This is a genomic window from Sporocytophaga myxococcoides, assembly GCF_000775915.1.
GTDB classification, from domain to species: domain Bacteria; phylum Bacteroidota; class Bacteroidia; order Cytophagales; family Cytophagaceae; genus Sporocytophaga; species Sporocytophaga myxococcoides_A.
Window position 1 is genome coordinate 576,475 of record NZ_BBLT01000002.1, and the last position, 230,686, is coordinate 807,160.

182 protein-coding genes and 1 tRNA gene (2 of these 183 running past the window's edge) are annotated in these 230,686 nt (G+C 36.2%); 102 read left to right on the plus strand and 81 right to left on the minus strand.

The annotated features are described in order from the left end of the window. Both MYP_RS06900 and MYP_RS06905 read left to right on the plus strand, forming a co-directional pair. Nucleotides 1-118, plus strand: partial view of an RNA ligase family protein gene (locus MYP_RS06900; protein WP_045460383.1) — the 3' portion only. Its footprint begins 593 nt before the window's first position; 118 of the gene's 711 nt are visible here — the last part of the coding sequence; the start codon falls outside the window, past its left edge; the stop codon is at nucleotides 116-118. Continuing rightward, complete coding sequence (locus MYP_RS06905; RefSeq protein ID WP_045460386.1) at nucleotides 102-1,211, plus strand: AAA family ATPase; 1,110 nt, start codon at nucleotides 102-104, stop codon at nucleotides 1,209-1,211. The genes MYP_RS06900 and MYP_RS06905 overlap by 17 nt, the downstream gene beginning before the upstream one ends. Nucleotides 1,212-1,279: 68 nt before the next feature. Here MYP_RS06905 and MYP_RS06910 read toward each other — a convergent pair whose 3' ends face one another. Both MYP_RS06910 and MYP_RS06915 read right to left on the minus strand, forming a co-directional pair. After that, nucleotides 1,280-3,781, minus strand: a complete 2,502-nt coding sequence (locus MYP_RS06910; RefSeq protein WP_052430000.1) for a glycoside hydrolase family 9 protein — start codon at nucleotides 3,779-3,781, stop codon at nucleotides 1,280-1,282. 96 nt (nucleotides 3,782-3,877) lie between these two features. Continuing rightward, nucleotides 3,878-4,984 (minus strand): helix-turn-helix domain-containing protein, encoded by a 1,107-nt coding sequence (locus MYP_RS06915; protein ID WP_045460387.1) that lies wholly within the window; start codon nucleotides 4,982-4,984, stop codon nucleotides 3,878-3,880. Nucleotides 4,985-5,053: 69 nt separating this feature from the next. Here MYP_RS06915 and MYP_RS06920 point away from each other — a divergent pair, with 69 nt between their 5' ends. Together MYP_RS06920 and MYP_RS06925 are read left to right on the plus strand one after the other, a co-directional pair. Beyond that, nucleotides 5,054-5,836, plus strand: coding sequence for a helical backbone metal receptor (locus MYP_RS06920; RefSeq protein WP_231570015.1), 783 nt, complete (start codon nucleotides 5,054-5,056; stop codon nucleotides 5,834-5,836). Between the two features lie 8 nt (nucleotides 5,837-5,844). Further along, entirely contained in the window at nucleotides 5,845-7,071 is a 1,227-nt protein-coding gene (locus MYP_RS06925; protein ID WP_045460389.1) for a tetratricopeptide repeat protein, read from the plus strand. Nucleotides 7,072-7,089: 18 nt separating this feature from the next. On the opposite strand, the gene aroA is transcribed toward MYP_RS06925, so the two are convergent. From aroA to MYP_RS06945, 3 genes are all read right to left on the minus strand, one after another. After that, the gene (gene aroA / locus MYP_RS25655; protein ID WP_081990423.1) at nucleotides 7,090-9,003 is read right to left on the minus strand and encodes a 3-phosphoshikimate 1-carboxyvinyltransferase; all 1,914 of its coding nucleotides are present in this window, start codon (nucleotides 9,001-9,003) and stop codon (nucleotides 7,090-7,092) included. A gap of 2 nt (nucleotides 9,004-9,005) precedes the next feature. After that, nucleotides 9,006-10,043, minus strand: a complete 1,038-nt coding sequence (gene aroB / locus MYP_RS06940) for a 3-dehydroquinate synthase (protein WP_045460391.1) — start codon at nucleotides 10,041-10,043, stop codon at nucleotides 9,006-9,008. A gap of 254 nt (nucleotides 10,044-10,297) precedes the next feature. Beyond that, the gene (locus tag MYP_RS06945) at nucleotides 10,298-11,404 is read right to left on the minus strand and encodes a chorismate mutase (RefSeq protein ID WP_045460396.1); all 1,107 of its coding nucleotides are present in this window, start codon (nucleotides 11,402-11,404) and stop codon (nucleotides 10,298-10,300) included. A gap of 63 nt (nucleotides 11,405-11,467) precedes the next feature. Here MYP_RS06945 and MYP_RS06950 point away from each other — a divergent pair, with 63 nt between their 5' ends. Beyond that, nucleotides 11,468-12,652 carry a proline dehydrogenase family protein gene (locus tag MYP_RS06950; RefSeq protein WP_045460399.1) on the plus strand — a complete coding sequence of 395 codons (1,185 nt, stop codon included), beginning with the start codon at nucleotides 11,468-11,470 and terminating at the stop codon, nucleotides 12,650-12,652. Here the strand turns inward: MYP_RS06950 and MYP_RS06955 are convergent, their stop codons facing one another. Next, on the minus strand, nucleotides 12,653-13,204 hold the full coding sequence (locus tag MYP_RS06955; RefSeq protein WP_052430001.1) for an RNA polymerase sigma factor: 552 nt from the start codon (nucleotides 13,202-13,204) through the stop codon (nucleotides 12,653-12,655). It lies immediately after the preceding gene. Nucleotides 13,205-13,407: 203 nt separating this feature from the next. On the opposite strand from MYP_RS06955, the gene MYP_RS24815 reads away from it, so the two are divergent. Together MYP_RS24815 and MYP_RS06965 are read left to right on the plus strand one after the other, a co-directional pair. Beyond that, on the plus strand, nucleotides 13,408-13,854 hold the full coding sequence (locus tag MYP_RS24815; protein ID WP_052430002.1) for a helix-turn-helix domain-containing protein: 447 nt from the start codon (nucleotides 13,408-13,410) through the stop codon (nucleotides 13,852-13,854). Between the two features lie 63 nt (nucleotides 13,855-13,917). Then, entirely contained in the window at nucleotides 13,918-14,226 is a 309-nt protein-coding gene (locus MYP_RS06965; RefSeq protein ID WP_156140377.1) for a hypothetical protein, read from the plus strand. 84 nt (nucleotides 14,227-14,310) lie between these two features. On the opposite strand, the gene MYP_RS06970 is transcribed toward MYP_RS06965, so the two are convergent. The 3 genes from MYP_RS06970 to MYP_RS06980 are packed head-to-tail and all read right to left on the minus strand — an operon-like array spanning nucleotide 14,311 to nucleotide 17,659. Continuing rightward, nucleotides 14,311-15,063 (minus strand): succinate dehydrogenase/fumarate reductase iron-sulfur subunit, encoded by a 753-nt coding sequence (locus MYP_RS06970; protein WP_197060026.1) that lies wholly within the window; start codon nucleotides 15,061-15,063, stop codon nucleotides 14,311-14,313. An 11-nt stretch (nucleotides 15,064-15,074) separates the two neighbouring features. Further along, nucleotides 15,075-16,991 carry a fumarate reductase/succinate dehydrogenase flavoprotein subunit gene (locus MYP_RS06975; RefSeq protein ID WP_045460411.1) on the minus strand — a complete coding sequence of 639 codons (1,917 nt, stop codon included), beginning with the start codon at nucleotides 16,989-16,991 and terminating at the stop codon, nucleotides 15,075-15,077. A gap of 14 nt (nucleotides 16,992-17,005) precedes the next feature. Next, entirely contained in the window at nucleotides 17,006-17,659 is a 654-nt protein-coding gene (locus tag MYP_RS06980; RefSeq protein ID WP_045460415.1) for a succinate dehydrogenase cytochrome b subunit, read from the minus strand. Nucleotides 17,660-17,829: 170 nt separating this feature from the next. Here MYP_RS06980 and MYP_RS06985 point away from each other — a divergent pair, with 170 nt between their 5' ends. Together MYP_RS06985 and fabD are read left to right on the plus strand one after the other, a co-directional pair. Further along, the gene (locus MYP_RS06985; protein ID WP_081990424.1) at nucleotides 17,830-20,421 is read left to right on the plus strand and encodes a gliding motility-associated C-terminal domain-containing protein; all 2,592 of its coding nucleotides are present in this window, start codon (nucleotides 17,830-17,832) and stop codon (nucleotides 20,419-20,421) included. A 122-nt stretch (nucleotides 20,422-20,543) separates the two neighbouring features. Next, the gene (gene fabD, locus MYP_RS06990; protein WP_045460421.1) at nucleotides 20,544-21,419 is read left to right on the plus strand and encodes an ACP S-malonyltransferase; all 876 of its coding nucleotides are present in this window, start codon (nucleotides 20,544-20,546) and stop codon (nucleotides 21,417-21,419) included. A 130-nt stretch (nucleotides 21,420-21,549) separates the two neighbouring features. Here fabD and folK read toward each other — a convergent pair whose 3' ends face one another. Further along, complete coding sequence (gene folK, locus MYP_RS06995; protein ID WP_045460424.1) at nucleotides 21,550-22,035, minus strand: 2-amino-4-hydroxy-6-hydroxymethyldihydropteridine diphosphokinase; 486 nt, start codon at nucleotides 22,033-22,035, stop codon at nucleotides 21,550-21,552. 84 nt (nucleotides 22,036-22,119) lie between these two features. Here folK and sppA point away from each other — a divergent pair, with 84 nt between their 5' ends. The 7 genes from sppA to MYP_RS07030 all read left to right on the plus strand — a co-directional run bounded on the left by sppA (nucleotide 22,120) and on the right by MYP_RS07030 (nucleotide 30,210). Then, nucleotides 22,120-23,868, plus strand: coding sequence for a signal peptide peptidase SppA (gene sppA, locus MYP_RS07000; protein WP_045460426.1), 1,749 nt, complete (start codon nucleotides 22,120-22,122; stop codon nucleotides 23,866-23,868). A gap of 22 nt (nucleotides 23,869-23,890) precedes the next feature. Continuing rightward, nucleotides 23,891-24,898 (plus strand): biotin synthase BioB, encoded by a 1,008-nt coding sequence (gene bioB / locus MYP_RS07005; protein ID WP_045460429.1) that lies wholly within the window; start codon nucleotides 23,891-23,893, stop codon nucleotides 24,896-24,898. Nucleotides 24,899-25,024: 126 nt separating this feature from the next. Then, nucleotides 25,025-25,453, plus strand: coding sequence for a PRC-barrel domain-containing protein (locus MYP_RS07010; protein WP_045460432.1), 429 nt, complete (start codon nucleotides 25,025-25,027; stop codon nucleotides 25,451-25,453). 83 nt (nucleotides 25,454-25,536) lie between these two features. Next, on the plus strand, nucleotides 25,537-26,661 hold the full coding sequence (locus MYP_RS07015) for an aminotransferase class I/II-fold pyridoxal phosphate-dependent enzyme (protein WP_045460435.1): 1,125 nt from the start codon (nucleotides 25,537-25,539) through the stop codon (nucleotides 26,659-26,661). Beyond that, the gene (gene bioD / locus MYP_RS07020; protein ID WP_045460438.1) at nucleotides 26,658-27,269 is read left to right on the plus strand and encodes a dethiobiotin synthase; all 612 of its coding nucleotides are present in this window, start codon (nucleotides 26,658-26,660) and stop codon (nucleotides 27,267-27,269) included. The genes MYP_RS07015 and bioD overlap by 4 nt, the downstream gene beginning before the upstream one ends. Before the next feature lie 5 nt (nucleotides 27,270-27,274). After that, nucleotides 27,275-28,558 carry an adenosylmethionine--8-amino-7-oxononanoate transaminase gene (gene bioA, locus MYP_RS07025; RefSeq protein ID WP_045461183.1) on the plus strand — a complete coding sequence of 428 codons (1,284 nt, stop codon included), beginning with the start codon at nucleotides 27,275-27,277 and terminating at the stop codon, nucleotides 28,556-28,558. Between the two features lie 89 nt (nucleotides 28,559-28,647). After that, nucleotides 28,648-30,210, plus strand: a complete 1,563-nt coding sequence (locus tag MYP_RS07030; RefSeq protein ID WP_045461188.1) for a hypothetical protein — start codon at nucleotides 28,648-28,650, stop codon at nucleotides 30,208-30,210. Between the two features lie 124 nt (nucleotides 30,211-30,334). On the opposite strand, the gene MYP_RS07035 is transcribed toward MYP_RS07030, so the two are convergent. The 4 genes from MYP_RS07035 to MYP_RS07050 all read right to left on the minus strand — a co-directional run bounded on the left by MYP_RS07035 (nucleotide 30,335) and on the right by MYP_RS07050 (nucleotide 35,987). Further along, the gene (locus tag MYP_RS07035) at nucleotides 30,335-31,108 is read right to left on the minus strand and encodes an enoyl-CoA hydratase/isomerase family protein (protein ID WP_045460441.1); all 774 of its coding nucleotides are present in this window, start codon (nucleotides 31,106-31,108) and stop codon (nucleotides 30,335-30,337) included. Beyond that, the gene (locus MYP_RS07040) at nucleotides 31,109-33,181 is read right to left on the minus strand and encodes a ComEC/Rec2 family competence protein (RefSeq protein ID WP_045460444.1); all 2,073 of its coding nucleotides are present in this window, start codon (nucleotides 33,179-33,181) and stop codon (nucleotides 31,109-31,111) included. A gap of 65 nt (nucleotides 33,182-33,246) precedes the next feature. Next, nucleotides 33,247-35,034: a M43 family zinc metalloprotease gene (locus tag MYP_RS24820; protein ID WP_081990425.1), complete on the minus strand. Its 1,788-nt coding sequence runs from the start codon at nucleotides 35,032-35,034 to the stop codon at nucleotides 33,247-33,249. Between the two features lie 14 nt (nucleotides 35,035-35,048). Next, complete coding sequence (locus MYP_RS07050; RefSeq protein ID WP_045460448.1) at nucleotides 35,049-35,987, minus strand: PhoH family protein; 939 nt, start codon at nucleotides 35,985-35,987, stop codon at nucleotides 35,049-35,051. 158 nt (nucleotides 35,988-36,145) lie between these two features. On the opposite strand from MYP_RS07050, the gene MYP_RS07055 reads away from it, so the two are divergent. Further along, nucleotides 36,146-36,922, plus strand: coding sequence for an SAM hydrolase/SAM-dependent halogenase family protein (locus MYP_RS07055; RefSeq protein ID WP_045460451.1), 777 nt, complete (start codon nucleotides 36,146-36,148; stop codon nucleotides 36,920-36,922). Between the two features lie 327 nt (nucleotides 36,923-37,249). Here MYP_RS07055 and MYP_RS07060 read toward each other — a convergent pair whose 3' ends face one another. Further along, a complete protein-coding gene (locus tag MYP_RS07060; protein WP_045460454.1) occupies nucleotides 37,250-39,358 on the minus strand; it encodes a CARDB domain-containing protein in 2,109 nt (702 codons plus the stop codon). 454 nt (nucleotides 39,359-39,812) lie between these two features. Here MYP_RS07060 and purL point away from each other — a divergent pair, with 454 nt between their 5' ends. Both purL and MYP_RS07070 read left to right on the plus strand, forming a co-directional pair. Continuing rightward, nucleotides 39,813-43,493, plus strand: a complete 3,681-nt coding sequence (purL, locus tag MYP_RS07065; RefSeq protein WP_045460457.1) for a phosphoribosylformylglycinamidine synthase — start codon at nucleotides 39,813-39,815, stop codon at nucleotides 43,491-43,493. A gap of 366 nt (nucleotides 43,494-43,859) precedes the next feature. Then, entirely contained in the window at nucleotides 43,860-44,597 is a 738-nt protein-coding gene (locus MYP_RS07070) for a hypothetical protein (protein WP_045460461.1), read from the plus strand. A gap of 634 nt (nucleotides 44,598-45,231) precedes the next feature. Here the strand turns inward: MYP_RS07070 and MYP_RS07075 are convergent. Next, complete coding sequence (locus MYP_RS07075) at nucleotides 45,232-46,344, minus strand: hypothetical protein (RefSeq protein ID WP_197060027.1); 1,113 nt, start codon at nucleotides 46,342-46,344, stop codon at nucleotides 45,232-45,234. A gap of 2 nt (nucleotides 46,345-46,346) precedes the next feature. Continuing rightward, entirely contained in the window at nucleotides 46,347-49,091 is a 2,745-nt protein-coding gene (locus tag MYP_RS07080) for a hypothetical protein (protein WP_045460469.1), read from the minus strand. Nucleotides 49,092-49,729: 638 nt separating this feature from the next. Between MYP_RS07080 and MYP_RS07085 the strand changes: the two genes are divergently transcribed. From MYP_RS07085 to MYP_RS07115, 8 genes are all read left to right on the plus strand, one after another. Then, a complete protein-coding gene (locus MYP_RS07085; protein ID WP_045460473.1) occupies nucleotides 49,730-50,968 on the plus strand; it encodes a tyrosine-type recombinase/integrase in 1,239 nt (412 codons plus the stop codon). 62 nt (nucleotides 50,969-51,030) lie between these two features. After that, nucleotides 51,031-51,540 (plus strand): hypothetical protein, encoded by a 510-nt coding sequence (locus tag MYP_RS07090; protein WP_045460476.1) that lies wholly within the window; start codon nucleotides 51,031-51,033, stop codon nucleotides 51,538-51,540. Next, nucleotides 51,518-52,381 (plus strand): tyrosine-type recombinase/integrase, encoded by an 864-nt coding sequence (locus MYP_RS07095; protein WP_045460480.1) that lies wholly within the window; start codon nucleotides 51,518-51,520, stop codon nucleotides 52,379-52,381. The genes MYP_RS07090 and MYP_RS07095 overlap by 23 nt, the downstream gene beginning before the upstream one ends. Nucleotides 52,382-52,414: 33 nt before the next feature. Further along, complete coding sequence (locus MYP_RS07100; RefSeq protein ID WP_045460483.1) at nucleotides 52,415-52,618, plus strand: hypothetical protein; 204 nt, start codon at nucleotides 52,415-52,417, stop codon at nucleotides 52,616-52,618. 985 nt (nucleotides 52,619-53,603) lie between these two features. Continuing rightward, on the plus strand, nucleotides 53,604-53,771 hold the full coding sequence (locus MYP_RS25660) for a helix-turn-helix domain-containing protein (protein WP_081990426.1): 168 nt from the start codon (nucleotides 53,604-53,606) through the stop codon (nucleotides 53,769-53,771). Next, nucleotides 53,764-53,961 carry a helix-turn-helix domain-containing protein gene (locus MYP_RS07105; RefSeq protein ID WP_045460486.1) on the plus strand — a complete coding sequence of 66 codons (198 nt, stop codon included), beginning with the start codon at nucleotides 53,764-53,766 and terminating at the stop codon, nucleotides 53,959-53,961. Before MYP_RS25660 ends, MYP_RS07105 begins: the two co-directional genes overlap by 8 nt. Before the next feature lie 66 nt (nucleotides 53,962-54,027). Further along, a complete protein-coding gene (locus tag MYP_RS07110) occupies nucleotides 54,028-54,183 on the plus strand; it encodes a hypothetical protein (protein ID WP_156140381.1) in 156 nt (51 codons plus the stop codon). Between the two features lie 3 nt (nucleotides 54,184-54,186). After that, nucleotides 54,187-54,381, plus strand: coding sequence for a hypothetical protein (locus MYP_RS07115; protein WP_045460492.1), 195 nt, complete (start codon nucleotides 54,187-54,189; stop codon nucleotides 54,379-54,381). A gap of 45 nt (nucleotides 54,382-54,426) precedes the next feature. On the opposite strand, the gene MYP_RS07120 is transcribed toward MYP_RS07115, so the two are convergent. Next, a complete protein-coding gene (locus MYP_RS07120; protein ID WP_052430005.1) occupies nucleotides 54,427-55,074 on the minus strand; it encodes a hypothetical protein in 648 nt (215 codons plus the stop codon). 222 nt (nucleotides 55,075-55,296) lie between these two features. Between MYP_RS07120 and MYP_RS07125 the strand changes: the two genes are divergently transcribed. From MYP_RS07125 to MYP_RS07135, 3 genes are all read left to right on the plus strand, one after another. Next, a complete protein-coding gene (locus tag MYP_RS07125; RefSeq protein ID WP_045460497.1) occupies nucleotides 55,297-56,136 on the plus strand; it encodes a hypothetical protein in 840 nt (279 codons plus the stop codon). 224 nt (nucleotides 56,137-56,360) lie between these two features. Beyond that, entirely contained in the window at nucleotides 56,361-56,573 is a 213-nt protein-coding gene (locus MYP_RS07130) for a hypothetical protein (RefSeq protein ID WP_045460502.1), read from the plus strand. A 662-nt stretch (nucleotides 56,574-57,235) separates the two neighbouring features. Continuing rightward, nucleotides 57,236-58,714 (plus strand): deoxyguanosinetriphosphate triphosphohydrolase family protein, encoded by a 1,479-nt coding sequence (locus tag MYP_RS07135; RefSeq protein WP_156140383.1) that lies wholly within the window; start codon nucleotides 57,236-57,238, stop codon nucleotides 58,712-58,714. Between the two features lie 52 nt (nucleotides 58,715-58,766). Here the strand turns inward: MYP_RS07135 and MYP_RS07140 are convergent, their stop codons facing one another. Continuing rightward, nucleotides 58,767-58,955 carry a hypothetical protein gene (locus MYP_RS07140; RefSeq protein WP_045460509.1) on the minus strand — a complete coding sequence of 63 codons (189 nt, stop codon included), beginning with the start codon at nucleotides 58,953-58,955 and terminating at the stop codon, nucleotides 58,767-58,769. Nucleotides 58,956-59,111: 156 nt separating this feature from the next. Then, nucleotides 59,112-59,195 (minus strand) — tRNA-Leu (locus tag MYP_RS07145). A gap of 270 nt (nucleotides 59,196-59,465) precedes the next feature. Between MYP_RS07145 and MYP_RS07155 the strand changes: the two genes are divergently transcribed. Further along, complete coding sequence (locus tag MYP_RS07155; RefSeq protein WP_045460517.1) at nucleotides 59,466-60,392, plus strand: TerC family protein; 927 nt, start codon at nucleotides 59,466-59,468, stop codon at nucleotides 60,390-60,392. A gap of 211 nt (nucleotides 60,393-60,603) precedes the next feature. Here the strand turns inward: MYP_RS07155 and ppsA are convergent, their stop codons facing one another. The 8 genes from ppsA to MYP_RS07195 all read right to left on the minus strand — a co-directional run bounded on the left by ppsA (nucleotide 60,604) and on the right by MYP_RS07195 (nucleotide 73,852). Next, complete coding sequence (ppsA, locus tag MYP_RS07160; protein WP_045460520.1) at nucleotides 60,604-63,012, minus strand: phosphoenolpyruvate synthase; 2,409 nt, start codon at nucleotides 63,010-63,012, stop codon at nucleotides 60,604-60,606. A 374-nt stretch (nucleotides 63,013-63,386) separates the two neighbouring features. Beyond that, nucleotides 63,387-65,231, minus strand: a complete 1,845-nt coding sequence (locus MYP_RS07165; RefSeq protein WP_045460524.1) for a PAS domain S-box protein — start codon at nucleotides 65,229-65,231, stop codon at nucleotides 63,387-63,389. Nucleotides 65,232-65,243: 12 nt separating this feature from the next. After that, entirely contained in the window at nucleotides 65,244-66,986 is a 1,743-nt protein-coding gene (locus MYP_RS07170) for a hypothetical protein (protein ID WP_045460527.1), read from the minus strand. 740 nt (nucleotides 66,987-67,726) lie between these two features. After that, a complete protein-coding gene (locus tag MYP_RS07175; RefSeq protein WP_045460530.1) occupies nucleotides 67,727-68,245 on the minus strand; it encodes a hypothetical protein in 519 nt (172 codons plus the stop codon). A 170-nt stretch (nucleotides 68,246-68,415) separates the two neighbouring features. After that, nucleotides 68,416-69,084, minus strand: coding sequence for a hypothetical protein (locus tag MYP_RS07180; protein ID WP_045460533.1), 669 nt, complete (start codon nucleotides 69,082-69,084; stop codon nucleotides 68,416-68,418). Nucleotides 69,085-69,534: 450 nt separating this feature from the next. Beyond that, the gene (locus MYP_RS07185; protein ID WP_045460536.1) at nucleotides 69,535-70,203 is read right to left on the minus strand and encodes a hypothetical protein; all 669 of its coding nucleotides are present in this window, start codon (nucleotides 70,201-70,203) and stop codon (nucleotides 69,535-69,537) included. A gap of 96 nt (nucleotides 70,204-70,299) precedes the next feature. Continuing rightward, on the minus strand, nucleotides 70,300-71,043 hold the full coding sequence (locus tag MYP_RS07190) for a LytR/AlgR family response regulator transcription factor (RefSeq protein ID WP_045460539.1): 744 nt from the start codon (nucleotides 71,041-71,043) through the stop codon (nucleotides 70,300-70,302). Continuing rightward, complete coding sequence (locus MYP_RS07195) at nucleotides 71,033-73,852, minus strand: sensor histidine kinase (protein ID WP_045460542.1); 2,820 nt, start codon at nucleotides 73,850-73,852, stop codon at nucleotides 71,033-71,035. Before MYP_RS07195 ends, MYP_RS07190 begins: the two co-directional genes overlap by 11 nt. 150 nt (nucleotides 73,853-74,002) lie before the next feature. On the opposite strand from MYP_RS07195, the gene MYP_RS07200 reads away from it, so the two are divergent. The 9 genes from MYP_RS07200 to MYP_RS07240 all read left to right on the plus strand — a co-directional run bounded on the left by MYP_RS07200 (nucleotide 74,003) and on the right by MYP_RS07240 (nucleotide 82,587). Continuing rightward, a complete protein-coding gene (locus tag MYP_RS07200) occupies nucleotides 74,003-74,359 on the plus strand; it encodes a hypothetical protein (RefSeq protein ID WP_045460545.1) in 357 nt (118 codons plus the stop codon). Between the two features lie 365 nt (nucleotides 74,360-74,724). Then, complete coding sequence (locus MYP_RS07205) at nucleotides 74,725-74,994, plus strand: hypothetical protein (protein ID WP_045460548.1); 270 nt, start codon at nucleotides 74,725-74,727, stop codon at nucleotides 74,992-74,994. A gap of 35 nt (nucleotides 74,995-75,029) precedes the next feature. Beyond that, complete coding sequence (locus MYP_RS07210) at nucleotides 75,030-75,857, plus strand: hypothetical protein (RefSeq protein ID WP_045460552.1); 828 nt, start codon at nucleotides 75,030-75,032, stop codon at nucleotides 75,855-75,857. Between the two features lie 334 nt (nucleotides 75,858-76,191). Next, nucleotides 76,192-77,103, plus strand: coding sequence for a bestrophin family protein (locus MYP_RS07215; protein ID WP_045460555.1), 912 nt, complete (start codon nucleotides 76,192-76,194; stop codon nucleotides 77,101-77,103). Between the two features lie 504 nt (nucleotides 77,104-77,607). Then, complete coding sequence (locus MYP_RS07220) at nucleotides 77,608-79,023, plus strand: FAD-binding oxidoreductase (protein ID WP_197060028.1); 1,416 nt, start codon at nucleotides 77,608-77,610, stop codon at nucleotides 79,021-79,023. Between the two features lie 166 nt (nucleotides 79,024-79,189). Beyond that, the gene (locus MYP_RS07225; protein ID WP_045460560.1) at nucleotides 79,190-79,579 is read left to right on the plus strand and encodes an iron chaperone; all 390 of its coding nucleotides are present in this window, start codon (nucleotides 79,190-79,192) and stop codon (nucleotides 79,577-79,579) included. Between the two features lie 23 nt (nucleotides 79,580-79,602). Next, nucleotides 79,603-79,953 carry a DUF2200 domain-containing protein gene (locus MYP_RS07230; protein WP_045460564.1) on the plus strand — a complete coding sequence of 117 codons (351 nt, stop codon included), beginning with the start codon at nucleotides 79,603-79,605 and terminating at the stop codon, nucleotides 79,951-79,953. A gap of 21 nt (nucleotides 79,954-79,974) precedes the next feature. Next, on the plus strand, nucleotides 79,975-80,601 hold the full coding sequence (locus MYP_RS07235; RefSeq protein WP_045460567.1) for a metallophosphoesterase family protein: 627 nt from the start codon (nucleotides 79,975-79,977) through the stop codon (nucleotides 80,599-80,601). A 525-nt stretch (nucleotides 80,602-81,126) separates the two neighbouring features. Next, on the plus strand, nucleotides 81,127-82,587 hold the full coding sequence (locus MYP_RS07240) for a T9SS type A sorting domain-containing protein (protein ID WP_045460569.1): 1,461 nt from the start codon (nucleotides 81,127-81,129) through the stop codon (nucleotides 82,585-82,587). Nucleotides 82,588-82,852: 265 nt separating this feature from the next. Here the strand turns inward: MYP_RS07240 and MYP_RS07245 are convergent, their stop codons facing one another. Then, nucleotides 82,853-83,794 (minus strand): NAD(P)-dependent alcohol dehydrogenase, encoded by a 942-nt coding sequence (locus MYP_RS07245; RefSeq protein ID WP_045460572.1) that lies wholly within the window; start codon nucleotides 83,792-83,794, stop codon nucleotides 82,853-82,855. Between the two features lie 696 nt (nucleotides 83,795-84,490). Between MYP_RS07245 and MYP_RS24825 the strand changes: the two genes are divergently transcribed. The 7 genes from MYP_RS24825 to MYP_RS07280 all read left to right on the plus strand — a co-directional run bounded on the left by MYP_RS24825 (nucleotide 84,491) and on the right by MYP_RS07280 (nucleotide 93,399). Then, nucleotides 84,491-89,029 carry an NHL repeat-containing protein gene (locus MYP_RS24825; protein WP_052430007.1) on the plus strand — a complete coding sequence of 1,513 codons (4,539 nt, stop codon included), beginning with the start codon at nucleotides 84,491-84,493 and terminating at the stop codon, nucleotides 89,027-89,029. Between the two features lie 296 nt (nucleotides 89,030-89,325). Then, entirely contained in the window at nucleotides 89,326-89,811 is a 486-nt protein-coding gene (locus MYP_RS07255) for a DinB family protein (RefSeq protein WP_045460575.1), read from the plus strand. A 76-nt stretch (nucleotides 89,812-89,887) separates the two neighbouring features. Further along, complete coding sequence (locus MYP_RS07260) at nucleotides 89,888-90,307, plus strand: ATPase (RefSeq protein WP_045460578.1); 420 nt, start codon at nucleotides 89,888-89,890, stop codon at nucleotides 90,305-90,307. Between the two features lie 3 nt (nucleotides 90,308-90,310). Next, nucleotides 90,311-90,619: a hypothetical protein gene (locus tag MYP_RS07265; protein WP_045460581.1), complete on the plus strand. Its 309-nt coding sequence runs from the start codon at nucleotides 90,311-90,313 to the stop codon at nucleotides 90,617-90,619. A 200-nt stretch (nucleotides 90,620-90,819) separates the two neighbouring features. Further along, entirely contained in the window at nucleotides 90,820-91,020 is a 201-nt protein-coding gene (locus MYP_RS07270; RefSeq protein ID WP_045460584.1) for a hypothetical protein, read from the plus strand. Between the two features lie 168 nt (nucleotides 91,021-91,188). Beyond that, nucleotides 91,189-91,491: a hypothetical protein gene (locus MYP_RS07275; protein WP_045460588.1), complete on the plus strand. Its 303-nt coding sequence runs from the start codon at nucleotides 91,189-91,191 to the stop codon at nucleotides 91,489-91,491. Between the two features lie 30 nt (nucleotides 91,492-91,521). Next, nucleotides 91,522-93,399, plus strand: coding sequence for a DUF7619 domain-containing protein (locus MYP_RS07280; RefSeq protein ID WP_197060029.1), 1,878 nt, complete (start codon nucleotides 91,522-91,524; stop codon nucleotides 93,397-93,399). Between the two features lie 121 nt (nucleotides 93,400-93,520). Here the strand turns inward: MYP_RS07280 and MYP_RS07285 are convergent, their stop codons facing one another. After that, entirely contained in the window at nucleotides 93,521-95,680 is a 2,160-nt protein-coding gene (locus tag MYP_RS07285) for a hypothetical protein (protein WP_045460598.1), read from the minus strand. A 375-nt stretch (nucleotides 95,681-96,055) separates the two neighbouring features. Between MYP_RS07285 and MYP_RS07290 the strand changes: the two genes are divergently transcribed. After that, nucleotides 96,056-96,445 (plus strand): hypothetical protein, encoded by a 390-nt coding sequence (locus MYP_RS07290; RefSeq protein ID WP_045460602.1) that lies wholly within the window; start codon nucleotides 96,056-96,058, stop codon nucleotides 96,443-96,445. Between the two features lie 456 nt (nucleotides 96,446-96,901). Here MYP_RS07290 and MYP_RS07295 read toward each other — a convergent pair whose 3' ends face one another. The 4 genes from MYP_RS07295 to MYP_RS07310 all read right to left on the minus strand — a co-directional run bounded on the left by MYP_RS07295 (nucleotide 96,902) and on the right by MYP_RS07310 (nucleotide 105,687). After that, entirely contained in the window at nucleotides 96,902-98,329 is a 1,428-nt protein-coding gene (locus tag MYP_RS07295) for a TolC family protein (protein WP_045460605.1), read from the minus strand. Continuing rightward, nucleotides 98,322-101,501: an efflux RND transporter permease subunit gene (locus MYP_RS07300; RefSeq protein ID WP_045460608.1), complete on the minus strand. Its 3,180-nt coding sequence runs from the start codon at nucleotides 101,499-101,501 to the stop codon at nucleotides 98,322-98,324. The genes MYP_RS07295 and MYP_RS07300 overlap by 8 nt, the downstream gene beginning before the upstream one ends. Before the next feature lie 55 nt (nucleotides 101,502-101,556). Further along, on the minus strand, nucleotides 101,557-102,636 hold the full coding sequence (locus MYP_RS07305; protein WP_045460611.1) for an efflux RND transporter periplasmic adaptor subunit: 1,080 nt from the start codon (nucleotides 102,634-102,636) through the stop codon (nucleotides 101,557-101,559). A gap of 501 nt (nucleotides 102,637-103,137) precedes the next feature. Then, complete coding sequence (locus tag MYP_RS07310; RefSeq protein WP_045460615.1) at nucleotides 103,138-105,687, minus strand: TonB-dependent receptor; 2,550 nt, start codon at nucleotides 105,685-105,687, stop codon at nucleotides 103,138-103,140. Nucleotides 105,688-106,128: 441 nt separating this feature from the next. On the opposite strand from MYP_RS07310, the gene MYP_RS07315 reads away from it, so the two are divergent. Beyond that, complete coding sequence (locus tag MYP_RS07315) at nucleotides 106,129-108,492, plus strand: TonB-dependent receptor (RefSeq protein ID WP_197060030.1); 2,364 nt, start codon at nucleotides 106,129-106,131, stop codon at nucleotides 108,490-108,492. Continuing rightward, entirely contained in the window at nucleotides 108,473-109,672 is a 1,200-nt protein-coding gene (locus tag MYP_RS07320) for a PepSY-associated TM helix domain-containing protein (protein WP_197060031.1), read from the plus strand. The genes MYP_RS07315 and MYP_RS07320 overlap by 20 nt, the downstream gene beginning before the upstream one ends. 7 nt (nucleotides 109,673-109,679) lie before the next feature. Here the strand turns inward: MYP_RS07320 and MYP_RS07325 are convergent, their stop codons facing one another. Beyond that, complete coding sequence (locus MYP_RS07325; RefSeq protein ID WP_045460618.1) at nucleotides 109,680-110,783, minus strand: zinc-dependent alcohol dehydrogenase; 1,104 nt, start codon at nucleotides 110,781-110,783, stop codon at nucleotides 109,680-109,682. A 243-nt stretch (nucleotides 110,784-111,026) separates the two neighbouring features. Between MYP_RS07325 and MYP_RS07330 the strand changes: the two genes are divergently transcribed. The 13 genes from MYP_RS07330 (at nucleotide 111,027) to MYP_RS07385 (ending at nucleotide 125,742) form a co-directional block, all read left to right on the plus strand. Then, complete coding sequence (locus MYP_RS07330; RefSeq protein ID WP_045460622.1) at nucleotides 111,027-112,544, plus strand: TROVE domain-containing protein; 1,518 nt, start codon at nucleotides 111,027-111,029, stop codon at nucleotides 112,542-112,544. 1,102 nt (nucleotides 112,545-113,646) lie between these two features. Continuing rightward, nucleotides 113,647-114,423 carry a nucleotidyltransferase domain-containing protein gene (locus tag MYP_RS07335; protein WP_045460626.1) on the plus strand — a complete coding sequence of 259 codons (777 nt, stop codon included), beginning with the start codon at nucleotides 113,647-113,649 and terminating at the stop codon, nucleotides 114,421-114,423. Beyond that, on the plus strand, nucleotides 114,423-115,481 hold the full coding sequence (locus tag MYP_RS07340) for a DNA polymerase beta superfamily protein (RefSeq protein WP_045460629.1): 1,059 nt from the start codon (nucleotides 114,423-114,425) through the stop codon (nucleotides 115,479-115,481). The genes MYP_RS07335 and MYP_RS07340 overlap by 1 nt, the downstream gene beginning before the upstream one ends. A gap of 286 nt (nucleotides 115,482-115,767) precedes the next feature. Further along, a complete protein-coding gene (locus tag MYP_RS07345) occupies nucleotides 115,768-117,171 on the plus strand; it encodes a 3' terminal RNA ribose 2'-O-methyltransferase Hen1 (RefSeq protein WP_045460631.1) in 1,404 nt (467 codons plus the stop codon). Nucleotides 117,172-117,177: 6 nt separating this feature from the next. After that, nucleotides 117,178-119,748, plus strand: coding sequence for a polynucleotide kinase-phosphatase (locus tag MYP_RS07350; protein WP_045460633.1), 2,571 nt, complete (start codon nucleotides 117,178-117,180; stop codon nucleotides 119,746-119,748). 19 nt (nucleotides 119,749-119,767) lie between these two features. After that, nucleotides 119,768-120,100, plus strand: a complete 333-nt coding sequence (locus MYP_RS26360; protein ID WP_197060032.1) for a hypothetical protein — start codon at nucleotides 119,768-119,770, stop codon at nucleotides 120,098-120,100. 64 nt (nucleotides 120,101-120,164) lie between these two features. Next, nucleotides 120,165-120,293 (plus strand): hypothetical protein, encoded by a 129-nt coding sequence (locus tag MYP_RS26730; protein WP_262506740.1) that lies wholly within the window; start codon nucleotides 120,165-120,167, stop codon nucleotides 120,291-120,293. 22 nt (nucleotides 120,294-120,315) lie between these two features. Continuing rightward, the gene (locus MYP_RS07360) at nucleotides 120,316-120,705 is read left to right on the plus strand and encodes a hypothetical protein (RefSeq protein WP_045460635.1); all 390 of its coding nucleotides are present in this window, start codon (nucleotides 120,316-120,318) and stop codon (nucleotides 120,703-120,705) included. A gap of 199 nt (nucleotides 120,706-120,904) precedes the next feature. Continuing rightward, complete coding sequence (locus MYP_RS07365) at nucleotides 120,905-121,201, plus strand: Dabb family protein (RefSeq protein ID WP_045460637.1); 297 nt, start codon at nucleotides 120,905-120,907, stop codon at nucleotides 121,199-121,201. A gap of 232 nt (nucleotides 121,202-121,433) precedes the next feature. Continuing rightward, complete coding sequence (locus tag MYP_RS07370) at nucleotides 121,434-121,736, plus strand: hypothetical protein (RefSeq protein WP_156140387.1); 303 nt, start codon at nucleotides 121,434-121,436, stop codon at nucleotides 121,734-121,736. A gap of 68 nt (nucleotides 121,737-121,804) precedes the next feature. After that, nucleotides 121,805-122,818 carry a hypothetical protein gene (locus MYP_RS07375; RefSeq protein WP_045460642.1) on the plus strand — a complete coding sequence of 338 codons (1,014 nt, stop codon included), beginning with the start codon at nucleotides 121,805-121,807 and terminating at the stop codon, nucleotides 122,816-122,818. A 262-nt stretch (nucleotides 122,819-123,080) separates the two neighbouring features. Continuing rightward, on the plus strand, nucleotides 123,081-124,334 hold the full coding sequence (locus MYP_RS07380) for a hypothetical protein (RefSeq protein WP_045460646.1): 1,254 nt from the start codon (nucleotides 123,081-123,083) through the stop codon (nucleotides 124,332-124,334). Nucleotides 124,335-124,341: 7 nt separating this feature from the next. After that, complete coding sequence (locus tag MYP_RS07385; RefSeq protein WP_045460650.1) at nucleotides 124,342-125,742, plus strand: T9SS type A sorting domain-containing protein; 1,401 nt, start codon at nucleotides 124,342-124,344, stop codon at nucleotides 125,740-125,742. Nucleotides 125,743-126,462: 720 nt separating this feature from the next. Here MYP_RS07385 and MYP_RS24830 read toward each other — a convergent pair. The 12 genes from MYP_RS24830 to MYP_RS07445 all read right to left on the minus strand — a co-directional run bounded on the left by MYP_RS24830 (nucleotide 126,463) and on the right by MYP_RS07445 (nucleotide 138,311). Further along, nucleotides 126,463-126,987 carry a toxin-antitoxin system YwqK family antitoxin gene (locus tag MYP_RS24830; RefSeq protein ID WP_156140389.1) on the minus strand — a complete coding sequence of 175 codons (525 nt, stop codon included), beginning with the start codon at nucleotides 126,985-126,987 and terminating at the stop codon, nucleotides 126,463-126,465. 76 nt (nucleotides 126,988-127,063) lie between these two features. Continuing rightward, nucleotides 127,064-128,131: a GNAT family N-acetyltransferase gene (locus tag MYP_RS07395; protein ID WP_045460653.1), complete on the minus strand. Its 1,068-nt coding sequence runs from the start codon at nucleotides 128,129-128,131 to the stop codon at nucleotides 127,064-127,066. 84 nt (nucleotides 128,132-128,215) lie between these two features. Beyond that, the gene (locus tag MYP_RS07400) at nucleotides 128,216-128,887 is read right to left on the minus strand and encodes a hypothetical protein (protein WP_045460656.1); all 672 of its coding nucleotides are present in this window, start codon (nucleotides 128,885-128,887) and stop codon (nucleotides 128,216-128,218) included. A 270-nt stretch (nucleotides 128,888-129,157) separates the two neighbouring features. After that, nucleotides 129,158-130,249 carry a hypothetical protein gene (locus MYP_RS07405; RefSeq protein WP_045460659.1) on the minus strand — a complete coding sequence of 364 codons (1,092 nt, stop codon included), beginning with the start codon at nucleotides 130,247-130,249 and terminating at the stop codon, nucleotides 129,158-129,160. Then, nucleotides 130,246-131,871, minus strand: a complete 1,626-nt coding sequence (locus tag MYP_RS07410; protein WP_045460664.1) for an NAD(P)/FAD-dependent oxidoreductase — start codon at nucleotides 131,869-131,871, stop codon at nucleotides 130,246-130,248. The genes MYP_RS07405 and MYP_RS07410 overlap by 4 nt, the downstream gene beginning before the upstream one ends. Nucleotides 131,872-131,877: 6 nt before the next feature. Next, on the minus strand, nucleotides 131,878-133,380 hold the full coding sequence (locus MYP_RS07415) for a polyamine aminopropyltransferase (RefSeq protein ID WP_045460668.1): 1,503 nt from the start codon (nucleotides 133,378-133,380) through the stop codon (nucleotides 131,878-131,880). 20 nt (nucleotides 133,381-133,400) lie between these two features. Next, nucleotides 133,401-133,619: a DUF350 domain-containing protein gene (locus MYP_RS07420; protein ID WP_045461217.1), complete on the minus strand. Its 219-nt coding sequence runs from the start codon at nucleotides 133,617-133,619 to the stop codon at nucleotides 133,401-133,403. Between the two features lie 160 nt (nucleotides 133,620-133,779). Then, a complete protein-coding gene (locus tag MYP_RS07425) occupies nucleotides 133,780-135,057 on the minus strand; it encodes a DUF4178 domain-containing protein (protein WP_045460673.1) in 1,278 nt (425 codons plus the stop codon). Further along, nucleotides 135,044-135,682 carry a hypothetical protein gene (locus MYP_RS07430; RefSeq protein WP_045460676.1) on the minus strand — a complete coding sequence of 213 codons (639 nt, stop codon included), beginning with the start codon at nucleotides 135,680-135,682 and terminating at the stop codon, nucleotides 135,044-135,046. The genes MYP_RS07425 and MYP_RS07430 overlap by 14 nt, the downstream gene beginning before the upstream one ends. 2 nt (nucleotides 135,683-135,684) lie before the next feature. Next, nucleotides 135,685-136,038 carry an adenosylmethionine decarboxylase gene (speD, locus tag MYP_RS07435; protein WP_045460679.1) on the minus strand — a complete coding sequence of 118 codons (354 nt, stop codon included), beginning with the start codon at nucleotides 136,036-136,038 and terminating at the stop codon, nucleotides 135,685-135,687. Between the two features lie 385 nt (nucleotides 136,039-136,423). Further along, entirely contained in the window at nucleotides 136,424-136,981 is a 558-nt protein-coding gene (locus tag MYP_RS07440) for a sugar O-acetyltransferase (protein ID WP_045460683.1), read from the minus strand. A 73-nt stretch (nucleotides 136,982-137,054) separates the two neighbouring features. Further along, the gene (locus MYP_RS07445; RefSeq protein ID WP_045460686.1) at nucleotides 137,055-138,311 is read right to left on the minus strand and encodes a voltage-gated chloride channel family protein; all 1,257 of its coding nucleotides are present in this window, start codon (nucleotides 138,309-138,311) and stop codon (nucleotides 137,055-137,057) included. 229 nt (nucleotides 138,312-138,540) lie between these two features. Here MYP_RS07445 and modB point away from each other — a divergent pair, with 229 nt between their 5' ends. From modB to MYP_RS07480, 7 genes are all read left to right on the plus strand, one after another. After that, nucleotides 138,541-139,215 (plus strand): molybdate ABC transporter permease subunit, encoded by a 675-nt coding sequence (gene modB / locus MYP_RS07450; protein WP_045460689.1) that lies wholly within the window; start codon nucleotides 138,541-138,543, stop codon nucleotides 139,213-139,215. Beyond that, nucleotides 139,215-140,084, plus strand: a complete 870-nt coding sequence (locus MYP_RS07455) for an ATP-binding cassette domain-containing protein (RefSeq protein ID WP_045460692.1) — start codon at nucleotides 139,215-139,217, stop codon at nucleotides 140,082-140,084. Before modB ends, MYP_RS07455 begins: the two co-directional genes overlap by 1 nt. Nucleotides 140,085-140,152: 68 nt before the next feature. Beyond that, nucleotides 140,153-140,545 carry a large-conductance mechanosensitive channel protein MscL gene (mscL, locus tag MYP_RS07460; RefSeq protein WP_045460696.1) on the plus strand — a complete coding sequence of 131 codons (393 nt, stop codon included), beginning with the start codon at nucleotides 140,153-140,155 and terminating at the stop codon, nucleotides 140,543-140,545. 375 nt (nucleotides 140,546-140,920) lie between these two features. After that, nucleotides 140,921-141,937: a type I glyceraldehyde-3-phosphate dehydrogenase gene (gap, locus tag MYP_RS07465; RefSeq protein WP_045460699.1), complete on the plus strand. Its 1,017-nt coding sequence runs from the start codon at nucleotides 140,921-140,923 to the stop codon at nucleotides 141,935-141,937. A 126-nt stretch (nucleotides 141,938-142,063) separates the two neighbouring features. Beyond that, complete coding sequence (locus MYP_RS07470) at nucleotides 142,064-142,246, plus strand: hypothetical protein (RefSeq protein WP_045460702.1); 183 nt, start codon at nucleotides 142,064-142,066, stop codon at nucleotides 142,244-142,246. 62 nt (nucleotides 142,247-142,308) lie between these two features. Beyond that, nucleotides 142,309-142,740 carry a PPC domain-containing DNA-binding protein gene (locus tag MYP_RS07475; RefSeq protein ID WP_045460704.1) on the plus strand — a complete coding sequence of 144 codons (432 nt, stop codon included), beginning with the start codon at nucleotides 142,309-142,311 and terminating at the stop codon, nucleotides 142,738-142,740. 239 nt (nucleotides 142,741-142,979) lie between these two features. Beyond that, on the plus strand, nucleotides 142,980-143,684 hold the full coding sequence (locus MYP_RS07480; RefSeq protein WP_081990429.1) for an SIMPL domain-containing protein: 705 nt from the start codon (nucleotides 142,980-142,982) through the stop codon (nucleotides 143,682-143,684). A gap of 1 nt (nucleotide 143,685) precedes the next feature. Here the strand turns inward: MYP_RS07480 and MYP_RS07485 are convergent, their stop codons facing one another. From MYP_RS07485 to MYP_RS07495, 3 genes are all read right to left on the minus strand, one after another. Further along, nucleotides 143,686-144,420: a metallophosphoesterase family protein gene (locus MYP_RS07485; RefSeq protein WP_045460708.1), complete on the minus strand. Its 735-nt coding sequence runs from the start codon at nucleotides 144,418-144,420 to the stop codon at nucleotides 143,686-143,688. A gap of 2 nt (nucleotides 144,421-144,422) precedes the next feature. Beyond that, entirely contained in the window at nucleotides 144,423-145,148 is a 726-nt protein-coding gene (locus MYP_RS07490; protein WP_045460709.1) for a nucleotidyltransferase, read from the minus strand. A gap of 133 nt (nucleotides 145,149-145,281) precedes the next feature. After that, nucleotides 145,282-146,286, minus strand: coding sequence for an SDR family NAD(P)-dependent oxidoreductase (locus tag MYP_RS07495; protein WP_052430012.1), 1,005 nt, complete (start codon nucleotides 146,284-146,286; stop codon nucleotides 145,282-145,284). A gap of 65 nt (nucleotides 146,287-146,351) precedes the next feature. Between MYP_RS07495 and MYP_RS07500 the strand changes: the two genes are divergently transcribed. From MYP_RS07500 to MYP_RS07510, 3 genes are all read left to right on the plus strand, one after another. Further along, entirely contained in the window at nucleotides 146,352-147,050 is a 699-nt protein-coding gene (locus MYP_RS07500; RefSeq protein WP_045460712.1) for an SDR family NAD(P)-dependent oxidoreductase, read from the plus strand. A gap of 19 nt (nucleotides 147,051-147,069) precedes the next feature. Further along, nucleotides 147,070-147,642, plus strand: coding sequence for a pentapeptide repeat-containing protein (locus MYP_RS07505; RefSeq protein ID WP_045460715.1), 573 nt, complete (start codon nucleotides 147,070-147,072; stop codon nucleotides 147,640-147,642). 143 nt (nucleotides 147,643-147,785) lie between these two features. After that, a complete protein-coding gene (locus MYP_RS07510; protein ID WP_045460718.1) occupies nucleotides 147,786-148,082 on the plus strand; it encodes a hypothetical protein in 297 nt (98 codons plus the stop codon). A 10-nt stretch (nucleotides 148,083-148,092) separates the two neighbouring features. On the opposite strand, the gene MYP_RS07515 is transcribed toward MYP_RS07510, so the two are convergent. Genes MYP_RS07515 through MYP_RS07530 form a run of 4 tightly spaced genes read right to left on the minus strand, consistent with a single transcriptional unit; the run spans nucleotide 148,093 to nucleotide 153,039 of the window. Beyond that, nucleotides 148,093-149,112: an SPASM domain-containing protein gene (locus MYP_RS07515; protein ID WP_045460721.1), complete on the minus strand. Its 1,020-nt coding sequence runs from the start codon at nucleotides 149,110-149,112 to the stop codon at nucleotides 148,093-148,095. Beyond that, nucleotides 149,112-149,702, minus strand: a complete 591-nt coding sequence (locus tag MYP_RS24835; RefSeq protein WP_052430013.1) for a transposase — start codon at nucleotides 149,700-149,702, stop codon at nucleotides 149,112-149,114. The genes MYP_RS07515 and MYP_RS24835 overlap by 1 nt, the downstream gene beginning before the upstream one ends. Before the next feature lie 11 nt (nucleotides 149,703-149,713). Beyond that, nucleotides 149,714-150,970 (minus strand): DUF5723 family protein, encoded by a 1,257-nt coding sequence (locus tag MYP_RS07525; protein WP_156140391.1) that lies wholly within the window; start codon nucleotides 150,968-150,970, stop codon nucleotides 149,714-149,716. A gap of 11 nt (nucleotides 150,971-150,981) precedes the next feature. Then, nucleotides 150,982-153,039 carry a hypothetical protein gene (locus MYP_RS07530; RefSeq protein WP_045460727.1) on the minus strand — a complete coding sequence of 686 codons (2,058 nt, stop codon included), beginning with the start codon at nucleotides 153,037-153,039 and terminating at the stop codon, nucleotides 150,982-150,984. A gap of 197 nt (nucleotides 153,040-153,236) precedes the next feature. Here MYP_RS07530 and MYP_RS07535 point away from each other — a divergent pair, with 197 nt between their 5' ends. After that, nucleotides 153,237-155,141: a T9SS type A sorting domain-containing protein gene (locus MYP_RS07535; RefSeq protein ID WP_045460730.1), complete on the plus strand. Its 1,905-nt coding sequence runs from the start codon at nucleotides 153,237-153,239 to the stop codon at nucleotides 155,139-155,141. Between the two features lie 10 nt (nucleotides 155,142-155,151). On the opposite strand, the gene MYP_RS07540 is transcribed toward MYP_RS07535, so the two are convergent. Both MYP_RS07540 and MYP_RS07545 read right to left on the minus strand, forming a co-directional pair. Beyond that, nucleotides 155,152-155,787: an NAD(P)-dependent oxidoreductase gene (locus MYP_RS07540; RefSeq protein WP_045460734.1), complete on the minus strand. Its 636-nt coding sequence runs from the start codon at nucleotides 155,785-155,787 to the stop codon at nucleotides 155,152-155,154. 104 nt (nucleotides 155,788-155,891) lie between these two features. Further along, on the minus strand, nucleotides 155,892-156,323 hold the full coding sequence (locus MYP_RS07545; protein ID WP_045460738.1) for a transposase: 432 nt from the start codon (nucleotides 156,321-156,323) through the stop codon (nucleotides 155,892-155,894). A 236-nt stretch (nucleotides 156,324-156,559) separates the two neighbouring features. Here MYP_RS07545 and MYP_RS07550 point away from each other — a divergent pair, with 236 nt between their 5' ends. After that, nucleotides 156,560-157,690 (plus strand): AI-2E family transporter, encoded by a 1,131-nt coding sequence (locus MYP_RS07550; protein WP_081990430.1) that lies wholly within the window; start codon nucleotides 156,560-156,562, stop codon nucleotides 157,688-157,690. 280 nt (nucleotides 157,691-157,970) lie between these two features. Here the strand turns inward: MYP_RS07550 and MYP_RS07555 are convergent, their stop codons facing one another. Both MYP_RS07555 and MYP_RS07560 read right to left on the minus strand, forming a co-directional pair. Next, entirely contained in the window at nucleotides 157,971-159,578 is a 1,608-nt protein-coding gene (locus MYP_RS07555) for a DUF4139 domain-containing protein (protein ID WP_045460744.1), read from the minus strand. 196 nt (nucleotides 159,579-159,774) lie between these two features. After that, entirely contained in the window at nucleotides 159,775-161,523 is a 1,749-nt protein-coding gene (locus MYP_RS07560) for a phytanoyl-CoA dioxygenase family protein (RefSeq protein ID WP_045460747.1), read from the minus strand. Nucleotides 161,524-161,843: 320 nt separating this feature from the next. Between MYP_RS07560 and MYP_RS07565 the strand changes: the two genes are divergently transcribed. Then, nucleotides 161,844-163,268 (plus strand): RtcB family protein, encoded by a 1,425-nt coding sequence (locus MYP_RS07565; protein ID WP_045460750.1) that lies wholly within the window; start codon nucleotides 161,844-161,846, stop codon nucleotides 163,266-163,268. An 87-nt stretch (nucleotides 163,269-163,355) separates the two neighbouring features. On the opposite strand, the gene MYP_RS07570 is transcribed toward MYP_RS07565, so the two are convergent. The 3 genes from MYP_RS07570 to MYP_RS07580 all read right to left on the minus strand — a co-directional run bounded on the left by MYP_RS07570 (nucleotide 163,356) and on the right by MYP_RS07580 (nucleotide 169,848). Further along, nucleotides 163,356-164,909 (minus strand): reverse transcriptase family protein, encoded by a 1,554-nt coding sequence (locus MYP_RS07570; protein WP_197060033.1) that lies wholly within the window; start codon nucleotides 164,907-164,909, stop codon nucleotides 163,356-163,358. Nucleotides 164,910-165,141: 232 nt separating this feature from the next. Then, nucleotides 165,142-166,785: an SWIM zinc finger family protein gene (locus MYP_RS07575; protein WP_045460755.1), complete on the minus strand. Its 1,644-nt coding sequence runs from the start codon at nucleotides 166,783-166,785 to the stop codon at nucleotides 165,142-165,144. Nucleotides 166,786-166,788: 3 nt separating this feature from the next. Beyond that, complete coding sequence (locus MYP_RS07580; RefSeq protein WP_045460757.1) at nucleotides 166,789-169,848, minus strand: WGR domain-containing protein; 3,060 nt, start codon at nucleotides 169,846-169,848, stop codon at nucleotides 166,789-166,791. A gap of 322 nt (nucleotides 169,849-170,170) precedes the next feature. On the opposite strand from MYP_RS07580, the gene MYP_RS07585 reads away from it, so the two are divergent. From MYP_RS07585 to MYP_RS07600, 4 genes are all read left to right on the plus strand, one after another. Continuing rightward, nucleotides 170,171-170,806, plus strand: coding sequence for a hypothetical protein (locus tag MYP_RS07585; protein ID WP_045460759.1), 636 nt, complete (start codon nucleotides 170,171-170,173; stop codon nucleotides 170,804-170,806). Nucleotides 170,807-170,852: 46 nt separating this feature from the next. Beyond that, nucleotides 170,853-172,967: a flotillin family protein gene (locus MYP_RS07590; RefSeq protein WP_045460762.1), complete on the plus strand. Its 2,115-nt coding sequence runs from the start codon at nucleotides 170,853-170,855 to the stop codon at nucleotides 172,965-172,967. Between the two features lie 24 nt (nucleotides 172,968-172,991). Further along, entirely contained in the window at nucleotides 172,992-177,899 is a 4,908-nt protein-coding gene (locus MYP_RS07595) for a DNA repair ATPase (RefSeq protein WP_045460764.1), read from the plus strand. Nucleotides 177,900-177,978: 79 nt separating this feature from the next. After that, nucleotides 177,979-178,407, plus strand: coding sequence for a DUF6896 domain-containing protein (locus MYP_RS07600; protein ID WP_045460766.1), 429 nt, complete (start codon nucleotides 177,979-177,981; stop codon nucleotides 178,405-178,407). Nucleotides 178,408-178,492: 85 nt separating this feature from the next. On the opposite strand, the gene MYP_RS07605 is transcribed toward MYP_RS07600, so the two are convergent. The 3 genes from MYP_RS07605 to MYP_RS07615 all read right to left on the minus strand — a co-directional run bounded on the left by MYP_RS07605 (nucleotide 178,493) and on the right by MYP_RS07615 (nucleotide 180,118). After that, on the minus strand, nucleotides 178,493-178,930 hold the full coding sequence (locus tag MYP_RS07605) for a phospholipase D-like domain-containing protein (protein ID WP_052430014.1): 438 nt from the start codon (nucleotides 178,928-178,930) through the stop codon (nucleotides 178,493-178,495). Nucleotides 178,931-178,994: 64 nt separating this feature from the next. Beyond that, nucleotides 178,995-179,726, minus strand: a complete 732-nt coding sequence (locus MYP_RS07610; protein WP_045460769.1) for a PspA/IM30 family protein — start codon at nucleotides 179,724-179,726, stop codon at nucleotides 178,995-178,997. A gap of 44 nt (nucleotides 179,727-179,770) precedes the next feature. Next, nucleotides 179,771-180,118 carry a J domain-containing protein gene (locus tag MYP_RS07615; RefSeq protein WP_045460772.1) on the minus strand — a complete coding sequence of 116 codons (348 nt, stop codon included), beginning with the start codon at nucleotides 180,116-180,118 and terminating at the stop codon, nucleotides 179,771-179,773. A 665-nt stretch (nucleotides 180,119-180,783) separates the two neighbouring features. Here MYP_RS07615 and MYP_RS24840 point away from each other — a divergent pair. Together MYP_RS24840 and MYP_RS07630 are read left to right on the plus strand one after the other, a co-directional pair. Next, on the plus strand, nucleotides 180,784-184,788 hold the full coding sequence (locus MYP_RS24840) for a glycosyl hydrolase family 8 (protein ID WP_052430015.1): 4,005 nt from the start codon (nucleotides 180,784-180,786) through the stop codon (nucleotides 184,786-184,788). A 176-nt stretch (nucleotides 184,789-184,964) separates the two neighbouring features. Beyond that, nucleotides 184,965-186,563 carry a hypothetical protein gene (locus MYP_RS07630; RefSeq protein ID WP_045460775.1) on the plus strand — a complete coding sequence of 533 codons (1,599 nt, stop codon included), beginning with the start codon at nucleotides 184,965-184,967 and terminating at the stop codon, nucleotides 186,561-186,563. A gap of 32 nt (nucleotides 186,564-186,595) precedes the next feature. Here the strand turns inward: MYP_RS07630 and MYP_RS07635 are convergent, their stop codons facing one another. Then, nucleotides 186,596-186,883, minus strand: a complete 288-nt coding sequence (locus MYP_RS07635) for a hypothetical protein (protein ID WP_045460778.1) — start codon at nucleotides 186,881-186,883, stop codon at nucleotides 186,596-186,598. A gap of 142 nt (nucleotides 186,884-187,025) precedes the next feature. On the opposite strand from MYP_RS07635, the gene MYP_RS07640 reads away from it, so the two are divergent. Continuing rightward, nucleotides 187,026-187,304 (plus strand): helix-turn-helix domain-containing protein, encoded by a 279-nt coding sequence (locus MYP_RS07640; protein WP_045460782.1) that lies wholly within the window; start codon nucleotides 187,026-187,028, stop codon nucleotides 187,302-187,304. 21 nt (nucleotides 187,305-187,325) lie between these two features. Continuing rightward, a complete protein-coding gene (locus MYP_RS07645) occupies nucleotides 187,326-188,078 on the plus strand; it encodes a L,D-transpeptidase family protein (protein ID WP_045460787.1) in 753 nt (250 codons plus the stop codon). 359 nt (nucleotides 188,079-188,437) lie between these two features. Here the strand turns inward: MYP_RS07645 and MYP_RS07650 are convergent, their stop codons facing one another. Beyond that, nucleotides 188,438-188,884 (minus strand): ester cyclase, encoded by a 447-nt coding sequence (locus MYP_RS07650; protein ID WP_045460790.1) that lies wholly within the window; start codon nucleotides 188,882-188,884, stop codon nucleotides 188,438-188,440. Between the two features lie 102 nt (nucleotides 188,885-188,986). On the opposite strand from MYP_RS07650, the gene MYP_RS26045 reads away from it, so the two are divergent. Continuing rightward, nucleotides 188,987-189,151 (plus strand): hypothetical protein, encoded by a 165-nt coding sequence (locus MYP_RS26045; protein WP_156140397.1) that lies wholly within the window; start codon nucleotides 188,987-188,989, stop codon nucleotides 189,149-189,151. Between the two features lie 367 nt (nucleotides 189,152-189,518). Here the strand turns inward: MYP_RS26045 and MYP_RS07655 are convergent, their stop codons facing one another. After that, entirely contained in the window at nucleotides 189,519-190,508 is a 990-nt protein-coding gene (locus MYP_RS07655; RefSeq protein WP_045460793.1) for an alpha/beta hydrolase, read from the minus strand. Between the two features lie 255 nt (nucleotides 190,509-190,763). Between MYP_RS07655 and MYP_RS07660 the strand changes: the two genes are divergently transcribed. The 4 genes from MYP_RS07660 to MYP_RS07675 all read left to right on the plus strand — a co-directional run bounded on the left by MYP_RS07660 (nucleotide 190,764) and on the right by MYP_RS07675 (nucleotide 196,266). Then, complete coding sequence (locus tag MYP_RS07660; protein WP_045460796.1) at nucleotides 190,764-191,789, plus strand: metal-dependent hydrolase; 1,026 nt, start codon at nucleotides 190,764-190,766, stop codon at nucleotides 191,787-191,789. Nucleotides 191,790-192,068: 279 nt separating this feature from the next. Then, nucleotides 192,069-193,361, plus strand: coding sequence for an NAD(P)/FAD-dependent oxidoreductase (locus tag MYP_RS07665; RefSeq protein WP_045460800.1), 1,293 nt, complete (start codon nucleotides 192,069-192,071; stop codon nucleotides 193,359-193,361). A 335-nt stretch (nucleotides 193,362-193,696) separates the two neighbouring features. Then, nucleotides 193,697-195,019, plus strand: a complete 1,323-nt coding sequence (locus MYP_RS07670) for an ATP-binding protein (RefSeq protein ID WP_045460803.1) — start codon at nucleotides 193,697-193,699, stop codon at nucleotides 195,017-195,019. Next, nucleotides 195,016-196,266: a tetratricopeptide repeat protein gene (locus MYP_RS07675; RefSeq protein ID WP_045460806.1), complete on the plus strand. Its 1,251-nt coding sequence runs from the start codon at nucleotides 195,016-195,018 to the stop codon at nucleotides 196,264-196,266. Before MYP_RS07670 ends, MYP_RS07675 begins: the two co-directional genes overlap by 4 nt. Nucleotides 196,267-196,334: 68 nt before the next feature. Here MYP_RS07675 and modA read toward each other — a convergent pair whose 3' ends face one another. Continuing rightward, complete coding sequence (gene modA / locus MYP_RS07680) at nucleotides 196,335-197,093, minus strand: molybdate ABC transporter substrate-binding protein (RefSeq protein ID WP_045460810.1); 759 nt, start codon at nucleotides 197,091-197,093, stop codon at nucleotides 196,335-196,337. 630 nt (nucleotides 197,094-197,723) lie between these two features. On the opposite strand from modA, the gene MYP_RS07685 reads away from it, so the two are divergent. Continuing rightward, entirely contained in the window at nucleotides 197,724-198,827 is a 1,104-nt protein-coding gene (locus tag MYP_RS07685) for a M4 family metallopeptidase (RefSeq protein ID WP_045460813.1), read from the plus strand. After that, the gene (locus MYP_RS07690) at nucleotides 198,817-199,122 is read left to right on the plus strand and encodes a protealysin inhibitor emfourin (RefSeq protein WP_045460816.1); all 306 of its coding nucleotides are present in this window, start codon (nucleotides 198,817-198,819) and stop codon (nucleotides 199,120-199,122) included. Before MYP_RS07685 ends, MYP_RS07690 begins: the two co-directional genes overlap by 11 nt. Before the next feature lie 55 nt (nucleotides 199,123-199,177). On the opposite strand, the gene MYP_RS07695 is transcribed toward MYP_RS07690, so the two are convergent. From MYP_RS07695 to MYP_RS07710, 4 genes are all read right to left on the minus strand, one after another. Continuing rightward, complete coding sequence (locus MYP_RS07695; RefSeq protein ID WP_045460820.1) at nucleotides 199,178-201,067, minus strand: PA14 domain-containing protein; 1,890 nt, start codon at nucleotides 201,065-201,067, stop codon at nucleotides 199,178-199,180. 135 nt (nucleotides 201,068-201,202) lie between these two features. Then, the gene (locus MYP_RS07700) at nucleotides 201,203-202,174 is read right to left on the minus strand and encodes a hypothetical protein (protein ID WP_052430016.1); all 972 of its coding nucleotides are present in this window, start codon (nucleotides 202,172-202,174) and stop codon (nucleotides 201,203-201,205) included. A 104-nt stretch (nucleotides 202,175-202,278) separates the two neighbouring features. Next, a complete protein-coding gene (locus MYP_RS07705) occupies nucleotides 202,279-202,758 on the minus strand; it encodes a replication initiation protein (protein ID WP_045460824.1) in 480 nt (159 codons plus the stop codon). A gap of 333 nt (nucleotides 202,759-203,091) precedes the next feature. Further along, nucleotides 203,092-206,394 carry a CARDB domain-containing protein gene (locus MYP_RS07710; protein WP_045460828.1) on the minus strand — a complete coding sequence of 1,101 codons (3,303 nt, stop codon included), beginning with the start codon at nucleotides 206,392-206,394 and terminating at the stop codon, nucleotides 203,092-203,094. 203 nt (nucleotides 206,395-206,597) lie between these two features. Here MYP_RS07710 and MYP_RS07715 point away from each other — a divergent pair, with 203 nt between their 5' ends. From MYP_RS07715 to MYP_RS07735, 5 genes are all read left to right on the plus strand, one after another. Then, nucleotides 206,598-208,850 carry a beta-glucosidase family protein gene (locus MYP_RS07715; RefSeq protein ID WP_156140399.1) on the plus strand — a complete coding sequence of 751 codons (2,253 nt, stop codon included), beginning with the start codon at nucleotides 206,598-206,600 and terminating at the stop codon, nucleotides 208,848-208,850. Nucleotides 208,851-208,879: 29 nt separating this feature from the next. Beyond that, nucleotides 208,880-209,305 carry an LIC_13387 family protein gene (locus MYP_RS07720; protein ID WP_045460831.1) on the plus strand — a complete coding sequence of 142 codons (426 nt, stop codon included), beginning with the start codon at nucleotides 208,880-208,882 and terminating at the stop codon, nucleotides 209,303-209,305. A gap of 153 nt (nucleotides 209,306-209,458) precedes the next feature. After that, nucleotides 209,459-210,568, plus strand: a complete 1,110-nt coding sequence (locus tag MYP_RS07725) for a sensor histidine kinase (RefSeq protein WP_156140401.1) — start codon at nucleotides 209,459-209,461, stop codon at nucleotides 210,566-210,568. A 73-nt stretch (nucleotides 210,569-210,641) separates the two neighbouring features. Continuing rightward, nucleotides 210,642-211,322: a cytochrome b/b6 domain-containing protein gene (locus MYP_RS07730; RefSeq protein ID WP_045460838.1), complete on the plus strand. Its 681-nt coding sequence runs from the start codon at nucleotides 210,642-210,644 to the stop codon at nucleotides 211,320-211,322. Then, entirely contained in the window at nucleotides 211,312-212,115 is an 804-nt protein-coding gene (locus tag MYP_RS07735; RefSeq protein ID WP_045460841.1) for a molybdopterin-dependent oxidoreductase, read from the plus strand. The genes MYP_RS07730 and MYP_RS07735 overlap by 11 nt, the downstream gene beginning before the upstream one ends. Before the next feature lie 2 nt (nucleotides 212,116-212,117). Here MYP_RS07735 and MYP_RS07740 read toward each other — a convergent pair whose 3' ends face one another. The 6 genes from MYP_RS07740 to MYP_RS07765 all read right to left on the minus strand — a co-directional run bounded on the left by MYP_RS07740 (nucleotide 212,118) and on the right by MYP_RS07765 (nucleotide 217,540). Next, a complete protein-coding gene (locus tag MYP_RS07740; RefSeq protein ID WP_045460845.1) occupies nucleotides 212,118-212,597 on the minus strand; it encodes a thioredoxin family protein in 480 nt (159 codons plus the stop codon). A 63-nt stretch (nucleotides 212,598-212,660) separates the two neighbouring features. Then, the gene (locus tag MYP_RS07745; RefSeq protein ID WP_045460849.1) at nucleotides 212,661-213,605 is read right to left on the minus strand and encodes a helix-turn-helix transcriptional regulator; all 945 of its coding nucleotides are present in this window, start codon (nucleotides 213,603-213,605) and stop codon (nucleotides 212,661-212,663) included. Nucleotides 213,606-213,726: 121 nt separating this feature from the next. Then, nucleotides 213,727-214,182, minus strand: coding sequence for a GyrI-like domain-containing protein (locus MYP_RS07750; RefSeq protein WP_045460852.1), 456 nt, complete (start codon nucleotides 214,180-214,182; stop codon nucleotides 213,727-213,729). 96 nt (nucleotides 214,183-214,278) lie between these two features. Then, complete coding sequence (locus MYP_RS07755; protein ID WP_045460856.1) at nucleotides 214,279-215,889, minus strand: leucine-rich repeat domain-containing protein; 1,611 nt, start codon at nucleotides 215,887-215,889, stop codon at nucleotides 214,279-214,281. Then, nucleotides 215,886-216,965 (minus strand): hypothetical protein, encoded by a 1,080-nt coding sequence (locus MYP_RS07760; RefSeq protein ID WP_045460859.1) that lies wholly within the window; start codon nucleotides 216,963-216,965, stop codon nucleotides 215,886-215,888. Before MYP_RS07760 ends, MYP_RS07755 begins: the two co-directional genes overlap by 4 nt. Next, the gene (locus MYP_RS07765) at nucleotides 216,962-217,540 is read right to left on the minus strand and encodes an RNA polymerase sigma factor (RefSeq protein WP_045460863.1); all 579 of its coding nucleotides are present in this window, start codon (nucleotides 217,538-217,540) and stop codon (nucleotides 216,962-216,964) included. Before MYP_RS07765 ends, MYP_RS07760 begins: the two co-directional genes overlap by 4 nt. An 86-nt stretch (nucleotides 217,541-217,626) precedes the next feature. On the opposite strand from MYP_RS07765, the gene MYP_RS07770 reads away from it, so the two are divergent. From MYP_RS07770 to MYP_RS07790, 5 genes are all read left to right on the plus strand, one after another. Continuing rightward, a complete protein-coding gene (locus tag MYP_RS07770) occupies nucleotides 217,627-218,493 on the plus strand; it encodes a type IX secretion system membrane protein PorP/SprF (RefSeq protein WP_045460866.1) in 867 nt (288 codons plus the stop codon). A gap of 225 nt (nucleotides 218,494-218,718) precedes the next feature. Continuing rightward, nucleotides 218,719-221,850 carry a PAS domain-containing sensor histidine kinase gene (locus tag MYP_RS07775; RefSeq protein ID WP_045460868.1) on the plus strand — a complete coding sequence of 1,044 codons (3,132 nt, stop codon included), beginning with the start codon at nucleotides 218,719-218,721 and terminating at the stop codon, nucleotides 221,848-221,850. A 128-nt stretch (nucleotides 221,851-221,978) separates the two neighbouring features. Beyond that, entirely contained in the window at nucleotides 221,979-222,170 is a 192-nt protein-coding gene (locus tag MYP_RS07780) for a hypothetical protein (RefSeq protein WP_045460871.1), read from the plus strand. A gap of 21 nt (nucleotides 222,171-222,191) precedes the next feature. Then, nucleotides 222,192-222,413, plus strand: coding sequence for a hypothetical protein (locus MYP_RS07785; RefSeq protein WP_045460874.1), 222 nt, complete (start codon nucleotides 222,192-222,194; stop codon nucleotides 222,411-222,413). 163 nt (nucleotides 222,414-222,576) lie between these two features. Further along, a complete protein-coding gene (locus tag MYP_RS07790; RefSeq protein WP_045460877.1) occupies nucleotides 222,577-223,020 on the plus strand; it encodes a hypothetical protein in 444 nt (147 codons plus the stop codon). Between the two features lie 2 nt (nucleotides 223,021-223,022). Here the strand turns inward: MYP_RS07790 and MYP_RS07795 are convergent, their stop codons facing one another. From MYP_RS07795 to MYP_RS07805, 3 genes are read right to left on the minus strand one after another with little or no spacing between them, the layout of a single operon-like run. Further along, nucleotides 223,023-224,474, minus strand: a complete 1,452-nt coding sequence (locus MYP_RS07795; RefSeq protein WP_081990431.1) for an efflux transporter outer membrane subunit — start codon at nucleotides 224,472-224,474, stop codon at nucleotides 223,023-223,025. Between the two features lie 6 nt (nucleotides 224,475-224,480). Beyond that, the gene (locus tag MYP_RS07800; RefSeq protein ID WP_052430018.1) at nucleotides 224,481-225,605 is read right to left on the minus strand and encodes an efflux RND transporter periplasmic adaptor subunit; all 1,125 of its coding nucleotides are present in this window, start codon (nucleotides 225,603-225,605) and stop codon (nucleotides 224,481-224,483) included. Continuing rightward, nucleotides 225,602-228,760 (minus strand): efflux RND transporter permease subunit, encoded by a 3,159-nt coding sequence (locus MYP_RS07805; RefSeq protein WP_045460882.1) that lies wholly within the window; start codon nucleotides 228,758-228,760, stop codon nucleotides 225,602-225,604. The genes MYP_RS07800 and MYP_RS07805 overlap by 4 nt, the downstream gene beginning before the upstream one ends. A 708-nt stretch (nucleotides 228,761-229,468) precedes the next feature. On the opposite strand from MYP_RS07805, the gene MYP_RS07810 reads away from it, so the two are divergent. After that, nucleotides 229,469-230,686, plus strand: the 5' portion of a protein-coding gene (locus MYP_RS07810) for a TonB-dependent receptor plug domain-containing protein (protein ID WP_045460888.1). 1,365 nt of this gene lie beyond the right edge of the window; the window shows 1,218 of its 2,583 coding nt (coding positions 1-1,218); the start codon lies at nucleotides 229,469-229,471; its stop codon lies beyond the right edge, outside the window.

A 230,686-nucleotide genomic window follows, 5' to 3' on the forward strand; every position in this document is an offset into this window, starting at 1 on the left:
CAATGTATTCAAATATGTAAGAAAAGGTCACGTCAAGACAGACGAACACTGGACGAGAAACTGGAAACGTGCGCCTTTATTAAGAGAGAAAGGAGACAGATATGTGGAAGATCTATAGTACATATGATTGGGAAAAATTAAAATCTACATTTGAATGGATCAGGGACATGCAAGGTGTCCCCCAAGATCCCATATTTCATGGAGAAGGTGATGTTGAAGTCCATACGAGAATGGTCACTGAAGCTTTAATCGGCCTTGATGAATTCAAAATGTTAAATGAACAGGATCAGCATATTCTTTTTGCTTCAGCATTGTTGCATGATGTAGAAAAAAGATCTACAACAGTTATAGAAGACGATGGCAGAATTACTTCAAAAGGGCATGCTAAAAAAGGAGAACTTACTGCCAGAAACATTTTGTATACAGAAGTTGAAACTCCATTTTTTATAAGAGAAGCAATAGCAAAACTTGTAAGACATCATGGTTTGCCACTCTGGGTGTTTGAAAAGGAAGATCCGGTAAAAGCAGCCATCAGTGCCAGTCTTGAGGTGAGTACAATGCACTTGTCTCTCCTGGCTCAGGCGGATATACTTGGAAGAGTATGTCCTGACAAAGATGAATTGCTTTACAAAATTGAGCTGTTCAGTGAGCTATGCAGGGAACATGATTGCTTTGGCAAAGCAAAGCAGTTTCGTGATAATATCTCAAAGTTTTTCTATCTACAGAGAAAGGAAAGTGGAGTTGACTTTGTTCCTTTTAATGATACAAAATTTGAAGTGATCATGATGGCAGGAATTCCTGGTGCTGGCAAGGATACTTATGTGAAAAAGCATTTTCCTGATCTGCCGGTGGTTTCGCTTGACGATATCAGACGAAGGCTTAAGATTGATCCGACAGACTCTAAAGGAAACGGAACAGTCATTCAGGAAGCAAAGGAAGCTGCGAAAGTATACATGCGTGCCAGGAAGTCTTTTGTATGGAATGCCACCAATATCACTCGTTCAATGAGAGAGCAGCTGATAGATCTTTTTACTTCTTATGGAGGAAGGGTAAAGATTATTTATGTAGAAGTTCCATATAAAGTCCTTCTGAAACAAAATGAGAACAGAGAATATGCTGTTCCTTTAAATGTAATTCAGAAAATGATACAGAAGCTGGAGGTGCCATCGGCAGTGGAGGCGCAAGAGGTTTTGTATGAAGCTGGTTTTTGATATTTCAGAAAGCAAAAACGGATAGTGTAACCCACTTCCGTTTTTTGCTTGTTATTTATATGTTCCTTTCAATAGATTTTCACCTTGATACTGCTGCTTTTCCCTTCATTGTTAAAGATCAGAATGTACAGTCCTGAGTGTATACCATGAAATGAAATCCTCTGCTTTGTCTCTGAAGAAAGCACTCCTTGTGCCATTTGATTTCCATATGTATTTATCAGTTTCCATTGGCCATTTTTAAATATCTCAGGAACTGCTATTTCGAATGTCCCGTCATTTGGATTGGGATACAAGGCTATTTTTTCTTCTGAAGTCTTTTTTTTTACCGGACTAAGAATTTTCTCACTATAAATGCTTTTCAAGGCATTCAATGAGTAGACTAATGCAGAGTTAATATTGATTGCAACTTCGTTGGTGGGTGCACTGCATTCATCATCAAGGTAGGTGAATGCAGGAATCGTTGTGGGATAGGTACAAAAGCTGAGATCATCATTGTGAGGGCCATTCACTATTAAACCTGGTACGGGTTCAGTCACCCCATCAGCAGAGGATATGCGATGGTGAATATGTTGAGGAGATTGAGTGCCAAAGCCAGTTACAAAGCAATAGTTTAATGGATTTCTTCCGAGCAGATAATCGATATTCATTATTGCAGTATTAAAATAATCCTTATTCTCTGTTAGCTCATAAGCATGAAGCAAAATCATAGAGTGGTTTGCAGCATTGGCATTGCTGTTCCAGCCAAAGTCATAGGCCATAGTTCCCATAGAGGTTGCATATGGAGATTTTTTGGCATAATCATTTAGCACATTGGCAAATTTTATCAAACGGTTTTCTGCATGTTCAACTTCATAGGAAGAAAACTTGTCTTTGTTTTTTATCATTGAAATAATTCCCATAAACTCTGTGTTCGACCATTTAGGCACTTCAAGAGGTTTGTCAGGAAAATTGATTTTATTTAAATATTTCAGTTTTCCCGTTGCTATGTATAATTCTACAGCTGCCCAGAACCATTCATCCGCCCATTCTACATTATAACTTTGTAAACCATAATCGCCAGTATGTATATTAGGCTCATAGGTTTGGTTGATCAGATCCTGATCATATTGCTCCTCCGGATGAGCGACAGCCCAATCCCATGCATTTTCTGCCTGGGCGAGCCAGGTATTCGTAATGTCTGTTTTATATTCAGGAAATTGCCTGTATATCCTGCTTGCTTTTGTCAGCATAGAAGCGAAGTTCAGCGTAGCTGGAGTGGTTTTTTTGACTACATATCTTGGAGTAGTAGCATCCTCAGGCATAACCATGGGATCAAATTCTGCGTTCGTTAGCTTATGATACACGCCACCATCAGCCGGATCCTGCATAGTCTGGAGCCATTCTATTTCCCAGAGGGCTTCATCAAGGATGTCGGGAAGATTATTATTGCTTTCGGGGATCGTTAAACTCATGGTATTGGTCTCAGTCCTGAAGTATTCCCATGATGAAAGTAGTTGCCATACCGATATTCCCGCCGGAACAACATACTTATTATAATCTCCGGCATCATACCAGCCCTTGGGACAAGAAATAACCGTGCCTTCAGGCCTTTCGTCAGAAGCTGCAGAAGAATGAATGAGAACCTTATCATCAGGATGTCCATTCGCACGGCTCCATTTTCCTCCATATGGTACTGTAATGTCCATACTAGCTCTGTTAAAATAAAAAGCCTTAATAACAGCAGCTTGCAGACCATTTAAAACGGTATCACTTATTGTAAAGTCATAGGAAGCTTTTAAACCTTCCGCTAAAAGATAATAATGCCCTTCCTGCTCAAGTTCGGAAAAGTCAGCTTTTACAACTGATTCTTCCGAATATTGCCATTTCGAAGGTGAAGATGTGGTACTCGAGAAAACAGAAGTTTTCGTTGTCTTTTCTATGATTTGAAAGGCCAGCATTTTATTAGAGGGGATGATAGCTACTTTCGGATTTTTGATAAGGTAGCCTAGCTGATTTACTTTGGGCTGATAAACAATAGGATCAAAGGGAAGCTTCACTGAATTAGAATCACCGAAAACGATCTCGTCGATATTAACCCAACCTGTATAATCTGGTCCGCCCGCATTAAGAATAATTGAGAATTTTACAATCTCTCTACTGTTAACAGTATCATTTGCTGGCCAGCTTTGTTTGAATTTATTCGTAAAATCAAAAGTCATCCATTTATATTCATTATCAGGCGAAACGGGAATTGAAGGGTTGTTGTCATTAGTCTCTTTATTAGCATTATCCAGTAACCTAAGTTGAAACTTTACTGGGTATTGAGTTTTGATTTTCACATAAACAAAAGGATTAGAACTTAAATCTGTTTTAGGAAGATACCCCACAAAGTTTTCATAATCAGACCCTACAGATAGAGTATTAATAACCAGAATACCATCCTTATTTTTTACAGTGAAGTCCGGATGACTATAGGAAGGGGCCCAGTCATTGCTGTCAAAATCTAGTTTGTATCCCTTAGATTGTGCAGTTGATTTATTAAGGAGGAAACAAATGGACAGGATGATGATAAACAGTTTTCTTTGTATCATTTTGGTGTTTCTTTTTTACTCGAAATACTAAAAAGAGACCCAAAATGGCTTTGCATTTTGCCCCAGAATCCTTCACAAAAGGGATTTATGAAGGAATCAGGAGGTTTTTAACAGGTTTTTCCGGAATTCATTTGGTGTACATCCGATATTTTCTTTAAACACTCTGTTAAAATGGGGAATGCTGGTATATCCAACTATATATGCGATGTCACTTATTTGTCTGTCAGTCTCTTTCAGCAACCTGCAAGCTTCCTGAAGCCTTATTGAGTTAAGGTATTTTTTGGAAGTCGTATTCAGGGATGTTTTGAAAATTGCAGCTATTTTATTTTCCGTCATCCCCAGTTCTTTTTGCATTACCTCCGAATTTAGATCTTCACGTTGGTAATTTTCAGAAATGTATTTGATAATTTTCTGAGCATCTTCATCAGCAATATTGCCGATATTAAGTTTTTGATAAGGATACCGGTTGGATGAAATACTTCTTGTTTGTTTAAACTTTATATAAATGTATATCAAAGTATAAAAGACAAAGGTCACAGTTGTTATAATGGTGACAGGAATCCAATTGTCCTTTCCTGCTTTTACATAAGACACTTTAATTCTTTCCCTCACACCGGTTTTTAGTAATTGGCAATTCTGTATGGAAAAAGATGGTACTTGAGAATAATTGGGTAAACCAACTTTGTCTTCATTTACTTGCCACTTGCTAAACCACCAGCTTGGTGTTTTAAACTTGTCGATATATAACCTGTAAATTTTTTGATCAGGATAGTAATCAATTTCCTGTTCCATTTGGCGATAGCTGATAGCATCTTTTGAATTAGAAAAGCCGGGAACATTCACAAGAATATGTATTGGAATTCTCTTGGATTTGTTCGCTTCAATTTCAATTTCCAGGTAATCAAAATCTGAAAGATCTACAAATGCTGATTCAGGGAATATAGAAACTCCCAGGTATGGATAGGGTGCTCCATTATTTAAAGTGTATTCAAAGAGAAGTTTATGATGGGTAGTATCTAGAAGATGAAGTTCCGAATTTCCATGATCATTGAGCTTATCATTATAAGAGGAAACCTTCATGCCCGGATAAATCATCCAGTCTGACTTATATAAAAGATAGATAAATACTATTGCAGCGGTAAGAGGCAGAAATAAGAGCAACTTAGCAAGCTTTTTCCTAAAAGGAATATTTATCTTTTTCATTGTCAGGAATAAAGTAGCAAAATTACATAATTTTGAAGTGATAAAACTGAAGAGCGCCTTTAAATTAGTATGATGAATATAATGGAGTCAATTCACACCGACATGTTGGACCGAAAACTGGTTTTGACGAAGCCATTAAAAAGGATCGTGAGTCTGGTCCCTTCGGTTACAGAATTTTTGTTTGATATAGGTCTTGAAAATGAAGTGGTAGGAGTGACTAAATTCTGCAAATATCCAGATACGGTTTCTAATAAAGTTAAAGTCGGAGGTACTAAAAATATCAGCCTTGATAAGATCGATTTACTTTCTCCGGATCTGATCATTGCGAATAAAGAAGAAAATGAAAAGAAGGCAATAGATGAATTGCAGAAAAAATATCCGGTATGGGTGGGAGAGGTAAAGACTATTGAGGAAGCTTTTGCGATGATGAACAAGTTGGGGGTGTTGACAGGAAAAAATGAGGAAACGAGAAAGTTAGCTAAAGAAATAAAAGATTCCCTGGATTCCTACAGATCCTTAACAAATCTTCGGGCATGTTATCTAATCTGGAAGAAACCATTTATGACTGTAGGAGGAGATACCTATATCCATGCGATGATGGAAAAAGCTGGCTTTATGAATGTATTTAAAGACAGAAAAAGATATCCTATAACAGATTTAGATGAAATTAAAGCTCTTTCACCTGATATAATTCTTTTATCTTCAGAGCCTTATTTTTTTAAGGAAAAAGACAAGGTAGAGCTGCAACAACTATGTCCGATTCAGTCCGTTAAACTCGTTAACGGGGAAATTTTTTCCTGGTATGGAAGCAGAATGAGATTAGCGTCAGATTATTTTAAATCTTTGTTTTAGTGCTGACAATGAAAAAGATAACGTTCATTTTTTTGTTGGTAATGCTCTCCGGACTAGGTTTTAGTCAGGATATAGACTCCAAGGCTAAAGCTTTATATGAAAGTGGGACCCAAAAATTTAAAGAAGGGAAATATCAGGAATCAGTTGATGATTTTACTGCAGCCATCACCATTCGCTCGGATTATCAGGAAGCTTTACTGGGGAGGACTGAAGCCAATGATAAACTGGGAAACAACTTCCAGTGCATGGAAGACCTTGACAAGCTTACAAAGCTCTATCCTAAAAACACAGATTATTTTTTTCGCAAAGCAAAACTCAAATCCAAGATTGGCCTGGATGATGAAGCATTATTGGATTACTCTCAGCTTATCATGATCGACCCAAAGCATTTTTCTGCATCATATGAAAGGGGAATTTTGTATAACCTATTCGGCATGTACGAAGAGGCCTTTATGGATTTTAAAAAATGCAGTGAGTTAAAACCAACAGCTGAAATTTTATATATGCTTGGCGTATTGAGTTACAGACTGGGAAGGGATTCCGAATCTGTTAATTATTTTACCAAATCGATCAACTTCGATAAGCAAAATAAGAACTATTTCATCTATCGTGCAAAAGCGAATAACAGGCTTGGGAATTATAATCAGGCTATGGCAGATGTAAAAATTGCAATGAAACTTTCCCCCGAAGATGCAGAAGTGTATTTCATCCTCGGAACAACTTATCAATACCTGCGAGATTTTACAAGTGCCCTGGCGGCACTGGATAAGGCTATTATGCTCAATAAAGAAGAGTTTGATTTTTACTTTTTCAGAGCTTTAATCAAGACGAATCTGGGAAGTATTCAGGCTGCAATTGATGATTATGATCAAAGCCTTAAGCTCATGTCTGATAAAATGGACGTTTATTTAAACAGAGGAAATCTGTATATGAAGCTGAACAATTTTGATAAAGCAGAGGCTGATTATACAAAATACCTTGAACTCAATCCGGGAAATTTTTCACTTTATCAAAAACGTGCTGAAGCCAATATTGGCAGAGGCAATTTCAGAGAAGCAGTAAATGATCTAAATACTTTGATAGAAATAAGATCCTCCAGTGCTCAGGCGCATTATTTAAGAGGAGTAGCGAAGTTAAGTCTGAATGAAAAGGAAGAAGCCTGTAAAGATCTAACCAAGTCAATTGAGTTAGGGTCTTCACAGGCTTCTGATTTGATCAAAGCAAATTGCAATTGATCTTATTTTTTTTGAGGATTAGAAACTAAATCCTGCTTTTTCCAGATCATCCCAGAAGTGAGGGTAAGATTTCTCTACCACTCCCGGATTTTCAATTTTAATTGGTCCTAATACAGCCAGAGGGGCAAAAGCCATCGCCATACGATGGTCATCATAAGTCTCAACTGTCTGGCCGTTTACTTCGAAGTCTCCTTTTACAATTTTGTATACAGAGTTTTCTTCAACTTCAACCAGGTCGCTTCCAAATTTTTTAAGTTCGTTCTGCAAAGCAGAGATTCTGTCTGTTTCTTTTATTCTAAGGCTTTCAAGACCAGTTAATGTTAGCTCGATGCCTTTAGCTGCAGCAATTACAGCAATAGTTTGAGCAAGGTCAGGATTGTCAGAGAAGTCAAGTGATTCAACGCCTTTTACTTCCTGGCTTTCAAGAGCGATTCCTTCTTCAAGGTAGGTTGTTTTGACACCTAATAAATCCATGAAGTCAGAGATTTTGCTATCGCCCTGGATTGAACCATATTTGTAACCTGTTAACTCAATTTTAGCATCAGGAGCCAAAGCAGCTATAGCATACCAGTAGCTTGCAGCTGACCAGTCTGATTCTACTATATAATCTGCCGGAATGAATTCCTGATTTTTTATAGTAATGATATTACTATCCCATTCACTTTCTATTCCGAAATGGAAAAGAAGGTCAAGAGTCATTTCAATATATGGCTTAGAGCTTACTTTTCCTGTAAGTTCAAGAACCAGACCATTGGGAAGAACAGGAGCGATCATAAGAAGGGCAGAAATATACTGACTGCTTATATCACCTCTTATTTGAATTCTGTTGTTTTCAGCTTTTTCTTTATCAAAGCCTGAAAGTCTGATAGGAGGGAAACCTTCTTTTCCTTCATATTCAATTTCAGCGCCAAGTTGTCTTAACGCATCTACCAGAATCCCAATAGGTCTTTCCTGCATTCTTTTGGTACCTGTAAGTACTACTTCTTTTCTGGTTACTGCACTATAAGCAGTAAGGAATCTCATAGTAGTTCCGGCATCTAATACATCAAACACATCATCTTCTGATTTAAGAAGGCGGATAAGCGTTTGTGTATCTCTTGCATTTGAAAGGTTTTCAAGTTTAGCTGAGCCACCTGCAAGTGCATTAATTACTAATACACGATTGCTTTCGCTTTTAGAAGCAGGAGGAGTGATAGCTACCTCTATAGTTTGAGAAAGTTTGTTAATGCTCAGAATGTTTTCCTGAACAGAAGGAGTGATCTGTTCTGTTTGAGTAATTTCCGGCTGAACCTGAGATATTACTTCTGTAGTTACTTTTTTAGTTGCAGGCTTTTTAGCAACGGTCTTTTTAGCTATTGCTTTTTTAGCCACAGTCTTCTTAGCTACTACTGCTTTTTTTGCTATAGCTTTTTTTGCTATAGCTTTCTTAGCTACAGCTTTTTTAGTAACAACAGCTTTTTTAGCTGTAGTTTTTTTAGCAACAGCTTTTTTGCTAACGGCCTTTTTGGAAACTGCTTTCTTAGCAACAGCTTTTTTGCCAGCGGCCTTTTTACTAACTGCTTTTTTAGCTGTGGCTTTTTTGGAAACTACCTTTTTAACGGCTGCTTTTTTAGCTGTAGCTTTTTTGGATGCTGCCTTTTTAACGGCTGCTTTTTTAGCTGTAGCCTTTTTAGCAACTGCTTTTTTACCTGCAGCTTTTTTAGCAGTAGTTTTTTTAGATGCGACCTTTTTGGTAGCAGCTTTTTTGCCAGTAGCTTTTTTAGCAGCAGCTTTCTTAGCAACTGCTTTTTTAGCGGCTGTCTTTTTGCTTGCAGCTTTCTTAGCTGTAGCCTTTTTCGCAGCTGCTTTCTTCGCGGAAGCTTTCTTGCCCGCTGCTTTTTTTACGGCTGCTTTCTTGGCCGATGTTTTAGCTTTCAGTTTCTTTTTTGCCATTTTTATAAAGAATAAAAACGAATTGAATCCATTATGTCTTTAAATGTGAGAGGATGGTTGTAAGTTGAATGCCCTATCGGGTTTAATAAGGAACCTAGTATTTCATCCTGCTCATTTTTTTTGTCCTGCAAAGTTAAAGGTAGAATTTTTTCCGAATCGTATTCAAAAATTTCTGTTTTTCCAAAAATTGCAATGATATAATTTTTAATTTTATTCAGTTCCTGTTGTGAAATGAAGCCGTTTTTCATTGATATATATGCTTCGCAAATCATTCCTATGGCGATAGCCTCACCATGCAAAAGCTTTTTGTGAGGTATATTCAGAAAGTAGCTTTCTATAGCATGGCCGATGGTATGGCCAAAGTTCAGAATTTTTCTCAATCCTTTTTCTTCCGGATCTTCTTCTGTAACCTTTTTTTTGATCAGCACTGAATGTTCAACCAGATTTTGCCACTCTTGCTCTGCCAGGCTCTTTTGTCTGATCTCGTCCCACTTGCTCTTGTCAGCTATGAGTGTATGTTTTATTACTTCTGCAAACCCGGAACGTAGTTCATTGTTTGGTAATGTCTTAAGAAAAATAGTATCAATAAGCACTGCATCAGGAATACGAAAGACCCCTATATGGTTTTTGAACAAATGAAAATCAATACCCAGTTTGCCACCTACACTTGCATCGACTTGTGCCAGAAGGGTTGTAGGCACTTGTACAAATGATATTCCTCTTTTATAAGTAGCAGCACAGAATCCACCCATATCACCAATGACCCCCCCTCCGAGATTGATCAGTAATGCCTTTCTGTCAAGTCTAAGGTTCGTGAGTTTGTCCCAAATGTACTCACAAGTGCGCAAATTCTTCTGCTCTTCCCCGCTTTTTATTACAATAATTTGTTCTTCCGGCAGGCTCAGGCCTAGTATGGGAAAGCAGTATTTGTATGTATTTTCATCCGCAAGCAATACAATTTTAGAAAATTTTCTTTCTTTCAAAAACTTGTTTAGCTCTTCTCGAATGCTTGTTGTTATGACGACGAATTGGTTGCTCATGAATTTTAAAACTTAAGCAGTTAAGGCTTACTATACAGAAGAATGACTCCGTACCTTTAGAAAAAGCTCTGCTTGGTCTGATTTTAAAGGAAGACAGAGGCTTCTTATAAAGAAAAATTCTGATACTTTCTTCGGTTATGCCTTAACACAAATACAAAAATAAACCCGCAAAGTTAATAACCTTGCGGGTTTAAATATTTTTTTTCAAAAAGACATTGAAGTTGAAAAACAATGCCTCAGATAAAAAACAACCATTAAGCCTTTGAAGCAACAGCTTTCATGATCTCTGTCTGCTTTCTGATACTTTCTTCGTGAATAATTTTATAGATTTCTATAATATATTCAGGGTTCAGGCTCATCTTGGTAGCTAGATCAGCTCTGTTCTTCATAATGTCATCCCATCTTTTTACCTGATAGGTCGTCACATTATTCTCTCTCTTGTACTCGCCGATTTTTTCAACTATAGCCATTCTTGCAGCAAGCACTTCGATAAGCTCTCTGTCAAGATTGTCTATTTTCTTTCTTAAATCATCAAGATGATCGTTAAAGTCCTTGTCTGTTGAAGAGTCTTTTCTAACTTTCAGTTCAGAGAGAATTTCCGAAAGTCTTGCCGGAGTTACTTGTTGATCTGCGTCGCTCCATGCTTTCTCAGGAGTGATGTGTGTTTCAATCATCAAACCATCAAAGTTAAGGTCAAGCGCTTTTTGAGAAATTTCAAATATAAGATCTCTTTTCCCTCCGATATGGCTAGGGTCGCAGATAATAGGAATTTGTGGAGCTATTCTTCTTAATTCAATCGGAATTTGCCACATTGGGATATTTCTGAATTTAGATTTATCAGATGTTGCAAATCCTCTGTGAATAGCTGCAAGGTCTCTTATACCAGCTCTATATAGTCTTTCGAATGCTCCTATCCATAATGGAAGTTCTGGATGGGTTGGGTTTTTAACCAAAACCGCAACGTTCTTTACGCCTTGAAGTGCATCGGCCATCTCCTGCACAGAGAATGGACTTACAGTTGTTCTTGCGCCAATCCAAAGTACATCAATTCCATATTTCAGAGCTTCTTCAACATGTTGTGTATTTGCTACTTCAGTTCCAACAGGTATGCCTAGTTCTTTTTTAACATCAGCAAGCCATTTCAAACCTTCTGCACCTGCACCTTCGAAGCTGTTAGGTCTTGTTCTGGGTTTCCAGATACCTGCTCTAAGTACATCTACTTTTCCAAGGTCTTTTAACAGTTTCGCAGTTGCCATTAACTGCTCAGGTGTTTCAGCACTGCAAGGCCCAGCAATGACAAGTGGTTTGCCCTTTACTTTTGCCCATTTTTCTAAAGGATTTACTTGTAAATTAACTTCCATAATTTTTTTCAAAGAATAAATTAGACCAACAATTCATTGTCCATTGTCGTTCTTATCTAACGTATGGACAACCACAACCTTGTATCTTTTGACGACACTTCGGTAGCTTTTTCTTCCCGCCCTGATCGTGAATTAAAAAGAATGAATTTCTTATTCACAATAATGGGGATGGGTAAGTTAACAAAGATAGGCAGTTATTTTGTAAAAAGTGCATTAAAATGGAAACTTCCTGTTAAAAAAGTAATAAAAAATACGCTTTTTGATCATTTCTGCGGCGGAGAGAATCTGGATGAATGTAAAAAATCTATCGATAACCTAAGTTCTTCTAAGGTTAAAACCATATTAGATTATGCAGTTGAAGCCGAAAGCTCTACGGCTGCATATGATCATACTATGGAAGTACTTCGAAAATCCATAGATTTAGCGGCTTCTGACAAGAACATTCCCTTTGTTGTATTTAAAATGACAGCCTTATGCCGCTTCTCCATTTTGGAAAAAGCACAGAGTGGCATTGAGTTGAATTTTACTGAAAAGGAAGAATTCGCTCATTTCAATCAAATGGTAGAAAAAATTGCTGCTTATGCCTCAGATGCTGGGGTACGGCTTATGGTTGACGCAGAGGAAAGTTGGATTCAGGATACTATTGATGCAGTAACTTTGAAATTAATGAGTCAATACAATAAAGGTCATGTTTTGATTTTTAGGACATTTCAGATGTATAGAGTGGATATGCCTTTCCTTCTAAGGGAGGCAATAAATTCAGCAAGGAAAAATGGTTATAAGCTTGGGGTAAAACTTGTTCGAGGAGCCTATTTAGAAAAGGAACGTAAAAGAGCTTTTGATTTAGCGTACCCTTCTCCTATTTTTCCCACAAAGGAAGAAACAGATCAGGCATTTAATGAAGCTCTTGAGTTTTGTCTTAATAATCTTAATTATCTGGCAATTGTTTCAGGAAGTCACAATGAGGAAAGTAATCTCCTTCAGACTAAAATTATGAAATCAATGAAGCTGGAAAATAATGATGAAAGAGTTTATTTTGCTCAACTTTATGGTATGGGAGATCATATCTCTTTTAATTTATCCAGGAAAAACTTTAATGTGGGTAAGTATCTTCCATTTGGGCCATTAGAGGCTGTGATGCCTTATTTATTAAGGAGAGCAGAAGAAAATAAATCCATAAAAAGTCAGACTGGCCGTGAGCTGTCGCTTATTAGGAAAGAAATAGATAGAAGAAAGAATATGAGTTAATTAAATCTGCTGTAATTGATCTACTTTTTTCCCTAATAAAGTTTTTAGGATTTTTTTAGCATTAAAAAACTGAGATTTCGAAGTTCCCTCGGATATTTGCATCATTTCACTAATTTCTTTGTGAGAATAACCTTCTATCACAAAAAGGTTGAAAACCATTCTTGATCCCTCTGGAAGCCTATGGATTACGGTCATCAATTCTTCTCCGGACATTTTCTCAATGATGTTATCATCTGAAAATACCGGTAAGTTAAAAGATTCAGGTTCAGATAAAGAAGACAAGTATTTTCTTTTGCGGAATTCTTTAATAGCATTATTGGTAATGATGCGTCTCATCCAACCTTCTAAAGAGCCTTTTTCTTCAAATGAGTGGAGGCTTTGGAAGATCTTAATCATTGACTCCTGAAACAGATCTTCTGCGTCTTCTCTGCAGGAAGAGTACCTGAGACAAACAGTCATCAGCTTTTTTGAATATAGCTTAAAAAGTGCTTCCTGTGCTATAGAGTCGTTTTTCTTACATCCTCTTATAATTTCCTCTATAGACAAGTGCATACTTGAAATTAGGTATTGCTTAGTTTTTGAATTAGAACATTAAACTAATGCTTGTTTCAAAAAGAAACAAGCATTAGTTAGAATTTATTAAAGATTGTACGGGTTAGTTATTAAAAGGATTTATTTGCACTATTTTTTTTAATATGTTTCTTTAAGAAACATATAGGTTTGATTTTGTGGTACAAATTGCTTAAATAGTGATTATGGATGGCGTGAATTTTTACAAGGTTTTAAAAGAGCTAAGGTTGGAAGAAAATCTTACGCAGGAGGATATTTCTAATTTATTACACATAGATAGGAGTAATATCGCCAATTACGAACGAGGAAAGCGTCTTCCTTCCATAGAATCTCTGATAAAAATTGCAGAATTTTTTAACGTATCTCTGGATCACCTGATTCTTGGAAAGAGATTCGGAGCCGAAAAAGGGGAGGAAGGAGAAATTTACTCTCAGGAAACAATGCGTGAATTAATGGCTGATAATACTGCTCTCATGGAAGAACAACTACGTCTTTCTGAAATAGTAGCTCAAAGAGAGGAAGAAATCAAAATTTTGAAAAATTATCTGAATTCAATAAAGGAATACAATAGTTTTTTGGAGATGAAGATTAATTCTATTGAAAATCAGATTGTAAAAGGGTGCTCTGAATAAGATTTAAACCTTCCGTTTCTTAATCCGGTTAAACTTTTAGATAATTTGGAAAGGGAAGATATTATGAAATGGTTGATTGGATTAATTGCTTTCTTAGGTATTTCAGTATTTTCATATGGTCAGGGAGAAAAAGCGAAGGAGCAGGAAGAAGAAGTCTCCATTAGTTGTGCCTGGGTAGATAATGAAAATATTGTTTGCTTTGCAGTACCTGAGGGAGAAGGGGGGGCGACAGATTCCTTAAATCAAGACGGAGTTGAAGTAGAAGAGGAAGTTATTCCTAAAGAAACTCCAATTCCAAACTCAAACTCTAATAGAGAAGGGAAGAACATCAATAACAATGTTGTTGTAGAGAAAAGAAAAATTCTCCTTTAGAATCGGAAACTTGAATTTATTACAAATTATAAATAAAAGGCGGCTCTAATTGAGGGCCGCCTTTTGTTATTGAATTAAATAATCTTAAAGATTTTTAGAGCTTGCTTTGGCAGAATAATACTCTCTGTTCATTTTTGCAATTGTATCCTGAGAGATTTCTTTTGGACATTCAACTGAACAAGCTCCAGTATTAGTACAAGCACCAAATCCTTCCGCTTCCATCTGAGCTACCATTTTTTCAACTCTTGTTGCTCTTTCTACTTGTCCTTGAGGTAATAGAGCAAGTTGAGTGATTTTAGCGGCAACAAATAGGGAAGCTGAGGCATTTTTACATGAAGCTACACATGCACCGCAACCTATACAAGTAGCAGCATCAAAAGCTGCATCTGCATCTATTTTTGAAATTGGAATGGCATTGGCATCAGGAACACCTCCAGTGTTTACAGAGATAAATCCACCAGCATTGATAATTCTGTCAAATGCCCCTCTGTCTACAACAAGATCCTTTATAACCGGGAATGCAGAAGCTCTCCATGGTTCTACGACAATAGTATCACCATCTTTGAAGCTACGCATGTGGAGCTGACAGGTTGTGATGCCTGTTTTTGGCCCATGAGCCCTTCCGTTTATATACATACTGCACATACCACAGATACCTTCGCGGCAGTCATGGTCAAAAGCGATAGGCTCTTCTCCTTTGCTTATAAGGTCCTCGTTCAGAACGTCGAACATTTCAAGGAAAGACATGTCTGGAGATACATCTTTTACATTGTAAGAGACCATCTTGCCTTCAGATTTAGAATTTTTCTGACGCCAGACTTTTACAGTTAAGTTCATTGTTCCGCTCATTATTTGTAACTTCTCTGGGTTAATTTAACAGTTTCAAACTTTAGGTTTTCTTTGTGAAGTTCTTCTGCCTTATCATCTCCTTTATATTCCCAGGCAGCAACATAGGCATAGTTTTCATCATCTCTTTTTGCTTCGTTTTCTTCGGTCTGATATTCTTCTCTGAAGTGTCCTCCGCATGATTCATTTCTATTCAAAGCATCTTCTACCATCAATGCTCCTAGTTCTATAAAGTCGGCAACTCTTCCAGCTTTTTCAAGGCTTTGATTTAGTTCTTCACCTTCTCCTAGAACTTTAACGTTTTTCCAGAAATCTTCTTTTAACTCCTTTATTAATCCTTTAGCTTTTGTAAGACCTTCAGCGTTTCTAGCCATACCACAATAATCCCACATAATTCTGCCAAGCTCTCTGTGGTAATGTGTTACACTCTTAGTTCCTTTAATTGAAAGGAATTTATTAGTTAATGCTTTAACTTTGTCTTCTGCTTCTTTAAACGCAGGATGGTTTTTGTCAACAGGTTTAGTACCTAGTCCTGCAAGATAATCTCCTACAGTATAAGGGATTACAAAGTAACCATCAGCAAGTCCTTGCATAAGTGCGCTGGCTCCCAGTCTGTTGGCTCCGTGGTCAGAGAAGTTTGCTTCTCCAAGTGCATAAAGTCCTGGAATTGTTGTCATCAGATTGTAATCAACCCAAAGGCCGCCCATAGTATAGTGAACTGCAGGATAAATACGCATTGGAGTTTTGTAAGGATTTTCCCCGGTAATCTGAGCGTACATGTCAAACAAGTTACCATATTTTGCACGTACCGTATTTTCGCCAAGTCTCTTGATAGCATCAGCAAAATCAAGATAAACGGCTAAACCGCTGGATCCAACACCTTTATTTGCATCGCACTGCTCTTTTGCATTTCTTGAAGCAACGTCTCTTGGAACCAGGTTTCCGAAAGATGGGTATTTTCTTTCCAGGAAATAGTCCCTTTCATCTTCCGGTATTTCAGAAGGATTTCTTTTATCACCTACTTTTTTAGGAACCCAAACTCTTCCGTCATTTCTTAAGCTTTCACTCATCAAAGTCAGTTTAGACTGATGATCTCCTGACACCGGAATACAGGTTGGGTGAATCTGAGTAAAGCAAGGATTTGCAAAGAATGCTCCTTTTTTGTGAGCTCTCCATGCTGCAGTAACGTTAGAACCCTGTGCGTTTGTTGATAGATAGAATACGTTTCCATATCCACCTGTACACAGAAGTACTGCATGCCCTGCGTGAGATGCAATTTCTCCAGTAACAAGATCTCTTGTTACTATACCTTTGGCAGCGCCGTCAATCATTACAATATCAAGCATTTCCGTTCTGGAATACATTTTAACATTACCAAGACCGATTTGTCTTGATAGTGCACTATATGCTCCCAGAAGTAATTGCTGACCGGTTTGTCCTCTTGCATAAAAAGTTCTTGAAACCTGAGCTCCTCCAAATGATCTGTTATCCAGAAGTCCTCCATATTCTCTTGCAAATGGCACTCCCTGTGCAACGCACTGGTCAATTATATTAACGCTGACTTCTGCAAGTCTGTATACATTACCTTCTCTTGCTCTGTAGTCTCCACCTTTTACAGTATCATAAAATAATCTGAAAATACTATCACCGTCATTTTGATAGTTTTTTGCGGCATTGATACCACCTTGAGCTGCGATACTGTGCGCTCTTCTTGGGCTATCTTGAAAGCAAAATGCTTTCACATTGTAACCAAGTTCCGCCAGAGTAGCTGCGGCAGAAGCTCCGGCCAATCCGGTTCCGACCACTATAATATCATATTTTCTTTTATTAGCAGGGTTTACAAGCTTCAGATTAAATTTATGCTTGGTCCATTTTTCTGCTACAGGTCCTTCAGGAATTTTAGAATCTAATTTCGTCATATCAATTATGTGGACTATCTGATGAAACAAATATAAAGTGGTATAGCTGCAAATCCTGCAGGAACAAGTATTGCGAAAGCTGTTCCCAATTTTTTAATGAACGGAGTGTATTTAGGATGTCTAAGTCCCAAAGTCTGGAATGCACTCTGGAAGCCATGGTTAAGGTGAAACGCAAGAAGACACATAGCTGCAACATAAAATAATGTGTAAGGTACATTGCCAAATGTAATGATTGCATCATCATAAATGGTCATCGTTGCAGAGTTGGTAATTTTGTGAGGAACAAAAAATGACTTCAGGTGAACGATAAGAAAGATCAGAACCATTGAGCCAGACAATCCCATGTTTCTTGAAAACCAGCTGCTGTTTTCAGAAGGTTTGTTGTAAGCATATCCCTGAGGACGGGCTTTTTTGTTCTTTGCAGTAATGATTGCTGCATAGATAATGTGTACAATGAAGCCTCCGAAAAGGACGTACTCTGCTGCCTGTATCACGGGATTAGTTTTCATGAATTCCGCGTAGGCGTTGAAATCAGCTCCATCACTTTTCAGGAGCAGCAGATTACTGAGAAGATGTTCTAACAGGAACGAGATCAGAAAAAGACCTGTTAAAGACATTATCAGTTTTTGACCAAGGTTTCCGGACAAAGCCTTACTTAACCAGCCCATAATTTAATAGTGTTTTTTTAGTTTTAAATTAATATTAACTTGCCCAAAGTTACATTCGGGAATTTTAGTATGCAATGCAATTTTTTGCATTTTTTGTCATATTTCAAACATAATTCAATTTCCATTGTAATAATTATTCGCGTGTATAACATAATCCCAGCGAGATTTAAATGAAGGTTCTGAAAACATGTTATATAAATTTTTTAATAATCGTTATGCTTTCTCTGGCACAACGAACACATGCCACTCACATCAGAGCTGGTAATATACTTACACAAAGATTGTCAGATGTTAAGTACAGCTTTACTCTGATCGTATATACAAATCGACCTGCTGTAGATGCTGGTGTTGATGATCCCACTGCAACCTTAAATTTTGGAGACGGAACTTCATCCGAACAACCCAGAGCATCCAAAAGACTTATCAGAAACGATACATATGAAAATATTTACTATTTTGAACATATTTATCCTGGTACGGGAACTTACAAAGTTGGATACACAGAGTCTAACAGAAATGGAAGTATTAAGAATATCAGTAATTCCATAAATACTCCATTTTACATAGAATCTTTGGTTTCAGTTGTTTCCGGAGTATCAGTCCTTAACAACTCTCCTCAAATGGCAATTCCGCCTTTGGATAAAGCTCAAAAGGGAAAACTTTATGTTTACAATCCGGGAGCTTATGATATCGAAGGTGACAGTATTTCATACAGATTAGTTGTTCCTAAGCAAGCAGCTGGAGTCGATGTCTCAGGGTATTTTACTCCTGACAATATGACTTTAAACAGTATAACAGGAGATTTGGTTTGGAATGTACCTCAGGAAGAAGGTCTGTTTAATGTTGCATTTTACGTAGAAGAATGGAGGAACGGACAAAGAATTGGTTATATCACCAGGGATATGCAGATTGAGGTATTACCTTCCAGGAATGAACCTCCGAAACTTTCCAAAGGCCTTGATACTTGTATAGTTGCCGGAGATACGTTAATTTTTAACATAGAAGCTACCGATCCAGATGTTAATCCGGATCAGGATGTAAGGATAACTTCTACAAACCTTCCATTAAATAATCCTCCAGCTGGAGTATATAGGTTAGGTGCAACTTTTACTAATCCTCCTCCTTTTGGTAAAAATCCCAAAGGAGTTTTTGAATGGGCTACAAAATGTGAGTACGCAAGAAATCAGCCTCACCAGGTGGAATTTAAAGCTGTTGATTATCCTACTGATACAACTTTTCAACTTGCAGATTATCAGACTCTGCGAATAAAGATAATAGCCAAGGCTCCAAATCTACAGACTGTGGTTCCTGAAGGAAAAGGATTACGATTGACATGGGAAAATTATAATTGCTCTACTGCTTCCAGAATCCGGATTTACAGGAAAAGCTGTGATACTACTGATTACAAGCAGGATCCTTGCCAGGTTGGATCTGAGGGGTTTCCAGGGTATACTTTATTGGCTGAGGTGCCTGCTACCCAAACTACTTATTTAGACAATAATAAAATAGCCAGAGGCAATTTTTATTGCTATGTTATTGTCGCTGTGTTTCAATTACCTCAAGGTGGTTTAAGTAAAGGTTCGGATGAAGTCTGTGGAAGCCTGGAAGACAATGCTGCTTTGTTAGCTTCTATTAATGTAGATATTACCGATACATCAGCTGGAAAAAATACCATTAAATGGTTTAAGCCTTTGAATCTCTCAAGTGGTTCTTATTCATATAAAATCTTCAGAGCAACCGGTATTAACGGAACAGATTATGTGGAAATAGGCCAGCCATCTGATACAGTATTTGTTGATGAACCTCTTAATACTGCAGATACTTCCTATAGTTACAGAGTTGATGTGCTGTTTTCTGATACAATACCAAGCGACCCTGCCAGCACCTTATTTTTACAGACTACTCCGGGAGACAGGAAAGTTATGGTATCCTGGACAATGAATGTTCCTTGGAATATTGATTCTCTGAAACTTTATAGAAAAGCAGAAGGTGAAAGTTTATTTTCACTTTATAAAACATTGCCAGGAAATATTTCCGGAACTTTTACGGATGATAATCTTGTCAATTGTGATACTTTCTGTTATTATATCGAATCTTATGGAAGTTATTGCAACTCACAATATCCTAAACCTCTGATTAGTACATCGGAATCTAAATGTGAAATTCCGATAGATGATCAGATACCACCGCCGCCTTTCCTGACTATTATCTCCCAGGACTGTAAAGATAAGGTATTAGTGAATAGAAATCTTTTGAACTGGACAAGGGTAGGGGATCCACTCTGTAATAATATTGATCACTATAATATCTATTTTGCTCAATATGAAGATGATGAATTGGGATTCTTTAAGTCGGTGCCAGATACTACTTATATTGATATGAATACCATTTCATTATCAGGGTGCTATACCGTATCAGCCGTCAATATTTTTGGTGTAGAAGGCCTTCAAAGTAACAGAGTCTGTGTAGATAATTGTGTTTTCTATGGATTGCCAAACCTTATCACTCCGAATAGTGATGGTTTCAATGATGAGGTAGTCCCATTGGATACACCGAGATATGTCGAAAAAGTAAAGTTCAGTGTTTACAATCGATGGGGAGCACTTGTTCACACTCAGGACAATGATATTAATATCCATTGGAATGGCGGAACGAATAAGGACGGTATATACTATTATGTGGCTGAAGTAAAGTATGTTAGACGATTGAGGAAGAAGGATGAATTACAGAATATTAAAAGCTGGCTCCATATTTTAAGATAAATAAGTTTTTTGATAGTTGTTGAAATACAGAAAATTACCTATGTCAAAGGAAGAGAGTTGGTTCAAACTTTTGTTAAATTTCTGTTAAGCTTTAAATTGCAAGCCGAAAAAACTAAAAAAAGATGAAAGCTTACGTATTTCCTGGTCAGGGTTCTCAATTCTCAGGAATGGGAAAAGATTTGTACGATCGTTCAGAAAAGGCAAAGTCACTATTTGAAAAAGCAAACGAAATTCTTGGTTTCGATATCACTAATGTAATGTTTACAGGCACTGATGAGGAACTTAAGCAAACAAAGGTAACTCAGCCTGCTATTTTTATACATTCAGTAGTACTGGCAAAAATCAGTGAAAATTTTAATCCTGATATGGTTGCAGGACATTCGCTTGGAGAATTTTCTGCACTTGTAGCTAACGGTACACTTACTTTTGAAGATGGATTGAAGCTCGTGTCAAAAAGGGCTTTGGCGATGCAAAGAGCTTGCGAGATTAATCCTAGTACCATGGCTGCAATCCTTGGTCTTGATGATAACAAAGTTGAAGAAATCTGTAAGAGTATTTCTGACGAAATTGTAGTAGCAGCTAATTACAATTGTCCGGGTCAACTTGTGATTTCAGGGAGTATGAAAGGCATTGAAATTGCTTGTCAGAAAATGAAAGAAGCGGGAGCAAAGAGAGCGCTGCCTCTACCTGTCGGAGGAGCTTTCCATTCACCACTAATGGAACCTGCCAGAGAAGAACTTGCGGAAGCAATAAAATCAACAAACTTCAATAAGCCACTTTGTCCTGTATATCAGAATGTAAATGCATTGCCAGCAACGGACATCAATATCATAAAAGAAAATCTTATAGCTCAGTTAACAGCTCCGGTAAGATGGACTCAGTCCGTTCAAAACATGGTCAGCAACGGTGCTACAGAGTTTGTAGAATGTGGACCTGGCAAAGTACTTCAGGGACTTGTTAAAAAGATCAATAGTGCTTCAGAAGTGATGAGCATTTAATGAGTTGAAAGCTTAAAGCTGAAAGTTTAAAGTTAAATTAATTTTAAGCTTTCAGCTTAATTTTTAGAATATAAGAAGCTCTTTAATGTTGCCTTGTAAGAAGGCTTTATCCTCTAGGTCCCCAAAAACTTTAAGCTTTCCACTTAACAACTCCCAGCTTATCTTCACAACGCTTCAGCATTTCTTCATTTGTAATATTCAGCACAGGATGCTTAAAGTCCGGGGCTATTTCAACTAATGGAACAAGGGTAAATCTTCTGTTGCCAATTTCCGGATGGGGTATGTAAAGCGCTTTACTTCTTCTGATCAGATTTCCAAAGTAAAGAATATCGATATCTATTGTTCTGCTACCCCATTTTTCTTTTCTAACCCTTCCTAATTGGACTTCGATTTTCTGAGTAACAGCCAAGGCTTCTTCCACAGTTAACCTGGTGTTGAAGCTTACCACCTGATTAATAAAGATATCCTGATCGGTTTTTCCCCACGGTTCCGTTGAGTAAAGAGAAGAAGCTTTGCTAATGGGACCTATATGTTCAGAACATAATTCTACAGCTCTGGTTAGATTCGCTGTTTTGTCTCCAATGTTGCTTCCGAATAATAAAATGATGGATTCCAAGCTATTCAAAATAATGGCAAAATTATCATTAAGCTGTTACATTTTAAGTTAAATTTGTATAATTGTTTTAAATCATAAACATGTATGAAGCAGTTTTTTAAGATTGTTTTTGGCACAGTAATAGGAATTTTTTTATTTCTAATCATTTGCTTTGGACTTATTTTGTTGGCCTCAGGTAAGAAAGAGGAGCTTAAAGAAAATACAGTTTTGAAGTTAGAACTTAATAAGAGAATAGTCGAAAGAGAGACAGATAACTTTTTATCCCAACTCAATCTTCCCTTTGGAGATACAGAAGGTTCCATAGGGCTTTTGGAACTTAAAAAGGCAATTAAAAATGCTAAAGCTGATTCAAGAATCAAAGGGATAGTCCTGAAAACAAGCAGTGTTGAGGCTGGATATGCAAGTCTTGAAGAAATCCGAAGAGCTCTTCTGGATTTCAAATCAACAGGGAAATTTTTAATTGCTTATGGTGATTCTTACAGTGAAGGAGCTTACTTTCTTGCTTCTGTCGCAGATAAAATTTATTTGCCTGAAGAAGGTGGCCTGGAGCTGAATGGGCTTGAGGTTGAGATTTTGTTCTTTAAGAAGCTACTTGACAAGCTGGAAATCAAACCTGAACTATTTAAAGTGGGAGAATATAAAAGTGCGAGTGAGCCTTTTATCAGAGAGAACATGAGTGATGAAAACAGAAAACAGCTTACAGAACTTCTCGATTCATTTTATAAAGTATATATCAGCGATGTGGCAAAGTCTAGAAAAATTGAAGATGCCAAGCTTAAAGAGATTTCAGATTCCATGAAGGTGAGAAAAGCTCAGGATGCATTGCAGTATAATCTTATTACAGATGTAGGTTATTTTTCTGAAGCTGAAGATTTTATCAGAAAGAAACTTTTGATCCAGTCTAAGGAAAAAATCAACTATATAGGCTATAATCATTATCTGTATGATATAAGGGAAGATGAGGAGGAGAAAACTAGTTCTAATAAAATTGCAGTAATTTATGCAAACGGTTCTATTGAAGATGGGCAGGGAACAAATAATACAATAGGAGGAGAAAGTCTTGCTAGAGAAATTCGTAAAGCCAGAGAAGATGATAAAATTAAAGCAATTGTATTAAGAGTAAATTCTCCGGGAGGAAGTGCACTTGCTTCTGATATTATCTGGAATGAGGTGCAATTATGCAAAAAGCCGATCATAGCTTCTATGGGAGATATGGCAGCCTCGGGAGGCTATTATATTTCAATGGCTTGTGATACAATTCTTGCAGAGCCAAGCACAATAACCGGGTCAATTGGAGTATTCGGATTATTCTTTCAGGGAGAAAAATTTTTGAATGAAAAAATTGGTATCACCACTGACAGAGTAAAAACAGGACAATATTCAGATATCGGCTCTTTCACAAGACCAGTAAGTAGCTCTGAAAGACAAATTATTCAATCTGAAGTAGATAGGATTTATGATTCATTTACTCAGAAAGCTGCAAAAGGAAGAAAAATCTCTGTAGATAAGTTGAGGGAAGTAGCGAAAGGCAGGGTATGGTCTGGTACTCAGGCTAAAGAGTTAAAATTAGTAGATATGTTCGGTGGCTTAGATGATGCTGTTGATATTGCAGCTGAAAAGGCAAAGTTGGGAAAAGATTATAAAATAGTTTATTTACCTGAAATTAAAACAACATTATTAAAAGAACTACTTTTGCAAATGGGAGATGAAGATGAAGCAGCTTTATTGAAAAGCGAATTTGGTTCCCTTTATCCTTATTTGAAAAAGTTAAAAGAAGTAAAATCTTATGAAGGCATTCAGGCAAGATTGCCTTATGAGATTCAAATAAAATAATTTTACTATCCAATTCATTAAAATGACCGAGATCAGAAACAACTGGACGAGAGAAGAAATCACTGAAATTTATAACAGTCCGATTCTTGACCTAATTTATCGTGCAGCTACAGTTCACAGAGCGAATCACGATCCACAGGAAGTTCAGGTTTGTACCCTCCTATCAGTTAAAACCGGCGGATGCCCGGAAGATTGTGCCTACTGTCCTCAGGCTGCAAGGTACCACACAGATGTTAAGGTACAGAAATTAATGGAAACTCAGGAAGTTATCCTTGCTGCTAAGAACGCAAAAGAGTCCGGAAGTACAAGATTCTGCATGGGGGCTGCATGGAGAGAAGTGAGAGATAATAAAGATTTTGACCGTGTTCTTGACATGGTAAAAGGTGTAAGTCAAATGGGGCTTGAAGTTTGCTGTACTCTCGGAATGCTTACTGAAGAGCAGGCTATGAAACTTAAAGATGCAGGTCTTTATGCTTACAACCACAATCTTGATACCAGCGAAGAACATTACGATAAGATCATTTCTACCAGAACTTATGACGACAGATTGGATACTCTTGAAAATGTGAGAAAGTCAAAAATATCTGTTTGTTCAGGAGGTATCATTGGTATGGGAGAATCTCACAACGACAGGATAGGAATGCTATTGACATTGTCAACTTTGCCTGAGCATCCTGAATCAGTTCCGGTTAATGCTTTGGTACCCGTAGAAGGTACACCTCTTGAAGATCAGCCGCGGGTTTCTGTTTGGGAAATGGTCAGAATGATTGCTACAGCAAGAATTATTATGCCAAAGGCAATGGTGAGGTTGTCAGCAGGAAGAGTAAGGATGAGTCTTGAAGAGCAGGGACTTTGCTTCCTTGCTGGTGCTAATTCAATTTTTGCAGGTGATAAACTGCTTACTACTCCAAATCCTGAAGTAGATGCAGACAAGGAAATGTTCCAGATATTGAATCTTAAGCCAAGGAAGGCATACAAAGACGGTCAGGAACCTCATGTACATTTTGAACAAATACCAATGAGAGGATAAGATCTTCTAAAAAGAAATATAAATCCGGGAGGTAATTTCCGGATTTTTTGTTTTAAGGAGAGATACATGATTGCCAGTTTTAATTAAAAATATAACAAGTCAGTTTATTTCGGAGAGGAGGAGATTATGCGAGTGCTTGAACGATATGAGTTAGCAAAGGATAAATTAAATTTGAACGACTATGTTACTATAAAGGATTGGGATGTTACCGATGCTAATGGGAAAACGATTGGCAAGGTAGAAGATTTAATAGTGGATTTGAAAACGGGAAAAATCCGCTATGTTCTTGGCAAAACGAGCTCAGACCTTTTGGTTTCCAAACGTCAGCCTACTTTTATTCTTCCTGTAGGATTGATCACACTGAGAAAAGAAGATCAGACTGTAGAGGTAAAACGAATAGATCTTGATTGGATGTCTAAATGCCCTCTTTATAAAGATGGTCCGATACCACCTGGATTTGAAACGGAACTCGCCAGAGTTTTTGGAATCGACAAGGAAATTGAGGAATTATATGAACATGATAGTTTCCGCATACCTGCAGGCTTTTGTCAGTAATTATTTTTTATTAGTAATTTTCCTTAGAGCCTAAATCATTCAATTGCTAGGGCTATTGAAAAATACGGTTTAAATTTGTTTCGATGAAAAAGCTCGCGGACAAATTAAACCAAAGGAAGGAAGAGGGAAGCTTGAGAAGACTTACCCTTAGACCAAATCTGGTTGATTTTTTCTCCAACGATTATTTAGGATTAGCAAGAAACAAAAAGCTCTATTCTTTAATAGATAGGAAGTTAAGTGCTCAGACTGGAAATATTAATGGATCTACAGGTTCGCGACTGTTGTCCGGAAATTCGGACTATGTGGAAGAGCTGGAGCTTTTTTTTGCCAAACTGTTTAAAAGCCCTAAAGCATTAATCTTCAACTCTGGCTATAATGCTAATCTCTCCATCTTATCAGCAATACCACAAAAAGAAGACACAATCATATATGATGAACTCATCCATGCAAGTTTGAAAGATGGAGCGCGTTTAAGTTTTGCACAAAGGTTTTCCTTTAAACACAATGATCTGAAAGATCTTGAGGCAAAAATTCAGAAAGCAAAAGGAGAAGTTTATGTTGCTGTGGAGTCTGTTTATTCTATGGACGGAGACTTTGCTCCTTTATTGGAAATCCTTGAACTGACAACCAAATATGATGCTCATTTAATCGTGGATGAGGCGCATAGCACCGGAGTTTGGGGAGAGAAAGGAAATGGAATGTGTTGCCACCTTGGAATCGAAGATAAAGTATTTGCAAGAGTGTATACTTTTGGAAAAGGTATAGGGGCTCATGGCGCATGTATCGCCGGCTCTGAATTACTTATTGAGTTTCTTATAAACTTTGCAAGACCTTTTATTTATACAACTTCACTGCCTTTACATAGTCTGGTTACATTAAAAGTTGCTTTTGAATATTTGGAAAAAGAGATATCATTGCAGGCTAAGATAAGATCCAGGATAAAATTATTCAGAAGTTTGATAGAGGGAAGTAAAATTCTGTCTCCGCTTATTCAAGACAGCTCAAGCCCAATTCAGGTTCTAAGAATATCCGGAAATGAAAAGGCAAAAGCTGCTGCTGCTGCTGTACAGAATAACGGCTTTGATGTAAGAGCAATATTGTCTCCAACTGTAAAAGAGGGAGAAGAGCGATTGAGAATATGCTTACATGTTTTCAATACGGATGAAGAGATAGAAAGACTTGTAAAAACATTAGTTGAAAGTTTATGAATTACTTTGTAACAGCCATCAATACAGATAGCGGAAAAACGCTGGTAAGTGCAATACTTACCCAGGCGCTACAGGCAGATTACTGGAAGCCAATACAGAGTGGAGTTGAGCGGGATGCCGACAAAGTCAGAGATCTGATTAATAATAATCACTCTTTGATATTTAATGAAAGTTACTGGTTTCAGACTCCTGCATCTCCTCATTATGCTGCAGAAGTAGAAAACGTGACAATCGATCTTGATAAAATTCTGATTCCTGGTAATAAGGGCAATAACCTTGTGATAGAAGGCGCAGGAGGGGTTCTGGTTCCTTTGAATGATACTCATTTTGTCATTGATCTTGCTGTTAAATTCAATTCGGAAATTATTCTTGTTTCGAATAATTACCTTGGGAGCATTAATCACACTTTGCTTACGATTAATGAAATAAAAAGAAGAGGTTTAAGTATAAAAGGTATAGTATTCAATGGTCCCAGAAATGAATCAACTGAAGATTTTATATTAAAGTATAGCGGCTTAAAATGCTTGTTGAGAATTAATCAGGAAAAGGAAATTGATCAGTTTGTTGTAAATAAGTATGCCATTGAATTATTTAATACCTGGGAATGACAAACATGAAAAACGTTTTGAATCTTAATGATACAGGGCCCATCTGGTATCCTTACAGTTCAGTTACTTCCGGAGGTGATTATATCAAAGTGGATTCGGCAAAGGGTGTTTATTTATATACTCCTGATGGAAGAAAAATTCTGGATGCTGTATCTTCCTGGTGGGTCAATTTACATGGGCACAGCAATGAATATATTGCTCAAAAGATTTATGAACAAGCATTGAAGCTTGAACATGTCATCTTTTCCGGATTTACTCATGATCCTGCTATCAGTCTTGCAGAAAGGCTTCTTAAAATTCTTCCTTCCAATCAGAAAAAATTGTTTTATTCAGATAATGGAAGCACAGCTGTTGAAGTTGCTATTAAAATGTCTCTTCAATACTGGCACTGCAAGGGGGAGACGAAGAAAAAGGCAGTAGCAATAAAAGGAGCTTTTCATGGTGATACATTTGGTGCTATGTCTGTCAGTGGTCGTGGGGTTTTTAATCAGGAATTTTCAGAATGGATGTTTGAGACTGTGTATATCGATTTTCCTTCAGAAGAGAAGGAAATGGAATGTCTTGAGCAATTTGAGGCCATTGTGATGCAGGGAGATGTGGCTTGTTTTATCTATGAACCATTATTGCAGGGGGCAGCAGGAATGCGGACATATTCTCCATATGTTCTGGAGCAGCTTCTTAAGATTGCCGGTGATTATGATGTTATATGTATTGCAGATGAAGTGATGACAGGCTTTGGCAGAACAGGAAGATATTTTGCATCTCTGAATCTTAAAATTTATCCAGATATCATGTGTCTCTCCAAAGGAATAACAGGAGGAACAATGGCTTTGGGAGCAACAACCTGCAGTTTTAGGATTGCTGATACTATTAAGAATAATGTTTTTTATCATGGACATAGTTTTACTGCTAATCCATTAGCCTGTGCTGCAGCCAATGCAAGTCTTGACATATTCTTAAAGGACGAATGCCAGAAAAATATATCACGAATAACGCTTGCACATGAAGAGTTTATACCTGTATTGAGGACTTTCTCTTTTATCTCAAGGATATCACATGTTGGGACCGTATTATCCTTTGCTATTGATTTTGGGGAAGAAGAAGGGTATCTGCATCCTAAAAGGAATCAGCTATATGATTTCTTTCTAAAGAGAAATATATTACTGAGACCTCTTGGGAATGTTTTGTATATAATTCCTCCATATGTAATTACAAATGAGCAACTTGATGAGGTTTACAGAGCTGTTTTGGACCTGTTGGAGTATTTATCAACAGGAAGGAACATTTGAAAAAAAATAGCGTACGATATGATTACAATCATTTCCTAAAAACGTATTTTGAATCCCGTTTTAAAGAAAATTTTAAACCAGTTAACAGAGTGAAATATTTTAATCTCTTTTTTCTAATTTTCCTGATTCACAATAGTTTGTTTGCTCAGATGGTTGTGAAAACTTTACCATTTTCTTTTTCTTCCTCCTATCCAGAACCAGATGGACGCAGGGAAGCTTTGAAATTATCAGAAAATGAATTTGTTACATTGTCCAAAAGTAAAGGAGGGGAGGCAGGTGCCTCAGAATTTACACTGGAAAAATATGACAATGATCTGAACTCTCTTTTTAAAGTAGTTTTGACAGCTGCAGAAGAGGAAGATTATAAAGAATTGTTTTTCAATGGAACAGATATTGTTCTGTTTTCTATCCTGCATGAAAATATGAAGCAAACCAGTAAGCTTCTGGCTTATGGGTTTGATGCAAAGACTGGAGCTAAAAAGTGGGATAAAGTATTACAGGAATTTAAAATAAATAACTGGGTAGCATTAAAATTCAAAGGAGCGGTAAGAGAATCTTTTGAAAACTGCATTGGTTCCTGTATTACTAAAAATTTCGTTACTCCTCTCCAGTATCAGTATGAAATAAGATTTTCAAAAGACAGAAAAAAAATCCTTACCTATATTTTTGATTACAGCCAGCAAACCTTGGTAGCCTCGGCAAAGCTTTGGGATAACAATTTCAATCAATTGCAGGAATCAAAAATTCCGATAGATAATAATTTTATAAACTATGGAATTTATCCGAATGGTAAAGGTGATGTCTTTATTCTAAATGTAGACAGGCTGGGCAGGATGGTTGTTGTGAAATATAACCTGGAAAATAAAAACAGTGATCTGCTTGATATTCAATATACATCTACCAGAAGGGAAGGGCTTAGACTTGAATTTTTAAATGACGACGTTATTTATGTAGCCAATACATGCACTAAAGAGGGGAGAATCATGGGGGTAATGTATTCAAAGTTAGACTTTACTACCAGACTTGTTGAAAAAATTAACTACCATGAGATTTCTGATCATATGAAGCAGACTATGAAACTGCTTCGTCAGGGTAATAAAAGTCTAGTGGGAGAAGAAACCTGGAGAGGTTATCATATCACTGATTTTTTCCTGAATGAATATGAAAAAGTAGTACTTGTTCTTGAGAAAAGAGAGATCAATTCTATGACATATGATTTTAATCAATCTGAGATCAATGATATAGAAAAATGGAAAGCTACCAAACCTGCCAAAGTCAGTGCTGAAGGATTCATGATGTTCAGTTTTAATAAAGATGATGAACTCTTATGGGAAAATGTAAATATCAAGTCTCAGGTAGGTGATGTGGCTGCAGGATTATTATCTTCATCTTATTCGATGAGTATTTCTGATGAAGGAAAGATAAGAATGGCATATGCGTTTTCTTCTAATTCAAGCGGAATTCTTAACAGCATCAAATATATTGAGTGGGATGAGCTGTCAGGTAATAAGATAAAAGAACTTGCATTGCCCAATGATGAAGGGCTTACTATGCTGAGAAGCTTTACCATGTGGTTTGAAGATAAGGTTGCAATTGCAGGAAGAAAAGGCTTGCTTGGAAAGAAAAGTAGTATTGTGATGTATAAAATTTAGTTGAAAGCTTAAAGCAGAAAGCTAAAAGTGCAATTAGTATACATAATACTCGAAAGTTCTTTTAATAAAGAATCTGAGAGTGTTATTTAAAAGATAATAAAGACTAAAAAGAAAAACCGCTCTGTTACCAGAGCGGTTTTTCTTTTTTAAGGAATGCAGCAATGCCTTTTTTGCAGTCTTCCGTATTTCTGGCTTTGGCATTGGATTCGGCAGCATAGTCCAATGCATCTTTTACATCCATTGCAAAAATATCAGCAAGCATTTTCTTAGTTAATTCCATTGAGCTTGCAGAGTTATTAATGATAAGCTTCTCACAGAACTCATTAACAACTGTAGAAAGATCTTCATCTTCCACTACATGATTGATAAGTCCAAAATGTTGCGCAGTTTTGCTTGAATATATTTCTCCTGAAAGCAGCATCTCTCTTGATCTTGCTTCTCCTATTTTTTTTACCAGAAAGACACTAACAATAGCAGGAATAAATCCTATCCTTACCTCTGTGTATCCAAAGTTTGCTTCACGCACGGAATAGGCAAAATCGCATACAGAAACAAGTCCACAACCTCCTGCTACAGCGTGACCGTTAACCTGTGCTACTACTACTTTTTTCAGTGTATAAATCTGATAGTATAGTTCCATCAGATTTTTACTGTCAGCAAGATTTTCCTCATAGGTATTTTTCTGCAAAGTCTGCAAATACTCCAGATCAGCACCGGCACAGAATACATCGCCTTCTCCTGTCAGTACAATTACTTTTACCTGCTCATCTGATTCTGCTTTTTTGAAGGCTTCTTTCAGTTCAGTAACAACCTGGCTGTTCAATGCATTTCTTTTTTCTGCACGACTAATAGTGATGCAACAGATTTTGTTTTCAGTACTGTATTTTACAAATTCCATTTATTGGTCTCCTTCAATTGATAAAGCAAAATATTCATTAGATTCAGTAACATGTAAATTTATATTTTTTGACAAAATCTTATCTACAGTCACCTTTTTATATTTTTTGTTTATTACGACATTTTCTGCTTTTAGATCGAATTCTCCGAAATTTCCTTTTGAAGAAGGTTCGTAAATCAATAAGTCTATTCCGGGTAAATAAGAAATTGGATCTAAGATTGTTTTATCGGTAACTGTTAAAATATTTTTATTCCCGCATCGAATGATATTACCAAATTTTAGCTTCCTAAAATTCCTAGGTTTGATAAAATTAAAGGTTTTAACTCCTCTGCTTAATAGGGCGGGGTATATTTCAAATTTCAACTTTTCTTCATTGAAAGTGCTGTCTGCATATATTTCAGCTACCCTTCCATTTACGCCTGCAATTGCCTTTTTACCTTTTACAAAAAAAACAATGACATCTCTTTGTCTGCAGACAATTATTTTTTCATAAATAACTATTCCTGAAAATAGTATGCTGAGAATAAGCAAGGGGATAACTAGCTTTATTTTCTTTGCGGAAAAAATCAGGATTAGCAATATCATCAGGGTGTATAAGAATATCATATGATGCATATCAATATAAATATCCCTTATAACAGATTCAGGTATTTTCAGAATATATCTTAAACCTTCATTCATTAACCAGATAGTTTTTTCAAGACAATAGCAAAGAGGTTTTAAAACAAGATCTGTCCTGGAGAAAATAAGTCCTAAGATTCCAAGCCACAATATTGCATATGACAAAGGTGCTACGAGCAGATTGCTGAGTGAAAAATAAACAGGAAAGGAATGAAAGTAATAAAGAGAAATGGGGAAGGTGATCATCGTGGCAGCTATTCCTCCTGTCGTAATGGTCCATATTTGAGTATCGAGCCATCGTTTGGGTTCATAAAAACCTGACAATTTAGGCTGAAGAAAAATCAGTCCCCCCATGGCAAGGTAAGTGAGCTGAAACCCTATATCTGCAATCGTGAATGGATCATATATAAGTATGACCAATGCTGATATCGCCAAAGTATTGTATGGATTATGTTTTTTGGAAATAGTTTTGGCTATTAAAAAAATTAGAAACATGATGGTTGACCGAAGTACAGGAGGCACAAGTCCGGTTAACAATGCATAACTAATCAGTAGAGACGAGATTGATATAAACCGTATCAGTTTTCCTCTTGGAAGGTAGATCAGCGGATTGAGTAAAAAAAGCAATAACTGATAGAGGAGTCCTATATGAAGTCCGGATACGGACAAGAGATGCATGGCTCCTGTACCAGAATAAATATCCCGGACATCATTGCTGATGCCATCTCTTTTGCCAAGGATGACTCCTTCTGTTATACCTAGGGATTCTTTATCTTTTATGAACTCACCAAATCGCCTGGAGAAGTAATCCTTTAAAACCAGAGAATGGTAGATGATATAGGAATCAGGAATAGTATCTAGTTGAATTAGTTTAAATGGAGTAGACTGATAAAATATGTTTTTGTATCTGTAATACTTTTGCGGATCAAAAGATTTGTAATAGTTGGCTCCTGCAATGCGAGTGAGGCTGCCATTAAACAGATAAGTCTGTCCGTAGAAAGGAGCATCTACTAGTCCATTTTTAATCCACAAAATAATATCAATGTCTACAGTTCTCCAGGATTGAGCCGTTTTAATCTTTTCTACTCTTGCTGTAATTTTATAGAAGTTTCCTTTTCTTTCGGTTTCTCCTGTAATTTTAGCCTTAAAGTAGCCACATGAATTTAACTCCGTTTTCAGGTTAATTGCTTCAGGTTCTTTATCCTGTTGCCTGGTGATGATAGCTCCTGAAAAGAAAAGTGTCATGGAGCAAAGTATAGAATAGAATATATTTTTGGAATAGAATAATTGAGGATTGTAAAAAATCAGAAGCAGCAAATAAATTGCACTACATGATATTAATCCAATGTATAGTCCGGTAAGACTTTCTCCAGGAATAAAAATGGCAAAGAGTATACCACTCAGGAAAAATAATAAAAACCGGACAAAGGGATAGCTGACCCAATGTTCCATATGCTTTTGGTTGAAAGTCCAAAAGTGTGCATAAAGAAATTAAAGATCAACAATTATCCTTAAAACTATCTTGTAATGATAATCTTTTTTGATACCATCTGACTGGCAGTGCTCACAGTTAAGATGTAAATACCGCTTTGCAGGGTGCTTGTAGCTAGCTGATGGGTGAAGCTGGTCTTCTCAAATTTTGATCCCGAAAAAAATTTTTGTCCTAGTGTATTATAAAGGTCAAATTGTACATTGCTTTCCCCTTCCATAATGACATCGATAGAAATGGCGTCTGTGGCAGGGTTGGGATATGGATTAATAATGAGATTTGGAGAAGCTTTGTATATTTTTATGTTATCGAGATAAATAGTAGTTCCTGCTTTACCATAACTTGTAATATATACTCTGACTCTCTTTTGACCAGCAGCGGCATCTAATGGAATATCAAATGACCTCCAGTCGTCTGGTTCAGGAATAAATAGGGATGTATTTTTTCTGGCGGTATTCAATTCGGCACCATAGATTTTTTTTACCAGGTACTTTTTATTCAGGCAACCGAAAGAAATTTCAATAACAATGCTATCTGTTTTATCCAAAGTATTTGCTGATCCTGCCAGGTCGAAGAAAATATATGGGTGCTCATTTCCAGTAAAGTCAAGGCTTGGAGAGACGATGGCATCATAAGTTTGTAATTCCGATGCTCCGTTTTTATTCTGAATTGATATACATCCACTGCTTTTTTCATAAGCTCCTGGTGAATTTAAGCTCCAGGTATTTGAATGATCAGAGGTGGAGATGGACCATCCTTCAGGGAGTATTGTGCCGGACTCGAAGTCTAAATTATGAGCATATGGATAATTAGGCAGATTGCAGCAACCACCGCTAAAAAGAAGATTTTTTCTGCGGGCATTGCCAGACGCGTTGATGAAGGAACGCATCCTTTCTTTTTGTCCCTGAGTAAAAATGTTCATACACTTGTCTCCTGTGTAGTCAAGATAGTTCTGAAACATTCTAGGAGTTTTCTGGCCGTTGCAATAGGAGAATCTTTCATGACAAAGTGTATCATCATCTTTGTCTTCCTGAGGTGGTGTATCATCCACATAATCATCTCCACAGTATGAGTCTCCCCAAATGTGAATGAGTCCCAGCCAATGGCCAATTTCGTGAGTAGCAGTTCTGCCAAGATGATAAGGTTTTCTTGCTGTTCCTATTGTTCCAAAGGTTCGGAAGTCTATCACTACACCATCTGTAGTGGCAGGCCCATCACTCGAAGATGCTCCGGGAAGACCAAACCCCCCGGGAAACTGAGCATAGCCTATAATGGGGTCCGTGATATTGGTAACCCAAATATTCAGGTACTGATCACTAGGCCAATAGGATAGTTTTTTCAACTGAGCATCATCCATATTGTAGTCGAAAGAAGCTTTTTCACTATATACTCTTATAATTCCATTAGTAGATCTGCCTTCAGGATCAAATTGGGCAAGACAGAACTGAATGCGGGTGTCAGCTCCGACCGGGTTGGTGTTATAACCACGAGTGCCCGGAATTTTCCCATAGTCTTCATTTAAAACGGCAATCTGAGAGTGAATCTGCTCATCAGTTATATTTCTGTTGTTGGCTCCGCCTATGAGATTACCTTTGGTATTGTGAATGACGTGGACAACTACTGGAATTACATATACCATAGTATCGTTGTCCAGTGTTGTCCTCCGTTTTTTGATAGCCCTCAGTTGCTGATCTATTTGCTCCTGAGTTGGCATAGGCCTGTTATTATTCTGATATGAGGTAGATGCACATTGCCTTTGTGCAAAAGTTTCTGAAATACAAAGTGCCCAAAAAAGCAATGCGAAAAAAAATCTCATATTAGTCTTTATTCTTATGATTTATCCTTTTTACCATAGGCATCAATTATTTTGCCTACAAGCTTATGTCTCATCACATCTTTTCCGTCCAGTTCCACAAAACCAATTCCCTGTACGTCTTTAAGTATTTCCAGGGCTTCAACAAGACCTGATTTCTGATTACCTGGCAAATCTATTTGAGATTTGTCTCCGGTAATGATCATTTTAGAACTTGGCCCCATACGAGTCAGAAACATCTTTGTCTGCATAGGTGTAGTGTTCTGTGCTTCATCCAGAAGGATAAATGCATTATTTAATGTACGTCCTCTCATATATGCAAGAGGGGCCACTTCAATAATATGATTTTCGTAATAATATTTCAGCTTTTCAGCAGGGATCATATCATCCAGGGCATCATATATAGGCCTTAGATACGGATCAATTTTTTCTTTCAAATCTCCGGGAAGAAAACCGAGGTTTTCACCTGCTTCAACGGCAGGTCTTGTGATTACAATTTTTTTAACCTCTTTATTTTTCAAAGCTCTGACAGCCAGAGCAACTGAAATATAGGTTTTACCTGTCCCTGCAGGTCCTATGGCAAATACGAGATCATTTTTTCTGGCAGTAGCTACGAGTTTCTTTTGATTTACGGTCTTGGGTTTTATCACAATACCTTTATCACCAAAGAGAATCACATCGTCTTCATCACAGCCGTCCATCTCTTCTTTACGGAGCAAAGACTGTACTTCGTTTTCACCTACTTTTCCATATTTATTATAATGAACAAGCAAGCTTTTGATAACCTGTTCGATCTGGATAATTTCCAGATTGTTACCAATGATCTTTATTTCATTTCCCCTGGACACAATGCGGCTTTTAGGAAACGCAGAACCTAATTCTTTTATTATTCTGTTTTCCACTCCGAGGAAATCTATAAGAGATATATTTTCAAGGTGTATTGACTTTTCTACCAACAGCTTTATTATTTTTAATTATTTACTTTAAACTTTCAGTTATTTGGCTGAAAAAATATTTAATTTTGCGCCACTTGTTCTTAAAAATCTCCATTAGAAAACCGGATATTTTCGGAACGAGCAGAGACAAACAAAATTAATCATTTTCTGCGCAATTTATGGCTATTATCACATTTATGTCAGATTTCGGACATAGAGACCATTACGTGGCTGCCGTAAAAGCAAAGATTTTTTCTATCAACCCAAGTATAAATGTTGTGGACATTACCCACTCCATTGAAAATTTCAATATTGCTCACGGTGCCTATATTTTAAAATCCGTTTTCAGAGATTTTCCACAAGGTACTGTACACTTAGTATCTGTAAACGCGCCATCTGGCCCTGAAGAAAGGGCTGTGGCAGTGAAACTGGAAGAGCATTACTTCGTCGGAATTGATAATGGTTTGTTCTCATTACTAAGCGACAAAGCACCAACTGCAATAGTTGAGTTAACAAAAGATTCCTCCTATAACAGGGTTTTTCCTGAGAAAACAACTTTGGCAGCAGCTGCAGTTTCACTTGCCAGCGGCACTAATATTTACAATATTGGCACACAAATTAGTTCCCTGAGAACCATGCTTAACCGTCAGGTCAGAGTTTCCAAAACGCAGATTGGTGGTCACGTGATACATGTAGATCAGTATGGGAATTTAGTTACCAATATTTCAGAGGAGTTATTTTACAAACAAAAGAATAACCGCTCTTTTACAGTCCATTTTGCCCGAGAAACCGTTGATTTTATCGCAGATTCCTACGATTCTATGGACCATGGAGATTGTCTGGTACTTTTTAATAGCAATGGCTTTCTGGAGATCGCGATCAGTCAGGGTAATGCAAGTGAATTGTTGGGTATGGGATTTGACACTCCTGTAATGATCAATTTTTCAGAGGTTTAGATTAGAAAAGTTTTTGCCCAATTCATATAAGTCCTCAAAGAAGAAATTGCAGTGGGATATATAAATTTCAGGTGGAAGAGGTAATACTACCAAGAGTTTTATCAACCCAAACAGAGCAGATTGCTTAAGAAATTTATCTTTTAAAGTTTAAAAATAATGAGTGAAATCTTCCCTTAGTTTGACAAGATTTTCCTTTTTTGAAAGATTGCATAATAGAGAATAAATATAACCAGGGGAAAATTTTTGTCTTGATTATTTTCCCCGGTGGGTGGCCTATTTTTAGAATGTAGCTGAAGACTTAAGAAATATTTAGGCTAAAACTAGTACCTATTTTAGCACAATTTTATGTCTTATGGAGGAATTCTCTGAGTTTAAAATCAGAATATATATTCCTTCATTCAAATGATTTAGACTTATTTCTGAATGTCCTGAAATATTATGATTAAAAACTTGTTGGCCTGAAATTGTATAAATGGATAAATTCCCTGTTGGATATTCTTTTAACAGCAAAGTTTTATTTTCTACATATGATGAAAAATCCTGAGTTGCATCAGGATTTTTGGTTGAAGTAGTTATATTATTAATTTTTATTCCATTGACTCTTCTGTTGTTTGTATATAGATTCTCTTCAAACAATCTGGTTCCGTTTAGATCAAAAATAAGGTAAAGAGAATCTGTATCCCAGTCTAAAGGCACTGTAAATGTTCGGTTCTGGTCTCCAAATTGGTAAGGATCATTTAGGATAAGCATGTCTTTCTTATCAAGTTTATTGTCTTTGCTTATATAAATCTGGGTATATACAAGTGCAGGATCAAGATTTTTAGATAATTCATAAATGCTGTAAACGTAATACTTATAACCTATCTCATCCCCAGGAGAAGCTTCTCTTTTAAATACTTCCGAGAATTCAAAAGTGAATTCAGGTTTAAATTCGGGATAATAAAAAAGAGGAGAAATAGTAAAGTTATTACTCTCGTTGAGATCGTTTACCAGATTATTCGGGTCTTCAATCAGAATGATATAATACTTTCCCTGAGGTTTATTTAGAGTCTCAATCAAAGTATAATTGTAATTATATATAGAGTTTCTTGCAGGAATTTCGCCAATAAACTGCTCTTTTATTAATTCATCTGAAAGATCAAAAATCGAATCTGCAGACAGGTAATATTTAATTTCAAGAGGTACGGAAAGGGTTCCTGTATTGGTAATTATTTGATTTATTACCAACGATTGACCAGGTTTGAGAAAGTAAGCAGGAGTGTTGAAATATGGGTAAGAACTTATTACCGAAATTTCTGCTTTTTTCTCCTGAAGGATTATGGGGACCGCCATAAAATTGTTTAAAGGGTCATCCATTCTAAGCTGTTGGTTGCTGTTTAAGATATATAAAAGATAAACCTGAGATTTATCGGAGAATGATTTAGGTATTCTGGCTTGAAGGAAATTTGCTCTTGATTGATTTGGCCCTGTTACATTGTTAGTTGCTGTTATGATAAGGGAATCATCAAGGCTGAGAGTTGCATCAGTTGAAATATAAAAAGAAGTTTTAAAGCCAGAGTAGCCGGACTGTGCATAGGTTGTACCCGAATTTCCGAAGTAATAGTTAAAACTGAAAGATGCATCCGCGCTTAGGTATTTTTCAATTATTTTCAGAGAGTCGACCTTTACTTCATAATTTTCCTTTTGAAAATTAAAACTAATGTATTTTGTATTGTCATTTTCATTAGATTCATTTATTAACCCTGAGGGATCTGTTTGCAGGATAAAATATACTATTCCTGTCAAATTTTTTGTGTCGCTGAAGTCTTTAATAAAATTGGAAGTGGTGCCGGTTGGATTTAAAGAGCTAAGGTTTTGTTCAGAATAAATGGTGTGATCACCGTCATCGGCAATAGTGTCGCTTGATACCAGAATCCGATAAGAAGGGGAAATAGAGATATTACCCCCATTTTTTATATTAAAAATCAACCTGACACTATTTCCCTGTACTTGATTGTATAAATCATTGGTCCGAATCTCGTTGGCAATAAGGTTGTTGAATGGTTCTTCATATATTAATCTGGCAAATTTGCTGTTGTTGGCATAGTTGGTTTCTGAAAACGTTTTGTTATAGTTTGCTACTAAAATAAGGTAATTGTTTTTAGGATAATTAGTAATGGATAAACTCTGTCCATAGCTTACCAAGCCCTTAAAAAGAGACATAGAAGAATTGCTAATCAGGACATCATCAGAGGCATTCAGAATAGTATCTGCCGAAAGATAATATCGGATATTAATGGATTGACTGCTTCCTGATATGTCTGCGTTGCAATGAAAGCCGAAATTGCTTACGTGACCATTTACTACCTTTATTTCTTCATTGATTGAGCGAATGTCTATATCCTGTGCATAGGTGAAAAATGGAAGAAAAAGAATTAATAAGTAGATTTTATACATATAAAAATGATTTAATTTTTTCAAATATCTAAAATTAATTGTTGAAGACAAATTACTCTCTTATAGATACTTTAGACGCTTAAGTATTCTAGAAGCGAAAAAGATTGTAGAGATGTATTTTTATTAAAGAAACTTGCAGTCTAACTAGACAAGGGGGTTAAATAAAAGTTCTGAAAATTAAAGTTTTATGCCTGTCCGTTTACACGTCTTGTTTGGTATTATAAGCTGATCTTTCTTAAATCTCAGGACAAAAGCAATACGGTCAGAATGTTTTAATAAGATAATATGTTGATTGTGAAAAGGGTATTATTTTAAATAGGGAAGTTAGCATTTGGATCTTATCAAATGGTGGAAAACTATCACCTGTTAAACTGTTTAAATCTCCGGAACCGGCAACAGATCTTTTTCAGTTTTTAAAATTATTACCGTACCTTTGATCCTTGTTCAAATTACCATGATTCGTTTCTTTTCCAGTCAATCTGACAGAGTTTACGCCTTACAGACCGAGCGCGAACTAAGCACAACAGATATTTCCAAACTTGAATGGCTTTTTGGTGCCAAGTTACAACAGGAAAGTACTTTAAGTGGGTACTTTGTTGGTCCCCGTGCTGCCATGATCACTCCATGGAGTACCAATGCGGTAGAAATCACTCTGAATATGGGCATTCAGGGAATAGTCCGGATTGAAGAGTTTAAAGAAGTAAAAGAAGATTTTGTTGATTTTGACCCTATGCTTTCTCATAAGTATAATGGTCTAAATCAGGATATTTATACCATCAGAATTAAACCAGAGCCTGTTAAGCCAATCACAGATATTGCTGCCTACAATAAACAGGAGGGACTTTCTCTTAGTGATGAAGAAGTTGATTATTTAAACAAACTGGCAGAAAGATTGGGCAGGCCTCTGACAGATTCAGAAGTATTTGGTTTTTCACAGGTCAATTCAGAACACTGCCGTCATAAAATTTTTAACGGAAAGTTTGTGATAGATGGGGAAGAAAAACCTACCTCACTATTTAAATTGATCCGGAAAACATCGGAAGCAAATCCGAACGATATAGTTTCTGCTTATAAAGATAATGTTGCTTTCATTAAAGGTCCGGTAGTTCAACAGTTTGCGCCTAAGCGTGCTGATGAACCTGATTTTTATAAGGTGAGTGAATTTGAATCTGTTATCTCCCTTAAAGCTGAAACTCATAACTTTCCTACAACAGTAGAGCCTTTTAACGGTGCAGCAACAGGATCGGGAGGGGAGATCAGAGACAGGCTGGCGGGTGGACAAGGTGCGCTTCCTCTGGCAGGAACAGCAGTTTATATGACTGCATTATCTCGTCTTGAAAAGGACCGTCCTTGGGAAAAGGCCACTCAGGAAAGAAAGTGGTTGTATCAAACACCTATGGATATTCTGATCAAAGCTTCTAACGGAGCAACTGATTTCGGAAATAAATTTGGTCAGCCGCTGATTACCGGTTCTGTCTTAACCTTTGAGTATGACGAAAAATCAGAAAAGCTTAAGTCACCAAGAAAACTGGGTTTTGATAAAGTTATAATGCTTGCCGGGGGGATTGGTTATGGAAAAGCCAATCAGGCACAGAAAAAATATCCTAAACCGGGAGATAAAATCGTAATTCTTGGAGGTGAAAATTACCGCATCGGAATGGGTGGAGCTGCAGTATCTTCTGCGGATACAGGGCAGCATGGCTCAGGCATTGAATTAAATGCCATCCAGCGTTCTAATCCTGAGATGCAAAAAAGAGCAGCGAACGCTATCCGTGCAATGGTGGAGAGCGACAATAACCTGATCGTTTCCATACATGACCATGGAGCAGGTGGCCACCTCAACTGCCTTTCAGAACTGGTAGAAGAAACAGGAGGTAAAATAAACCTCGATAAATTGCCTGTTGGAGATCCGACCCTTTCTGCAAAAGAAATTATCGGAAATGAATCACAAGAGCGAATGGGCCTTGTAATCGGAGAGAAGGATATCGCTACCCTTCAGAAGATTGCTGATCGGGAACGTGCTCCTATGTATACAGTCGGCGATGTTACCGGTGATCACCGTTTTACATTTGAATCAGCTTCTACAAAAGAGAAGCCGATGGATCTGGAGCTGAAGGACATGTTCGGAAGCTCACCGAAAATGATCATGACGGATAAAGAAGTTGAAAGAGTTTATCAACCTGTAACATACGATCAAAACCAGCTTCACTCTTACCTTGAGCAGCTGTTGCAGCTTGAAGCTGTTGCCTGCAAAGACTGGTTGACTAATAAAGTGGACCGTTGTGTTGGTGGCCGTGTGGCTAAACAACAATGTGCAGGACCACTTCAATTGCCTTTGAACAATGTTGGTGTAATGGCTCTGGATTTTCAGGGTAAAGAAGGTATTGCGACTTCTATTGGTCATGCACCTGTTTCTGCTCTGATTGATCCAGCAGCTGGTAGCCGTAATGCCATTGCAGAGGCCTTGTCAAACATCGTATGGGCTCCATTAAAAGATAATTTAAAAAGCGTTTCTCTTTCTGCAAACTGGATGTGGGCTTGTAAGAACGAAGGAGAAGACGCTCGTTTATATAAAGCCGTTGAAGCTTGTTCTGATTTTGCTATTGCTCTTGGCATTAACATACCGACAGGAAAAGATTCCCTGTCAATGAAGCAGAAGTATAAAGATGAGGAGGTAATAGCTCCTGGAACAGTAATTATATCCGCAGCTGCAAACTGCAGTGATGTGAGAAAGGTTGTAGAGCCAGTGTTGCAGAGAGAGGGAGGGAATATCTATTACATCAATCTTTCAAATGACAAATTTAAATTAGGTGGTTCTTCTTTTGCTCAGGTGGTGAATAAAATAGGAAACGAAACGCCTGATATAACAGATGCGGCATTGTTTAAAAATGCATTCAACACGCTGCAACTATTAATTAAGGAAGGTAAAATAGAAGCAGGTCACGATATTGGCAGTGGCGGTCTGATCACTACGATACTTGAGATGTGCTTTGCAGATAACAGGCTTGGAGCAAACATTGATTTAACCTCTCTTGGTGAAGCTGACAGCATTAAAGTCCTGTTTGCAGAAAACATTGGAGTTGTATTCCAAGCATCAGCTGAGGTGGAGACTACTTTAAAAGCAAATAATGTTCCTTTCCATAAAATAGGAACCAGTACTTCTGAGGCAACGCTTGAGCTGAAGAATGGAGCTGATTCATATAGCTTTGATATCGCAAAACTAAGAGATACCTGGTACAAAACATCTTATCTGCTGGACATAAAACAAAGTGGTCCAGTAAGTGCTAAAGAGCGTTATAATAACTACAAATTCCACGAACTGAAATACAAATTCCCTGAAGGATTTGATGGTAAGAAGCCTGTTATCGACAGCTCTAAGCCAAGAATTAAAGCTGCTATTATTCGTGAGAAAGGAAGTAACTCGGAGCGTGAAATGGCTAATGCTATGTACCTGGCAGGTTTCGACGTGAAAGACGTTCACATGACGGACTTAATTTCAGGAAGAGAAACGCTTGAAGATATACGTTTTATCGGTGCTGTGGGAGGCTTCTCTAATTCGGATGTACTGGGTTCTGCGAAAGGATGGGCAGGAGCGTTTATGTATAATGAAAAAGCAAAAACAACGCTTGAGAATTTCTTTAAACGTGAAGATACGTTATCAGTAGGTATCTGTAATGGTTGTCAGCTTTTCGTTGAGTTGGGTCTTATCAATCTGGATCACGATGTAAAGCCGAAAATGCTTCACAACGTGAGTGGAAAACACGAAAGCATCTTTACCTCTCTGACCATCAATAAAAATAAATCGGTAATGCTTTCAAGCCTTGCAGGAAGCACACTTGGCGTTTGGGTATCTCATGGAGAAGGCCGTTTCAGCTGTCCGCATACAGAAGATAAATATCAGATTGTTGCAAAGTATGCTTATGAGACTTATCCTCATTGTCCGAACGGTTCTGACTTTAATACAGCAATGCTGTGCGATGAAACAGGTCGTCACCTTGTAATGATGCCACATATCGAGCGTTCGTTGTTACAATGGCAGTGGGCGAATTATCCGAAAGGTCGCCACGATGAAGTATCTCCTTGGATGGAAGCTTTTGTGAATGCGAGGAAGTGGCTGGAGGAGAATGGGAAGTAAAAATTAAGATTACATTATAATAAAGAAACACTCTCTGGTTAAAAGGGAGTGTTTTTTGTTCGTAATTAGTCCGATTTAATGCATTATCAGTGTTTTAAGTAATACATTATACAATAGGGGTTTCTTTGATAGTACTAAATAGTTATTTTTAAGAACCAGTTTGTCGTGGGCTGGCTATTTATTTATTTTGAAAAAATAAGAGCTTGTCAGATTAAGAACCTATTTGTAAAAATCAAAGCCGACCTGAATCTTTTCGAGCAAAACTTATGAGTCCAATAAGTCAAATTTTCAATCCTTATAGGCTTTACGACAGGTCGAGGATATTATACTTACATGAACAGCTAATCAACAAGAAATTGAATTGCTATGGAAGAAACAAAATCATCGAAAATTACAACAATACTTAAAGCTAATTTTAAAGAGGGCGATTCTATCTGGCTAACCAGTAGCTATACGCTTAGAAAAACTGTAGGTGTTTTAGGGATGGCATTACCTTTACTTTTAGTCGTTTTTTTGTATATCGATAATGGTTATCTGCAACCATTGGAATCACTAAGTCATTATTATTATACAAGAGTGTCTGGAATATTTGTAGCTACTTTAAGCATACTAGGTATTTTTTTAATCATCTATAAAGGAAAGGAATTGGTTGATTTATTAGTTTCTTCAATTGCAGGTATTGCAGTACTGCTTGTTGCACTTTTTCCTACGGACAATATTACAGATATATGTTGTGATATAACAAAAACGTATTCTGTGACTTTTTTACCTCATAGTACATTTAGGGAAGCCTTTCATTACTTGTCAGCAGGGACCTTTTTAAGTTGCTTGTCATATATGTCTATATTCCTTTTTACAAAATCTGATAAATCAGTAATTGAACGAGGGACAATGAAAATAATCAGGAATCGGATTTATAGAATATGTGGGATAATGATCATAATTGCTTTAGCTGTTATTTTTTTGGGAGGTTTCTTTAAATTAATTCCGGAAGGTTTTTATCGAGAACATCAAATTACTTTTTGGATGGAAACCCTGGCTGTTGAAAGCTTTGGATTTTCGTGGCTGGTAAAAGGGGAGACTCTTTTTCAGGATAAAACTTGATTTAATGGATGATCTCATGTTATTGTCATCCTATTAAATCTTATCTTAGTTTAATACTTACAAATCTCTTTTAATAAAGAACTCTGTTACCAATAAAGGGGGAAGCGAGCTAAGCCATGCGGATAGGGAGTAAGCTAGCTTTCCATGAAAGTTGAATAATGAATAAATATAAAAGAAAGAGCTCCGGCCCTGGGTACATCAATTAAGAGGTTAACGATCTATATTGCAGATTATTAACCTCTTAGTTGATGTACCCGCAACAGGTCGATAGTCGAACCAAATTTGTTGAGGATTTGAAACTTATTTACACCCTTAATTCTGTATTTCAATTGGTACCTTTTCAAGAAGGTTAGCTTGAAAAATCTTAAAATTTAGATTGCTAAGCTAATATACATGAAAATATTATTGAGTTTGGCAATAATTCATTACCCTTCCCATCTTAAAAAGAACTTTTGCATAGGTGGTTTATTTATATATTGATTTTACAAAATCAATACTAAGCTTCTGAAAACAATATGGTTGCTTACTAGCACTTACTAATTCTTCATAATCTTAATCAATTATAAGGACTAATTATAGTTTATTTCCAAACACACACTCGGATTATTCATTAATTAACCCAATCACCATATTGTTAAAACATTTTTCCTGATTTAGGAAGCGATTTTCCATGTACCGTTCTAAGCTCTTCCTGTAATCTTGGTTTTAGCCAATCTAAAAAGAGTTGCAGGAACATGGAAGTATCCTTGTATGATTTTTTCGAAGGAGGGCTGACAGAGCCTGGTAAACTCCAAAACCCAGAGTAAAACAGGTCGACGCATCTATCAATTCTGGGATTGTATTTTGAACGGATATAGTTTATATCCTCCCAGTCCTGAGTGGCATAATTATAGTTTAGTTCATTTAAAAAGCAGAAGAACCAATATCTTTTTCTAGCAAAAGTATCTTTAGGTGGTTGTATGTAATATCTGTTAAAAATTTCTGACAATGTTTCTGTCGGATGCATTGATGATAAATGCTTCATTACAAAACCATCAATATCTCCAAGCAGATCACTATCTGGGGCAGACCAGGAAAAAAAATCGTCCGGACTAAATTGGGACTTTGAAAGAATTTTATTTATTAGAGCATTTTTATCATCACCTCCGATGGTAGTAAATTCAGCTTCCTTCAGTGCATATTTTCCCTTGTTTAGAAATATATCATGCCAGTAGACAGCAATTGCTACGTCTGCGATCCAGCTTGCTGGATCTATATTTGGAACGTCATAGCTTGAGTAGGGAATAGTAGTAGTAGGGTGAAGTAAGGCATCAAAGGTTAATAATAAATGTCCTACATCAATTAATTCCTGCCTGCCATTCAATGTTAATTCCAGATAGGGTGATGGATTGTCATTGATTCCATTTTCACTTGCTCTCTGTTTAAGCTTACTAAGTGTATTTTTATCATTCCAATCAGGCAATAGGTCTTCAGGTTTTGGTCTTTCCCATATTAAGACTGGTATAGTAATTGCACGCGACAAAGGTAAAAGATGACCAAATAATGTTCCTCCGTAATATAGCCTTCTAAGGCTGCTTAATACATGGGGCAATGATGAATGGTATTTCGGACTTGGAAATGCTTCCTGTACTTTTTTAATGCAATCATGATATTCACTTACTGGAATATTTCCATTCGATGATGACATACTTGGTTGATTAATAGATTTTATATCACCAATTGGCAATATTGGATTTATAAACGACATTTTTATTTTTGCCTTCCTGTTTTGGGATCATACTTCACCTCCACTGGTACTACCTGATCAGTAGGAAGTATTTCAATCCATTGGTCAAACACTTCGAAGTTCTCACTCATGTTTACTTTAAAACCATCTTTAAGCGGATAAAAGCCATGTTCGTAAACTTTATCGATAGGGGTTGCATTTACTTTATTGTCGTCATTAATTTCTTCCTTAGGAAATTTATCTACCTTATTAGACTCTTTATGTTTTTCAGCTACCTGGTCGCACAGATATTGTATGGCATCTAATATGGATACTTTTCTGTTTTGGACGTTTAACGCTGTTTTAATCTTGTCAAGTTCTGCCTTCTCTGCATGGTAATCAGCATCTAATCCCTCCGTGCCTTCTATATGCATTTGCTGTAGCCAGTTCAGTGCTTCACGCTCTTTTCCCGGACGTATAGGCATTACTGTTTTTACCCATGGGGCATTCAAAAAAGCATTTCTAAGATCATCACCATCTAGTTGCATGAGCCACCCTAGAGAGCTTCCCATTTTAGCGTACTCTGATTTGTCTGTGATATAATAATTGTCTTCTCTGTAATCCTGATCAGACCATTCTTTAAATTGGTTTTGAAAGATGTCGTAATTGTTTGACCTTCCTTCCAGTGGTTTGTTAAAATGCTTTCTCGGTTTCCACCAATCTGGAGCTACAAAGTACAGCATCTTGTCTATGTCAAAGATGGAGTTCAACAGTTCAGATACCGTATGATAGGTCTCGTTATCCTCTGCGTTTGCGGCTATTCCATTTGTCAAATCATGAATTAATTTTCGATAAACGATAATGCGCTCTTCTTCCCTCAGGTCTTCGTATTTCCGGGTGTTAATGCTCCTAGATACTTCAATTCTATCTTTTACAGCCTTTAGGTAGGCCTCCTGTGTAAGCCGTGCATTCTCTTCTGTGGCAGCATTTGCGGAAGCTTCCTTTGCTGCGTTCGCTGCTGCTATATCTTGTCTTTTAGTTTCTGAGGCAGTAAACTGAAGCACTCCACCTACAGTGAAATCTACTCTTTTATCCCAGTCCATAACCCCATTTACTGGTACGACTCCAAGTGTAATTTTAGAGTTCTCTATCTTCCCTCTAAATCCCCAAGCTCCTGAAAAGTCTTCCCCCACTGCTGATATTTGACTTGCTGCGACAAATCCATCTGGGGGAATAACCAAAGTAAAGCCGTCCGGGGCAGGCGGAATATCAGCATAACCTAATACAATAAATCCATAGTCAAACCCGGCTCTTTTTGGATCATCAAATGCCCAGGCTAGTTGCGCAGTGAAATTCACATATTGATCGTCAGGAACTTTTATTGCGGTTTTATCTGGAACGGTAACTAGGTCTGCGGGTTTAGCAATGTGTACCAAATTAGAGATGCCTAATGCGTTACCTGGTTCGTCTACGTATCCTTGCCAACATAAGTAGGTGCCTATGTCTTGCACCTGCACTCCCACCTGACGCATTTTTCTTCTCAACTCATAATTAATAAGGTCATGTGTGTTGTTATTTAGTACATATCTTTTACTTGAAGTGTCTGTGGTTTCAGTAATGGTTTTAAAAGTGGACTTGTAATTTTGCTTTATCTCCGACGAAAGCTTTGTCGTTTGTTCGCGCATCCTCTTGTGGGTAGTTTCCCGGGCTATGTCCTGAGATTTATCCATATTCAAACTTGTAGTCGCGGTAGCATTGCCTGTTCCCCACGATTGGTTTACAGTTAATGTTGCTCCTAGTTTTAAATCTGTTTTATTGTCCTGCTTTACTGCATCAGAAATTTCATCTCTATCGGTAATGCTTTTCTCTTCCTTCTTAGTTGTTTCTAATGATTGCTCAATGATCTTCTCGACATAAGTTCTGCGGGTACTTACTTCGATCAACTCTACTGAGGAACCGGGGCTCAGCCATACGTGTCCAACGGGTGTTCCAAGAAATGTATCCAACTCAAAAAAGTATTGCCGGAAAAGGTGTACAATTCCAAGTGGCGATACGCAGACATTCTTAATGTCTTTCTGGGGGTCAAAGGTTTCAAATGGATCAGTGAACCTTAAAATGTCTGCGATATATTTGTTGAAAACTGTAAGATCGGTTTTGGGTTTAGTATAGAAAAGGAACTCCAGTTGATCATACATACTTAAATCGACCATGCCGAGCAGTGCGCCTGAAAGTGCAGATTCAAAATTAATTAACTCCTTAATATCTTCGTAGAGTTTCGTTTTTTGCCTTTCTAACTCAATCGGGCTTACTCGATCGATGGACTTAAACATATGCTGTGAATTTATTTTTAAACAGCGGTCTGAATAATACTGCTTGTAGTGAGAAGAAACGGTATTATCAAGCAATTTTTGTATCAGCTTCGGATCTATAAAATCTTTCCACTTCTCTCCCGATGGGGGTTGATCGAAAGGAAGGCTAGATGCAATTGCCTGAATTAAAATACTGAAATTGCTTTCAGACACACTCGAAGTAAATAATTTCCCAATCTCAATGGATATTCTGGATGCTTCGCAGTTCGGATCTAACGCCATTTTTGAAATACCACGATAGCTTTTAGTAAATTTTTTTATCAATGAATACTTGCTTTGCCAAAGCCCCAGCTTATGTCTGTTCATAATTCTTTTGGATTTCCAACCTATCATAGGTTGATATACTCCAAACATCTCGCTGGCATAAGGAAGTATAGAAGTGTAATCGGAAAGATTATTAATTTTAGTATTAGCTGGCATAAAATAAGTAGTGGTAAATAATTTTGTTTAAACTAATTTGTTTTGATGAGATGGTTTTTGAGAAAGTGAGTTAATAGATTCTCATAGCTAAATTAAAGAACGCAGAGAAAAAATTATTGTTTACTCCATCAGGAGACTCTGTGGGAAAAAGTTAAAAGTAATTAAGAATTGATAATTGTTTTACAAAAGCTAACTAATTGCCGTTTATATTCAATATACGCCAATATCGAATCAATCGGTCATCACTTAGATCGTTGTTAGTTTTAAAAAACATTTAAGCTATTTTTACTTTATATGGCTACTAAATAAAAATGGATAGATGAATTGAAAAAGTCATTGAACATTCAATAAATACTATAGATCATTATAAAATAACCCCACATTACTTATTTAATTTTTAGAGTGGTTCAATTTCCCGTTGAGGTCGAAAAAATAAAGCCCGAAATTATTAAAATTTCAGGCTTTTTTGCTTAGTACCCAGGGCCGGAAGAAAAAGCACTTACTTTAAAGAACCTTTGCGTTAAATAACGGAATAATTAATTGATTTTCAGTATTAGGATTACGTCTAAGTACTTTGGCGTACTTGCCATAAACTCTCCCTTTTAACAACTTTGTCCTGTTAAATTTTTTTAAGGACAATGGCAACTATCAAAATTATAATTAGAAAAGAGAATGGGAAGATAAGGATTAATTCCAAAGGTGAATCAGCAATATTTATCCAATATGGACATTTAGGGAAGTCAATTCTATTTCCAACTTCAATAAAAGTAGATCCTCATTTTTTGAAATTTAATAATAAGGATTTAGATCAAAGAGAACCTATAAGAAAAAGCTTGCCTGGATATTCTGTTAAAAATTCCAATATCAGAAAATTAGCCCAGGAGATAGATCATATAAAAGATAGATTAATTAATCAGGATATTGTTCCCACGGTTGAAGAGGTCAGACGAATTTATAATCAAAAGCACAAGCCTGAAGAAATAAAGGATTTTTTTACTGTTTATGAAGAATTTATTAATGAAAATAGAGCTGTAAAAGCTGGCAATACAATTAAGCAATACATTACTTCATTTAACCATCTGAAGGACTTTCAAAAATTCAGTAAAGATAAAATCAGATTTGAAAAAATAGACCTTCGATTTTATGATAAGTATCTTAACTATCTGATCACTGAGAAAAATTTAGCTAATAATACAGTTGGCACTCAAATAAAAGACCTCAAAGCATTTTTAAACTACATAAAGAAACGAGGGATATCTGTTAGTACTGACGTTAATGAATTTAAAGTTTTAAGAGAAAAGCCTACTATTATTTATTTAAGCCAGAAAGAGCTTAGCCATCTATATAATTTTGATTTTAAAGGAAATCAAAAATTAGAAAGGGCCAGAGATTTATTCTGTTTACAGGCTGCAACTGGTTTAAGAATCAGTGATCTTTTTAGATTGGGTAAAGAGCATATTCAGGAGAATACGATCAGGCTTAAAGCTCATAAAACTAAAACAGATGTATTAGTGCCTTTAACGCCTATTTCATCAGGGATACTTTCAAAGTATAATTATGATCTACCATTAATAAGCGAGCAAAAGCAGAATGAAAATATAAAACTTGCTTGTTATGAAGCTGGCTTGAAAAGGAAGCTTGAGATTGCAGAGTACAAAGGCGGGAGAAAAGAATATAGAACAGCTTTCCTTTTTGAACTTATAACAAGCCATGTGGCAATAAAATCTTTCATTTCCCATGCAATTGAAAAAGGTCTTTCTCCTGCCGTTGTTGCTAAGATTACGGGGAAAACTACAAAGATATTATTGCAAAATTATTATTCAACACATGATACAGTGGTAAAGACTGAAATGGAAAAAGCTTTTGGTTCTGTGTAATCAATATTTAACAAAATAATTATATGAAATTGCTTTGCACTAAATCGCTCTCTACTGATTGTATGAATGAGCAAGTTAATTTTCCTGTACTCAGTGACTACAAAATTTTTCTGGAAGACCTTTATGATACTTATGAAACTCAAAAAGGCAAAAGACTTTTAAGGATAAAGAAAATATATTCTGACGCCAAAGGAAAGCATATAGTATACCTTGATTCAATTAACAAGGAAGTTTTTAATTCACATAAAGAAGCAGCTGAATATGTCTATAAATTATCTCTTGTCTTGACCAGATATTTAGAGGATCTAATTCAGTACTATAACGGAATTCAGTTTAAAATTCAACCATTGGTACTATGTCTTTCAGGAAATGATTTTATTCTTTACAATAAGATAAAGCATGAAATCGATGAAGAAATTTATCAGTTGTCTTTTCGCTATGCTGGTCATGATAACCATATGTTTTTTAAAAAATTAAAGAACATACAAGAAAGAATAACTCAGCTTTCCCTTATAAAGCCAATCGAACCAAATATTAATCATTTAAATTATGGACGAAATATTATTATTTAAGGAATATCTTTCTTCTATAAAAAGATATAGCAGACACACAGTTACAGCCTATATTACGGATGTAGAACAATTCAATTCTTTGGTTTGTGGTTTGATTTTATCTGCCTCCAGAAGAGAGATTAAGGATTGGATTATACATTTATATGAATCGGGAATATCCACAAGATCTATAGCTAGGAAAATATATTGTCTTCGTTCGTTTTATAAATTTTGTTTGAAGAATGAGCTAATTGAAAAAAGCCCTATGCAAAATATTACAACCCCTAAGTTCTCAAAGAAGGTGGTTGAATTTATTCCAGAAAATATTATGATGGAAGTTCTAGACGGAATAGAATCCGGAGAAAATAGAAAGCTTATAAGAGACAAACTCCTGTTTGAGTTATTGTATTATACCGGATGTAGAGTAGACGAAATTATCAATATCAAACTATCTAATATTAATCTTTCTAGACGTGAGATAAAAGTCAACGGAAAAGGCAATAAAGAAAGAGTTGTCTTTATTAGTAAGAGCATAGTTGAGCTTATAATGACTTATAATCAAAAATGGAAGCATAAAAATAAATCCGGCTTCTTGTTAGTTGATAATGCTGGAGATCAAATTTATCCAATGTTTGTACAAAGAACCATAAATAAATATTTTCCTATAAAAAAGATAGGATTTAGGGTAAGCGCTCATACTTTCAGACATAGCTTTGCTTCTCATTTGGTTAATAAAGGTGTTCCTATTTTTGCTATTAAGGATTTATTAGGCCATTCAACTATTGCAAGTACTGAAGTTTATACCCATTTACGGTTTAGCACCTTAATTGATATCCACAAAAGAATGCATCCGAAAGGATGATTTTTGATTTATTCTAAACAAAATATATATAATATGGAAGAAAAGCACTTAGTAGATGTATCTGTATTCGGAGAGAATGTAAGAGTACTTTTAAATGATTCATCGGTCATCGAAAAGAGAATCCGATATATAAAAGCTGACTTAAATTCTGTTATGATTTATTTTGATGATAAATCAACTTTGGAATTACGGCCAGTCTCATATGAAGAGCCAGGAGGTTTTTCGATAGGTTTTTAAAGTGAAGTTTTTATAGTCTTATTGATTTCAATTAATGACGATTCAATCAGCTAACCTTTAGCTTTATTTTGAATAAATAATCAGTTTCTTTCCTCCATTGATTGAAGAGTTAAATACTTTTATATTCTTCAGGTAATATAAAGTTTAAAGGTGGATCCAAGAGGTGAATTGAAAGGTTGCAGGATTTAAAATCAAATCTGTAAATTCAATCAGCTAACCTTTAATATTTGTTTTTCAGGAATGTTTTCCAATTATGAAGTGGGTAAATAACGTCTGTATGCTCCCTTACTTTTATGTAGTGCAATTAATATAATCCAAACAGAGCATTGTGCATGTTGTATAACATGCACAAAGACGTCCCACTTCGCCCCACTCGTTTATTCTTATATTTAAAATAATTAATTGATTTTTAGTATGTTGTACTAGGTTTTTAAGGGGTGAAGTAGATTTCACCTTTTTTCGGAGTATAAAAGCGGAATAATACAATTTTTCAAATCAGCTTGCTTCGGATCTTGTAAATTATTTGACAGGTAAGATGGTGTTTCTCAATTTAAAGCTTTGGTTTACCTTAACCAATTTTTAATGTTGATTGCTTGTTTTAACTGATTTTTATAGTAATTTTGAATACCAAATTAGTATTTAGTTTTAGCTCTACAAGGTAGAAGTTGCAACTGGTCTATTATATTGAAAATAATAGATTTTATTTTTATAATACTTTTTAGATTTTTATAATCTAACATGTTAATTGTTCTTGATTAGCATTCTTAGTTATCTCTATTAAAAGTTTTAAATCCAACATTCAAAGTATTTCTAATTCATTGTTAGGATTGACATATATCCCAGTGAATTGCTATATCCAGATGTTAAATCATAGCCGGATAAACTCTGATTGATGAAAGTCTCAATCTGTAATAGTTCTCTACTGGAACCTTTAGAACATTCCGTTCTTATTTCACATTTTAAGTAACTTAAAAATTTAATCACTATGTTTCTAAATACATCAGAAGCTTCTGATTTTTTAAATATTACGAAGAACAATCTTTATAGATTAATAAAGGATAAAAAAGTAAAGTTTTATAAGCCCAATGGAAAGAATCTCTATTTTAAAAAGGAGGATCTTATTTCGTATATAGAAAGGGGGGTATATGAATAATTCTATATCAACTAAGGAAGTACCTTTTCTTTCATTTAGTGAAACACAAAAAGCTTTAGATTGCTCTAAAACGTTTATGTATACTTTGATTGATAAAGGAGAATTGAAACCAAAATATTTAGGAGCAAAACCTTATTTTCTTATCAATGATATTCTTGGTGCTATGAAGGATGCACCGGAGAAATATTAAAACACTTAATTAAAAACAAACTGATATATGCTGTTAGGACATAAAAAAAGAATCCCTTTTCTTTCAATGAGTGAAACTCAAAAGGCTCTTAGCTGTTCAAGGACTTTTATTGAAAAGCAGATTAAACTGGGAAGATTAAAGCCTAAATATTTAGGTAAAAAATGTTATTTTCTAATTGATGAGGTTGTCCTTGCAATGACTGATCAACCAGAAGATGATTAAACTATGTTTTTAGGTCACGTTAAATGGATACCATTTATTACATTTAAAAAGCTTCAAAAAGATCTTGATTGTTCAGAGTCTTTTATATATACTCAAATTAAGTTTGGAAGATTAAAGCCAAGATATTTAGGAAGAAGATGTTATTTTATGGTACACGAAGTAATTCACGCGATGCGTGATATTCCATATGAAGATTGAGAAAATGAGGTTGCTAATCGGCAACCTCATTTCATTTGTATTTGATCAACATTGACCGAAAAACTTTTTACAAAATTCAATGTACTGAAGTATGATGTCTTTATCAGTTTCAAAATCTTTATGATTCCCTAAGTATTGAAATTTTTCTCCAGCTTCAAGTTTTTCCGCCTTTTGTATTTTGATGTGCTTTGGAGTAACTAAAATAAAGTATGCATTCGGGTATGGGTATTTTCCACGTGATTCATAATATTCATTGAAATCAAATTCTCCACTTGTTCTGTATTTAACTTCAATAAAGGCAATCATACTTTCTTTTACAATTATAAAATCGGGCATCTTTCTAACCTGATTGGCAACATCACCAGTTTTAGGAAGATAACGATCACTGAATCCGGGAACAGTATTTTCCATTCCAAACCTGAATACTCTATATCCAAGTGCTAGAAACATTTCTTCAACTATGGCTTCTGCAAGTCTTCCCTTTATCGAATTGTCATTAACTTTAACCTTTTTTCTTTCGGAAGAAGATCCATTCTTATTTTTCTTAAAACACTCAATACAAAATTCGTATTCTGAATCTTTATATTGACCGCATTTACACTTGTCAATCGTGCCTTCTTTTGAATCATAATAATGTTCTCTACAGAGTTCATAAGTCCCGGAAGGATCATTGCAGTATTTACAGTTAGCCATAGTAAAAATTTTAGGTTTAAGAATTTGAAAAAACTAGTAAACTCTTTAAAAATAACTATTTAAAATGAAAGAATTATTCTTCTTATTAAATTCCAAATTAGCTTGAAAATTTAATAGCCAATTTATTGGATATATAAAAGTTGGTCGCCTGCAAGAATCAATATTGGTGTTTTTTCGTCTAAGGATTCGAGTTATATTTGGATTTACTACAACCTTATTTTTATGAATACATTATTTTCAACTTCAATCTTTAAGAAAGATATAAGATCAATCTTCAGGGAACTTGGTAAATCAAAATTTGCTAAAATATTGATACAGATTTTTAAGGAGTTTTCTATCCCTGTAATTTTAAGTTATATCGTTTTAATTTATTATCCGAATACTGAAAGCACTAAGCAATCTTCTGTAAGCAATGCGGAAAGGTATTTTGCATATCTTTTCTTTATTAGCTGGTTTACCGGTAATTTAAATAGGATTATTAAGCAAAAGAAAACAGAAAAAAGTTTCGAGGACTTGAAGGTAAAAACTGAGGATTTAATAAAGCAGCTTGAAGAAGCCTCAATAAACACTATTGGACATTTAACTGGAGGAGACTCATATCCCCAAATAACATTGCTAGCATGTTTGAATGCTGAAAAGAATGGGGATATGCTTAAGCCATTTTTCTATATAAGTTCAAATGGGGTATTCCCTATTTATAATTTAAAAATAATGATTACTTGTTATTCTCCTCATGGGACAATTGTTTTTGATCAGGTTCAGGAAATTGATATACTACACCAAAATAATCAGTATTCTATTGATGGTGTTTTGCCATTTTACCCAGAAGATGGGGTTAAAATGATAACTTATATAGTTACTAGAAATGCCTTGTTTTTTCAAAAAAACAGAATTGACATTGTGGATGGAAATAGTGTGGTTGCTACTAAAATTTTTAAATTAATTAAGAAAGATGAATATTCCGTTTTATACAAATATATAGATCCCTCATATAATGGGATGAGCGATGAGCAAATATTTGGAACCGGTCAATTTGACTTTAGTTATTGTCAAAAGATTTGATGAGTTAAGTATTTATTTAATGCGAAAGAAATACATTGGGCTCTTTTGTCTTTCCATATTATGGAAGAGCCAAAGAGATCCTTAGAATCTCTTAAACTATTATCAGGTTTTTATACTCCTGAAAGATGGAGTAGGGAAAGAAGAATATCGAGGATATTGAAGTTAGCCGTGTCCGGAAGAAATATTTCTTGCCTGGTCGTTTCGTGCTTCAGAAGAACTTTAAAATGAGTTCGGCTAGATTTCTGCCTGAAAAGAATTACAAAGCTTATAAAGAGGCTAAAAAGGCAATAGAGCAGGACCGGCTAACAGTTAATGTATCATACAGCACAATAGAATATATAATTCTGCCATTTGATAGCTTTGACTGGAAAAATAGCCCTTTAAAGTTTTGTTATTGCAATAGTTATTTAACTTTGTACTTCACCATAGCTGGTTGAAATTAAACGGATCCCAATCTCGTTTTACCCCTGACAGCTGGTCAGGGGTTTTTCTTTTAAAGAGTATTTAGTATTTTTTGTTTAAGGAAATCTCAGTTCTATTCATTGTTATTAAATCCATCGCAATTGTTCTGCGTTGAGGATTTTTATCTTTATTAGAAAAAGAAAGGAAGGTGTAGAAAACTGTAAAATTTTTAATTTTTTTTAAAAATATTTTTCAAAAATATGATTAGGAATAATTATCCTTCTTAGAGATATCTTCGTAAATATCAGGGTAAAACAGACGATCTTTTTCTCAAAAAAATAAACACTTCTTATTGATTGCCAGTTATTTGTTAAACATAACTATTGCTTTTTTTTGCAAAATTTATGTACTTAGTACGAATATTACGTATGTATTCGTTGAAATGTGTGGAAGTATTAGTAAAAAGAAAATTGAAAAATCGTAAGATACCACAATAATAGAAGACCTAAAATAAGTGTAACACCACAAAAAAAAACGACTATGAGCAAAGTGTTAAATTATTCAGAATTTATGGATTTAGCCGCTAAGAGAGCTTTTGAAAAAGTCTCGGTTACTTCTGACAAAGGAAAATCTAGCTCTAATTCCAGTGGACAAAAAAATAAAAGTAATAAGAAGTAATTTTTTATAAATTTAAAGTGTGAGAGAACTTGTTATTCAAGTTCTCTTTTTTTTTAATAACCCATTTCTTTTTTATATGTTATATCGAGACTCAGACAAACATCGACTAATATCAGTAAATGATAATAATCCCTATAGATCTACTTTTAGAAGAGATATAAGTAGGTTAATTCACTCTCCAAGCTTTCGACGACTTACAGGAAAACAACAATTGTTTCCAGGCCATGAATCAGATTTTTTTAGGAATAGGTTAACTCATTCCATAGAAGTGTATCAAATTGCCAGATCGATTGCTTGTAGATTAAATATAAGTGAAGAAACTCTGGAGAATAATTTTATTGATTTGGATATAATTGAATTTGCGGGTTTGGCTCATGATTTAGGACATCCTCCTTTTGGTCATGTAGGTGAATATGCTTTAGATTTTTGCATGAAACCTTATGGCGGATTTGAAGGGAATGCACAAACTTTAAGGATTTTAACTAAACTTGAAAAGAAAGGAATGCATGAAGATACAAATGAAAAGGTAGGCTTAAATTTAACATATAGAACATTAGCTTCTATTCTTAAATATGATGAACCGATTCCAAATAAAAGAGAAGTTCTTGATAGTTTGGCAAAGGGGTATTATATGTCTGAGTTAGATTTAGTAAATAAAATTAAAGAAAATGTTACAGGTCAAGCAAATTTTAAAGCGTCTCGGGGGGATAATGCATTTAAAACTATTGAATGCTCAATTATGGATTTAGCAGACGATATAGCCTATAGTACCTATGATTTAGAAGATGCTTTTAAAGGAAACTTTCTTACTCCTTTAAATTTTCTAAATCCTAGTGACAAAGTATTGGAAGAAATGACTAAAAGGTTAAATAAGAAAGCTAGCGATAAAAACTATACTAGAAAAGAAATAAAGTCAGGTTTGAGAGAGATTTTTGCAGAGTGGTGCGGAGGATACTTTGAGAAAATTGTTAGTCAAACTAAAGAAGAAAATCAGGGTGATTCACATGAGTTGCTTTATAATGTTATTGGAGCTGGGCAAGAGATAAGTGAGAATGTCGCACGGGATGGTTATTCCCGAAATTATATAACATCAACTTTGGTTGACCAGGCTATAAACTCTGTATGTTTTCACTATAATGATAAAATACCGGCACTTTCATCTGTTAGTTTTAGCGAAGAAAGAAAATTTAAAGTTGAACTTTTGAAAAACTTTGTTTATGTATCTATTATAGAAAGCAGTCTTATTTCGGTTCCTTCTTATAGAGGGTATGAAATTGTTCGGTTCATATTCAATTCGCTTTCCAATGAAGAAAGGAATAAAGAAGGATATAAATTGCTCCCAATAGATTATAAAAATGCTTACGAAGAAGCTAATGAAAAAGAAGAGAAATATAGAGTTATATGCGATTTTATAGCTGGAATGACTGATAGATATGCTATCGAATTTTATGGAAGATTAACAAGCGAAAATCCAGAAACTATTTTTAAACAAGTATAATTTTTAACCAAGTGCATATCAATTTAAAATACGCACTTGGTAACTGGACTTACTAATTTTCTATCAATTCAATAAAAATGTTAGAAACAGGTCCCATGAAAACATAATCTCTGCCTCCAGCTTTGTTGTCATCCATTAACATAATTACATTATTGTTAGAATGAACAGAAAAGTTTTCCCCTTCTTTAATTAATTCATGATATCCATCTGATATTACCAATCTGATAATTGCTTTTTTCATAATAGGTAGATTATAGGTTTGATTTTTAAAAATCAGGTAATTGAAATAAAAAACTTACTCTGTAATATCCGTGTAAGTAAAACTTGGTTAAAAACTCGACTAAAAATACAAAAGCTCTGCAATTTATTCAATTACAGAGCTTTATTTTTCTAACAGTACCCAGGGCCGGAGTCGAACCGGCATGTCCTTGCGAACACAGGTGTTTGAGACCAGCGCGTCTACCAATTCCGCCACCTGGGCAAACGGGTCCCAAAAGTAGGAAAACTTAATTTAAATCCAAAAGATTTTTTGTTTTTTTACTTTGATGGTTGTCCCGTAAAAAATTTCTCCCCGAAAGGTTTGGTCAGAAAGGTTGGATACCACCTTAAACTTTTACATGATATTCAGGTTGTTTTATTCTCTGATCATTCAGTGTCTTGTAAATTGCTTTATGTATTAAAATTCTGGAAATGGATACTTTATAAGCAGTCAGAATAAGGAGAATATTGGCCTGTTTCTTATTTAAACTATATGCCTCATGTTTTTTACTGGATATTTTTCAACGTTTTTGTCTTAATCATTCTGGCATTTGACTTAGGAGTATTTCATAGAAAAGCACATGTTGTTTCATTCAAAGAGTCGATTCTCTGGACTGTATTCTGGATAACACTTGCCCTTAGTTTTAATCTAATCATTTATATATGGCAAGGCCCTGACCCGGCACTTGATTTTCTGACGGGATACCTTATTGAAAAATCACTTAGTATTGATAATATTTTTGTTATTCTGTTAATTTTTAAATACACACAGGTTCCTGATCAATATCAGCACAGAGTACTGTTCTGGGGCATCCTTGGAGCTCTTGTGATGAGAGCTGGATTTATATTTCTTGGAATCGAATTGATAGAACGTTTTCATTGGATCATTTATGTATTCGGTGCTTTTCTGGTTGTCATTGGTATCAGAATGGCAGTGCGTAAAGAGATAAAAGTCGATCCTGAGAATAATTATCTGATTAACCTGGCTAAAAAGTTCGTCCCTGCAACTCCCAAATATGATGGAGATAAATTCTTTACGACGATAGATCATAAGAGGCATATGACTCCCTTGTTTTTTAGTTTGCTTATGATTGAAACAACTGATTTGATTTTTGCCATAGACTCTATCCCTGCAATTTTAGCTATCACTACGGATAGATTTATCGTTTATACATCCAATGTTTTTGCCATAATGGGATTAAGGTCTCTTTATTTCGCATTTGCAGGGCTTATGCAAAAATTTCGATATCTGCATTATGGCTTAGCTGCTATATTGGTTTTTGTGGGTGTAAAAATGATTCTGGCAGAAACTATTAAAATACCAACAGTGATTGCACTGGTTGCGGTGTTAGGAATATTAATAATCAGTATGGTTGGGTCTGCAATAGTTGAGCAAAGAAAGAATAAGAAGAAATACTGATCGTTGTTCTTTATTTTATTCAACTTAGGAATAGATATTCAAAATCAGAAACTCTCAAATAATAATCGTTTTCCCAGAACTATATCAATAAGAATTTATGGCATACAAATACTTGCTATATCCATGATAATTTTATACAATCTGTTGGAATGTTTTTCAATCCCTGCTGTCAGATCAAGTATTTATTTACTCTTGTTTAGTAAGGATTTCATCAATGCTCTATTTTCTGATGCCGGAATTTTGCTTCTGCTTCTTTGATATTCTGTATTCCCTTGATCATTGCATCAGGATTGAAAGAAATACTGTCAATTTTATTTTCGACAAGAAATTGAGCAAATTCAGGGAAGTCGCTTGGAGCTTGTCCACAGAGGCCAATTTTTTTCCCTGCTTGTTTGGCAGCATTGATCATCAGGCGGATCATCTTTTTGGGGGCTTCATTGTTTTCGTCAAATAATTCGCTCACAGTAGAAGAATCTCTGTCTATTCCCAAAGTGAGTTGTGTAAGGTCATTAGATCCTATAGAGAAACCATCAAATACACTGGCAAATTCATCAGCAAGGATTACGTTACTTGGTATTTCAGCCATCACATATATTTCAAGTTCATTTTCCCCTTGTTTCAGTCCATTTGCTTTCATGATTTCTATAACCTTTTTTCCTTCTTCAACAGTTCTGCAAAATGGGATCATTAATTTAATGTTTGTAAGACCCATTTCCTCCCTGACGACTTTCATAGCTTTGCATTCAAGTCCGAATCCTTCCTTATATGCGTCATTATAATATCTAGAAGCTCCTCGGAATCCCAGCATTGGATTTGCCTCCTCGGGTTCAAATTCCTTTCCGCCTATCAGATTTGCATATTCATTGGTTTTGAAATCAGTCATTCTGACAATCACATCATTTGGATAAAATGCTGCAGCTATTGTTGCAACGGACCTGGACAGCTTTTCAACAAAATAGGATTCTTTATCGGGATAGTTGGATGTGAGATTTGCGATTTCAGATTTGGCCTGTTGATCTTTTAGAGAGTCAAATTTTATTAAAGCCATTGGATGGATTTTGATAGAATTATTAATGATAAACTCCAGCCTCATCAAACCAACGCCATCATTGGGAATACGTGACAAATGAAATGCCTTCTCCGGATTGCCTAAGATGAACATGACTTTTGTTTTAGGTTTCTCTATGGCTTCCAGATCAGTTTCAACCACATCCCACAAAAGTTTTCCTTCATATACAGTTCCTGTTTCTCCTTCTGCGCAGGAAACAGTTACCGTTTCACCATCTTTTATTGCGGAGGTTGCATTTCCTGTTCCTACGATTGCTACAGCTCCCAGCTCTCTGGCTATAATGGCTGCATGACTGGTTCTGCCTCCTTTATTGGTAATAATGGCTGATGCTTTTTTTAAGATAGGATCCCAATCCGGATTCGTAATATCCGTTATTAGTATTTCTCCCTCCTTTAGTAGGTATGAATCTTTAGGTGAATTAATGATACGGGCGGTTCCGGTTGCAATTTTATTACCGATTGCTTTGCCTTTGGTAATAGTATTACCTTTTTCTTTGAGAAGGTACTCCGTTATTTTAACCTGATTTCTTTGTCTGCTATATACAGTCTCCGGTCTTGCCTGTACAATATATATTGTATTCTCTTCTCCATCCTTTGCCCATTCAATGTCCATAGGTTTTTTGTAGTGCTCTTCAATAATCAAGGACCATTTGGCCAGTAGGTTTATTTCTTCATCAGTTAAAATAAACTGTTCTCTCTTTTCTTTTGGGGTTTCAATATTGATAGTTGTGTTTTCAATTGAAGAACTGTAGTTATATATCAACGTTTTCTCCTTGCTTCCAATTTTTTTATTAAGTATGGCTTTTTTATTCTTCTGTAAAGATTTTTTAAAAACATAAAATTCATCCGGGTTAACTGCCCCCTGGACAACATTTTCTCCCAATCCCCAACTTCCTGTAATGAGGATCACATCTTCAAATCCGGAGTCAGGATCTAATGTGAAACATACCCCTGAAGATGCCATATCAGATCTAACCATTTTTTGAATTCCGATAGACAATGCAATTTTCATATGATCGAATCCATGATCATGTCTGTATTTGATTGCCCTGTCTGTAAACAATGATGCCATACACTTGAGACATGCGTTAAGCAGATTTTCTTCTCCACAGCATATATTCAGGTATGATTCATGCTGGCCGGCAAAGCTTGCATCCGGCAAATCTTCTGCGGTTGCACTGCTTCTCACGGCAACGTGTATCTGAGAGGCGTATTTTTTACATAAATCTCTGTAGCCATTTTTAATAGCAGCCTCTATCTCTGAGGGGATGGAAGCTTTTAAGATCAGATTTCTGCAGGATAATCCTATTTCTGAAAGATTAGAGAAGTTTGTCGTATCTAATTTATCCAGTATATTTTTAAGGTCGTTACCGAGCTTATTGCTTTTAATAAATTCCTGATAGGCAAAAGACGTAGTTGCAAATCCGTCAGGAATTTTGATTCCTTTGGAAGATAGTGTATTGAACATTTCTCCCAGAGAAGAATTTTTTCCACCTACCTGTGCAATATCGTTTAAATGGATTTCATTAAAGCTCAGTATATACTTTTGCATGTTTATATAGGTTCAAATTTCAAAATCTATATTTAATGATTCGTACTAAGAAGAAAGATGTTAATTGAAACTTTTGCCAATTGCCGTTTAAAACATCTCCCTTGTTATCGTTGAAAGAATTATCGCATGATAAAGTCATAACAGATAAAGGTTATTTGTGTTGGAAAATTTTAATGATAAGAGGCAGGATTTGTAGGTCTTTGAAATATTTCTGATGTGATATGGAATTGGTAGGAAGTTTTCAGGAACAAATTTAAGTTTAAAGTCCCTAAGATAAATGTCTCAGAAAGATATAATGCGCAGCTTTTATATTTCTCTAAGCAGGATGATTTAAGATTCTTGATACAGGCAGTACTAATGATGACTACAGATTTTTACCTAAATTTCAGTTCCGTACTCCAGGCACTTACAAGTAGACCGTTGTCTATTACCCCAGTAATATTGACGAGTACCCGGATCTTTTCTCCGGCTTTGTTTCTGTGTATGGTAGGAGTATTTTCAATTTTATAACCATTCCTTATAAAGCGAAGGAGTAGTTTAAGTTTTTCCTTACTTGACATAGCTATAAAATCTACTAAAGGAGTACCTACGAGTTCATCAGCAGATTTATAACCGTGGTCATGGGTCAGTTTTTTATTTGCTTCGGCCAGGTAGGCATGTTTCTCTATTAATTTTAACTGTTGCTTGAAGGGGAGGCTTGTATCAACTCCTTCAATATCTTTTAGTCCATAGCGAAGAATGCCATCAAAGCTTTCTTCAAAGAAGTCTTTACAGGCACGGTTGCTCTCTTCTATTTCATTAATACGTTCCTTTATCTTCTCTTCAAGATTGAGTTGAATATCTCTCAGTTTGTCGTTTGATTCCTTTAGCTTATTATTGGTTTGTTCTATTTGTGCTGATTGCCTTTCCAGTGCCAGTTGGAGCTTCTTTTCTTTTGAGATATTGAGACTGTTGATGAGTGCTTTCCTGGCTTTCCCATTTTTGTAGTCAAAACCGATGCCCCTTGTAATTATCCAGCTAGCAAGTCCTTCTTTGTTATATACTCCATAAGTCATTTCATTTGATTCGTCTTCTTTTAAATTTTTTATAAGTTCTAAACGATTAAGGATCTTATCTTCATCTATTCCTGCAACCAACGTTTTTACTACATCCCGATATTTTTTATTGCGGATCTCACCACCTTTGTAACTGAAGAGCTGTCTAAAAGCTCTGTTAGTGAAAATGAATTTTTGTGTATCCAGATCAATAATGCTTATTGAAGTGGGGGATAGTTCGAGTATGTTCTTTAACCTTTCTCTGTCCTTTTCAATACGCTCTTCATTTTTTTGTCTTACCCCCCTGAGTTTTGATTGTATCTGCGATTTCCAGCCAAGCAAAAACATGGAGATGCAAAAAGTAGCAGATGCATATAGAGCTGTTCCCATATTTTTACTGTAAAGTCCGTTGTTTTCGCCTTTTATTTTTAACCAACCCAAAAGGAGTGGTATGAAAAAGGCGAGAAATCTTAATAAGACTATTTGAGTGGAATTTTGTCCTATCAGGGTTTTCATGGATCCTTTATGTGGTCTTAGGAATAATATAGCTATTGACAATAAAAGGGCAACAATAGCAGAATTAAGTGAAATAGGAATTATATAGGAAGCAGCATACAAGTCATCAATTTTATAGACATAACTATATATAACTAATATAGCACCCAGTCCTGTACCATAGTTTAGAAATTGAGATATTTTATAGATTTCCTTATTTCCAAAATTGTTAAGCAGCAATGATGTACAGAGTGCAATAAAAAAAAAGGCAGAGATAGGAGAGGTGAGGTTAACATTGACTTCCTTTTTTACCTTGCTCTTGACCTGATAGATTTGTTCTTTAAATAAGACTTCCTCTAATACAAAGGGCTGGTCCATAAAATATGTTATGAGTTTGATCCCGGCAATAAGCAGTATAAGAAAGCAAATTGAATTGCATATTATCTTATTTGCCAAACTAGCATTTTCATTCCGAATGATCCATATTGCCAGAGCAATCATAGAATAGCAGATGGCCGAAAGGGGGTTTTGAGATACAACCTGATTAAAGCTATATAACTCAAACAACTCAAAACTTACTGCACGCAATAGCAATCCGATTATGGGGATAAAAAAAGCAACAAGAGTAAAGGTTTTTCCCAGTGCAATCAGAGTGGTTACAGTCTGCTTATTTTCAATTGATACCGGCATTGATGTTAAATATTATTTGTCAGAGATTTCTTTTTTCATTAAGCCTTGTATTAGTTTCAGTCTCTTCGTTGTTATAATATCAGAGAAGTTCACGGGTCTTTGTATTTCCCATACTTTTACCAAAAAGTGATTTTTTACTATCCCAAGCAGGTTGGAGTAAACTTTTACAGGTTTACCTTCTTTTGTCAACTGAATTGGCTGTTTGCCTACAAGACGATAATTGGACCTGACAAATTCCTTTCCATACTCAATAGCAATCTCTTCTGGCAAATCGATGAATTCCAGAAGAGGCATACCTTTCAATGAATCAGGGTTCTTATATCCATGCAGTTCAGCAGCTACCTGGTTTACTTCTTTTATTCTGGTTACTTCTCTGATTTTTTTTACCTGTTCATCCGCAGGCAAACTGATGCTTATATCAGATGTATGTTCAAATTCTATGATTCCGCTAAAGCTATTTTTTATATAATCCTTGTATCTCTTCTCACTTCTATAGAGCTCAGAGGCCCTTTTTTGGGCCTCTTCTTCTAATTTATTGTTAGCCTCTTCCAGCTTACGTTTTATTCTTTCTAACTCCAGTTGCTTTTGTTCCAGATTTATTTTTTGTTGTTTCAGTTTTGATTCTTTTTTCTTTTCATTAGTAAAATCAATTGTATTGAAGAGAATTTCTTTTACAGCTCCTGATTCATCCCGGGAGAAGACAATTGCTCTAGAGAATAACCAGGTGTGGTCGCCATGTTCGTCTGTTAGCCTGAAAGCAACGTCATTATATTCGTTGTCCTTAAGTTCCGGAAGTATTTTCTGCCGTTCTTCAATAATAGGAAAGTCATCGGGATGTATTCTTTCTTTTACAATTTCTGACATTGTTTTGCCTTCTATTTCCTTGCCCGTTCGCATTTTGCCTCGTCCGGATTCATTGGAAAAGGCTATTATCCCTTTCTGGATATTAATAATCTGAACGAAAGTTTGTGAGTTATTTAGAATCCTTTCGATTCTTTGGTGGTCTTTTTTTATAAGCTCAACTTCCTTTCGCTTTGCCAGCTGAAGTTTATACTGGATGGTCGATTTCCATCCGAGCAGGGTAATCGAGATAAGATAAGTGCTAATGGCCATAAGTGCTGTACCTACATTTTTAGCATATAGACCAGCTTCTTCACCGCTTATTCTCAGATAACCCAGCACCAGAGGAATAAAGAAGGCGAGAAAACGCATCATAAAAACCTCTGCCGGGTTTTGTCCTACCAGGTACTTCATTGATCCTTTAAAAGGTCTGAGAAAAAGTATGGATGAGGATAGAAACAGCATGGACAGAGAGCTGTAAAAAGTCATAGGTATGCCTCGAAGCGTATACATTTCCTCTACAGAATATACATAACCATAAATAGTAAGGAACGATAAAAATATGATAAAGTAATTAAGGTTTTGAGCATTTGAGAATAGTATCTTTTTTTTGTCAATAAAGAGGAGGGAGATAGCCAGTAAGTTAATACAAATGGCGTTATTTATCCCCAAACCCTTATAGCTCAAAGTCATTTCCGGTAATTCCTGATTTTGGTACAGTAGCTTCAAAAAAAATCTGTCGGGCTGAAAATTATAACCAAGTGATAAAATTATTAACATACCGCTTGAATAGGCAATCACAAGTACGCATAGTATGGATACAAGATAAAAATACTTTTGTTTGATCTCTTCTGTTCTTGAAAGCCATATAGAAATGCCTAGAGTTATGAAACAGAGAGAAGTAAGAGGATTCATGATAAAGTGACCCGGCGTGATAGAATATAACAGTGGGTAGTTTATGAATCTTAAACTAAGCACCAGCAGTGGAATGAGGGTACCTAAAAAACAAAAACAGATACCGACGAGCATAAGAATTCTTTCGGTGACTTTGTTTTTGTTAGCTACCAGGGACATTTGAAGTGCTTTAGGGGTATAAACCAGCGAGTGCGTGAATAGTTTGAATTGAAGATATGGGGGCGGTACAAATTCTTTATTTAGGAAAAACTTTGAAAAAGAAATGTGTTTGGGGGAGGTTGACCTAGATAAAGATTGTATCAAATTCAACCTTATGATAGGAGCATATGATTAGATAGTTAGTGTGTGCATAAATCCTACTATTCCCCAGGAAAATACTTCTATTCTAGTCTTATCGCCCGATTTTCAATATCGTCCTTTCTGGCCAAAGCATCACCCATTCATCAGGAATGGAATTGTATCCATAATATAATCCTCCCAAGCCCCAAGTGACAGCTCATCTTGTGTCTGTATCCAATCCTAAGTTAATTGCTTTTAGCACTGCATCTCTTTAACTAAGCGTTTTAATCCCCGGTATAATTAAACATATTCATTTTAGGGAATTTGTCTGGGATAGATTCCTAAAATCCGAATTTAGTCATAAGAACATCCTTTGAATTCGTAATAAAACCAGCCACTTGTTACATCCTGAGACTAGCGGAAGTCTGATGTGTGTTTTGAGAAGGATGATTGAATACACACTAATACTGTCTCCAGGGAAGCTTATTCTTTTTAATAATAGAGTTTACCAATGAATCAATGCACATCCAGGAGGGCTTGGGATAACTGTGATTTATAACATAGTCATTGAAATCTTTTTCATTTACGAAGCCCTTTTCCTTATTAACTTTTGTGTCGATGATAAACCATCCTGTTGGAGCAATTGTGCGGTTTACGAAAGTGTTGCCTCCATCACCAATGTTACCGCTTAGTATATATATGATGCTATCTTTTATATCTAATTTTTTAACGTTATAAGTCCCCAGTAAATTAACAAAAGCCATGTCCCATCTACTTATGCTATCCTGAGGGCTGGTTCTAAGTTCGTATGGCTTTATTAAAGGAATTCTCATCCAATCATATCCACTGATGTTTTCATAGAAAGAATCAGGGTTCTGTTTTTCAATTTTATTCATGCAACCCAAAAGAATGGTTGCTATAAAAGCATACATTATTACGATTGTTACCTTTCTCTTTTCCATACTACTTACAGTTCTCATTTGAACATATTTTTTGATTCGCGTAATAAAAAATTTTTATTCATCAATTAATCGTTTGTTAAATTGCCGGCCTGTCCAGGTAGCAGGCCGGCAAACAGAAAAAATAAATAAGATTAAAAAAGGAGTTTACTTATAAACGCAAGGAATAAATCTCATAAAGAGTGCTGATTCTAAAATTTTAAGATAAGATTCACACTAGGTGTATTTAATTGAATGCCCAAAGATTTGTCTTTATTACTATTCAGACGATTGGTATGAGGGTCGGTATTGGATCGAGAGGAGCTCTCTCCTTTGTAAAACCTGTAATAGATTCGTGGTGACCAACTTACTCCTATTCCTAAATAACTATTAAAGCTATAAACGGCTCCGATTGTATATCCTGCCGCAATAGTTTGAGTATTTTGAGAAGTTTCATCATTTAAGTTTAGGTTATTGTTGGTGTAGGCTCTATAATCTGAAAATCCATAAGATAAGTCCGGACCATGAAATAAGGTAACCTTCGAGGATAAGTAAGACCTTTTTTCTATACCTAAATTTACACTAATGCTTTGGTTGTTTTGATTGAGGTTAGAGTGTTCGAATGAATTATAATTATCATCAGAATAAAAGGAATTCCGATCTGATTTGCCTTTGTTAAAATCGAAAGTGATACCAACCTTAAAAAAAGTTCTTGAGTTTAAACCTCTCTTGTAGGTTACGCCGGGGCTAAAGAAATTTGCCCAAATTTCATTTTTCTTATACTGTATGGTATCCTGTGCTTTCAAATCTCCAATAGAAAGAAACAATAGGAAGATTATACTTCCACAAAAAATGATTTTGTTAAAAATGATCTGTCTCATATAGTTTTTTCTTCAAAACTATGTTTCTGAACCAGAAGCTGAAATAGGAATTGAGTCTGCGCAGTAAAATTTGAGTGAAAGTGTATTTTTTTTAGTTTAAGAAGGTCTGATTAGAAAACGAAAATTATGATTATCTATTAGGATGATGTACATACCTACTAAAGAAGGGCAATAAGAATTATTTAGCATTGTTATTATAACAACTAGTAAAGCTTTCCCCACGCAGTTGTAGAAAAATTATTCTGTTTGTACGGATAACTTATGTATGATTGGATTGTGTGCTGGTCGTGTTTTAAAACCGAGGTAGATCTTTAAAAGCAATGGCCAATAAATACAGAAAGACCAAACCTATAAGCAATCTTTATTAGAGAGCTTTCAGGTTTGATCACAAAAAATTAGGAAAAAAATTTAAGACTTAGAAATGAAAAACAACTTGTTAAAGTACTGTATCTAAAATTTTAAAATTAGACTGACACCGGGAGTTAATAATTGTACACCAAAGTTATTTTCTTTACTTTTCTCGGTTCGGTTGGTTTGAGGGTCGGCGTGGTATTGATAGGTACTTTCCCTTCTGTAAAAGTTCAAAAATATTCTAGGAGACCAATATATACCTATTCCTAACGAACTGTTAAAACTATAAGAGGCCCCTATTGTATATCCTGCTCCGATTGTCTGACTATTGTGATTTGTTCTTTCGTATAAACTTGCGTTACTGTTATTATACACATTAGAAGAAGAAAATCCATAAGATAAATCGGGGCCGTGAAATAACATTATCATAGGGGAGAGGTTGGATCTTTTCTCTATACCTAAGTAAACGTTATTGTTTTGGTTGGTTCTGCCTATTTTATTGTGATTAACATCATAAAAGTTAGGATCAAAATTAACGTAATCTCGTTCTGATTTGCTTTTAGTAAAATCGAACGTGATACCTGCCTTAAAAAAAGTTCTTGTGTTTAATCCTCTCTTATATGCAACTCCAGGGTTAAAGAAATTCACCCATACTTCATTTTTCTTAAACTGTATGCTATCCTGGGCTTTCAGTTTGCCAATTGAGAAAAACAATAAAAATATAATACTTTCGGAAAAAATGATTTTGTTAAAAATGCTCTGCCTCATATAGTTTTTTTATCAAAACTATGTATCTGAACCAGGAGCTGAAACAGGGATTGAGTATACGCAGTGAAATTTGAGGGAAAGCGGACTTTTTTTAGTTTATAAAGAACCGTTTAAAAACTGAAAGAATAAGGATTTGGCTCTTTGTGAGATAATTACACTGCCTCCGTTTTTGAGCGTCAACGTTCCGTCATTCTTTATCTCTTCTATGAAATCAATATTGATCAGGTGACTTTTATGCACCCTGAAAAATTTGGATGTTGGTAGATTTTCCTCAAAATATTTTAGTGTTTTAGCCACTGTAATGATTCTTGAATCAGTCAGGAAAACCTTTGAATAATTAGAATCAGCATCGCAACGGATTATTTCATCTGCAGAAACTAAAATATGCCCGTCTTTAACTGATAAAGGAATTTTACTATTGGTGTTGGAGCGGGTAGATGCTAAAAGTTCTTGTAGTTTATCACGTGAATAAAGGCTTTGATTCCGCTTTTTGTATTTTTCTATAGTCTTTTCCAGCTTATCTACATCAATAGGTTTTGTCAGATAATTTAGTGCGAGGTGATCAAAGGCTTTGTCACGGAATTCACCATAAGCGGTTGTAAATATGACTTCGTAATCCATTTCAGAAGTTTGTTCCAGTATTTCAAAGCCTGTATTGTTCCCCAATTTTATATCCAGAAATATGAGGTCTGGATTATGCTTCTTGATTTGAGCAACCGCCTGAGATACGTTGGACGCTGTTCCTGCAAGGTTAACTTCAGGAATAAAAGTATTGATGATATCTTTTAATACCTCAATGGCGGAAGGTTCATCATCTATGATCAAAGCCTTAATTGACATGCACTGATTTGTTTAATATTGGTAAAGTTATGATTACTTCTGAACCTGAGCTTTCAGTAAAAGAGTTAAATTCTATTTTTGCATTTACTGAATGAACCTTATTAAGTATTTCAATACGCTCCATAATATTCTTCAGGGCTGTAGATCCTTCTTTATTTTTATATTCCGGAGAAAATCCTGTTCCGTTATCTTTTACGCTAAAGACGATATAATTATCATCTTTGGGGATAATTTTTATAGAGAGTGTTGCTTTATGCCCCTCATTGATCAGGGGGAACAGAGCATGTTTAAATGCATTTTCAACGAGTGGTTGCACAAACATTGCAGGTATATAACTTCCATTAAAACTCTGATCCGGTTTGAGAAAATCTATTTCGACCTGATTTTTCATTCTGAGATTTTCCAGTTGAAGGTACATATCAAGACTCTCGATCTCCTCGCCTAGTGTAATATATAATTCTCTTGAATGATCAAGATATTTCCTTATAAGGTTGGCAAATAGAACCAGATATTTGTTGGCTTTGCGCTTATCTTCTTTAATCACAAACTGCTGAATGGAATTCAGTGTATTGAACAGGAAATGGGGATTCATCTGGTTTCTGAGAGCAGATTGCTCTAATTGAAGAGCTCTGAGCTTTCTTTTTTGTATCCGTTTATAGTTGATAAACCATATATAAATGAGCAAGAACAAAACAACAATAGCAAGAAAAATAATAAGTGAAAGAAACCAGGCTGAATCAGTAAAATGAGCTTTTATTGTGAACGTTTGCTCAGCAGTTTGTTTACTAATTTTACCATGTTTGGAAATGGTCCTGACTTTAAATGTATATTTTCCTGGTTTTAGCCCACTATAAAAAACTTCATTATTAACCGCATTCAGCCAGGATTTGTCAATACCTTCAAGCATGTATTGATAAGTCATATCCCCAAGACTGGAAATAGAAATTCCTGAAAAACCAAAAGTTATGTTATTCTGATCCCAGTCAAGAACGATTTTTTTGCCAAAAATATAAGGTTCATTATTAACCTCAAGGGATGTGATAAAAGCCTTGGGTCGATCTTCTGATACTGATGCCTGTGATGGTATGAAATAAGATATACCTCTTTGGGAGGACACATATACAGTGTCCTGTTTAAGGCAGAAGGAGCTTAGTTGTATTGGCAACAAACCTTCAGAACCAGAATATGAAATGATGTTAAAATTCCGGATATCCAGATAGTTCAAGCCGCGGTTGGTCAGTAACCATATATTCTTTTTCTCATCAGTATGTAATTCTGAGATAATATCACCATTGAGGCCTTTTGATTCGGTAATCTGAATAATACTATCCTTATGAAGGATAAATAAACCATGACCGTATGTGGCAATAGCGGGAAAACGAGCAATGTTGGTGATTGCAGTTACTCTTTTCCCCTGAAGTATATTTCCGGAAAACTTAAGTGTATCCGAATGGTCAGAATAAATTTTTAGGCCTCCTAAAGTGCCTATATATAGGGTATTTCCAATGTATGCTGCCTCTGTTGTTCTGTAATCATACAGCTTTTTTATTTCATGGTCTATTCTGAAAAGCCCGACATTAGAAGCAACTAATAATTTACCGTTGTTAAAGCTCAGATCCTTGACGGCTATATCTGATATTGTTTTTGTAATAGTACCTGAATATTTGTATAATCCAAGGTCACATCCGATCCAGATAATCCCTTTGTCATCTTTTACAAATTTTTTGACTCGGTTATAAATTTTTCCTTTTTCTATTTGAATTTCTTTTATTGAATTACTTTTCCTGTTTATGATATAAAAGGAACCATGATCGGTACCGGCATAAATGATTTCTCCATCAGTATATAAGGATATGATAGGGGGTAATAATCGGTCTTGTTCATCACGAAGTTCAAAAAAAGGTAACGAAGGAGCCATGTAAATCCCTTTTCCCAATGTGCTGATCCATACATTTCCTTCAGCGTCTTCAATCAAAGATGTAATGATTGTTCCTGCTAGGTATTGCTGAGATTCTCCATTGTTGATATGATATAAGCCATTGCCAGTGCCAATCCAGGAATGCTCCTTAGAGTCTTTTAAATAACATAAAACTTTTTCTGAAGGCACTTTGATGGTAAAGTTATTTCCTTCAATTAAATTTTTTTGTTCATTAAACTTAAATAAGTCGGGCTTTCTATACGACCTGGAATAAAAATAAGTAGCAATCTCTTTTTTAAGGAGTGCAGAGCTTGTAAATATAAGAGTGTGATTCTGAGCGACTGCAATTATGGTATCATTCTTTTGTACAAAAACATTTACTGCATCGAACGTATCCTTTTTATCAGAATAGATCTTTATTCTATTGTCTGGTAATAAAACCTTTATCCCTTCTTCTTTTGAGGAAAACCATATGTTCCCTTTACTGTCAGGGTAAGCTTCTTTGACAAAATATGTAAAACTGAGTTTTTTCAGAAAAGGAGTGTTTCCTGAATGATGGATGAAGCCTTTATAGTAATAGGATAGTTGTCCATTATAACTTAAGAACCAGATTCTGCCTTTTTTATCTTCAACTATTTTAAATATTTCATTGTCTGCAAGACCGTTTTGGGTAGTGTAGTTTTTGAAGTCTTTACCATCAAAACGGCTGACCCCATTTTCTGAAGCAATCCAGATATAGCCCTCCTTGTCTTGTATAATGTCGTAGCAGACATTACTGGGCAATCCATTGCTTGAAGTAATATTTTTTAAAACCAGTTTTTGAGAATATACCGGAAAGAAAAACAATATTAAAAAGGTAAATAATAGGAAAAATAATTTTTTACTAACCATAGAATAAAAATATCTATTTTTGTTAAGGAAAAAAAACTGAAGAAGATTTCCATATATCTTAGTGAAAGGCTGGTGCTGGAAATGCTTAAGTTTTTAGTTTTTAGTTGATTATGATTTTTGTTAGGTGTATAACGTTTAATTTTTATAAAGATGAATAAATCAAAAAAATTAAAATCCGGAGGTTTAGCAATTGTATTTTTACTATCTCTTTTTACTTTATATTCCTGCGGTTGTAAGTGCGATTGTATTAAAGGATCAGAATGTTCAAAAGTGTCAATTTATTTAAATGCAGATGGTAGTTTGGCTTTTGAAAAGGAGTATTGTCAAAATTATGATCGTTATGATGAGAATGAGTTAATAAAAGATTCAATCGATCAGATTGTAAAAGTATATCCTGCCAGTGAATATAAAATTGTTACGAAGGATACTTCTTATATTGAAGACCGAATACAAACCAAACAATGTAAAGGAAATCCTCCTGATTATTCCTGCGAATGTGCTAAATGAAAAGTAAACAAATTATATATAAGTGATAATTTCATTAGTATTTTTTGCTGAATCAGTTTTAATGAATATTTATTCCACAATTTAATTATTCGATTCATATATGATAAGTATCTTTTAATTAAAATATGAAACAATTTTTTCTGGCGATAGCAGCTTTGTTGTGGTCTTTAATTACAGGATTCCATAATTCCATAATTTATCTATTGAATTATGTACAGCTAAAAAACATGAAGTCACAGTTAAAACAAATATCCTTTTACCAGAACTTGGATATACTTCAATTAAGGAAAAAGTAATGCAGGTAGGAATGATTTTATTAATAGCAGTTATGTCTATTTTTTCTTGTTTGAATAATCAGAAATAGCATGAGACTTAATGATATTGAGAAAAGTATAGTCGGTTTGGTGGTCTTGGTATTTTCATTCCTGGTATGGAGATTCAATTTCACAACTGTTGATATTGATTTAGTTATAGACTTTTTTATTCATGTGTTTATGGGATTGATATACTTTTATTGTTCACTTAATATCGACAGCAAGTCCTTAAGGTTTTTCTGGCTAATATTGGGAATTCCACTCTATGGGATACTGTTTATCGGGTATTGCATTGTCTTTGCAATTGCAGCAAGTTTATAGCTTGATCCATTGAATATCATTTTTTTGATTAGAATATGAAACGATTTTTTCTGGCGATAGCATCACTTATTCTGGTCCCAATTACGGGATTTCATAATTTATCTATTGAATCAATTACTATTGAAAAACAAGAAGTCACAGTTAAAACAAATATCCTTTTACCAGAACCTGGATATACTTCAATTAAGGAAAAGATAATTCAAATAAGTAAAAAGGACTATGATGACTGCTATTCAGGAAACTGGGATTTGAATATTCCAATACTAACTGATTTACCCAATAAGGATCTAAGGCATAAAGTTAATGATAGCATTAACAAAATAGTCTATCGAATTCTGGCTGATACTTTACACTATGAAAGTAATAGTGGTGAAATTTCTGATTGTGGTAATCTGTTTGATAATCCCGGAACTACTCATCTCTATTATAAGGTGGGAAAGAATTCCAGGAAGATTTTAAGTATTAATATATATGAGGATTATGTTTCAGGAGGTCATGGTGTAGGCTATGGTACACACTTCTACGCTTTCAATATTGATATTCTTAACAAGAGAACATTATTAATCGAAGATCTGTTTGATACTGCCAATAGTAAAAAGCTATCGAATTATCTTAAATCTAAAGAAAGTCTTAATGAAGAAATTTTATTTGATGAGAATTTTAATATTTGGGGACATTCAGGGCATATGAGAGGGGAGATCTATGATTATGTTGGATTTAGAATTGAAGATAAATCCTTAATTCTTAGCTATAGCCAGGATTTCTTTCGAGCTAATAGGATCGAAGATGTAGAATTGCCATTAAAAGATATCAAGCCATTCATGAAGAAAAAATACCGATGGATCTGTGAAGGTAGTGAATAGTATAATAAATATTTATTGTTTTTTATTATATGCAATTCACAATCCAAGCATTAATGCTGATACGGTTCTTCTTTCCATGTTTGTCTCTTTGTGTTTTTGGATAGTACAACTATTAGAAGTAATTCGTTTTATTCGAAAATGTTTAAATAATGAATCTTGTTTATGGCACAAAAGGGTAGGAATCCCTATAGTCTTTAAGAGTTGTTTACTGTTGAGCTGTTATAATTCAGGTTTATTTGTCTTCTGATTAGTAAACAATATAACTTCACAGAGAAAACTCTGTTATTATTTTACTCGCCTAAAAATTTTCTTTATTGATAACTTGTTATAGTAAATGGTATTAAAACCCAGTTTAAGTTTGTTCCGCATTGTAAAATTTACCTGGAAGGTGGATCTATTGATCATTGTAACGTGCATTGCTACCTACTATGTTCATGAGCATGTAATACCCCTGGCTATACTTTTGCCCCCAATGTTACCGACATTATTAGGAACTGCTCTCGCATTCTTCGTGGGTTTTAGTAATAATCAGGCTTATGACAGATGGTGGGAAGCTCGCATTATCTGGGGAGCTCTGGTAAACGACTCCCGCAGTTGGGCACGTAATATATTGCAATATACCAATCCAGGAAATTTAAGTGTGGAAGAACTGGAGCTTATCAAAAGTAAGATGATTCTTCGTCAGATTGGCTTTGTCTATGCACTGAAAGAATCACTTCGGAAAAAAACGGATGGTTATTATAAGCAGTTTTTTACGAATCAGGAGCTTGAACAATTAAGTAAAGAAGACAATATTCCCAATGGAATCCTTTCTCTTAATGCCAGGGATTTGGAGTATTTGACAAAGCAAAATTGCATAAGTGAATTTCGCTTTATGCAGTTCAATGGATTTCTTACATTGTTTACTGATCATATGGGAAAATCAGAACGGATCAATAATACCGTGTTCCCTACTTCTTATATTTATTTCACTAAACTTTTTATTTGGGTGCTGGTGATTTTTATAACCATTATCCTTGCAGATAGTGTGGGTGTCTGGTCAATTATTCTTGGCTGGATTATGGGTTTTGTATTTCATGTATCTCATCAAAATGGAATGGCATTGATGGAGCCGTTTCAGGAAGTTCCCTCCGGTATGCCATTAAATCAGATATCAAGAGTTATTGAAATTAATCTTCTTCAGATGTTGGGGGAGAAAAAAGTGCCTGAGCCAGTAACGGCTGTAAATGGGGAATATATTCTTTGATTTTTTTGAGAAAGTTTTTGATTTAAAAAAATCTGTCTTTTGTCAGTATTTTTCCTTTAGAATAAAAATTGTGCTGAATACTTTTAATCTTCTGAAGAAAGCCTATAAATTGTTCAATGTTAAAAGAAAATGGGGGTAATAGAGAGAGCTGTAAAAAAAGGTTTGTGAGAGAGGATTCAGGGAGTATGATTCTGTTAGAGCTGTATTACAGTATTTTAATTGTTCTCTCCTTGAATTATTATTGTAAGACGTATAAAACAAATCTATTTTGGTCTCGTAAATTAATCTCCAAATCGAATGGTTTGAGCTTTAGCCACTAAAAATTTTTGTTGGATTGATTATCCAAAAACATCAGTAAAAGGGCCAATAAAGAAAAATAACAGTATACCGAGCAGGAGTGGTACAATAATTATATGATTAAAATTTTGCAGATAGTTTGGCACTCTGTCTATTGCAATATCTGCTCTTATAAATATTGATAGTTCATGGATGATAAAAATAATAATGATTACATCTAACAGGAACAGACATTGTCTTTTTTATATTCTTTTGGCGACCTTTGTTTCGTTGCAACTTTTTGGGCAAGACACTTCAAAAGTAGTAAATGATATTACCCAATTAAACCCAATCAAAGTAAATGCAATCATTTCTCCAACAAGTACTGCTGAAATAATGGTTGCAGTAAAAAATCATAATGGACCTGTTTCGATTGGTGGAGGACGCTATAGCATGGGCGGGCAGACGGCAGTCGAACAAGCATTGCATATAGATATGAGAGGCTTTGACAGTATCATTTGCTTTTCCAAAGAGAAAAAAGAAATTACAGTTCAGGCAGGAATAACATGGAGGAAAATTCAAGAGTTTATAGATCCATATGACTTGTCAGTACAAATAATGCAGACCTATGCCAACTTTACAGTTGGAGGTTCATTAAGTGTTAATGTTCATGGAAGATATATTGGAGGTGGCCCTGTTGTTTTATCTGTTAAAGAAATAAAAATAATTTTGGCTAATGGTGATATAGTAGCTGCAAGTCCAACAGAAAACAAAGAAGTATTTTATGGAGCAATTGGTGGTTACGGTGGCCTTGGTGTCATCGTTGAGGCAACATTATTTTTAACTGATAACGATAAAGTTGAACGAACAGATAAGGTACTTTTAATTAGAAAATACAAACAGTTTTTTGTGGACAATATCAGAAGTGATTCATTAGTTGTTTTTCACAATGCTGATATCTATCCTAATCGATATAGAAAAGTAAGAGAAATTTCATATCGCAAAACATCAAGAGATGTTACGATAGGTTATAGGTTAAAACCTAATGATAAAAAATACAGGTTCAATAAATTTGCTTTTAAAATAGTCTCTGAGTTCCCGGCAGGAAAATGGTTAAGACAGCATTTACTGGAACCCATTTTATATATAGGTAAACCAGTAGAGTGGAGAAATTATGAAGCGAGTTACGACGTTCTTGAATTAGAGCCTAAATCAAGAGAAAAATCAACTTACGTTCTTCAGGAGTATTTTGTGCCAATTGAAAAGTTTGACGATTTTTATCCCCTAATGTCAGAGATCTTAAGAAAGAACAAAGTAAACGTTATAAATATTTCTATACGACATGCAAAACAAGATCCAGGAACAACACTCGCTTGGGCAAGGACAGAAGTATTTGCTTTTGTACTTTATTATAAACAAGGAACGAAACAGGCTAATAAAGATGATGTAAGGAAATGGACACAACAATTGATTGATGCATCTATATCATGCGATGGAACCTACTATCTTCCTTATCAGATTCATGCATCGAATGAACAATTTTTTAAAGCATATCCTAATGCCGATAGTCTTTTCAGGCTTAAAAAACAAATTGATCCAACATATAAATTCAGAAATAAGTTATGGGAAACTTACTACAAATAACAAGGCTTTAATAAGATTTCTGACAATTGCAATGTTGAATATTATAGATTGAAAAGTTGAAATATATTTGAATATTCTTAACATACAAATGAAAATCGACTGTTTGAAAAATGCTGGTTTTTAACTTGAAAAATATTAGTTTTAAATTCAACAAAAAAATAAGGATATGGCAAAAACAGATTTTAAGACAATTGATGAATATCAGGCAGGTTTTCCTTCAGAGATCCAGGAACGGATGCAAACTATTCGTAAAATCATTCATGAAGTCGTTCCTGAAGTTGAAGAAGCGATCAGTTATCAGATTCCGTGTTTTAAGTATAATGGATATTTGATTTATTATGCAGCATTTCCAAATCATATTTCTCTTTCGAATCCTTTTAGTCCGGAATTTTTAAAGGAGTTTGAAAGTGATCTGAAAAATTATAAAGTTTCCAAATCTGTCATTCAACTACCCAATAAAGAAAGTCTTCCTGTTGATATGATTACAAAGATGATCAAATTCCGAAAACAAGAAAACGAACAGAAAATGAAATCAAAATCAAAAAGTAAGAAGTAATTAGATTTGTAATTGGTTGACGCATGAATAATACTAGAATTTTTAAAATGTCTTTTGCAAGTGTGTATCCGCATTATGTAACTAAAGCAGAGAAAAAAGGACGCACAAAAGCTGAGGTAGATGAAATTATTTACTGGCTTACTGGTTATGATCAGCAAGCATTGCAAATGATAATCGATAAGAAAATCGATTTCGAAACCTTTTTTGCCGAGGCTCCACAAATCAACCCCAATGTTTCAAAAATTACCGGGGTAATATGTGGATATAGAGTAGAAGAAATTGAAGATGCATTGATGCAGAAGATTCGTTATTTAGATAAGCTGATTGATGAATTGGCAAAAGGCAAGGCGATGGAAAAGATTTTGAGGAAGTAGGTGGATGGAGTTTTATAAATTATGAAATTCATCACTATCTCTGATTCTCATGGTCAACATCGAAATCTGGAACTTCCCAAAGGAGATATCATCATACATGCGGGTGATATAAGCAGGAGAGGTAAGGAAGATGAAATAAAAGATTTCCTTGATTGGTACAGCGGGCTTGATTTTGAACATAAAATATTCGTCGCTGGAAATCATGATTTCTTTTTTGAGAAAAATTCTGATAAATATATCGCAGACATAGTTCCTCCAGAGGTTACATATCTTTGCGATAGCGGCATTACAATTAATGGTATAAAAATCTGGGGATCTCCTGTTACACCCTGGTTTCATGACTGGGCTTTTAACCGTCATCGTGGAGAGTCAATTATCAGGCACTGGGACTTGATCCCATCTGATACAGATATATTAGTTACCCATGGTCCTGCATTTGGATTACTTGACAAAACAATAAGAGGACAAACTGTAGGCTGTGAAGACCTACTCAATAGAATATATGAAGTGCATCCAAAAGTACATGTATTCGGACATATTCATGAAGCTTATGGAGAGATGGTTTCATCAGGGATCAAATTCATTAATGCGTCAGTGATAGATGAAAATTATCTTTTAAAAAATGAGCCAATAATTTTTGAAATATAAGCAATCGGGACAATCGCTTGGAGAATTATTAAGATTGCTTGGTGAAGATTTAATTGGAGTATTTGGAAGGAGGGAGAATATCGAATATGAGAATATTAAGATCAATGAATTTTTGGGAAAGACAAAGCCCTAATTAGAAAGCGAAAGAGTAGGTTTTTAGTATGCGCTGAATGGAGACATTGCTTTCGGAGCGATAACAGGAATCATTAAAACGATAGTTCCATCCATGTTTATTTTATAAGAGTAGCAATCTCATTTCTTTTAACTAGTAATTTATTTCCTGCTTTACCATATTTTTTCTGGATTCCAAAATTAAGTTGATGGAAGCTTTCAGAAATCTGTTCATAATGGACCATGAAGGGAATCACAACCTGTTTTGCTAAAGATTTATTCATAAAATAAGATCTGCAAAAGAAATTTTGTAAATGGTGATTCAACGTTCGTAAATCCGCAACCTACAATGATTAAACGTCCTGAATATGAATAGTATTTTTCTTTATTTATGTGAGAAAAATATAACAACACATGGTAAGAAATTTAAAGAAAGGACTAGCGGCGGCTTTAATGGTGTCCGCTTCATTTATGGCTCATGGTCAGGCAACAAGGCTTCAGTTTCCAAATCCTAACCTAATCAAAGAATGGGGATTTTCAGTAACGGAATACAATGGGTACTCTCTTGTTGGTTCTGAATTTGGAAATGGTTTAAACGTATTTAAAAACAATCAACTGTTGTTCCAGACTTCTGGGTCGGGTACAGGTCTGTTTGGCTACTCAAACAGCATGAACGGTTCCTGGATTGCAGCAGGTGCACCACAAACAGGTAATGCCAATCAAGGCGCAGTTTATCTTTCAAAGCATTTAAACGGAAATCCTCAGAATAATTTTAATACAGTTATTACTGCATTGAATCCCGGAGCACATGACCAGTTTGGACGTGCAGTGGATATTCATGATAACTGGATGGTGATCGGAGCTCCTAATGTAAATAATTCTCATCATGGAGGGTATATAGAAATCTGGAATTTTGTTAACAATGCTTGGGTAAGAAACACAGTAATTGCTAATGGTTCTGGTAATACTGATGCAGACTTTGGTATTTCGGTAGCCATCAGAGGTAACAAAATAGTAGTAGGTGCTCCTGGTGACCACTCAATTTATATTTACAAATATCAGAATAATGTATGGAGTCTTGAACAAGGATATGCTCCAAATCCTTCAACATGGGGAATACCATTGTATGACCCATATTCAGGTTATACCTATTTAACAAATTTTGGGTATGATGTTGACATAACAGATAACCATGTAATTGCAGGAGATCCATCTGCCAGAAAAGCAGCTGTGCTTGTTTTCCAGAACAATCTTTGGAGTTTGAAAAGTACATTAGTGCCATCTGTAACATCGGGAACTGGTACAGGAGATAGATTCGGACATTCAGTAGCAATCCAATACAACAGAGCAGTGGTTGGTGCACCAAGAGGAGCCAGCGCTGGTCCTAATCCTGAGCAGGGTAAGGTATACCTGTATACAGATGAAGGAGGTTATAAATACAAAGGGATTATGAATGTTGGCAATCCTTCTAATCTTGTAGCCAGAGCTTTGGGATATTCAGTTGCAATAGACAGTGATAATGTGCTTGCTGGAGCGTCCAATTCTGATAACCTTCTGACAATTGGTAATGAAGGAGCTGCTTTCAGAATGCCGTTCTATCAGTACGTTCCTTACAGATCCGCTCATGATTTTGAATTTACTTCAGAAACAACAGGCAAAACTGTAATTTATCCTAACCCAGCTTCAGGTGAGGAGGTTAAATTGAGTAACAACGTATCAGTTGTTTCAGCAGAAGCGGTTTCTGTATTAGGAGAAATAACTCCTCTTGTTGTAACTGAAGGAGGAATCAATGTAAGTTCTCTGAAAAAAGGTATTTACAATATCAAGATCAAGACTGATACTGAAATTTTAACAGAGAAGCTGGTGGTTGAATAATACAATTGCTTTATAGAATATACATTCTACTTCCTTAATAATATAGCCGTCAACTTAAGATTGTTTGATATAATTTAGAATGTTACTTTGTTCTCTGAGCCCTGTAAAGGACGATAATGTAGACAATTAATTCCATTTATATCAAACTCTGCCAGCTGAAATTTCTTTTATTTGAACATTCAGATAATTCAGAGTTTCAGAATAGTCAGAGATAAAACCTTTAGGTTGACGGCTATTAAAGTTTATGTCTTTTAGGTAAGTGAAATTAATTTACCTGAATGATTACATTTCCCTTTTTATGGCCTAGTTCAACATATCTATGCGCTTCTGCAATTTGTTCTAATGAATAACAGCGATCAATTACGGATTTAAATTTTCCTGTTTCAGATAATCTTTTAAGTAGCAGTAAACCTTCTATTGTAAATTCCGGTCTTCCGTCATCAATTGAAATGTATTTACCATTAGTTGCAAGATTTTTCAGGCATTTTGATTTTATTTTTTTTCTGTTAATCATTCCCGCTGGAACTGCATCGAATATTATGTCATATAATTCTCCCAGGTTTGTGAAATCTTCTTTAGTATAATCTACAACAACATCAGCCCCCAAGGACTTCACTAATTCTAGATTTGAGGTACTGCAAATGCCCGTAACATGGGCTCCATAGTACTTTGCAAGTTGCACGAGCGATGTCCCGATAGATCCGGAAGCACCATAAACAAGAATTTTCTGACCTGGCATAATTCTGGCTTTTTTTAGAAAATGTAAAACAATTCCACCTCCAAATGGGATTGCAGCACTTTCTTCAAAAGTTTTATTCGATGGCTTATTAACAATAAAACTGTCTTCCGGAAGGCATTTAAATTCGGCATATGTCCCCATGTTTGGCTTCATTGGAGATTTTATGGTTACTCCAAAAATTTGTTCTCCCTTTTTAAATCTTTTAACATCATCACCAATTGATTCTATTTCTCCAGCCAAAATTAAACCTAATATCGGGTTCCTGGGTCTGGAAAAGCCAATTGCAAGTTTCATCATCAGCCCCATAATCCCGGGGACTTTGCAGCCTCTTATTATAATATCACTACCTGTTATAGAAGTAGCTTTGATTTTTATACAAACTTCATTTTTTCTCGGTACCGGTTTTTCTACTTCCTGAAGTTGAAGAACTTCTGGATTTCCATATCGGGTGCATATTATTGCTTTCATTTTTTTTGGTTTTTTATGCTCTAATTGGAGTTATGTGTAGATGTTTGATTTTTAAAGTTTTAGGATGGTAATTTAACCGATAATTTTAAAAAAATAAATTTTATTCAAAGAGTAAGTAATTATTAATATCTGGTAATACTAGAAGTATAAATTTCTAACAATTAAATAATCAATCATTATTAATATAAAGGATTATCAAGTCCTTTATGAATTATTTTTAAGGGTCTCTCAAAAAGACAGGGGACTCATTTTAAGTTGGTATGTCCAAATTTTTCCGATGCTCTTAGTGATAACAATATGTCTTCAAAAACTATTAAATCAATTCTTTGCTGGTGTTTTCTCAATAATGATAATTAAGTTAACATAAACACAACGAACCTTTTCCTTGATCATATTTTCATGCAAGACAATAGAGTTTTGGAAACCATTCAAAATATAAGGTTTAAGGATTTTTTTTTCTAACATCTTTGATACTCTTCTTCAAGTTCTTACTTATTTTTCCCCATTACGCAATTAAAGGCATACTTCAAAATCGATTGTAAATTGAAAATAGTATTTCGTTTACTGGCCAGGTCTATTTGACAACTAAGTCTATTGGAAAAAAAATTTTTGAGTATTTTTAATTATACCTTAAGTTCATTTGCTCTACATCTTTCTGAGGCATTTGATCATTTGAAAATTATTTAAAAAGCGTTTATGAGAGTAAAATTTTTATTGTTTCTGTTCGTAATCACAGGATTAAATTTAGTTAAAGCGCAAACTGTCAGGACTTTTGCAGGAAGCGGAGTAGATGGAACTGCGGATGGAGTAAGTATAGCTGCTTCTTTTGGCAATTACATTTCTGGTTTGGCTAAAGATGCAGCCGGAAATATTTATGTAGTTGATTATTACAATCATAAAATCAGAAAAATAACTCCGGCCGGTATAGTAACTACCCTGGCAGGTAGTGGCTCACTTGGAAGTGCGGATGGAATGGGTATAGCTGCTTCTTTTAATTTCCCTACCGGTATAGTCTTAGATGCTGCAGGTAATATTTATATTACAGATAGCGGAAACCATAAAATCAGGAAGATAACACCCGGTGGTGTTGTAAGTACCTTTGCTGGCTCAGGAGACTGGAGGCCATTAGGCGATGATGGTTTGGGTACTTCTGCTTCCTTCGATAATCCGAAAGGCATAACCATTGATGCATCCGGTAATCTGTATGTTGCTGATATGATGAATAGAAAAATCAGAAAAATCACCCCTGCTGGTATGGTCACAACATTGGCAGGAAATACTAAACTAATGGGCTCTACCGATGGTCAGGGGGCTACGGTTTCTTTTTCTGAACCACAAGGTATAGCTGTTGATGCTTCAGGTAACGTTTTTATGACGGATGCTTCAATTCACAAAGTCAGAAAAATCACTCCTACAGGTGTCGTGAGTACTTTTGCAGGTTCAGGTAATATGGGCAGTGCAGATGGTGCAGGGACTTCTGCTTCTTTTAATAACCCAAGGAATATTACAATTGACGCCTCAGGAAATCTTTATATAGCTGATTTAGGGAATAATAAAATCAGGAAAATAACGCCTTCAGGTGTGGTATCAACCTATGCAGGTACAGGGATTTCCGGTGACGCAGATCTTGGGATTGCATCAGCAACATTTAAGGCAGTCGGTGGACTATTATTTGATGCTTCTGGTGTCATGTATATCGGAGATGCAAGAAAAGTCAGAAGAGTTGTAAAGTTGACGCCTCAGACTATTTCAGGTCATATCAATATAAGCAAAGTTGCGACAACGGCTCCATTTAATTTAACTGCGACAGCCAGTTCAGGATTGGACATAACTTACACTTCATCGAATCCTTCAGTCGCAACTGTTGCAGGAAACACAGTAACGATAGTGGGGGTAGGCAGTACTATTATTACAGCATCACAATTAGGAAGCAATACATATGAAGAGGCTGCAACTGTTACTGCTACGCTTACTGTAACCAAAGCTTCACAAACTATTTCTGGTTTGACAGATATGACGAAATTAAGCAACGTAAACTCCTTCGAATTAAGTGCCGTATCAAGTTCGGGACTTCCTGTGAGTTATACATCTTCGAATCTTTCGGTTGCCAGTATCTCGGGTTCCAAAGTAATCATATGGGGCATTGGTACCGCTGTGATTACAGCTTCTCAAGGAGGTAATGATATTTACCTGCCTGCTGCGAACATCTCTGCAAACCTGACTATTAAAGCAAGTGGCCTTTCTCAGGAAATCTCAGGATTGAATCAAATGGACAAACTTACTACCGACCTTCCATTTGATCTCACAGCGACAGCTAGTTCAGGATTGCCTTTAACTTATACCTCTTCCAATCCTGCGGTTGCAATCATTTCAGGGAATAAAGTAACAATAGTCGGAGTTGGAAGAACCAGAATCACTGCTACACAGACAGGTAATGAAACTTTTACTTCAGTAAGCACCAGTGCAGAACTTTTTGTAACTAAAGTTGCGCAAAGTATATCTGGCCTTTCCAATATTAATAAGACTACTATCGAAGCGCCATTTTCTTTAAGTGCGACAGCAAGTTCAGGATTGGCCGTAAACTATACCTCCTCAGATACGAGGGTTGCAACCATTTCAGGAAGTACAGTAACAATTGTGGGAGCAGGGTCAGTATCGATCACAGCCTCTCAGGCAGGAAATGGTACTTATAACGCCGCAGCTAATGTTATTGCCTACTTAAATGTAAATAAGGCCACTCAAACCATTTCCGGGCTTTCAAATTTAGATAAAATGCTTACGGACGCTTCGTTCAGTCTTAATGCAACAGCTAGCTCTGGATTACCTGTAACCTATGGTTTATCTAATACTTCGGTTGCAAGGATCTCCGGAAATGTGATAACTATCATTGGGCCGGGTACGGTAACGATTACGGCATCACAAGCAGGCAATAGTATCTATGAAGCCGCCTGGACAGTTTCAGCGGTATTAACAGTTGGAGGTGGCGGTGCAAATACTACTCAAATACTTTCGTATTTGTATGATATGAATAGACTTACTACAACGCCACCATTTGCTCTCGATGTGACAGCGACTTCAGGGTTACCAGTAAGTTTTGTATCTTCCAATTCGGCGGTAGCAACTATTTCCGGAAATATTTTAACGATAGTAGGGGCAGGAACTACAACAATAACTGCTTCACAAGCGGGTAACGATAAATATATGCCTGCTCCAAGTCAAACAGCAACATTAACAGTTACTAAGGCAAAACAATATATCGAAGGAACCTTGTATTATCCTAAAGTTGCTTCTGATGCTCCGTTTACACTGGATGCTGTAGCTACTTCAGGTTTACCTCTTACCTTTACCGCTATACATCCGTCTGTGGCTAGTGTATCAGGAAATACAGTAACTATTTTAAAAGCAGGGGGAGCGTTGTTTGAAGTTACACAAGAGGGTAATGGAATATATGAACCTGCGAGGAATGAGATCTATGTATACACAACCAAAGCAACCCAGACTATATCTGGATTATCGAACATGAACAAAGGAATTTCAGATGCCCCGTTTACCCTTACAGGAAAATCAAGTTCTGGATTACCACTTACATATTCAATATCCGATCCCTATGTGGCATCAGTCTCAGGAAATACTATAACCATTCACGGCGCCGGCGAGGTTATCATAACAGCATCTCAGAGCGGTAATGATACCTATAAAGCAGCAAGCGAAGTATCCGTGATATTAAAGATTGCAAAAGGCACTCAAACTATTACCGGACTTGCCAATATGACTAAAAGTTTATCCGAAGAGCGTTTTGATTTAAATGCTAAATCAAGTTCAGGATTGGATGTACAATACACTTCTTCCAACCCGTCTGTAGCTACCATTTACGGAAATACGGTAACAATTAAAGGTGTAGGATCTACAACTATTTCGGCTAACCAGGATGGCAGACATTGGTATTATGGATACATGTATCATGAAGCTCCAACGGTTACTGCAACTTTGACCGTAACAAAGGGTTCACAAAGTATATCTTGGCTTGCCAATATGAACAGATTAATTACGGATGCTTCTTTCTTTTCTCTGTATGCAGAAGCAAGTTCAGGTTTGGAAGTAACTTATACTTCATCCAACCCGGCAGTAGCAATCATTGAAGAAAATGTTGTGTATGTTACTGGACCCGGTACAGCTATCATTACTGCTTCACAGGCCGGTAACGGCATGTACAATGCGGCTACTAGTGTCTCAAAGACCTTAACCGTTAGTAAAATAGCTCAAAGTATCACTGGTCTGGCAGACATAAATAAAATTGCAACTGATGCTCCGTTCAGTTTGAATGCAAAATCAAGTTCCGGACTGGCGGTGACTTACACCTCTTCGAATCCGTCAGTTGCCACTGTTTCTGGTAATAATATTACCATTGTCGGAGTTGGTATTACCGTTATTACAGCGTCACAGGTTGGCAATAGCTCGTATCTGCCAGCTGAGAGTGTAAAAGTAAATCTGACCGTTGGTAAAGCGTTCCAAAGCATTTCAGGCTTAGCTGATATCAATAAAATTGCTACTGATTTACCTTTTAGCCTAAATGCCGAAGCAAGTTCTGGATTAGCAGTAAGTTATGCTTCATCCAACCCGTCTGTTGCAACTATAGTAGGAAACAAGGTGACCATTGTGGGGGCTGGTACAACCGTTATTACGGCCTCACAAACAGGTAATGATATATATCCGGCAGCAGCTAGTATTTCTGCAACCCTGACAGTAAAGAAAGCTTCTCAAAGTCTTTCTGGTATAACAGATATAAACAAAGTGTCAACAGATTTACCATTTGGTTTGAATGCTAAGGCCAGTTCAAGTTTGGGTGTAACTTATACTTCATCCAGTCCATCGGTTGCAACCATTTCAGGTAATACTGTAACCATTAAGGGAGCGGGTACCACAATTATTACTGTCTCCCAAGCTGGGAATGGGATTTACGAAGCTGCCCCGAGCATTAACATTACTATGACTGTAGAGGCTGTGACTTCCTTGAATGATGATATCAAAGATACAAGAAACGTTAATGTATTTGATAATGGAAATTCAGCGATTGTTATCGAAGGTGAAGTAGAAAACATTAATGTATTTGATGGTTCAGGTAAATTGATTTATTCAGGGGCATCCAAACAAATTTCAGTTTCCCAGCATGGATTGTACGTTGTAAAAATTCATAACAAAGCTGATCTGCTTATAAAAAAGGTAATTATTAGATAATCAGTAGTTAATTTTGTTTAAGAGTTAGAATAGATTGATAGCCCCGATTTTAGGGGCTATTTTTTTGTGAAAGGAGTTAAAGATTTGTTTTTTTTAGATGTTGGTACTTAGTGATATACTATAAGATGTATCTCAATCTTTGCAAAGCTCATCTCATTAAATGTTTCAGCCGAGGATTAATCCTGAGTTTTTTAGGAGGGATTGAATTTTTCAAAGGCTACTGACATAATGCTGTCACCTGTCCCCCTTTTCTTTGTATCATCATTAAACATTTAATAACTAAAACTTTTAGACACATGGAAAATATAGTAGTTAAAAATCAGGAAGTTGTAATCAGTGTAAACCAGCTTTTAGGTCAGTGGCAGGGTCATCGCAGATTAACACGTCGAGTTATTGAAGCTTTTCCTGAAGACAAATTATTTAATTATTCCATCGGAGGCATGCGTACCTTTTCTGCTCTCGTTATGGAAATGATTGAAATAGCTTATCCAGGGGTACAAGGACTGATCGATGGGAACTGGAAAGATGAGGTGAAAGAACAACCCAAAACTAAAGAAGAGCTTCTTCACCTGTGGGATGTGTTAACAGAAAGGATTGACAGATTATGGCCGCTGATCCCGATTGAAAGATTTCAGACTGTAGAGGCCGCCTTTGGAATGTATGAAGATGCCTTATATTCTACAGTTTTGTATTTTATTGATAATGAAATCCACCACAGAGGGCAAGGGTATGTTTATCTTAGGTCATTGGGAATTGAGCCTCCTGCATTTTACGAAAGATAATTTGTAAGAAAATAATGAAGATATCCTAAAATTTATTTCTTTAGGGTATCTTTATTTAATTGATCTGAAACATTATATGGCAAAAGCAAAGGTTGTAGGAGAGACCAAAGATGCAGGATTCCAGTTTGGACTTAGGAAAACATTTCATAATTCTTTTGAAGAAGTATGGACTTTTATGTTTTCTTTAAATGGACTTAACATTTGGCTTGGTTCTCTTGCTACTGAGTTATCAGAGAAACAGACCTATAAAACGAAAGAAGGCATAGAAGGGGCGATAAGACTTATAAAAGTATATTCGCATATAAGACTTACCTGGAAGAAAAAAGGATGGAATAATGTATCGCAACTTCAGGTAAGGGTTATGAATAATGAAGGAAAAACAGTAATAAGTTTTCATCATGATCATTTATCTGATGTCAATCAAAGAAATGAAATGAAAGACCATTGGAATAAAGTGATGGAAAAGATCTCAAAGGAGTTAGAAAAAAAATCTTAAAATATGATTGTTGTTAAAGTTACTTATGCTGTAAAACCTGAGTTTGCAAGTAAAAACAGGGAAAACATTGCATTGTTTTTAGAGGATTTCAGTCAGTTAAACCCAGAGGAATTTCGGTATAACGTATATGAAAGCGAAGATGGAAAGACCTTTATGCATTTATCTCACTATAGAAATGAAGAGATTCAGAAAGAACTGTTGAACGTGCCATCATTTAAATCTTTTCAAAAGCAAAGAGACGAAAGTGGATTAGAAGTGGAGCCTAAGATAGAAGTTTTGAATATGGTGGGTGCGACACATCTGTTATTTTAAGCTCTAATGGGATAGTTTATTGGAAAGATTAGATTATTAAAATGTTTTTTAAAGTTCAGTCAATCAGATTGATACCTTGTTGAAGGAGATACGCTAACCTCCTTTTGGCTTGATACAATTAAATTGTATATTTTTACATAAGCAATGCAGTTTTTGCATAATAGATTATAAGTTTTACTTTTTACTTTTAATACATCCAGATGAAACGAATCTTTTTCTTTTTGCTTTTCCTGTTTCCACTTTTGTCTAATGCTCAGATGAATACTTGGGAACGTGTTCATGGTGCTGAAATTAATCATCCTTTTAAGGACTTTATACTTCCGGATCCATATATAGATAGTCTTGGTAATAAATGGGTTCTTAATATTCAGGGTGAAAAAATTTTGTGGAAGATAAAATGAACGGATACGACTAAGTTTGGAAATTTTCCCGATGGGAGTTTTACTTTAGGTGGTTTTTTTAATGGTACTGCTATTCTTCACGGATATTCAGGATCACCAGAAAAAGGATACACCAACTATATGGGTTATTGTGACGGAACAACCCTGACCTTTTATTCGGAATCAGTCATGAGAGATGTGTTGACATCAGCATCCACCTTTATAGGGGTATTTCGAACTAATAACTATATATGGATATGCAAGCCGGATAGATTAATTCGTTTTGACAAAGTAAACTCATTTAAAGAATATACTCTGGCAGAACATCTGACTGAAGGCAATATGGGACAAATTATATCAAGGGATGATTACTTGATCATTTTTATGGACAGAGTGCCATACATTTATAGAGATGCTGAAGATGTATGGGAAAAGTTATTGCCTGATGATCCGATTACTGGATATATACTTACAACTTCCAATGCAGTATAAATGATAGGAACCCAGAATTCCTACAGATATATGTTACATTCGGATAGTCTGGAGACATACGACTTCGGTCCCACGCCTGACCTAGGGACACTTTCATCTATAGATGAATTTAATAAGGACTTTTTTGCATATAGTTATACAAGAGGCCTTGTCGTGACATACAAAGGGGAAGTGTCAATTCATAAGTTTGCTGATTATGCAGGCGGTTATATCCTGGATTATTACAATGAGTATGACTATTGGAGTAAAACCCTGGATAATGGTATATCTATGCTGACTGTTTCAGGAGGCGATGAAAATCGTAGTGAAGAATTGCACTTCAGTTTTTATAATGGAGAGGTGAAGTTTGAGGGCAAAACAAGTATAAATAACTCCTTCTTATACAAACAGCACAATGGAGATAAATTTTACTATTACACCACCTATGTCAAGCCTGGTGAAAGCTATGTGACAATGGTAAAAAATGAACAGGATACAACAAAGGTACGTTTGCCGGAGGAGTTCAAAGCCTCTGTAGTTCTTGCGGATTCCGGATATTTGTATCTGGCTGCGGATTATCCATACATCTGGCGTATGAACAGAAACCAGTATTTTATGAAAGGTATTTTGTTCTATGATACAAACCGGAATGGTATTAAAGATCCGGGAGAGGAGGGAATTAATAAGTATGCAATGGAGATAAAACCTGCAGGTATAAAAGTGTTTGCTGATCGCAATGGCTTCTTCAGTTTTGCTGCGGAACCAGGAGAACAATACATTCTTGAAATTCCTGCGGATTCTTTATTTGATTATGTATCCAAAGAGTTCCCCTATACACTTTCAGGATCAGAGATCAATATGATAGGTTTTACAGTTCGTAACTTTAAACCGGAAGTGAAGACAAATTTTTACCTTCCTTGGCCTCGTTGCAGCACTACAGAAGTGGCAAGGCTTAAAGTTGAAAATCCGGGAATACTATCTATTGAAAAAGTAAGGCTTACCCTTGTTGGAGATCCTCTGGCTGAAATTACATCAACAGAAGCGGTTGAAGCGAAAACAGATACGCTAATTTTTGAGATAGAAGATTTTGAATCATTTAATGATAAAACACTATCTTATGATATCACTTTTCCTGATTTTAACAGTGTAAATGCGATCTTAACCTTTAAGCTATTTGCTGAAATATTTTCATCAGGATCAGTGGTAAATACCTCTATTGACAGTTTAAGTACAATGGTACGATGTGCTGTTGATCCTAATGATAAAGCAGTAACTCCAATAGGACTTTGGGATGATCATTTTACTCTGTTCAATACGACGCTTGATTATTTAATTCGTTTTGAAAATACCGGAAACGATACTGCATATACTGTTGCTATTCATGATACTCTTGATGTGAACCTGGATGCTTCAACACTTGAAGTTAAAGGATCATCTCATGATGTAATTACAGAAGTTGATAAGGAGGGAAAAGTCATTTTTCACTTCGAAAATATCATGCTTCCTGATAGTACGACTAATAAAGAAAAAGCTCAGGGATTTGTACGTTTTACTATAAAACCTAAAAAGAATATTTCAGAGATGACAGTCGTCAGAAATAAAGCAGGAATTGTCTTTGATAAAAATCCACCAGTTATTACCAATGAAGTATTTAATACTTTTGTGAGCCAGTATCCGGTTGTTTCTTCTGTTGAAAGTCCTAAAGAAAGAATGCAGTTAATTTATCCTAATCCTGCAAGTACACTCATCAATATTAAAGGTGCTGAGGGAACTTATGTTGATATATATGATTTTACAGGAAAGCATGTTTCTCAATCAAAAGAACTAACTATTAATACTTCAGATTGGAAAAATGGACTTTACATTTTCCGGATATTTGATTCTAATGGAAAAGCTATAAGTATTGAGAAGGTACTTGTTGTGAAATAAGAAGGATTATAGGTTAAGCTCTTCAGATAATAAAAAAAAACCATTTTACGATAGTGTAAAATGGTTCTTTTTTTATAAGTGAATTATAACTTCACCCCTCCATAACTTGTAAATATTGATTTTATTTCATATTGCCCGGAAGATGTATATACCCAAACTTCCATAAGATAAAGAATAAAATTCCTGCTAAAATAGATAGTATCAATACCATTGATAAGTACGGACGTTTCTTTTTAGTAAAAGGATCATTCAGATTAACCTTTGCTCCTTTAGGCAAGTTGGCAAGGCTTGTAAGCGTATTTCCAAAAGGAATATTGACATTTGCTCTCGCATTGATGGCCCAACCGTTCGCATCTAATAGAGGGGCAAGGTTTCGTTTTCTTAATTTCAGATAAGCCATAACCATAGGAGGGCCGGATATAACCAATATAAGTCCGATAAATGCTAAAGGCATTTTCCACCATACCAGGCCCATAAATCCGGCAACAATAGAAACCGCTGCTGATCCGATTGCTCCGAGAGCTAAACCGATCGCAGCAAAAATTCCGACAAACTTTCCAACATCAAAAGGTTGAGCAGGTGGTTTGGGAGCTGCTGTAGAAGCGATTTCCGTTGATGTATCTTCAATGCTTTTGGTAGATTTTGTATCTATATTAGCCTCTTGCTCAGCAGCAATTTTGTTGATCTGGGTTTCTATAAATCTGTAAACCTTTTTGTATGGCGACCAGAACGCCTGAGCAATACTGATAGGATTATCAATGATTTTTATGATTGTTGCATCCCAGTCTCTGCCATATCTGTCATAGAATAAGGCATTTCTTCCAACTACTAAATTATCTATATCACCATTAGTCAAGGCTGCAACAATTGTCATCTTTTCACTACTGATTCTGGAGACGCATTCGCAATAAAGAAGAAACATACCACTATAGGTACTCATAGTATAGTGTTTGGGAAGATCTATAACTCTGATACAAAGATCACAGCTTCTTTGATCTATGTATAATGTTCCTGCCTGAAATATTGCTTTTGCATCGGGAGAATAAAAATCGTAGAACGTGACAAAATTCTTTAGCAGTGTATATAAATCACGGTAATAGCGAACAAGCTGGTCAACTAAAATAATGTTATTGGCTTCATGCTCCAGGGCGATATCTTCAGATATCAGAGATTTTAGTTCTTCAGGATGTTTGCTGGCCAAAATTTCGCGCACACGGCCAATTCCCAATGGGGCAACCAAAGTTCCGACCGCTTCTGATTTCCATTGAACGTATGCTGTAAATATATCAGAGATAACATTCCAGTCAGCTTCGCTCAGTGTTTTCTGATTCGGGAATAATTTGTTTGCTATGAACTTGTTAAAGGAGTTCATGGTAGCTTCCCAAGCAGGATTAATCCCTGTATCTAATGGTAAATCTTTTTTGGCCTCAATTTTCGCTAAAGGATAACCGGCAATCTCTTCTATACAGGTTGAAAGGTTTTTTGTGCTTATTGCTTCGACACGGGCAACCAGCAAATTCAAAACGTCAGTTGAACGAGGATCGAATGCTGATAATTTACAACGCAGAAAATAATCATCAATCTTGGATTTAATTGCGGTATAGTATTGATACGCTTCTTCTGTCTGGTCACCGAATGGAAAAATGGAGGTTGTATAAGCATCAGCTTTTTCATGCCAGCTTGCATATAGTTTACATTGTTCCAGAAAGGATGTAAGGTGCTCCAGAGAAACTCCTTGCTTTCCACCTCTGTCTGTTGAAGAACCAATACAGGATATCACTTCATTGAGAAGTTGGATAAGTTTAGGATCAGTCGTGGTGTCCTCAGTAATAATGCCATCACCATTGAATTTTGATGAAGCGAATATTTTTGTAATGTCTGAGGTTTCTTCAACAGTCAATACTTCCGAATCTTCCTTATTGATATTCTTCAGAATGACTTTAGCAGAAGATAAAAGTTTGCGTCCTGCTTCGGTTTGATCATTGATGGCTGATATAGGAAAGTTTGCTTCCTGTTTTAATAAATCATCAGGATTTTTAATGACAGATGTAACCCAGTTGACAGCTGCTACTATTTCAGGAACACGAATCTTCCCGTCTTTATCAGTATCAATCAATTCTAATGTTTTGGGATCAATTTCAAGATCATGAACAGGACAGCTCAATGCTGTCCATAACTTTTGATCCAGCGAACCTAGGTGTATCAGGTCCTGACCAGATTCAATGTTTACCCGTTTTATGCCTCCAACGGTGGAGAAATTCCAGATATGGTTAGTATTCACTATGAAAAAACGCTTATGAAAATATTATATTTTGATTTAATGAAAGTCAAAATAGTAAATTATTTACACTGTTAAAAATGTCCTTATTCTCCAATAAGGCTTCTTTATTCGTATAAAAGTAGTAAAGTGAATCATTTTCTTTAGATTAGTCCTAATTTATTAGTCTCAAAAGAATATTTTAGTGGGATAAGATGGAAGCATGACTAAGGGCACATAACTATATAATAGACAAAATGAGAAGAAAGAATCATCAGCAAGAATGATTGATTAGCCATATAAAAATAACAGCTTGATTATGTTTTGCTTTGCGTGACTTCTCACTATTGTGAAACTAATTGTAAATATGTGTCTATTAGATAATCAATAATAATCCCAATGAATCAATTAGCAAAAACTGGCAGGATAAGAACAATTTTAATTTCAATCAGCATTTTGATGGTTTCATTGCATACCATTTATAATTATAATTCAGTTTTTCTATATATAGAAGCTAAAAAGGCCGGACAGCAAATTGTGCGGTTTGTATTAACTATAGGAATTTTAATAATGGTTTACAAAGGGAAAAATTGGGCAAGAATTGCATTATTAGTATTATTTTCTGTGGCGGATTTACTCGCTCTTATAAGCCTTTTTACCATTGAAAATGATATATTACTAAAAACTCCGATCATTGTGATGATAATAGTTTATTCAACAGCCATTTATCATCTTGGATTTTCAAAAAGTTTTAAAGCTTTTGCTTTACATCAAAAAACAAAATTTTAAAAGAATAAAATCACGCTGAGTATAGTGTTGAGTAAAAGGTAAATACTTTTAATAGAAGACGAAAGCGGGTAACGTGAGAAAGAAAACAAATATGGAACCGAAAAACGATCTTTTAACGGAACGTATGGATGTTAACTCTTCCGATTTTTAGAGATCGTATTAAATTTTAATTAGCGGCAATTAAAATCCAGATGGAGGATTATATTAAATCTAATGATTACAGTGAGCCTAAATTATTAGGTGATTTTTAATAATTGTATCTTATTTACTTTTCATATTATTACCTTGGAAAAATCTCTTCTTGTTGAATTGCAGGTGGCCAAGATAAGAGACCATTATTCTTAATCTCTGAAAAAGAGGATTGTTCTTTATTTGTAAGGTATACCAAAAAGAAAAAGCCATTTTACTATTCAGGTAAAATGGCTTTTCTCATATAGGGGAAATCATTTTTTTAATTTACCATCCACCCCCTAATGCCTGGTAAATATTTACCATTGCACTCATTTGAGCTTTTTTGGTTTCAATCAAATCAAACTTTGCATCCAGTGCATCACGTTGAGTCATCAGAACCTCCATGTAATCAGCGCGTGCGGAGTTGAAAAGACCTGTTGAGATATCGATAGATCTCGTAAGAGCATCTACTTCTTTAACTTTCAGGTTATAGCTGTTTTTCATGTTGCTGATATTTGCTACCTGATTGGATACTTCCATATAAGCTCTTAAGACAGTACGTTCATAGTTGTATACAGCCTGAATTTGCTTTGCATTAGCCGAATTATAATAAGCTTTGATCCCATTTCTGTTAACAAGAGGCTGAACCAGTTCGCCAGCCAGCGTATATAAAATAGACTCTGGTGATTTTATGAGATAATTCAGGTTGTATGCATTATATCCAAAACTTCCTGTAATTCTGAAAGAAGGGTAGAAGTTAGCCTTTGCCACTTTTACATCCAGCTTGGCAGCTTCCAGATCCTGTTCTGCTTGTTTAATATCAGGCCTGTTTTGTAACAACTGGGCTGGAATACCAACATGTATTGAATCAGGAGCCAGTGCCGTGAAGTTCTGAGCATTCCTTGCTATAGGTTGAGGAAATCTTCCCACAAGAAAATTGATCCAGTTTTCTGTTTCCGTGATTCTCTGCAGAATGGCATATTGGCGGCTTTGATTCTTCAGAACTTCAGCCTCAAACTTCCGGACAGGTAATTCTGTAACTTTAGCAGCTTCTTTTTCTAATCTCACTATGTGGAGGGCATTCTGCTGAATCTCTATATTCTTCTTAAGAATCTCCAGCTGATTGTCTAATGCCAGCAGCTCATAATATGAATTGGCTATTTCAGCTATTAGTTTTGTAACCATAAAGTTCCTTCCTTCAGAAGATGCCAGATACCTGTGCATAGCAGATTTCTTGGCGTTACGAAGTTTTTTCCATATATCCACTTCCCATGAGGCTCTTGCAGCTATGATAAGGTCTGTGAGAGGCTCAGGAAAACGTTTCCCAGGTGCAATCTCTAAATTTTCATCAACTGCTCCAAGTCTTGTATATCTTCCCATTTTGTCCAGTCCTGCGCCCACACCAATGTCGATGTTGGGCAGGTATTCACCTTTTCTGGCTCTGATTTCATTTCTGGCTATATTGATCTCCTGTGCGATAATATTCAGCTCCTGGTTATTTTTAAGAGCAGTATCTATGAGGACATTCAGATATGGATCATGAAAGAAATCTTTCCAGTTAACTTTCGCTGTATTTGTTGAATCCTGCGGACTATTATACTTTGCAGGTACTGTTTTATTTTCAGTTTTGTGTACAATAGATGGAATACATGCTGTACATAAGAGTGAAATACTTACCGTCCTGAAGTATTTTAAAATTTTACTTCTATGCATTGTGTTCGATTTCAACGTGTTCTATTTCTTCAGTTAATGGCGTCTCATGTTCATCTTTGATAAGCTTTCGACTACCAGCAATTGTGCCGAATATGTAGTACAAACCAGGGACAATGATTACTCCGAAAATTGTTCCGAAAAGCATACCCCCAAGAGCGGATGATCCGATGGTACGGTTACCAATAGCTCCGGCACCGTGAGCAATTACTAATGGAATCAATCCTGCTATAAAGGCAAATGATGTCATTAGGATAGGTCTGAAACGAACTTTAGCACCTTCTATAGCTGCATCAAGGACTGTTGCGCCCTGTTGTTGTTTTTGAACCGCAAACTCAACAATCAACACGGCATTTTTTCCGAGAAGACCGACAAGCATTACTAGTCCTACCTGTGCATAAATATCATTTGCAAGACCCATTCCTTTAATCATTAAGAATGATCCGAAAACCCCAGCCGGCAGAGAGAATATAACAGCCAATGGTATGATGAAGCTTTCGTACTGCCCTACAAGAACGAAGTAAACAAAGACTAATACGATAAGGAAGATATATACAGCTTCATTTCCGCGTCTTGTTTCATCATATGAAAGTGCTGCCCAGTCTATGTCAAAGCCGTGAGGTAATGTTTTAGTAGCTACTTCTTTCACTGCTTCGATGGCTTCACCACTACTATATCCTTTTGCAGCACCACCTCTGATACCTGCAGTGAGGTACATATTGTATCTGTTGATTTCATTGGCTCCCTGCTTCTTTGTAATTTTCATGAACGCTGAGAAAGGAACCATTTCACCTTGGTCATTTTTTACGTACAAATTCATAATATCAGAAGGGAGTTTCCTATATTCAGGAGATGCTTGTACGAATACCTTGAAAAACCGTTGGTATTTGATAAAACCTAGTTCATATGTACTTCCTACAAAAGTCGATAGCGTATTCATCGCGTTTCCTATAGAAACTCCCTTTTGCATCGCCAATTGATTATCGAAATCAATTTCATATTGTGGATAGTTGGCGCTGAAGAAGGTAAATAAGCCTGTTAACTCTTTGCGTTTTTTCAGCTCACCGATGAATTCATTTGTTACTGATTCAAGCTGCTTGTAATCTCCACTGTTAGTTTTATCCAATAATTGTAAAGCAAAACCACCTGCAGCTCCGAATCCGGGTACAGCCGGTGGATCGAAAAACTCAATGGTTGCCCCAGGGATTTCCTTGGCTTTTACTTCCAATTCCTCAATAATTTCAGTTACAGAATGGTGTCGTTCTGACCAAGGTTTAAGGTTAATCAGACAAGTTCCGGCATTGGATCCTCGACCTTCAGTAAGTACCTCATAACCTGCTATGGAGGAGACTGATTTTACACCTTCCACTGTATTAATAACCTCAACTAGTTTGTTAGATATGTCATTTGTTCTTTCCAGTGTTGAACCTGGAGGTGTTTGGACAATGGCATAAAGCATTCCTTGATCTTCACTTGGAATAAAACCTGAAGGTAAATTGTTGGCTATAAAATATATACCTATGGTAAATATTGCAAATAATACTCCAGTGACTAATCTTCGGTGTGCAATCAACTTTAACAGGCCAACGTATCTGTCTGTAACCTTATCAAATCCTCTATTAAAGCTATCAAGGAATCGGTTTATTAATGTCTTCTTTCTCGGTTTTCCATGATTATTTTTCAATATCATTGCGCAAAGAACAGGGGTAACCGTAAGTGCCACTATACCTGAAAGAACTATTGAAGATGCCATTGTAATAGAAAACTGTCTATAGAACGTACCTACAGGTCCAGTCATAAAGGACACTGGAATAAACACAGATACCATCAAAAGAGTAATAGCTATAACGGCACCACTAATTTCACCTATAACCTTTTTTACAGCCAGATAAGGCGACAGATGTTCTTCGTGTATCTTGGCATGCACGGCTTCCACCACCACAATGGCATCATCTACCACAATACCAATAGCCAATACGAGGGCAAACAATGTAACCATGTTAATGGTAAGCCCGAAAAGCTGCATACAGAAAAAGGCTCCAATCAATGATACCGGAACGGCCAAGGTAGGAATAAGAGTAGATCTCCAATCACCCAGGAATATAAACACTACCAGGGCCACCAGGATGAAAGCATCCCTTAATGTATGAATAACGTTTTCTATGGAAGCGTCAAGGAAATTGGAAACATCATAACTGATTTCATATTCCATTCCAGGAGGAAATGATTTTTTCAATTCTTCCAGTTTGGCCTTCACCTCATCAATTACCTGGCTTGCATTACTACCGTAAGTTTGCTTAAGTACCAATGCTGCTGAAGGATAACCATTCAGATTTGAATAGATATCATAATATTCACTTCCCAATGTAACAGTTGCTATATCTTTCAATCTAAGAAGCTCACCATTAGGATTGGCCTTAATAATGACGTTTTCATATTGTTTTGGATCATTGAATCTGTCCGAATATGCCAAAACATATTCTAGTGCTTCTGCGCGTTTCGCATCTCCTCTACCAATTCTACCCGCCTTACCTATAACACTCTGGTCATTTAGAGCTTCCATTACTTCGTCTGGAGAAATTTTATAGGCACGCATTCTGTCTGGATTCAACCAGACACGCATAGCATATTGTCTACTACCAAGTATTCTAACTTGTCCGATACCCTTTATACGTTGAATTTCTGGTACCATGTTAACCCCTGCATAGTTGAACAGGAATTTCATGTTGGCATTCTTGTCTTTACTGTAAAGGTTGACATACATTAACATACTGGGAATTACAGGAGTTATTACAACCCCTTCCCTTTGTACCAGTATAGGCAATCTGTTAGTTACCTGTTGAACACGATTAGAAACCTGCACCAAAGCCTGATTGATATCAGTTCCTGGTTCAAATACAACCTGGATATTTGCTTCTCCCGCACTGGTTGCATCAGAAGTCATGTATCTCATTCCCCAGGCACCATTAATGGACTGTTCTAATGGGATAATAACCGATTCAGAAAGCGATTTTGCGCTTGCGCCAGGATAAGACGCGCTAACCATCACCACCGGAGGTGCGACCTCAGGGAATTGTGATGTAGGCAGGGTTTTGATAGACAGTACTCCCAAAAATATTATCACAAGTGATATTACAATTGCGAGAGCAGGCCTATGAATAAATTTACTGAACATCTTCTTCCTATTAAATATTTAACTTATTCTCCATATATGTCTTTTATGTTTAAACCTATTCAACATATACTTTTAACTTTGGTAGTACTGATTTTGGATCCTCGTATCTGTAGGCAATCTTGTCATTATCTTTTACCTTTCTTATTCCCTCAAGCAGTATTCTTTCGTTCTCATTTATGCCTTCTTTAATGACGTATATATCCGGCATTTCTGCTGCTATTTCTATTTCTCTTGATTTTACTTTATTATCCTTTCCGACAACATAGACATATTTTTTTTCCAAGATTTCAAAAGTTGCTTTCTGTGGAATCAAAATAGCGTCTTTCATAGGAATAGTCATTTGTATATTACCTGTTTCACCATGTCTCAGCAACGCTTTGGGGTTAGGAAATGTAGCTCGGAAAGGAATAGTACCTGTTTCATTGTTAAAATCAGCCTCGATCGTTTTAACCATTCCAGGATATTCGAACAGCTTGTTATTGGCCATTAATAAGTTTACTTTCATTAAGTTTTCAGTTGTCGCATTGGTTTTATAATCCAGATACTCAGCTTCAGGAACATTAAAATAAACCCACATCTGACTGTTATCTGAAATTGTGGTAAGCATATCTCCCTCGTTAAGGAGACTTCCTTGTCTTACATAAAAGTGGTCCATTATACCATCAAAAGGAGCGCGGATATCAGTAAATCCTAGATGAACCGTTGCTAATGATAATTCAGCTTTTGCCTTTCCTAATCTTGCTTTTGCTAAAGCAAGTTCATTTGGAGAGACAATATTGCTGTCTGCAAGTTTTTTGGTGTTTTGGTATTCGATTTCTGCAAATTCGACCTCAGCTTGTGCTTTTTGCTGTTCGGCCTGGTATTGAGTAGGCATGATCTGAAACATCCGTTGCCCTTTTTTAACAAACTGGCCTTCATCAACAAAAATATTCTGAAGATAGCCCTTCTCAAGAGCTCTCAGTTCAATATGTTGTATCGAACGGATCTGGCAAACATATTCCCTGGTAATGGTGGTGTCCTTTTTTAAGGGGCTGGTGACCAGGAATTTAACTTCATGCTCCTTTTCTTCTTTGTGTGATACGCAGCTTGCAAAGAACAAGGTGCTGATACTAATAAGTATGAGAAATTTCTTCATCATTAATCTGTCTTTATTTCAAAGCGAAAAAATAGGGGAACATCCTGAAGGAAATTTGAAGACAGTAAAAACCATTAAGAAATTTTCCTTAGTTAAAAGTGGTATTTACCCTTACATTGGAGTTGGAAGATAAAAAAGCATAATGATTTTTTTTAGGTAAATACCAGTTGCTGAGTGTAAAAATGAACTTTCTGCCTATATGGATTAAAAGGAGTGTTTGTAAAAATTAGCGTTTGGGAGAATTATATAAATAGGGGAACTTCCTGAAGAAAACTTGAAGACTGTAAAAAAATTAAAGAAAAATTCAGAAATATTCCATGTGAAAGGAAAATTTCCCTTAAAATGAAGATATGAGTTAGGAAAACATTTTTATGATTTTATAAAAAAATGATTGGATTAGGGCATATTAAATTTACGGGGACAAAAATAAAAAGCTTATAAAAAAAGCAAGAGCAAGAAAGGTTTTAAAATTCCACCATCTTGCTCTTGCTCAATTCTGTATTATAAAGAATATCTTAAAGTAACTCCATAAGTTCTTGGATCGCCAATTACACCCGCATAGTGACCGGCATTACCAGCTGCTGGTAACAGTTGCTCAAAGTAATCTTTATTCAGGATGTTACGTCCCCATACAAATAAAGTCACTCCGTTTGCAGCTTTGAAACCAAGTCTTGCATTAAAAAGAGAGTAACCGTCTACAACAAGATATTTTGATGGAGATGGACTTGATGAAAATCCAGATCGGAAGTAAGAATCAACACCAAGGAAGAATTTTCCTTTAGATCCCAAAAATTTGCCTTCATTTGTATTCGCTTCACCACCAATAGAACCTGCCCATTTAGAGATACCCGGAAGTCTTCCTCCTGATATATCTTTAAAGGCACTTGCACCGCCTGTTTCTTCAAGAGGTACAGGAGCATTTTTAAATGAAACATATTTACCGTCAGTATATGCTACAGCAGCATTGATAGCAAGGTTTCTGCTTACTCTGATGCTACCATCCAACTCAATACCCTGAACTCTTACTTTTTCAGCATTAGAGAGGTATCCACGGTTTACACCAACTTCTGCAGTTTGTACCTGAGTCTGGTAATCTTTAATAGATGTATTAAACACAATCAAATTCAAAGTAGTATTTGAAGTTGGGTTTGTTTTGATGCCAAACTCCACGTGTGTTACGTATTCAGGTTTTACCTTGGCAAGGTCTGTTAATACGTCACCATTAGCAGTAGGTAATCCTCCTAGGTTTACACCTACAGGCTTATAACTGTTAGAATATGTGGCAAAAGTATTAATTTGTTTAATAGGCTTGTAAGCAAGTGTTACCTGTCCTGAAAAGTTAGTGTTTTCAGCTTTTGCATGATAATACTGATCAGTATAAACAGCACGTTTAAGTGCGATTAAAGCTGGATCATTTGTCTCCAGGCCACCATATGTCTGACGGTTAAAGTCCACTTCTTTAAAGTCGTAGTTATAACGAAGACCTGGTAATAAGTGCAGGTTTTTAGTTATTGCCCAGTCAAGCTGACCAAACACAGCTCCACTGAACGAATTTAACCAGGACTTAGATTTTATTCCGTATCCGTCAAATAGTCCTGGTGTTTGCCATAGCGGACTGGTTGAACTTTGAGAGAATCTCCATTGTGCTGCTCCAGACTCTTCAATATGGACAGGGTCAGTTTTTAGATTCTGACCAAGAGCAAATACTCCAATTACACCAGTTAGACGAGATGAGAATTCACCTGCATAACGTATCTCCTGTGACCATTGTTGGTGTTTGGAAGTAGCCTGAGATAATCTTAACACCGGGAGACCTGTGAAATCTCTGTCATTTGACGGATCCCAGTTCCAATAACGCCAGGCAGTTGTTGAAGTCAAAGTTCCTTTCCCAAGTTTTATATCAGCATTTAGAGATAATCCACCTAGCTCATTGCCTGATCTCCACGGTGTATCCTGATCCACTTTTCTGTCAAATGCGTTTTGGCTTGGAAGTGTATAATTCAAGTCAGATATGATCTGATTGAACTGGCGATATGCAGCACGTTGAGTTGGAGCAACTCCTGCTATAACCTGTGCATAGCCCTCCGGCTTTTGTCTGGATGCATCACCAGCAAGCGTTAATCTGATATTATCCGTAAGGTTATAAAGTAGTTGAACTCTACCTCCTATGTTATTAAGGTCATTGATGTATTTTGATGATCTTACATTGTAAATCAATCCATCGCGCTGGGTTCCTGAAAAGGAAACGCGAGCAGCAAGATTTTTGGTAAGAGGACCTGTTACAGAAGCTTTTGCCTGTATGTAGCCATAGTTACCATAGCTTACTTCAAAGTTAGCACCAGGCTGGAATCTTGGAGCACGTGTAGTAATGTTGAATGCACCTGCAGTAGTATTTTTGCCGAACAGTGTTCCCTGAGGACCTCGAGATACTTCAATTTGTTCAATGTCAATGAAGTCAAGCGTAGTTGCTGCCGGACGAGCGTAGTACACGCCATCTACATAAAATCCAACACCTGGATCAATACCATCATTGGTAAGACCAAATGTAGAACCAAGTCCACGGATATTAAGCGTTGTATTTCTAGGGTTAGAAGAATAAAGTTGTACAGTTGGTACAAGTTCCTTTACTCTGTTCACATTAAATGAGCCAGAGTTTTCGACCTGAGAGCCGCCAACAACAGAAATCGGAATTGGAATTTCCTGGGCAACCTCTTTTCTTCTTCTTGAAGTTACCACAACTTCATCCAGCAGCTCATCTACAGCAAGCGACAGATTAAGCGGAGTAGCGGTTTCTGAAGTGATTTGAAGCTCCAGAGTTTTAAAGCCGGTTGCAGTTATTTGTACATAATAAGGAAAGTCTTTAGGAGCCTCTATGGAAAAATTTCCATCCGCATCAGAAGCTGCTGTTGCACTTGTTCCTTTTATTAAAATGATAGCACCTGGTAGGGGTAAGCCCTGATTATCTTTTACAGTTCCTTTAAGGTCATTTTGCGCAAATGCAAAACTTCCAATGAGGAGGAAGGCAATAATAAATTGTAGTGTTTTAGTCATTATAAGTTCAAGTTTAAATGTGAAAGTTTCGAAGGCTTTAAAATTTAGTCTGTTAAAAGTTTTTTTAATTAATATTAAATATATTATATATACTATATAGAATTAGTAGACAAATATAGCTATTTTTTTATTTTCACTTAATTTGTTGAAATAAAATTTTTGTAAAAAAATGAAACTTTCTGTTAATAGTATGATTGTTAAGTTATTGTGTATTTTGTTTTAACTTGTATTGCTTTATTTTCTAAATGGATTTAGAATTTTTTCTCTATGCGGAGGTAGGGTTTAATCTGATGGGGAGTTAAAAAGCTCAATATTCAATTAGAAAGTTTGCTTCATTTTTCATTTACTTTTTTGACTATTTGTAAAGATTCTAAATAATACTTAATCTTGTATCTTTATTTTAATTTAGTCTAAATAGTATATATGTATTGTTTTCTTAAAATGTTGAAAAGGGGAGTATTTTTTAATCTTCTTATAGTATTAGGGATAATGTCTTTCCCTCATTTAAGTATAGGGCAAGGAGTTTTCGGAAGTATATCCGGTATAGTACAGGATTCTGCAGGAAAAAAGCTGGAGCATGCGGCTGTTACAGTAAAAGGTACTAATCTTTCTGCTATCACCGATTCAAAAGGTACCTTTATTATAGATAATGTTCCTGCTGGTACCACTGTTCTGGCAATCCTAAAAGTTGGTTTCAAACCTCTTGAGAAATCAATAGAAGTTGTGGGAGGTGAAACAAACTTCGTCACTGGTCTTGTCCTTTCTGATGATGTTCATGAACTGGATGAAGTAGAAATTCTAATTAGAAGACAAAAGTTTGCGAAAGCCGAAAGCGAGCAGGTTGCCAGAATGCCACTGAAGAACATGGAAAATCCCCAGGTATATAACGTTGTGGGAAAAGAACTGATGAAGGAACAGTTGGTAATGGAAAGAACTGACATGTATAGAAATATTCCGGGAGCTGTTCCAAACTTTTCAGCAGGTGGTTCTCAGGGTTTAAACATCAGAGGTTTTTCTAATACCAATGGATTGAGAAATGGCATGGTCACAAGTGCAATCTTTCTTCTGAACCCGATAATTCTTGAGCGTGTAGAGGTAATGAGAGGACCTTCAGGAACTCTGTTCGGTAGTAATAGAAATACTTCTTTCGGAGGTGTCTATAATTATGTAACTAAGAACCCTTATGATATACAGGCCGGAGAGTTAACAATGACAATGGGAAGCTATAATCTTTCAAGAGTTACAGCAGATATAAATACGCCTCTTAATGAGAAAAAGAATGTGCTGTTCAGATTGAATACTGCCTGGCAATCAGAAGGATCTTTCCAGGATCAGGGGTTTGCAAAGATTTATACCATTGCACCAAGCTTTATCTATAAAGTAAATGATAAACTGAAATTTACGGTGGACGCTGATTTCACAAGAGGAAACTATACCAATCTGAGCACAGCTATTGGAAATATGACGAATGTGAAAGTAAGGAACTTCAAAGATTTGAAACTTCCTTATAATCGTTCATTAATAAATAACAGCGCTGGCATTAATAACGGTGTCAACAATGTACAGGGGCAAATGGAATATAAGTTTTCAGATAAATGGAAGTCACAGACTAATTTCTTATATTCTGAAGGATATTATAAGGACTTTATCTGGACAACTTTATCTTATATAACTGATTCGACATTGTATAGACAATTCAGAAACCAGACTCCGGAAACTTTTGGTAATATTCAGGCTCAGCAAAATTTCATAGGCGATTTTAAAATAGGTCCTTTTAGAAACAGGGTAGTAATAGGACTGGATTACAATAAGAATTATAACTCCCTTAATAGGACTGCGATGACGACTTATGATACTATAAATATTAATAAGCCGGTTAATGATTATAGTGGAGATAAGATCAATGAAATTTCTTCTAAACGTGGATTCAGTGCTACCACCTTTAAGTCTGAAAGTTTTGGCGCTTATGTATCCGATGTGCTGAACATTACTTCTGATTTTATGGTAATGTTGAGCCTGCGTATAGATAAGTATTCAACTAAAGGTAACTATGACCTGTCTAAAGCTACCTATTCAGGTGCATACGAGCAGGTTTCTTTGTCTCCTAAATTAGGTTTGGTGTATCAGCCTGTTAAAGATAAAGTTTCTTTATTTGCAAACTATATGAATGGTTTTGTAAACTTAGGTCCTGTTAATCAGCCAGACAATACAGTTTTAGTGCTCAATCCTCAATATGCTAATCAGTTGGAGGTAGGTGCCAAATTTGATGTTGTAAAGAATAAATTGGCAGGAAGCATCAGTTTTTATGATATATCTGTTAAAAATTCCACTCGTATTGATGTTATTGGCGGCAAGAATTTTACTGTTCAGGACGGTACTCAAAGAAGTAAAGGTTATGAGCTTGAATTGATAGCTAATCCGGTTAAAGGATTTAACATCATAGCAGGATATGCCAATAACGAAAATAAATATACAAAAGCTTCTACTACTTTAGAAAATAAGTATGTAACAGCGAGTCCTAAACATATTGGTAACCTTTGGGTAAGCTATACTATACTTGATGGAGTTCTTGATGGGGTAGGTTTGGGTGTAGGTGGTAATTATATTGGCGAATCATGGTTTGAAAGCACTAACTCATTTGTATTACCATCTTATACGCTTTTGAATGCATCAGTATTTTATGATCGCCCTAAGTACAGAATTACCCTTAAAGGTAATAACCTGTTAAACGAACATTATTGGAATCCTACCGGAACTCCTCAGAAACCAATTAACTTCCTTGCAAGTGTCGCATACAAATTCTAAGATCAGTATAAAAAAAATAATTGGTCAAATACATCTCTGGCTCGGACTGTTGTCCGGGCTAGTGGTGTTTATATTGGGGATTACCGGCTGTATTTATGCATTTCAATCAGAATTAAAGGAATTGTTTTATGCTGACAGATATTTTGTAAAAAGCAAAGGCATTAAACCATTACCAATAAGAAAGCTTAAAGAAAGTGCACAAAAGACATTAGGAGATGAATATCCGATTACTTTCCTTCACTATATTCCTGAAACTTCTTATGCCTACCGTTTCAGAGCTTCAAAGACAGAAAAAGAAGCTCTAACTTATAACAGCAAAGTGCTCTATAATAAAATGGCATTCGTAGATCAATATACTGCAGAGGTTCTGTTTGTAGAAGATACAAAGTGGGAGTTTTTTAATGTTGTATTGCAAATTCATTACGACTTGCTTTTGAATAAAATAGGTCATCAGATTGTGGGATGGAGTACACTAATATTTGTTGTAATGCTGATCTCAGGCTTAGTGCTGTGGTGGCCCAAAAACAAAGCAGCTATAAAGCAACGTCTTTACTTCAAATGGAAGGTTACTACAAAATGGAAACGGAAGAATTATGATCTGCACAATATCCCCGGATTTTATTCATTAACGCTTGCCTTAATAATATCTCTGACAGGCCTCTGGTTTGCCTTTGAATGGTTCAGGCCACCTGTTAAATGGATTGCTAATGGAGGAAAACCTGTAATTGAAGAGAAGAAAGTTTTTTCAGACACCACTCACGCAGCTTCTCCTGACCTTATAGATATTATAGAGAAGAATATCAGAGAAAGGAATATAAAAGGAGCGTTTTTTTATATGACTTTTCCTGAAGGTAAAAAAACTCCGGTTGTGGTTACTGCAATGCATAACAAGGATAATTTTGTTAAAAGAAGTCAGTATTTTTTTGATAAAAATACCGGAGAAGAATTAAAATGCAGTCCTTACGAAAGTAAGAGCAGTGCTGATAAATTCGGATTTATGATATATGACATCCATGTAGGGAAAATAATTGGCTTACCCGGTCAGATATTAGCATTCTTTGCAGCCCTGATTGCAGCATCCCTGCCTCTTACAGGAGTATTAATATGGATCGGGAAAAAAGGCAGGAAGACAAATTCTAAGCCAGCAAAAAAAACAAAAAGGACAGTTGATCTTGTTTAGTCCCAAATTAATTTGAGGAAAAGAGTCTAGGTCTGTTAACAATGACTTTAGTTGTTTTTGTAAGAAAAGCTTCAATTGCATTGTCCCAAGAGTCAATCTTTGTTGTTACCAATTCAGGATTTAGTTTTTTAGCTGTTATTAGTTTTAAAACCTTTTCAGCATCGGGTCTGGCATTTGCAATACCTGTTTTGAATGTAACACCTTTACTATACATTTCTATTAAAGGCATTTTCATTTTCTTTAAATAGATGCCAGAGCTGGATATTAAACCATTTGGTCTGACAAATTTTATCGCTTTGAATAACCCTTGTTTATCAGAATTTGCTTCTACCACTATATCATATTGTTCAGTGATTTTGGAAGAGAATCCATAAACATTGTTAGCTCCGCATCGTTTAGCCAGCTCTAACCGTTCATTGCTATAGTCCATATAATCAATTCTAGACGCCCCCATGGCTTTTGCAATCAATACTGTATAAAGACCAATGCTTTTTACTTTTCCTCCGATTACGAGAATGCTTTTATCAGGATTTTTTTCAAGCTCAGGACCGACATTTCTATAGGCATCCGGAATATTGTCACTAAGACTGGCCAGATGAATAGGATCAATATGTTCAGATATTTTTAAAAGCATTGCATCAGCATAAGGCACTTTTATCAGATCAGACATAGCTCCGCCAAATTGGAGATGGGTACCAAATCCATAGGCAGATATAGGGGGAGTATTGCTGCATGATCCTGAAACTCCATTGTTACAATTGATGCAGCTGCCACAAGATATTTGAAACGGAACTGTGGCTATATCTCCGGGTTTTATTGTCTTTACTTGGTCTCCGATTTCTACTACCTCTGCCACACACTCATGACCGAATGGAAACGGACCTTTGAAAAAATTTTGTCCAAACAATCTGTGAAAATCCTTATTTACTATTCCCAATACAGAACCGATATTAAGTTTTGTATTCAAATTGTTGAATAGATAAATATCATCGAGATCACATTTAGCCGCTGCAAAGGGTCTTACAATGGCTTGTAAGCTGCCGTTAATAACAGGAGCGGTGGTTTCCCGCCATTCAAGCTTTTCTTTTTTTATAAAGTATAGTTGATTCATGAGATGCTCAGAGTAAAAGGTTGTAAGTATATATAAATACTCTGATTAATAATAGATTTCTGCAAACATAGTGCATAAAAAATATCAGCGCAGTTTTTCTGCGTAATTGATAAATATTATTATTTAATATTTTTTTAAAAAAAAATATTTGTGCGCAAAATGGTTGCGTAGTTTAATTTCAACTTTGAATTGTCAATCGGGGATAACAAGAAATACCGATAAAGTAATTAAAAAGATACAACGATGCGATTCAATTTTTTAAAAGGAAAAAATGTAGTGACAAACTACGAAGGAGCTAAAGCTTATGAATTAACTCCAGAGATGGAGCTTTATTCTGCAGTTGTAACTGCGGGGCTAAGCGATTCATTTTATGAAAGCGGAGATGAACGTTTGAAGAGAATTCAGAGTCTCATGGTAAGCAATGATCCAAAGTTTGTCGCCAAGCTCGCTGTATATGCTCGAACATCTATGCATATGAGAAGTGTTCCGTTGGTTCTTGCGGTTGAGCTTGCAAAGTATTGCTCGGGTACAGACCTTGTAAGCAAGACTGTAAAAGGAGTAGTACAACGTGCGGATGAAATAATGGAACTATTGGCGTATTACCAATTGTCAAATGGCAGAACTGGAACAAAAAAGCTGAATAAGCTCTCAAAGCAAGTGCAGAAAGGACTGTCTGGTGCATTTAACAGCTTTGATGAGTATCAATTTGCCAAGTATAACCGAGATGGAGAAGTAAAACTTCGAGATGCTTTGTTTCTGGTCCATCCAAAAGCTAAAGATGATGAGCAACAAAATATTTTCAATAAGATAGCTTCTAAGTCACTTGAAGTACCATATACCTGGGAAACAGAACTATCTGCTTTGGGACAAACAAATTTTGCTGACGAAAAGGAAAAAGCAGCTGCTTTCAAAGTCAAGTGGGAAGAACTGATTGAAAGTGAAAAGCTGGGATATATGGCGTTGCTTAGAAACCTTCGTAATATCATTCAAGCAGATGTAGACTACGTTTACATGCAAAAGGTGTGCTCCAGACTGAGTAATGCTCATGCTGTTGCAAGGTCTAAACAGTTTCCGTTCAGATTTCTTGCGGCTTACAGAGAAGTAAAAGAGTTGAAGTCTGATTTCGTTGCAATGGTCCTTAGCGCTCTTGAGAATGCAGTTATGGCAAGCGCTCAGAATATAAAAGGTTTTGATGAAGCGACAAAGGTTGTAGTAGCCTGTGATGTTTCAGGTTCAATGCAAAAGCCCGTATCTGCCAGGAGTAAAGTATTACTTTATGATATAGGGTTGATGCTGGCAATGCTGATGCAGTCAAAATCCAAAAGAGTAATTTCCGGAATGTTCGGGGATAAATGGAAAATCATCAACATGCCTAATAAAGGAGTGCTTACAAATGTAGGAGAGTTTTACCGAAGAGAAGGTGAAGTGGGCTATTCCACCAATGGACACCTCGTGATAGATGACTTGTATCTGAGAAAAATCGTGATGGATAAAATAATGATTTTCACAGATTGTCAACTATGGAACAGTTCAGGTGGAGGAGGTTCATTAGCACGTTCCTGGAAAGACTATAAGAAAATAGCTCCTCAGGCAAAGCTTTATCTTTTCGATTTAGCCGGATATGGAAATACTCCATTGCGTATAGAAGATAACGATGTCTTTCTTATTGCTGGTTGGTCTGACAAAGTGTTTGATGTGCTCGAAGCGATAGAGGATGGAGCGTCTGCTATCAGAAAAATTAAAGAGATGGAGTTGGTTTAAGCTTAAAGCGGAAGGCTTAAAGTTAAAAGTTGAAAGTGAAAAGTTTAAAGTCAAGGAGTATTAATTCTATGAATTGAATTGATTATGATAGTATGGGGATGAGTCCTGGAAGGGCGGCTTTGTGTCAGCGTAGGGTAAAGCCCTACGCTGTTCCATGAGAAGGTTGGCCAGATTTTTCACATGGCTTATCATTTAAATAAAAATGATCCTGTAGCTTAAAAGGAAAAGCTGTGGAAAAATTGGACTTCGCCACGAATGTATGGATAGATCTAGGTTGCGACTATTCGTTGCAATGAGTAGAGTGTACAGTGCACCGACATATTTCTAAGGAAATATCTTAGGGTAGCGTATTTACAGCCATACTGCTCGGAAACGAGAATGTGAGTTCGAATCTCACCAGGATTACGTTAAATTGTAAGGAATACGTATTAAGTTGTAAGAATATGTTAATTCAAGCTGTTCTCTTTTAGAGAATACTTTAGGTTTGGGAGATAAAAATTGAAATGCCGTAGAATCGGAATACTTCGCTCACTTTGGGGTAGGGTCCTGACTAATGTCAGGAAGAGGTGCAAATCCTCAATAGCGGTCTCCACCCTGATTCGCTTTTTGCTTTCGGTTTTTAATAAAAAAAATTAAGATGTCGTAAATGGGAGATACTTCGTGGTTGACTTTATGGTTAGCAGGTTCGATCCCTGCATCAGCAGCAATGCTGAATTTGACTCCTATTGAATATTGCTCTTAGTGGTGAACAGTGCCGTAAGGCAGAGATACTTCGACCGATCAATGAAAATCTCTCTGTCTGAATTATTGCCTGTTTATTTTAAAATGGATGAATTCAAAATACTTTAAGCTTTAAGCCTTCTGCTTTAAGCTTAAAAGAATGATGCCGTAGAAAAGAGTTACTTCGGATTTCACTCGGTAGGACGTGGGTTCGAATCCCATCAAAGAGAATATAATACTAAAATCTCTCTGTAGCTCAGTGGTAGAGCAACTTGTACTCTTTTCGAATTGTTGCTCATTTCTTTAATTTAGTAGTAAACTAATAAAATGTTCAAACGTAAAAACTTTAAGCTTTGAACTTTTTGCTTTAAACTTATTAAGAATGCAGGAAGTAATAAAGAAAGAAATTCTAGAAATTGAAAGACGGGAAAATGTCAAGATACTTTATGCATGTGAGTCAGGTAGCAGAGCCTGGGGATTTCCATCCAGAGACAGTGACTATGATGTGAGATTTATTTATATAAGACCGAAGGAATGGTATTTGAGTATTGATGATTACAAGGATACTTTGGATTTTCCTATTAATGACCTTTTAGATATAAGTGGCTGGGATATACGTAAGGCTCTGAAGCTTTTTAGGTCCTCTAATGCTGTTATCTTTGAATGGCTTCAGTCTCCGATTATCTACAAAGAAGAGCCGGCATTTAAAGAGCAATTGATTGATCTGTTAAAAGACTATTATTCTTTAAGAGCGGGAATGCATCATTATTTAGGGATGACAATTAATCCCTTTAAAAATGATTTACAGAGTGATACAGTAAAAATAAAGAAATACCTTTATGCATTAAGGTCCTCACTGGCTTGCAGATGGATGAGGGAGAAGCAAACAGTTCCACCAATGGAATTTGGTATACTTAGGACCTTGATTAAAGATGAAGGAGCTGTTAATGAATTAGTAGATCAGTTATTAGTCCGCAAGAAGGATAATTCAGAAGGAGATACAATTCCTTCCTCTCGTTTATTGAATCAATTTATAGAGAACGAAATTAGAGAGAGTGAATTATATACAACGCAGCTTGAAAAATCAACTGGTTCTACAGAAGTACTTAATAATATTTTCAGAAATTTGTTGTCTAAATCTTTTAAGCAGGAGGTGTGATGAATATTGAATATGTAAAAAGTAAAAGCAAGATACTCTTGGAATGCATCAGTGGCAGCAGAGCTTATGGTCTTGACCTGCCGACTTCTGATACGGATATTAAAGGTGTTTTTGCTCTTTCAAAAAAAGATTTTTACGGATTAACCTATACTGATCAGGTAAATAATGAAACCAATGATACTGTCTTTTATGAGTTAAAAAGGTTTATAGAATTGTTGGTTAAAAACAACCCTAACTTATTGGACCTTCTTTCTTCTCCGGAAGATTGTATCTTGTTTAAAGATCCTTTAATGAATCTTATAAAGCCTGAAATGTTTTTATCCAGGTTGTGCAAGACTACATTTGGTGAGTATGCAATGACTCAGATTAAAAAGGCAAAGGGATTGAATAAAAAAATCAGCAATCCTATTGAGAAAGAACGAAAGTCGGTTCTGGATTTTTGTTTTGTTGCAAAAGATCAGGGAGCAATTTCACTGAAGGATTGGCTTGTAGAGAAAGGATATGATCAGAGTAAATGCGGCCTGGTTAAGGTTGCCCATATGAATGATATATATGCGCTCTTTTATGATTTAGACAATGTGTTTAAATTCAATGGTGTTATTCATAAAGAGTCAGCTAATGAAGTTGTATTAAGTTCTGTACCGAAGGGAATTCAGCCCGAAGGTATTTTATCTTTCAACAGGAATGGTTACTCTGTTTATTGCAAAGAATACAAAGAATATTGGGATTGGGTAGACAAGAGAAACAATGAACGGTATGAAAATACAGTTGCACATGGAAAGAACTATGATGCAAAGAATATGATGCACGTTTTCAGACTGCTTGATATGGCTGAAGAAATTGCATTATATAAAAGAGTTATTGTGAGAAGGCAAAACAGAGAACATTTATTAAGTATCCGCAAAGGCAATTTTATGTATGAAGATCTTGTAAAGCAGGCAGAAGAAAAGATCGACAGAATACATGAAATCTATGAAAAGAGCGACCTTCCGGATGCCCCGGATTTAAACAGAGCAGAGAACCTTCTGGTAGCTATGCGTGAAAGTTTATATTCTTAATGAAAAGGGATTTTGAAAATTGAAAATCTATTTATTATCTTTGTGTTCGAATTTTTAAAACAATGAAACAGCAATCAATCTTTAATATTTTCAAAAATCTGCAAAGGTCAGAGTACCCTCTGTACTTTTTTCGGGATTGTTGTTATTGAATAGCATTAGTATTCTTTTACATATAAAGCCCGGACATTACTATCCGGGCTTTGTTATTTTATACCAACTTTAAACTTTAAACTTTCAGCTTTCAGCTTTCAGCTTTAAGCTTTTAGCTTTAAGCTTCCAACTTACAATGTTACTAACTATTACTACAACACATAAACCTGCGACAGATTTGGGATATATTATGCACAAGCATCCCGACAAGTTGCAAAGCTTTGACATGTCTTTCGGTAAGATGCATGTCTTTTATCCTGAATCTTCAGAGGAAAGATCTACCATAGCGTTGCTTCTTGATGTTGATCCAATAGCTCTGGTGCGTGATCATAAAGGACCTTCAGGAGAGGGGTTTGCCTTGGAGCATTATGTAAATGACAGGCCTTATGTAGCCTCTTCTTTTATGTCTGTTGCTATCAGCAAAGCCTTCAGATCTGCTATGGGCGGGATTTGTAAAGACAAACCTTATCTGGTTGATAGGGTACTTCCATTGGAAGTGAATATACAGGTGCTGCCATCACGAGGAGGAGAAGCTTTTTTAAGAAGTCTGTTTGAACCATTGGGATATCAGGTCGAACTGAAGAGATATGAATTGGATCCTCAATTTCCTGAATGGGGCATGAGCAGATATTTTTCTGTGACTCTTAGGAATGAGTTAAAGATGAAAGATCTGTTAGCTCATCTCTATGTTTTGATTCCGGTACTGGATAATGATAAGCATTACTGGATAAGCGAGCATGAAGTTCAGAAGCTTGAAGAAAAAGGAAATGGCTGGTTGGAGCAACATCCGGAAAAAGAACTGATTATAAAAAGGTATCTGAAGAACGTAGGAGCATTCACCAGATTAGCCAAGTCCAGACTTTCTGAAGAAGAGATTATAGATAACAAAGAGGAGGAGGTAAGTTCCAACGATAACGTAAAAGAAGAAAGAAAAATATCTCTTCATCAGCAAAGGCTTAATAAAGCTCTAGACGAACTTAAACTTTCCGGAGCGCAAAGTGTGGTCGATTTAGGTTGCGGAGAAGGTAAACTGTTAAAATTGCTTATGAAAGAAGCGCAATTCAATAACATTGTAGGAATGGATGTTTCTTATCGCACTCTTGAAAATGCAAAGAGCAGGCTGAATTACGAAAGGATACCTCAGAAGCAAAAGGATAGGCTCGGATTAATTCATGGTTCGTTAACTTACAGAGATAAAAGATTGAAAGGTTTTGATGCAGCTGCTGTTATTGAAGTGATAGAACACCTTGATCTTTCAAGACTCGCTTCCTTTGAGAGGGTGGTTTTTGAATCTGCAAGGCCATTAACTGTAGTTATCACGACTCCAAATGCTGAATACAATGTTAAATATGAATCATTAAATGAAGGAGCATTCAGACATAGTGACCACCGTTTCGAGTGGACAAGAGCAGAGTTTGAAAAATGGGCTTCCGGAATAGCAACAAAGTATAATTATGAAGTGAGGTTTGAGCCTATTGGTGATTGGGATGTGGAAGTCGGTGCTCCAAGTCAAATGGGTGTATTTAAAATAAAGAATTAGAATTGTATGGAAATAAAAATACCGGAGTTAGCATTAGTGATGCTTATAGGAGCGTCGGGATCTGGTAAAAGTACGTTTGCAAGAAAGCACTTTAGGAGTACGGAAATCTTAACTTCTGATTTCTGCAGAGCTATTGTGTCAGACGACGAAAATGATCAGACCGCAACGGAGGATGCCTTTAATGTATTAAAATATATTGCTGGTATCAGGTTAAAAAGAGGTTTGTTGACAGTTATAGATGCAACCAACGTTCAACCGGAGGCAAGAAAAGACTTTATAAGCCTGGCTAAAGAATACCATTGCCTTCCTGTTGCCATTGTGCTGGACCTTCCTGAAAGGCTTTTGCAGGATAGGAATAAAAACCGTACGGATAGAAATTTTGGTCCTCATGTGATACCAATGCAAAGGTCACAGTTGAGAAGATCTTTGAAATACCTAGGGAGGGAAGGTGTCAGACATATTCATATCCTTAACTCAGAAGAGAAAGTTGAATCAATACAAGGTATAGCAAGAGATCCTTTATATAATAATCTAAAGCACTTGTCTGGCCCTTTTGATATCATTGGTGATGTACATGGTTGCTATGATGAGCTTGTGAAGTTGTTGAAGGAGCTGAATTATACATTCGAATCTGTAGCATATGATCTTGTTAATTTTGGAATAAAGGTGCGTCATCCCGAAGGCAGGAAAGCTGTATTTCTGGGAGACCTTGTGGATAGAGGTCCAAAGACTCCCCAAGTTTTAAAACTTGTGATGAGCATGGTTCAGGATAGTTCTGCTTTGTGTGTTCCAGGAAACCATGATGCAAAGCTTTTAAAAAAGCTGAAAGGATCTGATGTTAAATTAAAACATGGTCTTGCGGAAACGGTAGAACAATTATCCGCGGAGGAGCCGGAATTTATATCAAAGGTGCAGGACTTTCTTGAAGGACTTGTTAGTCACTATGTATTGGATGGAGGGAATCTTGTTGTAGCCCACGCTGGTTTGAAAGAGGAAATGCATGGAAGAGGTTCAGGCGCTGTTCGAACGTTTTGTATGTATGGAGAAACCACTGGTGAGACGGATGAATTCGGACTTCCCGTCAGATATAACTGGGCTTCCGATTATAAAGGAAAAGCAATGGTGGTATATGGTCACACACCTATCCCCAATCCTCAGTGGTTGAACAGAACGATATGCATTGATACCGGTTGCGTATTCGGAGGAAAACTCACGGCATTGAGATATCCTGAGAAGGAAGTTATTTCTGTAAATGCAGAGAAGACATATTTTGAACCATCAAGACCGCTTGACTATAATCCCTTGACGGGGCTTTCGTTTCAGCAGGAGCATGATGACTTATTGGAGATTGATGATGTGCGTGGTAAACATATTGTGGAAACTCGGTTGTTAGGTAATATAACTATAAGAGAAGATAACAGCATAGCAGCTCTGGAGGTGATGAGCAGGTTCGCTATTAACCCTAAGTGGCTGATCTATTTACCTCCGACAATGTCCCCTTCTGAAACAAGTACAAGAGCAGGATATTTGGAGCATCCGGAAGAAGCATTAAAGTATTATGCGACCCAAGGTGTGGAGACTGTTGTGTGTGAAGAAAAGCATATGGGCTCAAGAGCTGCTGTTATTGTCTGTAAAGATGAAAATGCAGCACTCAAAACCTTTGGAGTGGGAAATGAAGGTATTGGTGTTTGTTATACCAGAACGGGCAGAGCGTTCTTTCACGAAGACCAACTGGAAAAAGACTTTCTGGAGAGGATCAATAGAGCTTTAACCTTGTCCGGCTTTTGGGATAAGTTTAAAACAGATTGGGTTTGTCTTGACTGTGAGTTAATGCCTTGGTCAGCAAAGGCTCAGGCATTGCTTAAGGATCAATATGCTGCTGTAGGGGCTGCTTCTGCTGCTGCATTGCCATTTGTTACAGAGGCCCTTCAGATGGCCAAAGACAGAGGTATAGCAGCGGATAGCTTATTGACAGAATTTGTTTCTAAGAATGAGATGTCCGGAAGGTTTATAGATTCATACAGGCAGTATTGCTGGACTGTCAATTCACTGGATGATTATCAATTGGCGCCATTCCACATCCTTGCAACAGAAGGCGTTGTGCACACTGACAAAGATCATATCTGGCACATGGAAAATATCAGGTCCATTTGTGAGGCAGATACGGGATTGTTAATTGTTACGCCTTATAAAGTTGTTGATTTAAAGAATGAAGAAGCAAAAAATGAAGTCACAAACTGGTGGAACCACCTGACCGAATCCGGTGGAGAAGGAATGGTAATAAAACCATTAAACTTTATCAGCAAGGGGGCAAAGGGTATTTTACAGCCGGCTATTAAATGTAGAGGAAAAGAGTATTTAAGGATTATCTATGGTCCTACCTATTCTGCTCCTGAAAATTTAACAAGGCTGAAAGAACGGAGTGTAGGAGGAAAGAGAGCGCTCGCTTTGCGTGAGTTTGCTTTGGGGGCAGAGGGATTAGAAAGGTTTGTGAGAAAAGAACCTTTAAGAAAAATACATGAATGTATATTCGGAGTATTGGCTCTGGAAAGCGAAGCCATAGATCCGAGATTGTAAATGTTTAAAAAGATTAATTATGAGTTTAGTAATAGTAGATGTAGAGGCTGATGGTCCGATTCCCGGAAAGTATAGTATGGTGAGCTTCGGAGCAATTGTGTTAGAACCTTTGTTGTCAAAGACATTTTATGGAAAAGTGAAACCAGTCTCTGAGGCTTGGATGCCTGACGCACTTGCTGTAAGCGGGATTACAAGAGAGGAACATTCCTCCTTTGATGAACCACATACTGTGATGTCAGAATTTGAGTTGTGGCTCAAGGAAAATGTAAAAGGCAAACCTGTGTTTCTTTCAGATAACCTTGCCTTTGACTGGCAATGGATTAATTATTATTTCCACTATTATTTAGGGTAGAAATCCTTTTGGATTCAGCGGAAGACGCATCGGAGACCTGTATTCAGGTATGGTAGGAGATATCATGAAAAGTTCGGAATGGAAGAGATTCCGAAAGACAGAGCATACACATAATCCTGTTGATGATGCAAGAGGTAATGCGGAAGCTATGTTAAAATTAAGAGAGATGGGGTTGAAGTTCCCATTTAAATAAGTTACATCAATATTTTATTTTTTTGAAATTAAAGAAATTATTCAGACCAGTAGGAGTGAAAGAGCTTGAACTTATAAAAGAGTCCGGGATGAAAGCCTATCCTCCTCGTTTTTCATGGCAGCCTATTTTTTATCCTGTGTTGAATTTTGAATATGCAGCCCAGATAGCAAAAGAGTGGAACACAGAGGATGAGTCTTCCGGATATGCCGGTTTTGTTACAGAGTTTGAAATTCAGGAAGAATACTTTCTTACTTTTAAAGTGGAGAATGTAGGAGGTAAAATCTATGAAGAACTTTGGGTACCTTCTGAGCAGCTTCATGAATTCAATGAAAATATAATCAATGGAATTCGCATAGTGGCTGGGTTTTATGGAGATAAGTTTTCAGGAGAACGAAGTTATGAAAATAATTAAAAGGGATTAGGGGGGAACCCTTTTCTCTTTTATTTACAGCAGTTTTAAAAGCTGAGCTTTGAATGATAATGGATTAAATGTATTGCGACTTAATTTGAAAGAAGTGTTTGCTGATTTTTTTCAATATCTTTTAAATGAACATAACTCTTATTTCAATCCTTCATTTTATATTTGTCTTGGTCATTAAAATTTTCATTCAATGCTTACCCATCACGTTTTATTCTGGCTGAAAGCCGATACTACCGAAGATCAGAAGAAGGCATTTCGTGCCGGACTCGATTCTCTCATTAAAGTGGAAACTATAAAGTCTATGTATGTAGGAACTCCGGCTCCTATTAGCAGACCTGTTGTGGATACCACTTATACATTTTCATTAGTAATCGTATTTGAAGACCTTGCCGGTCATGACGTATATCAGGTGCATCCGGTACATAAGGCATTTCTGGAAGAGTTCAGGCAGTATTTTGAGAAAGTAGTTATATACGATGCTCATTAATTTTCAAACATTCTGATATTTATACAAAAAGCTCTTGGTTCTGAGAAACCAAGAGCTTTTTTGATTATAGAAGGACCTCATCTGAAAGTCTCTTTAATGAATAAGTTTATACAATAATGAATAAATTTATACAATCCCAACCACGTTTTAGACCTTAACGCTTTAAGGGAGTTTAAGGGAAAGATTATAACCTTTTTATTCGCCAGATGTTGAATTTAAAATGGGGGAATGTATGAAAAGGTTATTCACTTATTTTGTTGTTGTTTTAGGAGCTTTTTCCTTAAGGTGTAATAGTAATAGCTCAGGAAATGATACGAAAGATCGTGTTAAAAGTGAGCAGAAGGCTTTGAAGAAAAGATCTAAATCGGAGAAGAATCTTGATAAGCAACATGCCAAGGAAAACGTGAAGTTTGAAAAGAAGAGAATGAAAGCCGATGAAAAATCAGGCAGCGTTATTGAAATCCCTAAAAGCGAACGTGGGTTAGAAGAAGCTAAAAAGGACAAAAAGAGAATGGATAAGGATATGCTTTTTTAGTATTTTTTTGTATTATTTTTATTTTTAGTTATATTTTTTTATCTTAAGGGTAAACAAAAACTACTCTTATGAAAAAGATTTTTTATTATGTAATTCCATTACTATTATTTTTCAGTGCTTGCCAAAAGGAGGAAAAAAAGGATTTTATTGGTCCTGAATATAAAGCGGCAAGTTCTGGGTTTAATCTGGTTTCAAATTTTTCGCTTAATCTGAGTAACGTAAATTTTGCAACCGGCGATCAGCAATTTTTCAAAGCACAATTTAATGAAAAAGTCACCTGGACAATTGAGTTGAAAGGACTGACTTCTCAAGCAGTAAAAACCATTACTGGTTTAAGTGACAAAGTGGATGAAAGTAATTCATTGTGGTTAGGAACACATGATGACCTATTATTCTTTAAATCAGGCGAGGAAGTGGAAGCAATTCTTTCTATTCTTGGGTTTAACGATACTTATAAGCTGAATTTTAAAATCACCAAAGCAAGAATTTATCCAGGTGCGACTGAGATGGGAAGTGGTTTTGAAGGATTTAAATATGATAATCGTGATTGGTTTTATAGTCCTTATCCGAAGAGAACTGTTGGGGAAAAAGTTTCTACCCCGGTAATTGAGGGAAATTATGCCTTTAAATTGTCTGGAATAGATGATAACTATGATTATTATATTGGTTCAGTAAGGAGAACATTACCAGATAATTTTCTTACTTCAGCAACTAAAGATTTTTATGTTAATGTTTTTGTTTATGGAAACGGAAGCAATACATCTAAGTTGAAGGTATCGTTGATGCATGACTCTGATTCAAAATTACCTTATGGGATACCTGAAAATTATCTTGGTACTAAGGATGATGCATATGAATATGAAGTTTCTTTAAATTTCACGGGGTGGAAATTGATTAGCATAAAGTATAGTTTATTTACCAGAACTCCAGACAAGGATTTTGGGGGAAGTGGTCCAAATATTAAAGACCCGGGCAAACTTGTTTTTGTAGATTTTGCATTGCTTACCAAAACAGTAGGAGAAAAGGCTGAAGTTGTTTTAGATTACCCAACAATTACATTTGATAAGCCATTTAAGCCATAAAAAACTGTTGGTTTTATCAGTTTTATAAGGAGCTGTCTATTATATAGTCAGCTCTTTATGTTTTTACCAATATTCTATGAATAAAAGCTTTTATACGGATATTTATACTGTAACCATTCAGCATTATGCTTTTAAATCTTTGAATGTGTGAATAAAATCTTTGAATAGTCTTTTAATGAACAGTTTTTTTTTGCCATTTTTGAAGGTTTAAAAAGAAAAAGACGTATACCAATTTATAATTTATTAAAATTTATTTTGTTTTATGGGGTTAGGATTTTCGATTAAAGGGAAGGTAAATGGAACAACCGATTCAGAATCAATTCTTCAAATAATTGCTGATTATACAGAAGCTGAAAGTAAAGGAATTTTTGCAACTTTTCTTGAAATTGATCTTGAAGAGGATACACTTTATCTGAGCTTTCATCCTTGTGAAGAGCCTGTTAGCTTGTTTTTTGAAGAAGGAATCCTTTTCTGTTCAGCAAAAACCAATAGTGTAGGACCTGGTTATCATGCATACCTCATAGAGTTTTTTGAAAAGGCAGGTAAGGACTTATCGATTGACTGGGTGTGGAATGAAACAACTGATGATGAAAGCTTTGGTGATGAGACAGGTTATCAGGAAAATAAAGATTTTCCTGCGTTGCAGGAATGTATGGCTGAATGGTTACAAATGTTATCAACCATATTTCTCAAAGATGACCAGAAAGGGTATCTTGTATCTCTGCCGGCAAATACGCCAAGAGTTGCTCATAAAGACTTCTTTGTAGCTTCCTCTTTAGGTTTCTGGACCAGAAACTGGTTTGAAGAATTACAGAATAAAGATCTTACCGAATTAGAAAAGTACGGAAAGCAGTTTTTTATATGGTGGGATAAAGAGCCTGATGCTCGTTTTCTCGTCAGAACAGGTGTAGCTCTTCTCAATGCTGATTGTGGCTGGCATGCTCCACTGGATGATGATGAGATGATGCTTTATGAAATCATTGATAAATGCTTTGAAGAAGCGAAAAAGCTGAATCCTGATGTAATTGTGCCTGAAAAAGATTGGGAGTATATAAAAGCTTACTTAGAAGGTGAAGAAGATGTTGAAATACCTGAAAGCCCTCTTGGATTTAGAAAAAATGCAGTGACTTATGACATTGCAGGAGATTGGAAAATTACCGTACCTGGCTTTTTCTACTCAGGCCTTGATGAAGAAACAGAAGTATTCTGGTTTGGAGATAAAACAGTGAGAAATACGGTATATTCATTTGACTCAGAAACTACTCCTGAAGAAATGCTGGCTTCACTCCTCAGTGAAGAGGATTACCCAAGTGCTGAAAAAATACTTTATGATGATGGCAAAATAAAAGGTCATGGATATGTTTACTATTACATAAATGCAGAGGAAGAAGCAGAGTATTGGCTCCTACAGGGAGTAAAAGTAGAAGAAGGTTCATTTATATTTACAACAATCTGTTTTGCTAGTCTGGATGAAAAAGATTGGGCTGTAGAAGTATGGAATTCTATTACGCATTGAAATTGATATGAAAAGATGTTTATTGATAGTTACAGCATTAATATGTTGGGCTGCTTTTGAATGCTCAGCTACCCATATTAAAGGAGGGCAAATAATTTACAGTAGAAATAATTTAAATGTTTCCATATCTCTTATAGTATATAGCAATAGATCAGCTGTAGATGCTGGAGTAGATGATCCCACGGCAACAATAAATTGGGGAGATGGGACTTCAACTGAATATACAAGAGCTTCGAAGAGACTGATCAATGATAATACATATGAGAATGTTTATTTAGGAGAACATACATATCCAGGTACTGGTACATATATTATTTGCTATTCAGAATCAAACAGAACGGGAGGTGTGAAGAATATGACGAATTCTATCAATACTCCATTTTATATAGAATCAATGGTAGGTGTAGTTTCTGGGTATACTGTTAAACTTTCAAGTCCATCCTTTTTATCACCTCCTATTTTTCACGCAGAAAAAAACAGAACCTTTACAAATAATCTATCTGTATATTCTCCGGATAAGGATAGTGTTTCATATAAACTTGTTACCTGTAAACAGGCTAGAGGTAATGATGTAGAAGGTTATTTTATTCCTGAGGGGGTTAAAATTAATCCCTATTCCGGACAGATTACCTGGGATAAGCCCTCAATAGAAGGATTGTACAATTTTGCTGCACTTGTGGAGTTTTGGAAAAATGGTATCAGGGTAGGTTTTGTAATCAGAGACTTCCAGGTGGCTGTAAGCGCAGAACGAATATCCGGACAAGTATTTGAAGTAACAGCATCTCATGACATAACTCCTGGAAATAGTGTGCCTTTGAATCTCAATGATGTTTTTACTATGGAGGTATTATTTCAGGATACAACAAACAGCCTTGCTAATCTTGATTATATCGGAGAATTGCAGAACGAAGAAGGTGTGTTTAATATAGCAATCGAAGAGGTTCCTTCAAATGCGAGGAACTCTTCAATAAACAAACGAAGCCCTGTATATAAGGCCTCTGTTTCAATGACTGTCCAAGAAAAGCATAAAAGAACAACACCATATAATTTAATTTTTAGAGGAGAGACGAAGAACGGTTGGAGTAATATAAGCAATGATCTAACAATCCAGCTATACATTGGAGTGCAAGTTCCGCTTAGTGTTAGTTCTAATGGAGTAAAAGGTAATCTAAACTTAAGTTTTTACCCTGTACCTGTAAATGACCAGTTAACAATAAAAAAGGAAAGCAACGACTCTGGAACCCTTATCATATATAATTCAGTAGGGAGAGATGTAAAAAGCATTTACCTTGGCAAAGGAGTGGTAGATACCCATTTGGGTATTGATTTAAAAAGTGGTACCTATATTTATAATTTTAATTCAGACAATAGTAAAGAATTCACTACAGGAAAATTTATTGTCAATTAAAATATTGTTTTTGTAAAGCTTTTATAAAAGACACCTGAACAATTTGAGTTCAGGTGTCTTTTTTCTTAAAACTTAAAACTTACAATTCAACTAGTATTCCCAAAGATGATGTTCGTATTCCATAAGGTCATTAACCCACTGTGAGTACTCTAACAAGAATTTATCAATCGAGAGATCAATATATGACGGAATTTATTCTTAATTTATTTAAGATTTGCAGGGTTAAAAGAAAACGAGTGTATATAAAAACTACCAACTCTAAACATTGGCTAAAAAGTATTCGAATTTAATTAAAGACTTATATATTTTATTGACCAGAGCAATTATGGGTAAGCAACACCATCACTTATTTATGCTTAATTACTGATGCTTGTTTAAAGAAAATTATGGATTATTAGCTACTGGGTTCTTTGTCTAACCATGGTTCATTAAATGCTCTTAAAAATGGCTCAAAAGCAAAAAAATATATAAAAGAACTTATATGTCATTCAGATAGAGGATTGCAATATTGTAGCAAAGAATATGTAAATCTATTACATATCAATTGGATTAAAATTAGTATGACGAATCATATGATCCTTATAAAAATGCTATCGATGAAAGAGTAAGTGGGATATTTAAATTAAAAAGTGGAATAAAAAACCTCAAGAGAAATATTCCTTGAGGTTTAATGAAAAAACTAATTTTAAATACTGTCAATTTTTTCAAGACAAGTCAGCATTAATAGCGGATGATCGCATATAAACGACCATTGTCATAATAATATTTCCAATGATTTCTTTTTCGATTGAAATTAAAGTTTCCTTCAGATTCCATGATCCCATTTGGGTAATAGAACTTCCAGTATCCGTCTTGATATCCGTTGTTAAAGTTACCTTCGGCTCTCAGCCTTCCATTTGGATGGTAAAACTTCCAGTAACCTGAAAACTGGTTATTATTGATGTTACCTTCTTTCTTAGGAACTCCTGTGTCATAATAAAACTTCCAATATCCGGAAGGTTGTCCATTGTTATAGTTGCCCTCGCTTTTAAGTGTGCCGTTAGGATAGTAGTTTTTTTCGCTACCTCCAACGTCTCCGGGAGCATAATCGAAAACATATATACTGGTGTCATTCAGGAAATAGTTGGATTCACTCTGAACTATTGGTGATGGATCATAATTTCGTCCTCTTCTGGTTGTTGTCCATTCGCATGAACTCAAAGTAATTAGACAGAAAAAGATAATAGTAAAGTGTTTTACTTTCATAAATTTTCTTGTTAAAGTATAATTTGTATCCAAATTTAATAAAATCTTTAATCACTTGAATAAGATTTTATGGATATCAAACTTGGTCGAAAGCAGAAACATAAAAGGGCCCTTTCTCCATTGGTTCCCAGTGTGAATGACTGTTATGGGAGGATATCATTATCATAGGTCGGATTTCAGATTCTATTTTACTTAGAAAACCTCTGTCACTTGATTTAAAGGATTTAGTAAGAGGTGAATTAGCATCTCCGTAATAAAGGCCTGAATGACAATTAAATGCAGCCAGAACAGACTCAAAAAGAAAAGGGAGAAGATTTTCGAAGCCTTCTTTAACATATACAGAATCAAATGCAATGAAATGATAATTCTTTGCATTAAAGACTTTAGATAACTTTGGAATGAAGGGGAGTATGTTTTGGGCGACAAATCCGGATAGCCCTGGTATCGATTTAAATTGCCAGTGAGCGGGAACAGCTTGCACTCCGGCAATTATCTCACCTTTTTTTCTGATTACAAAATAGTTGTTGTTCTGACCAATATAATCCAGTATTACCAATTGGTACGCGCTATAATATTCTTTAAACAGTCTTTTAAATTCATCAATTCGTTCTTTTTCAAGTCTTGAAAATCCTGAAAAAATCTTGGGGTTAAACCTGCTAAAGCTAAGAACTTCGTAGTATCCGGCAAGTTTGTTCCCTTGTTTTCTGGAGAGGTTAAGAGAATATCTGTTTGCTTCTTCAATATAGGAATATATAATTAATGACCTTGGTTCTGTCTTGCGGATATAATCATAAGCCTTTTCTTTTAGTAAGGTTCCCAATCCTTTACCTCCATATTCGGGCAATATGGAAAGGTATCTTCCGTAAAAGCCTTTCTCCGGATAGCCTTTGTTGATTATAATCCTTTCCGATAAGCAGAAGGTGCCTATAGATGTATCGCGTTTGTAAAGAGTAAAGAAGTGCGGATGGAGTGTTTTCCCAGCCCTTTCTCTTACATTCCGGTGGCGATAGCTAAGTCCATGGGTCCCATAAAATGTCCTTTCAAGAACATTCAATACATCTGTAGTTGCAAAGCCAGAATATCGGATTTTATAATCCGTATCACAAAATATATCTTCCTGAAGTTTTTCAATAGACGTGATCATAATGGAGGAAAAAGAAAAAGGTAAGTTATTCGATTTTTCCTTCAAACTCAATTACTTTGGAAATGTTTTTAGTTCTTCAATTGATCAGAAGAAAATCCTCAGGCCTGCGTGAAACATCAGCAGATTGCCGTTTACTTTTTTCTGATCAAACAGAAGATCATTGGAGGTATTAACTCTGGCAGATCTTGGGTTGATGAAATTAATGGATGTTCCGGAAAGAAAAGTACTTTTTAAATTAAAAAGAATATTGTTGTTCATTTTTACTTCAATACCGCCTGCTGCGCCAAAGTCGAAAGCCCATGTACTGTTAAAGGATGAATTAATACTAAGGGTATCTGGACCCTGGCTATCACTGACACTGGCAAAGGTGAGGATGGTTTTAGCTCCTGTTATGATATCAGCAAAAGGGATTACTCTGCTGGCCCAAGAAGGTTTAAATCTTACCATTCCATGATAGTATGCAATATTATGATTAATGGTAAGATTCGCATTGACAGCATTACCAAAAACTGTCTCAATGTTATCGTTTGACTGTTGTCTTCCGAATGTTAAATAAGCAACCTGAACTCCCACACTGACAGGTCTTTCTCTGAGTTCTCTTAAAAGGCTTAGGTCCAGACCAACTCCTATGTTATTATTGTTTCTGCTAAATTCTCCCACCGGAAAACCAACAGTGAGCGTAGGAACCACGCTCCATTGTGCCAGAACTGTAAATGGCAGAAAAGAAAAATAGAATATGGTAAACCTTAAAATCATTTTAAAAGGATTCTGTAGCTCTTTATTAAATGCGTTAGAGGGGGAATTGTTTAAGGGATTGGTGGAAAAGTTAAAAGTTAAAAGTTTAAAGTAAATAAAAATTATAACGAGATTTCCTTTTTCCTGAAGGAAGAATGTATGACTGAGTAAGTTATTTAAAGAATATTCTTTGACTATGTATTATAGTAAAAGTTGGCTTAATGCAGAGGTTTATCGCCTTGTCAACTTTTTTACTTTAAACTTTAAAACTTTCGACTTTTAACTTTTTATCTACCCCAACGTGGTCTCTTTCCAGCTATAAGTATCATTTTTAATTTTCCAAATGAAACCGTCAATTACATAATGAGTCAGCTGAGGAAGTGCCAGCAAAGGAACAATGAAAGCCAGAATATCTTTCTCAGTTATAGATGGTAGAAAATTAAATAAAAAGAAAACTTCTTTTCTGCTGTTCCATACAAGAGAATCCCATAAGCCTTCTTCTGCATATGCCAATATAAAAATGATAAAAAAAAACAGTACCAATCCAAACGAGCCAAATACCAGGTTATTAATATTGTTGCCAGAAAAGACACCCAGTTTCTTTTTCTTTCTGCCATAAAACCAAATAAGAGCCATGTAGGGAATACCATGTGAAACAACATTGAGAAGCGAGAAAGTGAGATCTCCGTTATAGTACACAATACCTGCATACCAGGAAAGGAGCGTACCTGTAATGAGCAGAGTTTTTGGAATATTTATATGTTGATTAAAAACCGAAATGTATATTTCTTTGATAAAATAAATAAGAATTATAATGAAATAGCACCATGTTAGAGCATCCAGCAATATTTCAGATTGTTTATAAATGATAAAATCTCCCTTTATAAACCATTCAAACATCCTGTCTCCTGAAAGATGCCAGTATAACATAGGGTAAATGGTGGCAGTGTAAATAATCACTGTGTCTATTCTTTGAGATAAATGAAATTTTTCATTTCTAGAATAAATTCTTAAAAAGCCGTATTGCTGCCTGATAAAATGAAAGACTGCAATATAAGCTAATACTCTCCAGAATATGAGAGCATCAAATTCATACAGAATAACGCCGGCTATAAAACATACAACAGGCGTATTTACAAGCATTAGTCTGTGTTTGGTGAAAACATCTTTGTCAAAGTAAGTTCGGAATATTGTACTGTAAACATGAGCTACATCAATGAGCAGTACAAGAACTATCCATTGAAAAGTAGAAACTTCATTATCTTCTGAAAAAATTTCAGGAAATATGCCAATTAATAAAAGACAGAAAAAAGGTGGAGATAATATGAATAACAGATCATTTGCTGGTGTTCCAATCCATTTTTGCTCTTTTAGTAATTTCATACTTTTGACTTTTTTAAAAGCTCTTTTGCAGCTCTTGTTCCTTGATAAAAGGCTTCTTCGAATATCGATATTCCGCTAAGGTCAGAATGAGCAAAGAATATTTTATGATCTATATTATGTCTGGCACTCTTTCTCTCATTACTCCAGATAAATCCTGGAATTGGCCTGACCATGCCATGTCCCCACCGCCATATTTCAATGTTCTCGATGCTTTTATCAATTTGAGGATGTATTTGAGATAAATCATTAATGATGTGACTTTTCCAGTACTGAGCATCTGTTTCATAGAGCTTTTTTCTTTCATTGACAGGATCACTATCTGTAAGAGGAAGATAATAAGTGATTACTCTTTTGTCATGATAAGAGTTTTCATGTTGATGATTGGCATTCACATACCCCAGTGATTTGCTATCATAGAAGACATTGTCCCAACTTAAAGGAGCTCCTTTTCTGTCTTTAAATTCTTTAAGCGTAATGTTGGCAACCATCCATGGGGCATATGAAAATGTTGTCTGTGGCCTTTTTTCATAGATTCGATTCAATAGGCGACTTGTTATGAATTGTGGAGTTGCCATTATACATTCCTTACATATATACCTGAGTGTTTTATGATTTTGACTGTCAATACAATCCACATGAACTTTGTCACCTGACACATTCACAGAATAAACAAGTTGATTGCTTATAATATCATTCTTAAATTTTTCTGAAAGCTTTTTTACCAGAAATCCATTTCCTTCAGGCCATGTAAGAACTGTGCCTGGCGATGCGTTAACTGCATCACCTTTTCTGGCTGCAAAGTAATGTATGCCTGCCCAGGCCGAGGTGTTATTTACATTGGTGCCATAGTCGTCTCGACAGCAATAATCAACATACCAATTCAGGTGAGAGGAGGTAAAGCCTTTGTGCTTAAGATATTCAGCCATAGATATGTTATCCAGAGCAGTGAATTCAGTATCCTGGCTTGAGAAGTCAACAGGTATGGTAAATGCATATTTCCCATCAATCCCCTTTTTTCTTCTTAAATTTTCCATCAGAAGAAGAAAATCTTTTATCTCATTTCGTTCCTGATCAGATATTCCGAAATTCGGAATAATGCCATCCTGCCAGTAACCATTGATAAACAAACGCTCTTCCGGATCAAAACATAAATAATATTCATTGTATACCGGTAATCCATTGCTGTTAAAGGAAGTTACAATATCTGCTTCTTTCAGAAAATCAAAAAGGTCTTCTGAGTTTTCCTGATTAGGGATCGGAAGATAATGAGCTCCCCATGGATATGCAGAAATGTGATTAACACCATAAGCAGAGTTGCCACCAATATTCTTTTCCAGTTCAAGAACTTTAAAATTCCGATGGTTCTTTTTATACAAAAACCTGGCAGCTGAAAGTCCTGCAATTCCTCCACCTACAATAATAGTATCAATTTCTTCTGTCAATGCCGGCTCAGGGAGTTTGTCGAACCTTAGTTTATGTCCGGTTGCTACGGAAGCCCCAACAATTGATGCAGGAATGTTATCATTTGAGCTTTCAGAACAGGAAAAGGAAGATGCCACCATAGTAGCACCAATCGCTTTCATGGAGTTGATAAGAAAAGATCTTCTGTTAAAAAGAATCATGGAATATCAGTGGAGGTATTCACTCCATTCTTTTTCAAAATAATGAACGATAGCCTGGTTGTTCAGTTTGTTTATCTCTGTTTTTTTCTTCACCATATCCTTAGGGAATATCAGCATCTGCTGAAATGTTTCATGATTCAGAAATCTAAGGTTGGATATGTAATTGTCAGGTATGGAATACTGATTACCTTTAATTGCCAATATATATCCCCAGTCACCAAAGGAGGGAACAAAAGCATGATAAGGTAATGTTTTAAAACCTACAGATTGAATGGTTGTGTCTATGCACCAATAGGATTGAGGAGCCACAAAGGGGGAGGTAGACTGAATCACAGCAGCCCCATTTTCCTTTAGTGCACTGAACACCAGTTTATAGAAAGTGTCGGTATATAACTTCCCTATTGAATAATTGGAGGGATCGGGAAAGTCAATTACGATAAAATCGAACTGGTTATGATTATTTTCTTTTAGCCATTTGAAGGCATCAGCATTGATTACCTTTACTTTTTTATCTAGCAGCGAACCTTGGTTAAGATCAAGCAACATATGATTGCTTTTAAATAAATTGGTGATAGCTCCATCCAGGTCTACCAGTGTTATAGTTTCAATGGTATTATATTTTAAAAGCTCCCTTACAGCTAAACCATCTCCGCCTCCTAAAACAAGTACATTACTGTGATCTTGTAAGCCCTGTATTCCAGGATGCACCAAGGCTTCGTGGTATCTATATTCGTCAAATGAACTGAATTGAAGATTACCATTTAAAAAAAGTCTTAATTCTTTTGGATTTTTTGTTATAACGATCCTTTGGTATGTAGAGGATTTAGCATAAATGATTTTATCCGGATAAGACCGGCTTTCCGTATAGGTCATGATATTTTCAGAATATACAAATCCTGCAAGCAACAGAATAATCACAGCTATAGATTGTGTTTTCAACATTGAAGCCCATTTTACCTCCTTTTCAAACTTAATGCACAATACTGTTGCTACTATAACATTAAGAATGCCAAAGAAAAACGAAGTTTTTATAAGTCCCATGTAAGGAACCAGAACCAGTGGAAAAATAAGACTTGCAAGCAATGCACCTATGTAATCATAAGTGAAAATTTTAGATACCAAATCTTCGAACTCCAGCTTGTTCTTGAGAATACGCATAAGTAGAGGTATTTCCAATCCAACAAGAATGCCGGTAAGAGAGACCAGGAGATAAAGCAGAAACCTGAATGATTCTACTTGTTCAAATAGTAGAAATAATATTGTAGAGCTTGTGCCTCCTATCAGGCCAACCATTATTTCAAGCTGAATAAACCAGGCTAGCAGGTTCTTTTTAAAATACTTTGAAAAGAACGAGCCGATACCCATTGAAAACAAATATACTCCAATGATGGTGGAAAACTGTGTTACAGAATCACCAAGCAAATAACTTGCTAAAGTTCCTGCAATTAATTCATAAATCAGCCCGCAAGTGGCAACTACAAATACTGAAAATAATAAGAAAAACGGCATGCTACTCTACTTATTTGTTGTTAACCATGAATGGCAGAAGCAATTATGATTGCTATGGCAATTATAAATGCTGCAGCGATGATGGCCAAGGCTTTGTTATGATTTACTATAATCTCTTTCCATAAGTTTTCCGGGGTTATTTTCTCAATTACCCAGAAGGAAATTACCAATATCACAATTCCTATCAGAGAATATAATACTGAGCCGATGATGTACTTAAGGTTGAATAATGATTCCATTTTTTTTGAAAGTTTATTTATGATGTCCTTTTTCTTGTGATGGTGACCAGGTTTCGGAGTTAGATCCGAAAAATTTCCAGCCAGTAAATGCAGCATATATATATACTGAAATTATGATGAAAAGAATAATCAAATAGTTTCTTAGCTTAAACATATGGTTTTATTCAGTATGATAAGGTGAGAAATCACTATTCATCCACCTTTGGGCTTCAAAGGAGCTTACAGAGATCCATAGCGCAACAGGAAATATCAGAGCGATCAACAGAATTATAAAGTAATTTGAAAGCATTGACACGTCCTGAGTCAGTGTCAATTGAAAGTATCCAACCCCTCCATCCGGAATTGCAGGAAAAATATTAAGGTGGTATTTCCCAGCTGGAATACTACTGAGAGTTAGGTCAGTATAATTTTGACCTTCAGACCAGGACTCTCCGCCTTCTACTCCTGAATAGTATTCAACACCTTCTTCGAAATGAAACTCTTCACCTGAAAGATCATTTACTAGAGTAATATCTGCTTCCATCCAGCTATTGTGAACCGGAGCAATCAGCTCCACCTGGAGATTAGACTTTCCGAATAATGTTTTTTCAAGTTCGAATGGAGGAGAAACTATACCAGTTTTATTCACCGGAATAGTGAACTGGTCTTTAAAAACAACTTTTTCCTTTGCGCTAAAAGAAAAAATTATTTGTAGGACCGTGATTGACAGTACTACGTAAAGAGTCAGGTGTTTTACCTTTGATAAAGAGGCAGCAGATGAATGAAGCTGAGTTGAACCTATTCCTTTCTGCTGAGGAAGATATGTTTGAAGGTTAAACGCTTCTTTGATTTCTTTTGGGGTTATATATTTACCCAAAAGCCAAGTTTCCTCATTAGTACCTTTATCATGAACAATGATATATGGAGGATAAATATATTCTGTTATTGTGTTAGAATTTTCACTTATATCCCAGGGAAATTCACCTAAAGCGTAATCTGTTTTCTTTTTATACCTGTTAAAAATTCTATAGGTGTCACCATTAAGATTAACATCATTCCCTTCCCGCTTTGGCCGAAGAATTGTTTGTTCAAAATAATTCCAATGACCTTCAAATACGCTTAAAAAACTGTATCCATGGATAGGACTGAATAATATATATTCATCCCAGGCGTAAGGGGTGTGAGCCTCTCGATAGTTTGCAAGACCTACCACTTCATATTTCTTTCCATCTATTGTTCCTTTAGAGCCAATCGGGATATTGTTGTATTTTTCCTTTTTGAAAACCCTGATCAACTTAAGATTTCCGTTCGAATGATCAAATATGCCATGACATTTCCTGCATGCAATGTTTTTAGTTAGCAAAAAGCCTGTAACTCTCAAGGCTGATCTACATTTCGGGCAATTCAGGATCTCGGCAGAGGGCAAATTATTGTTGCTGTTTATTTCAGATCCATCCATTGAGGTTCCTTATGTTTTTAAATGAAAAATCTTCAAAGTTTAAAAAATATCCTGAGGAAATTTTAAGGTCATTGTCTCCATAAATATTTATGATTGCAAATTCAAATTTATTATTTGAAAGCTCTATGGATAAACATCTGGTCTGAAGGATAATGGGCATTGGAAAATCTCCTTCAGCAGTCAGCTCCTTCATTTCATGTATTCCGTTTACATAAAAGGAATGCTTAGGTGCCAGTTCTATCTCTTTACCTACTTTCAGATTCCTGAATTTATTAGGAGAGACCTGAGCTGAAACTTCTTTAATTATAGAATATGTTCCATAAGATTCTCCTATTTGAAAATGCTCACCGCTCTTATAGGTTGCACTCCAAAGGTTCTTGTATGAACTGTGATAAATAATTTGTTGTCTCCCAGTTATTCTGAATTCTTTAGATTCCAATATTCCTTCTCCATTGATTTTTAAGGGAGAAACGTCTTCCATAATTGGCTTTAAAGTGCTTGTTTTAATAATTTCATCATTAACCAGGCAGTAAAGATTTCTGCAGAATGGACAAGCAATTGAAACCGTAACATTTTTCCTAATGCTAATGGAATGAGTGCATGTACAGTTAAATTTATCTTCCATAACTATCTTTTGATTTCCTGTACATTAAAAGATTTTGCCCTGAAAAATATTTTTAGGTTTTCAAAAATGTCCCTTGCCTTTTGATCATTCTGTTTTTGATAATTGGAAAGATATATGTCTAAGGTGAGCAAATGGTTTTCAGGCCAGGTATGAATGGAAATGTGAGATTCGGTTAAACAAAGAACTCCTGTAAAACCTGCAGGCTGAAAATTATGAAAGACCTGCCCAACTTCGGTCAATTCGTATCTTTTAACCAGCTCATTAAGGTATTCTTTCAGAGAAGAGAATTCTTCCAGCAGATATTGTTCCTCTGTAATTATCTCAGCCAGAATGTGCAATCCAGGGATATAACTCATTAATATTTATTGTATTCTGTTATCAGAAAAAAATCTGTTTTATGAACAATTAATTTTTAAAAAATTAACAACGTCTATAAAGATTCGTATTTAAAGTTACAAAAAAAATCAATTAGTAATAGTATGTAAAATTTATTTTTATAAAATACAGTTTATTTAAAATCGGTATCTTAGAAGTTTGATATCTGTTTTTATAGTTATTCACTTTTGGGGAAGACCAATACAATGCTTATGCTTAGAAGAATAATGCTCTAATAAGAGGCCAACACTCAATATTCTTTTGAGTAAAACAAGTAAATTAACTTTCGGAATTATATCAAACTAAGTTTCTCAATTGTATAATCCTTTATTTTTGCATATTACACGTTTAGTTAAGCCTTATCCGTTAACAGTTTTTAATCACTTTACAAGGAACTCCTCCTGCAAATACATTAGCAGGAATACTTTTAGTTACCACACTGCCTGCCCCGATGGTTGTATTATCACCAATGGTGACTCCCTGACAAATAATTGCTCCACCGCCTATCCATACGTTGTTACCAATGGTTATCGGCGCTGCAAGTTCCGGGCCTTTTATTCGCTCTGAAGCCAATAATGGATGGTAGGCAGCATAAATCTGTACATTAGGTCCCATCATTACATTATCACCAATAGTTATTTTGGCACAATCAAGAATTATGCAATTGAAATTCATGTATAGATTTTCACCGGCATAAATGTTACTTCCATAGTCACAATAGAAAGGCATTTGAATATCAATCTGTTTTCCGGTACCTCCGAACAACTCCTTAATTGCAGTTGTTCTTTCTTCTATGTTTTCCCAGGGAATAGCATTGTATCTTGTCAGTATTCTGCGAGCTCTGTATCTCATCTCTGTTAGTTCCTGGTCCGCTGCATTATAGAGCTCACCATCAAGCATTTTCTGTAATTCTGATTTGGCCATTGTATGAGTGGAAATTTATTTTAAAATATTAAACCTGATAAAGGTGATATAGTTAGTTATACTTTTTAATAAATTAATGCTCCTTGTTTTCGGTTATTTTGTCTGTTGCTGAGGGCTTTGAAGTTCCGGTAATCTGAGAACTGTATATTCCGAAATGACCTGAAAAGAGATAGGAAGTTACACAGGCAATGGCAGCAAATATTCCGATTTCAGCTCCGAATAATTCTATGGCCATAAATATGGTAGCAAGAGGTGTGTTGGCTGCTCCGGCAAATACTGCTGCAAATCCCATCCCTGCAAGTAAGGATACAGGAAGAGGTATGACTAGAGCGAGGGCGTTACCAAGAGTTGCTCCTATAAAGAACAGAGGCGTTACTTCTCCTCCTTTAAATGCAGCTCCCAATGTTAGGGATGTAAATAATATTTTCAATACAAAAGCGTAAACAGGAAGTTGCTGGTGAAATGATGATTCAATTACAGGAATGCCCAGTCCAATGTAATCTGTAGTTCCCAACATCCAGACTCCCAATGCAACAACACAGCCCCCGATTGTTGGCCGCAATGGAGGATATTTAATTTTACTTTTGTAAAAGTTGCTTATGATATGTGTAAAATGAGCAAAGAATTTACCTGTAAGTCCAAATGCTATACCAGCCAGTATACAATACAGAACTACCATTCCGTCAATTTCCGGGAACGACATAACTGCATAATGAGTATGTTGAATATTCCAGAGATCACATACATAATCACCGGCAATAGCAGCCATAAAAGAAGGAAAAATTGCTTTATAACTAAGTTTTCCAATAAAATATACTTCAAGTCCGAAGACCGCTCCCGCAAGGGGAGTACCAAATACGGAAGCAAACCCTGCACTGATACCGCAGATGAGAATCAGGATTCTGTCTTCATTATTAAATTTAAAAACATGATTCAGCTGATCTCCGATGGAGCCACCCATCTGCACAGCAGTTCCTTCGCGTCCTGCAGATCCGCCAAAAAGATGTGTTGCCACAGTTCCGAGGAGTATAAGAGGAGCCATTTTAAAATGAATGACTTTAGTAGGATTATGAATTTCATCAATAAGGAGATTACTACCTTTTTCTACCTCTTTTCCAAGGTAATGATACATAAGGCCAATCAATAAACCTCCAAATGGAAGCAATGCAATGATCCATAAGTGGTTTTCTCTCCAAATCGTTGCCGCATCAAGGCTTAGTAAGAATAGTGCGGAAGCGCTTCCTGAAAATATTCCGATAACTGAAGCAATCAGAATCCATTTAAGAGTATAATTGGTTACTGCAAATAATTCTTTGGTACTGAAATTCATTTAAATGGTTTTCAAATCTGAATAAAGGCATTTTTTCAGATTTGTAAAAAGGAAAAGCTATATATTCTAAACTTCCGTTGCTAGATAGGTTTATGAAATTTGTTATTTCTTTGATTAATAGGTTGTTCGTAGGAGGATTGGTGGAATTGTTATTGTTGAATTTCCTTTAACTACAATAGGGTTTTTACTTAGAAGTTAAATTGATTATTTTGAAAAGAAATTGCAATACATGGATTATAACTGGCAGCCCTTACTGCTTTCATTAAAGTTATCCCTCATTACAACACTCTTACTATTTGTAATAGGTGTTCCTATTGCCTATTTCCTTTCCAAAAGCAAGAGTAACCTGAAACCCCTTTGGGAAAGTCTGATCAGTCTACCTCTTGTTTTACCGCCATCTGTATTAGGTTTTTATCTGTTGCTTGCGTTCAGCCCCAATTCTTTTTTAGGAAAATTCCTGAAAGAACATTTTGATCTGAGTCTGGTGTTTTCGTTTGAAGGACTGGTAATTGCATCTGTAATTTATAGTCTGCCCTTTATGGTTCATCCTGTCCAATCTGGATTTCAGAGTCTGCCGGATTCATTGAAAGAAGCGGCTTATACTCTGGGGATTTCACCATTCAATACTTTCATAAGGGTATTGCTTCCAAACATCAGGCCATCTTTGCTTTCAGGCATCGTATTAAGTTTTGCACATACCATTGGAGAGTTTGGAGTCGTGTTAATGATAGGAGGAAGCATTCCGGGCGTGACAAGAGTTGCATCCATTGCTATTTATGAAGAAGTAGACAGTATGCAATATGATGCTGCCGATTTCTATGCCAAGGTATTAATTCTGGCTTCTTTTATTATACTCTTTTTATTATTCCTGGTCAATAAAAAATATAAGGGAAAAATCATTTGATGTACAAGATACAAGTTGTTAAAGAGCTACATTCTTCTGAAGGCAAGATGGTCCTGGATGTTGATATTTCAGTGAAACAAGGATCTTTTACTTCTATAGTTGGTAAATCAGGTGCTGGTAAAACTACCATTCTGAGAATGCTTGCAGGACTTGTAAAACCTGATAAAGGATCTATTCATTCTGGTGAGGAGATCTGGTTTGATAGCAATACTCGTAAAAACAAGATACCGCAGGATAGGTCTATTGGCTTTGTCTTTCAGGATTTCGCATTATTTCCGAACATGTCTGTTCTTGAAAACCTTAAATGTGTGCAAAGTGAAAAGGATGAAAGGCAGATTCAGGAACTACTTTCATTAACAGGTCTGACAGGTCTTGCTGCATGCAGGCCTGAGGCGCTTTCTGGTGGGCAGAAGCAACGATTGGCTATTGCCAGAGCTTTGGTACGAAAACCTAAATTATTGATTCTTGATGAACCATTTTCAGCAATAGACCAAGATACAAGATTAAGACTTCAGCAGGAAATTCTTAGAATCCATAAATTATATAATCTCACAACTATTCTTGTCAGTCACGAGCTTGCAGATGTCCTTAGATTAAGTGATCATGTTATTGAAATAGGAAATGGTAAGATTTTGAGACAAGGTCGTACTGACTTGTTTTTTTTTAATGAAGGTAAAACAGATCAGTTTAGAATGACAGGACAGATTGTTGATCTTTTTTTTGAAAGCGAAGAATATTATGCTAATGTAATAGCCGGCAATATGCTGATTAAAGTAAAAGTGGATGACACAAGCTTCAATATTGGAGACATTGTGCATTTAGCATTAAATGACTTTAACCCAACCATAAAAAGGATAAATACTACTTAAAGTATAATAAGCAAAAACAATTTTCATTGAATTCAATTCATATTATACAGATGTATGTATAATGATATATGTTTAAAGAGTTCAAGGAATTTATTTTAAGAGGAAATGTTATTGACTTGGCTGTCGGCGTAATCATTGGTGCTGCTTTTGGAGATGTCGTCAAATCCCTCGTTAATGATGTTATTATGCCTCCAATAGGCTTATTGATTAAGGGAATAAATTTTAAAGATCTGAAACTTGTCATAGGTGGTGAAACCAATAATCCGGTAACTTTTAACTATGGAAATTTCCTTCAGAATGTGTTAACTTTTTTAATCATTGCTGCAGCAGTATTTCTTATGGTGAAGTTGGTAAATATGTTATACAAAAAGAAGGCTGCTGAAGAAAGTGCTGCAGGTAAACCATCCGCTGAAGAGGTTCTTTTGACACAAATAAGAGATTTATTAAAAGAAAGGAATTAGTAAAGTATGAGCAACAGAGAACGTTCCCCGATTTATTATTTCCTTGCCAGGATTATTGCTTTTCTGGTTACGCTCTTCCTGCTATATTTTATCTTTGAGGTTTTATTCAAAAAATAATCCAATATTACTTAAGGAACTTTTCTTTTTTAAATGAGTTCAATACAACATTGATATCGGAATAGATTGTTCATCCTAAAATTTATTTTTCTTTTTTAAACATTTTTTAAGCTAATAGATTATTTCTCATTGAATTTGTAATCGCAAAGACATGACTATTGGTAGATTTTTCCTGTTTGTATAAGGCTCTTGTATTGCAAGTTCTTTTGAATTAGTAATAATTATAACCCAATTAACATACTTAAAAGAAAACACTTTATGACAAGAGTTGCAATCAACGGATTAGGCCGTATCGGAAGAGCCACTTTTAAAATCCTTATCGAAGATAAGGAAATGGAAATTGTAGCAGTGAATGATATCATTCCTCCTTATCAACTGGCTTATCTTCTGAATTTTGACACAGTTTATGGTAAAATGCCATCCAAAGTCAATTTTGATGATCACAATCTTTATGTGAACGGAAAGACCATACGTGTCACTAATATCAGAGAACCTCAACATCTTCCATGGAGAGAAATGGGAGTTGATGTTGTATTTGAATGTAGTGGAATATTCAGAAAACGTGAAGAACTTCAGTTGCATTTGAATGCAGGAGCCAAACAAGTAATCCTTTCTGCTCCTGCTAAGACAGATGATGTGCAAACTGTTGTTCATAGGGTGAATCAGCCTGAGGAAAATGATAGTATAATATCCACTGCAAGTTGTACAACAAATTGTATAACTCCTGTTATTGAAATTCTAAATAGAAGAATAGGAGTTAAAAAAGCAGTATTGAATACCATACATGCTTATACTTCATCACAATCTTTGGTAGACGGACCGTCTAAAGATCAAAGAAGAGGTAGATCGGCTGCGAATAACCTGATACCGACCACAACTGGAGCTGCAAGAGTAGCAGGAAAAGTGCTTCCGGAATTTGCCGGTAAGTTTGATGGACTTGCAATCAGAGGTCCTATTCCTGCCGGATCTGTTGCAGACATTACAATGATCATGAACAGGAATACATCTGTAGAAGAAATAAATAAAATATTCGGAGATGAAGCAGGCTCAGAAAGATATATGGGAGTGGTTGGTGTTAATATAGAACCAATTGTATCCTCAGATATTATCATGGACCCAAGAGCTGCTGTGATTGACCTTTCCCTAACACAGGTTATCGATGGCGATCTTGTTAAGGTTATGGCTTGGTATGACAATGAATGGGGATATGCTAATCAAATGGTTAAAGAAGGTAAAAGAGTTTCTAAGCTTCAAATGGAATCAGTCATTATTTGAGTATGTAGTTTATAGGTTTAAAGGGCGAGGGATGACAGCAATGTTAGCCCTCGTTTTTTTACACATACGAAGGGAACATTTCCTCTTTTTTCCTATGTTTTTATATAAAGGGAGGAGGAAAAGGTTATGATTGTTACAACTGTGCCAAGAACAAAAGCAAAAAAGACAGATGAACCCAAACTGGTGAGATGTCCTATTTGCAGGGAGTTCATGGATATGAACAACTGGGGAAGTGTATTAAGTCACGAACATCGTGGTATGACTCATCATATGTGGAAAAAATCAAAAGCTTGTAGTACCAGAAAATAGAATAAGTCCGGGTGGACTTATTTTTTATTTGATATAGTGGTTGTTTTGTAAATGAGTAATATATGAAAAGCAAGATTCTGAATGAAGAAAGCGAAAGACGTTACTTACTAATTTTTGAAGAAGGAGAAGAGTTCATGGAGACTCTTGAAAAATTTGCAGAAGATAATAATATCACTGCGGCATATTTTGAGGGTATAGGTGCATTTAAAAACGTTATTGTTTCTTATTTTGACTGGGAACGTAAGGAGTACCTTGAGAATCCTTTCAACGAACAAGTGGAGATATTATCATTAAATGGTGATATAGCTTGTACAGATGATAAGCCCAAGGTCCATGCACATGTAGTTTGTGGAAGGAGAGATGGTTCTGCAGTCGGAGGACATCTTTTTAAAGGATTTATCCGACCCACTCTGGAACTTGTATTATCTGAATCAGATAGGGTTTTAAAAAGGATTAGAGACCCTAAAACAGGAGTTTACCTTATAAATCTTTAAATAAAAGGATTTATAAGGTTTTTAATTCAGGTTAAAGCAGATTTTGAAATCGTATAGATTTCATTGGTTATTCAATATAAAAAGTAGATTGGGCATGACTTGATGTTCGTTTCTTTTATAGCTCAGTTGGGCAATTTTTAATTACTTAAAACAACTCATTTAATTTTAATTTTCAAATTACTTTTTTTATATAATCCTGTTTGTGAAATTTGATATACCATAAAACTAATATAGACCTAATGAAAATCGTTTATCTTTTTATCCTGACTTTAGCTATGTCATTACAAACTTCCTTTGGCCAGGAAACCAAAACCCGTACACTAACAGCAGTGGGTAGGGGAGAGATTAAAGCTGCTCCGGATCTGGTTGTTTTAAACCTAGATATTTCTGCAAAAAATATGGATTTCAACAAAGCGATAGAAGAGCTTAATAAAAAAGCCGCAGCTCTTGAAAAACAGATAGTTGCTGCAGGTTTTAAAAAGGAAGACCTGAAAACAACCTCATACACAGTTAATAAAAATTATGAATATCAAAATGGAAGATCTATAGATAGTGGTTTTATTGCAAACCATTCATACACCCTGGAGTTTCCGAACGAACAATCAAAGATTGTTAATGTAGTTAAGTCCATTTCAAAAGGAGTTGATGTGACTTATAATTTTGGGTTCACGCTTTCAGATGCGAAAAATAAAGAGTTAAAAGCGGAGTTACTAAAAAGAGCTGTTAAAGTTGCAACGGATGAAGCAACTGTCCTGGCCGCTGCCAGTGGAGTAAAGCTTAAGCAGATTAACGAGATCAATTATGGCTTGTCTGAAGTAGTACCTTTTGCAATGGCGAATGCCCGTATGGCAAAAATGTCTGCAGAAGGCGATTTCGCCGGTTTTGATGCAAAAGACATTTCTCTATCAGAGAAGGTAACGATTACATGGGAGATAACCCAGTAATTTAAACTGAGATCTCGTATAAAAAATACCCTTGCTTGTAACCTGATTTTTCAAGCAGGGGTTTTGAAACATTAAATACTTTTACTCCTCTTGAAGTTTCTCCCTGAAGGCTTCCTATATGGGCATGTCCATGAAATGTAACTTCTACTGACCTTCGGTTTATAGTATCTGCAAGTCTGGAAGACCCAAGAAATGGGAAAATCTGTTCTGGTTCTCCGATAACAGTAGCTTTAATGGGAGAATAATGAAGGATAACAACTTTTTTGATATCATCATCAATACGGGCGAGTGCCTTGTCAAGTTTAAGTGATTCCTCTACAGATTCCTGAACATATTTTTTATTCATTTTTTCTCCCCACATCGGTAGCATGTGTTTATCAAACCCTCCTCCAAACCCCTTTACTCCTGCAAATCCAATACCTTTTATGATTATTGATTCTCCATCAAGAACATGGACATTGTGCTTTATAAGTTCATGTCTTATTTCTTCATGATGATCAAGTTCATAGTCATGATTTCCCAATACACCAACAATGGGAATGTGTACGCCTTTGAGTTCTTCTCCAAGCAAAACAGCTTCCTGTATTTGACCAGTATCGGTAAGGTCTCCACAAAGCACAATTATATCAGCATGCTCTGCAATGTCTTTAAAGAATTGATTCCATTTGCCTTTGTCGGATTCCTTCACGTGTATATCTCCTAATGCTGCAATTTTAATAGTCTTGCCTGCTTCCATTTTTAAATGCTTTTAACAGTAATTATTTTATAATGCCAGTCTATAATATCTATGGAATATTGGGTGTGATCTACAAGAGGCCCTCTGCATACCTTTTCCACTGGAGCGGGTAGCTCATACTGGCCCTTAGCTCTCTCTAGCAGCATCTCAAACAACCATCTTGGTATCTTGTCCCTTTCGGAAGGGTATATAAACTGAAAATTCAGAAATTGGCCCAAAAGCAATTGCCAATGCTGATCAAGCCTTTGCAAAACTCTTTTCCAGTCGATATCCTCACTTTTTTTTAGAATTATATGGTTAACATCGGAACCATCATAATGAGCTCTGTCCTGAATATAAATTTTACTCCATATCAGTTCTTCAGGTGCAACAAAATTAACCTTCACACCATAAAGTTCTCCCGGCACAGCGTGTTCAAACCAGCTGTCGTCTACAGGACAAAGATTGTTTGTCGTGTTAAAGATAAAATCAACAAAATAATTATCCTTTAAAGCTTTGGCTATCCATCTGGCATCGGTGATTTCAACAGTCCAGCCATGGGAAGAAAGCAATTTCAGGATTTTTATATAATCGCCAGGTTTGCAAAATAAATCAAGATCTTTTTCCCTGATAATTCCTGTATAGTTTCTAAGTGCGACAGCTCCTCCAACAAGTATAGGCAAATTGTTTTCCGTTACAAATTCCAATACTGATCGGAAAAATTCATGCGCCTCTTTTTTTAAAATCATACTTTAAATTCCCTCCTTTATCAAATAAATTCCACCTCTGGTTATTGATATAAATTTCCCTTTTGAAAAAAGATTGATTGTTTTACATCTTTGCTCAGTCTTTTAATCTGTTGTTATTAGGATTCGATACTCATCAGATCTTTTCTAAAAGCTTTGGAACTCTTCTCTTTTTACCCAACAATATTGTGAATAGCAATGCTAGTGAACTGAATACAACCGATCCAAAAAGAAAAGATCCTGGAATTTTTCGGGAGGGACTGTCAATTTCCCATCCACCACTGATCGTAGCACATCTTTCATTGGACTGATAAAGGTTTCCCTTGGTATTCTTTGTATCTTCCAGACTAAAATGTCCGGTTAGCACAGCTTCCCTATAATCTTTATTGAAGCGCTTTCTGCCAAGAAATCTGAATAACTTAGAGAATCTTTTTTTTCTTTCAATGAAGGTTTCAGCCTTTGGTTTTGCAATAAGTTTGACAATTTGATCTGCTACTATATGGGGACTGAGAGGATTTCCCGGTGCCACTATTCTTTTGCCCATGTAATTGGCAGCCTGGTTATAAATGGGAGTGTCTGTAGTATCAGGGATGATGCTGCAAATATGGATACCTTCTATATCAGAAAGTTCTTCTGCTAGACTCAGACTTAACCCCCTGATTCCAAATTGTGTCATGCTATAGGGGATGGCAAAAGGCTCACCAGCTATGCTTGCTACAGAACCAACATTAATTAATATGCCCTGCCTGTTATCTTTGAAATGTGGCACAATATGTTTGGCTCCATAAGCATATCCTAGCAGGTTTGTGTCCAGTACTTTTTTCAGATCTTCCGAAGGAATATCTTCCAGCCTTCCTAGAACAGTGACTGCTGCATTGTTGATCCAGACATCTACTTTCCCATATTCGGTAATAGCTTTGTCTATCAATATTTTTATTTCTGTTTCTTCAGAAACATCTGTGGAAACTGCAATTGCTTTGCCACCTAGTTTTACACATTCGTAAGCCAGATCTTCCAGGGCCTTTTTTCTTCGCGCTGCCAATACAAGATTAGATCCTTTTTTTGCCAGTTTTAATGCGGTAGCTCTTCCAATTCCACTTGATGCTCCGGTGATGACGACTACCAGGTTCTTTAATTTCATATAATAACGAGTCTGTATGCTTTAATCATAACCTTTAAAGTTTTATTATTGTTGAAATAGTAGCGATGGAACAAGTAGCAGTAGTAACAGGTGCCAACAGAGGTATCGGATTGGAAATATCAAAGAGACTTGCGGATCTGGGATTTACAGTAATCTTTACAGCAAGGGATGAAGAAAAAGGACGGAAGGCAATGAATAGTCTCCTTAAGTCAGGAAGGAAGCTGGTTTTCTTTAAGCTTGATGTTACAGATAAAACGGATGGAATAAGGCTTTCTCAATTTCTTGAGAAGGAATATGGAAGGGTAGATGTTTTATTTAACAATGCAGCTATTTTACCAGATGAAAATGAATCTGCAGTTTCAATAGATCTCTCCCTGGTAAGTAAAACTTTTGAAACGAATACAGTTGGAGCATTTAGAGTGGCTCAATCCGTTATTTCTTTGATGAAAAAAAATAATTACGGAAGGATCATCAATATCTCCAGTGGTCTGGGGGCGCTTAGCTCTATGGGAGGCGGTTATCCTGCCTATAGAATATCAAAAGCTTCCTTAAATGCTATTACAAAAATGCTTGCCGATGAACTTTCACATTTTAATATTTTAGTCAATAGTGTTGATCCAGGCTGGGTAAAGACTGATATGGGTGGCCCGAATGCAAGTAAAACTGCAGCTCAGGCAGTAGACAACATATTGTGGCTTGCACAACTGCCTGATAATGGCCCATCAGGAAAATTCTTTAGAAATAAGGAGGAGGCTCTCTGGTGAAAAGTTATTTTTGTGGAATATGGAAGGTACACTGCATCAGAATAAAACTTTCGAGAAAATAATTTTCACCGAAAAAGAATTAAGAAACAGGGAATTTGAAGAATGTACTTTTATAAGCTGCGACTTTTTAAATAGTAATCTTTCAGGAAACACTTTTACAGATTGCACTTTTATCAGTACTAATCTCACAATGGTAAAGTTGCAGGGAACCAGTCTCAAAAATGTTCATTTTAAAGAATCCAAAGTGATGGGGGTTGATTTCAGTAAGTGTAAAGATTTCCTTTTCTCGGTTAGCTTTGATAATTGTATGGCAGACTATGCATCTTTTGCAGCGAAAAAGATGGTTAAAACAAAATTTATAAACTGCTCTTTGAAAGGCACTCAATTAGCCGGAACAGATCTCACTTCCGCGCGATTCGATCATTGCAATCTGGATAGTGCAGTCTTTAACAAAACAATCCTAAATGGTGCTGATTTTACTACTGCATATAACTTTACAATAGATCCTGAAATGAACAGCCTAAAGAAAGCAAAGTTTTCCATGGGTGGACTTTCTGGTTTATTGAACAAATATGACCTGTTGATAGAATAAGGTGAACTTTTTTTAACATTTCGGTTGAAAAAATCTTAATTATCTGTCCAAAAGTTTTGAAGATATTATAGACTAAAACCAATTGATTATCTGAAACTTTTGGGGATCTTTATGAATTAAATTAGATTTAGCTTTTTAAAAATATGAAATCTATCATCCGAGGTTCTCTGCTGCTTGCATGTATGGCTTGTTCAAAGCCTGAGAAAAAAGAACTTTCCATATCTGATTTTGAAACAAAGATAAAATCTGATATGGATTATTATTCAATGGTGGAAACCTTTGGAAAGCCATCAAAAGACATAGGCAGAGGAATTCATATATATGTCTATGAACTCAAAGATTCTACCAAGATGTTGGTTGGATTCACAGATAAAGTTTTGTATGCTAAGCAAATCAATCGTAAGGAAGAGATTGTTAAAGACCTGCTGGTAGGAAACTGAGTTCAGGACGTCAGGCCCAGACTTTGGTTCCTTCTGTGCAGTTTTTGCACATTTCGATCTGACTTCTGCTTTTGAATAGCTGCTGTCTGAAGTTATTGTAACTTGTTCCAAACCATACTTCCTTAAAAGTATTTACCTGTAAGGCTCCGAGCTGATGCTGTGCGTCCTTATCGAAACAGCACGGAACTACTTTCCCATCCCAGGTGATTACGCAGGAATGCCACATTTTCCAGCATCCGTCATCGAGACTGTTTTTGATTTTATATTTTCCTGAAGCGTCTTTATAGTATCTGGAATATTTAACATTTTCAGGTATCAGGGTTGAGCCATCTTCATAGTCATAAATCTGAGCGGTCTTCAATCGAACTTCATCAACACCTAATTCCTTTGCTAGTTTTTGAACATCATCAATCTGATGTTCATTTGGTTTTACAACCAGAAATTGAAAAATGACATGTGGTGTCTGAGATTTAAGTTCTTTCTTCCACTTGATAATATTTCTGGTTCCCTCGATTACTTTATTCAGTTGGCCTCCTACGCGATAAGACTGGTAGGTCTCCTGAGTGGTACCATCTATAGAAATAATCAATCTGGATAATCCTGATTCCACTGTTTTTTTTGCGTTCTCTTCATTCAGATAATGCGCATTGGTGGAGGTTGCTGTATATATCTGATGGGATTTGGCAAACTTTACCATTGATAAAAATTCAGGATGCAGATAAGGTTCGCCCTGAAAATAAAAAGTAAGATAAGTCAGATGATCTTTCATCTGAATAATGACTTGTTCAAAAAGTCTGACTTCCAGCATTCCTGTAGGACGGGTAAATGAACGCAGACCGCTGGGGCATTCCGGGCATCTTAAGTTACAGCTTGTAGTAGGTTCAAAGGAAATACTGACAGGTAAGCCAAGCGCATAGGGCTTTTTTAACAGTCGGGAATAATAAAAGCTAAAAAGGACCAAAAATGCATTTTTGATCCTTTTTAGCTTGAACGAGGAAAGCAGATTCAGTGAATCATGAAATTTTCCCATTATTTTTTAGAAAGATATGATACTATTCCAGAATGAGGGTCTTCTTTTACAGAAGTCCAGGTAGTAGCAGAATTCTTTAAATATTCTTTTACTTTTTTCTGAGCAGAACGATCGCTGATTTTAAAATCAAAATAACCAGACTTCCAAGAGAAATCTTCATAAACGTTTTTGCGCAGTTCAATTAAGGATGCAGCTTTTAACCATGAAATCAAATGAAAAACAGATCCCTTTAGCATGAATGGATTTTTTCTTCCTACCATCAGACCAAAAGAGATTTCAAACCTGGATATATCGTGGACTATAAAATTTCGCTTTCTGGTGTTAGAATCAATCTCCACTACAGCATGAAGGCAATTGGGCATGATCACGAAATCCTTGATAGTAATGTTGGAAAAATGATCTTCAGCCTGGTTAAGATAGTCTTCAACTATTTTACCCGCCTCTGTCAGAATGATTTTTTTACCATCAACTTTACTCAGGATAAAGTTTTCATTGTTGGTTACAATAGTGAGGCAAAATTCGCCCTCCAGACCGTAATTTTCGTCTTTAAGCAGTTCTTCCAATTTGAAATTTCCGTATTCGTCTGCCATAAAGGTAGAAACTAAAAGGTTTTTGTGAAAGAAAAATTTAAACCGAGTCCGGAAGATTTAGAAGGCATTGCCACATATTCTATGAATAATCCGTTTAAAGAAATAAAATATTTGTCTTTAAAAGATTTGGCTAAGCCCAACTCTACATCTCCTTTTCCGTACCCACCATATCCAAACGCAGGTATTACAATGAGGGTTTCGGTTATGTAATAAATTCCTTTTAAATACACCCTTGGTAGATAGCTCGCATTCCAAACATATTTTAATCCGCCTGAAAGACTGATTTTTGAATTCAGATGCTGCACATATTGAATGTGAAAAGTAGCAGGGATGAGGTATGAAATATTCTTTTTTGTATTTTGAATTTTCAGATCCTTAGCCAAAGAGTCCGGATTGTATCGATCAAGAAATCCATTATTCAGTGTGAAGATATCATCTACGAAAAATCCATCGTATCTGTAGGCGGAATCACCACGAAAGTTATTTAGATTCTTCCATCTGATAAATCCTATGTCTCTGGCTTCCAGCAAAAGTGTTGACTTTTCACCGATCTGATATCTTCCATAAAGATTTAAGGAAGCGCCCAATCCATCAGAGCTGAAAGTTCCTTTGCTTCTGTCAGAATAAGAAATATTGGGATCTGCATTAATATCAATATAAGCTCCGGATGGTTCTGTATATAAATCGCCCCGGTTCAATATCGCCTGGTTAAATCTTCCTCCTCTTATGAAAGATATACCGCCTCCGACTCTTAATTTTTCATTCAGATCTTTTTCAAGACCTACATATAGACTTTGTGAATCAAAATATCTGTATTTAAGAGGAGAGATGTTAATAGTTTGTCCTGCAAATCCGCTATTGCCTCTGAATACAAGCTCAAACAAGTCTTTAGAAAACCTGACATCCAGGTGTTCTTTATAATAAAGGCCAGCTAAAAAACTAGCAGAACCCAGGCTGGCTCTGCCGCTAATGCCGGCTGAAAAATCAAAGCCAAAGCGGTTGACTTCCTTTAGCCTGCTGCTCACCTGATCTTTTAATCCATTGTCAATAAAACCACCGAAAACCAGTTTTTTTATAAATGAACTGGTAACTGCATTGCTGTTATAACCTGAGGTTGCAGTTATATCAAGGTAATCGGAATCCCCGGCCTCATTGGCATAAGCAGGATTTCTCAGATCATATAAAAATCTGAAATTTCTGTCAGTTTCGAGCTGACCGAAAGAGGAAGAAGCTATTAAAAAAAAGGCCAAAAGGTAAACGTATTTCATCACAGATTCAATCATTCAATAGTTACATTAACATTTCCGGAAATAGTGACATCCAGTTCATAGTCACTGTAGATTTTATAATATTTTTCTGCAGGCTGTGTGTCAAAGACAGCTTTGAACACCATGTATTTGGAGTGCAGGATATTTTGAATAGAGTTTTCGTTGCTAAGATTATATTTGATAATACTTTGAGATTTGCCAACTGCTTTATCCCCATTAATAGGGGCAGGTTTAATAAAGTCAGGAGAAATAAGTGAATCCGTAAGGTTTTTATTAGCGTCCAGGAAATAAAGTTTTAGGTTCGCAGAGATCGGGAAACCATTATTAGCAATGAGATTCAGGTAACCACTTTTAACAGAGGCTTCCATTTCTTTTGTAAGAAATTCTATGGTATCAGAAAGTTGGAGTTTATTAGCCAAAAGGTTCAGAGGCACTTCCATGTCCAGGAAAATATTCAGAGGTGAACCATAATAGGCAAATTGATTGGTGTTTTGAGGACTAAATTCAACATCTTTGTTAGCAAATGCGTGTACCTGGTAGTCGATTGAATGAGGCATCAAATTAAGAAGGTCTTTATCTTTTGTGCCCAGTGAAAGGGTAGAAGTTACAGATTGTAAGGGAGTTTCAATGGCAGGTTCAATAACAGTGGATAAATTTTTGATTTCGACAGGAGTTGCACCAGGTCGACTTCCCTTGATACTACTGACATCCACAAAACCACTGACACCGATTCCGTTCTCTACCTTGATACCAATATTTGTAATTTCCTCGAATTTTAATTCTCCCCCGGTGACCTTCTTAAAGAGATCTACAGCAGCTGTACCTGTCTCAGTAACGCTATATTGACCTAAGTAGCCCCTTACATATTCTGGGACCATATTTTCCATACTGATCTTTACAGACATGGAATCATTCAGCGAAAGGAAAATAAGCCTGCCGGTATATTCAATTCTTCCGGTAATTTTATTGAAGAATGCGTTGTAGGTTGTATCTCTTATTTCGCCTTTTGAATTCATACCTTTGAGACTCAGTATATATCCGGCAAGGTCATATTCTTTGACGAAGGGTTTACCTGCCTGATTTGGAGGTACAACATCCTCAATTTTGAATCGGGTACCTGCTTTATCTATGGCACCTGGAATGTCGTAAGTAAAATAAATATTGTCCTGAGCTGTACTTGTGACTTCTACCCGAACATTCCCGGAGCGTAATTTTGCTTCAGTTAATTTAACATCTCCCATACTAACGAGATATACATAGTTGGAATCGTCGATTACATTCTGAGCAGGGAAAACTGCGGTTGCTGAATTTACCATTACATCCGAGATGTTAATGGTTACTGTGATCGTTGAATTCGGGTCCATATAAGGTACATTGCCAACCCCAATCGTAGCCATATTCTGAACATAAGCATTCATTACAGATCCTTCAATTTTTTTCCCTGCAAGGTCTGTTGCTTTGACCTGAGGTGTGCCAGGTGTCAGATTTCTGAAGACTTCATTATAATAAATATTATTTCCGGAAGCATTTGTCAGCCTGAAATTGACAGAATCGATAGAAAACGGAAATTCGTTATTTACAGTAATTTCCATATTTCCTTCTTTTATGTCGGCTTCTGTGAAGAAAAGTCCTGTAGGAAGGGGTATGGGAGGTAAATTAATTCCGGAAATTGCAGGAACAGGACCGTTTTGTTGTTCAACATATTGTTTTAAATGTTCATTGCCAGGCTGATCAGCTAGCTGCTTCAGAGTAATTTTGTGTGAAAAGGTTTTGGAGTCCAGTTTAAGTTCGCTTAGTTTTCTTGAGGTATTGTATTCGGGGAAGTTCTGTTTTCCAAGATTCAGCAGACTGTCCAGGGTCAAGGAATACAGCAGTTCTCTGTTTACAATTTTCAGACTGTTATCAGGATTTCTCTGAATAACACTGTCCTTAATGATATCACCAATTCCAAGTTTAGTTTTAATAAGAGGTGCAAGAATTCCGGCATCCCAACGTGGTTTTTCAAACTCCTTTCTGCAGGATACAAATAATACAAATAAGAAAATGATTAATATATTGAAAGTCTTCATAATCTGTTAAGTGCTTAGCTATAGGGAATTTGACGAAGCAAATGAGCTATATTACCATAAAGGTGAGTAGCATATATTCCGGATGAGACCAAAAGGTAATCATTGAATCGTACAAATTTGCTAAAATTCAAATACAATGCGATTACAATTTAGGGCTTTACGTGTATTAATCGTTAAATTTCTGCCAAGATAATATAATGGCCTCATTTTCAAGATTTATATTGCTATTGCTGCTGATCTGCAGTCTACCTGCTTTTCCCCAGATTTCAGGAGTAATAAATACTTATGCCAAAGTAACAGTAATAGATGAAACCTGCAATTCTGTTTCAATTGCTCCTGTTTCAGGTTTTTCTGTTGGAGACAAGGTGCTGATTATTCAGATGAAGGGAGGTGAGATCAACGAGTCTAACACTTCTTCTTATGGAAATCTTACTGGTGCAGGTTTTGGAAGTGCCGGCAATTATGAAATTAACGAAGTAGCAGCGATTAATGGTGCAATTCTATATTTAAAATATGAATTGATAAGAACTTATGATCCTACAAATAAAGTCCAGATAGTGAATATTCCTGTTTATACTGATGTATCAATAGATGGAGTGCTTACCAGTGCTCCATGGAATGGAGATACTGGAGGTGTTCTGATTTTTGAATCTACAGGTGATGTGACAATGAATGCTGATATTGATGTTTCCGGAATGGGTTTTAGGGGTGGAGAATGCAGTTTAAACGGAGGTGATTGCGCTTATCTTCAGGATGGTCCTTATAATAGTCAAACTAATGCAGGAAGATCCGGAAAAAAAGGTGAAGGTGTTGCTGAATTTTCATCTGGAATGGAAACAGGAAGGGGAAAACAATTGAATGGAGGAGGAGCTGGTCTGGATTTAAATTCCGGAGGAGCCGGCGGGGGCAATTATGGTAATGGCGGTAATGGAGGAAATACTTCTTCAGGATGTGGAAATTTTGCTTCAAGCAATCCGGGAGTTGGAGGTTTGGGATTTACTACAACTATAGAAACTCAGAATAAAATCTTTCTTGGAGGCGGAGGCGGGGGAGGACATCAGGATAATGGTCTGTGCAATCCTGGTGGTAATGGAGGGGGAATAGTTATTATTAAAGCAGTTCGAATTGAAGGCAATGGTCATTCTATTTTAGCCAATGGAAATTCAGTTGCTGAAAATCTACCGGATCATGGAGATGGGAATGGTGGTGGTGGTGCAGGAGGAGCTGTGCTGCTGGATGCCTCTGTGTCTTCAAGTTTTATTTCAACACCCCCTAGTATAGATGTTTCAGGTGGAAGGGGAGGAAATACCAACAACCAGAATAGTCCAACCAGAAATTTCGGTCCCGGTGGGGGCGGTGGAGGGGGTGTTGTATGGCTAAAAGGATCTGCATCACCTGTTTTGCCCATTACAGTAGCTGGAGGATTACCCGGTAATTCAAGATTATGTGCATGTTCCCATGGAGCGGTGCAAGGTGCCAATGGGGCGACATTGTTAAATCTGGTACTCCCAATCAGTAATCCCGAAGGTGATGGAGTTTGTTACAAAACAACACCTGTTCACTTGTTAAGCTATACGGCGGTTCGGAAGGGTTGCTGCGCTTTGTTAAAATGGAACACAGTGTCAGAAAGCAAAAACAGATTTTTTACTATTGAAAAATCTGAAGACGGAGCTCATTTTTCTGAGATTGGGAGAGTGCCTGGTACTAATTCCTCAATTGTTTCTGAATATTTTTATAGTGATGATTTAAAAGGGAAAGAGGGCAAGTATTACTATAAGTTAAGCCAGACAGATGAAAATGGAACAGTAAATTTCCTCGGCATACGAACAGTAGCAGTAGCGTTGGATGGAGAATTGAAGCTTGTCCAGAGCGTGTATCCTAATCCATTCACCAGGTCCGTGACCATTGAGTTAAATAGATATGAGAAAGGAATTTTAGTATCTATAGTTGATATGACCGGCCGTGTAGTGCTTCAAAACAGGGCAGATACAAAAGAAAGGGGAGAGGTAGTGCTTTTTCAGGAGCATCTACCTTCAGGTGCATATATCTTGATTGTTCGAAGTAATGGTATTGAAGAAAAGATCCTCCTGATAAAAGAATAATCTTTGTGAATTAATAGCCCACAGTAAATCTGGTTTTTCTGAATTTGGGATTTTCTACCTCATTTAAAATTGCTACGGCAAAGTCTTCCATTGATATCTTGCTGGTTCCTTCTGAGTCAATCAGTAATTTGTTGCCACTGATTCTAAAGATACCTGTTCTGTCTCCTGGTTCTATCAAAGCAGAGGGACTTATGTTCGTCCAATCCAAACCAAATTCCTTTTCATAAAGAGACAAAGCTTCTTTATGTGCTTTAGCTATTGGTTTCCATTCCTGAGGAAATTCGGGAGAGTCAACGAGTAACCTTCCTTCTCCTACCTCAAGAGATCCTGCTCCTCCGACTGCAATAAGCCTTATTTTCCCAGAGCTTTTTATAGCAGTAATAAGTGCCTGGGTTGCTTTTATAAGGTTATCTGTTTCTTTCAAACCAGGACCAAAAGCGCTTATGACAACTTCTGAATTTCTAACTATCTCAGAAATATGGTCAGGATCAAAAATGTCTCCCTGAACTATTTTTAACCTTGTTCCTGTATACGCTAGCTTTGAAGGATCTCTGACAATTGCTGTAACTTCATGTCCTCTGCTTAAAGATTCTTTAAGTATTCTACTACCGATATGGCCGGTGGCTCCTATTAATGCTATTTTCATGTTTGGTCAAAATCTTTGAAATGGTTGCCAGGAGTTATTAGAATATTGTCCGGCATTCTTTCCATAGATAAAGTTGTTTTATGAAAAAGTGTTGTATAATTTTTTCATGAAGCTTTAGGGATAGAGGATTCATTTAGTACTTCAAGGTAAGTAATCAGAATAGGATCCTGCTCATTTTTTCTTATATACTCCTTTACTTTCCTCAGAAAATCCCACAAAGGCTCGTAATATTTATGATTGGTATTTACCTGAAGCTCATCTACAGTGAGAGTATTTCCTTTTTTTAATAATAAGTGAAGTGTAATAAAGAAATATGAAATAGGAAGTTTGCTGCCTTCCAGAACAGTCCCGCTTCTGATGGTTGTCCTGAATTTGCAGTCCTTGCACTGGAATTGTTGTTTGGATTTAAGCCAATAATGATGTGTAGAACCACATTTTTTGCAAACTACTCCTTTTTTCAGACGAAACTTTTTGAAAGCTTCAATAGCAAAACCTTCATCCTTATATACGTTTAGATATTCTACTGTTGTCTGCATAGTTTTTTTTATGGTTTAATGTCACGTTACAAAAGTAGTAATTCTATATTAAATCTATAGAGTAAAGGTACATTATTTTGGCTATTTTGGTGGTATGTTTCTCAGAATGATATTTATGTAAGTTTAACTTGTTGAATATTAGTGTTTTTTACTTTTGTTAAAGCAACTGTTAAATAATTAACAGTTAATTATTTAACATCATAAAACAGCGAATGGCTTAGAAGAGTTAAGAGCAAATGACACATTTAAACGAAAGAAAATTTACAGATAACGCTTATTTTCGATTTTCGATATTAGTCATTTCCACCTATTTTTTCTTTTCAGGCCTTTATTATGTCCAGGGCATCATTTCACCCATACTATTTGCCGGTATTCTAGCTATGCTGGTTTTGCCAATTTGTAATAAACTCGAAGAAAAAAAGGTAAGCCGGGGAATTTCAATAGTAATATGTCTTTTGCTTATTTTACTGGTCGTTAGTAGTGTAATATACCTGTTTACCTCTCAGCTTATAGAACTAAGTGATGATTTTCCATTTATCAAAAAAAGAGCGCTTGAGAAATATTCTGAGATTAATAAATTTATTGAACAGGAAACAAGAATATCTGTGAGTAAGCAGAATTCGATGCTGAAAGAAGGTATTCAGAAATTTCTTTCCGGTGCAGGAGATACTTTTAAAGAAATATTGATGAGTCTTAGCACCGGATTTGGCAATTTTCTTCTTGTTCTGATCTATATATTTTTCTTTTTATTACTCAGAGATAGAATAAAAAACTTTATTCTGATGCTGTTTAAGCCTGAATTACATGCGCAGGTAAATCTCATCATTAATAAAATCAAAAAACTTTCAATTCATTACTTGTCTGGATTATTAATTGAAATGATCATATATGGTGTGATTTCTTCAGCAGGATTTCTTCTTTTGGGATTGAAACAAGCTATATTTTTCGGTTTTCTTGGTGGTGTTCTAAATCTTATACCTTACCTGGGTGCACTTATAGGTGCCGCATTGCCTTTTGTTGTTGCATTAATATATGAGGATTCATTTATTTATCCTTTGGGAGTTATCGGAGTGGTTCTGGTGGTACAGTTTATTGATAATAATTTTGTGACACCAAAAATCGTTGCTGGATATATAAGAATAAATGCTTTGGCCTCTATTATAGTTATTTTTATAGGAGGGGCAATATGGGGAATTGACGGGATGGTCTTGTTTCTTCCATTGCTGGGTATCATGAAAATTATCTGTGATAATATTCCTGTACTTAAGCCATACGGATATCTGGTTGGAGAAGATGATGAGGAAGCTAGTGGGGGATTTGGAACAAAATTGAAGGACTGGATACAAAAAAAGTTGAAGAAAAAATAGATAAGACAAGGTTGTCTTCCAAAATCAATTTTCTGAAAAAAAGTCATTGTTTTATTTATAGGATTAATTATTTAGTTCCTGTATCATAGCCAATAAACCTCATCCCTAACCCTTCTCTTAAAGGAGAAGGAACAATCGCCGAGAAAATGTTGAATTAAAAGTGATATAACTAATAACATACGCATTAACCCTTTACTTCAGGAGAGGGATTTTGGGTGAGGTCTTTTAGAGTTTAAGCTAATCTGTCCATTATTTAGACAGCCTCTTATTTCATTCTCTACTAATGAAACCTCGGACAAACTACTCTTCCGGTTCTTTTAATAATGACAACTTTATCCCTTGGGAATTTAACAGAGTAGCCCAATTTGATTTTAGAAGTCATGGAAGCAGGAATATCAAGCTTCCAGGTAAGTTTACCATTTTCTTTGATATAAGAAGCCCCATCCTTTTCTTCCAATGATATCTGTATTTCTTCCTGTTGGGCTATTGGAATCTGATCAAAGATTTCAATCTGAACGGGTTTTGAATTAAGATTTCTCACATCAATTTCATAACTGAAACTTTCCACTAATTGTAATCCTATAAGCTTTCGTGTACTGAAATCTTTTTTCTTTACTCTTGATATTTGTATTGCAGGATCGGGGCCAAGTGAAAGTTCAAGAGAATCACCGGCAGCCAATGGATCTAGGTAAGTCTTGCCGGTATAAGTCCCATTCTGATAAACGTTTACCTCACCTTCTATCAGCTTTAATCCTTCCCAGTCTTTAATTCTGGCTATTAGATAAGCTTTAGCATCAATCTTTGGTACAGACTGAAATAAATAGGAGGCTTCCAATATGGTTTGTTTTATATCAGCGAGGTATTCTCTTGTTGAAGAAGGAATGGTATGTTCTCCTTCGATATTAAAGATCATTTCACCTTCTTCCAACTCTATTTCCTGTTCTTCTGTAGCTCCTTTTTTGATTTGCTTTTTAGACAGAGAACCTTCATTTCCAGATTCATAATATCCATAGTTTTTACCAGTCCTTTTTTTCTGATGATAAGATAATACCCATGTTTCTAATATTGGAGCCGTAAGGGATCTGGAAGGATTTCCCGCGTGAAGGGAAATTTTACTACTGTTCCAGTTTTCTCCTGAGTTATTAAGAATATTGGCTTTGTATTCAAGTTTTAAAGGCTCCTGTATGTTTTTATAGAAAACAGAAAATATGGGAGACCATCCACAGGATTTTACATAGTAGTTAAGTGTGAAGGTAACTTTCTGCTGTATAGAACTTTCAGCCAATAGGTATATATGTGCCGAAGCTGCGGAGTCTGCACTTAATATCTGTTTCTGACGTTTTATAAGTTTTTGAAGTTTTTTATTTAATTGCTGTTTCTCGTCTTCTCTTTGCAATAAGAGATTATTGATCTCATCCAGCTTTTTTCTTGTATAGGTCAAAGCATTGTCTAGTTCGGTAACAGAAAGGCCCTGGGCATTTCCAATACGTTTGGAGTTGGCAAGAAGAGATTTCCTTTCTTCTTCCAATGCATCGTGTTGAAGTATTTTATATTCAATCTTTGTATTAATTTTTTCAATGCTGTCATTCAATTTACCAAGCTCTTCTGTTTGCTTCCATTCGTTTGAGAAGTCTGTTCTGCTTGAAACGGAAACAATCTTTACCATAGGTGTCGATGAAATATGAAGACTGGCAGGATCAATATTTGAAGAAAGGCCGGTTATGATCATTTCTGTTTTCCCCGGATTTAGCTGAATACTAAAGGTTCTGCTGATTTCAGCTCCTTGTGAAAACACACTGACTTCTTTGATTTCAGAGTTATCAATAATTTTTTGTCCCTGTATTTTAAATGAAAAAAATAAAAGGAAAAGCAGGAAAAATGATCTCATACTTGAATAGTTTTTATTTAATTATGTTTTAATAAAAAAGGTAAGCGTAGTGGATCTTAAAAAGGTTGAGTTAATTAGTTCAAAATAGTTGTTAAAATAATTTTGCCAATTTTTGCATTTAAAGAAATGTTTCAAAAACCAATAAAATCATGCTGGTGATGGATAGAGAGACGCCAGCATGGCGTCTCTACCTACTTTAAACTTTAAACTTATTACTTACAACTTTCTCCCCCCATTCCATATCTCCCGGTAATTCTAAAGAATTAAACTCAAGATGAAGTACTCTCCGGTGTTTCTGATTTGTCACTTTCGAAGAAGCATGTAATAAAAGCGGTTTCATAAAATGTATTCCACCAGCTTTAACTTCGCAAGGTAGTGCCATACTGTTCTGAGTGATGGTTGCTATCTGATCATTATTGAGTTTCTTTTGATGAGATCCAGGGATTATTTTTAATCCACCATTTCTTTCATCCGTGTCATCCAGATGGATTCTGATGGTCAGAGTGTTTTTGAGAATGTCTTCGGGTGGACAAACGCTGATTACACTGCCTTTTTGAGTCCATCCTGTATAACCTACAGTTTCTGTTTTTTTATTGACATTAATCGTGATATCCTGATGCCAGGTAACATACCAGTTGGATTCAGGAGGTTTATCAAAATAAATGGCTTTGGTTAAAAACAGATTGTCTCCTTTGCTGGCAAGTATTTTCTTTAAGTTTTTATTAAAGAGAAAAGATTTAAGCTCTGGAATTTCAATTAATAATTGTCTGATAGCATATACCTGTTTATCTCCTTTTGGAAGTGTTTTGTTAAAATACTCCTGAATAATAGTTTTAATTTTGTTGACTTCTTTTTTAGTATATACATTTTGCAAGATAGCGGAGCCTCTTCCTTCTGCTTTCTGCAAGGCCGTTTTTATGCCCGAGGAAGTAAGGTCCGCATCATACAAGTCCAACGCATGAGCCAGTCTTTCTCTGATTCTTCTTTTCAGAGTCTCAGGCTTGATCACTCTGACTGCATCTCCAAATCCAAGTATTTCTTTTTCCAGTTCGAAGTTAAGCTGGACTTTTAACGAGATTACTATACCATTGTCAGTGGTCTCAATGACTTGCTGTGAATGATGAAGGGGTTTGGTAATTACATAAGGAGCATTTGTCCGATCTACAAAAAGCATTACATTTTCGGGCTCACCATTAGGATTTACAGAAACACCGATTACGTCTTTGAAATAGTCCTTGATATCATCCTGTTTATATTTTATATAAGATACATTAGAAGGAGATAATCCTTCGATTCGGTCCAGAGCCAGATTTAACATAGGCTGTCCTCTTTTGGTGATGCCAAGTACAAACCATCTGTTACGGTATTCTTTTAATAAATAGGGATGAAAGGACAAGGTGTTTGCTGTTCTTGATTTGAAAGACTTGTATACAATATTCAAAGGTGTTTCATTGATAATGGCCTGATACAAACTATCCAGATACTGAAGACCTTTGAGGTTTTCATTTTTTTCAAAATCAATGACTGAACTTTTATTGGTTTTGGAAGAATGTATTTTATCTTCCAGTCGCTGTACCATACCGCTCAGTTCCTGAAAATGACTAAAACCACTGAATTGCTTTAACAATTCTACCACTTCAGTGAGCTTATTCAAATCCTGTCCGGTTAATGGGATATTGGTGATGGAATAATCTGGGTCTTCATAGGTATAATATTTTTTATCCAAAACGATAATAGGAGCATTATAGCCCAGTTTATCGCTCCTCATCATCTGAATATCCATTTGGATGGACCTTTTGCTAATTCCCTTGTCAATTCCCTCGTATTCATAAAGTGCTTCAGAACAAGCTTCGATCAGGTCATCCAGTGTCCATTTTCTGTACCTATTCTGTAAGCAGTTGTCAATGGTCTTATAGCGTATCAGTGCGTTTCGGTTTACTGGCATTATATAAGTTGTAAGTAGTAAGTTATAAGTTTTAAGGAGATGTACTGTCTGTTCATAGTTTATCAACTCCTTCCAGCTCCCTCCTTATGTTAAATTTAAAAAAAATATTTTACACCTGCGCAAAAATAATGCGTAGTGACTTTTCAATTTTGATTCAATAATTTAAATAACTGATATTTAAATCTTGAAACCCTCTCCGCAAAATGGCGGAGGGGCTCTCGTAAGAGAAATTATACTAAAAGAATTTCTGTTTTAAATAATTGGTTATTAAATAGATGATCAGATTTTTTTAATAATTAAAGAGATGAGGGAATTTAATAATGCAGAATAAAGGGAAAATAAACGGAAATCAGTTAATTGAAATTGGATATCCGGAAGGTAAGGTAATTGGTATAGCTCTGGAGGTTATTCAAAAAGAGTACTCCTTAATGGAGCCGGACGAAGTGCTTGACATAATGAAAAATGTTTTGGCTTCTCCATCAGATTTTCTTAATGATTTAAAAACGTCTTTTATTGCTGAAGAATTGCTGAAACCGAATAAAAAGGATGAGATAATCGAACTTTTACCTTCTCCTCGTTTATATAAAATCTATGGAAAAGAAGGAATTGAAGCGGGAGCTATCAAACAGATGGACACAGCCATGAGACTTCCTGTTTCCATTGCAGGTGCTTTAATGCCTGATGCACATCAGGGGTATGGACTACCAATAGGTGGAGTCCTTGCTACAAGAAATACAGTAATACCTTATGGTGTAGGTGTGGATATCGGATGTCGTATGTGTATGTCCATTTTTGATATACCCGCAGGTTATGTAGAAACAGGAAAAGGAGATCTGATGAAGATGCTTGTTAATAATACTATGTTCGGCAGAGCTACTTTTAAGAAGCCCAAAGATCATGAAATTATTTCAAATCCCCTTTTCTCTGAAATTGAAATTCTGAGAGGTCTCAAAGAAAGGGCATATGCTCAACTTGGATCATCAGGTGGTGGAAACCACTTTGTGGAATTTGGTATAGTTGAGGTGGTAGATTCTAATAATGAATGGAATATCGCTCCTGGAAAGTATTTATCACTCTTGTCGCACTCAGGCTCAAGAGGAATGGGAGCAACGATTGCAAATTATTATACAAAACTGGCAATGGAAACTTGCAAGTTGCCTCAGGAAGCTAAACACCTTGCCTGGCTTGATCTTGATACTGAAGCAGGGCAAGAGTACTGGCTTGCCATGAATCTTGCAGGAGATTATGCATCAGCCTGTCATCATCAGATCCATGAAAGAATGGCTATTGGCTTAAGAACCAATCCTGTTGCTATGATTGAGAACCATCATAATTTTGCATGGAAAGAAAAGGATGAGAAAGGCAATGATGTAATCGTTCATAGAAAGGGAGCAACCCCTGCTGGCAAAGGTGTATTGGGTATTATTCCAGGTTCTATGACTGCTCCGGGTTATGTGGTAAGAGGTAAAGGTGATGAAGCATCTGTTAACTCTGCTTCCCATGGTGCGGGACGTGCAATGTCCAGAACGCAGGCTAAGAATACTCTTAAGCCGGAGACGGTAAAGCAGCAATTACAAAAGGCAGGCGTTGAATTGATTGGCTCTGGGTTGGACGAAGCACCGATGGCTTATAAAGACATCAGGACTGTTATGGAAGCTCAGAAAGATCTTGTTGAAGTTGTAGGAGTGTTCTTACCGAAAATCGTTAGAATGTGTGGAGATGAGAAGTTTCAGGAGGTTGATTAAAAAGATTTTGTTGGTCAAGGACTCCTATTAGAAAAAAAAGGATCATGATAGTAATGATCCTTTTTTTATGTCTACATGACTTCAAGATTACCAGAATTTCCACCAGGGTTTCTTCTTTATTGCTTCCGGATTGATTTTGCTATCAGGAGCTTCCGGGACCTTTGGTTTATGTTTTATTACATGTTTGTAACGATGCGTTTCAAGTATTTTTTTTACCCTTTCTTCCAATGGTTTTCCTTTCTCCGGATTAACCATCTTTACAAAGTTGGCATATCCTTTTATTGAAGCAAGAAGGTTGGTGCTGTTGTTCCAGTGTTTTCCTTTTATTGTTCCTTCTTTTTCTATTTGATGCAACAGGGCTCTGAATTTATCCAATTCCTTTCTGCATAAACTTGGTTTATCATTTACTATAATTCCTGTTACTTCCTTTCTCGCTCCTTTCCGCAGCACACGAAGCTTATCAGGATTAATATAAAGCTTTTCATCTTTGATTATTTTTTTAACAAAACCTAAAAGAGTTGAAGTATTAGATGTTGCTATTCCTGAAGCAGAGAAAGTAAGATCGTCTGCATATCTTGTGTAATTGAAATGAAGTTTATAAGCAATACCTTTTAATCTCTTATCAAGTTTACGACAAATAAGATTAGTGATCGCAGGGCTTGTTGGAGCGCCTTGCGGGAGGAATCTTTCACTTCCTGCGGCATAGTATGTTTCTCCGTCCAGTTCCACCTGATCACAATCGGGTTCAGTACAGATCAATGCAAATATTGTTGAAATCTGTTCTGAATAACCCAATGCAATAAACAAACCTTTTACCCTTCGATAGTTGATAGAAGGGAAGAAATCTTTAAGATCTATATTCACAACTACCTCTGCTTTTACATGTGGTAAAGCATTGCTGACGATAGATCTTTTCTTTATAAAACCATGTGCAGATTCTGTTGCATCTATTTTATTAAGTATGTTTTCAAGTATCCAGTGCTGAGCTTTTTTAAGCCTTGGCATAGGAGTGGAGATAAGACGTTTGCCTCCTGTTTTTTTAGGTATGTAAAACCTTCTGTAATGATTGATTTTACTGATTGTTCTATTATAAGAAAGAAACTTTAGTTCACCGATCGTTATCTTCATGGCAGCGGATAACTCTTCTGCTGTTTGAAATACAGGCAACTGGTATTTTAAAAGCTTGTTGCTATCGCTTACTTGATTATTCAGACCTTTAGAAACTTTCTCTCCAAGATAAATGATATTTTTATCTTTAAGTTCTTTCCATCGTGCAGCTTTGGCTTCCCTTTTTTGCTTTCTGAGAATTTTGTTTTCTTCTCTTTTTTTTCTGGATTGCTCAAGCCTCGCTTTCCTTACCTGTTTAAGCGCTTCTTCTCTGTTTTGATAAATCCGCTGCTGCTGAAGTAATTTATTCAGTTCTTTGATAAGGTCAGCCTCTTTGTGGATCAGCATTTCCGGAATTTCCGAAACTCCTTCATCACTTTTCCAGAAGCCCAGACGCTTCATCTCTTCAAGTATGACAGCATTTCTGCCGCTTGCTTTGATGCGCTCGTACAACTGCTGTCTGGTTGGCTGAGAGTTTTCTGTGTTGACCATAGAAGTATAAAAAATGGTAGTGTACAGGACATTCTTCGTCATTCTGAGGACCGGATTGGTCAACTCCAGCGAGACGTCACTATATGCTTATTTCAATTCCTGGAATTCTTACCGGAAATGAGCATATAGTGGCAGGATCGCACAGTTAAGAACGAGCCGGTGGCGCGTTAGTAAGCTGTGTACAAGGACTGTGATACACAGCCCGGGTTGCAAGATTTTAATACCCTGCCACTACCATTACAAAGCTAAATTTTAAATTTATCTGTTACAAACTTTAATACAAATTTTGTTTCTTTCTGAATGCAATTCTCAATGCAAGCATATGCTCACATGGTCCCTGCATCAACTTATTTTGATGAAAGAAATTACAACTACACTTCCCGCTTACAATTCTTTCATCACTATCAATCACAAGTTCTGGGTTATACGTTTTGTTATCCTCTTTAACGGTTCCTGTCAACTTTTGCTTTCCTTCGGATACATCTGCTTTGAATTGGATGCTCCGGTTGTCAAAGAACCTATTGGCTTTTTCTTCTCTTGCATTAGAAAATCTTAATGCTTCAAGGGGTAATGTTTCTCTTGAAATCTCTCTTATCCGATAACAATTATTGTTGAGATCATAAATAGCCTTTCCCTGTTGGGTAAACGCGGACAAAGCTCCAAGGACAAGCGATTTGTCCAGTTGTAGTCTTGAAGCCAGTACTTCCGGCTTTTCAACCCACTTTTCTTTTAGTCCGATAAAAACCTTTTGCATGGTCATGGCATCAGCTTCTGCTCTCGGAGCAAGAAGATCAAAGTTGCCCATGCGTGACCAGTCATTGGCAGTCCAGCCGGACAAGCCAAGTGTGAAATTCATTTCACCTAAATCTGCTATGTAAAAGGAGGGAAGCCCTGAACCTAAAAGAACTACTTTAATAGAATTTGTTACAGGTATTAATCTTTCTAAGAGTAATAATCTTCTTCTTCCCCATACTTTTATTTCTTTGGGTTCATTACCAGTGTAAATAGATCTGAGGCATTTGATCTCGTAGTTCCAGGGTTCAAAAATCATTCTTACAGGTTCCCCAGGCTTCAGAATATATCGGATGTATCTTGGTCCTTCTTTTTCTTTATGTCTTTTGAGTATAAAGCAGATGTTGTAAACATCCATTGGATGCAATTCGAAAGATGTTGCCGGAATAGACATTGCAGAGCTCACCTGAAGAAATCCTCTTACCCAGCTTGCCGGTACATCAATCTTCACTTCTTTATAGCTTTCTTCTGCAGTAGTCTGAACTTCAAATCCGGAAGGATCTATGTTGAAATGTGTATCTTTATATTCTCTTATCTTCTGAAATTCATTATACAGACTGGAAGAATAATCAATATTGGTTGTACCGCACTTAAACTCACTTAAATTTTTAAATACATTGTAGTTACATCCAAGCTTGCCGTAAGAAGATTCGTCCTGACTGAAACATTCAAAAAATAATTCATCAGGATGAACTGTTATGACGGGATCATAAACCCTCATCAATTCCGGGCTGGTCCGGTAGAGGTACTGGAAATATTTGTTTTGAGCTTTGTAGAAGGGCTCCATTACATTGTATTTTTCCCTTCTTACTTTTTCTAGCTCTACCCTTATGCCTTTAAGTTTTTGCTCTACGTCTTCTGCTCCTCCTAAATATTGTGCAAGCCAGATATCTTCCTGCTCTTTTGCCCATGTCTTATAGTCTGTTTTATCTTTAGGTTTAAAACGGAAATCAGAAACTACTATGTCATGAAGTGCAGATATGGCTTCTCTGAACGGAATATGTTTGTTAAGATACCCGGAGAAGTAGGTTGGTTCTCGGTATATATCAGGTGCGAAATTCATGCTTGTAGAGCCTGATGTATTTTTAACCGTGGTATCTCCTTTAAATTTATAATTGAATTCCATCCCTTATTTCTTTACATATTCAGAATAATCAACTACTTTAACAAAGTTATGCAATGAAGGATATTTTTTCCGGATATCTCTGAGTATGTCAATACATCCGGCTTTTTCTGAAATAGCCATAGACCCTGAAGCTCTATTCAGAATTTCTGATGCAGTTTGTGCAACGGTTTCATTTTTCATAGCTTCTTTTTTCAGAAAATCCAGTGCGCGCAATTTTGCTACTTTCCCTTTATTTACCTGAGAAAGTAAGGTGACAAAATATAGCTTCAGTTTTTCAATTACATCTGGTTTGTCTCCGGCGTATGTTTCAAGATATGATGAAGTAAATAGCTGCAATCTTGTATCCGGGTGCTGACTTAATTTTAATAAATATTCTTCTCCGTCTTCGATCTTAAAGGATTTGGTAATCATTTCCTTTCCAAAGTTTTGAACAGTTTCTCTTGTGCTGTCGCAAAGAGCAATAAGGTTTTCAGCAGACCAGTCTTCTTGTTTGAATGTATTTCTGAAATAATCAAAAGCAAAGTTTCTTGTGTCTTCCCAGTCAGAATCTACAATCCTTAATGCTTCTTCTTTATTTTCCTTTATCCTGAGATGGTTGTTATTGTAGTAGTTCCACGCATACTTTCTTATCTCTTCATTTGGATTACCCGAAATCTTCACAATTTCAGAGATTGATAATTCCTCTTCTCTGATTGTCATTTTTAGTAAAGCAGCACCAAGTAACTGTGCAGATTTAAATTTTGAATGAAGGAGTAAAAGTCCCTGATTTTTATTGATGTATGACAAGCTGCCAGAAAGCTCCGTTATTAAGAGGTTAAGTAAATCATGATGTACCCCTTCATAAGTTTCCTTCATCAGAAATGCGGGAACAAACAAGTCGATAAGCTCATTCCCGAATGCAGGGTATGCCTTCGTGAGATTTGCAATGATTGGTTTTACTGCATTTCGTACATCCGGAAGTGGTGATAAACAAAAGCTGATAAGGAGTTCTTTTTTTTCTATCAGAGAAGTTTCAGGAAATCTTCCTAACAGCTCGATACCTGCAGTTCTCGCTTTTTCATTTTCTGATTTTAAAAGAGCTTGAAGGAGTTCACTAGGAATAAGTTCAGGATTTAGTTTTTTGTGTACCAGTATAGAACCTGCAATGGCATGTACTTCCGGTGAAAAATGTTGAAGCAGATCTTTGATGATATCTGTTCCTATAAAATCAAGCTGGTTTCCGAATATATCCAGCATTGTTTGACCTGTATGTGAAATAAAGAGCTTATCTTCTTCCGATCGAACTTCAGTCTGGATAATGGTAGCAAGTATTTTCCCAATGACTATTTCAGCTTGTTGATCAGGAATGTTTGCTGAGATTAGTAGTGACCTTACTTTGGTTTGTATGAAAGAATTCCTAAGGAAAATCAATTCAGTAACGAATTCTGAATTACTTATGAATACTTGTTTCTGCTCTTCAATCCATTGCAAAGCCTGAATGCTGGCTTCTTCAAGAGGACTTTGAAGCATCCCGATTAGAAGTTGTGTGTCAGGATTAGCGGAATTATAAGCTTTCATAGCTTCTTCCAATCCAACCTTTCTTGTTATCTCAAAAGCAGCATTCAGAATATCTACAATATTTTCTGTTGTAAGCTGATTAGCGAATTCGGGGTTTGCTTTAAATACCTTTAATGCAAACTCATGTACCTGTAAAGATCTTGAGCACGATAAGAGCTTTATAACTTCATTTGCCGCGGTGTCCCAGAGTTCGGGAAAGGCCTCTTCTCTTTGTAATGGCGCTTCATTACCTGGAATATAAGGCTCTATACATTGCCATCCGCTTGGGCCCAAAGAGTATCTTGGACTGTTTTGAAAGAGTATGAAATTATATGCTTTGTATATAGCATTAGCTTCGAAATATGTTTTTGTCTCAATTACATCGTGCCTTTTGGTTTGCTTGTTATATACATAAGTATAGGTGGAGCGATGATAGGAAGGTTTGCTGTCTTTGCTATCATCAAAAGCCAATAATACTCCACAAGCCATTTCCTTATACGATGAAGATTTAACTTCACCAAGCCTCTTAAGTGATCTGACTACTCTTGCAGAAAGATACCTTTTGGTTTTACTGCTAAAAGCTCCTTTATCACTGTATGGACCTGGAGAATGTTTATCAATATTTTTTGTTATGATCCCAAAAGTTTCATAATCTTCCCACATCTCAGCCATTTTAAAGATATGTCTGATATGTTTGAAATAATTGTAGGTAAGAGGAACATTATTGATTATACGTGATAATATTCTCTTTAATTCTCTATTATCATGAGATAAACGATAAAGGGAAGACAGATACTCGTTGGATGTTGATTGGGTTTTAAAGAGTAATTCCTTTAATTGAATATGAAGCCCTGAATAATTTCCTACCAGCAATAATTTCTTTATATGTTCTGGAAGTGTTGCAAGAAGATACTCTCCGGCTGTTTTTCTCTCTGCAGGATCTGATATCCTGAATAAAGCTTCTGATATGATATCATTTACATGTTGAGGATAGTCATGATTCTGTTGCAATGACTTAAGAAAAGAGGCTGAGTTTGAATTACCGCATTTTCCGATTGTCCATATTGCAGAATAAACGGAAATGTTGTCAGAAAGGTCTGTCAATTTTTGAATTAAGGGAATTGCTTCATGTATATTGAGTTCGCCTGCTCTCCAGAATACTCTTGACAAAGGCCAGTTTTCGGGTTGATCACCATCTACTGCATTCTTTAAAATTTTAAGAATGGCTTTCTTTCTGCGGTCATTGTCTTTTGCGCCTTGAACAGGCTTACTGACAATCCCCATTGGCTCACCTTCTGTGGAATATCCCTTGCTTCTTTTTTCCTTTTCCAGCGCATCAAAAACTTTATTTGCTTCCTGCAGGTCAACAGGAAAAATAGTTTTGGTACCTTCTTTCAGGGTTGCGCCTCTTCTTCCATATCTGAAATTAACCAGAAATCCTCCTCCGGATTCGCAAAGGTCAATTTCATATACTTTGTCCGAGGTTCCTTCCTGAAAGTATAATTTTATTTGCTTTATCAGTTTCAAACAAATTAGAATTAAAAGTTTTCTGATTAAAAATCAATATCATTCAAAATATGAAGTGACAAAGTAGTTAATATGTATAGCAATTTCCAATAAATAGCAATTTTTTCGTTTGGAAGTAAGTTATAAAGTTGGAATCGACGTTGTTAAAGAAGTTTAAGTTAGGAAAAATGAACCGTTTATTTTTTCTTGAAAAAATTTAAATTTTATAGTTCTTTTTGTATATATTTGATTATCATTTTTAGTTGAGGTAAGAATAACTTTTAACCATTTATATATTAACCTTTTTGTCATATAATCGTAATCAAAATACAATTCTGAATCAATGAATGAGTTATTAACTGAATCTTTTAAAAATTCAAATTTACCAGTTACAATTTTACTTCTTCTGGTATTGTTTTACTGGGTTATAAACCTGATTGGGATATTTGATCTGGAAATGTTGAGTGGGGATGCAGAACTGGATAAGGGACATGTTGAAGTTGAAACTGATTCTGATTCAATATTAGGAAAAACCTTTGATTTCGGAGATCTTCCAATTGCCATTGTGATCAGTTTTTTTGTACTCTTTTTCTGGATGATTACAATATTGACAAATTATTATCTGGGAAATTCTTCCTTATTTTTTGCCTTGATTATATATCTTCCTGCAATCATCGGGTCTTTTATTGTAACGCGCATCATCTCGATTCCGCTCGCGAAAATATATAGTTTGCTGAAGTTAAATACAGAAGAGGCAGAAACCGTTAGTGATTATACCGGTGCTATCTGTATGGTTTTTGTGGAAGCTACTTCGGAAAGAAATGGTCAGGGTGAGATCAATAGAAATGGAGATCCTATCAGGGTTAATATCAGGACCTATCCTGGTAAACAGATGTTAAAGGGGAGCTCAGCACTTTTAATTGAATATATCAAAGGTGGTGATTACTATATCGCTGAGCCATACGATTCCGAAAGATAAACTAATACTAAACACATATTAACAACTCTTATAAATCTTAAATCCAATGTTAGAGAATGTATTAATGACGACAATTCTGATAGGAATTTTTTTCGTCGTGATGATCCTTGTTCTGTTAGTAAAATGGTATAAGAAAGTACCGCAAGGAAAGGCCATAGTACGAACAGGCGCAGGAGGAACAAAGGTTACATTTACCGCTATGTTCGTGATTCCGGTTCTTCATAAAATGGAGATTATGGATATTTCTTTGAAAACGCTTCATATTAAAAGAATTGGAAAAGACGGACTTATTTGTCAGGATAACATTCGTGCAGACATAGAAGTGGCTTTTTTTGTAAGAGTTAATAAAGGTGTAGAAGATGTTGTAAAGGTTGCTCAGACAATTGGTTGCGAGCGTGCTTCCCACAAGGAAACCCTTGTTTCTATTTTTGATTCAAAATTTTCAGAGGCACTAAAAACAGTAGGCAGAAGATTTGATTTTGTTTCGCTTTATTCCGATAGAGATAAATTCAAAAAAGAAATACTAGATATCATCGGAACTGATCTTAACGGTTATCATCTTGATGATTGTGCAATAGATTATCTTGAGCAGACACCGCTTGAGTTTATGAAGACCGATAATATCCTTGACTCACAAGGTATCAAGAAAATTACCGAGATCACTGCTCAGCAAAAAATTCTTGCAAATGAAATCAAAAGAAATGAAGAGAAGGTACTTCGTAAGCAGGATGTAGAAGCCAAGGAAGCTATTTTAGAGCTTAACCGTCAGCTTGCTGAAACAGAAGAAAGGCAGCAAAGAGAAATTGCTATCATTCGTGCAAGAGAAAAAGCTGAAGCTGAAAAGGTAATGTCAGAAGAGAAACTAAAATCTGAACTGGCAAGAATAAAATCAGAAGAAGGTATTCAGGTTGCAGAGGAAAATAAACAGAGGCAAATTATTGTGGCTTCTAAGAGCAAAGAGAGAACCGATGCAGTGGAAACACAACGTGTGGAGAAAGATAAATTACTTGAAGCAAACGAAAAAGAAAGAGTTGTTGCTCTGGCAATAATCGAAAAGGATAAAGCTCTTGAGGAAGAAAAGAAAAACATTCAGGATGTGATCAGAGAGCGCGTAATGGTTGAAAAAACGGTTGTTACTGAAGAGGAAAAGATAAAGGATGCAAAAGCATTTGCTGAAGCAAACAGAAATAAGGAAGTAGCAATTACGAATGCGACAACTCAAGCGGAAGAGTTGAAGGTGAAAGAAATTAAAATGGCAGAAGCAATGAAAGCAGCTGCTGAGATCAAAGCATTGCAGTTAATGTTGGAAGCAGAAGCTGCACAAAAAGCATCTGCAAGTCAGGCAGACGCCAGAAGAACAATTGCAGAGGTAACAATACTTGAGGAATCAACGAAAGGGTTGGCTGAAGCTCAGGTGATCGAAGCTAAAGCGAAAGCCCAGGAAAAACAAGGGACTACAGAGGCCCTGGTTTTTGAGAAAAAATCTGTTGCAGAAGCGAAAGGCATAGAAGCGAAAGCAACCGCAGAGGCAAAAGGTATTGAAGCCAAAGCTGCTGCTGATGAGAAAAAGGGTACAATGGAAGCTACAGTTTTACACAAGAAGATGGAAGCAGAAGCTCAGGGTATCACTCAGAAAGCCGATGCTATGAAGAAACTGGATGGGGTTGGTAAAGATCACGAAGAATTTAAACTTAAACTGGATAAAGAGAAATCTATCGAGCTTGCTGAAATCAACATTCAAAAAGATATTGCCGAAGCCCAGGCTAAAGTTATCTCTGAAGCATTGAAGGCTTCTAAGATAGAGATTGTTGGTGGCGAAACAATGTTCTTTGATAAAATCGTTGGTTCAATCACAAAAGGAAAGTCACTTGATAAGATGGTGGACAATAGTAAGCTTCTTACGGATATCAAAGGATCCTTTTTAGGTGATGGAAATGAAAACTTACTTGAAAGAATACAGGATCTGTTAGGTAAGCATAAGCTTTCTACCGAAGATATCAAGAACCTGTCTATATCTGCTCTGATATTAAAATTAAGTTCAGGAACTGTTGATAATGCCCTTAAAAATACACTTGCTTCTGTATTGAATGAGGCAAGGGATCTGGGAATTGCAAACCAGACGCTTGAGAACCTTGGAATAAAGATTAAAACAAAAGAATAACACGTCAAGATTTATTAAGTAATCATGGCAGAAGTTAAACCTGAGAATACTTCAGATTCTAAAGCAGTGCAACTTGATTCCGGTACTTATGAAGTTTTGCGAAGCAGACTTGATAAGTCAGGCAAGGACCTAAGGGAAAGACTGGGGAAACTTAACGAAGACAGAAAGAATGTATTCGGCGCTATAGAGCAAAAGCTCGTAGCAACAGCAAGGATTACCACGGAAAATAATTGTGTACCCAGAGATATGGTTTCTCTGGGTACTTATCTTTTATTCGGATACAACGTCCATATTGGATTAAGATCAGAAACCGTTCTAACGGATGTATTCAGCATCTATCAGTATAAAGACCATTCATTTGTTCATGCTGGGCTTAATAAAATCCAGACTGAACTTTTTGAATCGGATTTTAAAGAACTTTATAAGTATTACAAAAGTACTTCCTTTGAAAAGTTTGCAATTATTGGTCCTTATATGTACATGATCTTCCGCGTCGGAAAAGGCGCGAAGGACATTAAGACATTTAAATGGCTCATAAGTGGCGAGGAGTTGAAATATGAAGGAAACAGAAGCGAACATGAATATAAGTTTCCTCCTCAATATGGATTCGAATGGGAGCGCACATCAAGGGATTATCACAGAAAGGGTAAGCACCCTCATGTATCCGTACTTGACAAAGTCTTCATAGAAACGATAGGGGGGGATTTAACAGTTAAGATTGAAGACAATACTGAAGACGGGGAAGGTATCTACTCCGAACCTGTTGAAGATAAAGATCAGAGACTGGATGATGCAGAGATGTATTATGCAGATCTGGGAAATATCATTCTGCTGAAGATAAAACCTTTTAAAGAGGACCAATTCAGATATATAGTCTATAACGATAAAATTAAGAAGGCACAGAGGATTGACGCAATAAAGGATTCCTGTGTTTTGCTTCCTGAAAGCCACGGAATTATTTTTTCGAAGGGATATTATCTCCAGACTGGAGAGTTTAAACTTTTTGATAACGACCTTCAGGGACTTAGGTTTGAAAAGAGAATTCAGTCTCCTAATGGGGAAGATTATTTATATGTGTTTTATAATGACGAGCATGGTGCATATATTCTGCTTCCATATAATCTTATAGAACAAAAGGTTGACAACCTTATTCTTTGTCATGGTTACTCTATATTTGACAATGGAGAGCTGATCTATTTTAACGATCAGAATGAACCTTCAAAACATCATACCATTCAGATATGGAGTTCTGCTTATTTCAGCAGTACCTATATTCCTCCGATAGTTCCAGATTCTTATTTGTATAAAATCGGAAACAAGGACATCGTCCGTTGTATGGCCGAATGTTCGGAAGTGCTCGGCCTCCTTTCCAAAAACGACGAAGCTTATTCAAATTTATATCTAGATATTGTCAAGATCAGCACGGACCTGCTTGATTCTTATTATTGGATCAGGGAAGAGGCTACATTCAACCTGGCTCAGCCTGTTGCAGAAATTAAATCAACAGCTGCTGCTACCATTGAGGAATTTGAAAAGGTAGTCAGGATAAAAAGGAATACATTAGATCAGGTTAAAAAACAATCAGACCGGGCAAAAGCTATTCTTGATCAGATAAAGCGCGACAGGTTTGAAGACATCAATACTTTTGTAAATATTCTTTCTGAGTTAAGGTCATTGAGAGGGGATATTATTTCTCTGAAAGAACTCAGGTATGTCGATCTTATTGCTGTCAGCGATCTTGAAATGAACATATCGGATGAAACGGAAAAGCTTTCGGCAAAGTGCGTTGAGTTCCTCTTGCAGGAAAAGGCTTTGCTTCCTTACCATGAAAGGGTAACTTTTTTAAATGCTGCTGCCGAAAAGGTAACGAAGGTTACCGAAGCGAATAAGACTGAAGAGGAGATCGCTCAGGTCAGTAATGAGCTTGAAATGCTGATTCAGATTGTCAGCAACCTGAAGATTGAAGATGCAACTCAGACGACCAAAATCATAGATACGATTTCTCTCATTTTTTCTGAGATCAATAAATTAAAGGCTTCTCTTAAAAACAGAAAACTGGAGTTAAGGAGATCTGAAAGTGAAGCGGAATTTAATTCTCAGATAAAACTATTGGATCAGTCCATAGTAAACTATCTGGATTTAAGTTCTACGCCTGAGAAATGTGAAGAGTTTCTTTCTAAGCTTATGATACAGCTGGAAGAACTGGAAGCTAAATTTCCCGACTTCGATGGTTTTATCAAAATAGTTTCTGAAAAAAGAGAAGAGCTTTACGGAGCCTTTGAAAACCGTAAGCTGTCTTTAATAGAAGCTCGTAACAACAGGGCCAACGCCCTCATGAGCGCTGCGGAGCGTATCTTGTCCGGAGCAAAAAACAGAGTGGCTACTTTCGATACAGCTGCTGAGATCAATGGCTATTTTGCCTCTGATTTGATGATGGACAAACTCAGGGATATTGTAAAGCAGTTAAATGATCTAAGTGATACTATAAAGGCGGATGACATTCAGGGCCGTATGAAAAACCTCCGTGAAACAACACTGAGACAATTGAAGGATAAGAAAGAGTTGTTTGTCGGAGGTGCTAATGTTGTAAAATTCGGAAATTATAATTTTTCTGTAAACACACAGGCTCTAGAGCTTGCAATGGTGAACAGGCACGAAGAAATGTTTTTTCATATCACCGGCACAAGCTTCTTTGAAAAAGTAACAGATCCTGAATTCCTCAATACCAAGTCTTTCTGGAATCAACACCTGATATCTGAAAACGACTATGTTTACAGAGGAGAATACCTGGCTTGGCTTCTTTTTAATGAAGGTCAGGTAAACTCTAAATATGATAAAGAAAATTTAGTTAAGCTGGACGAGCCTTCTCTTACTGTCGTAGTTCAGGAATTCATATCCAACAGATATTCCGAAGGGTATGTCAAAGGAGTGAATGACAGGGATGCTGCTTTGATACTTAAAGCGCTGCTCCACATTGAAGGTGGCCTTGATTTACTCAAATATGCTTCTGAGGCAAGGGCATGTGCAAGATTTTACTGGTTGCATGTTCTTGATGAAAACGCAAGAAGAAGCTTTGATTTAAGATTAAAAGGAATAGGAAGCATTCTTAAAATTTTCCCGGGAAAAAATACACATCAAGAGATCATCAGTCTTCTTAAAACAGGGATACAAAAGTTTATAGAACAGACTCGTTTTTTTGAAGCAGAAATTGCTGCTGAAGCAGCGGATTACCTGTTTGATGAGATGGTAAGAGGGAATGTATTTGTCATTAGTCATGAGGCTCTGGAGCTAACAAAGGCTTTTAATGCATTCCTGAAGAAGAAGAAATATGAAGAGGAATGTATTGCATCGGTACAAAATCTTGACGGCAATCCTGTTAATCAGTTTGACCTGACAAGAAACTGGCTGAAAGCATTTATTGATAGCGAAAAATCTGCCAGTCATGAGTTTGTGGATGAAGCAGCTGTCATACTATTGTCAGGCATCGATAATTGTAAGGAAATCATTGCTAAATCTGAAGTTGTATTGGAGGGATTATCCGGAAGTCACAGCTTGATTCAGAAAGGTAACTATCTGTTTCATTTTAATAAATTCGTAAAGAAATTATCACGCTACCAAAGAGAAGTTGTTGCGGGTTATTCAGCTTATGTGAAGAAGAAAAGCGCATTAACGGAAAGCTTTAGAGCTGACTTGCGCCTTGAAGAATATAAAACAAATGTGCTAAGTTCATTCGTGCGTAATAAGCTGATTGATGATGTCTATCTTCCTTTAATAGGTGCAAACCTTGCAAAACAGATAGGAGTGGTGGGAGAGAACAAACGTACTGATCAGATGGGAATGTTGCTTCTGATATCTCCGCCCGGCTATGGTAAAACCACTTTGATGGAATATGTTGCTAACAGGCTGGGATTGATCTTTATGAAGATCAATGGTCCGGCTATAGGACATAAGATCACTTCAGTGGATCCATCGGAAGCACAGAATGGCGCTGCAAGGGAGGAGCTGGAAAAACTGAATCTCGCATTTGAGATGGGCGATAATGTCATGATTTATCTGGATGATATTCAGCATTGCAATCCTGAGTTTCTTCAAAAGTTTATTTCTCTTTGTGATGCACAAAGGAAGATCGAAGGTATCTATAAAGGGAAGTCCAAAACATATGATTTCCGTGGAAAGAAAGTCTGCGTGGTAATGGCAGGAAACCCTTATACAGAAAGCGGTGAAAAATTCAGAATACCTGATATGCTTTCCAACAGGGCAGATACCTATAATCTTGGAGATATCATAGGTGACAAAGCAGATGTGTTTAAGTTAAGTTATATAGAAAACTGCCTGACCTCAAACACGATTACTTCAAAGGTTGCCAATAAAAGTCTTAAAGACATTTACTCTTTTGTTAAAATTGCCGAAACCGGTGATAGCTCGGGTCTTGATTTTGAAGTATCCTACGCTGCTGAAGAAACTAATGAGATCGTATCTGTTATTCAGAAGTTACTTTCAATCAGAGATGCTGTGCTTAGAGTTAATCAGGAATACATCCATTCGGCCTCGCAGGCAGAAGAATTCAGAAATGAGCCGGTATTTAAGCTCCAAGGTTCTTACCGGAATATGAACAAGATGGCGGAGAAAGTTGTGCCAGTGATGAATGATGAGGAATTAAAAATGCTTATCAATACCCATTACCAGAACGAAGCACAGACGTTGACTACAGGTGCTGAGGCTAATCTGCTGAAATTTAAAGATATTACAGAAAGAATTACTCCTGAAGAGAAGGCAAGATGGGAAGAAATTAAGACGACCTTTAAGAAAAATCAACGCTTTAAGGGCATCGGAGATTCAGGTCAGATAACTCAACTGCTTACACAGCTTGCAGTGCTTGGAGAGGGTGTTGAAGGTATAAAAAATGCAATAGAGAAAAAGTCTTCCGAATAGGGGAAGACTTTTTTATAGGAATTTAAAAAAGAAAGATCAATTGAGATAACTAAAAAAGGCCTTTTTTACAGATAGTTTGATGGAGAATCATATACGAGAAGTCTATAATTGTATTTTAGAATTCGAAAAACATGTTGAGTTAACTGATCGAATATTTAAAAATCATTATAAGATTTTAGTTTCGCCATTTAAGGCTTTAAGGGAAAAATTAGTACCTAGGATGGGAACATTGAAGTATGAAGGAGGGGAAATTAGTTTTCGATTTCATGGGTATGGTTGCCAATTCAATTTCTCGGGTTTGATCATTGATTATGATTATGGACAACCTCCTGATTTTAACTACGAAGGTTTTGATTCATGGAAGTTATTTCAGTTTATACTATCACAGAAAAAGTATGAGAATTTGAAAGATGAACCTCTATTTAATTCTATAATACTCGAAATGGATTCAAGAAAGATTATTGAAAAAGTCAATCCCCAATATCATACTTTTAAACTGGTAGAGTAGTGACCATTAAAACAAAATATTGATCATATGCTCTCTTAGTAAATAAAGGTGGAAATATAGCCGCTTTTACATGACTTTTTATTTCTCAATAATCCTCCATCTGCTCCCAGAGCTTATCAAACTCCCCTTTAAAATCTTTTACTATTCCCTTATCTGAAGTAAACACAATGTTTTCGTGATTGTATAAAGCCGCACTCCTTGTCCAGTTGTAACTGCCTGTAAGAGCTATTTTGTTATCTATAATAGCAAACTTGTGATGCATATGATAAGGAGACTTGTCAACCTTTATCTCAATGCCAGATCTGTGCAGCTTATCGATATCCGACCCGTCATCATAACATTTGTCATTATCAGTAATTATTCTGATATCTATACCAAATTGGTGCCTTGCAATAATAACGTCCGTGATAAGGTCATCGCTGATGGTAAAGACACAAATTTTGATTGAAGAAACGGATTGATGGAGTTGTTCAATGATGGCCTGGCGACAATCTTCACCGGGACTGAAAAATACTTTGTTCATAAGAATACAGCCTTAAGAGGCTGAAATTAAGAAGGCCACAGGTAGTGGCCTTTATGTGATCGGATTAATTTTCTAATTTTTTGGTAGAGTCAATTGCAATTTTTGCTTTCAGGTGTGCAAGAGAATCGGCAATTAATGGATGTGTAAGACTGCCTTCCAGCGCCTTATTGATTTGATCATCCACAGATTTATTATTATCTGCTATTTCTCCATAAGACTGTGCCAGCGCCTCTTCCTGATTTATTTTATCTTTCATTTTCTCCAGCATTCTTAGAGTATTATTGGCATCAAGTCCTGCAAGTTTCTGGTTAAAATCTTTAGTACTCTTTGCAACTTTTACACGGGCTTTCAGAGTGTCAAGTTCACCTTCCCAACCATCTATTTTACTTTTTAGCAGTTTATTGTTGCTCTCAATTTTTGAGGCCATATCGTTGTATTGCTTTACAGTATTGCTTAATGTCTCTATCTGAGAAAGAGCGGAATGTCTTTTCATTAAAGCTTCACTTGCAAGTCTGTCCCCTTCAACAGGATCAAGACCGCCTGATTGAGCTTTCTGTAAGAGCAGCATTGCTTTATGCTCATATTCCAATGCTACTTTATTTTTTTCTTTCTGGTCGTTTTCCGCTTTTATGGCAAGGGCTTTAACCTCAGCAAGGCTTTTCAGTCCTTTGTTCAGATCTTCACGAAGATCCCGTAATCCCTGCTCAATCATATTAATAGGATTTTCAAGTTTATCAAGAGCAGCGTGTGCTTCAGCTTCACCAATTTTAAAAAGACGTTTGAACCAGTTTAACATTTTACAAATTTTAAGATATCCGATTTAATTGTATTGATTAACGGTTAATGCTGTCCGTTAAATTTTTTTTCAAAATAATTATACGCCTCATTCAATTTCCTGGTTATTTCCTCAGCTATTTTGCGTTTCTCTTCAGAATGAACGTGTTTATCAGGATGATATTTCCTGATCAGCTCTTTATACGATACTTTAATTTCACTAAAACCTGCACCATATTTCACCTCAAGATTGGCGCAGTATTCTGCTTCTTTCTTTAAACCCGGGTCCATTGGCTTTGTCGGAGGATGATCTGTGTTTTCAAACGAATCTTTTCCAATTTCTAAATCCTCTTTCGAAAGTTTTGTTTTCGGAAGGCTTGATTTCAGGATCTTGAAGAATCTTTTTATCAACATAAAAAACTGTATTCCAATTTATAAAAAAATACTTACAATGAAAAATGTTAGTTGAATTATCCTATGAAGAATACTTGGGCAAATATTAAAGGATAAGATGCAAATAGGAGTATTTGTGATACCTCCTGTGATCCAGCAGATCTGTTGCTAACTTTATTAAAGGTAACTGAAGTTCTGTTTAATTTGAAATGGATAGAATGCTCAACTTGCACCTCCTTTTAAAAAGCCAAAGTCAGGTTTTTAAAACAAATTAAAGATGGTTCAGATGTCAGACTTATAATCAATGCTGATCAATATCTCTCAGGTGACTGTATAACTGCAAAGTTTAAAATCCGGGAATGTGAATCCGGGATTTTTTCAATTTGGTATTTTTAAATGCCCAGGACTATGATTTTCATACTAGGAAAGGATTTTTTTTCAAAGTCATTTTTAAATCAAATTTTTTACTGAATCTTCCAAGTTGTCGTAGTATGGAATATAGGTGTAGAATTTAACTTCCTCTCGCTTCTTTTTTTTTAAATGTTTAAACTATCCAATTTATTATCAGTTAAATACATTGGTGGGTTTAAAAAGATCAAATTTTTCTGGTAAAAATTATATTTTAATGGTTACATTTACTTTTGAAAAAGTATAAAGTTTTCATCCTCTAATTAAAAAGTTTCGAAATGAGATACTCTAAAATCGAAAAGATCATCTATGTTTTCGTTGCTATTATGCTTACTTCCAATGTAGGGCAGACCCAGATTAATACTCCATCTGGTGCAACTAAACCATTCGGTTCCAACGCATCCTATGCATATGGAATGATGCCTTCGAACCTTCCCACCACCGGAAGTTATGGCAAAGCATCTGAAATAGCCTCTATATATAATCAATGGAAAACGGATTATGTGGAAAATTGTGGCAGCGATAGGGCACGAGTTAAATTTGATAATACAAGCCAAACAGTTTCAGAAGGGATTGGATATGGTATGTTATTAGCAGCATATGCAGCGGATAAGGACTTGTTTAACAGGCTTTGGGCATATTATAAATCGCATAGAAATGCTAATGGGGTTATGCACTGGAGAATTGATGGATGTAATAGTGTGAGTGGGCAAAATGGAGCTACGGATGCAGAGTTGGATGCTGCCATGGCATTGATCGTTGCCAATTATCAATGGCCTAATACAACTTCTCCTCACCCATATAAATCTGATGCGGTAGCTTTAATAAATGCCATAAAAAACCATGAAATCAATAAATCTGATGGAACTTTCGAGAATGGAGATATGTGGAAGCCTGCTTGCCGGAATCCATCTTATCAGGCTCCTGGATATGCCAGAGTATTTAAGGTGTTTATGGCAGAAAATGGAAATGCAGATAATGCATTTTGGGACAATGTAGTGGCGAAAACAGAAGGTTTATTGATAAACAATGCACATTCTTCCTCTGGCTTGGCTACTAACTGGTGTACACCACAAGGACCTCCTAGTGACGCATGCAGCGGGTCTGGAACTAGACCTGATAAATTCGGGTTTGATGCCTGCAGAGCGCCCTGGAGACAGGCCACGAACTATATTTGGTTTGGTTCTTCAGGAATGCAGACGATCATTAATAAACAGGCTGATTTATGGATAGGAAAAGGGGGAGCCGGTTCTGTTCAAGGTGGAGATAATATGAATCACGATGGCAGTGGATCAGGTTATCATAATTCAGCCTTCGTAGGCATGGTTGGAGCTATGTCTTTGGCAGCTTCTAATACATCTGCTCATCAGAGTTTCTGCAACGCAATGTACAGTGAGAATAAAAACAGTAATCTGGCTCCGAATTACTTTTCAAAGATCCTTCAAATGATTGGATTGTTTGTACAAACGGGTAATTTCTGGAATCCATATCAGGCAGGTGGAACAAACAATGAATCTCCAACGGTATCTTTAACTTCTCCGCCAGGAAATATTACTGTTTGCCTGGGAGCAGGTATTTCACTGGCAGCAAATGCGACGGATTCGGATGGTACAATCAGCAAAGTAGAGTTTTATAATGGTACTACATTAATCACGTCCATCACTTCTTCTCCGTATTCATACAACTGGACTAATGCTCCGGCTGGCACACTTACTGTAACAGCAAAAGCTTATGACAACAATAATGCAGTCACTACTTCTGCTTCAAGAACTATTACTGTCAACAATTCGCCAGCAGCGCCAGGGGTAACCGCCAATGTTAATTATTGTCTGGGAGCTTCCGCTTCAGCTTTAACAGCTACAGGAACCTCATTAAAATGGTATACGCAGGCTACAGGGGGAACTTCCAGTACAACTGCTCCCACACCTTCTACAACTTCCGCAGGCACTCAAACTTATTATGTGTCTCAGACTACCAATGGATGTGAAAGTTCAAGAGCGAGTATAACTGTGACCGTATCTCAAGCAACAGCACCGACAGTTACTTCACCTATAAATTATTGTCAGGGAGCAACAGCTTCTGCTTTAACAGCCACAGGAAACTCTTTAAAATGGTATACGCAAGCAACCGGAGGAACTTCCAGTACAACTGCGCCTACACCTTCTACAACTTCAACAGGCACTCAAACTTATTATGTGTCTCAGACTATCGGCGGATGTGAAAGCCCAAGAGCAAGTATAACTGTTAATGTTTCTCAGTTACCCGTAGCTCCTGTTGCGACTTCTTCCATTAGTTATTGCCAGGGGGCAACCGCTTCTGCTTTAACTGCGTCAGGAGCTTCCTTGAAATGGTATACGGTTGCTACAGGTGGTACTTCTAGCACAACAGCGCCGGTACCTACAACAACTGTTGCAGGAACTCAGACTTTTTATGTCTCTCAATCATCAGGAGGATGTGAAGGCCCAAGAGCAAGTATCACTGTAACTGTTATTCAAAGTTCAGCCCCGGTTGTAACTTCTTCAATAAGCTATTGTCTGGGAGCAACTGCATCAGCTTTAACAGCAACAGGTACCTCATTGAAATGGTACACCGTGCCATCTGGCGGAACTTCTTCTGGGACAGCACCAATACCATCAACAGCGTCTGCAGGTACTCAAACTTATTATGTCTCTCAGACTTCCGGTAATTGTGAAAGTCCAAGAGCAGCCATAACTGTTACAGTCATCCAGACAGCCGTTCCGGTTGTAACTTCTCAGGTAAATTATTGTCAGGGAACTCCGGCATCTCCGTTAACTGCTTCAGGAACTTCTTTAAAGTGGTATACTGCAGCTACAGGTGGTACATCAAGCACAACAGCGCCTACACCTTCTACTACAAATACCGGAACTCAGAATTATTGGGTTTCTCAAACGGGTAATGGATGTGAAAGTCCTCGCGCTCAGATAACCGTGTCTGTCGGAGCAGCAACTGCTGCACCTACTGTAGTCTCTCCGATTTCTTATTGCCAGGGAGTTACCTCAACAGCTTTAAATGCTTCAGGTACAAATCTTAAATGGTATACTTCAGCTACAGGCGGAACAGGATCAGCTGTTGCACCTACTCCTTCAACTCAGGTAGCAGGTACTACATCTTATTATGTTTCTCAGACAGGAAGTGGCTGTGAAAGTGCCAGGACAGAAATTAAAGTTACTATAAAAGCTGCTCCTTCTGCACCGTCGGTTCAGACTCCTATTGTTTACGGATTGTCAGAATTATCAATACCATTAACAGCTTCAGGCACCAATCTGAAATGGTATACAACTCAGACAGGAGGAACAGGTTTGGCAGTGGCACCTACTCCTTCAACAACTGCTGTTGGAACTACTACCTATTATGTAAGTCAGACCAATGCCGAAGGCTGTGAAAGTTCAAGAGCTGCAATTGTTGTTAATGTGTTGGATCTTCTTCCGGTATACAGAGCAGCTGCAGCCCCGGTTATTGATGGTGAGGAAGATGATATATGGAGTAGTGCGGTGGAAAAAAATATCTCCAAAGTAATATTGCCTACAGTATCCAGTACTGCAGATTTGTCAGGAACATTCAAGGTTCTATGGAATGATCAGTATTTCTATCTTTTAGCAGATATTACAGATGATGTAAAAATCAGTGACAGTGATCCTGTTTATGAAGATGATGGTGTAGAATTATTTTTCGATATAGGAAATAATAAAACATCAACTTATCAGAATAACGATGTTCAGTACACTTTCAGATGGAATAGCACCACTGTATCTTCCAATCCGGCAGGAAGATCTGTTGCAGGAATTAATTATTCCATGAAAGCAACTACTACTGGATATGTTTTTGAGGTAAGAATTCCATGGTCATCCCTTCAGGCTTCTCCGCTTGCTGGTCAATTGCACGGGTTTGATATTCATATTAACGATGATGACAATGGAGGTGGTCGTGATGGAAAAATGTCGTGGACATCAGTTAATGATGATGCCTGGCAAAATCCTTCTCTCTTTGGAACAATGCTTCTTAAAGAGCTTCCGGTTGTAGCTGGGATACCAAATGGAAATATCTCCGGACTAAAATATTATCCTAATCCTTTCAGTAACTTTGTAGAAATTGAAGGATTGAGCGGAGAAGTAAGTTACTCATTGGTTAATATAAATGGTCAAACCGTTCAATCGGGAAAAACAACTGGAAAAATCAATACAGATTGTATACCGGGGGTTTATAGTTTAATTCTCAATTTGGATTCCGGAAATCAGTATATTAAACTGGTTAAAGTAGATTAATTTATAAAGGTATAATTATAATTAAAAAGGTGCATTGTAATTCGATGCACCTTTTTTTGTTTTATAAAGGCTTTATTTAATTCATATTTAAAGAGTAAATTGTGTATGTTTCAGGTTAATGATTAAATTTCAGACTATGAATTTTTCAATATACTTTTGTTAAAATAATTATCTCTATGTATATCCTTTTTCCCGGTCGTCATCAGCTGCTCACAGATTTTCAGTTTAAGTATTTATATAGAATTATTCAGGCTGGACTTGAAAATGAAGTTGACGTTTATGGCAATCCACTTGGTATTTCAGAGAGAATAAAAGCAATCATTTTTGCTGTGACTTCTGCCAATCATTCCAATACAAGACGAAACCCATTGCCATTCTATCTCAGGGCAATAGCATTGGAAACCTTTTCGGATAATCTGAACATTCCTTCTTACATCTACGGAATTGAAGATGTAGGTAATAGGGATGATTTTGCAACTTATACAATCAAGCGAATAAAGCATGAGAGTGACGGCCATATTGATATGAAGCCTGAAAATACTGTTGTGGTGTGTTCCACACCTGTGATGAATATGTATCAGAAGCTGGGATTTAGAATTTTGCCTGCTGAACTGGAAGATGTAAAGACCTGGAGATTGTTGACTGATCAACCTTGGGATCTGGTAGAACATGTTGCTAAAGGAATTGAGGACTGGAGAACAGATAAACATCTTCTTAGTAAAATTCATCCTGCATCTTATAACGTTTGGTTGCGTTATAATGTCGGGGGTAAGGTCCGGATTTTGTTTAGTGATAAGATCGTAGGTGAAGACGGAGATATCACAGCAACACGGGACTATAACTCTTATGTAAGGCAGATGGATGAAATAGCAGAGATGAAATATAATGATACTGCCATTCATGTGAAGCCGGGCAGAATAGGGGATATCGGGTGTGCAGTAGGATCATGGATTAAGTTAGCATGTCAGGATGCGCGTCTGAGAGAATCTGATTTTTATGGAATTGAAGTATCGCGCCATTTATTCGAAATTTGTCAGCAAAGAAAAAATAATGGAGAGTTTCAGAATCCTTTTGTGTTTTTTGCCCAGAAGAATGCGGTGACAGGATTGGTATTTGATCAAAGATCCATGAATACCATCTTCACATCTTCGCTTACTCATGAGATAGAGTCGTATGGCTCCAGAGAAGACTTGATTAAGTTCATTAAAAATCGTTATGATGAATTGATGATCGGTGGCGTATGGATCAATAGAGACGTTGTAGGACCTGAGAATAAAGAGGAGGTTGTTTATATGGATCTGAATAAGAATGATGGAAGGAACGATGATTTTGAACTGGAGATTACAGAAAGAACAGAGTTGTCAAAGTATCTTGAAGGTCTTTCTACTTATGGAAGGTTTAGAAGATTCTCAAGAGACTTTAGAAGAAAGGAGGGGTATCATCTGGAATATCATGAGAAAAGCATCAATGGTCAATCTTTAATAGAGCTTACACTCAGAGATGCAACAGAGTTTATAACTAAGAAGGATTATACAGACAACTGGATGAGTGAGATGCACGAAACCTTTGCCTTCTGGTCTTTCAGCGAGTGGAAAGCAGAAATGGAAAAAACAGGATTTGAAGTAAGCACACAGTCTGTAGTCTTTTCCAATCCATGGATTGTCGAGAACAGGTTTAAAGGTAAAGTTGAGTTGTATAGAATAGAAAATGGTAATCTTTCTTTAATGGATTACCCAGTGACAAATATGTTTCTGATAGCAGAAAGGAAAATATAAATTTTATTCAAAAGGAAATAAGACTGCTATTCTTATTTCCTTTCATTTTCTTTCATATTTTTTCTAATACTATCAGCCTGCTCCAAAAACCTGTTGATATGGTAAAATTCCTCTGCTATGTGAGAAAGGTTTTTCTCCTGATCTTTCCTGTTGAAGAAAATTAAATGTTGAATAAATACCTCCCATAAAGTTTTTTGAAATTGAGCCGGTGAAATGTGTGCAAAAAGATTTTCTGTAGCCCTTAAAAGTTTTATGTGTTCTTCTTTCAACAGATAGACCGAAGGCTTTTCGGAAGAAAGCGGTAGCTCGTTGTTGTTCATGATACAATTTTTATTGATTAACAGTGTGCTTTGTCTCTGAAATTCAAGTGCAATTATAAAATTTTAATTTTTAGTTTGCTACTAAATAATAGGAATTATTTCATGGTAACTTTTTAAGAGCTTTTCTTATTGTTTTGTTTATATGGCAACAGCAAAAAAGAAGGTGACAGCTAAGAAGGTAACTTCTTCCTCGAAAAAGAAAGTGACTCCAGAAGTATCCAAATTGGCGACCAGAATTAGGTCTCTAAGAATAAAACAGGGATATACTAACTATGAAAATTTTGCATTTGATAAAGACTTACCAAGGGCTCAATTTGGTAGATACGAAAAAGGAGAGGATATACGTTTTACCAGTCTGATGAAAGTCATAAAGGCATTTGGAATGACTCCTAAAGAATTTTTCAGTGAAGGATTTGATTAAAATTGCTCTAATTCTATAATTATGAAATCATTTAACTTTTTTTTGCTACCCGCATTTTTTTTTATAACCTCATTTATCTCTCTGAATGACTTCCTTTCTGAGCAAAAGAAATTTGAACGTGTAAGAACTGCATATAAGGAAAAAGGAACTTTTATTGAGGAGCAATTAAAGAAATCAAACATCCGTATTGGTGAATTGCAGATCTTGATTACTGTTTATAAAGAAGAGCAGGAGTTGGAGATTTATGTAAAAAACAGAAGTGATAAAAGTTATAAAAAACTTTTAACTTATAAGATCTGCGAAAGCTCTGGTGTATTGGGGCCTAAAAGAAGAAAAGGAGATTATCAGGTTCCTGAAGGTTTTTATTACATTGACAGATTTAATCCCGCAAGTAGTTTTTATTTATCCCTTGGTATAAATTATCCTAATAAATCAGATAGAATTAAAAGCAGTGCGAAAGATCTTGGAGGGGATATATTTATTCATGGAGAGTGTGTAACCATTGGCTGTATGCCGATGACCAACGATAAGATAAAGGAAATTTATCTGTATGCAATACAGGCCAGACAGAACGGTCAGAATCAAATCCCTGTAAATATTTATCCTTTTAGAATGACTGATGAAAATTTCAAAAAGTATGAGTCGAAATATAAAGATGATAAGGCTTTGATTGGGTTCTGGACTAATCTCAAAACTGGCTATGATAAATTCTTCAAGGATAAATTGACTATGAAAGTAACTGTTTTAGAGAATGGAGATTATCGTTTTAACTAGTTTCAGAAGCATTCTTGAAATCAAATTTAAAATCGGGAACACCTTGTTCAATTGCTTTTGAAATTTTCAACTAATTAGCCGAGTATAGCGCTTGTAACAGAGTTCTAATAATTATAATTTCAAGAGGTAAGTAACTTTTAGCCTTCTTTTGATTCCGGCTTTTATTAACTTCAAAAAAGTTCTCAACTATCTTAATATTTTGAATTATAATAGTGCTTTATAAATTCACATTTGAAAATTAGAAATTGTTGGATCCTCCTGAAGTATAGAGATTGAAAACATTATTAAAGTTAATTTGATATCAAAAGGGGAAATAAAGAAAAAAAATCCTGTTTTGTCAACAGGATTTTACTAACTAATTAAGCATAGGTAAGAGCTTCAGCACCCAGCTGTTTAAGAAACCCGTGCATGCCTCCATTTGTAAGTCTTTCAACAGTGACCATTATTATTTTATCACCTTTAAATGTTACTGTAAAATTTTCTTTTGGATTCATTGCTTTTTTATTTGTTGGTGGAATAGCAGGTTTACCAGCATAGATACTAGGCATTTCATGTGTGAAGGTACCACTTGCCTGTATTACACCGTTTACAAGGTTTCCTCTTTCCGATAAATCTCTGATGTTAAATTTAAAATCAGGAACACCGATGCATAATTTCTCCTGAAAGTCCATCCATTCTTCTTTTCCCATTGGCTGCTGAGGTGCACCTAATAACTGGAAACCTGGTAATAAATAACTTTTGGCTTCCTCGAAATTACCCTGTTCCATTAAGCCATAAAATTTTTTTACAATCTCAATCTTCTCCATAAAGAAATCTTTATTAGAAGAACCGTAATGAATTAAGATTTGTTGAAGCTTCAATTGTTGTAAGGAAATAAGTCCTATTCAGGAAACAGAAACGTACTTAATGTGTTATTAAGTCTTGTAAGAAAGTTGAATGCTAAGCCTGATATAGCTCCAACCAAAGAGTTTCAGAATCTCGTGGATAATTCCTTTGTATTCATTGATATCAATCAGGAAGACATTCAGGCTGTAACCTTTTATGGATGGCTCAAAGTTAAATGCAGAAGATGAAGTATTATGAGGATTTGCTTGAACTTGTTAAAAGCTGAAAGTTGAAAGCAAAAAGCTTAAAGTTTAAGGAATAAAGTGATTGTTAGGTTTAATAATAAAGCTACAAAGTTGCCAATCGTTTTCTATAGCAGATGGAATAATTTTTAAGCAGCAAAACTAAAGTCCATCTCCTTTAGGACATGGCCCTCAACTTAACGGAAGGTCATATAGAACTTTTGGTTTTGTCATCCCGAGGAACGAGGGATCTAGGTTTCTTTATGCCTCAGGTCCTTCTCAGGGTCAGGATGACAAAGAAGTTCATCTTATTATTAACAATACTTGTCAGAATGAGTCTGTAATGCTAAGATGACTATGTCCTTAGGTTACTCTATTTCAAAAACCTCTTTAATTCTGCTGCCGCATGCAATACAAGAGATTTCGTTTCAGGTATCTCAGCGAGACCATTTAGCATGCCAAAATCATGAATTACACCATTATATCGAATGGTAGTAACTTTTACTCCGGCTTCGTCAAGCTTGCGGCCATATGCTTCTCCCTCATCTCTGAGTATATCGTTCTCTGCAACCTGAATCAATGTGGGAGGTAATCCCTTTAATTGATCTTTAGTTGCTTGCAATGGAGATGCATAAATCTCCTTACGTTGCTTTGGATCTTTAGTATAGAGATCATACATCCACATCATCAGCGATTTTGTAAGGAAACGTTGTTCTCCAAATTGTTTATAAGAATCTGTTTCAAAATTTGAATCAACTATGGGCCACATCAGTATCTGTAGTTTAATATGTGGTCCGCCTTTTTCTTTTGCCATCAATGTTGTTACAGTACTCATATTACCGCCGACACTATTTCCCACGATGGCCATATTGGTACCATCAACATTGATCTCATCTCCATGTTCCGCTACCCATTTGGTTGCCGCATATATTTCATTTATTGCCTGTGGATATTGTGCTTCAGGTGTACGCGTATAATTCACAAATACAGCAGCAAACCCAGACAGTACTACCAGATCTCTTACCAGACGCTGATGAGTCGGAAAGTCTCCAAGTATCCAGCCACCTCCATGAATGAACATGAAAACAGGAAGTTTTCCTTTTACTCCTTCAGGACGTACTATATTCAAATTAATGGTATATCCATCTGCATTAATGGTTTTCTCTGAAACTTCTATGCCTGAAAGATCAACTTTAACAGATTTCTGTGCCTCAACCAATACATTTTTCGCATCTTCATATGAAAGACTTTCCACAGGAGGTCCTCCTGAATTCAATACCTTTAAGAAATTTTTTACTTCTTTTGTAAGACGCGGATCACTTGCATAATCCACTTTTTCTTTTTCCAAAATTGTCGTATCCATTCCCTCTTAATTATATTTCAACTTCACCAACTTATTTTTAAATTTACCATATAGGCCAAACCCTTTATTTATTATTTAAACTTTCTATTAATTTTAAATGTTCGTCATTTAATGTTATGCGTTATAATGATCAGAGCTTCATTTGTTTGTGATGACTTTAGAAATGGAATTGAAAAAGGACCTTATTTCTCTTTTACTTTACTTCTTAAAAACATTTAAATTCTGTTATTTTGGTATAGTTGATTTCTGTGATATATGGATTCTTTAACCCAGATAGTTTTAGGAGCGGCAGTAGGAGAAGCTGTTTGCGGAAAGAGAGCAGGGAACAAAGCACTGCTGTGGGGAGCTATAGCAGGAACAATTCCTGATCTTGATATACTTGCTAATCCTTTTCAGGATGTGGTTGAACAATTGACTTTCCACAGAGGTATTACGCATTCATTATTATTTGCAGTTGTTGTATCTCCACTCTTAGCATATCTGTTGAAGATCATTTACAAAAGAGATGCTACAACATATATGGACTGGTTCTGGCTGTTTTTCCTGGGTTTTACAACACATTCATTACTTGATTGCTTTACTACGTGGGGAACAAAAGTCTTTTATCCATTCAGCAATTATGCTGTTTCCTTTCATAATATTTTTGTAATAGATCCACTTTATACTGTTCCTTTTATCTTATGCCTGATACCAGTTTTCTTTTACAGAAAAGAAGATAGAAGAAGGCGTTGGTGGACCTTTGCGGGTATAGGCATTAGTTCGGTCTATATGATGATTACGTTGGTGGAAAAGTTTGCGGTTAATAATGTATTTGAAAGGAATTTTAAAGATCAGCATATAAAAGTTATAAGATATTCAACAAAGCCTACTCCATTTAACACTGTTCTATGGAACGCAACAGCTGAAGTAGATTCTGGTTATTACATAGGGTATTATTCTTTATTGGATAAAGGCAAAGATGTGAAGTTTAAGTACTTCCCTAAAAACCATCAATTGCTTTATGACTATTTACAGAATGAAAAGTTACAGACATTGCTGGGAATTACTGAAGGATATTATACTGTAGAAAGACAAAACGATGGCTACCTTATTAATGATCTTCGTTTTGGACAGCTGGACGGCTGGGGAGAAGGTAAAGAGGGATTTACATTTGCTTATAAAATAACTCCTGATCATAACAGTTTAAAGTTTTCTCGGACATCCAATAACCTTAAAAAAGCCAGATCTTTGATGCCGATGTTATGGAAACGTATTTTGGGAGAAAATCCAGTTGCAAATTAATTATTCTATAGACTATCGGATTAATCTGATAGTAGGGTTATTTTTGTGTTATTTTAATTTTTAATTTAATTATATAAAGAGGTGTTTGGGTTCATCATGCTCGTTATTAGCTAATAAGCTGAGCCTTAAAACTATTGTAGAATGGATATTTTTAAGAGAAATATGCTCAAATCCTTTTCGTTTTGTTAATATCATTACCTACATTAGTTACATAGATTGAGGCTTTGAGAAATCAGGCGTCAAGAGTTTTTTGTTGTTGGAATTTAAAGATGTACCACTATGAATATACAAATTCCTGAAAGCAACCTTAAAAGAGTCGTGATTATCGGTGCCGGTTTCGGCGGATTAGCCCTTGCACGAGAGCTTGCTTCCAAAAATTTCCAAATTGTTCTTATCGATAAAAATAACTATCACCAGTTCCAGCCTTTATTTTATCAGGTCGCCACATCAGGATTGGAGCCCAGTGCTATTTCATTTCCTTTGCGAAAAGTATTTCATTCTTATTCCAATGTTCATATTCGTATTACTGAAGTAAAGGAAATATATACACAAAGCTCTGAAGTAGTTACATCTCTTGGAACTTTAAAGTATGATTATCTCGTGCTAGCGATGGGAGCAGATACTAATTACTATGGTAATAAATCTGTGATGCAAAAGGCAATGCCAATGAAATCAGTTGGAGAAGCGCTTGCTATTCGCAATACTTTATTGCAGAATCTTGAAGATGCTTTATCTGTAGAAGATCAAAAGGAGAAACAAAGACTTTTAAATATTGTAGTTGTAGGTGGCGGGCCCACCGGTGTAGAGGTTTCCGGAACTCTTGCCGAAATGAAAAGGACAGTATTACCTAAGGATTTTCCCGATCTTGATTTTACAGGAATGAATATATTCCTGATTGAAGCCGGGAAGAAAGTGCTAGGGCCAATGTCTTCTATTGCTTCTGAAAAGGCTACAGAATATCTAAAAAAACTGGGTGTTATCGTTCACACAGGAATTGGAGTAAAAGACTTTGATGGTGAAACAATTTATCTCGGTGATGGATCTACTATTGAAAGCAAGAACCTCATCTGGGCCGCAGGAGTAAGGGCTAATAGCATTGTTGGTATACCTGAAACCTCAATGCATAAAAATGGTAGGATCATTGTGGACAGATATAACAGGGTACAGAGCTTTGAAAATATCTTCGCACTAGGTGATCAGGCATTTATGGAAGAGGATAAGTTTCCAAATGGACATCCTCAGGTGGTGCAGCCCGCAGTACAGCAGGCAAAGCTGCTTGCCAAAAATTTGGTCAATAGCCAAAAAGGAAAAGCATGGAAACCATTCAGCTATAATGATCTTGGTTCTATGGCTACTGTCGGAAGAAACCTAGCTGTAGTGGATTTACCTTACATCAAATTTCAAGGCTTCTTTGCCTGGTTGTTCTGGATGTTCGTCCACTTGATGTCTATAGTGGGAGTCAAAAACAGACTTTTGATTTTCATTAACTGGTTCTGGAATTACCTGACATATGATCAGTCACTTCGTCTGATCATGAAGCCGAAAGAGAAGGAAGTAGGGGAGAAAGCGTAAAAGTTGAAAGTCAAAAGTTGAAAGTCAAAAGTTTAAAGTATGAAGAGTGGAAGTGGTTGTTTGAGTAGCAAAAGATTTTTACTACTTTATTCATGCTCGTACAGTTGCTAATATTTTCATTATTAGGGTTCAACTATAGATGGAGTCATTTTAAATCAACTTAAAATGACTCCTTTATTTTTTACATATTATGCGATTTTTTAAAACTTTCAACTTTCAACTTTCGACTTTCGACTTTCGACTTTCAACTTTCAACTTTCGACTTTCAACTTTCAACTTTTTGCTCTTTCCGCTTTAAATCCTTAACTTGAACTGATTTAAACTGAGAAATTTTTATGAGTGATGATATTATCGCTAGTTTGAGAGAAGCATTAAATTTTTCTCCTGAAAACTTGCCGTTAAGAATATACCTCGCCGAGAGTTTGTTTAAGCTAAACAATTTGGAAGAAGCTGAGAAAGAGTTTAAGCTGGTTTTAAACAGAGAGTCAGACAATGCCAAAGCGAAACTTGGTCTGGCTAAAATTTACTTAAGTCAGGGCAATTATTCCACAGGGATTGTAGTGCTGGAAGATCTGGTGCATTCAGACAATGCAGATTCTGAATCGTTGCTTTTGTTTGCCAAACTTCTTCTTAAAGAAAACTCAATAGAGGAAGCTATGAAATACTACAAGCGAGTGCTTGAATTAAATCCTGCCTTGCTGGATGAAGAGTTGGACAGTTTGAGAAATCCGAATCACTATTTTGCATCTGAAGATGATGATTTTGTAGCGGAGGTGGAAAGGAATTCAATGCCAGTTGAAAGACCAAAGATAACATTCGAAGATGTAGGAGGGATGGAACATGTGAAGGAGGAAATCAAAATAAAAATCATCCATCCTATGCAACACCCTGAGCTTTATAAGGCTTATGGTAAAAAAATAGGTGGAGGGATATTGCTTTATGGCCCTCCCGGATGCGGAAAAACTCACCTTGCAAGGGCTACAGCTGGTCAGGTTGATGCAAAATTCATTTCCGTAGGGATTAATGATATATTAGACATGTGGATCGGAGGCAGTGAAAAGAATCTCCATCACTTGTTCGAAATGGCCAGACAAAATGTACCTTGTGTATTGTTTTTCGACGAGGTAGACGCTCTGGGTGCAAGCCGGTCCGATATGAAACAATCGTCAGGGAGGCATCTGATTAACCAGTTTCTGTCTGAACTTGATGGTATAGAAAGTTCCAATGAAGGGCTGCTGGTATTAGCTGCAACCAATGCACCCTGGCATCTTGATTCCGCTTTCAGAAGGCCTGGAAGATTCGATAGAATAATATTCGTGCAACCGCCTGATGAAGAAGGTAGAAATGGTATTCTGAAAGTTTTGCTAAAGGATAAACCGCTTAAAGATATCGATTACAATAAGATAGCAAAAGAAACCAGGGACTTTTCTGGGGCAGACCTGCAGGCGCTGGTGGATTTTACAATCGAAGAAAAACTGCGTGAATCCTTTAAAACAGGAATCCCGGAACCAATAGAAACAAAAGATTTACTTAGGGCTTTAAAGAAAGTAATACCATCTACAAAAGAATGGTTTACAACTGCAAGAAATTATGCATTGTATTCTAATGAATCCGGATTATACGATGATATTTTGAAGTATTTAAATATTAAAAAATGATCTTTAATTCCAGCGAGAGAGCGAGATTACTGATAGATCAGAGGCGGTTTAAAGAGGCAGAAGAGGAACTTAAAAAATGTCTTTCTTCTGACCCCAATAATCCTGAAGTTTTCTCCTTGCTTTGCATCTGTAAATGGCACGAAGGTAAGTATGATGAAGCTGAAGATTTTATAAAAAGTGCTATAAGTCTGGCTCCGGCAAATCCTTATCTTTTATATATTTTTTCTAAAGTACTGCTCGATCAGGATAAGCTTGACCAGGCTGAAAAATATATTATAGAGGCTATTTCTATTGACCCACTGGTAGCTGACTTCTTCGGACTAAGAGCCTCTGTGTTTCTGCAAAGAAAAAATTGGGAGCTGGCATTACATTATGCAAATAAAGGACTTGCTCTTGAGCCTGACAATCTTGGTTGTCTGAACATCCGTTCTACGGCACTCCTGAAACTTGATAGAAAGGAAGAGTCTTATGATACCATTCATGAAGCTCTGCATTATGATCCTGAAAATCCCATCACCCATTCAAACCTTGGTTGGGGATTGCTGGAGAAGGGAGACCATAAAAAGGCTTTGGTACATTTTGGGAAAGCACTTCAGATTGATCCTGAACTGGAATATGCCAAACATGGTCTGGTAGAAAGCCTTAAAGCAAGATATTGGATATATAGAATATTTTTAAAATATGCTTTCTGGATAGGGAATATGAAAAGTGGTGCTCAATGGGCTATCCTCATTGGCTTTTTCTTTGGGTCAAAGGTATTGAGTTTCCTTGCTGACAGAATTCCTGCTTTGAATCCATTTATTTTACCCTTTATTATTCTTTATATTCTTTTTGCAATATCCACCTGGATCATCCGACCTATTACTAATCTCTTCCTGAGACTAAATGTGTACGGAAGATATGCGCTTACTCAAACTGAAATCCAAACATCGAATTTTGTAGGCGTATCGGTATGTATAGGTTTAATCTCTTTGCTGGCATATCCTTTTTTTATGAATGATTTATTGTTGTATACAGGAATTTTTGGCCTGTCTATGATGATTCCTTTGTCAAGTATGCTTAATCCCCCTAAAAAGAATAATAAGAGAATGCTTATCATTTATACATCTATATTAGGTTTGATTGGAGTTTCAGGATTATTCTGTTTTGCATCTGGACTTGAGGTTGCAGAATCCCTGGGAATTATATATCTGATAGGAATTATGTTATTTCAATGGGTTAGTAATGCATTGATAATAGGAAGATAAAAAAACAATCCGGTAAGAATAAGTTCTGAACCGGATTGTTTCTATCCGTAAAATAAATCTTTATTCTTTTATCTTACGCTATAACCATATTTTCTGAAAACACTTTTAGCCTTTTCTGTAAATAAGTATTTATAAAATTGCTCAGCTTCCTTAAAGTTTTGTTCTTGATTCTTCTTCAAAAGGACTACTCCTTGTGCAATAGGACTATAGGATTTTGCATCAATTTCAATCCAGGTGCCTTTGTCTTTCATCTCAGGGCTTAAAACGACTGATTTAGCTGTAAAACCGAGGTCAGCAGCTCCTGATACAACGTATTGATTTACCTGAGAAATGCTTTCTCCATTTACAATCCTGGTTTCAATCGTTTTATATATATTATAATAATTCAATATTTCAATTGCTGCTTCCCCATATGGCGCTAACTTTGGATTTGCAATGGCCACTTTATCGAATTTATCCGATAAAAGAAGCGTCTTTATATTACTTTTTTCAAGCTTACTCATTGACCATAAAACCAGGCTTCCATATGCATATATTTCTGGTTTTGTGGTAGCAAGGCCTTCTTTATATAAAGCATCCGGAAACTGCGTGTCTGCTGAAAGAAAAATATCAAAAGGAGCACCTTCTTTTACCTGCGCTGTTATTTTCCCGGAAGAGTTTATAATTAACTCCAGATGAATGCCAGTTTCCTTTTCGAAATTTTTTTTAATTTCCTTCATTGCAAACTGAGCATTGGCAGCAACAGCAACAGTAACGATCTTTTGTGCAAAGCCTTTGCTGGTTAATACCAGTAAAATAAGTAGTAAATGAATATTCTTGATTATCATATTACCAAACTATTACTTAGGAGAATAATGATAAATAAAAAAGGTTATAATACTATAATACTATTTTAAAAGACTGCTCCTGAAGGAATTCATTAAATGCTCTCTCCAGATTATCAAATTCAAGAATAGCCTTTTCTCCTTCTTCAGTTAGGATTGTTCCTCCACCTTTTTTACCTCCGGTTTTGGTAGAAACTAGTTTAATAGCCGAATTGTGTTCATAGAGTCAATAAGTCTCCATGCATGTCTAGGCCATGTTCATTGATTTAGCGGCCTGTGTAATTGAACCGTACTCTTTGATTTTTTTAAAAAGTTCTACTCTTCAGGAACCTAAAAAGGCTCCATCTCCGCTTTGGACCCAGATATGGCCATTCACCAGATAGTCCTTTTTCTCCATCGTCATAGTTTTGTAAACATAAGGAATAATGTAGTAAGTAAAAATACTTGTTTTTTATTAAGTGAAAATGCTTAATGATTAAATTTTATGTTAAATGATGAGGAGATTGGGAGATGTCCAAAATTTATATACTTATAAATAGTTCCACTCTTCCGTCTCTCCAAGGATTTGGAGGAGTGGACTACAACAATTTTTAATCGATGAGGCTTAATTAATTAGGAACAAATTAATTAATTATGTGTAATAATCATGATCCTAATCACAGGCATTCGATTCACTGTATCCTTGCTCCACATATTCTCAAAGCCATTGTTAAAAATGGCACTTCGGAACAAAGACAGAAAGCGATGGCCACTCTTGCTAATGACAGTACCTTCAGAGCATTGAGAAATTTTACCAATGCTTCTTTAGCAGGAACTGGTCCTGTAACTATGATTAGTCCGGGTAAGAAACAGAGAACTATCATAGATGCTAAAAATATGCAGAGCACAGAAGGGAAAATAGTTCGGTTCGAAGGCGATCCTGCTACCAATGATCCAGCTGTGGATGAAGCATATGATGGTCTGGGCATTACTTATGATTTTTTCTGGAATATTTTCGAAAGACATTCTATAGATGATGAAGGTATGCCATTGCAGGGAATTGTTCACTTCGGAAAAGAATACAACAATGCTTTCTGGGACGGTCAGAAGATGACATTCGGAGATGGTGACGATGATCTCTTTAAGAGATTTACCATTTCTCTTGATGTGATTGGACACGAGCTTGCTCATGGTGTAACGGAAGATGAAGCAGGACTGGTATATTTCAATCAGGCTGGAGCGCTAAATGAATCTATGTCCGATGTATTTGGATCTATGGTTAAACAATTTAAACTTAACCAGACATCAGATAAAGCTGACTGGCTTATTGGGGCAGAGCTTCTTTCTGAGAAGATAAACGGAAAAGCATTAAGGTCTATGAGTGATCCCGGATCTGCTTACGATGATCCTGTATTGGGGAAAGATCCTCAGCCCAAACATATGAATGATTTCGTGAATACATTTGAAGACAATGGAGGTGTGCATATCAATTCAGGTATCCCAAACCGTGCATTTTATCTGGCAGCAACAAACATTGGAGGTTTTGCCTGGGAAAGAGCTGGTAAAATCTGGTATGAAACACTTAAGGATGCCCGATTGAGAGCTAACACAGGATTTAAACGATTTGCAAATCTTACAGTTTACAATGCAATAAGACTATTCGGACAAGGCAGCGTGGAAGAACAAGCTGTACAAAATGCCTGGAACGAAGTTGGTATTACAACATCCATTAAAGAACCATTGCAATATGCTCATTGAATTTAAATCAGATGGAGGGATTGCGTATTTCCCGGGATTGAACAGATCCAAACTGATTAATACAGACTCGTTAAGTAATGAGGATTCAATGAAAGCTAAAGAACTTGTACAGAAGTGCAGGTTCTTTAGCATTTCTTATAATGAAGTGCCTCAAAGAGGAGCAGATAGAAAGACCTATACAATCAGCGTGACTGATGGCGATAATAAAAATACAATCAGAGTTTCAGATCCTGTAGAAGACGAAGCTTTAGCCGATCTGATAAGTTTTCTGAGTAAGCTAAGCAGGAAAGTCTAATGTTCCGATATAGAACCAGGTTTGTCAAACAATTTATGAAGAGCGTTTGAATTTTTTACCTTATCAATATCCTTTCAAAAAACAACTTATTACCAACTGCTACCTGAATGACATATACTCCTGGTTTAAATCTTTCTTTTATAGGCAGAACTGTTCTGGCAGACGTAATATCACATGTGGTTTTTTCATTGTACTGTTTTTTACCTTTTGTGTCAAATACTAAAATATGAATACGTGGATCATTAACATACCCAAGGAGGCTTAGCGTGATAGTGCCTTTGTCAGCAGGATCCATATATGCAAGAATTTTTGCAATAGAATCTACTCCGGAGGCAGGTATCAATTCTATATTTTCGGTTTCTTCATATGGAGTAATAAATGGTGAAAGTCTTTTTCCCGGTATTGGCCGTTCAAGAGTACCATCAGGAAGTCTCCAGCCAACAGAGATATGATCAATTTTCAGGCTTTCTTTATGAAGCGCTTCTATATAATATTTTTTGTCAGCTTCCAGATATATACCTTCAGATTTTTGTTCAGGAAATTTTGACCATTCCTGGAAGAATGAAGAAGTAGGTACATATGCTATTTTGGCCTTATTTTCAACGCTATCATCTTTGCTAAGCCACAACTCTCCTTGTTCATCCGACGCTATCCAGAAATAGTAGGTTCCTGAAGCAGGAGGATAAATATACCCGCTAATCCTTGTACCGTAGTTGTCCATCAGATTTTCGGGTCCTTCAAATTGGGTGATAAGAACTTTTCCATTGGGAGGCAACTGATGTGGAATTTTATCAACTGTTGTACCTCTTACGCTAGTCCAGAATTCGCGAAGTATATAACCTTTATTTGTATATACATTTGTATGCGTATCCCTGAGTGCAGCAACCATCGTAATGTCATCATGATACTGTTCATCCGAATTATTACTTTTATCCTTTGATTCGAAGGTGAAATTATTCGACAGAAACTTGTTCACTTCCGGAACTGGCGTGTATACAGCTGTGTAAATAGTATTTTCGCCAGGTTTAATTTTAAAATTATCCTTTAATCCTATCGGTTCCCAGTGATCAAATCTGTATCGGATGCCATTCATTATCTGGTCCGGAACACTGGCCAAGTTTCTGTAAGTGCCTGCAATGTCTGTAAAGCTATATGGAGCTTCAATTATAGAACCATCCAGAGAAATTTTTAAACCGGGAGGATTAGTTAATAATTTAATCTGAATTTTTTTAGGTGTAATATCAACGTATTTCGTATCTGTAAAACCATCCTGATCTCTTACAGTTAATGAAAGCCTATAATAGGCCTTGTCATCCTGTATCTGGTGGTTTGGAACAACAAAGTATCCTTCCCTTATGCCTTCAGTTGTTATGATAACTTTGGGCGGGAGATCTTTTATGTTTCCTTTTTGATGAAACTCAAGCTTCCAGAGAAATGAAGATTTATTAAGAATGCCATTTTCAAAATCATTGCCGCCCCCAAGAAATCTTATAGTATCTCCAATGCTAAATGTATTTCCAAAAGTCGGGTTAATGAGCATTGCGTTGGGAGGAAAATTATCTGCAACATCCAGCTTTGCTGTGTCGCTCTTTGTAGTTCCGAAGGCATTGCTGATTTCAACATGATAATACCCAGTATCCTTTAACTGAACTATAGAAAAAAATAAGCTTCGTGATGTTGCATCTTTTATGATGACTCCGTTTTTCTTCCATTGAATAGAGTATGGGGACTTATCTTCAATATCCACGGAAAACATTACATTGGAAGTTTTAGCTACTCTCAACCCTTTGGGCTGGCGAATAATTTTGGGCAAATGAGTGGCAGAGTCAGCTGAGATACCGGTATTCCCGGAAGATTGTTCAGAATTTTCTTTTATTTGTGCTGATAAATCTAATATAATCGCAATAAATAAAATTGAAATCAAAGATGTAAACAGATACTTCATTTTATTTCCAATATGAAGTAAGAAACCCGTTACAATTCTAAAAGTTAAACAGCTGTATGCTGCTCAGGGAAAGCTTTGAAAGATTTTACTTTTCAGGGAAAATTAAATCGGAAAAATATAAAGTTTGAGTTGAATTCAATATCGACTGGTTATTTCTAATATAAAAGCCTGAAGGTCCTGATTCATAAGTCTTGTAGATGCCTGCACTTCATTAAGCATACTTGATCTGGTTCGAAGCATACCTTTGGTATAGGTTCCACCCACTCCAAAAAGCAGTTGCTTTTCCTGGTTAGATACTTCAGAACCTTCTGCTTCCAGCTTTAGCTCTTTCCAACGGTTTTTAATATTGTGTACGACTGAATATTCATGTGTATTGCTAAAAAAAGGTTCTTTGAGCAGATACCAGATAGATGGAGGAAAAATCTTTGAGTTGTCCGGATCATTCCAGATTTCTGCAAGCAAATTTCTTTTATGGTAATATTTAACTTTGGTCTTAATGAATAATATACTTAATCCGAAAGAAGCGCTGATTACTCCTCCACTAATGGCAATTGCATCTTGTTGTGTATCGTTTAGCTTTTGGCTGGCAAGGGTACCTGCAATGGTTAGAAATGCACCGGAAGTAATAGAGAGTACCGTTAGCAGGTTATTCCGACTGTTTTCTCTTTCAGTAAGATAGTCAGCTAATATTTCAGCTCTTTCTCCTTCGCAATCCAGTTCTGCCGCAATGCTTTCAATTTCAGTGGAAATGAGCATTACCTGTGTAAGTACTTTATTTTTAGAGTTAATATATTTTATTCTTATTGAATCAGTAGGATTCTTGTCATAAATTTTCTTTGTACTATCCAGCTTTAGTAATTCCTCAAAAACACCTGCTGCATTGGCAACTAGTAGGGTATGAGCACTAAAAGCTCCTGTATTTTTTCTGCTTAAAACCTCCTTAGTAGGCAAAGGGTAAAGGGTGGAATCATAATGATAACTAATAGCAGGTGAGCAATATCCGGAATCAAATTGACTGGCTGCTTTTTGGCTTTTGGTTCCAACACAACTTGCTGAAATTAAGAAAAGACACCCAAGAAGATGTGAAATTTGTCCCTTGTTGAACATTGTTTTAAGCTTATTTAAAAAATAGCATTACAATTCTGTCACAAGGAATAAATTGAAATGATAAAAGAATGTTTATCGATCAGGAAAAATTAGATCAGATCTATCTATTGCTCAATATGGCCTTCATGAACAAGTTGCAGGAAGGAAGGTAAATCGCAATCCTGGTCTTTTTTACATAATTTTAAAAAAGCCAGCCATTTCTCAAAATCATCTCCCCAGGAAAAATCACCCCTGAGAATGGACCCAAAACTTTCTTTGATTTCTTCAGCATGACTACATAATTCTTTCAGATTCGATTCACCTTCAGGTTGATCAATACTTGTCTTTCCTTTAAGCCCAAAGAATGCTGAAAGGTAAAATTTGGGAAACCATCGGCTTTTTCCCCTCGGATTATAAATAGATATGGTTAATTCGTTGTTTTCTTTACCTAAAAATATACCTGCCCAGCGGGATTCAAGATAAATCTCATCTCTTAATTCCTTACTTACATTCATGGAAAACTGAGTCATAAGTTGCTCAAAAGCTTCTTTAACTTCCTGGCAAAAAAGACTGTTGTTGTCAATTTGAAGATCCTGGGTATTCATATAATTACATTTAATAAACTAACCGGGAAGAGGCATAAGAGTTTTTACTCTAAAGCACTCTCTGGGGTTTCACGATAAATGAAAAAGAACTTTTGAAACTAAAGAAATCCTCAATATTCGGACCAAGTTCTTCTTATAGACAGATAAAATGTTCAGATGGTTGCTGTTGGAATATCAATCCCCTTCATTTCATATTTTCATGCTTGATTAAATTTTTATATAAAGATCAGAATTCTTCAGGTTGTATATTCCTTTCTCTCTTTTTCCAGGTGTTTACAAAAAAGAGGCCGTCCATTTCAGACGGCCTCTTCCAAAATTATTTACTATTAACCTTTATTCCTTAATGATTCTGATTGTTTCAACTTTGCTTTCATAGACTACTTTTAAAAGATAAACACCAGTTTTAATGTCACTTGCCGGAATTGAGAATTTACCATTGGTGATTTTCTGATTTCCTCCTTTGAATTTATTACCAAAATTGTCATACAATTCAAATGTAGCAATGGTTGAAGCTTCAGTAGTTTGTACGGTTACGTTGATGAAATCTCCAACTGGGTTCGGTACTACTGATATTGCAATGGCTGGCGCTGAAGATACAGGCTCGGAAATAGTATCTTCGTTATTCTGGTCACCATAAGGATTAATTACCTGGAGTGCTTTAGCCAAAGAATTGTTCGTCTCATTCGTTTCAATTATCTGCTTGTAATGATCTGCTACAAACAATAATTTATAACTTCCCTGATTGATGTAATATGGAACTCTAAACTCTCCAGAAACAGGTACAGAAGATTTAGAAAGCATACCAGGAACACCCAATGTTCCTATAAATATATCATCAGGAGAAAGTGCTTCATCACTGGACAAGTAGTATCCTAAATTGAAGTATGATACATCTGAATTTCCGGAATTACTTATTGTTGCTTTGAAATAAACTGTTTGTTCTACTGTGACCTTTGAGCTTACAGATGCACTCTTCACAAACAGATCTCTTGTTGCAGCTTCAATAGAAATTTTCTTAGAAACAATGTTATTGTTTTCATTCATCTCAGGCTGGTTCTTGCCACCATCAGCTACAAATACAATATAGTAGTCTCCAGCCGCAAGATATTCAGGAAGATAAAGTGATTGGTTGAACGGAACAGAGGCTTCTGAATATACACTGCTGGAATAATAAGAACCTAAGTACAAAGCTGAATCTGTTATATTATTCTCATATTTGGAAATATAAAAATCTAAATTAGTAGAATATGAATCCTCTGTACCATGATTATATAAGTATCCTGATACATTAACAGTGTTTCCTGCAACCGCTTTGGAAGGGTTTACTCTTTGAGTATTTACAGATAAATCAACATTTGGAGTAATGATTCTTATTCTGGTGTATGCAATATTATTATTTTCATCGGTCTCTTTGGTATTGTTGTTTGAATCCGTTTTAACAATCAGATAATAGTTTCCTGCCGGCACAGTGGTTGGAATGTAAATGTACTGGTTATAGTAATTAACATTACCAGGGTACAGGTCATATCCATAATAGGTGCCAAGATTTATATCGGAATCATTATAAATTGTGTCTGTTGATAATACAAATCCTGTATAGTGATAAGGGAAAGTGATATCGCCCAAATTGGATTCCTTATAACTAAGATATATGCCGGATCCAACAGTTACCATTTCTGATGATTTGGTCAAATTGCTGATGGCAATATCATATGATGGAACCTTAACTTTTACTTTAATGAAGGCATCATTATTGAATTCATTGGATTCGCTTACATTTTTGTAATCATCTGCCTTGGCAATCAGAAAATAATCCCCATCGGCTACGGTGGAAGGTATGTAAGAATTCACTGAATAATAATTAATAGATCCTGGAGAAACATAGGAAACATAGCTTTGACCTACGAGGTAATCATATTCATCGACTATCGAATCTTTCGAAAGATAAAAATTGGTATAGCTGGAGCTTGCATAATAGGTTCCGGTATTGTTTATACTATATGAAACATAAAATGAATTGCCAGCACTGAGGATTGTATCTTTAGTGAATAAACTTGTGATTGATAAGTCAACACTAGGCAGCACTATATTCACAGGTACAGATGCAATGTTATTATCTTCATTCGATTCTGCAACATAATTCAGATAATCAGCTTTTGCTATAAGGTAATATGTCCCTGGCTCAAAATTATAGGTAGGTATTGATAGATAAAAATATCTTAAATCATTTGGATACAAATAATCAAAGTATTTTGATTGAACAAAGATATCGCTTGAGTCAAGATGTGAGTCTTTAGACAGATAAAAGCCCATGTAACTGGAAGAGGTAAAAACAGATCCTATATTGCTTAAATATCCGTTTGCATAAAAGTAGTCTCCTCTGAGAACAGTGATTGTACTATCAAAAAGCACAGTAGTAAGATCTGCATCTGTTGTACCTATTGTAATCGGTAGTGTAAATGTATTATTATGCTCGTTGCTTTCTGAAACTGAATTGTAGCTATCTGCCTGTGCTATCAGATAATAGAAACCTGATGCTAAATCAGCAGGAATTACCGCATATTCAGATTTGTAAATGCCATCCTGAGGATTTAATCCTGCCACATATGCTTTACTCAGTGCTATAGCAGAAGAGTCAATATAAGTGCTTGTGGAAAGATAGAAATTTGTATAATGCTCACCTGCAGATCCTGTTCCTATATTTCTTTCTATAAAGCTCAGAGTTATACTATCCCCAGGGTTCAATCTATTCGGATTTTCAATTCTGGCGCTGTCAAGTATCAGATCAGCGAAACCATTTCCTGAAATGTAAAATCTTCTTGCAATAGTATTATTATATTCCTGCGTTTCTGATACACTATTATATACATCCAAAGCTGCAATTAAATAATACCAGCCTTTTGAAAGGGGAGGTAGGGCTATCTTCACATCCGAATAAGAAGAAGTGTTTCCGGCTAGTCCATCCGATTTTTTGCTTAAAAGCAAGGGATCAAAGTTATCCAAAGTGGAGTCCTTTGAAAGGTAAAAACCAACTTCATAACTTCCGGAAAAATCTATTCCAAGGTTGCTTTCGCCAAGACTTGCAATTACTTGATTGGAGACGATTAGACTATCATCTACCGACAGAAAAGTTGGATATAAGTCAATCGAAAAGCCTGATGTGCCAATATTTATTGGGAAGATATATTTATTGTTGAACTCATTGGTTTCGTATACCTCGTTGCCTGCGTCTGTGTATGAAACCAGGAAATAGGCCCCTGCAGTTATATCTTTCGGAATGTAAAGACCTGTACTATCTAGTATTGAAGTTTGGGAAGGAAGTGGGGACAGATAGGACGAACCCACAAAATAAGCCTTTGCTTTATCAGGCAATGTCCAGGATGTATCCGCAGTAAGGTAATAGTCCGTTCGGTTGGAAGGTGCTATTCCAAATCCTGCATTGTAAACCTTACTAAAAACTGTAATGTAGGATCCCGGATTTGTGTTTTCAGGATAGACCTGCTGGCTGACCCTCGTCAGATCGGCTTGGGGAAAATCAATGGTATCCACAGCTTGTGCCTCTGATTGAAGTGAATTCCCGCCCTGGAAAAGAACCAGCAACAGAAATTTTAAGATTAAAATCTTGTTTTTTTTCATGTGTTTGATGATTTAAAAAAAGTGATTTTTTAAAATTATCTTTTCTACAACTAATTGGAATCCAAGTAACCCCGTTCATTTAGTTAAATTGATGGATTTTATAAAGAATAAGTTGGAGAAAATTAATTTTGACTCTGATTGTTTGTTTTGTTGCTTTACCTAATTCTCATATCTTTAGTCTCTCAAATCATACTTATATTGCAATGCGTTACATTATAGCAGGAACCTTATTCTGCATAGCCTTATTCGCTATAATTTCATTTAATTCATCCGTATCTTCTGAAAGAAAAAATGCTGATCCTCGGGTAGAAGAGCTGCTGGCCAAAATGTCTCTGGAAGAAAAAATTGGTCAGATGACTCAGATTAATATTACCAAAATTGTTACAGATTCACTGGCTGCAGCTTATGATTCCGCAACAACTCTGGTCATTGATACCAATAAGGTTATTCACTATGTAACGAAATATCATGTCGGGTCTTTCCTTAATGGAAGGGCAATGCCACCCGATGTCTGGTTCAGATTTACAAATCAGCTTCAGCGTGTCAATATGCGTTATTCCAAGAATAAAATTCCTATCATTTATGGTGTAGATCATGTTCATGGCAGTAGTTATTTAAGTAATGGTACTATCTTTCCGCACAACATCAATATCGCCTGCTCTTTTGATACTACCTTTGCTTATGAAGAAGGCTGGATCACTGCAACAGAAACAGCAGACTTGTATCATCGTTGGATATTCGCTCCTGTCTTTGATCTGGGGAAGAATAAATTCTGGGGCAGGTACTATGAAACTTTTGGAGAAGATCCATATCTGATTTCAAAAATGGGGGCTGCATATGTACGAGGACTTCAGGGTAACACCGAAATCGCACCATACAAAGCCGCTGCATGTGCAAAACATTTTCTTGGATACTCAGATCCAAAATCCGGTTGGGATAGGTCTCCTGCTGAAATTCCCGATCAGGCATTAAGAGAGTTCTACCTTCCTCCATTTAAAGCTGCGGTAGAGGCTGGTGTTAAAACGGTAATGATTAATAGCGGTGAGATCAATGGAATTCCAGTACATGCAAACTATGACATTCTTACCAAACTTCTGAGAAATGAATTGGGCTTTGACGGAATTGCAGTAACAGACTGGATGGACATTATCGCATTGCAGAAAATGCACTATGTAGCAGAAAACGAAAAGGAAGCTACTTTCTTGGCTATCAATGCCGGAGTCGATATGGCAATGGTTCCGTTGAATACGGACTTTTGTGATCATTTGCTTGCATTGGTTAAAGAAGGAAGAATCAGTGAAGAAAGAATAAATCAGTCAGTACGTCGTATTCTTAAGGTGAAGTTTGATATAGGTCTTTTTGATCAGCCTTATCCCAGAAATGACAGGTTCAATAAAATCGGTTCTAAGGAGCATAAAGTAAAAGCTTTAAATGCTGCAAAAGAATCTTTGGTACTAATGAAGAACGATCAGGATGTGCTGCCAATTAAAGCTGGCAAAAAGACTATACTAGTGGTAGGTGAAACAGCTGATAAAAAAATACCTCTTTGTGGTGGATGGACATATAGGTTCATGGCTAAAAGCGAATACTGGTTTCCTAAAGACATGAAGACTATTTATGGAGCCCTTAAAGATGAGTTTGCTGGTTCAAAGGTCATATTTGCTAAAGAGAATGAAATTAAAAAGTTAGCATCTTCTGCTGATATAATTATAGCTGCAGCTGGCGAAGAGAATGCATATGCAGAAACAGACGGTAGTATTAACGACCTTGAACTGTCAGAATCTCAGATTTCATTGGTAAAAACGGCAATAGCAACGGGAAAACCAGTTGTTCTTGTACTTACAGAAGGCAGGCCAAGAATCATAAGTAAGATTTACGACCAGTGTAAAGCAGTTCTGTTTGCAGGTCTTCCAGGAGTCGAGGGAGCTCAGGCCATTGCAGAGGTAATCAGTGGTAAAACCAATCCAAGTGGCAAATTTTCTTTTACTTATCCTTACAAGCAAGGGCATATCATCCCTTATAATCATAAGCAAAGTGAATACTCTATATTGAGACCGGTAGAAGGAGAATTAAAAAGATTTGCAATTTGTGAATTTGGACAGGGACTAAGCTATACAAAATTTTCATACACTAAAATAAATCTTAGTGATACTGTAATTAGTACCTCTGGAAAGATAACGGCTAAAGTAACTGTTTCAAATGTCGGTAAGGTAGCCGGTAAAGAATCAGTACTTTGGTTTCTTGCTGATGAATATGGATCAATAACCAGACCAGTCAAAGAACTTAAGTACTTTGAGAAAAAGGAATTGCAGCCAGGACAGTCTCTTGAATTTACATTCGTTATTGAATCAGGCAAGCATTTGTGGTTTCCCGATAAAGAAGGTAAAAAAATTCTGGAGTCAGGATATTTTACTCTCATCGTGGGAGATCAGAAAGCAAGATTCCGATTAAAATAAATGGTATCAAAATTTAATATCTAGCTTCTATGAATGTAAAGATCCTTTTAAGAATTGCTTCCGGACTACTGATTTTTCATTTGATTGCTCATACTTTAGGGCATTCGGGATGGAAACGTGCGGAAGAACCTTTGAAGCAGGAAATTATAAACAAAATGATCGGTCATAAATTCCCATTTATGGGGGCCGAAAGAAGTATGGGCGATTATTATGAAGGTTATGGTTATGCCTCAACAGTTGCTTTGGCTTTTATGGCTGTTGTATTATGGTTGATTTCCGGAGCCATAAACACGAATAAAGAATTGAGTTATAGAATTCTTTTATCATTATCTCTTGCCCTACTGTTCTGGGGTGGGATAGAGGCTTTATATTTTTTTCCTTTTGCCGCCTCTATAACCTTGCTTGCATGTCTTCTCACCCTTATTTCTGCAGTACAGCTCAGAGGAAACAAATAAGTATAGGTAGATTTATTCTTTATTTGATCATAAATCCTTTCATCTTTTGAAGGATTTATGATTCAAATGCTTTTATTCTAAGCTATGAGGAGCAAACAATAATTGTTTTTTAGAGTTTCTGAAATATACCTCACTGAGTTTTTAAAAATTCTGATGTTTGATGAATTGACAAGTCTGAAGGTCCGGGCAGCCGAGTTGTCAGCCATTATTGAATGCATACCAGATGCAGTTTACATTGGTGGCCCGAAGGGAATTCTGAGAGCAAACAAGAAAGCTTTGGATATGCTTGGATTTGACACGTTGGATGAACTTAATCAACATATAGAGATTCTGGCGGATAAGATTAAAACCAGAGATCTACATACAGGTAAGAGACTGGCTACAGAAGAAGAACCTTTTTATAAAGCTTTTTTAGGTGAAAGTAACGAGAGAGATGTAGTGACAACCCATATCAAGTCAGGAAAAGAAATAATTGTAAGATGCTCTGCTGCTCCTGTCATCATTGATGGAAAAATTATAGCTGCAATTGCCATTAATACTGATATCACAGAGAAGATTCAAAACAAACGCGACCTTGAAAGCGCCATCAAAAAACTGAGGAAGCAAAATGAAGAGTTGGATAAGTTTGTTTATACCACCTCACATGATCTTAAAGCTCCACTCAATACTATTGACCCGATTTTGCAGATTGTAAAGGATGAGAATAAAAGTGTACTTAAAAAAGATGCCATACAATTGCTTGATATGGCTATAAGGAAGGTAAGGGATATGAGCGATTTTATTCATTCATTGTTGAAATCTGCAACTACCTTAGAAAAAGTAAAAGAGCTGGTAGATCTGAATAAAATCCTCAACAAAGTTATAGCCTCGCTTGACATACCTTCAAACATAAATATTTTTGTAAGACACAACCTTCCCACTGTTTATTTTCATAAATATTCACTGATGCAAATTTTTCAAAACCTCTTATCGAACGCCATCAAGTTTATGGATAAGGAAAATGGTGTAATAAAAATTGATTGCAGAGAATCGGAAGATATGTATATCATATCCGTGAAAGATAATGGTCCAGGCATTGCCACGCATGAGTTAGAGAAAATTTTTGAAAAATTTGGAAAGGTGAATAAAGATCCTTCAAAGGATAGTTCAGGCCTGGGGCTGTCTATTGTAAAAGATATTATGAAGGAAAATAATGGTTCTGTATGGGCTGAATCGGAAATTAACAAAGGTTCTACTTTTTATTTTACAATCTTTAAATCGTAAACTCCTTATTTGAGTTGCTGATAAACAAATAGCGGATTCTCTTGTTGACTTTGCTGTTTCATTCGTTTAAAGCATGCCTCTAGTCAGAAAAAAACATCCATTGGCAATAAGATGGTTCCACTGGGTAAATTTCCCCGTTCTTGCAATGATGCTCTGGAGTGGTCTCTGGATTTACTGGGCCAATGATGAATATAATATAAAGGTAGGAGGATTGGTGGTTGTAAAATTTTTTCCTCAATGGTTCTATGAAGCCTTTAATATTCCTTTTAATCTTGCTGTAGGCATGGCCTGGCACTTTATGTTTATGTGGGTATTTATGCTTAATGGGTTTGCCTATGTGTGTTATACTCTGTTTTCAGGAGAATGGAAATACTTGCTTCCAGGCAAAGGATCTTTTAAGAACGCAATAAAAGTAACACTTCATGACATTGGCCTTCGGAAAGAACTTCCTCCTGTCACGAAATTTAATGGTGCACAACAGATAGCTTATACAAGTATTATTATTTTCGGGGCTGGTTCGGTCCTTACCGGATTGGCCATATACAAGCCTATACAGCTTTTATGGCTTACTTCTTTTCTTGGTGGTTATAAAACTGCAAGGCTATTTCATTTTTGTCTGGCTCTTAGTTATGTTTTCTTTTTTATTATTCATGTCGTCCAGGTAATAAGGGCAGGATGGAATAATTTCAGATCAATGATTACAGGTATTGAAGTTGTTACCATGAGCAAAAACACTAAAGAAAATGAAACATGACAATGAAAATGATATTAAGAACATTTCTGAACAAGAAATGCGTAGGACAACTATTAAGTCACTTGTAGTCTTTGTCTTGGGAGGATTTGGTTTGTTGAGTGGTATCAAATGGTTTGTTTCTGGTGCAGACGCAGATGGGTTATCCAAACCACTGAGAAAGATTCTTGAGGTGAATAGAGAAGTTGCGAACATATTTTACAGTAATAAAAATTTAGCGCCTGTTTTTCCAAAGGACCAAGCAGCTTTAGAACCGAGACTTAATGGAACGATTGGTCTTGAAAGTTCAATAGATCTGGATGCCTGGATGCTCAATATTCAAAACAACGGAACTATACGTGAATTGAATAAATTAACTATGACGATTACTTTGGATGACATTAAGAAGCTACCTAAAACAGAGCTTACTTTTGAGTTTAAATGCATAGAAGGATGGAGTGAAATTTCTAATTGGGGTGGGGCTAAATTTTCTGACTTTATGATAGAATACGGACTGGGAGGTCTTAATGCTGATGACGAAATTACGAATCTTGCAGAGCACGTAAAGCTGGAAACTCCAGATGGAGCTTATTACGTAGGACTTGATATAAAAAGTGCTTTACATCCTCAAACTTTACTTTGCTATGAAATGAACGGCCGACCACTCACTTCTGAGCACGGAGCTCCGCTACGCCTTATAGTACCTATAAAGTATGGAATCAAAAGTATAAAGAGAATTGGAAAAATAACATTCGTCGGTAACCGCCCATCGGATTATTGGGCTGAGAGGGGTTATGATTATTATGCAGGCTTGTAATTCTAATTTAGAATCTCTAACAGATCTTTTTCCAAAGTGTTTTGAGGGCTTTCTACAATTCTTCCGGCTTCTTTACCATTGATCAAAATAATAAAGGTTGGAATAGAATGTATCTTATATTTTTTCTCAAGCTTCTCAGGTGATTTTTTATCATGGTTAAGCAAGTACAGCGTTATCTTTTCTTTTTTAATATTGGCCTCATCTGTGATTTTATAAAATTTAGGAAGCTCTCTCTGGGTATCCCCGCACCAGGTGCCACCGAAGACAATAAAGGAAAGTTTACTTCCTTTGTCGGACAGTGGTTTTATGATTGTTGTGTCGGGCTGATAAAGATTATAACCTTCAGAAAACCACGGAAAATTTGAATTAACTTCTTTAATGTCGGTTTTTCCCGTCAAATCTTTTTCTCCGGAGCTCTGTGCTATACAGTTATTAATTGCAATGACTGCAATTAGTATTATAAGAAAACCCGATATCCGCATATTAACTTAACCTCATTAATGTCTTTGTGTTTTGATTACCATTTCAGAGTGTAATATAAATTATTATTTTAAATAATGAGAGGATAAGTCTTCAACGAGCTTTAAAGTTTTATCTCTGAGTTCTGAAGGTGATAGTATTTCCACTTTATTTCCCATCATTAATATCCACCTGGCAAAATAGTCAAGACTGTAGGTGGCAAATCTCATTTGAGTTCCGTCTTCTTCCGGATTTTCTTCTATCAGACCAAAAGTATATTTGCTTTCCTGGAGGTGAGGTAATATATCTTTGCTGACTTTAATTTCTACAGAGAAGAGTTCTTCTTCCTGGAGCATTTTGTCAAAGTATTCTTTAAGAGTAGGATGTTTAATTCTGAGAAAGGTTTCTGAGGAAACTTTTATTTTGTTGATTCTGTCGAGTCGGAAGTCTCTATAATCCTTTCTTAATCTGCAATAGGCAATCAGGTGCCAGTTTGTGCGGTAAAAGCAGATTCCTATTGGTTCTACATCTCGCTCTGTCGTTTCTCTGGCCGTAGAATAGTCCAGTTTTAAAATTTTATTAGTGATAAGTGCGCCTTTTATCAGTGTTAAGTTCAGGTCCTCTACAGTTGGTTTTGTGTTAGGGTATGGCTGAATAAGTATTTTTTGATTAAGGCTGTCCAACTCATCTTTTTTATCATTATCAATGACAGCCCTGACTTTTGTAAGTGCATCATTAAAACTTTTTGCAGTACCCTGATCTGTTTGCTGTTCAATGAATTTGCCTGCAAGCAGAAGTGCTCGCGCTTCTTCGTGGGTAAACATAACTGGAGGTAAGTGAAAACCGTCTGTTAGAAAATATCCGACTCCTGCTTCTGCCCCTATAGGGATTCCGCCTTCTTCAAGTGCTCTAATGTCTCTGTATACTGTACGAATGCTGAGATTGAAGTGGGTGGCGAGCTCTTCAGCCTTTACCACCCTCTTGCTTTGCAGTATTGTAAGTATCGCGTGAAGGCGATCTACTCTGTTCATATTTTAACCTGGATTAAGCATTTAGAAGAATCCTGTCAGATAAACTCATTAGAAGATACAATCAAAATGATTGTTGAGAGTGGTTAGCAGGACTTTTCAATGACTAATGATTAATTTGAATTTAATTTACTCCGATCTGAATTTCGGTAATATTATCATTAGATGCCATACCCGAAAAACTTTTATATACTTCTCTTACCTGATTTGTAGGCTTGATTCCGCTTTTATATACATTTTCAAAAAGTTGCTGGTAAATGGCAGGAAGGTTTAATAAATCTCCATTGTGTGTATGAGACAGGCATTTAAAATTATCGAATTTTTTGATTTTGTGATTTTCGCTTTTAAAGTTCATGCTGTCCTCTACTGGTAATGCAATTTCCAGTGTAAATTCTTTGTCTCTGTCATTGGAACAGTCAAAGTAAATAAATTCCATAGGACCTGAGGCATTTAATCCGCCTTTTGCGACTGCTTCATAAACACCCCTAACAGCTTTATCAGCAAATTCGTGCAATTTGTTCAGTGTTGTTTGGGTAGTAAAACATAGGTATTGTCCTGATGGGATGAGTTTGGTCTCCATTTTTCTCTTTAAGTTTATGTTAATATTAGCACAAACCTAAAGCCCGATTATGACAGCCTTATGTCAGCAGTAAGTTTAATCCTGAAAATTAATTTTTTAATAGAGGACGCTTATGCGGATATAGTTTGCCCCGTTATTAATATTGGCTATGTAGTAACCAATAGCAACAATATTTCCTTTTTCTGATGTGCCATTCCATTCCGCAGGAATAGAGAGCTCCTTAATTTTGTTGCCGCTTTTATCATAAATTACAGCCTTTCCTGTTTCTGAAAAGAAAAATCCGTCTTTATCCCCATCATTATTTGGGGTAATGAAGGTTTCATCACAGGGTTCAAGGGGAATTTTTATGGCTTCCGGAAAATCCTTCTGGCATTTGTCATCCAAGAAGATTTTAAGGCTATAGGACTCATCAGAAAGCCCGGTGAAGGATCCGAAGGTCGATTTAAAGGTATTTGATGTGCTTTGGGATTTTAATTCATAACTGAGAGTTGCAGGATTTTCACCTTCCAGTTTAATTAATACTGATCCGGTACCCAGACAATTTATTCCCGAGATATTGAACGTAAGTTTACTCAGGTCGAGACAAGAAGATACAGATACTAAAAAAGTATCTGTACGAAGTGTCATACCTGGGAAAGATGGATTGGTTATTTTAACAATATATTTACCTTCATTTGCATCTGTAATATTTGGTATAGTAAGGAGATCTTCACTGGTTGTTTCTATTTTATTTCCGTTAAAATACCATTCATAAGTATTATTTGTCATGGAAGAATCAATGCCTGTACGAATGATGAAATCTGAAAATTCTTTACCATTCTGATTACTAACAACTAAGTCTTTCTGTGGGGAAATTATAAATACGTTTTGGAAGTTTGGATATCCTTTAAGGGGAATGAAATCTTCAAACGAAAATTGGTTTAAGTGAAATTCAACTTTCTTTAACTTAGTAAGGTTGCTGATATCAGGAATCTTGGTTAAGAAGTTTCTGTCAAGGGAAAGCTCCTGAAGGTTTACATTTTTGCTTACATCAGGCGTTAATACAATATTGTTGGTACCTGCATTGACCTTGATAAGGTTCACATTGTTTTGCAGATCGGGAAGAGCCTGCAACTGATTTTTCCAGACAGTTAATTCTTCCAGTAAAGTGAGTTTGTCGACAGGAGGAATTGATGTTATCTGGTTGTTTCCAACATCTATTTTTTTTAGGCTAATCAGGTTGTTTAATTCAGGAAGGACAGTCAGAAAATTATTGGAGGCAATAAGCTGAACTAATGCAGTATTCCCAGTCAGATCAGGTAAAGATTTAAGACTGTTGTTGTAAAGAAACAGTGTTTTAAGTTTGGTAAGATTACTTAAATCAGGAATAGTAATAAGGTTGTTAAAAGTAAGTTCTATCCTCGTTATATCTTTCAGATTTGAAATATCCGGAACTGAAGTAAGCTGGTTATTATTAGCTTTTAATACTTCAAGACTGGTAAAATACTGAATGCCTTCTATTGACTGAATGTTTTTTCCCGAACAGTCAAGAGTGCCATCTATTACTTTCGCTTTTTCTAAAATCAGACTATCATTATTAATGACTTTGGAGAATTCTTTTTTTAGGAAGGCAAGAAAGTTTTTGTCAGGTATGGCAATATTCTGTGCATACAGAATACCTTGGATCCCCCAAAAAAGAATAATTAATATGGATGCCTTTTTTGTCATTTTACTATTGTTACGCTGCCCTGTACCAAACCACCCTTACCTCTGTCAAAAACAAAGATATAATATCCCGGCTTAATTTCTCCGCTTTTACCTTCTCCGGACCAATGTTCTTTATCACCCTCTGCAACTTGTTTTTCAAAATATATATTTCCTGATGCGTCATATATCAAAAGCTTGCCAGCTTTGCCCATGGACGGAATCTCCCAGTTTTCATCTATATATGGATTAAAGGAATAATCTTTAGGGCAGTTTTTATTTTTCACTATCAGATTATCAAATATTTTTTTACATCCGTTGCCATCGGAAATTATAAGTTTATATGAGCCAGATGGTAAACTAGTTGCATCTTTTATTTCTTCACCATCAAATACTGTGTAAGTATATGGCTCAGTTCCTCCATTAATTTGTTGAACCTTGATTGCTCCTTGTTCTTCTCCTTCACAGGTTTCGATTGTCTTTACGGAGGCTCTCAGCTCTGTTTTCTCGCATGGGTTCAGACTTAGCTTTTCTACAGCATTATTTTTATCGGAGATTATTGAAATGACTGATTTTTTTTCTTCGGTTTCAGTCAGTTCCATTTGGAAAATAGGAAGGCTGTCAACTTTATTACCAGGAGTAACAGATTCTGAAATCTCAGCCTGGTTGCTTTTCGTTTTTACTTTATTTTTTTGGACTGTTGGTGTATTCTTATCATTAAATGGTTTTGAAGGAATTGCTTCTTTGATCTCAGGGATAGTTTCCTGATATGCCTGATATCGATTATGTGAAGGTTTTTTTGAATAATTCTGAAAACAAAACCATCCTGCAAAGCCAACAAGAGTTGCAGCAAATATTGAGATAGCTGTATATTTTATCTTTACTGAAGAAGAGTTGCCAGACTGACTTTTTATCAGTGCGCTTACCTCAAGTAGCCTGTTTTCTATTATAAGATCGTCCGCAAGCTTATGAAGCTTTACTCTTTTTGCCAGATCAGAATCATTAGATAATTCCGTTTCAAATGCCAATAACTCCTCAGTTGTAAGCCTTCCATGGATATAATCTTCAATTTGGCTATATGTAGAACCTTCACGCTTCATATTCCTTTTAGCTTATCTGCAAGAGCAGGATTATTTTCTATTTCTTTAATCAATTTTTGTTTACATCTCTTTTGTTGCATTTTTACTGCGTCAATAGAGCTGAAGCCCATCCTGATCATTATATCTTCCATTAAGAGGTTATAATAAACAGTATTGGTAAGCAGTTCCACACATTTTTCTCCAATTCCTGAGAATAATGATTTAATAACATTCTCATCAGTACGCTCTTGTGGTCGGTCCCATGGAGAGGGTTCCTCTTCAAATGCTTCATCACCGACTGTTTCCAGGTACTGAATTCTTTGTTCTTTCTTAATTTTATTAATCCACAGATTAATGCTGATCCTGTAAAGGTATCCGTAAACCTTATACTTAGGATCAAATGTATTTTTGATTACTTGTTTATAGAAAAGCAGAAGGCAATCCTGAAATACATCAGAAGCATCTTCTTTTCTTCCCGAATTTTTTCGGATATAATTTTCAACAAGAGGAAATACTTTTTTATAAAGATGAGGAATAACTTCCTTATCTTTGCCATTGCGTATTAAGTCCGGTATTTGTTCTTCTGAAATTTTCACAAGCTATTTCTAATACATTTCAGGAAACGGTAGGTAACGAAGTTGGGTAAATAATTTTATATGTTCACCTTTGAATTTTAGGCCGGATGCGCTTTTGTCTTTTAATTATTTTTCTTTTTTGGTATCTAGCTGTTTCTGCGCAGGTTACAGATCTGTTTCCGGAAAATTATACTACCTACTTTAATAATACGGCTATTGTTAATCCTGGATTTGTCCAGGAAGATTCTAAAGCAGAATTTTTTTCCATGTACAGGCAAAGAACCGGAGCATTCCAGAAGATTGCCAGTTATTCACTGACTTGTAGTAGAGTTTTCAGAAAGGAAAACAATGCAGCTCATCTTGCCAGGATATTTTTTTCTAATGATAAAGAAGGTCCATATATAGACAAACCCAGAGCTTATTTTAATTATGCATATGTTATTCCATTTGCCGAGGAAACTTCTCTTTCTGCAGGATTAGCAGCAGGGTTTACACAAGTTTATTTTTCAGCACCTTCTGCAACGGCATCCGGTAATTCAACGATGCCAGACGGATCAGTTGGTATTACATTCAGGCGAAAAAAATTTTTTTCAGGAATATCTTCACAACAGGTTTTCAATGCTGAATCTAATCCTTTAAAGGCAAATGTAAAACTCAGAAGGTATTACAATTTTTTACTAAGTCAGGAAAAGGACTTAAGCCCTTTACTTAAATTAAGAGGTAATTTAATCTATCAGCTTTTACCTTTAAATTCAGACCTTTTAAACATAGCCATGGAAGGAAGTTATAATGACATAATCAGTCTGGGGGGAGCATATAAAAGCAGAGAAGGTCTTGCTCTAATCGGGTCTGTACAGGCCAATCTAGGGGATGATAAAATTTTTATTTGCTTTGCTTATAATACAGGTGTTTTAAGCAAATTAAAGTATGGCTTTAATTCGGTAGAGATAAATTTTGGTTATAGGATTAACTGATAAAGAATAGAATCTTAATTTCAGTGAATTGTTAAACAATTTATTAGAATAGTTAAAAAACAATAAAACTGCTTTTTAGTTATGAGTATTCAAAATACTTAATTTTAGGTATTGTTTAAGTGTTTAATTATTAATAAGTTGGCTTCGCTAAGGTCGAAAAGTTTTTTTACTTTTATCTTTAAGGTCCTTTGAATTCAGTTAAATAAATCTTTTAAAGATTCAATTATGTTGAACCCTTCCGGAATAATGATAGATGAATCAGTTTTGTGGAAGGAGACCTTCATCAAAACGCTGAAAAGGTCTTCCGATGGAATATTCGCTTTTGATGAATTCGGGAAGATATTTTTCTGGAATAACTCTCTGGAATTATTGACAGACTATCCATCACGGCTCGCAGTAAAACTCAGTTATAATGATGTTTTCTGGCCTGACTCTTTTGCCGCTTTATATAATAAGGTCAAGGATGGAGAAATTGTAGAAATTCCCCTTACAAGATATTCATTCAAACCTGGTAAAAAAGTTTATTTTAAAGGAAATATATTCCCTGTTTTAGATACAGATGGAAAATTTTTCGGAGGTATCGGATGTCTTACTCAAATTACAGGTCCGGGTTTTGTAGAAGCGGAAGTTTTAAGTGAAGATGGTTTGATCGAAGAGGTTGAATCTCTTGCCAGAGTTGGCCGGTGGGAAATGGATATAATGACTGGTTATACTTTTTGCTCTAATCAGATCTATGATATATTTGAAATTACTCCGGATGGACCAATACGTCTGGAAGACCTTTTTTGCTATGTTCATTCTGAAGATATTTCAAAAGTTATTCAGGTAATTGATTGTGCCCGTGAAGAAAAAAGATCTATTGATTTTAACTACAGAATTATAACTCCTAATGAAAATCTGAAATACATTTTAGGAAAGGCTAAGCCTGTACTTAATGAAGCCGGAAAGCTTGTCCGCCTTCTTGGATATTTTCAGGATATAACTTATAGAAAACGCACAGACAGCCTCTTGTCAGGGATTGTTCATTCTTCAGGGATGGGTTTTATGATGCTCAAGCCAGTCCGAAATGAAGATAAGTATGTAACAGATTTTCAACCAGTATTTTTTAATCATTTTACCGAAAAGTTTCTTAATAAAAAGTTCAGAGAATTGCGTGGGAAAAGGTTCTTTGCAGAATATCCTGGTCTCATAAAACTAGGCATACTTGATCAGTTCAAAGATGTTATGACGACGGGGGAGCCCAGCACAAACGAAGTTTATTACGGGGAAGATGGATTTTCTAACTGGTTAAGGATATCAGCAGTGCGAAATGAAGACTCCTGTATTATTAGTTTTGAAGATTATACCGAAAGGGTTGATGCACTTGAAGAATTAAGAAAAAATCAAATTTTCCTTTACCAATCTCAAGAAGCCGCAAATATCTGTTCTTTCGAATGGGAATTAAAATCTGATAATTTCAAAGTGACTCCTGAACTCCGAAAGATGTTTGATTATCCTTCCAAAGGAACTATTACTTTCAAGGATATTCAGAATTGCGTTGAAGAGTACGACAGATCGAACATCATGACCTTTGTTGAAACCATCATTGAAACTAATGAACCATGGGAGCTTGAATGCAAAGTGAAGACAATCATGGGAAGGGAAATCTATTGCTGGATGAAGGCAACTATATTCATTGATAATGCAGGTGAGAAAAAACTTGTTGGAAGTATCATGGATATTACAAAAAGAAAGAAAGCTGAATTGGACCTGGAAAAGTCAAAGCTTCAGCTGGAGAGGATTTCCAAGGCCCTTAAAGAATTGAATGAGGAACTTGAAATAAAGGTTAAAGAAAGAACCCTCGATTTATCCGTAAGCAACGAAAGGTTCAGATTAATATCCAATGCGACTAATGATTCTATGTGGGACTGGGATTTTATTACTAACGAATTCTGGTTTAACGATGCTTATAAAGCGCATTTCGGTTTCGAGAATTTGGAAGGTAAAGCGGGGCTTGATTACTGGAAAACCAGAATCCATCCTGATGACAGAACCCGTATTCTTGATAGCTTTGAATGTATATTCTTTTCTCAGGAATCAAATTGGAGAAATGAATATAAGTTTTGCAAGAATGACGGAACTTATGGTTATGTCATAGACAGGGGTTTTGTAATAAGAGATGAAAAGGGGAAGGTGATAAGAATAGTAGGATGTCTTACAGAAATAACAGAAATAAAAACCATTGAGTCCAGACTTCTTGAAAGTGAAGAAACTTATAGAACTCTTGCTGAGTCTATGCCGCAGCTCGTCTGGATTACAAATGAAACAGGAGAAATCATTTTTACGAATAGAAAGTCGGAAGAGTACTTAGGTAAATCTTTTGACGACCTCAAGGGTAATGGATGGTTTAATTTTATTCATCAGAATGATTTAAGTAAAGCGCTTTACAAATGGAACCAAAGTCTCGGAACCGGTGCAGAATATAGTGTTGAATACAGACTCAAGAACTGTCTGAACGATTACAGATGGTTCCTCTCCAGAGCAGTGCCTATAAAAGGTGAAAATGGAAAGAATGTAAAGTGGGTAGGTACATCCACAGACATTCACGATCAGAGAATGATGCTGAATAATTTCGCATCTGCTCAGGTGAAACTCAGTGATATCAATAATCAGCTCAATACAAAAAATGAAGAACTTAAGAAAATAAATAAAGAGCTAGACAATTTTGTATATATGGCATCTCACGATCTTACCTCACCTGTGAGAAATCTTGAATCATTAATGGAACTGCTCCTTAATGAGTTAAATCCTGATCCTAATAATGTTAAACTTAATTTCCTCATTAACCTTGTTACTCGGTCTATAAGCATTCTTAAGAAAACAATCAGCGACCTTTCTGAAGTAGCCAAGACAGAAGAAGATCCTTTCCTTATTCAGGAAGTAAATCTGAATGAAGTACTTGAGGAGGTGAAAGACAGTATTAAAGATCTGATAGAAGGAAGCGAAGCTATCATTCTGGAAGATTTTAAGGTCAAATCACTTAAGTTCAGAAAGAAGAATATGAGAAGTATTTTATTTAATCTGCTATCCAATGCAATAAAATATAAGTCAATAGAACGCAAGCCTGTTGTAGGAATAAGAACAGAGTTGGTATCTGAAGATATAATTCTGCTTGCAATTCAGGACAATGGAAAGGGTATAAGAAAAGAAGATTATCCAAAAGTGTTTGCTCCATTTAAAAGAATAGATTATGGGGTGGAAGGTACTGGAATCGGAATGTCGATAGTTAAAAGAATTGTAGATAATAACGGTGGTAAAATCGAAGTAAACTCCAATCCGGGAGAAGGAACTGTTTTTAATATCTTTTTGAAAATATAATCTATCTTTAATAACAATTGAATCCTGAGATTAGTCTTTATTTTATATTGACTTCTCAGGATTTTTTATTTTCTGTTAGGGAAGTATTTCTTTTAGTGCCAGTGTTGTATAATTAATAAGTGGATCGAATGAAAAAGAGTAAGAAAAACAGAATTTCGGGAAAAGATGGGGAATTAAATAGTGTAAATGAGAAAAAAAATAAATCAGGAGGTGTAAACGAACAATCACTAGGAGGTATCTCCACTGCATTCAAGATAGATCTTAACTACACATCCAGCGTAGAATTTTCATTTGACGATCTGCAGGAGGGGGATGAATAAAATCAAAAGGAGGGAATTAGTATGGAGGAAAGAACAAGAACCTTTAAGTTTAAAACCAATATAGATTGTGTACCATGTATTCAGCAAATCAGATCTGTTTTTGATGACAGTCCGGGTATAGACTACTGGTATGTAGAGCCATTTGGAGAAGAACCCGAATTAACTGTATCTAGTCAGGAGTTAGATGCACATTCAATTATAGAGATGGTTCATAATGCCGGATATGAAGCCAGAAGGATCTGATATACATTCATCAAAAATGAACTGATTTCTAATTTATTCAATTGTTTTCCATTGAGATTGTAAAAGATGTCGGGACCGGAAATCATGATTTAAAATGTTTGAAGGTACAATTCAAACTAATTTCCGGTCACCTGATGTTTTTTTATAAAAGGAGGATATTCATATGAAAAATAAAGCTGTAAATTCTGTTAATGCCCTTAATGAAATCCTTTCATCCAGACAAGAAGCTTATAGAAAAGCTTTTTCGCTTACTTTGGCACGTCCCGTGCACGAACTTATGCATAATCATTTCAGAAAATCTCTGATCCTAAAAGAAGAACTAAATAAAATTCAGGGTAGCACCAACATTGAAGATCGGTTTGAAATTTCATTTTCTAAAAACATCTGGTCAGACCTTGGCAGTGCAATAGAAAATGGGGGTATCAATAAAGAACAAACGGTGTTTGATGCGTTTGTCCAGGCTGAGGAAGGGACAATAGAAGATATTGCTGAAATTATTGAAAATTCTCCGGATGCTGATGAAAATTCTAAAGCTGTTTTATTAAGAATAAAAAAAGAAGTTTCTGATGATCTTAAAGAAATAAAAAGTTTATGGATTTCTGAGTAGCATTATTGCCAGCTGCCTCCTAGTGCCTTTATAAGATAAATTGTATATGTAAACTGATCTCCCCGAATTTGTGCTGCAATGCTTTGTGCATTCAGCGCTGTTCTTTCATTGTTTACTACTTCATAATATGTTACCAATCCTTTGGAATATCTTTCTCTGGAAAGCATGGCTGTTAGTTCGGAAGTTTTAATGATGGAATCCTGAAGAATAGATTGCTCTTTTCTTTGAGCAAGTGTGTTAAGTGCATCTTCTACTTCTCTGAATGATGATAAAACAACTTTTTCATACGCTGCGGTTGTTTGAAGATATCGTGCTTTTGCCATTTGAATCAAAGCTGTATTCCTGCCTCCCCGATATAGGGGTAAAGAAAGAGTTGCGCCAAGCAGCCAGGTTTTACTGTCAGACGAAAGAAGGGTACTTACATCTCTACTTAATGTGCCTGCCGAACCGGTAAGTATAAGAGACGGAAATTTGTATGCTTTATAAACACCAATTGAAGCATTGGCAGCTTCTGCAAGTTGTTCCTGACGCTGTATATCTGGCCTTCGTTTTAAAAGATCTGAAGGAACACCTTCAGGTATTTGTGGGAGTTGAATATTCCAGTCTTTTTTCGGTAAGGAAAAGCTATAAGCCGGAAGTCCGCATAGCATGGCAAGGGCATGCTCCGCCGCATTTCTGTAGTTCTGCAGATCGTAATACTGTGACTGGATGGTTTGATAATCATTCTGAGTCTGGCTTAAATCAAGTAATGTGATTAATCCGACCCTATAACGTTCTTCTGTAAGGACAAGGTTGTCTTTCCTCGTTTGAAGAGCTTTCGTATATATGTTAATCTTAAGATCAGTAACTCTTATCAACATATAGTAATAAGCTACATCAGTTGTTATAGACAATAAAACCCCGTTCATGTCTGCAGAATAAGAGGCAAAGTTATGCCTGGCAGCCCGAACATTATTTCTGTATTTACCCCATAAGTCAATTTCATAATCAAAATCCAAAGGAAGCTGAAAAGTATTAATGATCACACCCGGAAGTTGATTCCCTGTTGTCTGGAATGGATTAGGCCGGTTCTGTGAAAGCTGATTTCTTGTTACTGATGGATTAAAAAGTATTGCAGGAAATAAGTCTGAAGCTGAAAGTTTTATATTGGCTCTTGCTTCGTCCAATCGTGCAACAGCATTTCTGATATCCGGATTGGCTTTTACAGCAATCTCTTCCAGAGAATCAAGTGTGGGATCATTGAATATGGTCCACCAGGCTTGGAAGTTACTATTTATAGTATCTGAAGATTTTTGATAAGTATAAATTTTCCATTGTCCACTCTCATAACTTTCTTTGATCTCTTTTAATCTGCTATTATCAGGACGAAAGGAGCAAGATAATAACAGATATATGTTCAATACCAGTAGGTTCGAGTAAGGACAATGGCGAATAATATGTGCATAGGGTTTCATTGTTTGTTACTTTTGCTTACCTGTATCTTGAGCGAAAGTTGCTTGTTGTTTTCCAACTACATTTACTTTAATTCCATTAGAAAGCTTATCTGTGGGGTTTGTAACTAGCCATTCATCACCGTTGATTCCACTGTATATTGAAAGAAATTTTCCATAATCCCTGGCTATCTTAATCTCTTTAAGTTTGATAGTATTATCTTTATTCAGGGTAGCAACTTCCGTACCTTCTGCTCTTACGATAAGGGTATTTGCAGGAATCAGGACTACCTCACTTTCTCTTGCAGGCTTAAATCTGACTTGCACATACATACCTGGTCTTAGTTTAAGATCTGGATTCTTGACATGGATTTCTGTAAGTAAGGTTCGGCTGGAAGGATCAAGAGCCTCAGCCGTTCTTGCCACTTTTCCAGTAATGATGTATTCTGGATATTTCTCAAGAATAATTTCAGCAGAAATACCTTCTGTTATATTGGCAGAGTATACTTGAGGAACATTTACATATGTTCTTAATAAGTCAATTTGTTCTACTTTAAACATCGGAGTAGTATTTGACGGACTAATAAGACTTCCGAAGTCAACATTTCTTGCGGTGACAATTCCTGCAAAAGGAGCTCTGATTGTTTTAAAGGAAAGCATGGCTTCAGTTTGTCTTACAATAGCCAGATTGGCCTCATAGCTTGTTCTTGCCTGATCTATCTCTTGCTTGGAAACTGCTCCCGGAATCTGCACACTGGAAACTCTGTCGTAGTTCGCTTTTGCGAGCGACAACGAAGCTTTGGTCTGAGCAAGCTGCTGATCTATCTCCGGAGTTTCAATTTCGGCAAGTAACTGATTATTTTTTACTGAGGTCCCGATATCAGTGTACCACTTTTTTATATATCCGTTCACTCGGGCAAAAATTTGAGTCTCTTTATAGGCTCTTACTTCTCCCGGAAGTTCAATAGAGGTAGTATCTTTTGTTCTTATCGCTTTTACCAGAATTACAGGTTGTGTTGAATTGATTTTTATATTTGCTTCTTCATTAAGCATTTTTTTATTTCTGAGCTTTGGTAGCAGGCCGATAAGGAAAAATACTACAAGTATTACTATCAATAATAGTATCGGCAATAATTTTAGTTTACGCTTCTTCATGCAATACTTTTCTTTTTACCTTTAAACACACTATAGAATATCGGAACTATAAAAAGTGTAGTAAAAGTAGCAACAATGAGCCCTCCTATTACTGCTCTTCCAAGTGGAGCGTTTTGTTCACCACCTTCTCCAAGTCCTAAAGACATCGGTAGCATTCCAATAATCATAGCCAGAGCTGTCATAATAACGGGCCTTAATCTCGTATATCCTGCAGATAAAGCGGATTCATATGCATTTTTTCCTGTGAGCATTTCATCGTTTGCAAAAGTAACAAGCAAAATGCTGTTAGAAGTAGCTACTCCCATACACATAATCGCACCCATAAGCGCAGGAACGCTTATAGGTGTTTGTGTGCAGAATAATATCCAGGCTATCCCCGATAATGCTCCTGGAAGTCCAAGCAGTATGATGAAAGGATCCAGCCATGATTGAAAATTGATGACCATAAGCAGATATACCAATAGTATGGCAAAGATCAAACCCAGAGCCAAACCTTTAAAGGAGGAGTTCATACTTTGGACTTGTCCTTTGACTTCTATAGAAGTGCCTCTGGGCAGTTGTGATTTTATTTCATTTATGATTTCATTGATCTTGTCCGATACACTTCCAAGATCTGTATCCTGAACGCTTGCGAATATATCAATAACAGGCTGTACATTATAATGAGATACAAGTCCTGCAGTAACAGATCTGTCAAATTCTGAAAGGTTAGTTAGTAACTGGGGCTGTTTCAACTGACTTGACGTTATCGTTGTTTTCCCCAGATCTTCTATAGAATTTATTTTATATTGAGGTGTTTGAACTGCAACAAAATAACTAATCCCGTTTTTGGGATCTAACCAGAAGTTAGGCGCTGTTTGTCCGCTGGAGGAGAGGGATATCAATACACTATTGGCAACATCTCTTTGGGTTAAACCTATTTGTTGAGCTTTTGTACGGTCGACGTTTACTTTAACCTGGGGAATATTGAAAACTTGGGGAATATATACATCTGTGGCTCCTGGAATTTTAGAAACCTTATCGGCTATTTCGAGAGCTATTCTATAATTGGATTGTTGATCTCTTCCTATTACTTGTATATCTATAGGTGCAGAGATGCCAAAATTAAGAATCTGAGTAACAATGTCAGAAGGAGGGTAGCTAATTTCAAGTCCAGGTATTCTTTCGTTAACAGTCTTTCGAATTTTTTTCATGTAAACTTCTGAAGGAACACTTTGATTTTTTAGTGACACCTGTATTTCACCTTCAAATGATCCTATTGATGAATAACCTCCCCAGGCAAGGTTAATTCCACTATTGGGCAATCCCATATTATCCAGCATCAGATCCAGTTCTTCAGGAGGAATAATTTCCTTGATAATGTCTTCTACCTTGCCAAATATTATTTCCGTTTGCTCTATCCTTGTTCCACTTGGAACTCTTATATGCAGCCTGAATTGTCCAGCATCAACTTTGGGAAAAAAATCTTTTCCAAGGAATGGGAACAATGCAGAGCTGATTATGCAAAAACATATAAAGAGGATAATCGCAAAAGCTTTACCAGAAAGCGCTCCGTCAAGAACCCTTCTATAACGTTCTCTCATTTTCTCAAACCATTTGTCAAACCGCTTATGAATCTTCCATATTGCAGAGTTGGCTTTTGTATCAGGATATCGATGTGGTTGATAAAGATGTAACTCTTTTCCCATAAGGTATTGAATAGAGACGGGTACAAAAGTCCTTGAGAGGAAATAAGAAGCCATCATTGCAAATATTACAGAAATCGCAAGAGGAGAAAACAAAGACTGTGCAACTCCTGAAAGAAAAAAAATAGGAAGAAAAACTATGCAAATTGCAAAGGTACTTACCAACGCAGGTAAAGCTATTTCTTGTGCACTATCAAGTATGCCCTGTTTCAGAGGCTTTTCAAGTATCAGATTTCTTGTAGTATTTTCTATCTCTACTGTGGCATCGTCTACAAGAATTCCTACCGCCAGTGCAAGGCCACCAAGAGTCATGATGTTCAATGTTTGTCCAAGGGCATATAACACTATTATAGAAGTCAGAATACTGAGAGGAATAGAAAGAACAACTACCAGAGTACTTCTCCAGCTTCCAAGGAACAGAAGAATCATTAACCCAGTTAGACATGCGGCAATAACAGCTTCTTTTACGACATTGTTAATTGAAGCTCTCACAAAAAGAGACTGGTCAAAAAGTAATTTTAGTTCAAGCTCATCAGTTACCGTTGATAAAACTTCCGGAAGGGCTTTTTTTACCCGATCAATAATGTCAATTGTAGATGCAGAACCTGCCTTTAATATGGTAAGAAAGCTTCCTCTTTTTCCGTTAAAACGAACAATATTTGTCTGAATGGAATAACCCTCATGTACATAAGCAACATCTTTTACATAGATCACAGCTCCATTGACCTCCTTTATGGGCATATAATTAAGGGCATCAATAACGTCTGTACTGGAGTTAAGTTTAACATCATATTCCTTTTCACCCATTTTTACTGTTCCGGCAGGCAATATCAGGTTTTGTGAAACCAGTGCATTCGAGACATCAGTTGGAGACAGGTTTTTGGCATTGAGAGCTTCTATATCAAGATCGACCATTACATTTCGTTGTTTTCCTCCATAGGGCAACGGTATTTGTGCTCCTTGTACTGTTGCTAATCCGGTGCGGATGAAGTTTGTGGCAATGTCATTAATGGCTTGCTCTGGTAAAGTTTGGCTGCTCAACGCTATCTGCAAAATAGGTACATTGGAAGCGTTGTATCTCAATATTAAAGGCGCGGTTGTTCCAGGAGGAAGAATCCTTAATAAGCTTAATGAACTTGACGCAAGCTGAGCAACTGCTGCTTCCACTTCTGCTCCAGGCTGGAAATAGATTTTGATGACTGAAACTCCCCGATACGATTGAGATTCTATGTGTTCAATGTCATTTACAGTTGTTGTATAGGCTCTTTCACATACTGTTACAATCCTCTGCTCCATCTCTTTAGGTGAAATGCCATTGTAACTCCAAATAACGCTTACTACAGGAATGTTTATGTTTGGAAATATATCAACAGCCATTCTGCTGATAGCCACGAGTCCGAGTATCAGAATCAGCAGTGAAACTACTACAAAAGTATAAGGCCTGTCTAATGCTAATCTTACAATCCACATTTGCAAGTGGGTTTAATTGCTGCACTTGAAGTAACCGTTGGAAAATGTAAAGGTTTTTGTAGACAGAAAAATGTTAAGAATTTATTTAGTTGAAAAAATGATAACAGACTAAAATGCGTATTAATAAAGTGATCTATGAGAGCAATCTTTTTATTTTGGTATTTATGCAGGATAAAGTAACTATTCAAATTTAAATTGATCCAATGGATTAATTTGACAATCCACATTTTAAAATAGGATTAAGTGAGTGAAGGTGTAAATCTTTGAATTTAGGCATAATATGCCTGTTTGTATAAAATTTTTTAGAACAAATAACAGTGAATTATTGAAAAATTGACAAGAGATTTTTTTGAAAAACGTTGGATTATCGGATAAAATCAAAAAAATACTAACGACAACTTGAAATAATTATATTTGAATATAACTTGCTGTTTTTTAGTGTTTTGTATTGTTGTGAGGCAGAATTGTTTTATTTTTTCTTTTTTTTTTACACAACCTTTTCTTTGGCCTTTCAGATTTGAGGCCTAGATAGACCAACGACAAAATTTCGAAGACGACTTGAGAATTTTTAAGCTATATTTTATGACGAAAAGGTTAATTTTCTTACATGGTATTCTGGTGTCTTAGTAGCCCCAAATTAACAATTGTTAGAGGGTAGCGTAAAAATCGACCACTAACAAGTATCAGAAAATTAACCAGATAGCAAATATGAGTAAGAAAAGAATTGTTGGGATGGCTATTGCAATAGCATCTCTGACAAGTTTAGAACCTACAAAGGTTTTCGGTCAAAACCCGACCGAGAGCACAGAAGCAGCTCAGGGAGACCTACTCGAACTCTCATTGGAAGAATTGTTGAATATGAAGATAACTTCCGGATCTTTCCTGGATCTTGATCTTAAAAACTCAGCTCTGAGTTTGACAGTGATTAATCAGGATCAAATCCATCTTTCAGGAGCAAGACATCTTTCCGAATTACTTGAGATTTATGTGCCCGGATTTCAATACATGTACAATAAATGGAATGGTGTTATCTGGGGAATGCGGGGTGTTGCTGCAGACAGAAATACTAAATTCATTTTCCTTGTAAATGGTCATAAGATGAATACTGAGGCAAGAGATGGTGCAAACATGGAGCTTGATCTTGGTATGCTGGGAGATATTGAACGAGTAGAGATTATCCGTGGACCATCTGGTCTTATCTATGGTTCCGGAGCTATTGGAGGTGTAGTGAACATTGTAACAGAGCGTTATAAAAAGGATGAAGTAAAGGCTTCGGTTACTCAGGGAACCTGGAATGGAGAAAACTTTAGCCGTCAATATGAATTGTCTGCTGCCTCTAAAATTAATGAACATTCCAATATAGTTATTACAGGTGGTTACAGACAATCAGATGGTATTGGTACGGAGAGAGGCCGTCTATATGGAAGACCTCACTGGCCTTATCCTCAGTGGATGGAAAATCCTCCTGCCGATGGAGTCCCAACTTCAGGTAGTGCTTGGTCAACTCCTGGTAACTATCGATTCGGCGTTGATTACAATTACAAAAATTTCAGATATTATAGCCGTTACACACATCAGGTAACAAATGCTTCTGGCTATTTCCCTGTTGACGGATGGCCGGATTTTGTAAATTCAGATACCCTTGCCCCGGATCGAATGATAGACGGGCAGCTGCGAAACATAAAAGGATTTTATGGACAAATCGAACCAGGTAACACTAACAGAAGACAATATGTAATAAACAACTTTACTAATCAATTTTCATACGAACTTCCCGTTAAAGACAATAGCGTAATTCTGAATGCTGGCTTCGATATGAATACAAACCGTATTCAGCTCGAAGATATGAAGAGCGCTGTTGTTGCTTCTGCTAACAGTTATTCATCAGACAGACATCCTTGGAGAGTTGAGACTTTTGGTGAACGC

Bases quoted from the DNA above. Each gene is read 5' to 3' on its own strand.
- MYP_RS06905 (WP_045460386.1), top strand. From the start codon at position 102: ATGTGGAAGATCTATAGTACATATGATTGGGAAAAATTAAAATCTACA.
- MYP_RS06910 (WP_052430000.1), bottom strand. From the start codon at position 3,781: ATGATACAAAGAAAACTGTTTATCATCATCCTGTCCATTTGTTTCCTC.
- MYP_RS06915 (WP_045460387.1), bottom strand. From the start codon at position 4,984: ATGAAAAAGATAAATATTCCTTTTAGGAAAAAGCTTGCTAAGTTGCTC.
- MYP_RS06920 (WP_231570015.1), top strand. From the start codon at position 5,054: ATGATGAATATAATGGAGTCAATTCACACCGACATGTTGGACCGAAAA.
- MYP_RS06925 (WP_045460389.1), top strand. From the start codon at position 5,845: ATGAAAAAGATAACGTTCATTTTTTTGTTGGTAATGCTCTCCGGACTA.
- aroA (WP_081990423.1), bottom strand. From the start codon at position 9,003: ATGGCAAAAAAGAAACTGAAAGCTAAAACATCGGCCAAGAAAGCAGCC.
- aroB (WP_045460391.1), bottom strand. From the start codon at position 10,043: ATGAGCAACCAATTCGTCGTCATAACAACAAGCATTCGAGAAGAGCTA.
- MYP_RS06945 (WP_045460396.1), bottom strand. From the start codon at position 11,404: ATGGAAGTTAATTTACAAGTAAATCCTTTAGAAAAATGGGCAAAAGTA.
- MYP_RS06950 (WP_045460399.1), top strand. From the start codon at position 11,468: ATGGACAACCACAACCTTGTATCTTTTGACGACACTTCGGTAGCTTTT.
- MYP_RS06955 (WP_052430001.1), bottom strand. From the start codon at position 13,204: ATGCACTTGTCTATAGAGGAAATTATAAGAGGATGTAAGAAAAACGAC.
- MYP_RS24815 (WP_052430002.1), top strand. From the start codon at position 13,408: ATGGATGGCGTGAATTTTTACAAGGTTTTAAAAGAGCTAAGGTTGGAA.
- MYP_RS06965 (WP_156140377.1), top strand. From the start codon at position 13,918: ATGAAATGGTTGATTGGATTAATTGCTTTCTTAGGTATTTCAGTATTT.
- MYP_RS06970 (WP_197060026.1), bottom strand. From the start codon at position 15,063: ATGAACTTAACTGTAAAAGTCTGGCGTCAGAAAAATTCTAAATCTGAA.
- MYP_RS06975 (WP_045460411.1), bottom strand. From the start codon at position 16,991: ATGACGAAATTAGATTCTAAAATTCCTGAAGGACCTGTAGCAGAAAAA.
- MYP_RS06980 (WP_045460415.1), bottom strand. From the start codon at position 17,659: ATGGGCTGGTTAAGTAAGGCTTTGTCCGGAAACCTTGGTCAAAAACTG.
- MYP_RS06985 (WP_081990424.1), top strand. From the start codon at position 17,830: ATGAAGGTTCTGAAAACATGTTATATAAATTTTTTAATAATCGTTATG.
- fabD (WP_045460421.1), top strand. From the start codon at position 20,544: ATGAAAGCTTACGTATTTCCTGGTCAGGGTTCTCAATTCTCAGGAATG.
- sppA (WP_045460426.1), top strand. From the start codon at position 22,120: ATGAAGCAGTTTTTTAAGATTGTTTTTGGCACAGTAATAGGAATTTTT.
- bioB (WP_045460429.1), top strand. From the start codon at position 23,891: ATGACCGAGATCAGAAACAACTGGACGAGAGAAGAAATCACTGAAATT.
- MYP_RS07010 (WP_045460432.1), top strand. From the start codon at position 25,025: ATGCGAGTGCTTGAACGATATGAGTTAGCAAAGGATAAATTAAATTTG.
- MYP_RS07015 (WP_045460435.1), top strand. From the start codon at position 25,537: ATGAAAAAGCTCGCGGACAAATTAAACCAAAGGAAGGAAGAGGGAAGC.
- bioD (WP_045460438.1), top strand. From the start codon at position 26,658: ATGAATTACTTTGTAACAGCCATCAATACAGATAGCGGAAAAACGCTG.
- bioA (WP_045461183.1), top strand. From the start codon at position 27,275: ATGAAAAACGTTTTGAATCTTAATGATACAGGGCCCATCTGGTATCCT.
- MYP_RS07035 (WP_045460441.1), bottom strand. From the start codon at position 31,108: ATGGAATTTGTAAAATACAGTACTGAAAACAAAATCTGTTGCATCACT.
- MYP_RS07040 (WP_045460444.1), bottom strand. From the start codon at position 33,181: ATGGAACATTGGGTCAGCTATCCCTTTGTCCGGTTTTTATTATTTTTC.
- MYP_RS24820 (WP_081990425.1), bottom strand. From the start codon at position 35,034: ATGAGATTTTTTTTCGCATTGCTTTTTTGGGCACTTTGTATTTCAGAA.
- MYP_RS07055 (WP_045460451.1), top strand. From the start codon at position 36,146: ATGGCTATTATCACATTTATGTCAGATTTCGGACATAGAGACCATTAC.
- MYP_RS07060 (WP_045460454.1), bottom strand. From the start codon at position 39,358: ATGTATAAAATCTACTTATTAATTCTTTTTCTTCCATTTTTCACCTAT.
- purL (WP_045460457.1), top strand. From the start codon at position 39,813: ATGATTCGTTTCTTTTCCAGTCAATCTGACAGAGTTTACGCCTTACAG.
- MYP_RS07070 (WP_045460461.1), top strand. From the start codon at position 43,860: ATGGAAGAAACAAAATCATCGAAAATTACAACAATACTTAAAGCTAAT.
- MYP_RS07075 (WP_197060027.1), bottom strand. From the start codon at position 46,344: ATGTCGTTTATAAATCCAATATTGCCAATTGGTGATATAAAATCTATT.
- MYP_RS07080 (WP_045460469.1), bottom strand. From the start codon at position 49,091: ATGCCAGCTAATACTAAAATTAATAATCTTTCCGATTACACTTCTATA.
- MYP_RS07085 (WP_045460473.1), top strand. From the start codon at position 49,730: ATGGCAACTATCAAAATTATAATTAGAAAAGAGAATGGGAAGATAAGG.
- MYP_RS07090 (WP_045460476.1), top strand. From the start codon at position 51,031: ATGAATGAGCAAGTTAATTTTCCTGTACTCAGTGACTACAAAATTTTT.
- MYP_RS07095 (WP_045460480.1), top strand. From the start codon at position 51,518: ATGGACGAAATATTATTATTTAAGGAATATCTTTCTTCTATAAAAAGA.
- MYP_RS07100 (WP_045460483.1), top strand. From the start codon at position 52,415: ATGGAAGAAAAGCACTTAGTAGATGTATCTGTATTCGGAGAGAATGTA.
- MYP_RS25660 (WP_081990426.1), top strand. From the start codon at position 53,604: ATGTTTCTAAATACATCAGAAGCTTCTGATTTTTTAAATATTACGAAG.
- MYP_RS07105 (WP_045460486.1), top strand. From the start codon at position 53,764: ATGAATAATTCTATATCAACTAAGGAAGTACCTTTTCTTTCATTTAGT.
- MYP_RS07110 (WP_156140381.1), top strand. From the start codon at position 54,028: ATGAGTGAAACTCAAAAGGCTCTTAGCTGTTCAAGGACTTTTATTGAA.
- MYP_RS07115 (WP_045460492.1), top strand. From the start codon at position 54,187: ATGTTTTTAGGTCACGTTAAATGGATACCATTTATTACATTTAAAAAG.
- MYP_RS07120 (WP_052430005.1), bottom strand. From the start codon at position 55,074: ATGGCTAACTGTAAATACTGCAATGATCCTTCCGGGACTTATGAACTC.
- MYP_RS07125 (WP_045460497.1), top strand. From the start codon at position 55,297: ATGAATACATTATTTTCAACTTCAATCTTTAAGAAAGATATAAGATCA.
- MYP_RS07130 (WP_045460502.1), top strand. From the start codon at position 56,361: ATGAGTTCGGCTAGATTTCTGCCTGAAAAGAATTACAAAGCTTATAAA.
- MYP_RS07140 (WP_045460509.1), bottom strand. From the start codon at position 58,955: ATGAAAAAAGCAATTATCAGATTGGTAATATCAGATGGATATCATGAA.
- MYP_RS07155 (WP_045460517.1), top strand. From the start codon at position 59,466: ATGCCTCATGTTTTTTACTGGATATTTTTCAACGTTTTTGTCTTAATC.
- ppsA (WP_045460520.1), bottom strand. From the start codon at position 63,012: ATGCAAAAGTATATACTGAGCTTTAATGAAATCCATTTAAACGATATT.
- MYP_RS07165 (WP_045460524.1), bottom strand. From the start codon at position 65,231: ATGCCGGTATCAATTGAAAATAAGCAGACTGTAACCACTCTGATTGCA.
- MYP_RS07170 (WP_045460527.1), bottom strand. From the start codon at position 66,986: ATGAATCCTCTTACTTCTCTCTGTTTCATAACTCTAGGCATTTCTATA.
- MYP_RS07175 (WP_045460530.1), bottom strand. From the start codon at position 68,245: ATGAGAACTGTAAGTAGTATGGAAAAGAGAAAGGTAACAATCGTAATA.
- MYP_RS07180 (WP_045460533.1), bottom strand. From the start codon at position 69,084: ATGAGACAGATCATTTTTAACAAAATCATTTTTTGTGGAAGTATAATC.
- MYP_RS07185 (WP_045460536.1), bottom strand. From the start codon at position 70,203: ATGAGGCAGAGCATTTTTAACAAAATCATTTTTTCCGAAAGTATTATA.
- MYP_RS07190 (WP_045460539.1), bottom strand. From the start codon at position 71,043: ATGTCAATTAAGGCTTTGATCATAGATGATGAACCTTCCGCCATTGAG.
- MYP_RS07195 (WP_045460542.1), bottom strand. From the start codon at position 73,852: ATGGTTAGTAAAAAATTATTTTTCCTATTATTTACCTTTTTAATATTG.
- MYP_RS07200 (WP_045460545.1), top strand. From the start codon at position 74,003: ATGAATAAATCAAAAAAATTAAAATCCGGAGGTTTAGCAATTGTATTT.
- MYP_RS07205 (WP_045460548.1), top strand. From the start codon at position 74,725: ATGAGACTTAATGATATTGAGAAAAGTATAGTCGGTTTGGTGGTCTTG.
- MYP_RS07210 (WP_045460552.1), top strand. From the start codon at position 75,030: ATGAAACGATTTTTTCTGGCGATAGCATCACTTATTCTGGTCCCAATT.
- MYP_RS07215 (WP_045460555.1), top strand. From the start codon at position 76,192: ATGGTATTAAAACCCAGTTTAAGTTTGTTCCGCATTGTAAAATTTACC.
- MYP_RS07220 (WP_197060028.1), top strand. From the start codon at position 77,608: ATGATTACATCTAACAGGAACAGACATTGTCTTTTTTATATTCTTTTG.
- MYP_RS07225 (WP_045460560.1), top strand. From the start codon at position 79,190: ATGGCAAAAACAGATTTTAAGACAATTGATGAATATCAGGCAGGTTTT.
- MYP_RS07230 (WP_045460564.1), top strand. From the start codon at position 79,603: ATGAATAATACTAGAATTTTTAAAATGTCTTTTGCAAGTGTGTATCCG.
- MYP_RS07235 (WP_045460567.1), top strand. From the start codon at position 79,975: ATGAAATTCATCACTATCTCTGATTCTCATGGTCAACATCGAAATCTG.
- MYP_RS07240 (WP_045460569.1), top strand. From the start codon at position 81,127: ATGGTAAGAAATTTAAAGAAAGGACTAGCGGCGGCTTTAATGGTGTCC.
- MYP_RS07245 (WP_045460572.1), bottom strand. From the start codon at position 83,794: ATGAAAGCAATAATATGCACCCGATATGGAAATCCAGAAGTTCTTCAA.
- MYP_RS24825 (WP_052430007.1), top strand. From the start codon at position 84,491: ATGAGAGTAAAATTTTTATTGTTTCTGTTCGTAATCACAGGATTAAAT.
- MYP_RS07255 (WP_045460575.1), top strand. From the start codon at position 89,326: ATGGAAAATATAGTAGTTAAAAATCAGGAAGTTGTAATCAGTGTAAAC.
- MYP_RS07260 (WP_045460578.1), top strand. From the start codon at position 89,888: ATGGCAAAAGCAAAGGTTGTAGGAGAGACCAAAGATGCAGGATTCCAG.
- MYP_RS07265 (WP_045460581.1), top strand. From the start codon at position 90,311: ATGATTGTTGTTAAAGTTACTTATGCTGTAAAACCTGAGTTTGCAAGT.
- MYP_RS07270 (WP_045460584.1), top strand. From the start codon at position 90,820: ATGAAACGAATCTTTTTCTTTTTGCTTTTCCTGTTTCCACTTTTGTCT.
- MYP_RS07275 (WP_045460588.1), top strand. From the start codon at position 91,189: ATGAGAGATGTGTTGACATCAGCATCCACCTTTATAGGGGTATTTCGA.
- MYP_RS07280 (WP_197060029.1), top strand. From the start codon at position 91,522: ATGTTACATTCGGATAGTCTGGAGACATACGACTTCGGTCCCACGCCT.
- MYP_RS07290 (WP_045460602.1), top strand. From the start codon at position 96,056: ATGAATCAATTAGCAAAAACTGGCAGGATAAGAACAATTTTAATTTCA.
- MYP_RS07295 (WP_045460605.1), bottom strand. From the start codon at position 98,329: ATGCATAGAAGTAAAATTTTAAAATACTTCAGGACGGTAAGTATTTCA.
- MYP_RS07300 (WP_045460608.1), bottom strand. From the start codon at position 101,501: ATGTTCAGTAAATTTATTCATAGGCCTGCTCTCGCAATTGTAATATCA.
- MYP_RS07305 (WP_045460611.1), bottom strand. From the start codon at position 102,636: ATGAAGAAATTTCTCATACTTATTAGTATCAGCACCTTGTTCTTTGCA.
- MYP_RS07310 (WP_045460615.1), bottom strand. From the start codon at position 105,687: ATGACTAAAACACTACAATTTATTATTGCCTTCCTCCTCATTGGAAGT.
- MYP_RS07315 (WP_197060030.1), top strand. From the start codon at position 106,129: ATGTTGAAAAGGGGAGTATTTTTTAATCTTCTTATAGTATTAGGGATA.
- MYP_RS07325 (WP_045460618.1), bottom strand. From the start codon at position 110,783: ATGAATCAACTATACTTTATAAAAAAAGAAAAGCTTGAATGGCGGGAA.
- MYP_RS07330 (WP_045460622.1), top strand. From the start codon at position 111,027: ATGCGATTCAATTTTTTAAAAGGAAAAAATGTAGTGACAAACTACGAA.
- MYP_RS07335 (WP_045460626.1), top strand. From the start codon at position 113,647: ATGCAGGAAGTAATAAAGAAAGAAATTCTAGAAATTGAAAGACGGGAA.
- MYP_RS07340 (WP_045460629.1), top strand. From the start codon at position 114,423: ATGAATATTGAATATGTAAAAAGTAAAAGCAAGATACTCTTGGAATGC.
- MYP_RS07345 (WP_045460631.1), top strand. From the start codon at position 115,768: ATGTTACTAACTATTACTACAACACATAAACCTGCGACAGATTTGGGA.
- MYP_RS07350 (WP_045460633.1), top strand. From the start codon at position 117,178: ATGGAAATAAAAATACCGGAGTTAGCATTAGTGATGCTTATAGGAGCG.
- MYP_RS26360 (WP_197060032.1), top strand. From the start codon at position 119,768: ATGAGTTTAGTAATAGTAGATGTAGAGGCTGATGGTCCGATTCCCGGA.
- MYP_RS26730 (WP_262506740.1), top strand. From the start codon at position 120,165: ATGAAAAGTTCGGAATGGAAGAGATTCCGAAAGACAGAGCATACACAT.
- MYP_RS07365 (WP_045460637.1), top strand. From the start codon at position 120,905: ATGCTTACCCATCACGTTTTATTCTGGCTGAAAGCCGATACTACCGAA.
- MYP_RS07370 (WP_156140387.1), top strand. From the start codon at position 121,434: ATGAAAAGGTTATTCACTTATTTTGTTGTTGTTTTAGGAGCTTTTTCC.
- MYP_RS07375 (WP_045460642.1), top strand. From the start codon at position 121,805: ATGAAAAAGATTTTTTATTATGTAATTCCATTACTATTATTTTTCAGT.
- MYP_RS07380 (WP_045460646.1), top strand. From the start codon at position 123,081: ATGGGGTTAGGATTTTCGATTAAAGGGAAGGTAAATGGAACAACCGAT.
- MYP_RS07385 (WP_045460650.1), top strand. From the start codon at position 124,342: ATGAAAAGATGTTTATTGATAGTTACAGCATTAATATGTTGGGCTGCT.
- MYP_RS24830 (WP_156140389.1), bottom strand. From the start codon at position 126,987: ATGAAAGTAAAACACTTTACTATTATCTTTTTCTGTCTAATTACTTTG.
- MYP_RS07395 (WP_045460653.1), bottom strand. From the start codon at position 128,131: ATGATCACGTCTATTGAAAAACTTCAGGAAGATATATTTTGTGATACG.
- MYP_RS07400 (WP_045460656.1), bottom strand. From the start codon at position 128,887: ATGATTTTAAGGTTTACCATATTCTATTTTTCTTTTCTGCCATTTACA.
- MYP_RS07405 (WP_045460659.1), bottom strand. From the start codon at position 130,249: ATGAAATTACTAAAAGAGCAAAAATGGATTGGAACACCAGCAAATGAT.
- MYP_RS07410 (WP_045460664.1), bottom strand. From the start codon at position 131,871: ATGATTCTTTTTAACAGAAGATCTTTTCTTATCAACTCCATGAAAGCG.
- MYP_RS07415 (WP_045460668.1), bottom strand. From the start codon at position 133,380: ATGCCGTTTTTCTTATTATTTTCAGTATTTGTAGTTGCCACTTGCGGG.
- MYP_RS07420 (WP_045461217.1), bottom strand. From the start codon at position 133,619: ATGGAATCATTATTCAACCTTAAGTACATCATCGGCTCAGTATTATAT.
- MYP_RS07425 (WP_045460673.1), bottom strand. From the start codon at position 135,057: ATGGATGGATCTGAAATAAACAGCAACAATAATTTGCCCTCTGCCGAG.
- MYP_RS07430 (WP_045460676.1), bottom strand. From the start codon at position 135,682: ATGGAAGATAAATTTAACTGTACATGCACTCATTCCATTAGCATTAGG.
- speD (WP_045460679.1), bottom strand. From the start codon at position 136,038: ATGAGTTATATCCCTGGATTGCACATTCTGGCTGAGATAATTACAGAG.
- MYP_RS07440 (WP_045460683.1), bottom strand. From the start codon at position 136,981: ATGGCCAAATCAGAATTACAGAAAATGCTTGATGGTGAGCTCTATAAT.
- MYP_RS07445 (WP_045460686.1), bottom strand. From the start codon at position 138,311: ATGAATTTCAGTACCAAAGAATTATTTGCAGTAACCAATTATACTCTT.
- modB (WP_045460689.1), top strand. From the start codon at position 138,541: ATGGATTATAACTGGCAGCCCTTACTGCTTTCATTAAAGTTATCCCTC.
- MYP_RS07455 (WP_045460692.1), top strand. From the start codon at position 139,215: ATGTACAAGATACAAGTTGTTAAAGAGCTACATTCTTCTGAAGGCAAG.
- mscL (WP_045460696.1), top strand. From the start codon at position 140,153: ATGTTTAAAGAGTTCAAGGAATTTATTTTAAGAGGAAATGTTATTGAC.
- gap (WP_045460699.1), top strand. From the start codon at position 140,921: ATGACAAGAGTTGCAATCAACGGATTAGGCCGTATCGGAAGAGCCACT.
- MYP_RS07470 (WP_045460702.1), top strand. From the start codon at position 142,064: ATGATTGTTACAACTGTGCCAAGAACAAAAGCAAAAAAGACAGATGAA.
- MYP_RS07475 (WP_045460704.1), top strand. From the start codon at position 142,309: ATGAAAAGCAAGATTCTGAATGAAGAAAGCGAAAGACGTTACTTACTA.
- MYP_RS07480 (WP_081990429.1), top strand. From the start codon at position 142,980: ATGAAAATCGTTTATCTTTTTATCCTGACTTTAGCTATGTCATTACAA.
- MYP_RS07485 (WP_045460708.1), bottom strand. From the start codon at position 144,420: ATGGAAGCAGGCAAGACTATTAAAATTGCAGCATTAGGAGATATACAC.
- MYP_RS07490 (WP_045460709.1), bottom strand. From the start codon at position 145,148: ATGATTTTAAAAAAAGAGGCGCATGAATTTTTCCGATCAGTATTGGAA.
- MYP_RS07495 (WP_052430012.1), bottom strand. From the start codon at position 146,286: ATGAAATTAAAGAACCTGGTAGTCGTCATCACCGGAGCATCAAGTGGA.
- MYP_RS07500 (WP_045460712.1), top strand. From the start codon at position 146,352: ATGGAACAAGTAGCAGTAGTAACAGGTGCCAACAGAGGTATCGGATTG.
- MYP_RS07505 (WP_045460715.1), top strand. From the start codon at position 147,070: ATGGAAGGTACACTGCATCAGAATAAAACTTTCGAGAAAATAATTTTC.
- MYP_RS07510 (WP_045460718.1), top strand. From the start codon at position 147,786: ATGAAATCTATCATCCGAGGTTCTCTGCTGCTTGCATGTATGGCTTGT.
- MYP_RS07515 (WP_045460721.1), bottom strand. From the start codon at position 149,112: ATGGGAAAATTTCATGATTCACTGAATCTGCTTTCCTCGTTCAAGCTA.
- MYP_RS24835 (WP_052430013.1), bottom strand. From the start codon at position 149,702: ATGGCAGACGAATACGGAAATTTCAAATTGGAAGAACTGCTTAAAGAC.
- MYP_RS07525 (WP_156140391.1), bottom strand. From the start codon at position 150,970: ATGAAATACGTTTACCTTTTGGCCTTTTTTTTAATAGCTTCTTCCTCT.
- MYP_RS07530 (WP_045460727.1), bottom strand. From the start codon at position 153,039: ATGAAGACTTTCAATATATTAATCATTTTCTTATTTGTATTATTTGTA.
- MYP_RS07535 (WP_045460730.1), top strand. From the start codon at position 153,237: ATGGCCTCATTTTCAAGATTTATATTGCTATTGCTGCTGATCTGCAGT.
- MYP_RS07540 (WP_045460734.1), bottom strand. From the start codon at position 155,787: ATGAAAATAGCATTAATAGGAGCCACCGGCCATATCGGTAGTAGAATA.
- MYP_RS07545 (WP_045460738.1), bottom strand. From the start codon at position 156,323: ATGCAGACAACAGTAGAATATCTAAACGTATATAAGGATGAAGGTTTT.
- MYP_RS07550 (WP_081990430.1), top strand. From the start codon at position 156,560: ATGACACATTTAAACGAAAGAAAATTTACAGATAACGCTTATTTTCGA.
- MYP_RS07555 (WP_045460744.1), bottom strand. From the start codon at position 159,578: ATGAGATCATTTTTCCTGCTTTTCCTTTTATTTTTTTCATTTAAAATA.
- MYP_RS07560 (WP_045460747.1), bottom strand. From the start codon at position 161,523: ATGCCAGTAAACCGAAACGCACTGATACGCTATAAGACCATTGACAAC.
- MYP_RS07565 (WP_045460750.1), top strand. From the start codon at position 161,844: ATGCAGAATAAAGGGAAAATAAACGGAAATCAGTTAATTGAAATTGGA.
- MYP_RS07570 (WP_197060033.1), bottom strand. From the start codon at position 164,909: ATGACGAAGAATGTCCTGTACACTACCATTTTTTATACTTCTATGGTC.
- MYP_RS07575 (WP_045460755.1), bottom strand. From the start codon at position 166,785: ATGGAATTCAATTATAAATTTAAAGGAGATACCACGGTTAAAAATACA.
- MYP_RS07585 (WP_045460759.1), top strand. From the start codon at position 170,171: ATGAATGAGTTATTAACTGAATCTTTTAAAAATTCAAATTTACCAGTT.
- MYP_RS07590 (WP_045460762.1), top strand. From the start codon at position 170,853: ATGTTAGAGAATGTATTAATGACGACAATTCTGATAGGAATTTTTTTC.
- MYP_RS07595 (WP_045460764.1), top strand. From the start codon at position 172,992: ATGGCAGAAGTTAAACCTGAGAATACTTCAGATTCTAAAGCAGTGCAA.
- MYP_RS07600 (WP_045460766.1), top strand. From the start codon at position 177,979: ATGGAGAATCATATACGAGAAGTCTATAATTGTATTTTAGAATTCGAA.
- MYP_RS07605 (WP_052430014.1), bottom strand. From the start codon at position 178,930: ATGAACAAAGTATTTTTCAGTCCCGGTGAAGATTGTCGCCAGGCCATC.
- MYP_RS07610 (WP_045460769.1), bottom strand. From the start codon at position 179,726: ATGTTAAACTGGTTCAAACGTCTTTTTAAAATTGGTGAAGCTGAAGCA.
- MYP_RS07615 (WP_045460772.1), bottom strand. From the start codon at position 180,118: ATGTTGATAAAAAGATTCTTCAAGATCCTGAAATCAAGCCTTCCGAAA.
- MYP_RS24840 (WP_052430015.1), top strand. From the start codon at position 180,784: ATGAGATACTCTAAAATCGAAAAGATCATCTATGTTTTCGTTGCTATT.
- MYP_RS07630 (WP_045460775.1), top strand. From the start codon at position 184,965: ATGTATATCCTTTTTCCCGGTCGTCATCAGCTGCTCACAGATTTTCAG.
- MYP_RS07635 (WP_045460778.1), bottom strand. From the start codon at position 186,883: ATGAACAACAACGAGCTACCGCTTTCTTCCGAAAAGCCTTCGGTCTAT.
- MYP_RS07640 (WP_045460782.1), top strand. From the start codon at position 187,026: ATGGCAACAGCAAAAAAGAAGGTGACAGCTAAGAAGGTAACTTCTTCC.
- MYP_RS07645 (WP_045460787.1), top strand. From the start codon at position 187,326: ATGAAATCATTTAACTTTTTTTTGCTACCCGCATTTTTTTTTATAACC.
- MYP_RS07650 (WP_045460790.1), bottom strand. From the start codon at position 188,884: ATGGAGAAGATTGAGATTGTAAAAAAATTTTATGGCTTAATGGAACAG.
- MYP_RS07655 (WP_045460793.1), bottom strand. From the start codon at position 190,508: ATGGATACGACAATTTTGGAAAAAGAAAAAGTGGATTATGCAAGTGAT.
- MYP_RS07660 (WP_045460796.1), top strand. From the start codon at position 190,764: ATGGATTCTTTAACCCAGATAGTTTTAGGAGCGGCAGTAGGAGAAGCT.
- MYP_RS07665 (WP_045460800.1), top strand. From the start codon at position 192,069: ATGAATATACAAATTCCTGAAAGCAACCTTAAAAGAGTCGTGATTATC.
- MYP_RS07670 (WP_045460803.1), top strand. From the start codon at position 193,697: ATGAGTGATGATATTATCGCTAGTTTGAGAGAAGCATTAAATTTTTCT.
- MYP_RS07675 (WP_045460806.1), top strand. From the start codon at position 195,016: ATGATCTTTAATTCCAGCGAGAGAGCGAGATTACTGATAGATCAGAGG.
- modA (WP_045460810.1), bottom strand. From the start codon at position 197,093: ATGATAATCAAGAATATTCATTTACTACTTATTTTACTGGTATTAACC.
- MYP_RS07685 (WP_045460813.1), top strand. From the start codon at position 197,724: ATGTGTAATAATCATGATCCTAATCACAGGCATTCGATTCACTGTATC.
- MYP_RS07690 (WP_045460816.1), top strand. From the start codon at position 198,817: ATGCTCATTGAATTTAAATCAGATGGAGGGATTGCGTATTTCCCGGGA.
- MYP_RS07695 (WP_045460820.1), bottom strand. From the start codon at position 201,067: ATGAAGTATCTGTTTACATCTTTGATTTCAATTTTATTTATTGCGATT.
- MYP_RS07700 (WP_052430016.1), bottom strand. From the start codon at position 202,174: ATGTTCAACAAGGGACAAATTTCACATCTTCTTGGGTGTCTTTTCTTA.
- MYP_RS07705 (WP_045460824.1), bottom strand. From the start codon at position 202,758: ATGAATACCCAGGATCTTCAAATTGACAACAACAGTCTTTTTTGCCAG.
- MYP_RS07710 (WP_045460828.1), bottom strand. From the start codon at position 206,394: ATGAAAAAAAACAAGATTTTAATCTTAAAATTTCTGTTGCTGGTTCTT.
- MYP_RS07715 (WP_156140399.1), top strand. From the start codon at position 206,598: ATGCGTTACATTATAGCAGGAACCTTATTCTGCATAGCCTTATTCGCT.
- MYP_RS07720 (WP_045460831.1), top strand. From the start codon at position 208,880: ATGAATGTAAAGATCCTTTTAAGAATTGCTTCCGGACTACTGATTTTT.
- MYP_RS07725 (WP_156140401.1), top strand. From the start codon at position 209,459: ATGTTTGATGAATTGACAAGTCTGAAGGTCCGGGCAGCCGAGTTGTCA.
- MYP_RS07730 (WP_045460838.1), top strand. From the start codon at position 210,642: ATGCCTCTAGTCAGAAAAAAACATCCATTGGCAATAAGATGGTTCCAC.
- MYP_RS07735 (WP_045460841.1), top strand. From the start codon at position 211,312: ATGAAACATGACAATGAAAATGATATTAAGAACATTTCTGAACAAGAA.
- MYP_RS07740 (WP_045460845.1), bottom strand. From the start codon at position 212,597: ATGCGGATATCGGGTTTTCTTATAATACTAATTGCAGTCATTGCAATT.
- MYP_RS07745 (WP_045460849.1), bottom strand. From the start codon at position 213,605: ATGAACAGAGTAGATCGCCTTCACGCGATACTTACAATACTGCAAAGC.
- MYP_RS07750 (WP_045460852.1), bottom strand. From the start codon at position 214,182: ATGGAGACCAAACTCATCCCATCAGGACAATACCTATGTTTTACTACC.
- MYP_RS07755 (WP_045460856.1), bottom strand. From the start codon at position 215,889: ATGACAAAAAAGGCATCCATATTAATTATTCTTTTTTGGGGGATCCAA.
- MYP_RS07760 (WP_045460859.1), bottom strand. From the start codon at position 216,965: ATGAAGCGTGAAGGTTCTACATATAGCCAAATTGAAGATTATATCCAT.
- MYP_RS07770 (WP_045460866.1), top strand. From the start codon at position 217,627: ATGCGCTTTTGTCTTTTAATTATTTTTCTTTTTTGGTATCTAGCTGTT.
- MYP_RS07775 (WP_045460868.1), top strand. From the start codon at position 218,719: ATGTTGAACCCTTCCGGAATAATGATAGATGAATCAGTTTTGTGGAAG.
- MYP_RS07780 (WP_045460871.1), top strand. From the start codon at position 221,979: ATGAAAAAGAGTAAGAAAAACAGAATTTCGGGAAAAGATGGGGAATTA.
- MYP_RS07785 (WP_045460874.1), top strand. From the start codon at position 222,192: ATGGAGGAAAGAACAAGAACCTTTAAGTTTAAAACCAATATAGATTGT.
- MYP_RS07790 (WP_045460877.1), top strand. From the start codon at position 222,577: ATGAAAAATAAAGCTGTAAATTCTGTTAATGCCCTTAATGAAATCCTT.
- MYP_RS07795 (WP_081990431.1), bottom strand. From the start codon at position 224,474: ATGAAACCCTATGCACATATTATTCGCCATTGTCCTTACTCGAACCTA.
- MYP_RS07800 (WP_052430018.1), bottom strand. From the start codon at position 225,605: ATGAAGAAGCGTAAACTAAAATTATTGCCGATACTATTATTGATAGTA.
- MYP_RS07805 (WP_045460882.1), bottom strand. From the start codon at position 228,760: ATGTGGATTGTAAGATTAGCATTAGACAGGCCTTATACTTTTGTAGTA.